Source organism: Halomonas alkalicola (genome assembly GCF_030704205.1).
Classification (GTDB): domain Bacteria; phylum Pseudomonadota; class Gammaproteobacteria; order Pseudomonadales; family Halomonadaceae; genus Halomonas; species Halomonas alkalicola.
The window spans coordinates 3334129-3561185 of record NZ_CP131913.1 but is presented as its reverse complement, the minus strand read 5'-3'; the positions used below and the strand labels follow the sequence as shown (position 1 = coordinate 3561185).

Genomic DNA, 227057 nt, shown 5'->3' with positions numbered 1-227057 from the left:
CTCACACCGGGCCGACACCCGCCGCCCCAGGCGCCTCCTCCTGGCGGCGACGGCGTCGCACCGCCAGCCACAGCGCCAGCAGCGCGGCCAGTCCGGCGCCGCCCAGCATCAGGTTGCGGTCGAGCTCGCCCTGGTAGATCGCCCCCCACCAGGGGCGCTCCTCTGCCGTGCCCCCGGGAGGCGCGATACCGCCGGTGCCGGGGCCATCGCCCCCGGCACCGCCGGCGGCCAGCGCCGCCAGCTGCTCGCGCAGGACGGCCAGCTCATCGCGCATCTCCGTGAGCTCCTCCTGTAGCTGGTCCCGCTCGCCCTGCACCGCCACGAGGGCGTCACGCCGCTCGAGCCACTGGCTCTCCAGGCGCAGCAGACGCTCGTCGCTGCTCAACTCGCCATCGCCATAGAGGGTGGCCAGCAGCTCGGGGTCGACCATGACCTGGGGAGCGCCCGATGCCTCGCCGGCCTCGGCGACGCCATCCCCGGCCTCCTCGGCGGGCGCCTCGCCGGCCCCTTCGTCCTCGCCACCTTCGCTCGCTTCGCCAGGGGTAGCCCCCTCGGCCGCCAGTTGGGCATCGGTGAGCAGGGTGAGTCGCGGCGTCTCGGGCTCTTCTGCTGACGCCGCCGGGGCCTGCTCCTCGGCGGGCTGCACGACCTCGGCCGCCGGCTCGGCAGCGTCGGCTGGCGGCTCGACGGCGGGTGCCGGCGCCTCGGCAGGGGCGGCCTCCGGCGGCGGGGCAGCCGCTGGGGCGACCGCCGCCACAGGCTCGCCGGGGGCCGCCCCGCCCAGCGCGACACGCGCCGGCGCACCGCCACCGCGGTTGGCCCAGGCCCGGTTCATCTCGGCGACGATGCGATCCGCCTCGCCCCCAGAGCGTGCGGCAATCCGCTCGCGACTCGGCACCACCAGGCTGAAGCCGGCGCGCATGGCATTGATGTTCCCGGAGGGGAAGACCTCGGGGTTCGCCTCCACCAGGGCCACCATCATCTGGTTCATGCTGATGCCGCTGTCCGGGCGCAGGCGCCCCGCCACGGCCCACAGGGTATCGCCGCTGCTCACCCAGGTCGGACCACCGCTGCCGGCGGGTGCCGCGGCGGTACGCACCGCCGGGGCCTGAGCCTGCGCCGAGGGAGCGGCGGCCGGCGGCGCCGAGACGACAGGCGCCGCCACACGCCGGCTGCCCACCACCAGGGCCGGCATCTGGTCGTAGTCCGGGGGGTCGAGCAGCAGGGTGACCTCGCGCAGCTGCTGGCCGCCCGGCCAATCGAAGCGCAGCAGCAGATCGAGCCAGGGCTCGCGCACCGGCCGCTCGGTGGTCAGCTCCACCACCAGGCGCCCCTGGCGCTGCTCCACCGCCAGCCTGACGCTCGCCGCCAGGGGCGTGCGCGGCAGGCCCGCCGCCGCGAAGGCCCGCTCGTCCGCCACCGAGACATTGAGCAGCCCGGGCTGAATCCCCGCGGCATCGGTAAGCGGCAGGGTGGCGCGCAGCGGTGCGTTCAGCGTGGAGCGCACCTCCGCCTCCCCCAGCCCCAGGGCCAAGGCCAGCGGGCTGGCAGCGGAAAGCGAAAGCAGCATGGCGAGTGTCAGCTTGCGTTTCATGGAGGTCCCTTGCGTCCGTCGGCAGTACCAGGCGGCCAGGCCGCGGCACCGATGCCATGCCGTTGTATCGATAGGGTACCTGTGTACCATATTTGCCGCCTCGACGCGCCTGAGCGGGGTCATGCCAGGCGTCATCCCTTCAACGTAAGCCATTGATCCACGCCTCGCGAATCAACGCCCGATGCCGGCACCCCACAGCAGAGCGGGGCGCCCCCGAAGGTGGCGCCCCGCCGTCACTGGCCCCGCGGCAGGCTGCCGCGGGGAGCCTGGCGACGCTTACTGCTCGCGCAGGATCTTGAGCATGCGCTTGAGCGGCTCGGCGGCGCCCCACAGCAGCTGGTCACCGACGCTGAAGGCGGAGAGGTACTCGCCGCCCATGGCCAGCTTGCGCAGGCGCCCCACCGGAATGGTGAGGGTGCCGGTGGCGGCAGCCGGGGTCAGGTCGCGAATGGTGGCCTCCTTGTCGTTCGGGACCACCTTGACCCAGTCGTTGTGCCTGGCGATGCGCTCCTCGATCTCGTCGAGGGGCACGTCCTTCTTCAGCTTGATGGTGAAGGCCTGGCTGTGGGAGCGCATGGCGCCGATGCGCACGCAGAGCCCGTCGATTGGGATGGGGTTTGCCTGGAGGCCGAGGATCTTGTTGGTCTCGACGCTGCCCTTCCACTCCTCACGACTCTGGCCGTTGTCGAGCTTGGTGTCGATCCACGGCAAGAGGCTGCCGGCCAGCGGGGCGGTGAAGTTCTCGGTGGGGAACGCGCCCGAGCGCATGGTCTCGGTGACCTTGCGGTCGATGTCGAGGATGGCGCTGGCCGGGTCGGCGAGCTCGTCGGCCACGCTGTCGCGCAGGGCGCCCATCTGGCTGAGCAGCTCGCGCATGTGCTTGGCGCCGGAGCCGGAGGCGGCCTGGTAGGTCATGGAGGTCATCCACTCCACCAGGTCGGCCTCGAACAGGCCACCGAGGCCCATCAGCATCAGGCTGACGGTGCAGTTGCCGCCGACGAAGGTGCGGGCGCCGCGGGCCAGCTGGGCGTCGATGACGTGGCGGTTGACCGGGTCGAGGATGATGGTGGCCTCATCCTCCATGCGCAGGGTGCTGGCGGCGTCGATCCAGTAGCCCTTCCAGCCGCCGCTGCGCAGGTCGCCGTAGACGGCCTTGGTGTAGTCGCCGCCCTGGCAGGTGATGATGACGTCCAGCGCCTTGAGCGCCTCGAGGTCGAAGGCATCCTTCAGCGGAGGCACGTCCACGCCGACGTCGGGGCCGGCCTGGCCGACCTGGGAGGTGGTGAAGAAGACCGGCTCGATGCCGTTGAAGTCCCCATCTTCCACCATGCGCTGCATGAGCACGGAACCGACCATGCCGCGCCAACCGACGAAACCGACTTTCAACATGTGAAGTCCTCCAGTAATCGAATGTGGGTCAACATTATACAGAAACCGGGCCCGCCTCGCAGGCGGGCCCGGAACGCCCTGATTCAACAGCAGATTCTGACAATGGCTCGGCGCGCCTAGAGCGCCTCGAAGGCGGCCAGCACGGCGTCACCCATCTCGGCGGTGGAGACGGTGCGGGTGCCCTCGGAGGCAATATCCGCGGTTCTCAGCCCGTCGTCCAGCACCTTGCCCACGGCGTCCTCGATGCGTTGGGCCAGCGCCGGCTCATCCAGCGAGTAGCGCAGCATCATGGCCACCGAGAGGATGGTCGCAAGCGGGTTGGCGATGCCCTTCCCGGCGATGTCCGGGGCGCTGCCGTGGCAGGGCTCGTACATGCCCTGGCCGGTCTCGTTGAGCGAGGCGGACGGCAGCATGCCGATGGAGCCGGTGAGCATGGCGGCGGCATCCGACAGGATGTCGCCGAACATGTTGCCGGTGACCATGACGTCGAACTGCTTGGGCGCACGCACCAGCTGCATGGCGGCGTTATCGACGTACATGTGGGAGAGCTCGACGTCCGGGTACTCCGGCGCCAACCGCTCCATCACCTCGCGCCACAGGATGGTGACCTCGAGCACGTTGGCCTTGTCCACGGAGCAGAGCTTCTTGCCGCGTTTCTGGGCCATCTCGAAGGCGACGCGACCGATGCGCTCGATCTCGCTCTCGGAGTAGACGTAGGTGTTGAAGCCGACCCGCTCGCCGTTGCGCACCTCGATGCCGCGGGGCTGGCCGAAGTAGATGCCGCCGGTGAGCTCGCGCACGATCATGATGTCGAGGCCGGCCACCAGCTCGGGCTTGAGGCTGGAGGCCTCGGCGAGCTGGGGGTAGGTGATCGCCGGGCGCAGGTTGCCGAAGAGCCCCAGGTTCTTGCGCAGGCCGAGCAGCCCCTTCTCGGGACGCTTGGAGAGGTCCTCGAGCTTGTCCCACTTGGGGCCACCCACGGCGCCGAGCAGGATGGCGCGAGCGGCCTTGGCCTTCTCGAGCGTCTCGGCGGGCAGCGGCTCGCCGTGCGCGTCGTAGGCGCTGCCGCCGACCAGGGCCTCTTCCACCTCGACGTCCAGGCCGCGGGCCTGGCAGGCGGCCAGGATGCGGCTCGCCTGGGCGGTGATCTCGGGGCCGATGCCGTCACCCGGCAGTACCAGAATCTTCTGAGTCATTGCTTCTTCCTTGCTGGGACCGCGGAGCTACCTCGGCGGCAGGCCTGCGAGGAGGCGCTGTGAATACATCCCTGTACGCTACCGACGCCATCCCTGGCGTAGGACCTCCTCTTCGGCCTGCCCCCGACGCTCCGCTTCCTCGAAGTAGTGGGAACGTCAGGCTTGAGCGCTATCGCGGAACAGCCAGGGGCGCGCGGCGCGGTGCTTCGCCTCGAAGGCGCGGATGGCATCCTCGTCCTGCAGGGTGATGCCGATATCGTCGAGGCCGTTGAGCAGGCAGTGCTTGCGGAAGGCATCCACTTCGAACTCGAGGATCTCGCCGGAGGGCGTGGTGACCCGCTGGTTCTCGAGATCCACGTCCAGGGCGTAGCCTTCAGTGGCCTCGGCCTCCTTGAACAGGCGGTCGACGGTCTCCTCGGGGAGGGTGACCAGCAGCAGGCCGTTCTTGAAGGCGTTGTTGTAGAAGATGTCGGCAAAGCTCGGGGCGATCACCACCCGGAAGCCGAAGTCCTCCAGCGCCCAGGGGGCGTGCTCCCGTGAGCTGCCGCAGCCGAAGTTGCGACGGGCGAGCAGCACGCTGGCGCCCTGGTAGCGCGGCTGGTTGAGCAAGAAGTCGGGGTTCTTCGGACGCTGGGAGCAGTCCTGGCCCGGGTAGCCCTCGTCCAGATAGCGCAGCTCGTCGAAGAGGTTGACGCCGAAGCCGGTGCGCTTGATCGACTTCAGAAACTGCTTGGGAATGATCAGGTCGGTGTCGACGTTGGCGCGGTCCAACGGCGCGACGAGACCTTCGGTGCGTTCGAACTTGTTCATGGCTCAGGCCTCCTCAAGGGTGCGGACATCGACAAAGTGGCCGGCGATGGCGGCGGCGGCGGCCATCGCCGGGCTCACCAGATGGGTGCGCCCACCGTAGCCCTGGCGCCCTTCGAAGTTGCGGTTCGAGGTGGAGGCGCAGTGCTCGCCGGCGCCGAGCTTGTCGGCGTTCATGGCCAGGCACATGGAGCAGCCGGGCTCGCGCCACTCGAAGCCCGCCTCGGTGAAGATTCTGTCGAGCCCCTCGGCCTCGGCCTGGCGCTTCACGAGGCCGGAGCCCGGCACCACCATGGCGAGCTTGATGGTGTCAGCGACCTTGCGACCTTGCGGCCGCGGGCGACCTTGGCCGCCTCGCGCAGGTCCTCGATGCGCGAGTTGGTGCAGGAGCCGATGAACACCTTGTCGAGCCTGATATCGGTGATCTTCTGCTTGGGGGCGAGCCCCATGTACTCGAGGGCCCGGGTATAGCCGCTGCGCAGCGTCTCGTCGGCCTGCTCGGCCGGATCAGGCACCTCGCCGGAGACACCGGTGACCATCTCGGGGCTGGTGCCCCAGGAGACCTGCGGCTCGATCTTGGCGGCGTCGAGCACCACCACCTTGTCGAACTCGGCGTCCGCGTCGGAGACCAGGCCGCGCCAGTCGGCCACGGCGTCCTGCCACTGCTCGCCTGCCGGGGCGAAGGGACGGCCCGCGAGGTACTCGATGGTGGTGTCGTCCACGGCGATCAGGCCGACCCGGGCGCCGGCCTCGATGGCCATGTTGCAGATGGTCATGCGCCCTTCCATGGAGAGGCTCTGGATGGCGCTGCCGGCAAACTCGATGGCGTAGCCGGTGCCGCCGGCGGTGCCAATCTCGCCGATGATGGCCAGCACCACGTCCTTGGCGGTGACGCCGATGCCGAGCTCACCCTCGACGCGCACCTGCATGCTCTTCATCTTCTGGGCCAGCAGGCACTGGGTAGCCAGCACGTGCTCCACCTCGGAGGTGCCGATGCCGTGGGCCAGCGCGGCGAAGGCGCCGTGGGTGGCGGTGTGGGAGTCACCGCAGACCACGGTCATGCCCGGCAGAGTGGCGCCCTGCTCCGGGCCCACCACGTGGACGATGCCCTGGCGCGGGTCGTTGATCTTGAACTCCTCGATGCCGAACTCGATGCAGTTGTCGTCGAGGGTCTGCACCTGGATCAGCGACACCGGGTCCTTGATGCCGGCGTTGCCCTCGGCGCGCTCCTTCACTGTGGTGGGCACGTTGTGGTCGGGGGTCGCCAGGTTGGCGTCGAGGCGCCACGGCTTGCGGCCCGCCAGGCGCAGGCCCTCGAAGGCCTGGGGCGAGGTCACCTCGTGGAGCAGCTGGCGGTCGATGTAGATCAGCGCGGTGCCGTCATCGCGCTCCTTGACGAGGTGCTGCGTCCACAGTTTGTCGTAGAGAGTCTGGCCTGCCATGGCCTGCCATTTCGTTTCTCCCGGGCTCGAAGCCCCTTCATGTCATGTCCGGTCTCACCCAGTGTCCGGCGGCTCGCCCATAAAATCAATTCATGTTATTTATGGATTGCATTCCCCAAAGGAATAGAGAGATCATATGAACCAGGTTGCTTATTGTGAAAACTGGGCTTTTGTGGGAGCTGGGCTCCGCCCGGCGAATGGAGACCGAAGGGCTCCTGGGCGGCATAAGCCAACGCAGGCAACTCCGCTGGGGCGCCTACGGCGCCATTCGCCCGGCGAAGCCGATCTCCCACCAGTCAGCTCAAGCCTCGTGAAGGCTTGAGGGACAACAGAGCATCTCCCATGGGCAATTTCACGCCAGTCACGGAGGGACCATGGATACCCAGAGCCTGCAGGCCTTCCTGGCGGTGGCCGAGAGTGGCAGCTTCTCCCGCGCGGCGGAGCAGTTGCACCTGACCCAGCCGGCGGTGAGCAAGCGTATCGCCGTGCTCGAGGCCCAGATCAACGCGCGGCTGTTCGATCGCATCGGCCGCGCCGTCAGCCTGACCGAGGCCGGTCGCGTGCTGCTGCCCCGGGCGAGGCAGATACTCGTGATGGTGGACGACAGCCGCCGGGCGCTGGGCAACCTCGAGGGCAGCGTGGCCGGCAGCTTGACGCTTGCCACCAGCCACCATATCGGCCTGCACCGCCTGCCGCCGCTGCTCAAGGCCTATACCCGAGCCCACCCCGAGGTGCGCCTGGACCTGCACTTCCTCGACTCCGAGGAGGCCTATCAGGGGGTGCTGGACGGCGCCCTGGAGATCGCCGTGGTGACCCTGGCGCCCCACCCCGAGCCGCAGCTCGAGGTGGTGCCGGTATGGGTCGACCGGCTCTGCTTCGTCTGCGCCCACGACCACCCGCTGGCCAGACGCAAGCGGGTGGCGCTGCGCGAGCTGTGCGAGCACGACGCCGTGCTGCCCGGGCCCCTGACCTTCACCCGGGGGCTGATCGAGGCGCGCTTCGCCGCGGCGGGGCTGCGCCTGCCGGTGGCGCTCTCCACCAACTACCTGGAGACGCTGAAGATGATGACCGCCATCGGCCTGGGCTGGAGCCTGCTGCCGGAGCGGCTGGTGGCGGGCGAGCTTCACGAGCTGGCCATCGACTGCCCGCCGATCCATCGCCCGCTGGGCTATATCGTGCACCGCAGCCGAACCCTCTCCAACGCCGCCCGGGCGATGCTGGAGCAGTTGGAGGCGGCCCGGGAAGCAGCGGCGAGGACAACCGCCCCGGGAGTTGGTTAGACTGCTCACATTCTGATTGTTTCGTCGACCGACCTGCCATCCGTTCGGAGCCTGCCCCCTTGTCCCCTGCCCCACCCACCTCGCTTCGCCACGCCATCGCCGGCGGCCTGATCCTCGCGGGGCTCGCCCTGCAGGTGCTACGCCTGATGGGCTTGCCGATCGCCCTGCCGGCGGTGAGCTACGCCTTCTGGCTCGCGGTGGTGCTGCTGTGGCCGGACCTCAAGCGCGGCAATCGTCGCCAGGCCGGCATCCTGGCCGGGCTCGGCATGGCCCTGGCCCTGGTCGCGGCGCTCTTCCACGGCGCCGAGATCGCCTGGCACCGGCTGCTGGACGGGAACAGCTATGTGGTGGCGATGCTGGTGGGGGTGAGCTTCATCACGCTGATCGGCACCCGCCAGGGGCACGCGGCACCGCCCGGCAGCGCCGTGACCGGACGGCGCGGCACCGGCGGCACCTGGCTGGGGGTCCACCTGCTCGGCGCCGTGCTGAACCTCTCGACGGTGTTCATGGTGGGCGACCGGCTGCGGCGCCACGGCGAGCTCACGCTGCCGCAGCTGCTGGCCCTCAACCGCGGGCTCTCCAGCGCCGCGCTCTGGTCGCCCTTCTTCGCCTCCATGGGGGTGGTGATGACCCTGGCGCCGGAGATGCGCTTCACGACGATCCTGGCACTCGGCCTGCCGCTGGGGATGCTGGCGGGCACTCTCTCGCTGCTCGACCTCTCGCGGCGCTTCGACCTCACCGAGGTGGCGGGCTACTCGCTCTCGCCGCGCAGCCTGCTGATGCCGGTGGGCATGGCCACGCTGGTGCTGCTGTTCCACTACGTCCTGACGCCCGCGCTCTCCATCGTCAGCATCATCACCTTCCTGCTGCCGGCGGTGGCGCTGCTGGCCAACCTGCCCCGGGGCCCGCGCTGGACCCTGCGCAGGGTGCGCAGCCATACGCTGGAGCGGCTGCCGGCCATGCGCGGGGAGATCGCTCTCTTCCTGTGTGCGGGCCTCCTGACCCAGGGGCTCTCGGCCTTCATCGGCGCACTCACCGGCAGCCAGTGGACGCTCTTCGCCCACTTCGGCGCGCCCCAGGCGGTGGCCAGCTTCCTGGCCATCGTGGCCAGCGCCGTGGCGGGGCTTCACCCCATCATCGGCGTCTCGGTACTGGCCTCGATGCTGGAACTGGAAGGGAGCCGCCAGACGCTGTTCGCCTTCGTGGCGCTGGCCTCCTGGGCGGTGGGCACCAGCGTCGGCCCGCTCTCCGGCATCAACCTCTCGCTGCAGGGGCGCTACGGGGTGAGCGGCGGCGTGATGATGCGCCACAACCTCGGCTACGCCGCCGCCCTCTCCGCGCTGGTGGTGGGCGCCATCCTCCTGCTCGACGCCTGGCTGTAGCCACTACTTCGATACCCGCTTGAAGTAGCGATGGCCGCAGCGGTGGCAGGGCTCGATCAGGGTCATCTCGGGCAGGTCCACCTCGGCGTCGCAATGCACGCAGGCCATGCGGCCGGGAACGGCCATCTCGCCCTCGCAGTAGTCGGCCTGGGCGGCCTCCAGGTCCTCCTCCAGGCGTTCGCGATCGACCACGCTGCGGTCGGGGATGGAGAGCAGCGACTCGCTGACCTTGCGCGACAGGGCGGAGAGGTCGATGCCGAGCCAGGTGGCGACGCTCTCGCCGCCGGCGCTCAGGTAGCGGCGCATGTCCTTGAGGTCGCGCTCCACCCAGGCGCGCAGCAGCGAGAGCTCATCCTTGGTGAACTCCTCGAGTTCGGCCTCGAACTCCACGGCCTCATCGAGCTCCTTCTGCAGGTTCTCCCAGGTGAGCTCGTGGACCCCCTCCTGCAGGCGCTCGAGCATGCGCTCATAGCCTTCACGCAGGCGATGGTCCCGGGAATGTTTCTGCTGCTCGCTCATGGTGTGCTCCTTCCTGCGGTGAGCCGGCCGGGCCGGGCATAGCCGGGCTGGGCCGTGCTGGGGTATCCTTGCCTACCATTTAGACGACTTCCCGCCGGCAGTTCAACGTCTTGTCGCCCTCCTGGCCCCAGGACATGACGCCGGACAAGCCACGACCGCGCGTCGTCACCGGCCGGCGCGCGGACTTGCAAGGTATCCGAAGACAGCGATGGACGCACAGTACAAGCCCCAAGAGATCGAACGCGACGCCCAGCAGTTCTGGGAGAAGAACCAGTGCTTCAAGGCGGTGGAAGACGCCAGCCGCGAGAAGTTCTACTGCCTGTCGATGTTCCCCTACCCCAGCGGCAAGCTGCACATGGGGCATGTGCGCAACTACACCATCGGTGACGTGGTCTCCCGCTACCAGCGCATGCAGGGCAAGAACGTGCTGCAGCCCATGGGCTGGGACGCCTTCGGCATGCCGGCCGAGAATGCCGCCATTCAGAACCAGGTCCCCCCGGCCAGGTGGACCTACGAGAACATCGACTACATGCGCAACCAGCTGCAGGCGCTGGGCTTCGCCTACGACTGGAGCCGCGAGTTCGCCACCTGCGACGTCGACTACTACCGCTGGGAGCAGTGGTTCTTCGCCAAGCTGGTGGAGAAGGGGCTGGTCTACAAGAAGATGTCCACGGTGAACTGGGACCCGGTGGACCAGACGGTGCTGGCCAACGAGCAGGTGATCGACGGCCGCGGCTGGCGCTCCGGCGCCCTGGTGGAGCGCAAGGAGATCCCGCTGTGGTTCCTGCGCATCACCGACTACGCCGAGGAGCTGCTGGCCGACCTGGACACCATCGAGTGGCCCGAGCAGGTCAAGACCATGCAGCGCAACTGGATCGGCAAGTCGCGTGGCGTGGAACTCAGCTTTGATATCAAGCCCGCTGAGGGCTCCGATATCAAAGCCGCCGACGGCGCCGCCTGCGAGCCGCTCTCGGTCTATACCACCCGCCCCGACACCCTGCTGGGGGTCACCTACGTGGCGGTGGCCGCCGGCCATCCGCTGGCGAAGCAGGCCGCCGAAGGCAACCCGGCGCTGGCTTCCTTCTGCGAGGAGTGCGCCCGCGGCGGCACCTCCGAGGCGGAGCTCGCCACCCGCGAGAAGAAGGGCATGCCCACCGGCCATGTGGCGGTGCATCCGCTGACCGGCCGCGAGGTGCCGGTCTACGTGGCCAACTTCGTGCTGATGGAGTTCGGCACCGGCGCGGTGATGGCGGTACCCGCCCACGACCAGCGCGACTGGGAATTCGCCCACGCCTATGGCCTGCCCATCGAGCCGGTGATCGCCGACGCCAGCGGCGACGCCCCGGACCTCTCCGAGGGCGCCTACGTGGAGTACGGCACCCTGATCCACTCCGGCGAGTTCGACGGCCTCGACTTCGAGGCGGCCTTCGACGCCATCGCGGCGAAGCTGGCCGAGCTCGGCCGCGGCGAGGTCAAGACCAACTACCGCCTGCGCGACTGGGGCGTGGCCCGCCAGCGCTACTGGGGCGCACCGATCCCGGTGAAGTACGGCCCCGAGGGGCAGACCGTGGCGCTGACCGACGAGGAGCTGCCGGTGGCACTGCCGCTGGAGGTGACCGTCGATGCCTCCGGCTCGCCGCTCAAGCGCATGCCGGCGTTCAGCGACCTGGGCGACGGCTGGGTGCGCGAGACCGACACCTTCGACACCTTCATGGAATCCTCCTGGTACTTCGCGCGCTTCTGCTGCGCCGACAACCAGGAGGTGATGCTCGACGAGCGCGCCGACTATTGGCTGCCGGTGGATCTCTACATCGGCGGCATCGAGCACGCCATCCTGCACCTGCTCTACGCGCGCTTCTTCACCAAGCTGATGCGCGACCTGGGGCTGGTCAGCGTCGACGAGCCCTTCCAGCGCCTGCTCACCCAGGGCATGGTGATCGCCGAGACCTACTACCGGGAGACCGAGAACGGCGGCAAGCAGTGGTTCAACCCCGCCGACGTCGAGGTCAAGCGTGACGACAAGGGACGCCCGGTCAGCGCCGTGCTGATCGCGGATGGCCAGCCGGTGGTGATGGGCGGCATCGAGAAGATGTCCAAGTCGAAGAACAACGGCGTCGACCCCCAGTCGATGATCGACCGCTTCGGCGCCGACACCGTGCGCCTCTTCATGATGTTCGCCGCCCCGCCGGAGCAGTCCCTGGAGTGGTCCGACTCCGGCGTCGAGGGGGCGAGCCGCTTCCTCAAGCGCCTGTGGCGCCTGGTCAGCGAGCACCTCGCCGCCGGCACCCCGGGCGAGCTGGACCCCGAGGTCCTCACCGAGGCCCAGCGCGAGCTGCGCCGCAAGACCCACGAGACCATCGCCAAGGCCAGCGATGACATCGGCCGTCGCACCACCTTCAACACCGCCATCGCCGCGGTGATGGAGCTGACCAACGCCATCGGCCGCTTCCACCAGGGCGACAACGCGGCCGGCGACCAGGACCTGGCCGTGGCCCGCGAGGCGGTGGAAGCCTGCGTGCTGCTGCTCGCCCCCATCGTGCCCCACGCCTGCCACGCCCTGTGGGCCGAGCTGGGCCACCAGGAGCCTGCCATCGACGCCACCTGGCCCGGGGTGGACGAGTCGGCACTCGCCCGCGACACCATTGAGCTCGTGGTGCAGGTCAACGGCAAGCTGCGCGCGCGCATCGAGGTACCCGCCAGCGCCGACAAGGCGGCCGTGGAGGCCGAGGCCTTCGCCGCCGAGAACGTCCAGCGCCACACCGAGGGCAAGACGGTACGCAAGGTGATCGTGGTGCCCGGCAAGCTGGTCAATATCGTGGTGGGCTGAACGCCACGCCAGAGGGAGTGATCCATGCAGCGACGCACCTTTCTCACCCTGGGCCTGGCCGGCGGCGTCGGCCTCGCGCTCGGCGGCTGCGGCTTCAGGCTGCGCGGCTTCGACGAGCCCGCCGCGGTGATCGATGCCCTGGCCCTGGCCGGCCCCGACAGTGAGCTCTCGCGGCTCGTCCGGGAGCGGCTCGAGGCCGCCGGCACCCGCGTGGATGACGGCGCCGACCGGGTGCTCACCCTCGGCCAGCCCGAGTTCCAGCGCCGCGGCCTCAGCGTCCTCGACTCGGGGCCGCGGGAGGAGGAGATGACCCTCACTGCCCCCTTCTCGGTGCAACGCGCAAGCGACGGCGCCTACCTGCTCGACCAGCAGCGCCTCGAGGTCACCACCCGCTACACGGTGAGCGACGCCAACCTGCTGATTCAGGACGACCTGCGCGAGGAGGCCCGGCAGGAGCTGCGCGAGGCCGCCGTGCGCCAGCTACTCGACCGCCTGCGTGCGCTGTGAAAGTCTTCCCCGACAAGCTGGCCGATGCGCTGACGAAGAAGCTGCCGCCGGTGGTGATCGTCGCCGGCGAGGAGCCGCTTCAGCACATGGAGGCCTGCGACGCCGTGCGCGCCGCGGCCCGCGCCCGCGGCATCGAGGAGCGCGAGATTCTCCACGTGGAGGGCAACTTCGCCTGGGGGCGCCTGCACGAGGCCTCGGCCAGCCTGTCGCTGTTCGCCAGCGCCAAGCTGATCGAGCTGCGCCTGGCCGGCAACAACCTGGGCCAGGAGGGGGCCAAGGCGCTGAAGGCCTACGCCGAGGAGCTGAAGGGTAGCGACAACGTGCTGCTGCTGGCCATGGGCAAGCTCGACTTCCGCCAGCAGAAGAGCGCCTGGTTCCAGGCGCTCGACAAGGCCGGGCTCTTCGTGCCCGTCTGGCCGGTGGACCTCTCGCGGCTGGGCTTCTGGCTGCGCGACCGCGCCACCCGATACGGCCTCAACCTCGACCTGGACGCCGCCCGCCTGCTCGGCGAGCGCACCGAGGGCAACCTGCTGGCCGCCGACCAGGAGCTGCAGAAGCTCGCCCTGATGCTGCCGCCGAACAGCCGCGTCTCGCCTAGAGACGTCGCCGGTGGCGTGGAGGACAGCAGCCGCTTCGACGTCTTCACCCTGATGGACGCCTGCCTCAAGGGGGAGCGGGCGAGGGTCTCGCGAATCATGGCCGGTCTGCGCGCCGAGGGGGTGGAGCCCCCCATCGTGCTCTGGGCCCTGACCCGGGAGCTGCGCACCCTGCTCTCGCTGCACCAGCATCTGGATCAGGGGCAGAGCTTCGAGCACGCCTGCAAGGCCCAGAAGCCCTCGATCTTCGAGAAGCGCCGCCCCGCCTACCAACAGGCCATCTCGCGGCTGCCGTTGAAGCGGCTTCACAAGCTGTTGCTCTTCGCCCAGCGGCTCGACCTGGCCATCAAGGGCGCCTCCCCCCTGCCGGTGCAGGACGGCCTGCACGACCTGGCGCTGACCCTGGCCGGCGGCCGCGGCCTGCTGGCCGAACTGCCCTCCTCCTACCGGATCGCCTGATCGCCTGATCGCCCCGAGCGTTGATCGGCAAGGGCATGAAATTTCACACCATTTCATCCTATACTGTGCGGGTATCATCGTGACGCCACACTTGTTCGCCAGGAAGCGACGCGTGGATCATCAAGGAGCCGGAAGCCCACTCGAAGAAGAAGGAACACCGACATGATGAAGAAGATCTGCCGTTACCTGAGCCCGCTGCTGATCACCGCCCTGCTGCTGGGCAGCCTGCCCGTGGCTGCCGCCCCGGCGCCCGCCGGCGGCGACCTGATCACCACCCAGGCGGCACTCAACGCCGAACATGGCCAGACCGATCGGGAGCGGATCCACGAGATCCTCGCCCGTGACGACGTGCGCGACCAGCTGGTCGCCCAGGGCGTCGATCTGGCCGAGGTCGAGGCCCGCGTGGCGGCGCTCTCCGACACCGAGGCCGCCCAGATGGCCGAGCAGCTGGAGCAGCTGCCCGCCGGTGCCAGCGTGGTCGGCGCCCTCTTTGCGGTGTTCGTGATCCTGCTGGTCACCGATATCCTCGGCCTGACCAACGTCTTCCCCTTCACCCGCTGAGGGGGCTGCCATGATCGACTGCCTTATCCGGCAGCCGGCGGCAGCAACAGCCAGGAACGCCCGCCATGCGGGCGTTCTTGCGTTGGTGCTCTGCCTGCTGCTGCTGACCGGCTGCGCCACCACCCCGCGGCTTGCCGACAGCACCGAACAGGCCCTGCCCCGCCAGCTGCTGCTCGAGGAGGTGCCCTTCCACGCCCAGCGCGACTACCAGTGCGGCCCGGCATCCCTGGCCATGGTGCTCAACGATGCCGGCGTCGACGTCGAGGTGGACACCCTGATTCCCCAGGTCTTCCTGCCCGGCCGCGAGGGCAGCGTGCAGCCGGAGATGCTGGCCACGGTGCGTCGCCACGGCCAGATTCCCTTCGTGATCGAGGGCCACCTGGATGCGCTGCTGCTGGAGCTCGCCGACGGCCATCCTGTGGTGGTGATGCAGAACCTGGCGCTGCCCGCCTGGCCCATGTGGCACTATGCGGTGGCCATCGGCTTCGATCTCGAGCGCGACGAGCTGATCCTCCACAGCGGGGAGGAGCCCCGCCGCGTCGAATCCTTCCGCCGCTTCGACGCCACCTGGGCCCGCAGCGAACGCTGGGCCTTCGTGGCGCTGCCGCCCGGCGCGCTGCCGGCCGGGGTGAGGCCCCATCGCGCCATGGAGGCGATCAGCGCCTTCGAAGGGGTTCAGGGCGCCGAGACCGCCCTGCCGGCCTGGGAGGCGCTGGCCGAGCGCTTCGCGGACAGTGGCCTGGTGCACTTCGGCCTGGGCAACGCCCGCCACACCACCGGGGACGCCTCGGGTGCCATCGACGCCTTCGCGCAGGCGGTGGCGGCCGAGCCGGGGCTCGCCGTGGCCTGGCTCAACCTCGGCCTCGCCCGGCGCGGCCGAGGCGATACCGCCGGGGCGCGGGAGGCCCTGGAGCAGGCCGCCGCCCTGCCCGGCCACTGGCAGCCCCATGCCCGCGAGGCCCTGGCGAGTCTGGAGGAGAGATAACCGTGGCCCATGACATCGTGCTCAAGCGCCTCTACCAGCCCGCCCAGCCTGAGGACGGGGCCCGGGTGCTGGTGGACCGGCTGTGGCCGAGGGGCCAGCCCCGCGAGGCGCTGGCGTTGACCGACTGGTACCGGGACGCCTCGCCCAGCCCCACCCTGCGTCGCCAGTACCATCAGCAGGAGATCAGCCACTTCGTGTTCGCGGCCCGCTATCGCGGCGAACTGCGCGATCACCCGGAGCATCTGGTACCCCTGATGCGCCACGCCCGGCGTGGGCGCCTCACCCTGCTCACCGCGGCACGCAATATCGAGGCATCGCATCTGCCGGAGCTGCGCGAGGCGCTGCTCAAGGCGCTGCGCGACGAGGATGCCGCCGACCGCGAGCCCGCCTCGCCTCCCTGCTACGCCCAGGAGCACAAGGACCTCTGACCGACGCACACGGAAACACTGCGCCCCCGCGGTTGGCTCACCGCCGCGGGGGGCGTTGATCAGCGCATCGGGCCTGCCTAGAAGACCCGGTTCATCCCGTTCATGGCCGCCACCCGGTAGGCCTCGGCCATGGTGGGGTAGTTGAAGGTGGTGTTGACGAAGTACTTGAGGCTGTTGGCCTCGCCCTTCTGCTGCATGATCGCCTGGCCGATATGGACGATCTCCGAGGCCTGGTCGCCGAAGCAGTGAATGCCGTAGATCTCCAGGGTGTCCTGGTCGAACAGGATCTTGAGCATGCCCACGGTATCGCCGGTGATCTGGGCGCGGGCGGTGTCCTTGAAGAAGGCCTGGGCGACCTCGTAGGGCACCTTCGCTTCGGTGAGCTCGCGCTCGTTGCGTCCGAACGAGCTGATCTCGGGAATGGTGTAGATGCCGGTGGGCACCTCGGTGACGTAGCGGAAGTCGTCGCCGAGGAGCTCGCTGGAGGCGTTGAGGCCCTGGTCGTAGGCGGCGCTCGCCAGGCTCGGCCAGCCGATCACGTCACCGGCGGCATGGATGTGGGGAATGGCCGTGCGGTAGTGCTCGTCGACCATCAGCTGGCCGCGGGAGTTGGCCTCCAGGCCGATGTTCTCGAGGCCCAGCTGGTCGGTGTTGCCGGTGCGCCCGTTGGCCCACAGGAAGGCATCGGCGCGCAGCCGCTTGCCGGACTTCAGATGCACCGTCACGCCGGACTCGTCGCCCTCGACGCGGTCATACTCCTCGTTGTGGCGAATCAGCACCCCGTGCTTGCGCAGGTGGTAGGAGAGCGCGTCACTGATCTCGTCATCCAGGAAGGAGAGCAGGCTGTCACGGTTGTTGATCAGGTCCACCTTGACGCCGAGACCGGAGAAGATCGAGGCGTACTCGCAGCCGATGACCCCGGCGCCGAAGATGATCAGGGTACGCGGCGTGTGCGACAGGCTCAGGATGGTGTCGGAGCAGTAGATCCGCGGGTGGCGGAAATTGATGTCCGCCGGGCGATAGGGACGTGAGCCGGTGGCGATGACCACCTTCTCGGCCACCAGCTCGTCCATGCCCTCGTGGTTGTCGCGCACCAGCAGGGTGTGCTCGTCCTTGAAGCGGGCCACGCCGCTGAACAGGTCGATGCGGTTGCGGGAGTAGAAGTTGGTGCGCATCGCCACCTGCTGGTCGATGGTGGCCCGGGAGCGCTCCATGACCCTGGGGAAGGAGAACCAGCGCGGCTCGCCGATATCGCGGAACATGCGGTTGGTGTTGAACTGCATGATCTGCTTGACCTGGTGGCGCAGCGCCTTGGAGGGAATCGTGCCCCAGTGGGTGCAGTTGCCCCCCACCAGCGGCTGCTTCTCGACCACCGCCACGCGCTTGCCGTGCTTGGCGGCGTTGATGGCGGCGCTCTCCCCCGCCGGGCCGGTACCGATCACCACCACGTCGTAGTTATGGACTGCCATTGGCCGTTCGATCTCCTTTTTCAACATCCGTTACGAGCGCCGAGCGCAGCCGAGCCTTGTAATAAGGTCGGCTGTGCCGAGCGAATGGCGCCGCAGGCGCCCCGCCAGAGTCGCTGGCATTGGCGAATACCGCCAAGGAGTCCTTCGGTCTCCATTCGCCGGGCAAAGCCCAGCTCCCACCAGTGGCCCCAGAGCTTTGCGGCTATCCCCCATGGCTGGTTTCTTCAGCGCCGGGTCGCGTCGTAGCCCAGGTCGGCGCCACGGCTCTCGTCGCTGCGGCGGCGGACGCTGCCGCGCTTGCGGTTCTCCTCCTCGCACACCTCGTCCTTGCCGCCGCACACCTCGCAGCCCTCCTTGAGGCCGAGCTGGTTGAGGCCGCCGCAGGAGCCGGCGATAGGCTTGCGGCCGAGGATCACCCCCACGGCCATGGCGGCCATGATCAGCAGCATGAAGGCAAAGGCAATAATCCAGATGGTCATGACATTCTCCTTTCTCAACGCCCGGGCTCAGCGGTCGAGCAGCGGCTCGAGGGCAGATCCGGTATGGATTTCGATTCCCTGTGGGGTGAGGACCACAAGGCGTGCCGGGTGTTCCAGGGTGTCATCCGGGGCAGCGGCGAGCAGCTCCCGCGCCAGGCGGTCGGCGGCCTCGGCGCTGGGCGCCACCGCGCTGACCGCGAGCACGCGACCCGCGGCCGAGGCCTCGATGGCGGAGGGCTCCGGTACGGCGCGGTGCACCAGGGCGGCATCCTGCAGGCGCAGGGCGGGGAGCTCCGCCTCGCCGGCCCCGCTGCGCGGCAGGCGCACACGCCAGGGGTGGCGTCCGGCCATGCATGCGCGGGCCGCTGCACGCCGCCAAGCTCCACCATGGCATTGGCAATGCCAAACTCGTCGAGCACGCGGAACAGGCGATCCACGGCCAGGACCTGAAGGTGCTCGCGCAGCGCCTCGCTCGCGGCGTCAGGCACCTGCGCACCGGGCAGCGGCAATAGTGATGGTGTCACAAGCCTGCGAAGAAACGCCAACTCACTGTCGAGGCTGACCAGTTCACCCTGGATGGCGGCCTCGACCAGGGCGGACTCGCCCTCGCCCAGGTCGCCATTCAGCGTGATGTGATAGCCGGTGCCGAGGGCCACCCCCTCGAGCAGGAACCATTCCCCCTGCTGACGACAGCCCACCAGCAGGACCAGCGGCATCAGCAGGGCGAATAGAAAGAGGGCTGGCCGCATGGCCAGCCCCGGGTATCGCCTCGCGGCGAGGGAGATCATCCGCCGAAGTCGTCCAGCAGGATGTTCTCGGGCTCGACGCCCAGATCCAACAGCATCTTGATGACGGAGGCGTTCATCATGGGCGGTCCGCACATGTAGAACTCGCAGTCCTCGGGGGCCGGATGGTCCTTGAGGTAGTTCTCGTAGAGGACGTTGTGGATGAAGCCGGTGGGGCCATCCCAGTTGTCCTCGGGCATCGGGTCGGAGAGCGCCAGGTGCCAGGTGAAGTTCGGGAACTCCTCGGCCAGCTGGTCGTACTCGTCGTTGTAGAAGGTCTCGCGCCAGGAGCGCGCGCCGTACCAGAACGAGATCTTGCGCTTGGACTTGAGGCGCTTGAGCTGGTCGAAGATATGGCTGCGCATCGGCGCCATGCCCGCACCGCCGCCGACGAAGACCATCTCGGCATCGGTTTCCTTGGCGAAGAACTCGCCGAAGGGACCCATCACGGTGACCTTGTCACCCGGCTTCAGGCTGAAGACGTAGGTGGACATCAGGCCCGGCGGATGGTTGGTATTGGGCGGCGGCGTGGCGATACGGATGTTGAACTTGAGGATGCCGACCTCTTCCGGGTAGTTCGCCATGGAGTAGGCGCGGATGACTTCCTCGTTGTTCTTGTGGGAGATCTTGTAGAGATCGAACTTCTCCCAGTCGCCCCGGTACTCCTCCTCGATATCGAAGTCCTTGAAGGAGATATCGTAGGGGGGTGCCACCAGCTGCACATAGCCGCCGGCGCGGAAGTCGACGTTCTCGCCCTCGGGCAGCTTGAGGTTGAGTTCCTTGATGAAGGTGGCGACGTTGGGGTTGGCGATGACCTCGCACTCCCACTTCTTGACGCCGAAGACCTCCTCGGGCACCTCGACCTTCATGTCCTGCTTCACCGGCACCTGACAGGAGAGGCGCCAGCCCTCCTTCTTCTCACGCATGGTGAAGTGGGACTCCTCGGTGGGCAGGATCGCCCCACCGCCCTCTTCCACGCGGCACTTGCACTGGGCGCAGGAGCCGCCGCCACCGCAGGCGGAAGAGAGGAAGATGCCGTTGGCGGCCAGGGTGTTGAGCAGCTTGCCGCCGGCCTGGGTGGTCAGGGTGTGCTCGGGGTCGCCGTTGACCTCGATGGTCACGTCCCCGGTGCTGACGAGCTTGCTGCGGGCGGCCAGGATCACCAGCGTCAGACCGATGACGATCAGGGTGAACATGACCACGCCGAGCAAGATGACGGATGTATCAACCATGTCGGTTTCCTATTGCTTCACGTTGTCTGGACCCCGGCGGCACAGCCGGCCGCCGGGAGAGCACGACCTGCCTCAGAGCTGGATGCCGGAGAAGGACATGAAGCCCAGCGACATCAGACCCACGGTGATGAAGGTGATGCCCAGGCCCTGCAGGGAGCCGGGAACGTCGCTGTACTTCAGCTTCTCGCGGATACCGGCCAGGGCGGTGATGGCCAGCGCCCAGCCAACGCCGGAGCCGAGGCCATAGACCACGGACTCGCCGAAGTTGTAGTTACGCTCGACCATGAACAGCACGCCACCGAGGATGGCGCAGTTCACGGTGATCAGCGGCAGGAACACGCCCAGCGCGCTGTAGAGCGCGGGCACGTACTTGTCGAGGAACATCTCGAGGATCTGCACCAGCGCGGCGATGACGCCGATGTAGCTGAGCAGGCCCAGGAAGGAGAGATCGATGTTCTCGGCGCCGCTGATGCCGGTCCAGGCCAGGGCCCCTTCCGCCAGCAGCAGGTTGAAGACCAGGTTGTTGACCGGCACGGCGATGGTCAGCACCACGATCACGGCGATACCGAGGCCGAAGGCCGCGGAGACCTTCTTGGACACCGCCAGGAAGGTACACATGCCCAGGAAGAATGCGAGTGCCAGGTTCTCGACGAAGACCGAGGCAACGAACAGGCTCAGATAGTGTTCCATGTTACACCGCCTCCTTCGGTTCGGTGTTGTGCTTCATCTTGAACTCGTTCTCCTCGATCTGCTCCGGGTTCACGGCACGCAGCACCCAGATGATCAGACCGATGATGAAGAACGCGGACGGCGGCAGCAGCAGCAGGCCGTTGGGCACGTACCAGCCACCGTTCTGCACGGTCTCGAGCACGGTGAAGCCGAAGACGCTGCCGGCGCCGAACAGCTCACGGAAGAAGCCCACGGTCATCAGGATGAAGCCGTAGCCCAGGCCGTTGCCGATGCCGTCGATGAAGGACATCTTGGGGCCGTTCTGCATGGCAAAGCCTTCGGCCCGCCCCATCACGATGCAGTTGGTGATGATCAGGCCGACGAACACCGAGAGCTGCTTGGACATCTCGTAGGCGTACGCCTTGAGGACCTGATCCACCACGATCACCAGCGAGGCGATGATAGTCATCTGCACGATGATGCGGATGGACGAGGGGATATGGTGACGGATCAGCGACACGAACAGGTTCGAGAAGGCCGTCACGAAGATCACTGCAAGGGTCATGACCAGCGACACGCTCATGCTGGTCGTTACCGCCAGCGCGGAGCAGATGCCGAGCACCTGCAGCGCGATGGGGTTGTTCTTGAAGACCGGCGCCGTCAGGACGCTCTTGGTTGATGCATCCGCCATGATCAGGCTCCTTCCGCTTCGAGTTCGACGTCGGCGTCCTGGGCGTCTTCCTGATCGACGCCGCTGCGGAACTTGGCGAGGTACTCGCCGAAGCCTTCCGGACTCAGCCAGAACTGCAGCATGTTGTTGACGCCATTGGCGGTCAGGGTGGCACCGGAGAGGCCGTCGACCTCGTGGTCACCGCTGCCGCTGCCCTTGGCCACGCGGATGGCAGGGGTCAGGTCGCCTTCGCTGTCGAAGACCTGCTTGCCTTCCCACTGGGCCTGCCAGCGCGGGTTGTTGACCTCGGCGCCGAGACCGGGGGTCTCGCTGTGCTCGAAGTAGGTGATGCCGACGATGGTGTTGCCGTCACCTTCCACCGAGAGGAAGCCGCGCATCAGACCCCACAGGCCCTGGCCACGGATGGGCAGGATGATCTGCTCGGGGTCGTCGGGGTTGCCGACGAGATAGACGGTGGCGTAGTTCTCGACGCGGGACAGGCCGGCCGGATCCTGGGCACCGGAGAGGGTGCGCGAGGCGGCCGGATCGCGGCGAGTCTCGAAGCCATCGAAGGTCTCCGGGTCATGCTGGTCGGAGTACTCGCCGGTCTGCAGGTTCACCACGCGCGGGGTGATCTCGCGGAAGGCCGCCTCCACGTCCATGCCGCGCTCGTAGAGGTTGGCGACGCGCAGGATATTGGTCTTGCGGTCCAGCTCCTGGTTGAGCTGCTGCATGGGACGCAGCGCCACCGCGGCGGTGGAGACGATGACCGAACACACGATGCAAAGTGCGAACGCCACCGTCAGGATCTTCTTGATGGAGTTGTTGCTCTGTGCCATCAGGCAGTCTCCTCGGCCGGTTCACCGGTGCGCAGCTTGCGGCGCTTGATGTTGGCCTGAACAAAGAAGTGATCAATGAGCGGTGCGAACAGGTTGGCGAACAGGATCGCCAGCATGATGCCTTCCGGGAAGGCCGGGTTCACCACGCGGATCAGCACGGTCATGATGCCGATCAGCACGCCGAACAGCAGGCGGCCCTGGTTGGTCATGGCGGCGGACACCGGGTCGGTGGCCATGAACACCATGCCGAAGGCGAAGCCGCCGACCACCAGGTGCCAGTACCAGGGCATCGCGAACATCGGGTTGGAGTCAGAGCCGATCAGGTTGAACAGCGCGCTGGTCGCCACCATGCCGAGGAAGACCCCGAGCATGATTCGCCACGAGGCGATTCGCGTCCACAGCAGGATCGCCGCCCCGATCAGTATCGCCAGGGTCGATACCTCGCCCACGGAGCCCGGGATGAAGCCGATGAAGGCGTCCCACCAGCTGTAGGTGCTGGTCAGGGCGGCCATGCCGTCCTGGAAGGCGATGGAGAGTGCGGTCGCGCCGGTGTAGCCGTCGGCCGCCACCCACACCGCGTCGCCGGAGATCTGCGCCGGATACGCGAAGTAGAGGAAGGCACGACCGGTCAGCGCCGGGTTGAGGAAGTTCTTGCCGGTACCGCCGAAGATCTCCTTGCCGATCACCACGCCGAAGGTGATGCCGAGCGCCACCTGCCACAGCGGGATGGTGGCCGGGAGGATCAGGGCATAGAGCACGGAGGTGACGAAGAAGCCCTCGTTGACCTCGTGGCCGCGCTTGACCGCGAACAGCACTTCCCAGAAGCCGCCGACCACGAAGGTCACCAGATAGATCGGCAGGAAGTAGGTGGCGCCGAGCACGAAGTTGGCCCACAGGCTGCCCGGATCGTGGCCGGAGGCCAGGGTCATCATGATCGCCTCGCGCCAGCCCGCCATGGAGGCGTAGCCGTCGGCGATGGCGGTGTTGGCCTGCCAGCCAGCGGCCCACATGCCGAAGAACATCGCCGGGAAGGTGCAGAGCCAGACGGTGATCATGATGCGCTTGAGGTCGACGCCGTCACGCACGTGAGCGGTGGTCTTGGCCACGCTGGGGGGGGCGTAGAAGATGGTGTCCACCGCCTCGTAGAGGGGGTAGAACTTCTCGTACTTTCCACCCTTGTGGAAGTGCGGCTCGAGATTGTCGAGTGTCTGTCGAATCGGCATGATCAGGCCTCTTTCTCGATCAGGGTGAGGTTGTCACGCAGGATGGGACCGTATTCGTACTTGCCCGGGCACGCGTAGGTGCACAGGGCCAGGTCCTCTTCATCCAGCTCCAGACACCCGAGCTGCATGGCAGTCTCGATGTCGCCGACGATCAGCGAGCGCAGCAGCTGCGTGGGCAGGATATCCAGCGGCATCACGGCCTCGTAGGCGCCCACCGGCACCATGGCACGCTCGGAGCCATTGGTGGAGGTGGTCGGCGCGTAGTCCTTGAGGCCGGTGAACTTGGACAGGTAGATGCCCAGCACCGAGTGGCGGTTGGCACCCGGCGACAACCAGCCCATGAAGAGGCGCTTGTTGCCTTCCTCGAGCAGGCTGAACTGGTTGTGGAAGCGGCCCAGGTAGCGCAGGCTGCCCTCGCAGGCGAAGCCCGAGAAGACCGAACCGGAGAGCACGCGGGTACCTTCCGGGTCGACCACCTCGCCGGCCAGCAGTTCCTCGGTGCTGGCCCCGATGCGGGTGCGCAGCAGGCGCGGCTTCTCGGCTCGCGGGCCGCCCACGCCGACGACGCGGCTGACATCCAGCTTGCCCTCGGCGAACAGCTTGCCGAACGCGATCACGTCCTGGTAGCCGATGTGCCACACGCGCTTGTGCAGGCCCACGGGCGAGAGGTAGTGGATATGGGTGCCGACGAGACCGGCCGGGTGCGGGCCACCGAACTGCTCGACCTGGACGCCCTTGACGTCGCCGCCGGGAATCCGGGCGCCCGGCGCCGTGCACAGGTAGACCTTGCCGGCGGTCAGGCGTGCCAGCACCTTGAGGCCATCCTCGAACGCCTGGGGCTGCTCGTTGATGATCTCGGCGGGGTCGGGGCACAGCGGGTGGGTATCGACGGCGGTGACGAAGATGTCGGACGGCTTGCTGTCGATGGCGGGGGTGCGCGAGTAGGGACGGGTGCGCAGCGCGGTCCACAGGCCGGACTCGACCAGCTGGTCGACCACCGCCTGGCGCTCCAGGCCTTCCAGGCCATCACGCCCGTGGGCCTTGAACTCGACGGCTGCCTCGGTCTCGTCGACCTTGATCACCACCGAGAGCAGGCGACGCTTCTCGCCCCGGTTGATGGCGATCACCTCGCCGCCTGCCGGCGCGGTGAAGCGCACACCGTCGATCTTCTTGTCGGTAAAGAGCAGTTGGCCTAGCTTTACCCTGTCTCCCTCCCGGACCTCCATGGTCGGCTTCATGCCGACGTAGTCGGTGCCCAGGACCGCCACGTGACGTACCGGGCGCGCATCCTCGATGCGCTGCTCGGGCGCCCCCGCGATGGGGAGATCCAGGCCTTTCTTGACTTCGATCATAGTCTCGCCCAGTTGATGGATCGGATATACGAAGGAAAGGGGTTCGAATGGATTCGAATTCTTGTCGTGTCAGTACGTTACCAGTCGGGCCCGAGCCAGGCTCGGACCACCCCGAAAAATCCCCGGTATTATAAAGACAAGGCCGGGCGATGACCACCTGAGCGAAGGTCGCAAGGTGTGACCTGAGGCAAGGGGAAAAATGTCGCAGCCTGGCAGGCCGCCACCCCCACCAGACGCAGAACCCCCCGCCGGAGCGTCTCCGGCGGGGGGTTCGGTCGGACGGTGGACTCGCCTCAGGCGCCGGCGCGCGGCAGCTTGAGGAAATGCACGTTGGACATCTGCTGCAGGATGCGCACCACCTGGCAGCTGTAGCCGAACTCGTTGTCGTACCAGACGTAGAGCACGGCATTCTTGCCGTTGGCGATGGTCGCCTTGGCATCGACGATGCCGGCGTGGCGGTTGCCGACGAAGTCGGTGGAGACCACCTCCGGGGAGTCGACGTAGTCGATCTGCTTCTGGAACGGGGAGTCCAGGGACATGCGACGCAGGAAGTCGTTCAGCGCCTCGGCGTCGGTCTCCTTCTCCAGGCGCAGGTTTAGGATCGCCATGGAGACGTTCGGGGTCGGCACGCGGATGGCGTTGCCGGTCAGCTTGCCGGCCAGCTCCGGCAGAGCCTTGGCCACCGCCTTGGCGGCGCCGGTCTCGGTCAGCACCATGTTGAGCGGTGCGCTGCGGCCGCGGCGGTCACCCTTGTGGTAGTTGTCGATCAGGTTCTGGTCGTTGGTGTAGGCGTGCACCGTCTCGACGTGGCCATGCTCGACGCCGAACTCGTCGTTGAGCACCTTGAGCACCGGCACGATGGCGTTGGTGGTGCAGGAGGCCGCGGAGATGATGCGATCGTCGCCGGTCAGGTCATCGTGGTTGATGCCGTAGACGATGTTCTTGATATCGCCCTTGCCCGGCGCGGTGAGCAGCGCCTTGGAGGCGCCCTTGCAGGCCAGGTGCTGGCCGAGGCCGGCCTCGTCGCGCCAGATGCCGGTGTTGTCCACCACCACGGCGTTGTCGATGCCGTAGGCGGTGTAGTCAATCTCGGCCGGCGAGTCGGCGTAGATCACCTGGATGACGTTGCCGTTGGCGGTGATGGTGCGCGCCTCGGCGTCGACGCTGATGGTGCCGTTGAAGGGGCCGTGGACGGAGTCGCGACGCAGCAGGCTCGCGCGCTTCTCCAGGTCCTTGGCGATATCGCCGCGGCCGCGCACGACGATGGCGCGCAGGCGCAGCAGGTTGCCGCCGCCGGCCTTCTCCACCAGCACCCGGGCCAGCAGGCGGCCGATGCGGCCGAAGCCGTAGAGCACCACGTCCTTGGGCTCGCCGTTATTGCCGGCGGCGTCCTGCTGGTCGACGATCTCGGCCAGCTCCTTGCGCAGGAAGGCCACGGCGTCACCGCCGCCCTGCTTCTTGAAGGCCACCCCCAGCTTGCCCACGTCGACGTGAGCCGGCCCCAGGTTGAGCTCGCCCATGGCCTCGACCAGCGGATAGGTGTCCTGGACGGAGAGCTCGGTCCCCTCGACCTTCCGCACGTAGCGGTGGTCCTTCAGGATGCGGATCACGCTGCGATTGAAGAGCGAGCGCCCGTAGAGGGTGGTGACCACGTTGTTATGACGGTAGAGCCTACCGATCATCGGGATCATCTGCTCGGCAAGCGCCTGGTTGTCGTGCCATTCCTGGAAGACGGTATCGGAGGGTTGCTGACTCACGTGCGGCCTCACTGGTGGGGGTTGGAAGTTCGCGGCCATTATCCGGAGCCAGCCCCCGGGGTCAATCGAAGGATGGTCGCAGCCGCTGTAGCGGCATTACAGAAACCTGCTTTTGACTACAGGCCGGAGCCCCGGCGCGATCTGCTATCATGCGTCCTTTCCAAGCCCGTCCATAAGCCGACCGACGTGACCATGCCGAACTTCTCGCCGCTGGACCCGCCGCGCCCTGAAGGTATGCGCGACACCCTCTACTGGCAGGCTCCCCAGGGCAGCGCCAGCGCCCTGGCCCTGACCCGCCTGGCCCAGGACGCCCCCCTGCTGGTGATCACCGCCGACACCGCCCAGGCCCTGCGCCTGGAGAGCGAGCTGGCCTTCTACGGCCGCCGGCCGGTGCTCCCCTTCCCCGACTGGGAGACGCTGCCCTACGACAGCTTCTCGCCCCACCAGGACATCGTCTCGGCGCGGCTGCGCACCCTGCGTCGGCTGCAGGACGGCGAGCACGGCATCGTGCTGGTGCCGATCAATACGCTGATGCAGCGGCTGCCGCCGGTTGAGTACATTGCCGGGCGGGTGCTCACCCTGGAGGTGGGCCAGCGACTCGACCGCGAGCGCTTCCGGGAAGCGCTCTCCCGGGCCGGCTACCGGGCGGTGGAGACCGTCTTTGAACCCGGCGAGTACGCCCTGCGCGGCGCCATCATCGACCTCTTCCCCATGGGCACCGAGGCGCCGCTGCGCATCGATCTGTTCGATGATGAGATCGACACCCTGCGCCGCTTCGACCCGGACACCCAGCGCAGCCAGGACAAGGCCGAGCGGGTCGACCTGCTGCCGGCCCACGAATACTCGCTGTCGCGCTCCGCCATCGCCTGCTTCCGCGAGGGGTTCGAGACGCTGTTCGACGTCGATCCGCGCCAGTGTCCGCTCTACGTCGACGCCCTCAAAGGCATCCCCTCCCCGGGCCTCGAGCAGTACCTGCCGCTCTTCTTCGAACAGACCGCGACGCTCTTCGAGCACCTGGCCGAGGGTACCCGGGTCGCCCTGCTGCCGGGTGTGCACGCCGCCGCCGAGCGCCACTGGGCGGCCATCGAGAGCCGCTTCGAGAACCTCGGGGTCGACCCCACTCGTCCCCTGCTCCCCCCCCACCGCGCCTTCGTCCCGGTGGCCGAGGTGTTCGGCGCCATCAAGCGCCACCCTCGGGTGGCGCTCACCGAGGAGGCCGACCATCGCCACGCCCTGGTCCCGGCCAGCCAGGCCCCGCCCGAAGTGGGCATCAACGCCCGGGCCCGGGAGCCCCTGGCGGCGCTGTCGAGCTTCCTGGCCCAGCACGCCAGCAGCCGCGTGCTCTTCGTGGCGGAGTCCCGCGGGCGGCGTGAGGCGCTGGAGGAGGCCCTGGCACCGCTGCACCTCGCCCTGCCCCACGTCGACGACTTTGCCGACTTCCTCGCCGGCGAGGCGGCCATGGCGATCACCGAGGGCCAGCTCGAGGCGGGCCTGTGGCTCACTGAGCCCGATCTCGCGGTGATCAGCGAATCCGAGCTCTATGGCGAGGTGGTCCGCCAGAGCCGGCGCCGCGAGAAGGCCACCGACGCCGACGAGCTGGCCATTCGCCACCTCTCGGAGCTGCGCCCCGGCGCGCCGGTGGTGCACCAGTCCCACGGCGTGGGACGCTACAAGGGGCTCGAGACCCTGGAAGCCGGCGGCCAGGCCGCGGAGTTCGTGACCCTGGAGTACGCCGAGGGGGCGCGGCTCTACGTGCCGGTGGGGAGCCTGCACCTGATATCGCGCTATGCCGGCGCCGACGACGAGTTGGCCCCCCTGCATCGTCTCGGCTCCGACCAGTGGGAGAAGGCCAGGAAGAAGGCCGCCGAGAAGATCCGCGACACCGCCGCCGAGCTGCTCGACATCTACGCCCGCCGGGAGGCCCGGGAGGGCTTCGCCTGCGCCGCCCCCGACACCGAGTACGCCCGCTTCGCCGCCGCCTTCCCCTTCGAGGAGACCCCGGACCAGCGCGCCGCCATCGCCGCGGTGATCGAAGACATGACCGCCCCGCGCCCCATGGACCGCGTGGTGTGCGGCGACGTCGGCTTCGGCAAGACCGAAGTGGCCATGCGCGCCGCCTTCCTGGCGGTCCACTCCGGCCGCCAGGTGGTGGTACTGGTGCCCACCACCCTGCTCGCCCGCCAGCACTTCGAGAACTTCCGCGACCGCTTCGCCGATACCGCGGTCAATATCGAGCTGGTGTCGCGCTTCACCGCCGGCAAGGGGCAGTCGGCCTCCCTCAAGCGCATCGAGGAGGGCCAGGCGGACATCGTCATCGGCACCCACAAGCTGCTCTCGGAGTCCATGAAGCTGCCGAAGATGGGGCTTTTGATCATCGACGAGGAGCACCGCTTCGGGGTGGCCCAGAAGGAGCGCCTCAAGAGCCTGCGCGCCGAGGTGGACATCCTCACCATGACCGCCACGCCCATCCCGCGCACCCTGAACATGGCCATGAGCGGCATCCGCGACCTCTCCATCATCGCCACCCCGCCGGCGCGGAGGCTGTCGGTGAAGACCTTCGTGCAGCGCCGCGAGGAGCCGCTCATCAAGGAGGCGATCCTGCGCGAGATACTGCGCGGCGGGCAGGTCTACTTCCTGCACAACGAGGTCAAGACCATCGAGACCGCCGCCGAGAGGCTGCGGGAGCTGGTGCCCGAGGCGCGGGTCGGGGTGGCCCACGGCCAGCTGCCGGAGCGCGCCCTGGAACGGGTGATGTCGGACTTCTACCACAAGCGCTTCAACGTGCTGGTCTGCTCCACCATCATCGAGACCGGCATCGACGTGCCCAGCGCCAACACCATCCTGATCGAGCGGGCCGACAAGTTCGGCCTGGCCCAGCTGCACCAGCTGCGCGGCCGGGTCGGGCGCAGCCACCACCAGGCCTACGCCTACCTGCTCACGCCACCGCCCAGGGCGATGACCAAAGACGCCATCAAGCGCCTCGAGGCGATCGGCGCCGCCGAGGACCTTGGCGCCGGCTTCACCCTGGCCAGCCACGACATGGAAATCCGCGGCGCCGGCGAGCTGCTCGGTGAGGAGCAGAGCGGGCAGATGGAGGCGATCGGCTATGGCCTCTACATGCAGATGCTCGACCGCGCGGTGGCGGCGATCCGCGCCGGCAAGACGCCCAACATCGAATCCCCGCTGGACGAGGGCGTCGAGGTGAGCCTCAACCTGCCGGCGCTGATCCCCGACGACTACCTGCACGATGTCCAGCAGCGCCTGGTGATGTACAAGCGCATCAGCAGTGCCGCCGACGAGGCCGCGCTCAAGGAGCTGCAGGTGGAGATGATCGACCGCTTCGGCCTTTTGCCGGCCCCGGTCAAGACCCTGCTGCGCCAGACGAAACTGCGCCAGCGCGCCGAGCAACTGGGCATCGTCAAGCTGGAGGCGGGCCCCGAGCGGGGCCGGGTGATCTTCGGCGGCCACACCCGGGTCGACCCGCTGACCCTGGTGGAGCTGATCCAGCGCGAACCGAACCGCTACCGGCTCGACGGCGCCGACACCCTGCGCTTCGAGGCGGCCATGGAGCAGGAGGAGGCACGCTTCCAGGCGGTGGAGCAGCTGCTGGAGACCCTCAACCGCAAGGCCGAGGCGGCCTGAGCGCCGCCTTCGAAGCGGCCTCCAAAGCGGCCTCCAAAAGAGTGGCGAACCGCCGCGGCTCAGGGCAATCTATACTGTCGGCAAGGCATCTCATTGCGACCGATAACCGATGGCACCGGGCAGGGAGCGCCCGGCGCCCGTAAAGCGCCCGTAAAAAAGGCTGGCCTCGACCCCAGGGTCGGCGCCTCACACGAGAAGAACGACGTTGATGAACACCACGACACTGGCAAGGCGTACCGCCCGCTGCGCCATCACCCTGGGCCTCTCCGCCCTGCTCGCCACCGGCGCCCTGGCCGAGGAGCGCGAGTGGCCGCGAGGCCATTTCCCGCTGCCGGAGGCCGGCAACGTGATCGGTGAGAACTATACGGTCACCGTGCAGGAGGGGGAGACCCTGGTCGATCTGGCTCGCACCCACAACGTGGGCTACGAGGCCATCCGCATGGCCAACCCCGACGTCAGCATCTGGGCCCCCTTCGCAAGCACCGAGGTGACGATTCCCAACCAGCACATCCTGCCCGATGCCGAGCGCGAGGGCATCGTCATCAACCTCTCCGAGATGCGGCTCTACTACTACTCCGCCCCGGGGATCGTGGAGACCTACCCGATCAGCGTCGGCCGCGACGGCTTCTCCACCCCGGTGGGCGTGACCCGCACCACCGTCAAGGTGAAGGATCCCCACTGGTCGCCACCCCGCTCCATGCGCGAGGAAGCCGCCGCCCGCGGCGAGCCGCCGCCCGCCGTGGTGCCACCCGGCCCGGACAACCCGCTGGGCCGCCATGCCATCCTGCTGGGCATCCCCAGCTACCTGATCCATGGCACCAACCGTCCCGATGGCGTCGGCATGCGGGCCAGCCGCGGCTGCATCCGCATGTTCCCGGAGGACATCGAGTCGCTCTACGAGCGCGTGCCCAGTGGCACCCGGGTCAACATCATCGACCAGCCCTTCAAGGCCGGCTGGGCGCCGGACGGCACCCTCTACGCCCAGTCATTCCCGCCGCTTGAGGAGAACGAGGCCAGCTTCGAGCCCCTGCTCAACGCCATCGAGACCGTGGCCAGGGCCTTCGGCGACGAGCAGCCGCCGGTGGACTACGCTCGCCTGCGCGAGCTGGTCGAGCAGCCCGACGGCCTGATCGTGTCGCTGCTGCACACCGCGGACGAGGCCCCCACCCCCGCCGCCCCCCCGCTTGAGGTCGATGGCCTCTTCGGCGGCGAGCTCGAGCTCGGCGCGCGGTAATCGCCCGAGACAACCGCCCCACCACGAGAAGACCCCGCCGAGGCGGGGTCTTCTCTTGTTGCAGAACCACCGCTGCCCGAGGGCAGCGCCGGCACTCCGGCAGAATTACTTCTGCATGGAGCGCTGGAACATGCGGTTCATTTCGTCGCGGTTCTGCTCGGACATCTGCAGGGCCGCCTGGGCGTCGCGCTGCGCCTGGTTGGCGGTGTTCTGGGCCTGGGTAGCGATGCTGCGAGCTTCGGCAGCGTCGGCCTGTGCGGATTCAGCGGTCTGGCGAACTTCTTCCAGGGCGCTGGTGGAGGCACAGCCAGCCAGAATGGCCAGGGAGGCAGCGGCGGCGGTCAGCTTCAGGGTGGTCTTCAGAGTCATGGTGTTCTCCTTGAGTCTTCCTTGGGGTACTGCGTTGGTGATTGCCTGAGATCAGGCTTCCTGCACAAGCAGGCCATCTTGCAGCGACTTGTGCTACTTAGCACAGGAGTCAAACGCTGTTTTATTATAGACAACGGCGCTTGTCCATAGCTTTGATCTTCCCTTACGCAAGTAACAGCCTAGCGGATCACGACGCGGGTGCCAATGCCGATCAGCGAGGCGAGCCGTTCGATCTGCTCATCGGTCACCGCCACACACCCCTGGGTCCAGTGAAACTGCTGGTGAACGTCGGGGTCGCCCTTGCCGATGCCGTGGATGCCGATGAAGCCGCCGAGCGCCGTCTGCTGGGGTGGATAGCCGTGCTGCCGGTAGTAGTCGAAGTAGTGGTCGTAGTCCTGCTGGGTGAAGACCCCCTGCTCCAGCGCCATGCGCGCATGGGTCGGCGTGGGGTAGTCCAGCCCGATGAAGATGTGCCAGTCGCTCTCGTGGTTGAAGCGATTGACCCGGAACTCGCCCAGGGGAGTGACATTGCTGCCGCGACGGCGCGCCGCGCTGGCACCGCTGCGGCCGAGCGAGATCGGGGCGTAGCGCTCCAGCTGGTGGTTGCCGCGATAGACCGTCAGGGTCGCCTCGCGGTCGTCCACCAGCACCCAGACCTCGTCGTCGTGGCGGGGCAGGTGCGCACGAGAGAGCACGGTCTCGACCAGGTTGGCGGAGACCCCCTGGGTGCCGAGCAGCGCCACGGGCGCGCCCAGGGCCAGCAGGGTGAAGCGGCGACGGGATAGCGGATTCATCGGTAGGACGCTCGAGCCGGAACGGTGAAAGAAACTCTAGGAGTTATAGCGCACCCTCTCCCCTGCTGTCAGGTCTCGCGCCTCAACGCGGCCGGCGCTGATCCAGGGCATGGCCACCCGGCGCGGCGCCATCTAGTCTGGAGGGGAGACGGCGGGTCGACCCGCCTCCCCTGCCAGGCCTCGCGCTAGCCAACCAGGAGCCCTCATGACCCGAGCGAACCGCCCCGCCCTTCCCGCCGCCTTCGCCGACGACCCCGACTTCGCCACCTGGGCCGCAGGATATGGCGTGATCCAGCACGAACCGGTGACCCTCGAGCGCATCGCCCAGCTGCTCACGCGCCATGCCGCTGATCCGTCGCGCCACCGGGCCTGGCTCAGGCGGCTCGCCGCCGCCGATCGCCTGGCCTGCATGGGCATGTGGCTGGTGGCCCACATGACCTACGCCCGCCGCGTGCGCCTGGATGGCACGCCGCTCGAGGCCGAGGCGTTCAAGCCCACCCCCGAGGGGCACACCGGCGGCGCCCTCAACATGGTGCCCGCCTACGTCGGTTATCTCGCCGCCAACGCCATGAGCGACCTCACCCGCAGCTGGCTGATGGGCCAGGGCCACTGCGTGGCGGCCATCGACGCCGTGAACCTGCTGGTGGACAACCTGGGGCCCGCCCACGCGGCGCGCTACGCGCTCAGCGACGAGGGCCTGACCCGGCTGGTCAACGACTTCTACCACTGCGGGGTGGACCCCGACGGCCACCCGATCTCGCCGCTGGGCAGCCACGTCAACGCCCACACCGCCGGCGGGATCAGCGAGGGAGGCTACCTGGGCTTCGCCGGCCTGCAGTACGTGCATATGCCGCTGCCCGGGCAGCACCTGGTGGCCTTCCTCAGCGACGGCGCCTTCGAGGAGCAGCGCGGCAGCGACTGGGCCTCGCGCTGGTGGCGGGCCGACGACTCGGGCCCGGTGGTGCCGGTGATGATCGCCAACGGGCGGCGCATCGACCAGCGCACCACCATGAGCCAGGCCGGCGGCACCGACTGGTTCGAGGACCACCTGGTCCTCAACGGCTTCGCCCCGCTGACCATCGACGGCCGCGACCCGGCCGCCTTCGTCTGGGCGATTCTCACCGCCGAGGCGGAGCTCGCCGACCAGGCCGAGCAGGCCCGCGCCGGCCATGCCCGCTACCCGCTGCGCCTGCCCTACGTGATCGCCGAGACGGTCAAGGGCTTCGGTTTCCCCGGGGCCGGCACCAACGCCGCCCACAACCTGCCGCTGGTGGGCAACCCCGCCTCGGACGAGGCCGCCCGGCGCCTCTTCCATGAGGGGGCCGCCGCCCTGCATGTCGCCGAGAGCGAGCTGCGCGCGGCCATCGCCACCCTCAACAACCACGCCGAGAGCGAGCGGGTGCGGGAGCGCGACCACCCCCTGGCCCACCCGCATCCCGACCTGCCCACCCTGCCCGAACCGCTCGCCTGGCCCCTGGGCGAGCGTATCTCGCCCATGGCCGCCATCGACGAAGCCTTCGCGGCCCTGGTGGCGGCCAACCCTGGGCTGCGGGTGCGGGTCGGCAACCCCGACGAGATGCGCTCCAATCGCCTCAACCTCACCCTGGACCGGCTCAAGCACCGGGTCACCGACCCCGAGCCCGGCGTCGCCGAAGCGCTGGACGGCGCCGTGATCACCGCGCTCAACGAGGAGGCGGTGGTCAGCGCGGCGCTGGCCAACAAGCAGGGGCTCAACCTGGTGGCCAGCTACGAGGCCTTCGCGGTGAAGATGCTCGGCGCCATGCGCCAGGAGATCATCTTCGCCCGCCACTGCCGCGAGGCGGGTCGCCCGCCCGGCTGGCTCTCGCTGCCGGTGCTGGCCAGCTCCCACACCTGGGAGAATGGCAAGAACGAGCAGTCCCACCAGGACCCGACCCTGTGCGAGGCGTGGCTCGGCGAGATGGATGACGTGGCGCCGACCCTCTTCCCGGTGGATGCCCCCAGCGCCGCCGCCGCCCTGCAGGCGCTCTACGCCAGCCGAGGGCGCATCGCGGTGATGGTGGTGCCCAAGAGCCCGATGGCGGTGCGGCTGACCGAAGAGCAGGCGACACGGCTCGCCGAGGATGGCCTGCTCTGCCTGCATGAGGCCGCCTCACCGCGCCTGCAGCTCTTCGCCGTGGGCGCCTACCAGCTGGCGGAGATGGAGCACGCCCTGGCGCGCCTGGCGCGGGCGGACGTCGCGACGAGCCTCTACGTGATCCAGGAACCGGGCAAGCTGCGCGAGGCCCGCGACGAGGGCGAGGCCACGGCGGTGCTCAGCCAGTGCCGGCTCAGCACCCTGGTGCCCGAGGTGCCCGCCCGGGTCTTCCTCGCCCACTGCCGCCCCGAGCCCCTGGCCGGGGTGCTGCGCCCACTGGACACCGGCGCGCGGTCGCGCTTCCTTGGCTACCGCAACCGCGGCGGCACTCTGGATACCTTCGGCATGCTCTACGCCAATCGCGCCACCTGGGCCCACGTGCTGGAGGCGGCAAGCGAGGTAGCCGGGCTCGACCTGGACGCCCTGCTCGACGCCGAGGAGCAGGCGGCGCTGGCCGGCGAGGGCGACCCGGCGGTGCTGCGCCGGGACTGACCGGCGCCAAGCCGCCGCTCCCTCCGCCGGGCAGGCTGTGCCTCAGCTGGGCAGCAGGGCGCCCATGCGCAGCACCTCGCGCAGGGTGGTGACGCCCCGCTCGGCCTTGGTCAGGCCGTCCTGCAGCATCAGCGTCTCGCCGCGCTCCATCAGGGCGCGGCGCAGGCGCGTCTCGTCGGCGTGGCGCAGGATCAGGCCGTGGTCGGCGGCGGTGGGTTGCCACACCTCGAACACCCCCGTGCGACCGCGAAAGCCCAGGCCGTCACATCGGTCGCAGCCGCCGGGCAGCCAGGTCTCCTCGGGCAGCGCCACCCCCATGGCCTCGAGCCACTCGGCCTCGCGCTCGGGCAGCGCGCCGCGCTCACGGCAGTGCTCGCAGAGCCGGCGCACCAGGCGCTGGGCCACCACCAGCCCCAGGTTGGCGCTGATCTCGGCGTCACCGAGCCCCAGATGGCGAAGGGTCGAGACCACGCCGACCGCGTCGCGGCTGTGCAGGGTGCCCATCAGCGAGCGACCGCTGCCGGCCACGTTGAGGGCCGCCCGGGCCGAGTCGGGGTCGCGGATCTCGCCGATCAGCACGTAATCCGGATCGAGGCGCAGCAGCGAACGGGTCCCGGTGACGAAGTCGAGCCCGCTCGCCGCGTCCACCTGGATCTGGGATCTGGTTGATGCCCGGGATGCCGTACTCCACCGGGTCCTCCAGGGTCACCACGTGGCTCTCCTCCAGGCGCAGCTGGTTGAGCAGGGTGTAGAGGGTGGTGGTCTTGCCGGAGCCGGTGGGGCCGGCCACCAGCAGCATGCCGCCGGTGGCGTCCATCCAGCGGCGCATGCCCCGGGCACCCTGCTCGCCGATGCCCAGCGACAGGGTGTCGCGAAAGGTCTCCGGCGGGGCCAGGAAGCGGATCGCCATCTTCTCGCCCGCCACGCAGCTCACCGCGGTGACCCGCAGGAAGGTCTCCTCGTCCCCCTCCTCGCCCGGTGGCCAGCTGAAGCTACCCTCCGCGGCGGCCAGCGACGGCACCGGGTTGAGCCCCGCCAGCACCTTGAACTGGTTGATGAGGCGCGCCCCGGTGCCAGCCTCCAGGCGCAGCGCCTCGATCACGCGGCCATCGATGCGCAGGCGCAGGCGCAGGTACTCCTGATGGGGGTCCAGGTGGATATCGGTGGCCCGGGCGCGCAGGGCGTCCTCGAGCAGGGCGTGGGCCTCCAGCACCTCGTCGCCGGCGCCGGGAGGCGTCTCCAGCAGCGGACTCAGCCTCGGCAGCAGGCGGCGATTGGCGGGTCGGGTCGTCTCGTCGGCCATGGGCTCCTCGCATGTCGGGGCACCCCTGGCGGGTGCCGGCCCCCCTCAGCCTAGGCGGGAACCGGGGGAACTGCCTGCCGGACTGGCGCCCAGTCCCAGCCGGGCGGCATTGGCGACCACCGAAAGCGAACTGACCACCATGGCCAGCACCGCCACCTGGGGCGGGATCACCATCCAGGCGGCGAGCCCCAGGGCCAGGGCGTTGTAGAGCCCCGACAGTATGAGGTTCTGGCGCATCGCCCGCCGGGTGGCCCGGGCGATGGCGATGGCACAGGCCACCCCCTGGACGCCCTGGCCCAGCAGTTGGATCGCCGCGGCATCGCTCGCCGCGGCGCTGGCCTGCGCCGTGGCCACCCCCACCGCCGCCGCGGCCAGGGCCGGCGCATCGTTGATGCCGTCCCCCACATAGAGCACCGGGCCCGGCAGCGCGGCCACCAGGTGGCGCTTGGCCTCCGGCGAGCGGCCGCCATAGCAGGCCCCGGGCGCAAGCCCCAGCCGCCGGCCGAGGCGGCGCACCAGCGCCGGGCGATCACCGCTGATCAGCGCCAGGGTCAGGCCCCGGTGGCGCAGCGCCGCAAGGCTGGCCGCGGCGGTGGGTTCGGGGTCGTCCTCGAGCCAGAGGGTCCCCAGCCGCTGGCCGTTGCGGGCCAGCGCCACCTCGCTGGCCCAGGGTGGCACGGCCTCGCGCCTGGCCGGCGCCGCACCCCGCTCGGCCAGCCAGTCGGAGGCGCCGATACGCAGCCGCGCGCCATCGGCCTCGCGGGCCTCGCGTCCCCGCCCGGGATGCTCCTGCACCTCGGCCGGGGCCTGGCGCGGGTCGATCCCCGCCTCGGCGGCGGCGGTACGAATCGCGAGCCCCAGGGGGTGCTCGCTGCCCCACTCGGCGCGTGCCGCCAGGGCCAGCAGGTCATGCTCCGCCACGCCGGGGGCGGGACGCACCGCGGCCAGTCGAAGCGCCCCGCGGGTCAGGGTACCGGTCTTGTCGAAGGCCACGGCGCGAACCTGGCCGGCGAGCTCCAGGGCCGCCGGGTCGCGAAACACCACGCCGGCCTCCAGCGCCCTGGCCGTGCCGGCCAGGCTCGCCAGGGGCACCGCCAGGCCCACCGCACAGGGGCAGGCCACCACCAGCACCGAGAGGGCGCGCACCGCCGCCTCTTCCGGGTCTACCCCGGCCAACAGCAGGGCAGCCAGGGTCACCAGCGCCAGGGCCACGGCGGCGGGGCTGAGCCAGGCCGCGAAGCGCTCCGCCAGGCGGCGCAGCTCGCCCTTGCCCGCCTGCAGGGCCTGCACCTGGCGATAGAGCCCATCCAGGCGTCGCTCGCCCACTCCGGCGGTCACCCTCAAGGTGAAGGGGTCGCCCAGGTTGCGACAGCCCGCTGAGAGCCGCGCGCCCCGGGTCAGGGTGCGCGGGCGGCTCTCGCCGGTGAGCAGGGCGAGATCCAGCCGCGCCGCCGCATCGAGGAGCTCGCCATCCAGCCCCAGGGTCTCGCCGCTGGCCACGCGAAGGCGCTCGCCGGCCGCCACTTCCGCGACGGGCACCCGGGCTTCTCCGCCCGTCGGGTCCAGCCGGCAGGCTTGCGCCGGCAGCGGGGCCAGCCCCTCCAGGGCGCGCAGCCCACGATAGCGGGCCAGGGTCTCCACCCAGCGCCCCGCCAGCAGCAGCAGCACCAGCATCACGGCGGTATCGAAGTAGACCTCCGCGGAGCCGCGCCAGAGCAGCCAGAGGGAGACCCCCAGCGCCCCGATCACGCCCAGCGAGACCAGGGCATCCATGCCGGGGCGCCCCGCGCGCAGGGTGCGCCAGGCAGCGCGGTAGAAGGGCCAGGCGGCGAGCGTGACCACCGGCAGCGCGAAGGCGCCGGAGACCCAGGCCAGCACCCGCTCCAGGCGAGGCTCCGGCAGGGCGCCGGCGTAGATCAGGAGCGACGCCAGCATGGTCCACATGCCGAACACCGCGGCCGCCAGCAGCCGCCCCGCCAGAGCCCGGCTCTCGCTGTCCAGCCGCTGGCGGGCATCCGGCGCCGCCTCCAGGTCACGCAGCCGGTAGCCGAGCCGGCCCAGCGCCGCCGCGACTCGCTCGGGTGCCACCGCCGCCGGCGTGCCCTCCACCAGCAGGGTGGCAGAGAGGTAGTCGACCCCCACCCGGCTCACCCCGGGCAGTCGGGCCAGGCGGTGCTCGATGGCCAGGGCGCAGCTGGTACACCACATGCCCGTAACGGAGCAGAGCAGGCGGGCGTCACCCTTCGCGACGCCCTCGTCCAGGGCATTTCGGGCGTCTCGAGCGGCATCCAGGGAGTAAGCAGGCGCGGCCATGGCGGCTCCCTAGAGGCAGGGTGGCAGGGCCACGATGGGCAGGCCGACGAAGGCCACCCCGGCCGCCGAGAAGAGATGCAGCCCGGCCCCCGTCAGGGCGATGAAGCGCGCCCCGCCCACGCCGCCCCGGCCGGCCTTCATCCCCCGCCAGGCCAGCCAGGCGAGCAGCCCCAGGGTGGCCAGGGTAAGCAGGGCGAGCCCGCCGTTGATGGCGGTGAGCGCCCCCTGCCCCGGCCGCGGCGGCGCCAGCTCGCAGGCCACCGAGAGCCCGCCGTAGAGGGCCACGAACCAGAGGCTCCAGAGGGTCAGCCCCAGCAGCAGCTGGGCGGGGTGGCTCGGTGCCCACCAGCGACGCAGCACCGTCATGGGCCGGCTCCCGTCAGCCGCGGCAGCAGCGCCATGGCCGCCGCCAGGATCCAGTAGACGCCGAGCTGGTAGCGCCACAGCAGCGCCACCACCCCGGGTTCGAAGGGCAGCCGGGCCCCCACCAGGCCGAGACCTGCCCGCCAGGCCTGCAGCGCGGCGAGCAGGGCGGCGAGCCCGCCGTGGCCCAGCAGGTAGGCGAGCCCCACCAGCAGGGTGGCGTCGTGGGCCGTGGCGGTGGGCGCGAGGCCCGCGTTCATCAGCGCGACGAGGAGCAGGGCCACATGCAGCCCGCCCAGCGCCGCGATGCCCCCAAGCGCCAGCACCAGTCCCGCCTCGCGGCCGCGCTTCAGCGCCGCCACCCGCCGCTCCAGCCAGAGGGTGCCCAGGGTGAGGGCCGCCCCGGAGGCGAGCAGCAGCGGCAGCGAGAGCGGCGAGCGCGCCGGCATCTGCCACTCGGGCGAGACCGTCCAGAGGTAGAACCAGCCGAACAGCAGCGACAGGAAGAAGGCGCCGTCGGCGAGCAGCGCCACCCCCATGGTCCAGCGCCCGGGGCCGTCGGCGGTGCGCGAATGCAGCGGCGGGTCCTCGGGCTCGTCGGGCCCCAGGGGCACGGCCAGCCGATGGCCGCCGTTCTCCCAGGACCAGCGCAGCAGCAGCACCCCGGCGCCGGCCAGGCCCAGCAGCGACAGCGGATAGAGGCGCGTCAACAGGCTCACGCAGACCACCGCCAGGCAGAGCGCGGCATAGAGCGGCAGCAGGCTGTTGCCGGGCAGGTGGATCAGCTCGCGCACGCGGCCGGTGAGCGCCTCGCCGCCGAGCAGCTCGCGGCGGCCGTGGGCGGCGCCGGGGCGCACACCCTCGCCGCGGGCGATGGCGTCGCCCAGGGTCGGCGTCTCCCACAGCGGATGGCGGCTCTCCACCCGGGGCAGGCTCGCGAAGTTGTAGCTGGCCGGCGGCATCGCAAGGCTCCACTCCAGGGTGTCAGCGCCCCAGGGATTGCGCGGCGCACTGCGCCCGAAGCGGCCGTGGAGCACCAGGTCGAGGAGCACGGCGGCCACGCCCGCCGCCATCATGAAGCCGCCGATGGAGGAGATCAGGTTGTAGAGGTCCCAGCCCATGGCGCTGTCGTAGGTGTAGACGCGCCGCGGCATGCCGAGAAGCCCGGTCCAGTGCATGATCAGGAAGGTGAGGTTGAAGCCCAGGAAGGTGAGCCAGAAGCCCAGCCGCCCGAGGCGCTCCGAGGGCATGCGCCCGGTGACCAGCGGCAGCCAGTAGTAGGCCCCGGCCAGCAGCGGGAAGAACATGCCGCCCACCAGCACGTAGTGCATGTGTGCCACCACGAAGTGGGTATCGTGGACCTGCCAGTTGAAGGGCACCAGCGCCAGCATCACCCCGGTGAGCCCGCCGCAGACGAAGATCACCAGGAAACCCGTGATCCACAGCATCGGCAGGCTCATGCGCGGCCGCCCCAGCCAGAGCGTCGCCAGCCAGACGAACACCTGGATGGCGGTGGGCACCGCCACCAGCATGCTGGCCGCCGAGAAGAAGGCCTGGGCGAGCTGGGGAATGCCCACGGTGAACATGTGGTGCACCCAGAGTCCGAAGCTGATGAAACCGGTGATGACGATGGCCGCCACCACCCAGCCGTAGCCGACGATGGGGCGCCCGGCGAAGACCGGAATCAGGGTCGAGACGATGCCCGCCGCCGGCAGGAAGATGATGTAGACCTCGGGGTGGCCGAAGAGCCAGAAGAGGTGCTGCCAGAGGATCGGATCGCCGCCGCCGGCCACCGTGAAGAAGGGCATCCCCGCGGCGCGCTCCAGCTCCAGCAGCACGCTGCCGAGAATCAGCGGCGGGAAGCCCACCACGATCATCAGCGCCATGGCCAGGATGTACCAGGCGAAGAGCGGCATGCGGTGCAGCGCCATGCCCGGCGCCCGGGTGCGCAGGATCGACACCGTAAGCTCCACCCCGGCGGCCAGCGCCGAGATCTCCACGAAGGTGATGCCCAGAAGCCAGAAGTCCGACCCGGGCCCTGGGGCGAACTCGCTGCTGCTCAGCGGGGTGTACATGAACCAGCCGCTGTCCGGGGCCATCTCCAGCAGCAGGCTCGAGAAGAGGATGATGCCGCCGAACAGGTAGCACCAGTAGCCGAAGGCGGTGAGCCGCGGGCAGACCAGGTCGCGGGTGCCGATCATCTTGGGGATCAGGTAGATCGCCAGCCCCTCCAGCATGGGGATGGCGAACAGGAACATCATCACCGTGCCGTGCATGGTGGTGACCTGGGCGTAGATCTCCGGCGACATGAAGGCCTGGTCGGGCAGCGCCAGCTGGGTGCGCACCAGCATCGCCAGCACCCCGCCCAGCAGGAAGAAGACCAGGCCCGTGGCCATGAAGCGAAGCCCCAGGGTGCTGTGGTTGACCACGCTGAAGATGCCGCGCAAGCCGCGGGGATTGCCCCACACCGCCTCCATTTCGCGGTGCAGCCGCTCGGCCTCGGGGGTGGGTCGCATCGTCTCGCTCATGGCGCCAGGGCCTCCAGCCAGGCGCCCAGGGCCGCGAGGTCCTCGGGCGCGAGGTGATCGTGGGCGGGCATGCGATTGCCGGGCTTCAGGCGCTGGTGCTCGGCGAGCCAGAGGGCCACGGCCCCCTCCTCCATGGCCAGGGTGCCGGCGCCCAGGGTGGCGCGGGCGCCGAGGTCGGTCAGGTCGGGCCCGATGCCACCATCGGAGAGCCCCGCCACCCGATGGCAGCTGGCACACTGCTCGGCGAAGGTCTCCCGCGCCGGGGCATGGGCGTCTTCCCGCTCCAGCGACTCGGGCTCGGCGTCGCGACGCGCCGCCAGCCAGGCTTCGAACGCCTCCGGCGGCACCGCCTCCAGATGGAGCTGCATATGGGCGTGCTGCACCCCACAGTACTCGGCGCACTGGGCGCCGAACACCCCCGGGGCGTCGGCCTCGAGACGGATGCGGTTGGTGCGCCCGGGAATCATGTCGATCTTGCCGCCCAGGCGCGGCACCCAGAAGGCGTGGATGACATCGGCGCCGGTGACGTGGAAGTCCACCGGCTCGCCTGCGGGCATCACCAGGTGGTTGGCGGTGACCACCTCACCCGCCTCGTCCGGGTAGCGGATCTCCCACCACCACTGGTGGCCGGTGACCTCGATCACCCGAGGAGGCTCCCCGCCGGGCAGCGGCAGGGGCAGCAGCCGCTGCCCGGCGGGCACCCCGAAGGCCAGCAACACCAGGATGCTCACCCCGGGGAGCAGGATGCCGCCGCCCAGGATCCAGCGCAGCCCCAGCCGGCGCTCCGCCTCGGGGCTGCGCCGAGGCCGCTCCCGGGGCCGGAAGGCGGCCAGCCACAGCGCCACCACCGCCACGAACACCAGCCCGAAGCCTGCCAGCATGCCCCACCAGAGCCAGGCCACGTCCCGGGCCGCCGGCCCCGCCGGGTCGAGGATGGAGTGGCTGCCGCTGCAGCCGGCCACTCCCATGGCGAGCGCCATGCTGAGCACCCCGCCCGCCCCCCTGAACCGCGCCCGGCGCGGCGGGCCCGGGTTGACCCGCCGGCCGCCGCGGCCTTCACTGAGGGGGACGCCACCCATGACGCCATCGACAGGGACGCCGCCATGCCAACGCCCCCAAAGCGCTCCATCCGCAGCCGCGCGGCCGTCGCCGGCCACCCCCTGCACCCGGTGATGATCCACTTCCCGGTGGCCGCCCTGCTCGCCCTGGTGGCCAGCGACCTGGGCTTTCTGACCACCGGCGACCCCTTCTGGGCCCGCGCCTCGCTGTGGCTTGCCGGGGTGGGCGCCTTCGGTGGCTGGTTCGCCAGCCTCGCCGGCCTCATCGACCTGGTGACGGTGCGCGGCATTCGCCGCCTGGTGACCGCCTGGAGCCACGCCATGGTGGCGGTGGTGATGCTCTCGCTCGCCTCGCTCAACTGGCTGTGGCGCTTCGCGGGCGAGGCCCTGCTGCCCTGGGGGCTGGCACTGAGCCTGGCCACCGCCGCGCTGATCGCCCTGGCGGGCTTTCTCGGCGGGCAGCTGGTCTACGAGCATGCGGTGGGCGTGGACCTGGACGACTGACGGCAGCGGCATCCCCTTCCTCCCCTTCACAGCGCCGGCTTGGCCAGCACCAGGCCGACCACCGCCAGCATGGCGAGCCCCGCCACGCTGCCGGCCAAGAGCGACCCGGCGACGACCCCGCTGGGGCGCTCCTGCTCCAGGCGCAGCAGCAGCCAGCCGCACAGGCCGTGGGCCAGCACCATGACACAGACCGCCAGCAGCTTGAGCACCAGCCAGGGACCGGTGAGGCCGTGGAGCAGGAACAGCAGCGTGCCGGAGGCGATGGCGAGCAGCGCGACGGGGCTCGCCACGCCGTTGTAGAGCAGCCGCGGCAGCGGTGGCGCGCCGGGAGAGACGCCCTGAGCGACGCGCTCGGGGCGCGCCAGCTGGAATAGCAGCGCGGGCAGGTAGAGCAGCACGCCGCACCAGCTCACCAGGGCGGCGATATGCAGGAACTTGATCCAGGGCATGGGCATCCTTGCGGCGACGCCGACCCGCGGCCGGCAACACCCTCACCCTAGTCCAGCGTCGGCGAGGGGGCCAAGGCGGCCCTCAACGCCTCATCCCTCAGCCGTAGAGGCCCTGGCTTCTCAGGTAGTCGTCGTAGCTGCCGCGGAAGTCGGTGATGCCCTCCTCGCTCATGTCGAGGATGCGGGTGGCCAGGGAGGAAACGAACTCCCGGTCGTGGCTGACGAAGATCAGGGTGCCCGGGTAGTGCGCAAGCGCCAGGTTGAGCGCCTCGATGGACTCCATGTCCAGGTGGTTGGTGGGCTCGTCCATCAGCAGCACGTTGGGCCGGGTCAGGGTCAGCTTGCCGAACAGCATGCGCCCCTGCTCGCCGCCGGAGATCACCTTCACCGACTTGCCGATGTCGTCGCTGGAGAAGAGCATCCGCCCCAGCGCCCCGCGGATCACCTGCTCGCCGCCGTCGGTCCACTGCGCCATCCACTCGAACAGGGTGGCGTCGTTGGCAAAGTCGTCGGCATGGTCCTGGGCGAAGTGGCCGAGATCCGCGCTGTCGGTCCACTTCACGCTGCCGGAGAGCGGCGAAAGCTCACCGGCCAGGGTGCGCAGCAGGGTGGTCTTGCCGATGCCGTTGGGGCCGATGATGGCGATGCGCTCGCCGGCCTCCACGGTCATGCCGAAGCCCTCGAAGAGGGGCGCCTCGCCGGGGTAGCCCTGGGCGAGCCCCTCCACGTTGACCGCGTTGCGGTGGATCTTGCGCGCCTGCTCGAAGCGGATGAAGGGGCTGACCCGGCTCGAGGGCTTGATCTCCTCGAGCTTGATCTTGTCGATCTGGCGCGCCCGGGAGGTGGCCTGCTTGGCCTTGGAGGCGTTGGCCGAGAAGCGGCTGACGAAGGCCTGGAGGTCGGCGATCTGCGCCTTCTTCTTGGCGTTGTCGGCGTGCTGGCGCTCGCGGGCGGCGGTGGCCGCGGTCATGTAGTCGTCGTAGTTGCCCGGGAAGAGGCGGATCTCGCCGTAGTCAAGGTCCGCCATGTGGGTGCAGACGCTGTTGAGGAAGTGGCGGTCGTGGGAAATGATGATCATGGTGCTGTTGCGCGCCGTGAGCACCCCCTCCAGCCAGCGGATGGTGTTGATGTCCAGGTGGTTGGTGGGCTCGTCGAGCAGCAGCACGTCGGGATCGGAGAACAGCGCCTGGGCCAGCAGCACGCGCAGCTTCCAGCCCGGGGCCACCTCGCTCATGGGGCCTGCGTGCTGCTCGATGGGGATGCCGAGCCCCAGCAGCAGTTCACCGGCGCGGGCCTCGGCGGTGTAGCCGTCGAGCTCGGCGAAGCGCACCTCCAGGTCGGCCACCGCCATGCCGTCCTCCTCGCTCATCTCGGGCAGGGAGTAGATGCGCTCGCGCTCCGCCGCCACCTGCGAAAGCTCGGCGTTGCCCATGATCACGGTGTCGATGACCCGCTCGTTCTCGTAGGCGAACTGGTCCTGGCGCAGCTTGCCGAGCCGGGCACCGGACTCGACCATGACCTGGCCCGAGGAGGGCTCGAGGTCGCCGCCGAGGATCTTCATGAAGGTGGATTTGCCGCAGCCATTGGCGCCGATCAGGCCGTAGCGGTGGCCATTGCCGAACTTGATGGAGACGTTCTCGAACAGGGGCTTGGCCCCGAACTGCATGGTGATGTTGGCGGTGGAGATCAAGGAGAGGGTCCGGTCGGTGCATGGAAGGGGCGCGATTGTACCGGTTATGGCCGCCCTTCACACCGCCCGCTGAGTAGCAGGATCGTACCACTAGCTGGAGCGAGAGGCGCCGGGGACAGGTCGAAGAGGGGGTCCTATGCCAGGGATGGCATCGGTAGCGCCCAGGGAAGGGTTTACAGCGCCCCCTCGCCGGCCTGTCGCCGGAACAGCCTCGAGCGAATCTTCATAATCCGCGACGGCCCCGGCAGGTGAATCCGCCGGGGCCGCGTGTTACTTCGCCTAGGAGACCCTCAGTCCTGACGATCAACGTTGAAGATGCTCTGCAGCTTGTGCTTCTTGCCGTAGATATGGACCGTGGTGTCGTCGAAGGGGAAGCGGTCCAGGTAGGGGCTGTCCGAGTTGAAGCGCGGCTTGTGGGCGTTGATCATCGCCGCGGCCAGGCGCTCGCGGTTGGCGCTGCCGCACAGCCCCACCGCGTACCAGATCTCCTCGTCGGGCTGCGGGAAAGCGTGCCACTTGTCGCGATGGCCGTCATGCTGCAGGCCGTGGCGGGCGCTTCTGTGCTCACCCACGTAGAGCAGCTCCTGAACGTCCATCTCCTCGGTCTCGGGGTCCTTCGCCGCCCGGAACACGCAGTAGATGCCGGATTCGTCCGGGGCCTCCCGCAGGGTCGCCTCGGTCCAGTAGCCCAGCATCTTGGGGGAAAGCAGTTGTTCGCTCATGGTGGCCTCCTCAGTAGTCCTCGAGCCGCTGGATATCCCGGGCGATGCGCCGCACCTCGGCCTCGTGGCCGGCCGCCAGGGCCTCGAAGAAGGCCTTCTCGTCGCTGCCGCCGGCCCAGTCGACCAGCTCCTTCACCTGATGAAATCGCATGGCGCATCCTCCTCGTTGTTGTCGTCGCGGCCGCTGTGCCGGCCTGCTCCTGTCTTCATCCTAGCCAAGGGCGGAGCGGCGGAGCGGCATGCTTGACGTGTATCAACGTAAGGCGATGAAGGGCACCGATGGCAGAGCTAGCGCAGCAGCGTGGCGTCCACGGGCACGAAGTCGCTGGCGGCGCGCACCAGGGAATCGGCGGTGAGGCGCGCCACCCCAACGACGGTCACCCGAATGCCGAACCGCTGGCGCAGCCGGTCTACCAGGAGGTCGAAGTCGCCGTCCCCGGAGACCAGCACCAGGTGGTCGACACGCGGCCCCGCCTCCATGGCGTCCAGGGCGATGCCCACGTCCCAGTCGCCCTTGGCGGAGCCGTCGCTGCGCTGGATGAAGGGCTTGAGCTTCACGTCGAAGCCGATGGTGCGCAGGATGGCCTGGAACTGGCGCTGGCGGGGATCGCCGCGCTCCACCGCATAGGCGTTGGCCACCACCACCTCCCGGCCCGCTGCGAAGCGTGCCCAGAAGGCGTGGTAGTCGAAGTGCCGCCCGAAGGCCTCGCGGGTGGTGTAGTAGACGTTCTGCACATCGACGAAGAGGGCGACACGCTCCATGGGGCTGGCCTCGATGGGGAAAGAGACCCTCAGCCTGACACAGTCGACGCCTCGCCGTCGCGGCGGCGCTCGAAGGGCACCCGCATCAGCAGCGAATAGAGCACCGGCACCACGCAGAGCGCGATCAGCGCCGCAGCCAGCAGGCCGAAGATGATGGTGATCGCCATGGGCGCCCAGAGCAGGCCCCCACCCAGCCACAGCGGCAGCAGGCCGCCGCTGGTGGTCAGGGTCGACATCAGCACCGGGCGCAGTCGCCGCCGCCCCGCCTCGAGGATCGCCTCCTGGGGCGAGAGCTTGCCGCGCTCGAGGTCGATGCGATCGATCAGCACGATGGCGTTGTTGATGACGATGCCGGCCAGCGACACCACCCCAAGGAAGGTCATGATCCCGAAGTGGGAGCCGGTGATGGTCAGGCCGAAGATCACCCCGATCAGCGACATCGGGATGGTGGCCAGGATGATCAGCGGCCGGCGCAGGGGGTTGAACTGCACCACCAGCAGCAGCAGGATCGCCATGGCGCCGATGGGCAGCTTCTCGGCGATGGAGTCGGTGGCGATGCGCGACGACTCCACCTCGCCGCCGAACTCGTAGAAGACCCCGCTCGGCCACTCGGCCTGGCGCTCCTCGAGCCAGGGGCGCAGCTCGGCCGCCACCCCGGCGGCGGTGACCCCGGGGGCCAGCTCCGCCTCCACCGAGATGGTGCGGAAACGGTCCCGGCGCAGGATGCGCGCCGGTCCCCAGTCGAGCTCGACCTCGGCAACCTGGGCCAGGGGCACCCCTACCCCGCCGCCGACGGGCAGCACGGTAACGCCCTCCAGGTCGTCCGGGGTGCGCGCTTCGCCGCGCTCGTTGCGCAGCTGGATCGGCACCAGGGTGTCGCCGTCGCGAAAGGTGCCGACGGTCATCCCTGAGAGCGCCGTCTGCAGGCTCAGCGCCACGTCGCGCTCGGTGACGCCGGCGCGCAGCGCCCGGGCGGGATCGACCTCGACGCGCAGCCGCTTGATCCACTCGCCCCAGTCATCGCGCACGTTGCGCGTACCCGACGCCTCGGCCACCCGCCGGCGCACCTCCTCGGCGATACGCCTGAGGGTCGCCTCGTCGTCGCCGGAGATCCGCACCGAAAGCGGCACCGTCACCGGCGGACCGAAGCTGGTGGCGGCCACGGTGGCCTGCAGATCGGGGAAGCGCTGCGCGAGCCAGCCATCGAGGCGCTCGATCACCCCGTCCACCGCCTGCCAGCGATTGGTCTGCAGCAGCAGGAAGGCGTACTCGGGGCTCGGCGGCTCCGGGGCGTGATTGATGATGTAGCGCTCGCCGCCGAAGCCGATGAAGCTGCCCCAGCGCTCCACCCCGTCACGTATCCACTCGCCCGCCTCGTCGCGCTCGGCGGCGAGTTCCTCGGCCAGGAAGGCCTCGATCTCCTCCACCACCGCCCGGGTGCGCTCGATCGGCGCCGAGAAGGGCAGGCGCAGCTCGGCGGTGACGATGGTGCGCTCCGCCTGGGGAAAGAAGATCTTGGGCAGCGGCCCGAAGCCGAGCCAGGCCAGCCCCAGCAGGCCGGCCACCGCGGCCAGGGTCAGGGCGCGGTGGTGCAGCAGGGCCAGCAGCAGCCGACGGTAGCCGGCATAGACCCGCTCGGCGATGCGCGCCGAGAGCGGCGGTCGCGCCCGGCCCGCCGGATCGCTCTCCTCGTCGCGCGCCTCTCCCCCCGCCTGCCCCCCGGGCGAGGCGTCACCGTCCTTCGGCCTGACCTTGATAAAGGCCACGCAGAGCAGCGGGATCATGGTCAGCGACAGCAGCCAGGAGGAGAGCAGCGTGATGGTGACCACCTGGAACAGCGAGCGGGTGTACTCCCCGACGTCGGAGACCGCCAGGAACTGGGGCAGGAAGGCCGCCGCCGTGGTCAGCGAGGCGGTGAGCAGCGGGAAACGCAGCTGCCGGGCGGAGTCCAGCGCCGCCTGGCGCACGCTCTTGCCCTCCCGGGCCGAGACCTGGATCGACTCCACCATGACGATGGCGTTATCCACCAGCATGCCCAGCGCGATGATCAGCGCCCCGAGCGAGACCTGGTCGAGGCCGATGTCGAAGAGCCCCATGAAGGCGAGGCAGGCCAGTATCGCCGAGGGCACCAGGCTCGCCACGATCAGCCCGGTGCGCAGCCCCAGGAAGAGCAGCATCACCACGCAGACCAGCGCCACCGCCTGCAGCAGGTTGATCAGAAACTCGTTGATGCGCTCCTCGACCCGGTCGGGCTGGTTGGCCAGCACCTCGAACTCGAGGCCCACCGGCAGGTCGCGCTCGAGGCGCTCGATGGCGCCCTGGACCTGCTCGCCCAGGTCGAGGATATTGCCCCCCTCGCGCATGGCGATGGCAATCGCCAGCCCCTGCACGCCGCCGGCGTGATAGCGGCTCATGGGCGGATCGGCGTAACCGTGGCGCACCTCCATCAGCGAGCCCAGAGGCACCAGGGTGCCGTCGGGCAGCGGCAGCAGCGCCCGGCGGATGTCGTCGATATGGGTGAAGTTGCCGGTGGGTTCGAGGATCAGCCGCTCGTCGCCGCTGCGGATCGCCCCGCCGGGCAGCACGATGTTGCGCGCGGCCAAGAGCTGGGCGAGCCCCTGGGGGGAGACGCCGAGCTCGGCCAGGCGCGACTCGCTGTACTCCAGGAAGATGCGCTCCTCGGCGTAGCCGTGGATGTTCACCTTGGCCACGTCATCGAGCATCAGCAGGCGGTCGCGGACGTCGTCGGCGACCTCCTTGAGCTCCGCCTGTTCGTACCCCTCGCCGGTGAGCGAGAGCATGATGCCGAAGACGTCGCCGAACTCGTCGTTGATGATGGGCGCGTGGGCCTCGTCGGGCAGCCTGCCCCGGGCGTCGCCCACCTTGCGGCGCAGCTTGTCCCAGCCGGCCTGGACGTCCCTCACGTCGGGACGCAGCTCCACCCGGATGATGGAGACCCCGGCCCGGGAGGTGCTCTCGACGAAGTCGAGCTCCGGCATCTCCATGATGGCGGTCTCCAGCGGGTCGGTGACCAGCTGCTCGACCCGTTCCGGGGTGGCCCCGGGCAGGTAGGTGACCACCTGAGCCACTCGCACCGTCACCGCCGGATCCTCTGCCCGGGAGATGGAGAGATAGCTGATCACCGCCCCCAGCAGCACCACCAGGAGCCCGGCGATGGTCACCCGGTTGTAGCGCAGCGCCGCCTCGGTCAGGGTCACGGCGAGGCCTCCGCGGCGGTGCTGCGCTCTTCGAGCAGGCGCACCCGCATGCCGTCATGGAGCCGGCTCATTCCCGCCACGATCAGGTGCTGGCCCGGCTCGAGCCCCGCCAGCACCTCGAGGCGCTCGCCGTGGCGACCGCCCAGGGTCACGGTGTGGCGCACCACCGTCGCCTCGCGGTCCCCGGTGGCATCGCTGGCATCGCGGCTCCCGCTCTCCTCTTCCCTGTCACCCCCAGGCTCGGCCACGTAGACAAAGTGGCCGTCGATATCCTGCTGCACCGCCACCATGGGCACCCAGATGCCGCTGCCGGGGCCGCCCAGGGGCAGCGTCAGCTCCGCCGCCATGCCGGGCTGGAGCCGCGCGCGCTCGTCCTCCGCCAGGCCCGGGAGGGCCACCCGCAGCGGCCAGGTGGCCTGGCGCGGGTCCACCGGCAGGCCGATCTCGGCCACCTCGCCGGCCAGGGTGAGGTCGGCGAGCGGCAGGCGCACCCGCAGCGGCGCCCCGATGACCAGCTCGCCGAGCAGGTCCTCCGAGAGGGCCGCGCGCACCTCCAGATCGTCGCCGCAGGCGAGCACCAGCACCGGCTGACCGGCACCGACGTTCTCGCCGGCCTCCGCCAGGCGGCTCGCCACCCGGCAGGCGTCGGGCGCTGCGAGGCGCGTGAAGCCGAGCTGTCGCTCGGCCAGGGCCAGGGCGTCCCGGGCACTGTCGCGCTGGGCCCGGGCGGCGTCGCGCTGGGCGCGGGCGGCGTCGAGGTCCCGGGCCGGGGCGCTGCCCGCCTCGTAGAGGCGCCGGGCGCGCTGCCACTCGGCCTCGGCGTTGGCCGCCGCCGCCTCGGCACCGGCCAGGGCCGAGCGGGCGCGGTCGCGCTGCAGGCGCAGGTCGTCGGCCTCGAGCCGGGCCAGGGGCTGGCCGGCCGTCACCCGCTCCCCCACCGCTACCTCCAGGGCCTCGAGCTGGCCCGCCACCCGGAAGCTCATCCGGCGGTTGGCGGCCGCCTCCAGGCGCGCCGGCAGCTCACGCTCGCCGGTCGCACCGTCGGCCTCGAGGACCAGGGTGCGCACCGGGCGCAGCGGCGCCTCCTCCACCGGCTCCTCGGCGCAGCCGGCCAGCAGCACCAGTCCCGCCAGCAGGATTCCCCGCATGATCATGGTCCTTCTCCTGTCGTGTGCCCTTCCCCCAGCGCGCCGCCGGCGCCCGCCAGCAGCCGCTCGCGAGCCTCGGCCGCCATGGGGCCCGGGGTGATCCCCAGGGCGCGCTGCAGGTGCACCAGCGCCTGCAGCGCCTGCCAGCGCCCCTCGGCGGCGGCGAGGCCCGCCTGGCGTGCGCTGGTACGGGCATCGAGCAGCGCCACCTGGGAGAGCGCCCCTTCGCGCCAGGCCTCCTCGGCCAGGGCCAGGGCCTCCTCGGCGTGCTCGCGTGCCTCGTCGCGCAGGGCGATGCGCCGCCAGGCGGCGGCGAGCTCGACGCTGGCGGCGCGCAGCCGGGCCTCGAGTCCCAGGCGCGCCTCGGCGTCCTCGAGGGCCACCTGCTCCAGGCGCGCCGCACTGCGGTCACGCTCGATGCTGCGCCGCCCGCCGGCGTAGAGCGGCAGCCGCGCCGAGACCCCGACGCTCCACTGGTCGCGACCGGTCTCGGGCAGCCCCACGCCCGCCCCCTCGAGGGCCCCGACGCCGGCCTGCACGACCGGGTTCGACGACTCCCAGGGGGCCCGCTCGCCCTCACCGGCCCGGGAGAGTTCGCTGGTATAGCGCGCCTCGAGACCCACCTCGGGCAGCCAGAAGGCCCGGCGGCGCGAGGTCAGCTCGCGGCGTGCCGCCTGGCGCAGCTCGCCGATCGCCTCGAGCTCGGCAGAGTCGCGCAGGGCCGCGGTCACCAGCCGCCCCTGCCAGTCGGCGAGGCTCGCCGGAGAATCGAGGACCGCCAGGAACTGGTCATCACCGCCCAGCCATTCGGGGCCATCCAGCTCCGGTTCGACCGGCGCGAGTGGGGCGGCCGGGGCCCGACCCAGCCGGCGATTGAGGGCGATCGCCAGCCGCTCGCGGTCCGCCACCGCCTGTTCCAGGCGCTCCCGGGCCTGGGTGAGCTCCGCCTCGAAGCGGGCCACCTCGCCGCGCCCCACGGCGCCGGCGGTCTCGCCGCGCACCGCCTGGTCACGCTGGGCACGGGCCAGCCCCAGGTCGGCCTCGAGCACCTCGCGGCTGGCGTCGAGGCGCAGCAGGTCGAGAAACTCCCGTGATACCGCCAACGCCAGGTCGAGGCTCTCCACCTCGAGCTCGGCGCGCCGGGCGCGGTCGAGGCTGCCGGCGACGGCGATGGCGGCCAGGGCCGGTTCGGAGAAGAGCAGCTGCTCCAGCACCGCTCCGCCGCTGACCAGGCGCTCCGGCTCCTGGCCCAGGGCGGCTCGGGCGCGGGTCTCGTCGATCATCCGCCCGGTGGCCTCCAGGTAGAGGCTGGGACGGTAGCGGGAAGCGGCCAGGTCACGGTCGAAGGCCTCCACCTCGACGCCCTGACGGGCAGCGGCCAGGGCCGGGCTCGCGGAAAGTGCCAGAGCCACCGCCTGGGAAAGTGCCAGGGGCGCTGCCTCCGGGGCGGCGGCCTCGCCCACCAGGCGCGCCTCGCCTAGCAGCGCAAAGCTCGGCGACCAGTCGAGCCGGGCGGCGGTCTCGAGGTTGAGCCAGGAGCGGCCCAGGCCGGGACGGGCGTCCAGGGGTTCGGGGGGACGGCCGGCGGCGACGTCATCCAGGCGCAGCGCCAGCCGGCGGCGCCAGGCGTCAGGATCCAGGGCGCCGGGGGAGGAGAGCAGCGCACCGCGCTCGACCTGACGGGCATCGGTCAGCGCCACGCTCGGCACCCCCGCCTCGGCCAGCCGGTCGAAGAGCCGGTGCTGGGCGTCTCCGTCGAGGCCGGGCAGCGCCAGCACCAGGGCGCCATCGGCGCCCTGCAGGTCGGCCGCGGAGGGATAGCGTGAGGGAGCCACGGCCAGAGGCACCAGCGCGATGCCCCGGAGGCGAGCCTGGCCGGCCAGGGCCTCGCCGGCAGCCTCCAGCGCCTCGGCAGGGCCAAGCAGCAGCACCCGGTAGGCGCCATCCAGGGGCTCGAGGGCCAGGAGGTCCGTGGTGGTGAGAAACTCGGGGGATTCCAGGACGTCCAGCCCCGGCAGGCGGACGCCGGTGCCGGGCGCCGCCGCGGCCAGTTCGGGCGTGCGCCGCCCGGCGGAGAGGCGTTCGAGCTCCTGACGCAGCGCGGGCAGGTCGCCCTCGCCGCCGGGCAGCAGCCGGAGGTCGAGGGTCAGGTCGGCCGCCGCCGCGGGGGCCATCGCCAGCGGCAGGGCCAGCAGCGGTGCGGCGAGGTACCGGAGAATGAACAGACGCGTCCTTGCGATGGCGTTCATGGGGCTTGGCCGGTAGGTGGGCGATGGCACCGAGTATAAACGACTGTTTGAAAGTTACCAGGCGCCGCACCGGCCTAAGGGCTCGGAGCTGATCCGTCGACAGGCCTCTCCTCGCCTTGCTGGCTTACTATCGGGGGAGGTCTACCACTCCTGGCTGGTTTCGCGCAGGGCGGCGATCTCGGCCTTGGCGGCCTGCAGGCAGCTGTGGAGCTCGTCGCCCAGGGCGGCGGCGCTGCCCACGGCGATCAGGCCGGCGGCGGCACCAGTGCGGCGGCGGGCGGCGCCTTCGCTTGCGTGCAGCGCCTCGAGCCGGCTGATCAGCCAGGCGAGCCAGCTGCCCGGCTGGGCGGCCAGCTCGCGCAGCCGGTGCAGCTCGGCGATGCCGGCCCCCTCGGGGCCGAGAAGCTCCCGCCAGGGGTGGGCCGGCAGGCGCGCATGCTCGGTCACCTCGCGCAGCAGGGACTCCAGGGCCAGCTCGGTGAGGGCCAGGGCGCCCTCCTCGGCGGCCATGCGGCGGGCCTCGGCGTGCTCGTCCTCGCCGCAGGGAGTGCCGAGCAGCAGCTCGGCCTGATAGAGCAGCTGATTGGTACGGGCTCTCGGGGTCACTTGCGCTTGTCCTCCACCTGCCAGCGGCTGCCGTCGAAGGTGGCCTTCCAGCCGGTGGCCTTGCCCTCCTCGTCGGTCATCACGAACTGCTCCTTGGCCTTGCGCGAGAAGCGGATCTGCGCCGGGCGGCCATCCGGATCCTCGCTGGGGGCGTCGAGCAGGTAGCGATACTTCTCGGGGAGCTCCTCGGCGTGGGCCTTGAGCTCGCGGACCAGGGGCGGGCGCGTCTCGCGGTTCTTGGGGAACTTGCTCGCCGCCAGGAACAGGCCGCTGGCCCCGTCGCGCAGCACGTAGTGGTCATCGACCTTCTGGCAGGCCAGCTCCGGCATGTCGATGGGATCCATCTTGGGCGGCGCCACCTCGCCGCTGCGCAGCAGCTTGCGGGTGTTCTTGCACTCGCTGTTGGTGCAGCCGAAGTACTTGCCGAAGCGCCCGGACTTGAGCTGCATCTCGCTGCCGCACTTGTCGCACTCGATGGTCGGGCCGTCATAGCCCTTGATGCGGAACCTGCCCTGCTCGATCTCGTAGCCGTCGCAGTCCGGGCTGTTGCCGCAGATGTGCAGCTTGCGAGTCTCGTCGATCAGGTAGCTGTCCATGGCGGTGCCGCACTTCCCGCAGCGGTGCTTGGCCCGCAGGGCATCGGTCTCGGCCTCCTCGTCGGCGTCGGCGGCCACTGCCTCCTCGCCGGGCAGCAGGTCGATGGTGGTCTTGCAGCGCTCCTTGGGCGGCAGGTTGTAGCCGGAGCCGCCCAGGAAGACCCCGGTGGAGGCGGTACGGATCTGCATCTTGCGCCCGCAGCTGGGGCAGTCGATGTCGGTGGGCACCGGCTGGTTGGGGCGCATCCCCTCCTCGCTCTCGGCCTCCGAAAGCTCCTTCCGGAACTCGGCGTAGAAGGCATCGAGCAGCGCACGCCAGTTGCGCTCGCCCTCGGCCACCTCGTCGAGGCCATCCTCCATGCGCGCCGTGAAGGAGTAGTCCATCAGGTCGGGGAAGGACTCCTTGAGGCGCTCGGTGACGATATCGCCGAGCTTCTCGGCATAGAAGCGCCGGTTCTCCAGCTTGACGTAGCCGCGGTCCTGGATGGTGGAGATGATTGAGGCATAAGTCGAGGGCCGGCCGATGCCGCGCTTCTCCAGCTCCTTGACCAGGCTCGCCTCGGTGTAGCGGGCCGGCGGCTTGGTGAAGTGCTGCAGCGGGTCCAGGGAGGCCAGGGTCATGGGGGTACCCTCGGCGAGATCCGGCAGCGACTGGTCCTCGTTCTTGCCGGCCGGCTTCATCACGCGGGTGTAACCGTCGAACTTGAGCACGCGCCCCTTGGCCTTGAGCTCGTAGCCGTCGACCTCCACGGTGAGGGTGCTGGAGAGGTACTCGGCCGGGGTCATCTGGCAGGCCACGAACTGGCGCCAGATCAGCTCGTAGAGCCGCTCGGCGTCGCGCTCCATGCCGGCAAGGTCGGTGGCGCGACGGCCAACGTCGGAGGGACGGATCGCCTCGTGGGCCTCCTGGGCGCCCTCCTTGCTGGAGTAGCGGTTGGGCGCCTCCGGCAGGTAGCGCTCGCCATACTCGCCGCCGATGAACTCACGCACGCTCTCCACCGCATCCTTCGACAGGTTGGTGGAGTCGGTACGCATGTAGGTGATATAGCCCGCCTCGTAGAGGCGCTGGGCCAGGGTCATGGTCTTCTTCACCGAGAAGCCCAGCCGGCCGCTGGCGGCCTGCTGCAGGGTCGAGGTGATGAAGGGCGGGTTGGGCTTCGACCGCGTGGGCTTGTCTTCCCGCGAGGTAATGGCGAGTGACGCCTTCCTGAGCGCGGCGATGCGCTCCAGGGTCTCGGCCTCGGAGGTGGGCCGGAAGGCCTTGCCGTCCTGGCGCACCAGCTCGAAGCGCACCGGCTCGCCGTCGCCCCCCTCGACCTGCGGCACCAGATCGGCATGGACGTCCCAGAACTCCTCGGGCACGAAGGCGCGGATCTCGCGCTCGCGCTCGACGATCAGGCGCATGGCCACCGACTGCACCCGCCCGGCCGAGAGGCCGCGGGCGATCTTGGCCCACAGCAGCGGCGAGAGCATGAAGCCGACCACACGGTCCAGGAAGCGCCGCGCCTGCTGGGCCTCGACCCGCGGCATGTTGAGGGTGCCGGGGTCCTTGAACGCCTCCTGGATGGCGTTCTTGGTGATCTCGTTGAAGACCACGCGCTTGTAGCGCGCGTCATCGCCGCCGATAGTCTCGCGAAGGTGCCAGGCGATGGCCTCCCCCTCGCGGTCGAGATCGGTGGCGAGATAGACGGTGTCGGCCTTCTGGGCCAGCTTCTGGAGCTCGGCGACCACCTTCTCCTTGCCCGGGAGGATCTCGTAGTGGGCCTCCCAGCCGTGCTCGGGGTCGATGCCCATGCGCCGGATCAGCTGCTCCTGGGACTTGCGCTTCCGGTACTCGGCCTTCTCCTCCGGCGACATCTTGCGGGTCGCCGCGGCCTGCCGCGCGCGCTCCTTGGGATCCGAGGCCGCCTTGCCCGAGCCGCTGGTCGGCAGATCACGGATGTGACCCACACTCGACTTCACGATGAAGTCGCTGCCGAGATATTTGTTGATCGTCTTGGCCTTGGCCGGCGACTCGACGATGACCAGTGACTTTCCCATAGTGCTCCACTGAAAGTGCATGGCGTGGACGTCGAGTCCTCGCCTGACAATGCCATACCGCCCTGATTCGGCGGGCGAAAAATGCGCCTACCCTAACCCAGCGCCTGGCATCGCGCCAGTGGGCGCCCGCGGTTGGCGCCTTCTGACCCTAGACCGCACCCTCGGGCGAGGGCAAGCCTGCGTCAATGACAGCGCCCCCGCCACCGGGGTGGCAGGGGCGCTGCTGGGGTCGTGCCTGGCCTGGCTCAGCGCTTGTTGCCACCCGGCTTGCGACGGGGTGCCGGGGTCCGGCGACGCGAGGCGGCCGGCTTGGCATCGGGCTCCTCGGCCTTGGCGGCAGGCGCCTCGGCCTTGGCGGCGGGCGCCTCGGCCTTGGCGGCAGGCGCCTCGGCCTTGGCCGCCGGCTGAGACTCCATCAGGCCCTCGAGGTCGCTCAGGGCCAGGCGCTGGGCCTCGGCCTGGGTGCCGACCCACGCCTGGGCCTCGGCACGCGCCTCGGCTTCGAGGATCGGCGCCCGGTCGATGGCGCGCTCGAAGAGCGCCCGCACCCGCTCCAGGCGCCCGCTGCCCTCCTCGCTCAGCGGTCCGCTGGCCTTCACCACATGCTCGATATGCTCGATATGCGTGTCGATCGCCTCGTCGCTCTCCCCCTTCAGCAGGGTCGGCAAGGCTTCCAGCGCCGCTTCGCGATCCAGTTTGAGGATGGCGAACTGGTCGCGCACGAGCTTCTTGAAGTCCGCCAGCTTCGCGTTGGGCTCCAGTTCGGCCCGCGACGCCTTGAGACGATTGAAGTTGCGCTCGTCCGTCGAGGGGGCGCCCCCCAGCACGTAGATCAGCGCACGGATCACCGCCTCGTGGCTGCCGCCTTCGGCGACGCGCTCGGAGAGCTCTGCCTGGCGGCGCTCGATGAAGCGGCGGTGTTCCGGCTCCGACCCCGGACGGCGGCGATGCACGTGGGCGTCACCGCCCAGGCCCACCAGCGACTGCAGCAGCGGCTGCCCATAGAGATCGAGGAACAGGCGCTCGATGGCCCCGTCGCGCAGGTCACGCCAGGCATTGAGGCTGCCGGTGATCTGGCTGGAGGCAATCGACTCCAGCACCCGGAAGAAGTTCTCCTCGTCCACCGGATGGCGCTTGGCACGAATCTTCTCGGCCAGCAGCGGGATCGCGGCCATCAGCGGGTTGCGGTCGGAGAAGAGGCGGTAGCCGAGGCGGTTGGGGTGCATGCGGCGCATCCAGCGGGCCGATTCGGGCGTGGCCAGGGCGCGCACCCAAGGCTGCACGAAGAGCCGGTAGAGCCCGAGATTGATCTCGGAGATCCGCGCCACGGTGGCGAAGCGACGGTCGTCGGCCTCGATGGGCTTGACCACCTCGTCGAGGTCTTCCAGCGTGCGCAGATTGAACTCCAGCAGATAGTCGCCGTCGATGTACTCGTCGTGCTCGCCCTGCGCCGCGCGCTCGGTCACCGTCGTCTCGTAGAGCCCCGGCGGCAACACGTCGATATAGTCCATGTTGGCGGTGAACTCGGTATGCTCCTTGCGCGATACGCTGCCCGAGACGAAGATGCCGAGATGGCCGGTGGTGTCATGGATGCAGTAGACGATGGTCTGGTCGTGGGCGATGATGTCCTCGACGTCGCCATACAGGTCGCGCACCCATCCCAGCGCCTGGGGCGGCGGCGTGATGTCGTCGCCCCAGGAGCAGAACACCACCACCGGCGAGCGCACGTTGCGCAGGTCGATGCGGCGCCCGTCGGAGGTAACCAGCTGAGCGGTGGAGAGGCGGTTGCCCACGAAGAGGTTGTCGACGATGTACTGGATCTCGTCGCCGCCGAGCACCACGTGGCCGCCCCACCAGCGCTCGAACTCCAGGTAGCGCTCGGCTTCGGTGTCGATGTTGGCGTAGAGCCGATACTGCTTGGTCCAGTAGGTGTTGGCCGGATTGAGGTTCTCGAAGTTCTGCACCAGCCAGGCGCCATCGAACTGGCCGTCGCCCAGGTCGCTGAGCAGGGAGGTCATCCAGCTGCCCCCGGTCATGCCACCGGTGTAGCGCATCGGCGCGTTGCCGCGGGTGCCGGCCCAGTAGGAGAGCGGCGAGCCGGCGATCAGGATCGGTCCGAACAGGTCGGGCTCCAGCGACGCCGCCATCATGAGCTGCCAGCCGGCCTGGCAATTGCCCACCACCATGGGCTTCTCGGCACCGCGCTCGCTGTGGCGCTGGTTGACCAGGCGCAGGAAGGCGATCTCCGCCTCCACCACGTCCTCGACGGTCTGGCCGGGCTCGGGATAGGGCAGGAAGCCGATGAAATAGCAGGGATGGCCGGCCCGCAGCGCCACGCCGATCTCGCTATCGGGCTTGAAGCCACCGATCCCCGGGCCGTGGCCGGCGCGGGGGTCGACCACCACGAAGGGGCGCATCTGGAGATCGGTGGGATAGCCCTGGGGGGGGAGGATCCGCAGCAGCTCATAGTTGACCGGGCGAGACAGCTCACGGCCGTCCATCAGCACTTCGGCCTCGAAGCCCAGCACGCTGGGCTTGGTCTTCTCGATATGTTCCAGGTACTGGTTGCCGCGAACGCGCATCACGTCCAGATAGAGCACGCTGCGCTCGAAGGCATCCAGCCAGTAGCGGCCCGCGGCGCGGCCGAACCCGAAGGGGTCGAACAGCGTTACCACGGGGGCCGGGGGAGTCGGCATCGGAAGATTCATCGCGAGCTCCTGGCAATTCGGTCAGAGGGAGGAGAAACAGAGCGTGGAGATTCCACGCCGTTTGTTGCAGTGCAATATAACGCAATATCGACGCCCCGGCGAGTGAAAACTCCGTGACGGGCACGCCTAGTCGACGCCCAGCGGGCGCATCAGCGCGGCGGCCTCCTCCACCCCCAGCAGCTCCTCCAGGCCCCTCCGCCCGCGGCGCCGCGCCTCCTCGGGCGTGCGCCCCCAGGCCGTGAGACGCCCCTCTCCCCCGGTCTCGGGGGCGCGGTCCAGGCGCAGGCCGGGCCCGCCGCTGATCCCGGTGGCCGCTGCGGGAACCAGGCGCCACTGCAGGGCATGGCCGCGGGGGACCAGGGCCGCCTGGCGGTCCCGCAGCCGGTCGCCGGCTGCCAGGCGCAGCTGAACCACCACCGGGTCCAGTCCGGTCAGGGCCTCGTCCAGCGCCTCCCGGCCACAGAGCCCGGGGCGCATGTCGCAGAAGCCCAGCCGGTTTTCCTGCAGCGCAAAGCCCAGGGTCACGAGCCCCCGCAGCTCCAGGGCGGCGAGCCCCTGGAGGGCGAGCTGGCCAAGATAGGTGCGCTGCTCCGGCGTCAGCCAGGCCACCGGGGCACGCACCAGGCCCGGCCCCAGCGCTTCCCGAACCGCCAGCCAGCGGACCCGGCCGAGACGGTCGCAGAGCACCGCCAGCTCGACCCGACGCCCCGGCACGCCCTCCTCCGCCAGGGGGACCCCCGCCTCGCGCAGCAGGGCCCTCACCGCCGCGCCATCCTGCATCGCCTCGATCAGGGCGAGGCGAGGCCCCACAAAAGGAAGACCGGCGGCCCGACAGGCCCTGGCCAGCGCCAGCTGACGGCCGGTGTCGGCCTCGCCGGGGTGCAGCGCCGTGCAGCCGGCACTCAGGGCGCGCGCCACCAGCGCCTCGGCGGGCTCGTCGGGGGTGACGGCCCCCAGGCAGGCCAGGCCCAGCTCGGCGGCGGCCTGGCGCACCCGCAGACCGGCGAGCCCGACGGCGGCCAGGGCGAGGCGGGGCGGGCTCCCCGCGGAACCGGAAAGCGTGAAGGTGTTCACGTGACACTTGCCTCCTTGGCGGTGGCCCCGGCGGGGGCGGCGGTGCTAGCATGGATCACGGACCGACAAGAGGCCGACGGCGTCCATCCGGCAGGCGATCATGACCACTCCCAAGCTGCTCAACAAGTTGACCTTCCGCCAGCTGCAGGTATTCCAGGCGGTTCACGATCAGCACTCCTACTCCCGCGCGGCGGAGCAGCTGGGGCTGACGCAGCCCGCGGTCAGCGCCCAGATTCGCCAGCTGGAGCAGGCGCTCGGGCAGCCGCTGTTCAAGTATGCCGGCAAGACCCTCCATGTGCTGCCGGCGGCCGATGCCCTGGCGGCCTCGGTGCGGGCCATCTTCGGCCAGGTGTCGCGGCTGCAGATGGCGCTCTCGGACATGTCGGGTACCATTCGCGGTGAGCTCAACCTGGCAGCGGTCTCCACCGCCCAGTACGTGGTGCCCTTCCTGCTCGCCCGCTTCCGCGCCCACTACCCCAACGTCCAGGTGCGCCTCAAGGTGTGCAACCGCAGCCAGGCCCTGGAGCGCCTCGCCGAGCGGCGCGACGACCTGGTCATCATGGCACGGGTGCCCGAGGACCGGGAGCTGGTCTTCATGCCGATCCTGGACAACGAGATGGTGCCCCTGGTGTGGCCCGGCCACCCCCTGCTCCAGGCTGCGGCCCCCACCCTCGAGGACTTCGCCCGCCACTACGTGCTGATGCGCGAGCCGGGCTCCGGGGTGCGCAGCGCCTTCGAGGAGCTGGCCGCCGAACAGGACGTCGGCCTCCCCCACCGCATCGAGCTCGGCACCAACGAAGCGGTCAAGCAGGGGGTGATGGCCCAGCTCGGCGTCGCCGTGCTGCCGCGCCTGGCGGTGCGCCTGGAGCTTGCGGCCGGCCTGCTCGAGGAGCTCAGCCTGCCCGACTTTCCGCTGCGCCACTCCTGGTGCACCGTCTACCCCCGGGAGCGCTTTCCCACCCCAGTCACCGAGCTGTTCCTGCGTTTCGTGCGCGAGCACCTGGCGGAGTTCCATGCCCACTTCCAGGCGCCGCCCCGCCCGCTGCCCAATCACGACGTGGTCTGCCTGCCGCTGAGCTCCTGATCCACCCCTGATTCCCCCCCTGAGCCAGGTCAAGGCCAGGCGGGACGACGCGCCCGAACGATGCCTGGCTCCTGCGACTATGGTAGATTGTGGGCCCGACACCCAGTAACCATCAGCACGCCCGACGCGGCCTGCCGGCAGCCGATGCCGCCATCGCCCGCACGCCGGGCGGCCGCCGAGCGAAGGGGCTCACACCCGAATGAGCGACAAGACCTCGAAACACGTCCCCAGCGGCGAGAAGTTCCGCACCCAGCACGGCTTTGCCGCCATCAAGGACGGCATCAAGCAGCGCCGAGAGCCGGAAGAGCAGGCCGCCGACCCGGGGCGCAAGCCCAAGTGGCTGCGCGCCCAGATTCCCGGCGGCGAGCGCTTCGAGGCCGTCAAGCGCAACGTCAGCGAGCACCGCCTGAGCACCGTGTGCGCCGAGTCCCACTGCCCCAACATGGGCGAGTGCTGGAGCAACGGCACCGCCACCATCATGCTGATGGGCTCGGTCTGCACCCGCGCCTGCCGCTTCTGCGCCGTGGATACCGGCAACCCCGGGGGCTGGCTGGACGCCGAGGAGCCGGCCAACACCGCCAAGTCGGTGGAGCTGATGGGGCTGCGCTACGTGGTGCTCACCTCGGTGGACCGCGACGACCTCGACGACGGCGGCGCCGCCCACTACGCGGCGTGCATCCGCGCCATCAAGGCCAACACCCCCGAGGTGGTGGTGGAGGCGCTGACCCCGGACTTCGACGGCGTCCACGCGGCCATCGAGCAGGTGGTCGACTCCGGCCTCGAGGTGTTCGCCCAGAACGTCGAGACCGTCGAGCGCCTGACCCACAAGGTGCGCGACCCGCGCGCCGGTTATCGCAAGACCCTGGACGTGCTGGCCCACGCCAAGCGCCACAACCCCGCGGTGCTGACCAAGACCAGCCTGATGCTGGGCCTGGGCGAGACCGACGAGGAGATCCTGGCCACCTTCGACGACCTGCGCGAGATCGGCGTGGATATCGTCACGCTGGGCCAGTACCTGCGCCCTACCCGCAACCACCTGGCGGTGGAGCGCTGGGTCTCCCCCGAGGAGTTCGAGCGCTATCGCCAGATCGGCCTGGAGAAGGGCTTCATGGAGGTGGCGGCAGGGCCGCTGGTGCGCTCCAGCTACCGCGCCGACCGGGTCTTCGAGAAGAACAACCTGGGCCTCTCCGCGCCGGCCCCGGTGCCGGGCCAGGCGCCCGACCCCGACCGCATCGACGCCATCAACGTCGGCTGACCAGCTCCCTGCCCAGCTCGAGCGCCAGGCACCGGGCCAGGCGCTCGCCTATCTCCTCCACGCCGGGCGTCGCCACGCCGGGCGTCGCCACGCCGGAACCTTCGGCGACCAGATCCACCAGGCGCGTCATCGCCATGCCGGCATAGCCGCAGGGGTTGATGCGCTGGAAGGGGGAGAGGTCGCCGTCGACGTTGAGCGCCACCCCGTGGAAGCTGCCGCCGCGCCGGATGCGCAGCCCCAGCGAGGCAATCTTGGCCTCGCCCATGCCCGTCGTCACGTAGACGCCCGGCGCATCGGGGCGCGCCCGGGCCGCGATGCCGTACTCCGCCAGCAGCGCGATCACGGCGTTCTCGAGCCCGCTCACCAGGTCACGCACGCCAAGGCGCGAGCGACGCACGTCGATCAGCGGATAGAGCACCACCTGGCCGGGGCCATGGTAGGTCACCTGGCCGCCGCGATCGGTCTGCACCACCGGGATATCCCCGGGCATCAGCAGGTGCTCGGGCTTGCCCGCCTGCCCCTGGGTGAAGACCGGGTCGTGCTCCACCAGCCAGAACTGATCCGGGGTGTCGGCGTCGCGGGTGTCGGTGAGCTCCCGCATCGCCTGCCACACCGGCAGGTAGGGGCGGCGCCCCAGGCGGTGCAGCTCGATGGGCGGCAGCGCCAGGGGCGCCGAGGCCAACTCGGAGAGAGGGGTGGCCATCACACCACCATGTGCACGCGGCCGGTGGCCTTGAGCTCCACGAACAGCGCCTGCAGCTGGGACTCACCGGTGGCGCGGATGGTCAGGCGCACCGATTGGAAGCGGCCGTTGCGGCTATCCACCACTTCCAGGCGGGTCGCATCGAACTCCGGGTCGTGGCGGCTCACCACCTGGCAGACCATGGCGGCGAAGTCTTCGGCGGCATCACCCACCACCTTGAGGCTGTAGCGGCAGGGAAAGGTGATCGTGGGCGGCTTGCCGGAGGCCGGGCGGCTCGGCTGGCGCAGGTCGCGCAGGGAGTTGTCGTTCATGGGAAGTCCAGCGGGTTACGTGTATGGCGTCATTTTACGCAACCCGCCGGAGAGAGACCACTCGAGGGCCTAGCCGAACCAGCCGCCGACCAGGTTGGAGAAGAAGCGCCGGACCTGGTCGAGCAGCTTCTTGACGAAGCCGCCCTCCTCCACCGACTCGAGTGCCACCAGGGGCTGCTCGCCGACCACCTCCTCACCCAGGCGCACCTCGAGGGTGCCGACGCGCTGGCCTGCCTCGATGGGAGCGGCCAGGTCGCCCTGGATATCCAGGCGCGCGCTCAGCTCCTGGTTGCGGGCCCGCGGCACCGTCATCATCACGTCGCGGTCGACACCCACCGGCAGCTGGTTGCTCTCGCCGCCCCACACCCGCGGAGTGTTGAGCACCGAGCCGGCGTCGTACAGCTTGAGGGTCTCGAAGTAGCGGAAGCCGTAGCTCAGAAGCTTCTGGGTCTCCTGGGCGCGCGACTCCTCGGAGCTGGTGCCCATCACCACGGAGATCAGACGCATGCCGTCACGCTTGGCGGAGGCCACCAGGCCATAGCCCGCTTCGGTGGTCCAGCCGGTCTTCAGGCCATCCACCGTGGGGTCGCGCCACAGCAGCCGGTTGCGGTTGGGCTGGCGGATATCGTTGTAGGTGAAGTACTTCTCGGCGTACATCGCGTAGTGCTGGGGGTAGTCGTTGATGATGTACTGGGAGAGCAGCGCCATGTCCCGGGCCGAGGAGTACTGCTCGGGGTGTGGCAGCCCGGTGGCGTTGGGGAAGCTGGTGTTGTGCAGCCCCAGGCGGGTGGCGTGCTGGTTCATCAGGTCGGCGAAGGGCGCCTCGCCTCCGGCCAGATGCTCGGCAACCGCCACGCTGGCATCGTTGCCGGAGGCGATGATGATCCCGTAGAGCAGGTCGCGGATCGACACCTGGGTGTCGACCTCGATGAACATCTTGGAACCCCCGGTGCGCCAGGCGTTCTCGCTGACCCGCACCATGTCATCCATGGCGATGTTGCCGCGGTCCAGCTCGCGCTCCACCAGGTAGGCGGTCATCAGCTTGGTCAGGCTCGCCGGCGGCAGGCGCTCGTCGGCGTTGTGCTCCACCAGCACCCGGCCGCTGTCGGCATCCATCAGGAACCATGACTTGGCGGCCAGCTGGGGCGGTGAGGGAATCATGGTCTGCGGCTGGGGCTGGGGAACCGGAACGCTCTGGGCCGAGGCCAGCGTCGATACCATCAGCAGGCAGGCCAGCAGCGCCGGGATCAGCCTCAGGCGGCGAAGGAAGAACAACTCTCTCATGGGGACAGCTCTCATGGAACGCTCAGGGGAATAGGACGCAGCGCCGATCACTCGGCGCCGTTGACGATAAAGCTCTGCTCGAACCCGGCGCGGCGCAGCTCGCCGCGCACGGGCTCCACCTGGTCGGCGCTGGCCAGCGGACCGACCTGCACCCGATGCACGCCGGTCGAGGTGTCCACCCGCACCGGGCGGGAGAGCTCGGCCTGGAGCCTGGCCTGCAGCGCCTGGGCGCTCTCGGCGGAGCCCAGGGCGGCGATCTGGAGGTAGATGGGGCGGCCATCCGCGGGGCTGCCGGACGCGGCAGCACCGTTGGCGGACGCGGCGGCCGGCGCCACGGGAGCGGCCTGCGGCGCAGGGGCAGAGGCCACCTGGCTCGCCGCCTGACGCGCCGGCGGAGCGACCGCGGCGGTCGCACTGCGGGAGCCGCCCCCGCCATTCTCGGCGAGCCACTGCTCCACGTCGATCGCCTCCACCTTCACGCGCCCGGTGCCGCGCTCCAGGATCTCCAGCCGCGCGGCGGCGGCATAGGAGAGGTCGATCTCGCGGTCGTTATGGAAGGGCCCGCGGTCGTTGACCCGCACGATCGCCGAGCGGCCGTTGTCCAGGCTGGTGACCCGCACGTAGCTCGGCAGCGGCAGTGAACGGTGGGCGGCGGTCATCTTGTACATGTCGTAGATTTCGCCGTTGGAGGTGGCGTAGCCGTGAAACTTCTCGCCGTACCAGGAGGCCGTGCCCTGGCGAGCGTAGCCGCGGGCATCGGGCAGCACCTGGTAGGTCTTGCCCCACACCTCGTAGGTCGGCCGGTTGCCACCCCGGGACAGCGGCTCGAGCCGCGGCACCGCATCGGGAATCTGGCTGACGTCGGGGGGATCCATCGGATAGGCGTCCCCGGACATGGCGTAGCGCCCCCCGCTGGCCGGCGCGGCGGACGGCGCCGCCGAGCGCACCTCCGAGGAGCTCGACGGGGCCTGGCCGCCGCTGCCGGCGCAGCCCGCCAGCAGCACGGACGCTGCGGCCGCCGCCAGCCACCCCAACCGCGCGCTCATGGCTGCCCCTCCCCGTTGGCCTGTACCGCCTGCAGCCAGTGGGCATCCAGCGCTCGCGCCGCCTCGATGGCCTCGGCCAGCTCGGTGACCGCCATGGCATAGAGATGGCTGTGGTTGTAGCGGGTGATCACGTAGAAGTTGTGGTCGCCGAGCACGTAGCGCCAGTTGTCCTCGCCGTCCTCCAGGGAGACCGGCAGCAGCGGACGGTCGGCGTCGAAGGCATCGGGCACCGTGATCCCGGCCTCGGCCACGGCACTCGCCGACACCCCCGGCGGGCGCGCCGCCCGGTTGAAGTCGATAGCCTCCGGGGGGATCTCCGGCCCCGTGGCGTCGTGATAGATGGGTTCGCCGCCCCGCCAGCCGTGCTCGGCAAAGTAGTTGCCCACGCTGCCGATGGCGTCCACCGGGTTGGTCCAGAGATCGCGGATGCCGTCGCCGTCGAAGTCCACGGCATAGGCCCGATAGCTGGTGGGAATGAACTGCGGATAGCCCATGGCGCCGGCATAGGAGCCCTTGAGGGCCCCGGGCTCGACGCCCTGCTCGTGGGTGATCTCGAGGAAGGCGGCCAGCTCGCCGCGGAAGAAGCCGCCCCGGGTCGGGTGGTGGAAGGCCAGGGTGGCCAGGGAGTCGATCACCCGATGGCGGCCGGTGAAGCGGCCGTAGCTGGTCTCGACGCCGATGATGGCGGCGATCACCTCGGCGGGCACGCCATACTCGGCCTCGGCGCGCTCGAAGGCGTCGCGATGCACCTCAAGGAAAGTGACGCCACGGTGGATGCGCTCGGGCTGCAGGAAGATCTCGCGGTACTCGTCCCAGCGCAGGCGCCGCTCGGCGGCACCGGCCATGGCGTCGAGCACGCCCTGCTGGAAGTCGGCGGAGGCCATGGCGGCCTCAAGCCAGTCGCGCTCTATGCCCTTGGCGGTGAGCTCCTCGACCAGCTGACGCGTCTCGGCGTGGCTGCGCGGATCGAAGTCCGCCGCCAGGGGGCTCATCGACACGCCCAGGGCAGCCATCGCGACCAGCGCCCTCACGCCATGGTTTCGAATCCGTAACATGCAGCTCTCTCCCTGATTCGGCAGCCGGATACCCGCAGCGGCACTAGCGCGGGAGCAAGCGGCGGTGCGCGTGAATGGCCATGAGAATACCGAAACCCGCCATCAAGGTCACGCTGGAGGTGCCGCCGTAGCTGACCAGCGGCAGCGGCACGCCGACCACCGGCAGGATGCCGCTGACCATGCCCACGTTGACGAAGACGTAGATGAAGAAGGTGAGGATGATGCTGCCCGCCATCAGGCGCCCGAAGGTGTCCTGGGCGCCGGCGGCGAGCCACAGGCCGCGGGTGATGATCAGCAGGTAGAGCAGCAGGATCGCCACGATGCCGACCAGGCCGAACTCCTCGCCGAGCACGGCGACGATGAAGTCGGTATGGCGCTCGGGCAGGAACTCCAGCTGGGACTGGGTGCCCTGCAGCCAGCCCTTGCCGAACACCCCCCCGCTGCCGATGGCGGTGGTGGACTGGATGATGTTCCAGCCCGAGCCCAGGGGATCGCTGTTGGGATCGAGGAAGGTCAGCACCCGCTGGCGCTGGTAGTTGTGCAGGTTCATCCACAGCAGTGGCAGCGCCGCCGCGGCGATCACCGCCAGGGCGGCGATGAAACGCCAGGAGAGCCCGGCCAGCAGCACCACGAAGACCGCCGCCGAGGTCACCAGCAGCGAGGTGCCGAGGTCGGGCTGCTTGGCGATCAGCACGACCGGCACGGCGATCAGCACGCCGCACACCGCGATGTCGCGCAGCCGCGGGGGAAGCTCCTGGCGGCTCAGGTAGGCGGCCACCATCAGCGGCACGGCCAGCTTCATCATCTCCGAAGGCTGGAAGCGAATCACCCCGGGAATCACCAGCCAGCGCTTGGCCCCCATGCCCACATCTCCCACCAGCTCCACCGCCACCAGCAGCAGCACCCCAAGGGCATAGACCGGCAGCGCCCAGCGCAGCAGGGTCGAGGGCGAGAGCTGGGCGAGCAGGAACATCACCACCAGGGCCACGCCGAAGCGGATAGCCTGGGCGATCACCGGCTCGATGCGTTGGCCGCTGGCGCTGTAAAGCACCATAAGCCCCGCCATCATCAGCGCCAGCAGCATGCCCAGCAGCCAGGGGTCCAGGTGCAGCCGCTCCCAGAGGCTGCGCCGCCGGGAGATGCCGCTGGCCGGAGGGCGCACCGGGTAGGGGCGCAGGATACGCGAGAGGTCGATCATGCCCATGGTCAGTTCCCCGCTACCTGGCTGCCATCATCCGCCATCGCCTCGCGCAGCTCCTCCACGTCGGGCTCCCTGTCCTTGAGCAGCCAGGCATCGCTCATGGCCCGAGCCAGATGCGCCGCGTGGGTGCTGCCGCCGCCGGCGTTCTCGACGATCACCGATACCGCGATCTGCGGGTCCTCGGTGGGGGCAAAGGCCATGAAGAGCGCATGGTCGCGCAGCCGCTCGGCCAGCTCCTCGGCGTTATAGCGCTGGTCCTGGCCCAGGGAGAAGACCTGGGCGGTGCCGGACTTGCCGGCCATGCGGTACTCGAGCCCGACCCCGGTGCGTCGCGCCGTGCCCTCGTGGCCAGTGAGCACCTTCTCCATGCCGGAGAAGATGCGATCCCACCAGGCATCATGGGGAATCTCGATGTCCGACGGGGTGTCGGCGAGCCGTGCCGGCAGCTCCTCGTCACCGATGCGGCTGGCCAGGCGCGGCTTGACCCACTCGCCGCGATTGGCCAGCACCGCGGTGGCGGTGGCCAGCTGCAGCGGGGTGACCTGCCAGTAGCCCTGGCCGATTCCCACCGAGAGGGTCTCTCCCGGGTACCAGGGCTGATTGAAGCGCCCCCGCTTCCACTCCCGGGAGGGCATCAGGGCGGTGCTTTCGCCGAAGATGTCGTGCCCCACGCGCTTCCCGAAGCCGAAGGCGCTCATCGTCTCATGAATGCGATCGATCCCCAGATCGTAGGCCAGGGCGTAGTAGTAGGTGTTATTGGAAACGGCAATGGAACGCTCCATGTCGACGCGACCGTGGCCCCAGCGCAGCCAGTTGCGGTAGCGGCGGGTATCGTTGGGCAGCTGATAGAAGCCGGGGTCGTTGATGGTCCGATCCGGCGTGATCACCCCCTCGGCGAGTCCCGCCAGGGCCAGGAAGGGCTTGATGGTGGAGCCGGGAGGATAGTGGCCGCGGATGGCACGGTTGTAGAGCGGCAGGTCCAGGTTCTCCTGCAGCGCCCGGTAGGAGGCCACATCGATGCCGGTCACGAACTGGTTGCTGTCGAAGCCGGGCGTGGAGACCATGGCCAGGATCTCGCCGGTGCGGGGCGCGATAGCCACAATGGAGCCGCGCCGCCCGTCGAGCAGCTCATAGGCCAGCTTCTGCAGACCGTGGTCGAGGGTCAGGGTGATGTTCTGGCCGGGCACCGGATCGGTACGCCCCAGCTCGCGCAGCACCCGGCCCCGGGCGTTGGTCTCCACCTTGCGTAGCCCCGCCTGACCGTGCAGCTGGTCCTCGTAGAAGCGCTCCACGCCGGTCTTGCCGATGAAGTGGGTGCCGGCGTAGCGGCCCGTGTCCAGGTTGGCCAGCTCCTCGGCGTTGATGCGGCCCACATAGCCCAGGGCGTGGGCCATCACCTCGGCATCAGGATAGTAGCGCAGCAGCTGGGCCTCCACCTCGACCCCCGGCAGCAGGTGGCGGTTGACCGACAGCCGGGCGATCTGCTCCTCATCGAGGTCGCTCATCAGCAGCGCCGGCTGGAAGGGGCGCTGGCGCTGGCGAGAGCGAACCCGAAAGGCCTCGGCCTCCTCCTCCGGCAGCTCGAGGAGCTCCACCAGCAGCCCCAGGGTGGCATCCAGGTCATCGACCCGCTCGCGCACCAGGGTGAGGTTGTAGGTGGGCCGGTTCTCGGCCAGCAGCACCCCGTTACGGTCGTAGATCAAGCCGCGGGTGGGGGGAAGCGGCTCCACCCGCACGCGGTTCTTCTCGGAGCGGGTGCTGTAGAGCTCGTGCTGGACCACCTGCAGGTAGGCCAGCCGCCCCATCAGCAGGCCGGTCATGGCGAACACCAGCACGGCGGCGAGCAGCGCACGCACCCGGAAGATGCGCAGCTCCTGCTCGGGGCTCTTGAGGTTGTCGCGATTCTTGCGCATCGCACTCTCGGCCAGGCGGTGGCTCGGTCAGCGGTGGTAGGGGTGACCCACCATCAGGGTCCAGGCACGGTAAAGCTGCTCGGCGAGCAGGATCCGTACCAGCGGGTGAGGCAGGGTCAGCGGCGACAGCGACCAGCGCTGATCGGCGGCGGCGGAGAGCCCCGGCTCGAGTCCGTCGGGGCCGCCCACCAGCAGCGCCACGTCGCGCCCGTCGAGGCGCCAGGCCTCGGCGTGGGTGGCGAGCTGCTCGGTGCTCCACGGCTTGCCCCCCACCTCCAGGGCCACGACGTGCTCGTCACCGCGCAGGCGAGCGCGAATGCGCTCGGCCTCCTGGCCCATGGCCCGGGGAATATCGGCATTCTTGCCGCGCTGGCCGGGGGCGATCTCCTCCACCTCCAGGGCAAAGTCCCGCGGCAGCCGCTTGCGGTACTCCTCGACGCCCTGGGTCACCCAGGCCGGCATGCGGGTGCCCACGGCGAGCAGGCGTACCCTCATGCGCCGTGGGCCTCACCCTCGCTGCGCTCGAGGTCGCTGGGCAGGTCGGCCCAGAGGCGCTCGAGGTCATAGAGCTGACGGGTCTCCGGCAGCATGACGTGAACCACCACGTCGCCGAGGTCCACCAGCACCCAGTCGGCACCATTCTCGCCCTCCACGCCCAGTGGCTGGATGCCGGCCTCCTTGGCCTTCTGCACCACGCTTGAGGCCAGGGCGGCCACGTGCCGGGAAGAGGTGCCGCTGGCGATGATCATCTGGTCGGTCACGCTGGTCAGCTTGGAGACATCCAGCTGGGCGATGTCCTTGGCCTTGAGGTCCTCCAGGGCGTCGATCACCAGAGTCTTGAGTGCGTCGATATGCATAGGGTCTTCTGTCAGGCTGTCGTTGAACGACCATTGTACCGGGTTGACCGCCCGCTGGCAGCGCTCGTTCCCGGGCTTTTCCAGCGGGCTTGCCAAGGGAGCGGCTCAGGCGCGATAGAGGGCGTGCTCCAGCAGGTAATGCTCCACCGCTTCAGGCAGCAGGTAGCGCACGCTCCTGCCCTCGGCCAGGCGGCGGCGCACCTCGGTGGCGGAGATCGCCATGCGCGACGGCAGCGAGAGGCGCAGCAGGCCGCCGGCGGGGCGCGCCATCAGCGCCTCGCCGTCGCCGACCTCCCGCCCGTCGATCAGCGCCCGGAGCTCGGCGGGCAGCGCCGCCTCGAAGTCGGGGCGGTCGATCACCACCAGATGGGCCAGGGCGAAGAGCCGCTCGGGCTCGTGCCAGTCGGCCAGGCGCAGGAAGGCGTCATGGCCCAGCGCCATCACCAGGCGCGCCTCGCCGCCATACTCCCGGCGCAGGGAGGCCAGGGTGTCGGCGCTGAAGGAGGGACCCGCCCGGTGCAGCTCCCGGGGGTCGGCGACCAGGCCGGGCGTGTCACCGATACCGAGGCGCAGCAGCGCCAGGCGCTGCTCCGGGGAGACCCGCGGCTCGCCGCGCAGCGGCGGCACGCTGGCCGGGATCATGTGGACCCGATCCAGCTCGAGCGCCTCGCGAAGCTCCACGGCGCTGCGCAGGTGGCCCAGGTGCACCGGGTCGAAGGTGCCGCCGAGCATGGCGATGCGCGGCGCGCGCGGCGGGTCGGCCTCCCCCGCCGGCAGCGGCAGGTGCACGCCCTGGCTCACTGGCGGATCTGGCCGTCGCCCAGCACCACGTACTTGCGGGTGGTCAGCCCCTCGAGGCCCACCGGCCCGCGGGCGTGGAGCTTGTCGGTGGAGATGCCGATCTCGGCGCCCAGGCCATACTCGAAGCCGTCGGCGAAGCGGGTGGAGGCGTTGACCATCACCGAGCTCGAGTCCACCTCGGCCAGGAAGCGCCGCGCCAGGCCGTAGTCGTCGGTGACGATGGCGTCGGTATGGTGGGAGCCGTGGCGCTCGATGTGCTCGATGGCGGCCTCGATGCCCTCCACCACGCGCACCGCCAGCACCGGCGCCAGGTACTCCGTGCCCCAGTCCGCTTCGCTGGCGACGGCGGCCTCGGGCAGGATCGCCCGGGTGCGCTCGCAGCCGCGCAGCTCCACGCCGTGCTCGGCGTAGGCCGCGGCCAGCCGGGGCAGCAGGTGCTCGGCCACCGGCGCGTCCACCAGCAGGGTCTCCATGGTGTTGCAGGTGCCGTAGCGGTGGGTCTTGGCGTTGACGGCGATGGCGAAGGCCTTGTCGAGATCCGCGGTGGCATCCACGTAGACGTGGCAGACGCCGTCCAGGTGCTTGATCACCGGCACCCGGGCCTCGCGGGAGATCCGCTCGATCAGCGACTTGCCGCCGCGGGGAATGATCACGTCGACATACTCGGGCATGGCGATCAGGCGACCCACGGCGGCGCGGTCGGTGGTGGCCACCACCTGCACGGCGCCCTCGGGGAGCCCGGCATCGGCCAGGCCATCGCGGATGCAGGCGGCGATGGCGGCATTGGAGGCGCGCGCCTCGCTGCCGCCGCGCAGGATCGCCGCATTGCCGGACTTGAGGCACAGGCTCGCCGCCTCGACGGTGACGTTGGGCCGCGACTCGTAGATGATGCCGATCACTCCCAGCGGCACGCGCATCTGCCCCACCTGGATGCCGCTCGGCCGGTAGCGCAGGCCGTCGATCTCGCCGACGGGGTCGGGCAGCGCCGCCACCTGGTGGAGCCCCTCGATCATGGCGTCGATGCGCGGCGCCGTGAGCTCCAGGCGGTCGAGCAGCGCGGCGTCGAGCCCGCCGTCCCGGCCGCGGGCCATGTCCTCGGCGTTGGCCGCGGCGATCGCCTTGCGCTGCGCCTCGAGGCGCGCCGCGATGGCCAGCAGGGCGGCGTTCTTGGCGCCGCTGGAGGCGCGACGCATGGCGGCCGCGGCCTGGCGGGCCGCCTGGCCGAGCCCGGCCATGTAGGTCTCGACGTCCCGGATCGCCTCGTCGGTGGAGATGACTTGTGCTGACATGCCGAAAGAGGTCTCCTGTGGGCGTGGCCAGAGGGAGCGGCCACGACGTTATACTGGCGCAGCCTGGCCGCGCGAATTCGGGAAAGGGAGTCATAGTAAGCCACCATGCAGAGCAAGTACAAAGTCGGCCTGCTGCGCCTCAACCTGCTGCTGGCGGCCCTGCTGCCGGCGCTGATGGCCCCGGCTTCGGCGAACCTCACCGAGGCCCTGCTGCTGTGGATGGCCGCCGGTTGGCTGGCCGTCTCGGCCGTGCTGGTGGAGTTCAGCCATCGTCGCCCCCCCCTGGTACCCTGGCAGCTGCTGCCCAGCCTGCTGCTCACCGCCCTGCTGCTCACCGCCCCCGAGCGCTTTCCGATCTGGCTGTGGGCCTGGGCGGCCCTGGTCATGCTGCCCCAGCCGGCCTGGATGTCCGTCCTCAACCTGCTGCTGGCCGCACTCTCCTGGGGCTGGCTGGCCCACGCCATGCCGCCGGAGCAGGCGGCCTTCTCCGGCGCGGTGCTGGCGGCGCTGCTGCTGCTCGGGCTCTCCCGCTCCCGCGATCTGGCGCCGCTGCGCGGCATCGCCCGCCGCCGCGCCCACCTGGCGCCCGGCCTGCGCCTCTGGCCGCGCGCCCAGCTGGGCCGCGACCTGCCCCGGGAACGCGCCCGGATCCGCCGCGACGGGGTGCATGGCGAGCTCGTGCTGCTGCGCACGGGGCGCAGACGCTTCTGGCACCAGGCTCAGCGGCTGTGCACCCTGACCCGCAGCTTCGAGCACTGCTATCGGCTCGATGGCCGCACCCTGGCCGCCCTGCTGCTCTCTCCGGATGCCGAGCAGGCCGAACACCGGCGCGCCGAACTGCTGGCCGCGCTGGGGCCGATCCAGCGGCTGCGCGCCACGCCGCTCTCGCGGATCGTCTCGCTGGCCGACGAGTGCCGGGCGCTGGAGCGCCGACGGAGGCAACGGGCCCGGCGCGCGAGGTGGATCATGGCTGAGCTGCAGCACACCCGGCTTCACGCCGGCCTCTATGCCCTCGCCGCCCTGCTGCTGGTCAGCCAGGCGGCCTGGTTCTACCTGGTCGGCGACTACGACCGCATCCTGCTCCCTGCGCTGCTCGCCCCGCTGCTGATCACCGCCGCCCTGATGCGCCTGGGCCAGCCGGAGACCGCCCGGCTCTCGGCCTATCTGGTGCTGGTGTGCGGCTACCTGCTGGTGGCCATGGAGCTGCCCGCGCAGTCCTCCCTCGCCCCCTTCTGGCTGGGCCTGCCCCCGGTGCTGACCCTGCTGCTGCTGCCGCTGGGCCCGGCCATGCTGCTCAACCTCACCCTGACCCCGCTCTGGCTGCTCTTGGGCGAGAACCTGCTCGATCTGGACCTGGCGCTGGGCTACCTGAGCCTGGTGATGGTGGCCGGCCTCGCCCCCTGGGAGATCCTCCACCAGCGCAGCCTGCTCCAGGCCACCGACCCCCTGGACGAGGAGTGCGACGCGATCCGGCGCAGTGCCCTGCATGACCGGCTTCACAGCGAGTGCGAACGCGCCGAGCTGCTCCACCAGCGCCTGGCGGTACTGGTCATCCACCTGCCCCAGCTGGAGATGGCCGGCGAGCAGTTCGGGCCCGGGGCGCGACGCGCCCTGCTCGGGTCCCTCTGCGATACCGTGGCACGCTGCAGCCGGGACCACGACCTGCTGGGCCGCGAGGGCGATGCCGACTTCTGGCTGGTGCTGCCCGACACCAGCGAGAGCGGCGCCCTGCTGGTTCGCCAGCGCCTCGAGGAGGCGCTGCATCGCGCGGTGCTGCTGGACACCGGCCCCGTGGAGACGCGCCTGACCGACTGCCATCTGCGCCATGGCGAATCACCCGAACGCTTCATGCAGCGGCTGCAGGCCACCGTCCAGCGGCAGGTCAATGGCTGACCTCGCGCCCCGTTTCGACACCCCCTGCGGCCACCCATGCCGGCCCCCGACCCACCCGACACGGAGCCTTCCTTGAACCTCGCCGACGCCCTCTACCAGCTGACGCCCTCTCCCACCCTGCTGCTGCTGATCATCGCCACCATTGCCCTGGTCGAATCCCTGGCCCTGGTCGGCTTGCTGGTGCCCGGGGTGGTGCTGATGACCGCCGCCGCTTCCCTGGCCGGCCATCAGGAGCTTTCGCTGCCGCTCATCGTGGCGGCCGCCTTCGTGGGCGCCGTGCTGGGCGACTGGATCAGCTTCTGGCTGGGCTACACCCAGCACGAGCGGGTCACCCGGCTCTGGCCGCTGTCGCGCCACCCGGAGTGGCTCGCCCGAGGGGCACGCTTCTTCCAGCGCTACGGCACCCTCTCGGTGTTCTTCGGCCGCTTCGTCGGCCCGGTGCGCCCGGTGGTACCGCTGATCGCCGGGATGCTCAGGATGTCGCCGCGGGCCTTCACCTGGGCCAATCTCGCCTCGGCGGCGCTGTGGGCCCCGGCCTACGTGCTGCCGGGCTATCTGCTGGGACGCACCTGGCAGCAGCTGCTTGACGTCCCCGAGGGCGCCCAGCCGCTGATCGTGGCCCTGGCCGCCATCCTGGTGGCGCTGATCGTGATCTTCTCCTGGCTGCGCCAGCAGGTGGGCCGCAGCGGGCGACTCTACCGCCTGCTCGCCCGGGTCGCGCGTCGCCACCCGGTGATGCGCCGGCTCTGGCTGTCACAGAGCGCCCGCGCCCGGGGCGAGGTACCCCTGGCCAGCTGGCTGCTGCTGATCCTGTCGCTGGGAGGCGTCTCGGGCTGGACGCTGATGGTGATGCAGCATGGCGCCGATGGCCCGCTGGTGATGGATGCGCGCCTGCACGCCCTCTTCGACTACCTGGCGACCCCGTGGCTTGAGACGGCAAGCCAGGCCCTGGCGCGGGTCGGCGACACCTATGGCGTGCTCGCCCTGGTGCTGCCCTGGGGGGGCTGGCTGCTGTGGCGGCGCCGCCTCGACGCCTTCGCCCATATCGGCGGCGGGCTCGGCCTGATCGCCCTGCTCAACACCTGGGGCAAGGCCTTCTTCGACCGACCGCGCCCGGGCACGCCCGACTACCTGACCGGCTCCATGGCCTACCCCAGCGCCCACAGCTCCACGGCGGTGGTGCTGGCCGGGCTCGCCGCGGCCTTCATCGCCCGGGAGCTGCCCCACCGCCAGCGCCACTGGGTCTACTGGGGCGCCATCCTGTTCGCCGCGGTCATGGCGCTGTCGCGGCTGGTGATCGGCGTGCACTGGTTCAGCGATCTGGTGGGCGGCGCCCTGCTGGGCCTGGTCGTCTGTGCACTGGTCCAGCTTGCCTGGCAGGTCAGGCCGCGGGCCCCGCTCGCTCCCTGCCCCTGGGCCTGGCTCGGCATCGGCTCGTTGGTGCTTGTAGCCGCGCGCATCGCCTGGCTGCCGCCGATCTAGGCCGGGGGCCGGCGCTCAGCCCAGCGCGAGCCACAGGCCGACGCCCATCATCAGCGCGCCGGCGATGCGGTTGAGCAGGCGCACGTTGCCGTCACGGCCGAGGAGACGCCGCAGCCGGCTTCCGCCGGCGGCGTAGAGGGTCAGGCAGAGGAACTCGATGGTCAGGATCATGGCGATCAGCACCGCCAGCTGGCCGCCCAGCGGGCGCGAGGCGTCGAGAAACGGCGGCAGCAGCGCCACGAAGAAGGCCCACCCATTGGGATTGGCCACCGCCGTCACGAAGCCCTGCAGGGCCAGCTGGCCGCGGCTCGCCGGGGCCAGTTCCAGCTCTTCCAGCGGAATCGCCATGCGCCCCCGGGAGCGCCACATCATCACCCCCAGGTAGATCAGGTAGGCACCGCCCAGCCACTTGAAGAGCGCGAAGAGCTCCGGCTGGCGCAGCATCAGGGCGGCCACCCCGGCGCCGGCGGCGAGCGCCACGAGCCCCACCCCAACAAGCTCCCCGGCCATCATCCACAGGGTGCGCCGCACCCCCTGGGTCATCCCCAGCACCATGGCCAGGGTCATGCACATGCCCGGAGTGATGGAGACGAACAGGAAGGTCGGCACGAAGACCGACAGCAGCTTGAGGCTGATCACGGCTCGCCCCAGCGCGGCATCAGGCGGTGCTCGATGCCGAGCTGGTTGAGGATCCGCGCCACGATGAAATCGACCAGGTCATCGATGGTGCTCGGCTGGTGGTAGAAGCCCGGCGCCGCGGGCAGCACCACCGCACCCAGCCGGGTGAGGTTCAGCATGTGCTCCAGGTGGATGGCCGAGAGCGGCGTCTCGCGCAGCACCAGCACCAGCTGGCGGCGCTCCTTGAGGGCCACGTCGGCGGCGCGCTCGATCAGGTTGTTGCTGGCCCCCGTGGCCACCGCCGAGAGGGTGCCGGTGGAGCAGGGGCAGATCACCATGGACGAGGGGGCCCCTGAGCCCGAGGCCACCGGCGCCATCCAGTCCTCGCGCCCGAAGCAGCGGATCTGGCCCGGCCGCGCCCCGCTGCGGGCGACCAGCGCCTCGGCCAGGCGCTCGGGGCGCGCCGGCAGCTCGACATCGGTCTCGGTGGCGATCACCAGGTGCGCCGCCTTGGAGATCATCACCCACACCTCGCGATCGGCGGCCACCAGCGCCTCGATCAGGCGCAGGCCATACTGGGCCCCTGAGGCGCCGGTGAGCGCCACCGTCACCGGCGGGCCGAAGGGGGACACCGGCCTCTCGCGACTCCGCTCAGCCATGGGCCGCCTCCAGGGCGACCAGCAGTCGCTCATGGATCCCGCCGAAGCCGCCGTTGGACATCACCACGATGCGGTCATAGGGGCGCGCCTCGGCCACCAGCGCCGCCACCAGGGCGTCGAGGTCCTGCTCGAGGTGCCCCGGCACCGGGCTCGCCGCGATCACCGGGGCGAGCGACCAGTCGAGCCCCGCCGGCTGGAACCAGTAGGCGATGTCCGCGGCGGCCACGCACTCGGCCAGGCGGTCGCGCAGGCTGCCCAGGCGCATGGTGTTGGAGCGCGGCTCGATCACCGCCAGCAGACGACCGCGGGCGGTGGCGGCGCGCAGGCCGGCGAGGGTCGCCGCAATGGCAGTGGGGTGGTGGGCGAAGTCGTCGATCACCTGGATGCCGGCCACCTCGCCGCGCAGCTCCTGGCGCCGCCGCGGGGTCTCGAAGCGCGACAGGGCCGCCGCGCCCCGGGCGAGGTCGACCCCGCAGGCGTGGGCGGCGGCCAGCGCCGCCAGGGCGTTCCTGGCGTTGTAGTCGCCGGTCAGCGGCCAGTCCACCACGGCATCCTCATCGACCCTGTCGTCGCCCTCCCCCTGCTGGTGGATCACCCGGAAGCGCGAGGCGTCCTCGCGTTCGAGCTCGTAGCGCCAGGCGCTCGCGGCGTCCCGGCCGAAGCGAGCGACCGGCGTCCAGGCACCCATGGCCAGCACGCGGTCGAGCGCCGGCTCGCCGTCGGCCACCAGCAGCCGCCCGCGGCCCGGGACGGTACGCACCAGGTGGTGGAACTGCCGCTCGATGGCGGCAAGGTCCTCGAAGATATCCGCATGATCGAACTCGAGGTTGCCCAGCACCGCGATCTCGGGGCGGTAGTGGACGAACTTGGAGCGCTTGTCGAAGAAGGCGGTGTCGTACTCGTCGGCCTCCACCACGAAGGGGGCGCCCGGGGCCCCGAGGCGCGCAGAGACGCCGAAGTTGCGCGGCACCCCGCCGATCAGGAAGCCGGGGGCCTGGCCCGCGGACTCCAGCAGCCAGGCGACGAGGCTCGCCGTGGTGGTCTTGCCGTGGGTGCCGGCCACCGCGATCACCCGCCGCCCGGGCAGCACCTGCTGGGCCAGCCACTGGGGGCCGGAGACATAGGGCAGGCCCATGTCGAGCACCGCTTCCACCTCGGGATTGCCCCGTGAGAGCGCGTTGCCGATCACCACCAGATCGGGGCGCGGCTCGAGGTTGGCCGGGGCATAGCCCTCGCACAGCGCGATGCCCGCCTCCTCGAGCTGGGTGCTCATCGGCGGATAGACCCCCGCATCCGAGCCGCTGACCGTATGGCCAAGCTCCCGGGCCAGCAGCGCCAGGCTGCCCATGAAGGTGCCGCAGATACCGAGGATATGGACGTGCATGCGCTCTCCTGACTACCGACGTGCGCCGCGGCATCCCACCGCGGCAGGGTGTGGCGAGACTAGCATGGCGCCGGGAGCCCCTCCAGCGCCCGGCCAGGGCTATCGCAGATGGCAGCACCGCTCAAGGCTGTTCCGGCGACAGGCCCTCGAGGGGGCGCTACGAGTACCTCCCTGTAGGCTACCTCGGCCATCCCTGGTCCTCGGACCCCCTCTCCGACCTGCCCCGGCGCCTTTCGCTGACGCATGACGCACATCGGAAGCTGCGGTAGCCCTGAGCTCCCGACCGGCCCCGGATGCAGCCTCGGCCGCTTTCGGCTAGAATCCTCCGACTTTCGTCACCCTATCCCCGACCAGCAGCGACCAGGAGCAGGAACAGCCCCATGGCCCACAATGCCTTCTACGCCCAGTCCGGCGGCGTCACCGCCGTGATCAATGCCAGCGCCTGCGGCGTGATCGAGGCCTGCCGCCGCCACCCGGACCAGATCGGCAAGGTCTATGCCGGCCACAACGGCATCATCGGCGCCCTCACCGAGGACCTGATCGACGTGAGCCGGGAGTCCGACGAGACGATCGCCGCGCTGCGCCACACCCCGGGCGGCGCCTTCGGCTCCTGCCGCTACAAGCTCAAGGACATCGAGAGCCACCGCGCCCAGTACGAGCGGCTGATCGAGGTGTTCCGCGCCCACGATATCCGCTACTTCTTCTACAACGGCGGCGGCGACAGCGCCGACACCTGCCTCAAGGTCTCCCAGCTCTCCGAGAAGCTCGGCTACCCGCTCACCGCTATCCACGTGCCCAAGACCGTGGACAACGATCTGCCGATCACCGACAACTCCCCGGGCTTCGGCAGCGTGGCCAAGTACATCGCCACCTCCACCCTGGAGGCCTCCCTGGATATCGCCTCCATGTGCGCCACCTCCACCAAGGTGTTCGTGCTCGAGGTGATGGGCCGCCACGCCGGCTGGATCGCCGCCGCCGGCGCGCTTGCCGGCAACGGCGAAGGCGAGCCGCCCCACCTGGTGATCTTCCCCGAGGTGGCCTTCGATCGCTCCGCGGTCATGGCCAGGGTCGACGAGGCGGTCAAGAAGTATGGCTACTGCGTGATCGTGGTCTCCGAGGGGGCCCGCTACGAGGACGGCACCTTCCTGGCCGACTCCGGCAACACCGACGCCTTCGGCCACCGCCAGCTCGGCGGCGTGGCCCCCACGCTTGCCGGCATGGTCAAGCAGGACCTGGGCTACAAGTACCACTGGGCGGTGGCCGACTACCTGCAGCGCGCCGCCCGCCACCTGGCCTCGAAGACCGACGTGGAGCAGGCCTACGCGGTGGGCGAGAAGGCGGTGGAGCTGGCGATCGCCGGCAAGAACTCCATGATGCCGGCCATCAAGCGCGTCTCCGACACCCCCTACCGCTGGACCATCGAGCCGGCCCCGCTGGCCGAGGTCGCCAACCGCGAGAAGTTCATGCCCAGGGAGTACATCCGCGAGGATGGCTTCGGCATCACCGAGGCGTGCCGCCAGTACCTCTCGCCGCTGATCCAGGGCGAGGACTTCCCGCCCTTCGAGAACGGCCTGCCCAAGGTGGCCAAGCTGGCGCTGCACCGGGTCGAGCGCAAGCTGCCGGAGTTCAAGCTCTAGCAAGAGCTCAAGCTCTAGCAAGAGCTCAAGCTCTAGCCTGAGCTCAAGCGCCAGAAGCGCCTATCGCAGCAGCCAGGAGAGAATCAGCAGCAGCAGCAGGATGCCGGCCACGCCCTGCCAGAAGTGGCCGGGGTCCCGAAACAGCCGCGGCCGGGCGCGCGGGCCGGCGCCATGCGACTCGGCGGAGAGGGGCTGGCGCAGCGCGCGGCGGAACTCCGACATGCGCCGAAAGCGCAGTGAGCGCTGGGGGTCCAGGGCGCGGCGCAGCGCCTCGTCCAGGGCCGGCGGCACCTCGGGATTGCGGGTGCGCGCGCTGCGGTAGGTCAGCTGCTCGAGGTCGGTATGGCTGCGCAGGCGGTTGGGCGTGAGCTCGTAGGGCAGCTCGCCGGTGACCAGCCAGTAGACGGTGGACGCATAGGAGTACTGGTCGCTGCGCCGGCCCACCGAATCGTCGAGGGCGTACTCGGGGGCACTGTGCTCGGTCAGGCCTACCTGGCGCAGCAGCTCCCGGGCATCGCGATGCCCCCCCCTCCTCCCGGGCCCGACAGGCGCTGAAGTCGGTGAGCACCACCTGACCGTGGGCGTCGATCAGCACGTTCCCCGGATAGATCTGCTGGTGCAGTATGTCGCGGTGATGCAGCGCCTGGATCGCCTTGCCGAGCTGATTGGCGATGTCCAGGCGCTGCACCAGGCTCGCCTGGGGGTGCCGCCTGGCCCACTCGGTGAGGGTCTCGCCCTCCACGTAGGCCATCAGGTAATAGAGGTAGTGGCGCGGCCGGGAGGACTCCATGATCCTCACCACGAAGGGCGACTTGACCCGCTCCACCACCCACTGCTGCAGCAGGAAGTGCTCCAGGTAGGCGTTGCGGTTGGAGAGCTCCGGGCTCGGCGCCTTCATCACCATCTCCCGCTCGGTGTGCATGTCCCGCACCCGGTAGACCCGCGACTGGGCGGTGCGCGAGAGCACCGCCTCGACCTGCAGGCCGTCCAGGCGATCACCCGGCGCGAGCTCCGGCGGAATCGGCAGCTCGCCATAGGCGCGACCGGGGTGGTCGGGCTGCTCGTCGGGCAGCTCGTCGATGCGTACCAGCTGGAAGCAGAACTGCTCGGCGCCATAGCCGCGAGCCTGGGCCCGCTGCACCGCCGCCTCGGCCAGCCGGTCGCAGGCGGCGTTGAGGTCGCTGACATCCTGGCGGATCAGCTGCACGTACTCGGAGGGCATCAGGGTGCCCAGCACCGCCTGGGTGGTGAACAGGAAGATATCGCCCTGCTTGATGGGAAACTGGGCATAGTCGATATCGATGCTGTTATCCATGCCCAGCGCCCGGGAGGGGTAGCGATAGCCGCCGAGGTCGGTGACATGGTCGCGGCTGAGCTGCTCGAACTCGGCGCCGCGCAGGCGAAACACCAGGGTATCGCCCAGGTGGAACAGGTGGGCGGTGCGGCCACGATAGACCATGGCCGACAGCGAGGAGACATAGCTGCCCTCGGCCACGCACTGGCTCTGGCTGTAGCACCAGCCGTTGAGGGCGCGCAGCACCCGGGTCGCCGAGGTCTTGACGTCCCAGTGGTCGGGGGTGGAGTAGTAGTCGGCCAGGAAGCCGCGCACGCTGAGGTCGCCGGCCTGCTTGGCCATGGAATTGCGCCGGATGGAGTCGCTGATCACCGCGCAGGCGCCCTTGGCATTCAGCTGCCCGGGCTGCGGAAAGCGCACCGACATGGAGCTGCGGTGATGGCGCCGATCCGGCGCCACGTAGGCCTGGCCGTAACTCAATGACAGCTGCGCAGATCCCAAGAGGCTTCTCCTTGAGCGCCGAGTCGATCTTCCCAAGGGACCCGCGCCGCCCGGATCGGCAGCCGGCGAACCCCGCCGGCGCCCATGATACACTCCCGGCGCCCCCGCGTGGTGTCAACCTAAGCAGCATCGACCCAGGCCGCTGCCTCCCCGGACGTGCTCGGCACCTATGTCGCATTGGTAATCCCGGTGCCCGCTCCGTATAATTTCGCGGATTTTTCGCTCAGCGTTTGACCAGGCTGATCTCCAACCCAAGGAAGCGACGATGAACTTCGACAACATCCCTGCCGGCAAGGACCTCCCCAACGACGTCTACGTGGCGATCGAGATTCCGGCCAACCATTCGCCGATCAAGTACGAGATCGACAAGGACATGGGAGCCCTGCTGGTCGACCGCTTCATGGCCACCCCGATGTTCTACCCGGCCAACTACGGCTTCATCCCGCACACCCTCGCCGACGACGGCGATGCGCTGGACGCCCTGGTGGTCACCCCCCCCTACGGTCCAGCCCGGCGCCATCATCCGCGCCCGTCCGGTGGGCGTGCTCAACATGACCGACGAGGCCGGCGAAGACGCCAAGCTGGTCTGCGTGCCCCACGCCAAGCTCTCCAGCCTCTACGATGAGGTCCAGGAAGTGACCGACCTGCCCGAACTGCTGCGCCAGCAGATCGCCCACTTCTTCGAGAACTACAAGGATCTCGAGAAGGGCAAGTGGGTCAAGGTGGAGTCCTGGGAAGGCGCCGAGGCCGCCCGCAAGGCCATCGAGAAGGCCGTGGCCGCCTACGAGAAGGCCTGATCCTTCCCGCTGGCACCCGGCCAGACCCAGCAGGGCCGCCCGATCGGGCGGCCCTGCTGCATTTCAGGGGCGCGAGCGCCTCACTCCTCCGGCGCGGCCAGCCCCTCGGGGGGCGGCTCGACGACCTCCTCCTCGAGGCGCTCCACCTCCACCACCGGCGGCTCGACGGGCTCCGCCTCCTCGCTCTCCTCGGGCAGCGTCTCGGTGGGCGGCGTCGTCGTCTCGGCGACCTCTGCCGTCGCCGCCAGGGACGCCGGCGGCTCGGCCAGGCGCTCCGCCAGCTGGGCGGCGAGATCCCGCGCCCGCGTCATGTGCAGCGCCATCACCAGGGAGTGATTGGCGAAGAGCCCGAAACCTGAGCCGTTGAGCACCACCGGGCTCCACAGCCGCCGCTGGGTCCTGGCAAGCTCCGCCAGCAGGCGCTCCCACTCGGCCTCGGCGCCGCTCTCGGCCAGCACGTCGGCCTGGTCGCGCTGCACGCCCTCGAGCAGCTGGGCCAGGGCCCAGCCGGTACCGCGGGCCTCGAAGAAGATGTCATCGACGCGGTACCAGGGGGTGCGCGGCGGCAGCGACTCGGCCTCCACGGCGAGCTCGGTGAGCGCCTCGTGGCTGCCGACGCTGGCCGCCAGGCGCAGGGCGAGGTCATCCAGGCGTGCCGCGCTGCGCTCCAGCCAGTCGGCCAGGCCCTGGCCGGGCACGAAGCCGTCGCGGTCGGCGCCGAGCTCACCCAGCTGGGCATCCAGCGCCGCGACCGCCTGCTCGAGGCGCTGCTCGGTGGAAGGGTAGAACCAGTCGCGGTCGTCGCCCTCGAGCCGCTCGCGGGCCTCCTCGAGGTGGTCGCTGGGCGCCGCCGTCATCCCGGGCAGGGCGCGGGCCAGGTCCCGGGAGACCTCCAGCACACCGAGCTCCCAGTTGGGCATGTTGTCCAGCCAGACGCCCGGCGGGGCGATGTCGTTGCGCAGGTAGCCGCCGGGCTTGTCGAGCAGCGTCTCCACCGTCTCGGCCAGGGTCGCCACCGTCACCGTGCCCCGCGCCGCCGGCGCATAGGCGGCCTCGCCGCGGCGCTCGAGGGTTGCCTGCTCCACGTCGAAGGGGGCCGGCGGCTGGCTCCACCAGATCCCCAGTGCGATGGTGACCAGCAGGTAGAGCCCCGCCAGTGCCAGCAGCGGCTTCCAGATCCAGCCATAGCGGGGGCGCTCCAGCGCCTCCTCCTTCCTGCGGCGCCGGGCGGCGCGCCAGCTTTTCCAGGCCATGTCGTGATAATCCCTGTCTAATGAAGGTAGGCCCGCGCGATGCGACAATGGGGCGCAGACGACGCAGGACTCGGCACGCTGACTGCCGCGTGCTTCTGCGCTATCCTAGCACCACTGCGAACTCCAGCGCCCCGGCCGCGCTCGCGGGGAACCGCGCCGCCGGCCATGGGTCTCTAGTCCGAGCTCGCCCCGACACCCGCAGGATAAGGATGCCCCACTTGATCGCCAGACGCCTCGCCCCGCTGCTCCTGATGATGCTGCTGCCGCTGGCCGCCCAGGCGCAGTGGTTCTCCTCCTCCAGCTCCCAGCAGTTCCTGCCGGTGCTGGAGGCGTTCCAGCCCCAGGCCTGGCACGACGGCGAGACCCTCTACGTGGGGGTCGAGGTCACACCCGAGCACTACCTCTATCGCCACCAGCTGGCGGTGACCTCCGACGCCGTGAGCCTGGGCGAACCCGAGATCCCCGGTGGCGAGTTCACCAGCGACGAGTTCATGGGCGACGTCTACGTCTTCCGCGAGACCATGCTGCTCGAGGTACCCCTCGAGGAGGGGGTCAGCGGCCCCTTCCCGCTCACCTTCACCTTCCAGGGCTGCGCCGATGCCGGCCTCTGCTACCCGCCGGAGCGGGTCTCCCTCGAGGCGCCGGAGCGCGCCGCGCCGGCGGTCTTCGCCGCCCTGGCGAGTGGCAACGGCGGCGGCGCGGCGGACGCGGGAGCAGGCGCCGCCGGACCGGCCGCCCCCCAGAGCGATGACGGTCGCTTCCAGCGCCTGATGGCCGAGGCCAGCCTGCCGCTGGTCCTGGGCCTCTTCTTCCTGGCCGGCCTGGGGCTGACCTTCACCCCCTGCGTGCTGCCCATGGTGCCGATCCTCTCCTCGATCATCGTCGGCCAGAACCCCGGGCGCCCCCGCGCCTTCGTGCTCTCCTCGAGCTACGTGGCCGGCATGGCGCTCACCTACGCCGCCGCGTGTGTGCTGATGGGCCTGTTCGGTGCCGGCCTCAACCTCCAGGCGCGGCTGCAATCGGCGCCGGTGCTGATCACCTTCGCGGTGCTCTTCGCCCTCTTCGCCCTGGCCATGTTCGGCGCCTTCGAGCTGCGCACCTCGTCGCGGCTCTCCGGGCGCATCGACGCCTGGCAGGCCCGCGCCCAGCAGAGCGGGCCGGGCGGCCTGGCACTGGCCGGGGCGCTGTCGGTGCTGGTGGTCTCCCCCTGCGTCTCCGCGCCGCTGGCCGGCGCCCTGGTGTTCATCTCCACCACCGGCGACGCCATGCTGGGCGGCGCCGCCCTGCTCGCCCTGGGGCTGGGCATGGGCGTGCCGCTGCTGCTGGTGGGCACCTTCGGCACCACCCTGCTGCCCCGCAGCGGCGCCTGGATGAACGGCGTGAAGATCGCCTTCGGCATCCTGTTGCTGGGGGTGGCCATCTGGCTGGTGGAGCGCCTGCTGCCCTCGGCGGTGGCGCTGCTGCTGTGGGCGGGCCTGGCCATCGGCGGCGCCCTGGCACTCGGCGCCATGTCGGTCAACCTGCCCCAGGGCTGGCCGCGGGTGCGCCAGGCGGCCGGCCTGCTGCTGCTCGCCTGGGGCCTGGCCCTGGTGCTGGGGGCCGCCAGCGGCGCCCATGACCCGCTGCGCCCCCTGGCCAACCTGGGCAGCAGCGGCGGCGCGGCGGCGGTGGAGCCCGCCGAGATCACCACCGTCGAAGGGCTCGATGAGCTGCAGCGGGCCCTGGCCTCGGTGGGCGATGGCCGCCCCACCTTCGTCCACTTCACCGCCGACTGGTGCATCTCCTGCAAGCAGATGGAGCGCCAGGTCTATCCCGACCCCCGGGTCGCCGAGCCGCTGTCGGCCTTCGCCCGCATCAACGTGGACGTGACCGACTCGGGCAGCGCCACCCGCGAGCTGCTCGACCACTTCGGCCTGTTCGGGCCGCCCAGCCTGCTCTTCTTCCACGGCGAGGAGGAGCTGCGCGACGCACGCATCCAGGGCGAGATGCGCGCCCCGGGGCTGGCCACCCATCTCGAGGGGGTGCTCGACTGGCTGAACGGCCAGACGAGCTGACCCGACAGGCCGCGGCGCGGTCGCGAACGTCGTCAAACAGTCGTTTAAATTCACGCTTCGAACGGCGTTCTCCGCGCGACTGGACATCCCCGTGGATTTTCGGCAAACTCCGGCGTCATCCCTTTTTCACGGCCATTAGAGCGGTAAGAGACGCCATCTTGCCGCGATCTATGGCAAGTTGGCCCGGGTTGACAGCGCCACCGGGCCAGCCCTCATTCACTGCACCCAAGCGATCGGAACAACGTCATGGATATCCGCAAGGTCAAGAAGCTGATCGAGCTGCTCGAAGAGTCCAACATCAGCGAAATCGAGATCCAGGAGGGTGAGGAGTCGGTGCGCATCAGCCGCCATCCCAATGGCGCGAGCTGGCAGCCCGTCATGCCCCAGGGCTATGCCGCGCCGGCGCAGCCCGCTCCCCAGGCCCCGGTGGCGGCCCCCGCCCCGGCCGACGCCGACGAAGGCCCCGGCTACCAGGGCCAGGCCATCGCCTCGCCCATGGTGGGCACCTTCTATCGCAGCCCGGCCCCGGGCAGCAAGCCCTTCATCGAGGTGGGCTCGAGCGTCAAGAAGGGCGACACCGTGTGCATCGTCGAGGCCATGAAGATGATGAACCAGATCGAGGCAGACCGCGACGGCGTGGTCGAGGCGATCCTGGTCGATGACGGCGAGCCGGTGGAATTCGACCAGCCGCTGATCGTGCTCGGCTGACGTCGCCGCGCCTCTTCATTCACCTGACACTGGCGGATTCATCATGCTGGACAAGGTACTCATCGCCAATCGCGGCGAGATCGCCCTGCGTATCCTGCGCGCCTGCAAGGAGCTGGGCATCAAGACGGTGGCGGTCCACTCCAAGGCCGACCGCGAGCTGATGCACGTGCGCCTGGCCGACGAGGCCGTCTGCATCGGCCCGGCCGCCTCGGCCCAGTCCTATCTCAACCTCCCGGCGCTGATCAGCGCCGCGGAGGTCACCGATTCCAGCGCCATCCACCCCGGCTACGGCTTCCTCTCCGAGAACGCCAACTTCGCCGAGCAGGTCGAGCGCTCCGGCTTCGCCTTCATCGGCCCGCGGGCGGAGACCATTCGCCTGATGGGCGACAAGGTCAGCGCCATCGAATCGATGAAGAAGGCCGGCGTGCCCACGGTGCCGGGCTCCGACGGTCCGCTGCCGGAGGATGACGAGGGCGAGATCGTCGCCGTTGCCCGGCGCATCGGCTACCCGGTGATCATCAAGGCGGCCGCCGGCGGCGGTGGTCGCGGCATGCGCGTGGTGCACACCGAGGCCCACCTGCTCTCCGCGGTGACCGTGACCCGCACCGAGGCCCACGCGGCCTTCGGCGACGGCACCGTCTACATGGAGAAGTTCCTCGAGAATCCCCGCCACGTGGAGGTGCAGGTGCTGGCCGACGGCCAGGGCAACGCCATTCACCTCTATGACCGCGACTGCTCCCTGCAGCGCCGCCACCAGAAGGTGATCGAGGAGGCCCCGGCCCCCATGCTCGACCCGAAGGCCCGCGCCGACGTGCTCGAGGCGTGCCGCCAGGCGTGCATCACCATCGGCTACCGCGGCGCCGGCACCTTCGAGTTCCTCTACGAGGACGGCCAGTTCTTCTTCATCGAGATGAACACCCGGGTGCAGGTCGAACACCCCGTCACCGAGATGGTGACCGGTGTGGATATCGTCCGCGAGCAGCTGCGCATCGCCTCCGGCCTGCCGCTGTCGATCACCCAGGAGGAGGTCAAGCTCTCGGGCCACGCCTTCGAGTGCCGGATCAACGCCGAGGATGCCCGCACCTTCATGCCCTCCCCCGGCAAGGTGACCCTCTACCACCCGCCGGGTGGCCTCGGGGTGCGCATGGACTCCCACATCTATACCGGCTACACGGTGCCGCCCCACTACGACTCCCTGATCGGCAAGCTGATCACCTGGGGGGCCGACCGCGAGACCGCGCTGACCCGCATGCGGGTCGCCCTGGACGAGCTGCTGGTGGAAGGCATCAAGACCAACACCGACCTGCACAAGGACCTGGTGCGCGACGGCTACTTCCAGCAGGGTGGGGTCAATATCCACTACCTGGAGAAGAAGCTGGGGATGTGACGCTCCCCGGCGACTTCCGCGGGGCGGCCTCGGCCGCCCCGCTTGCGTTGTCCTCTCTCCTTCCCACATCACGGAACACCGCCATGCCCTGGCTGCAACTCAAGGCCCATATTCCCCCCGAGCAGGCCGACACCCTCGAGGAGCTGCTGCTCAACGAGGGCGCCACCGCCATCACCCTGCAGGATGCCCACGACGACCCCGTCTTCGAGCCCGAGCGCGGCAGCACCCCGCTGTGGAACGAGACGGTGCTCACCGGCCTCTACGACGACCTGGAGGGCGTCGATGCCATGCTCGACCGGGTGCGCCAGGCCTGGGCCGCCGAGCTCCCCGAGGAGCCCTGCCCCGAGATCGAGGTGGAACTGCTGGCCGACCGCGATTGGGAGCGGGAGTGGATGGACGACTTCCAGCCCATGCAGATGGGCGAGCGCCTGTGGATCGTGCCGAGCTGGCACGAGCCGCCGGAGCCCGGCGCCGTCAACCTGCACCTGGACCCGGGGCTAGCCTTCGGCACCGGCACCCACCCCACCACGGCGCTCTGCCTGGCCTGGCTCGACGGCCTGGCGGTGACCGAGGCCCTCGACGGCCAGCGGGTGCTCGACGTGGGCACCGGCTCCGGGATACTGGCCATCGCCGCGCTCAGGCTCGGCGCGGCCAGCGCCATCGGCACCGACATCGACCCCCAGGCGCTGCAGGCCAGCCGCGACAACGCCGAGCGCAACGCCATCGACGAGGGCCGCTTCCGGCTCTGCTACCCCGAACAGCTCGACGACGCCGAGACCTTCCCCATCGTGGTGGCCAATATCCTCGCCGGCCCGCTGGTGGCGCTGGCGCCGATGATCGCCGGCCACGTCGCCCCCGGGGGGCGCCTGGCACTCTCCGGCATCCTCGCGGGCCAGGCCGAGGAGGTGCTCGAGGCCTATCGCGACCAGGGGCTGACCATGGATGAGCCGGTCACCAGCGACGGCTGGGTGCGGCTTACCGGGCGGCGGCCGCGCTAGACGCGACCCTTCGCCACTTCACCCCACCCGACCGGGGGCGTATGATATGGCCCCCTCATGCCATCACCGTCCGACACCATGCCCGACACCCGCCCGTCCCTGCCCCGCATCGGTGACCACGCCCTGCCCAACCGGCTGATCCTGGCGCCGATGGCCGGCGTCACCGATCGCCCCTTCCGCCAGCTCTGCCGGCGGCTGGGCGCGGGGGTGGTGGTGGGCGAGATGGTCACCTCGGATCCGAGCCTGTGGCACACCCGCAAGTCGCGCCTGCGCATGGACCACCGCGGTGAGCCCGGCCCCCGCGCCGTGCAGATCGCCGGCGGCGATGCCGAGATGCTCGCCGAGGCGGCGCGGCTGAATGCCGAGATGGGCGCCGAGATCATCGACATCAACATGGGCTGCCCGGCCAAGAAGGTCTGCAACAAGGCCGCCGGCTCCGCGCTGCTGCGCGACGAGGCGCTGGTGGCCGAGATCCTCGAGACGGTGGTGGCGGCGGTACGGGTGCCGGTGACCCTCAAGATCCGCACCGGCTGGTGCGCCGAGAGCAACAACGGGGTGCGCATCGCGCGGCTGGCCGAGGCCGCCGGCATCCAGGCGCTCTCCGTGCACGGCCGCCACCGCCAGCAGCGCTTCACCGGCCAGGCCGAGTACGACACCATCGCCGAGATCAAGGCGGCGGTGGGCATTCCCGTCTTTGCCAACGGCGATATCGACTCCCCGGAGAAGGCCGCCGCCGTCCTCGACTATACTGGGGCGGATGCGGTGATGGTGGGTCGCGGCGCCCAGGGCAACCCCTGGATCTTCCGCGAGATCGACCACTACCTCCGCCATGGGGAGCGCCTGGCGCCCCCGGCCGACGAGGAGCGCGCCGCGGTGCTGCGCGATCATCTCACGGCCCTTCACGACTTTTACGGCGAGCACATGGGCGTGCGCATCGCGCGCAAGCACGTCGGCTGGTACCTGGCCGGCGACACCCGCCTGACGACGGAGAGACAGCGCGACTACAAGGCCACCTTCAACGGCCTTCAGAGCGCCGCCGCCCAGCATCGCTTCATCGACGACTGCTTTCGTCACGCCCCCCTCGAGGCCGCCGCGCCAAAGCGGGAGGGCATGACCTCGAAAGGAACACGAGCCGCATGACCAGCCAAGCCTTTCCCCCGAACCCCGAGCTGTCTGGACATGGCCAGGAACTCAACGGGCTGGAGGGCCAACGCCCCCAGGCGCTCGACGAGTCCGTCGGCCAGCGCCCGCTGCGCGAGGCGGTGGACCTCGCCATGCGCCGCTACTTCGCCCACCTGGACGGTGGCGAGGTCACCGGGCTCTACGCTATGGTGATGGCCGAGGTGGAAGCCCCGCTGATGGCCGCCGTGCTCGACCACACCCAGGGTAACCAGACCCGCGCCGCCGAGATGCTCGGCCTCAACCGCGGCACCCTGCGCAAGAAGCTCAAGCAGTACGACCTGATCTGACCCATTCACGAAGGGAGCCGCCGGCTCCCTTCGGCATGTCATGCCCATGCCGCCCCGATTGTTCGTCCCACCCGTCAGCAGAGAGTGACCCCCATGGCCCAAGCCTCCCCCACCCCGGTTCGCCGCGCCCTGATCAGCGTCTCGGACAAGACCGGCATCGTCGACTTCGCCCGCGGCCTGTCCGAGCGCGGCGTCGAGCTGCTCTCCACCGGCGGCACCTTCCGCCTGCTCCAGGAGAGCGGCATCGCCGTCACCGAGGTGTCCGAGCACACCGGCTTCCCCGAGATCATGGACGGTCGCGTCAAGACCCTGCACCCGAAGATCCACGGCGGCATCCTCGGCCGCCGCGGCCAGGACGATGCGGTGATGGCCGAGCACGACATCGCCCCCATCGACATGGTGGTGGTCAACCTCTACCCCTTCGCCCAGACCGTGGCGAAGCCGGACTGCACCCTCACGGACGCCATCGAGAACATCGATATCGGCGGCCCCACCATGGTGCGTGCCTGCGCCAAGAACCACGCCCATACCACCATCGTGGTGGACGCCGGCGACTATGCCCGGGTGCTGGCGGAGATCGCCGCCCAGGACGGCGCGGTGAGTGACGCCACCCGCTTCGATCTCGCCGTGAAGGCCTTCGAGCACACCGCCGGCTACGACGCCGCCATCGCCGACTACCTCGGCCAGCGGGTGCCCGGCGGCGAGGATGGCTTCCCGCGCACCTACAACCTGCAGTTCGAGAAGAAGCAGACCATGCGCTACGGCGAGAACCCGCACCAGAGCGCGGCCTTCTACGTCGAGGCCGGGGCCAGCGAGGCCAGCGTGGCCACCGCCCCCCAGCTGCAGGGCAAGGCGCTCTCCTTCAACAACGTCGCCGATACCGATGCCGCCTTCGAGTGCGTCAAGGCCTTCACCGACACCGCCTGCGTCATCGTCAAGCACGCCAACCCCTGCGGCGTGGCGGTGGGCGCCACGGCGCTCGAGGCCTACGACAAGGCCTTCGCCACCGACCCCACCAGCGCCTTCGGCGGCATCATCGCCTTCAACGTGCCACTGGACGCCGCGACCGCCCGCGCCATCATCGACCGCCAGTTCGTCGAGGTGATCATCGCCCCCGGGGTCGCCGAGGACGCCCTGCCCATCGTCGCCGAGAAACAGAACGTGCGCCTGCTCGACGTCGGTGCCCACTGGCCGGGCGAGCGCGAGCACGCCCACGACTTCAAGCGCGTCACCGGCGGCCTGCTGGTCCAGGACCGCGACCTCGGCATGGTCGGCCGCGACGAGCTCACCGTGGTCAGCGAGCGGGTGCCCACCGAGCAGGAGCTGCGCGACCTGGCCTTCGCCTGGAAGGTGGCCAAGTACGTCAAGTCCAACGCCATCGTCTACGCCAAGGATGGCCAGACCATCGGCGTGGGCGCCGGCCAGATGAGCCGCGTCTACTCGGCCCGCATCGCCGGCATCAAGGCCGCCGACGAGGGCCTCTCGGTGCCCGGTTCGGTGATGGCCTCTGACGCCTTCTTCCCCTTCCGCGACGGCATCGATGCCGCGGCGGCGGCCGGCATCACCGCGGTGATCCAGCCCGGCGGCTCCATGCGCGACCAGGAGGTGATCGACGCCGCCAACGAGGCGGGCATTGCCATGGTGTTCACCGGCATGCGCCACTTCCGCCACTAAGGCCTCCCCCTCACGAAAAAGCCCGCGACATGGTCGCGGGCTTTTTGCTTCAAGGGCGGCTGATCAGCCGAGATCGATGCAGAGGTACTTGGTCTCCAGAAACTCCTCCAGCCCCTGATGGCCGCCCTCGCGGCCGAGGCCGGACGCCTTGACCCCGCCGAAGGGGGCGGCGGCGTTCGAGATCAGCCCGGTGTTGATGCCCACCATGCCGTACTCCAGGGCGTCGGCGACACGCCACACGCGGCCCAGGTCGCGGGAGTAGAAGTAGGCGGCGAGGCCGTACTCGGTGTCGTTGGGCATCTCGACGGCGCTCTCCTCGTCGTCGAAGGGGAACACCGCGGCCAGCGGGCCGAAGGTCTCCTCGTGGGCCACCTTCATGCTGGAGGTGGCGAAGCTGATCAGGGTCGGGGTGAAGAAGTTGCCGCCCAGCGGGTGGGGGTGGCCCCCCATCAGCAGCTCGGCGCCCTTGTCCACCGCGTCCTGGACGTGCTCGCTGACCTTGGCCACCGCCTTGTCGTCGATCATCGGGCCGATGTTGATGCCCGCCTGGGTGCCGTCGCCCACCTTGAGCTCGCTGTGCATGGCCACGGCGAGCTTCTCGCAGAAGGCGTTGACCACGCTGGACTGCACCAGGAAGCGGTTGGTGCAGACGCAGGTCTGGCCGGCGTTGCGGAACTTGGCGGCCATGGCCCCCTCCACCGCGGCGTCCAGGTCGGCATCCTCGAAGACGATAAAGGGCGCATTGCCGCCCAGCTCCAGGGAGATCTTCTGGATGTGCTGCGCGGCGTTGGCCATCAACTCGCGACCCACCTCGGTGGAACCGGTGAAGGTGATCTTGCGCACCAGCGGGGATTCGGTCATGGCGGCGGCGATCTCGCCGGCGCGGCCCGGCACCACGTTGAAGACGCCGCGGGGCACGCCGGCGCGCTCGGCCAGCAGCGCGAGGGCCGTGGCCGAGAAGGGGGTCTGGCTGGCCGGCTTGACCACGATGGTGCAGCCCGCGGCCAGCGCCGCCCCCGCCTTGCGGGTGATCATCGCCGCGGGGAAGTTCCAGGGGGTGATGGCCCCCACCACGCCCACCGGCTGCTTGGTGACCAGGATGCGCTGGTTGCCCTTGGCGGCGGGGATGGTCTCGCCGTAGATGCGCCGCGCCTCCTCGGCGAACCAGCGCAGGAAGCTGGCCGCGTAGGCGATCTCGCCGGCGGCCTCCTTGAGCGGCTTGCCCTGCTCGAAGGTCATGATCATGGCCAGGTCGTCCTGGTGCTCGAGCATCAGGTCGTGCCACTTCATCAGGATATCGGCGCGCTCCAGGGCGGTCAGCGCCTTCCAGGCCGGCAGGGCGGCATGGGCCGCCTCGATGGCGCGCTCGGTCTCGACGCGCCCCAGGCGCGGCACGTCGCCCATGGGCTCGCCGGTGGCCGGATTGAGCACCTGGATCTGCTCGCCGCTGTCGGCGGCGACCCAGCTGCCGTCGATATAGGCGAAGGGACAGTAGAGCTGCGTTTCCTTGAGGGCTTCCATGGGCATCTCCTGAGGGCAAGGCGGTGTTGTTGTAACAAAGTTGTTGTAGAGAACGGCGGGGCGCGGCCGGATGACAGGCTAGCGCCTAGGATACGGGACCGCGGCGGGGGGGCGCCACGTCTGTGGCCGAGTTTGTCAACGCTCGTCGGCGACCGGCTCGGACGGGGCGCGCCCCTCATCGGGCATCTGCTGCGCCTCGTCCGGCACCATGTACTCGGCCGGCGGCACTGACGGGGTCGGCTCCAGCATGGCGGTGAGCACGGCGAGGATCAGCACCAGGCCGATGGCGAGCCAGCAGAAGGCACGGCCGATGTAGCGCTCGGGCTCGCGACGGATCTGGCGCAGGCCGAGCAGCGCCATCACCGCGGCGGCCAGGTTGAGGGGCAGCAGCGCCCCCTGCAGCAGTAGGGCCAGCAGGGCCGAGACGATGGCGGCCATGGCCCAGGGGGCGTAGCGGCGCCGGGGGGAAACGGGGGTCGGGGTGTCGCCTTCCAAGGTCACTCCATTGCGCGGACGGGAACGGGCCTCACATGCTAAGCGCAAAGGCCCCGGGGCTCAAAGCGCACCGGGGCCTTGCGGGGGAGCGGCGCGACCGGCCGCTCAGACGGGGCGGCGAGGGTCGCGGCTGGCCGAGAGGGTGATGGAGACCGAGTCGGCGAAGCGCAGCGCGTGAGGCTTGTCGATCTCGACCTGGGCGGTCAGCACCTGCTCGTGGGCCATCACCAGGTCCAGCACCTCGCGGGTCATGCGCTCCAGCAGCAGGAAGCGGTTGCCTTCCACATGGGCGATCACCTGCTTGGTGATGGTGCGGTAGTTCAGCGCCTGCTCGATATGGTTGAAGGCCACCGCCTTGTCGGCGCGATAGCGGATCACCGCATTGATCACGACGTCCTGGCGATTCTGGATCTCCTCCTCCTTGATCCCGATATGGGTGCGCAGGCGAAGGTTCTTGATGCGGATCGTGGCCAGATCATGATCGAAGTGCTGGTCATCGATGGCGTGCAGCGGCATGGCCGATCTCCTTGGCGGGTGGGCCTCAGCGTCCGTTGACCAGGGTCAGGAACTCCTGGCGGGTGGAGGGGTTGTCGCGGAAGGCACCCAGCATCACCGAGGAGGTCATGCTGGAGTTCTGCTTCTCCACGCCGCGCATCATCATGCACAGGTGCTTGGCCTCCACCACCACCGCCACGCCGCGGGCATCGGTGACCTGCTGCACCGCCTCGGCGATCTGGCGGGTCAGGTTCTCCTGAATCTGCATGCGGCGGGCGAACATGTCGACGATGCGCGCGAACTTGGAGAGCCCAAGCACCCTGCCGCTGGGCAGGTAGGCGATGTGACACTTGCCGATGAAGGGTAGCAGGTGGTGTTCGCACATGGAGTAGAGCTCGATGTCCTTGACCAGCACCATCTCATCGGTCTCCGACTCGAACACGGCGCCGTTGACGATCTCCTCGAGCGACTGGACATAGCCCCGGTTGAGGAACTGCATCGCCTTGGCGGCGCGCTTGGGAGTATCGCGCAGGCCCTCGCGCTCCGGATCCTCACCCAGTGCGAGGAGGATCTGCCGGTAGTGGTTGGCGATTTCTTCGGTCATCGTCGAGCCCGTCCTGATCGGTTTTCATGTACAGAAGATATACAAGAAACATAGCCTGTACAATATAAATTGACGTGGATCCCGCATTCTAGCGCAAGCCCCCTCGCGGCGCAGGCCCGCCACGTGACAACCTGCCGCACCTAAGCCCCGCAGCGAATGGGAGGGGCAGGCCCCCCTGTGCTAGAATCCCGGCTCTCATGCAGTGCACGACTTCTTCCGAGAGCTCGACATGACCAAGACCCCCACCCTTCTGCTGCTGGCCGCCCTCCTGAGCCCGTCTCTGGTGCTGGCCGCGACCCTGGAACTGCCCGCCGACGCGCGCCTCGAGGTGCAGGTGATCGATTCCGTCACCCTGGACCAGGACGTGCAGCGCCTCGATGACATCCTGCTGCGCCCGGTCGCCAACGGTCAGGGTACCTATGAGCTGCCGAGCCACTGCATCATGGTGGGCGATGCCCGGCTCGAGGGCGAGCGGGTGCGCATCACCACCAAGTCCGTGACCTGCATCGCCACCGACGGCGGCGACAGCGAGATCTACTCGGGCGAGATGTCGGCCGCCGCCTACGACGCGGACGGCAGCTTCGGCATCGCCGCCTGCGACAGCGGCCGCTGCGAGCTCACCCCGGAGCACGCCTTCGAGCTGCGGCTGGCCAGCGAGCTCTCCATCGAGGAGCAGGAGAACCCGTCCGAGAAGATCAACATCCAGCGCCGCCAGGCCGAAGGCGCCGGGGTCGCCAACCCGATTCCCGCCGAGCGTCCCGACCCGGACCAGTAGCCCGGCAACGCCCCTCGCGACAAGGCGCCCCTCTTCAGGGGCGTCTTGCGTTGGGTCAGGGGCGTCTTGCGTTGGGTCAGGGGCGCCTTGCGTTGGGCCTGGCGCCCTGCGTCAGGCCACGACCCGACCTCAGGCGAGCCAGCGGGGCTCGCGCTCGAGCACCTGGCGCTGCTGCTCCAGCGAGCGAATCTGGCCGTCCCAGTAGCCCTCATCGGCCAGCCACGGGAAGGCCGCCGGGAAGGCCGGATCCTCCCAGCGCGCCACCAGCCAGGCGCTGTGGCGCAGCAGGCGCAGGGTGCGCAGCGGCTCCATCAGGGCCAGCTCGCGGCGGTCGAACTCGCGGTGCTCCTCGTACCCCTCCATCACCTCCGAGAGCTGCATGTGCCGCTCCTCGGCGTGCTCGGCGGTGATCAGCATCCACAGGTCCTGCACCGCCGGCGCCATCAGGCAGTCGTCGAAATCCACCAGCGCGAAGTGCGCATCGCGGCCCAGGATATTGCCGATATGGCAGTCGCCGTGGACACGGATCGCCCGCTCGGCGGGCCAGGCGTGGTCGGCCAGCCGCTCGTGTAGGGCCGCGGTGACCCGGGCATAGGCCTCGCGCTGGCGGCTGCCGAGCCAGGCGCTGGCCAGCACCCGCTCCCGGGCCTCCAGCACCATCTCGTCCAGATCCATGACACCGCGATGGACGAAGCGACCGCGCTCGCCCACCGCATGCACGGCACCGATCAGCTCCCCCAGGGCGAACAGATGCGCCGGATTCTCCAGCTCCGGGGCCTGGCCCGGCAGGCCGGGAAAGAGCGCGAAGCGAAACCCCTCGGCGCGGTGAAGGCTCACGCCCTCGTCGTTGCGCCAGGGCGCGGCCACGGCCACCCCGGCCTCGTCGAGCTCGGCCAGGAAATCGTGCTCCTCCTGGATGCGCGCATCGCTCCAGCGCTCCGGACGGTAGAACTTCACCACCCAGCGCCGCCGCTCGTCGTCATGCACCAGGTAGACGCGGTTCTCGTAGCTGTTGAGGGTGAAGGGCTCACCGGGCAGCCAGACGCCCAGCGACTCCACCGCCGCAACCACCCGCGCGGGCGAGAGGCTGGCAAAGGGATGGGGGGAAGTTTCCATAGCGGCAGTTCCGGCAGTAAAACCCGCATGCTAGCAGAGCCGTCAGCGTTACTGGAGAAAGCCTTCAGCTTTACTGGAGCGGCGTTCTCGCCACCGCCCACGCCTCGACCTCGCGGGCACCCGCCGCGCGGCAGGCCGACGCCAGGGCCTCCAGGGTCGCCCCGGTGGTCATCACATCGTCCAGCAGCGCCACCCGCGGGGGCAGCGCCGCCTCGATCACGAAGGCGCGGTTCAGGTTGCGGCGGCGCTCGTCGCGGTCCAGGCCGCGCTGGCTGGGGGTGTCGCGACACCGGCGTGCCCGCACCAGGGGACGCTCGAGCCGACGCGCCAGGCGTCTGGCCAGCCAGTCGCCCTGATCGAAGCCCCGCTCCCGGGCGCGGCAGGGGTGCAGCGGCACCGGCACCAGGGCCTGGGGCCAGGCCAGGACCGTCTCGGGCAGGCCGGCCTCGAACAGCGCCAGCAGCACCGCCCCGGCCCGGGGAGAGGCCTCGAACTTGAAGCGCTGCACCAGCCCGGCCACCTCCTGTTCATAGCGCAGCGGCACCCGGCTGCGCGTGAAGGCGGGCGGGGAGCGCAGGCAGCGCCCGCATGGCCGCGCCTCGGGGCGCCCGGGCAGGGGCTCGGCGCAGCGCGGACAGGCCGGCAGGTTCCAGGGCAGCTCGACGAAGCAGGCCGCACACCAGGGGCGCTCCCGCTCGGCCTCGCCCAGGCAGAAGGCGCAGCGGCCCGGCAGGTGACGACGCAGCCGCCTGTCAACCTCGGCACCCACCCGGGTTGACAACAGGCGCCACTGGGATAGGCTTTCCGTCAACTTACTCACCACGCCCAAGTTGACCATAAGCGAGCCCCCTCATGTTCGATACCCGCGATGCGATCTCGACCGCCGACTCCTTGACCCTAGCCGCCACGGCCCGGCCGCGCCACGACTGGACCCTCGACGAGATCGAGGCGCTCTTCGCCCTGCCCTTCAACGACCTGCTGTTCCACGCCCAGCGGGTGCATCGCGCCCACTTCGACCCCAACGCCGTGCAGGTCTCCACCCTGCTCTCCATCAAGACCGGTGCCTGCCCGGAGGACTGCAAGTACTGCCCGCAGTCGGGCCACTACAACACCGGGCTTTCCAGGGAGAAGCTGCTGGAGATCGAGAAGGTGGTCGAGCAGGCCGAGGCGGCAAAGGCGGCCGGCGCCAGCCGCTTCTGCATGGGCGCGGCCTGGAAGAGCCCGCGGGAGAAGGACCTCGAGGCGGTGCTGGAGATGGTGCGCCGGGTCAAGGCGCTGGGGCTCGAGACCTGCATGACCCTGGGCATGGTGGACGGCGACCAGGCCGGGCGCCTGGCCGAGGCGGGGCTCGACTACTACAACCACAACCTCGACACCTCGCCGGACTACTACGGCGAGATCATCACCACCCGCACCTACGCCGACCGCCTGGAGACCCTCGGCCACGTGCGCGACGCCGGCATGAAGGTGTGCTCCGGCGGGATCCTGGGCATGGGCGAGGCCCCCCGCGACCGCGCCGCCCTGCTCCAGCAGCTGGTGCGGCTCGAGCCGCACCCCGAGTCGGTGCCCATCAACATGCTGGTCAAGGTGCCGGGCACCCCGCTCGAGCACGTGGAGGACCTGGACCCCATCGAGTTCATCCGCGCCATCGCCGTGGCCCGCATCCTGATGCCGAAGAGCCACGTGCGCCTCTCCGCCGGCCGCGAGCAGATGGACGATGCCACCCAGGCGCTGGCCTTCCTGGCCGGCGCCAACTCCATCTTCTACGGCGAGCGGCTGCTGACCACCGCCAACCCCCAGGCCCAGCGCGACCGGGCGCTGTTCGCCCGGCTCGGCCTGCATCCCGAAAGCCGTCAGACCTGTGCCGACGACGCCCGGATGCAGGCAGGCGTCGAAGCCGCACTGGCCCGTCAGACGGCAGCAGGGGCCGCCGCCCGGGCCAGCGAACTCGCCTACGACGCCGGCGCCTGAGCCATGGCCACCCGCGACTGGCCAAGCCGCCTCGCCGAGCGCGGCGAGGCGCACCGGGCACGCGGCCTGTGGCGCCAGCGCCGCACCGCCTCCCCCGATACCGCCCCCCTGGACTTTGCCGGCAATGACTACCTGGGGCTGGCCGGCGACCCGCGCCTGGCCGAGGCGATGGCCCGGGCCGCCCGCCGTGACGGTGCCGGCGGGCGCGCCTCGCACCTAGTCAGCGGCCACCTGGCGGTCCACGAGGCACTCGAGTGCCGGCTGGCCGAGCTCACCGGCCGGCCCCGGGCCCTGCTCTTCTCCACCGGCTACATGGCCAACCTGGGCACTCTCCAGGCGCTCTGCGATGGCGAGACCCGGGTGTTCCAGGATCGCCTCAACCACGCCTCCCTGCTCGATGGCGCCGCCCTATCGGGAGCCCCCTCGCGGCGCTTCCACCATGGCGACCTGGCCGATCTCGCGCGGCTGCTCGAGCGCGCCCCCGTCGAGGCGCCGAAGCTGGTGGTCAGCGACGGGGTCTTCAGCATGGACGGCGACGTGGCCGATATCGCCGGCCTCGCCGCGCTGGCGCGTCACCACGGGGCCTGGCTGATGATCGATGACGCCCACGGCCTCGGCGTGCTCGGCGCACACGGCGACGGCTGCGCTGGGGGCGCGCCACGGCGTGTGGAGGACGTGCCCGTCTTGGTCGGCACCCTGGGCAAAGCGCTGGGCAGCGGCGGCGCCTTCGTGGCCGGCAGCCAGGCGCTGATCGACCACCTGATCCAGTTCGCCCGTCCCTATGTCTACACCACCGCCCAGCCGCCCGGCGTCGCCGCGGCGACCCTCGCAGCCCTGGAGATCCTGGCCGAGGAGCCCGAGCGGCGCGCCCGCCTGGCCCGCCTGATCGCCCGCTTTCGCGCCGAGGCCGCAGGCCTAGGGCTGCCGCTGGCGCAGAGCCACACGCCCATCCAGCCGCTGGTGCTCGGCGAGAGCCGCCGCGTGATGGCCTGGGCCGAGCGGCTGGCCGGGCGGGGGCTTCTGGTCGGCGCCATCCGCGCGCCCACCGTGCCCCGGGGCCAGGCCCGGCTGCGCATCACGCTCTCGGCCGCTCACGCCGACAGTGACCTGGAGGCGCTGCTCGAGGGGCTCGCCGCCTGCCGGGCCGCCGAGCGTTCCAGCGCGGCGGAGGTGACCCCATGACGCAACTGGTGCTGCTCTCCGGCTGGGGCTGCGACGCGCGGATCTGGCAGCCGCTGGCCGAGCACTGGCCCGACGGCGTCAGCGTCAGCGCGCCGGACTGGCCCGGCTACGGGGGCCGCGCCCCGCTGGCGCCCCCGGACTGCCTGGACGCCCTGGCCGAGGCCATGGCGCGCGAGCTCCCCACCGACGCCGTCTGGGTCGGCTGGTCGCTGGGCGGCCTGCTGGCGGGCCCCCTGCTCGCCCGGCTGCCGGCGCCTCGTGCACTGATCCTGCTCGGCATGGGCGCACGCTTCTGCGACCCCGAAGGCGTCAGCCGCGCGGAGCTCACCGCCTTCCGCCGCGCCTTCGCCCGGGACCCGGAGGCCACCCTGGCCCACTTCCAGCGCTGGCAGCTCGGCGGCGAACCCAGCCCCCGAGACGCCCATCGACGGCTGCGCACCCTGCTGAACGGCGGCCCGCCTGCCGATACCGCCACCCTGGCCGCGGGCCTGGAGTGGCTGGAGACCCTGGACCTCGCCTCCGCCCTGGCCGGTGCCGGCTGCCCGGTGATTCGGATAAGCGGCGCCAACGACCCGCTGCAGGCGCCGGCAGCCATCGCCCGCGCCGATCATCGGCTCGAGCAGGCCGGCCACTGCCCGATGCTCTCCCGGCCCGCCGCCCCGGCCGAGGCCCTGGCGACGCTTGCCGCCGCGCCTCATCGCGCGCCCGCGGCCCCCACCGCGGAGGCCTGCCCATGAGCGCATCCCACGCCGCACGCCACGCGCTCGATTCGCCCCCCTCGCCCCCCTCGCCCCAGTGGCGGCGCCGGGTCGCCCACGCCTTTTCCCGAGCCGCCCGCGACTATGCGCGCCTGGCCTCTGCCCAGCTCGCCATGGGCGAGGTGCTCTGGGAGCGCCTGCCCGCACCCGCGCCCATCACGCCCCTGGGCACGCCCTGGCGGGTGCTGGACCTCGGCTGCGGCCCGGGGCACTGGAGCGAGCGCCTGGCCGAACGCTTCGGCGACGACGCCACGGTCATCGGCCTCGACCTGGCCCCGGGGATGCTGGCCGCGGCCCGACACGACCACGGCAGCGACCCGCGCCTGCGCTGGGTATGCGCCGACGCCGCCGCCCTGCCGCTCGCGGACGTCAGCCTGGATCTCGTGTTCTCCAACCTGGCCATCCAGTGGTGCCCGGACCTCTCCCGGGTACTGAGCGAGCTGCACCGGGTGCTGCGCCCGGGCGGGCGCGCGCTGATCAACACCCTCGCCCCCGGCACCCTGGCGGAGGTCGGCCACGCCTGGTCACGGCCCGGCTCCCCCGCTGCCCTGCTGCCGCTGCTCGGCCGCGAGCAGCACCTGGCCGCAGCGCGCCTGGCCGGCTTTCGCCGCGTCAACGTCGAGCGGCAGACCCGGCGCTTCCACTACCCCGACCTGGCCGCGGTGATGGCCTCCATAAAGGGCGTGGGCGCCCAGACCGCGCGCCCCGGCGCCCGGCTGACCCGCGCCGACCTGGCCCGGGCCCGGCGCCGCTTCGACGCCCTGCGCGAGCCCGAGGGGCTGCCGGTCAGCTACCGGCTGCTCACCCTCGACCTGACCCGAGACTGAGGAGACACGATGCCCGCCTACTTCGTCACCGGCACCGACACCGACGCCGGCAAGACCCTAGCCAGCGCCGGCCTGCTGGCCCGCGCACGCCGCGAGGGCCTCACCACCCTGGGCCTCAAGCCCATCGCCTCGGGCAGCGAGACCACCCCGGACGGCCTGCGCAACGCCGATGCCCTGGCCCTGCAGGCCGAGAGCGTACCGGCAGTGGACTACACGACGATCAACCCCTACGCCTTCGCCCCCGCCATCGCGCCCCACCTGGCGGCCCGGCGCGCCGGGGTCGAGGTGCGCCTGGCCGACCTCACCGGCTGGCTGCGACCGCTGCTGGCCCTCGAGCGCGACCTGACCCTGGTGGAGGGCGCCGGCGGCTGGCGGGTGCCGCTCAACGACGACGAGGACCTCGCCGAGCTGGCACTTGCGATGGAGCTCCCGGTGATCCTGGTGGTGGGCCTGCGCCTGGGCTGCCTCAGCCACGCCCGCCTGACCGCCGAGGCCATCACGGCCTCCGGCCTGCGCCTGGCCGGCTGGATCGGCAGCCTGGTGGACCCCGGACTCTCCTTCGATGCGGCCGCAGACGACGCTCTCTACCAGGACAACCTGGCCACCCTGGCGCGCACCCTCCCCGCTCCCTGCCTCGGCGTGATCCCACGGCTGGCGGCCGACGCGCCTGCCGCCATGGCCGCGGCCGCCGCCGACCACCTGGAACTTCCCGATGCTCATTGACTTGGGAGGCACCGTCCGTAAAATGTGCTCGCCTGCCTACTCGTGCGGATGTGGTGGAATTGGTAGACACGCCAGGTTTAGGTCCTGGTGCCTTCGGGCGTGGAGGTTCAAGTCCTCTCATCCGCACCATCGTGGTTTCTCGCTGTCCCCCCCGCTATCGACGAACCTTCTCCGTCATCTCTTCCAGGATGCGCGGCGCCTTCGCGTGTCCGTCCGTTACCCCCATGTCCTGCTGGAGCCCTGAATGACCTCGAGCAACCGCTCTCCCGTCTGGCACCCCTATGCCCACCTCAAGACCCAGCGGCAGGCGCCGAAGGTCATCGGCGGCGAGGGCCCCTACTTCACCCTGGAAGGGGGCGAGACACTCCTGGACGCCACCTGCTCCTGGTGGTGCATGATCCACGGCTACCGCCACCCGCGCCTGGTGAGCGCCATCCAGCGGCAGGCCGACGCGCTCTGCCACGTGATGCTCGGCGGCCTGACCCACGAGCCCGCCGATCGCCTGGCAAGGGAGCTCGTACGCATCACCCCCGCCGGCCTCGACCACGTCTTCTTCTCCGACAGCGGCTCCGTCGGCATGGAAGTCGCCATGAAGATGGCGGTGCAGTACCACAGGCTGCGGGGCCGGCCGGAGAAGCACCGCATGCTCTCGCTGATGAAGGCCTACCACGGCGACACCGCCGGCTGCATGGCGGTGTGCGACCCCGAGGAGGGGATGCACTCGCTCTTCGCCGGCTACCTGCCCCGCCACCACTTCGCCCCGGCCCCCACCGCCCCCTTTCACGCCGACGACGAGGCGGTGGCGCAGGACCTGGCCGCCCTGCGCGCGGTGCTGGAGCGCCACCATCACGAGATCGCCGCCCTGCTGATGGAGCCGCTGCTGCAGGCCGCCGGGGGGCTCAACATGACCTCGCCCCGCTACCTTCAGGGCGCGCGCGAGCTGTGCGACGAGTTCGACGTGCTGCTGGTGTTCGACGAGGTGGCCACCGGCTTCGGCCGCACCGGGCGGCTGTTCGCCGCCGACCACGCCGGGGTGACGCCGGACATCATGGTGCTCTCCAAGGGACTCACCGGGGGGTATCTCGGCCATGCGGCAACGCTTGCCACGGACCGGGTGCATGAAGCCTTCATCGGTGACTCGCCGATGCATGCCTTCATGCACGGGCCGACCTTCATGGGCAATCCGCTGGCCTGCGCCGTGGCGCTGGAAAGCCTGGCCGTGTTCGAGGAGGAGGCGTACCTGGGCCGGATCGCCGGGCTGAACCGGGTGCTGGAAGAGGAGCTGGTAAGGGACGAGGCGCTGGCCGCCCACCCCGCGGTGGTCGAGGTGCGCACCCTGGGCGCCACCGCGGTGATCGAGACCCGCGCCGCCGCGGACCTCGCCGGCGTGGCCGACTGGGCCCGCGAGCAGGGGGTCTGGCTGCGCCCCATCGGCCGCTGGCTCTACACCATGCCCGCCTACGTCACCTCCCCGGACGACATGCGCCGCATCACCGCGGTGATGAAGGGGTGGTTCCGGCGCTGAGGCCAGGTGTGGAGGTCGCCCTCAGCCGCGCAGCAGGGCGGCGAGCAGCGCCGCGATGACCAGCAGCACGGCGATCAGGGTGGCGGCATGGCGGGCGTAGCGATGCAGCATGGTCTCTCTCCTTACACCATGTCGAAGCGGTCGGAGTGCAGGCGGGTCGGGGCGACCCCCAGTTCGATCAGCGCCCTCTCGGCGGCATCCATCAGCGGGTCCGGGCCGCAGATGAAGTAGTCGCGGCGGCCGTCGTCGGCGGGCAGGCAGCGCGAGAGCAGCTCGCGGTCGACCTTGCCACGCTCGCCCTGCCAGCCTTCCGGCGGCTCGTCGAGCACGTGGATCACCTTGAGGTCGAGGCGCTCGGCCAGGGCATCGAGCTCCTCGCGGAAGGTGGCCTCCTCTCAGGTCGGATTGGCATAGATCAGCCACAGCGGCAGGCGCTCGCCGCGGTCGGCGAAGGTGCGCAGGATGCTCATCACAGGCGTGACGCCGATGCCCCCGGCGATCAGCACGGCGCCGGACGGGTTGCCGGCGTCCGGCAGGAAGGCGCCGTAGGGCCCCTCGACGAAGGCCCGGGTGCCGGCGGGTACCTCGGGCAGGGTCGTGGTGAAGTCCCCCAGCCGCTTGATGGTAAAGGCCAGCCGCTCGGGCCGCGCCGCCGAGGAGGCGATGGAGAATGGATGCTGCTGGAGCCGGAAGGGCGTATCGCCCAGGGTGATCCAGGCAAACTGCCCGGGGGCGAAGGCGAGCCGATGCTCACCCACCGGCGCCAGCACCAGGGTGGTGGCGTCGCCGCGCGCCGGCGACGCCTCGACCACCTGCCAGGGGCGGCGGCGCAGCCGCCAGGGCCTCAGCAGGCGGCTCTGGGCCACCAGCAGCAGTGACGCGCCCACCAGCCCGACCAGCAGCCATCCGGGCAGCCCCCGGGTGACATGCCCCACCATGAGCGCATGGCCGAAGCCGCCGCCCACCACCGCCACCGCGAGCAGGCCATGCAGGGCCCGCCAGCGCTCGTAGGAGAGCCCGCAGGCCTGGCGCCACAGCGAGGTGACCACCAGCAGCAGGGTGGCGAGCAGCAGCCCGATCAGGGCCAGGGCGCGCAGGGTGTCGTCGCGAGGGTCCAGGTAGTCGAGCCAGGCCGGCCGCGCGGCAAGCATGACCAGCGGATGGGCCACCACCAGAAGCAGCGCGAAGAGCCCCATTCGGCGGTGGAACTGCAGCAGGTTGTCGAAGCCCAGCGCCTCGCCGAACCAGCGGTGGCGGCCCGAGACCAGCGCCTGCAGCGCCATCACCGCAAGGGCCAGCAGCCCGAGCAGGGTGCCGAGCTCCACCCCGAAGCCGCGCCCCTCTGCCGGGGAAAGAGCCACCACCGCGGCCACCGGCAGCAGCGCCAGCACGAGATAGATGCCCCCCCACCCCAGGGCACGCCGCATCACGTTGCTCATCGTCTCCTCCCTGACCAGCTCATTCCTTCGCCCCCTAGCAGTCTGTCGGACTTGAGGTTAATGGATGAGCTGAGGCGTGGGTTCTTCACCCCCCCCTGTGTTGGTGTTGGTGTTGGTGCTGTTGTGTGGTGGCTCTTAACCTGCCCCTCAGCTTCTGCAAGGCGGTTCTGACGCCTTGCCTGCTGGCCGGTTGGGCGCGGCGAGCCCTCAGCCCGCCGTCAACCGGTGCATCCGCTTGATATTCCACGCCATGGTGGCCAATCGCCACTCGCCGCTGACCTTATCCAGTCCGCGTAGCGAGAACTGCCGGAACCCCATCACGTGTTTGATGATCCCGAAGACCGGCTCCACGGTATGTTTGCGCAATGCGTAGAGCGCTCGGCCCGCCTGCGTCTTCAAGCGGTGTGCCATCTGTTCGACGGGGTCCTCGCTCTCCGGGGCAGGCGGATCCGCGGCGAAACGTTCAAAGACCGGAAGGTGATGGACGTCTCGCTTCATCGCCAACAGCGGTTCGATACCATGGTCATGGCAGGCCTGGATATTGCTGGCACTGAAGTAGCCGGTATCACCCAGCAGGTGGTCAGGTTTTCCCCAGCGTTTCCGGGTAACCTTGCCAGGCCGTCAGTAGCGGCATGACTTGCTGCTTGTCATTGGTCGCCTGCGTGACGTGGACATGGGTCACCAGCAGACTCTCGGTATCAACCGCGGCTTGGGCGTTGTAGCACTGATCAAACCCCTTGCCGGTGACCGGCATGATGCGCGACTGCGGGTCGGTGAAATTGATCTGATCCTTGTCACGCGGGCCACCAGTGGGCGGTTCGGGGTCACGCCCACGGGGCTTCTTGCCGGCCTTGCGCTGCGCCTCCCGCCGCGCCACCTTTTCCTGATAGGCGGCTTGCTCGGTGGCGTCCCGCTCCTCGGCGCGCGCCTCGATCTTGGCCTTCGCCTCAGCGATGGCCGCCAGGCGGGCTTCACGGCGGGCAATCTCGGCGGGGATATCCATGCCGTCGGCCGCGTCCTCCTTGTCCGCCGACTCGGCCCGATCGGTCAGCGCTTTCACCTCTGCCCTGAACTGTGCCTCCAGCTTCTTGGCATGGCCATACGACAACGCGCCTTGTGCTTGCTGGCGTTGGCCTTGAGCTTGGTGCCGTCCAGGGCGATGGTGCCAAGCTTGAGCAGCTTCATCTCGCGGGCCAGCAGCAGCACCTGTACCTGTACGAACAACTGTTCCAGTTCCGGCAGAAAGCGGCGGCGAAAGGTGGCCAGCGTGTCATGGTCGGGATGGGTATTGGCGGCCAGGTAGCGGAACGCCACCGAGTCATAGGTGGCACGCTCGATCTTGCGGCTGGAGACCACCCCGGTGGCGTAGCCGTAGATCAGCAGGCTCAGTAGCACCGCCGGGTGATGTGCCTTGGAACCCCGCCCCATGTAACGCCGGGTCAACGTCGAGAGGTCCAGTTGTTCGACAACATCGACAACGAACCGCGCCAGGTGACCATCGGGCAACCACTCGTCTACCGAAGGCGGCAGCAGGTAATCGGTCTGGCGATCCACAGGGATGAAGCGGCTCATGGCGATCTTCTCAGCTCGGCGATGACGGTGGTCAGTATCTCACGGTGCAACGGAAAGACCGACAGGCTGCTAGGGTAGGCGAGTGACCGAAGGGGTGAAACCCGGCGCCGCCCCGGGGGTATGATCAAGGGACTCGGACCGGAGAGCCCCATGCCCGCACGCCCGCGCCCCGCGCTGTGTCTTTCTCTACCCCCTTCTCTGCACCCGGCCCTGCGGCGAGCCCTGCTCGTGCTCGGCGCCCTGCTGCTGAGCGGCTGCGGCCAGGCGATGCTCCAGCAGCCCGGGCCCGGCCCGGATACCGTGCGCCTGGAGCCCGACTGGGCGATCGCCGAGGACGGCTACCGCCTGCCGCTGCGGCACTGGCCCGCCGAGGGCGAGCCTGCCCAGGCGCCCCGCGCCCTGGTGCTGGCGGTCCACGGCTTCAACGACCACGGCGGCAGCTTCGACGTCATGGCCGAGGCGCTCGCTCCCCACGGCATCGCCACCTACGCCTTCGATCAGCGCGGCTTCGGCCTCACCGCTCAGCGGCGGATCTGGCCCGGTCACCGGCGGCTGGTGGCCGATGTTCACCACCTGGTCGCGCTGCTGCAGGCGCGCCACCCCGACACGCCCCTCACCCTGGTGGGCAAGAGCATGGGCGCCGCAGTGGTGCTGCTGACCCTCGCGGACGACCCGCCGCCGGTGGCCGGCAGCGTGCTGATCGCCCCGGCGGTGTGGGGGTTCGAGGCCATGCCCTGGTACCAGCGCGCCAGCCTGTGGCTCGGCGTGCGGCTCATCCCCTCGGTCAGCTTCTCGGCCAGCAGCGTGCGCCGGCTCGGCATCGAGCCCACCGACGACCCCGAGATCATGGCGCGCCTGGCCCGCGACCCGCTGATCCTGCGCAGCGCCCGGGTCGACACTCTGCATGGCGTCAGCGAGACCATGAGCCTGGCCCTGAACGCCGCCGAGCGGCTGCCGGGGCCCGCCCTGATCCTCTACGGCGACGCGGATGAGGTGATTCCCGCCGAGGCCGCCTGCGCCCTGCTCGAACGCCTGCCCGCGCAGGACACCGACGCCCCCGCGTGGCGCCTGGCACTCTATCCGGGGGGCTACCACATGCTGACCCGCTACACCCGGCGCGAGCGCACCGAGGCCGACCTGGCCGCCTGGCTGCTCGACCCCGCGGCGGCACTGCCCTCCGGCCACGAGGTGACCCAGGCCGAAGCCCGCGACGCCCTCTGCCGCTAGCGCCCGCAGTTCGCGACTTCAACGGGGTTCATGGATAGACTGCTATCAGGAACTGAGGGGGAGCCCACGGATGAGAAAGGTCCTGATCGCGCAGGCGGCCTGCGCCGCCCTGGGCGCCCACGCCGACACCGCCCCGGCCCCCATGGGCGGTTGGCTCGACGATGAGCTCGGCGCCGTCGAGATGCCGGAAGGCGGCGACGGCGAGCCCGATGCCGAGGGCCTCCCGGAGGATGACAGCGACCTGCCCCCCTGGGCCAACGAACGGATCGAGCCGCTGCACGAGAACGTCTCCCGCTGGGTCGAGACCACCTCGCGGCGCATCGACGGCTTCTTCGGCACCACCGACGCCCTGAGCATCGAGAACGACTCCTACCTCAGGATCAGCCAGGGCTGGCGCTGGAAGGAGGGCGATGCCTTCCAGCAGGACATCGGCGCCCGCTTCCGCCTCGACCTGCCCACCACCGAGGAGCGCTTGCGGCTGGTCATCGAGAGCGAGCCGGAGGAGACCCAGGGCACCCTGGCCGAGCAGGACAACCAGCTGGTGGATGACCGCATCAGCGGCGTGGAGAGCCTGCGCATCGGCCTGAACCGCCTGGGGCGCCGCGACAAGAGCGAGCAGTGGAACACCCAGGTCGGCGCCGGCATTCGCGTGCGGCTGCCGCTGGACCCCTACGCCCGGGTGATCACCCAGCGCCTCTGGACCCTCAACGACGGGCCCTGGCAGCTGGAGAGCGACAACCGCCTCTCCTGGTTCAACAAGGACGGCTACTCCGCCCGCACCCGCTGGGACATCGGCCGCCCCGTGGACGAGAACCGCCACCTGCGCTTCATCACCAACGTGCAGTGGCGCGAGGTGGTCGATACCCTGGAGTTCAGCGAGGCGGTGGAGCTCAACCGGCGCATCGACCGCCGCCGGGCGATCCGCTACAGCGCCGTGGCGCTGGGCGAGAGCGGTTCGAACCCGCGCATCGAGGACACCTACCTGCAGACCCGCTACCGCCGCGACCTGCACCGCGGCATCCTCTTCCTGGACGTGGCCCCCGCCCTGCACTTCCCCCGCGAGGCGGACCGCGAACCGCGCTGGGCGCTGGACCTGCGCCTGGAGATGTACTTCCGCCGCGAGTTCGACCGCGTACGAATGTGACCCGAGATACCCCCCCAAGACGCGAGGCCCCATGACACTCAGCAAGACCCGATCCAGCCTCTACCGCCGCCTCTACGTGGCCTACCTGGTGTCCCGGGGGATCGCCAGCATCCCGGCGGTGACGGCCGCCACCGGCATGCCGCGGCGCACCGCCCAGGACACCCTCTCCGCCCTGGGCGAGCTGGATATCGCCTGCGAGTTCGAGCACGAGGAAGGGGCACGCCACAACATCGGCGCCTACGTCATCCGCGACTGGGGCCCGATCGACCCGGACTGGGTCGCCGCCCATGCCGAGGCGCTGCGTCAGGCGCTGGGCTACCCGCCGCTAGACCCGGCATTGACCCAATGATGAAAATGCATCACAGTTGATATGCATTCTCACTTGAACGACAGCACGGGCACCCCATGAGTACAGAGCGCCCCAAGGCGTACTACACCGCCGTCTTCCTGCGGGGCTCCTTCCGCGCCATCAAGGAGTCCATGGCCGGCAAGGCCGAAGACGGCCTGCCCTGCTGGCTCGACACCCGGATGCTCGGCATGCTCTGCCGCGAACTCACGGCCTGCAGCGAGGAGCCGACGCTGCCCGCCGACGCCCATGAGGCCCTCGAGAGCGCCCGAGAGGCCTGCGACCAGCTCCTTTCCCGCTGCCCCGGCGGCCTCGACAGCACCCTCTGCCACCGCCACCTGGACGCCATCCTCGAGGCCCTTCAGCGGGCCATCGACGCCCTGGCCAAGGCGCCGGTGCCCGCCGCCCCCTCTCGCTGGCAGAGCGCCACCCGCTACCTGCTCCACGGCTGGAAACGCCTCTCGTAACGCCTTTCGTAACGCCTCTTTTGAGAGCCACCGTGGCCGCGGCACCGTGATGCGGACCTAGGCCGATCAGCCCGCACAGCCCGCCCGGCTGATGCCGGGTACCCTAGCGTAACCACCCGCTGCCTCCCTCCCCCGCCGGCTATGATCAAGGTGACCCACCCCATATCTCTCGGCCCCTCGCCGCCCGGCGCAGGGGCCGAGGTCGTGACTTCCCGCGCCACGACATGACCCGGAGGAGACCCCGATGCGTAATATCCTGTGGAGTGGCATCGTCGTGCTGGGCTTCGCCGCCGCAGGCCTGCCTGCCGCCAGCGGCCAGGCCGATGACGTTGCCGAAACGATAGAGGCGATCCGTGCGGCGGTGGAACGCTTCACGGACGTGAACGTGGCGCTGGCCGAGGGCTACATCCCCGATCCCTCCGGCGAGTGCGTAAAGGCCGGCGGGCACGGCCTGCCGCCGGAACTCGGACACATGGGCATCCACTACATGCGCCCCGACCTGCTCGGCATCACCGCCACCGAACCGCGGGTGGACGGCACCGGCACCCATACCGACTTCATGGAGCCCGCCATCCTGCTCTACGAACCCCAGGCGGACGGATCCATGGTGCTGGTGGGCGTCGAGAACCTGGTGTTCGCCCGGGCCTGGCAGGAGGCCGGCCACAGCGAGCCGCCGAGCTTCCTGGGCCGCACCTGGGACTACATGGCCGATGACCCGGCCATCCCCGGCGACCAGGCTCACGGCTTCGAGCCCCACTACGACCAGCACGTCTGGTTCCGCACCAACCCCAGCGGCAACCTCGAGCCCTTCAACCCGGCGGTCAGCTGCGACCTGCGCAGCGCCTGACCCCACAGGGGAGGCGCCGCCTCCCCTGTTACCTTCCCGCCAGAACTCGATAGCCCAGCGCCTCGAGGCGGCGCCGCTGCGCTGCCGTCAACGCCACGCCGGGCCCGTCGCTATCCTCCGGAATCCCCGCCAGCACCGCCACGCCGGCCTCGTCATCGCCGTGCAGCAGGCGCTCGTCGCAGCGCCCGCAGCGCCAGGCCTCGCCACCGCGCGCTTCCATCAACAGCTCGAGCTCATCGGCCCCCTGGCCGATCTGGATGGCCGAGAGCGGCCAGAAGGCCACCGCCTCGCCCTCGGCGTCTTCGCCGAGAGCCAGGGGGGCGCCGCATACCAGCAGCGATAGCGCACCGCAGCCGCAGGCGATCTGCCCGTAGGGTCCGTTGCTCATGGGCACTCTCCGTCGAAGGATGGTCGGTGTCAGTGTGGCACTGATGGCCGACGGCGCCGACCTTAAGCCAGGGAGCGCCTCGATGAGCCAGGGCGTTCTACGCCAGCGCGAGCGGGCGGCACGACAGCCGCCGCCCACCTCCTCCCAGGCCGGACCCGACGCAGACTTCCCGCTCAGGGAAAAGTCGAAAGGGAGAAGTCGACAGGCAGCAGGCCGGCATTGGCACAATGTCGTCCTCGACGGCCATCATGTGAGATGGCCATCGTGAGACGACACAGGCGGAAGGAAGACATACTGCCATGGGGCGAAACCCGCCATACAGTATCGGCGTTGACTAGAAGAGGACCAGGGAGGCCAGCACACCAAGCAGCGCACAGCTTCCCAGCACCTTGAGCATGCCGACCTTGAAGTGAAAGATGGCGACCATGGCGCCGGCGGCCAGCAGCAGGGCCAGGGGGTCGAGGGTGCCGAGCTGCGGGATCAGCAGGCGGGCCCCCAGGGCATGCCGCTCCTCGACCTCGGCGAAGATCACGTGAAGACCGAACCAGATCGCCAGGTTCAAGATCACGCCCACCACCGCCGCCGTGATGGCCGACAGCGCCGCAGTCAGGGCCCGGTTGTCGCGCAGGCGCTCCACGTAGGGCGCGCCGAGGAAGATCCACAGGAAGCAGGGCACGAAGGTCACCCAGGTGGTGAGCACTGCCGCGAGCGTCGCCGCCAGCATCGGGTCGAGCCCGGTGGCTTCGCGGAAGGCACCCATGAAACCGACGAACTGCACCACCTGAATCAGCGGCCCCGGCGTGGTCTCGGCCATCCCCAGGCCATCCAGCATCTCCCCGGGGGCCAGCCAACCGTAGTTCTGGACCGCCTCCTGGGTCACGTAGCCGAGCACCGCATAGGCGCCGCCGAAGGTCACCACGGCCATCTTGCTGAAGAAGGTGGCGATCTGGCTGAAGACGTTCTCACCCCCCAGGGTAATCAGCAGCAGCGCCACCGGCGTCAGCCACAGCAGCAGGAAGGTCGCCGAGATGCGCAGTGACCAGCGGCGGTTGGGCCGGGCATGGGCCGGAAGCCCCTCACCGAGCAGCGAGTCGCGGTCGCTCAGGCCCGGGGCATTGCCATCGCCGTGGCCCCCCCCTACCTGGAACGCTGCCATGCCGCGCTTGCCGCCCCAGTAGCCCAGCAGGGCAGCACTCAGGATGATCAACGGAAAGGCGATATCGAAGAAGAAGATCGCCACGAAGGCCGCCGCCGCGAGGCCCAGCATGATCCGGTTCCTGAGTGCCCGCTTGCCGATCCGCACCACCGCATTGAGCACCACCGCCAGCACGGCGGCCTTCAGGCCGAAGAACAGCCCTTCCACCAGGCCCACGTTGCCCAGCGTGGCATAGAGGTAGCTCAACGCCAGGATGGCGATGAAACCGGGCAGCACGAAGAGACAGCCGGCGACCAGGCCGCCCCTGGTACGGTGCATCAGCCAGCCGATGTAGATCGCCAGCTGCTGGGCCTCCGGCCCCGGCAGCATCATGCAGTAGTTGAGGGCGTGCAGGAAACGCCGCTCGCCGATCCATTTCTTCTCCTCGACCAGGATGCGATGCATCACGGCGATCTGGCCGGCGGGGCCGCCGAAGCTGAGCATGGCCACGCGCAGCCAGACCATCACGGCCTCGCGAAAGGGAACCTGGTGGGGCGTTTCATTGACGGGGGGCATGTACACTCTCACGAAGACGATGGCGGCATGATATTGTAGAGCGTATAACACAGATGTTACATGTACAACGATGATAGATGACATGGTAGACGACGAAAGACGCTGGCTGATACTGGTCATGAGCCTGAGCGGGCGGGCGGGCAGCACGCGCATGCGGCTCTGGCGGGCCTTGCGCGGCATGGGTGCGGCCGTGCTGCGTGACGGTGTCTACCTGTTGCCGGCAGGCCCATCGCGATACCGGGCGCTGCACCACCAGGCCGATGCCATCCAGGCCCTAGGCGGCAAGTCCCTGCTGATCGAGGTGGACGAAACGCGCCTGGAGACAACGGAGGTGTTGCCCGCCCTCTTCGACCGGGATTCGGAGTATCAGGAGTTGCTCGAGGCCGTCGCCAGTTGGCAGCAGGAGTGTCCCAGCCTGGAGGAACGTGAGGCGCAGCGCCGGCTTCTTCAGCTGCAGCGGCGCTTGCAGGCGACCGTCGAGATCGATTTCTTTCCGGGGACCATCAGAGAGCGAGCCGTCATGGCCCTGGCAGACGCCGAGGCCACCTACAACCGCTGCTTCGTGCCCGACGAGCCCAAGGCCACCCGTGCCGGGATTACCGCTCTGGATCGAAGCGCCTTTCGCGGCCGACTGTGGGCTACCCGTCGTCACCTGTGGGTGGATCGTGTGGCGTCGGCCTGGTTGATCCAGCGCTTCATCGACCCCGAGGCGCGCTTCCTGTGGCTGGAGAGCCCGGCGCAATGTCCGCCGGAGGCGCTGGGGTTCGATTTCGACGGGGCCGCCTTCACCCATGCCGACGACAAGGTGACCTTCGAAGTGTTGCTGGCGAGGTTCGGGCTGGTGGCGGATGGTGCGCTGGTCAGGCTCGGGGAACTGGTGCACTACCTGGACGTCGGAGGCGCTCCCGTGCCCGAGGCGGCCGGGCTGAAGCTGATGTTGAGCGGCGCCCGGGAGCGCTGCCCGGATGATGACGCCCTGCTTGCTCATGTGGGCATGCTGTTGGACGACGCCTACCAGGCCTATACAGGTGTACATGGCAGTGCTTGAGAACAAGCGGATGCTGGGTATTCGCAAATCGTGGGCGGATCCTCATTGTTCCCACGACTTGATAATCCGGCTTCACCAAATCGGCGAAGCCATTGCAGGGTGGCGATGTCAGGTTTCGGCCAAGAGCGGACGTTCGGCTAAACCTCATATATCGTCGCCAACACACGCAGCTTAGTAGTTTAGCCGAATCCAAAATCAGGAAAGTTACGCTGAACTTGACGTGAATAAGCCTTTACGCCAAGAGCTTATGAACGGAATATCGTAAAACTCAGACCCACATACGCTACGTAACCGAGCATGAGTAACCCGCCTTCGATCCTGCTAAGGCGACTCCCAGTGTATAGAAAAAGCAACAGAATAAGCGACGTTCCCAGCATGACCCACTGATCAAACTGCAAGATTCGCTCATGGACTGGAAGAGGCTGCAGGAACGCGGAAATTCCGAGTATTCCCAGGAGATTGAAAGTATTGCTTCCCAGAATATTTCCAATAGCAACATCGGCATGCCGCCGTAATGCCGCAATTACTGAGATGGAAAGCTCAGGCAGAGACGTACCAACCGCCACAAGGGTCAGACCTATTACAGCCTCTGAGACACGAAATGACTCGGCTATTCCCACAGCTCCCTTTAGCAAGACTTGCGAGCCCGTGATCAAAAGCCCCAGACCCAACACAATCGCCATGACTATCCATAGCGTAGTTTTTGGTAACGAAGTCATCTCCTTCCCTTCAGCTCTATGTAACTCTGCGGAAGGAACTTTACCGGACCGTTCAGTCACATAAGCCCATATCAGATAAGCGGCTAGCGCCAAAAGGAATATGCCAGCGTCAGACCTTTCCAAGGCATCCCCACCGACAAGAACAAGAAACAAAATGCTAGCCACTACAACAGTGACGCCATCACGCCGCAACACCAGCGGCTTAACAGCAAGCGGCGTTATCAGCGCGCACAAACCTAGAATTAGCAATATATTGCCAATATTGCTCCCTACAACGTTACCGATTGCGATGTCTGGCCGCTCACTCAAAGCCGCATCGATTGAAACAACCAACTCTGGAGCAGACGTACCGAAACCTACAATCAGCAACCCGCTGAGCAAAGGTGAAATCCCCAGCCGATTTGCTGCAGCCAGAGAACCTCTGATAAGTGCCTCACCTCCACCTGTCAGAAGAAAAACCCCGATCGCGACAAGCAGCAGGTTCAACAAAACTGTGAGCTTCCAGTTGCCAACTTCATAAGAGTTTTCTGCCTCAGGATGAAATAAATAATAGCAATGAGCGCGCCTGCTGCCTTTGCCTGAATGTCGTTTTTGCTTTGTAAGCAGCAATCTGCCTTACATCAAGCATAGGCGAACCTTCCTCTTTCGGCCAGAAGCGGACTATGATGTGACGCCTCAAGCAGAGGTGCAGGTTTGCTACGCTCTTGCCTTAGTTTGTCTATATTACCATTATACAGGGGTGCCCCTTAAATAGTCATGGTGTGATGTAAAGGGTGTCACCGGGCTGTGAATTTTATTCGATCTTCATTCACCATGAACTAACCAGCAAACCCACTTTAAAGCCTGAAGCAATATTACTAAAAAACAAGACATTAAAAAATGCCAAACCACATGTGTTACTGGCCACGCAACCACCCACCATAGCCATCTGTCTGACATGTATACCATGCTTAAAATAAATGCAATAATGATAGCTAGATGCCCAAGGAAAATACTAAAAACTGTCAGACTGAATATAAAAAAAGAAGCACGTCCTAGGAATCCATATAGCCCTAGCTGGTCGAGTTCTGATCGTGAAATCATCCCGCCTTATTCACGAGGGCGCTGATTGAGCGGTCTGAAGGTACTGGCTGTTGGCATTGCTTATCAGGATTCGCCTCTTCAGCGCGAGTGGCTGTTGAGTAATGCCAGAACGCAGCCCTTTTCCTACTTACTTATTATAGCTCTTTGGAATCAATGGCGGCCGTCCAAGCAGCCGTGATCGCCGACCGCCGCTCCGGTCGCTCGCTTTCTGATGCTGTGGTGGTCTCGCAGGAGCGTCAGCTCAGTGCGGTCAGCTTCGGTAGCCCCTTCAGCAGCGTCGGCCACCACTTGTCGGCGGCGGCACCCAGATGAACGGTGATTCGCCGAGCGTGCAGCCTCAGCGTGGCGGCGACCTTGAGCACCTGCTCGCGCATCCGGCTCAGGCTCCAGCCTTGTCGGGTTTGCCGCTCCAGGAGGCAGCGCAGGCCATGCAGGACCTGGTAGGCGTAGAGACTGAGCAGCAAGCTCACCTCGTTGCGCGCCATCACGTCCTGAACGGTGGAGGCGCCGCGATCGGTCGACGAGAGGTGCACGTCGAGCGCCGACTTCACTTCGCCCATGTGCGCCTCGGCGCTGCCGCGCTTGCGATAGAGTGCTAGGACCTTCTCTGGCGGCCAGTCGAACTTGCTGAGGAGGTGGGTGACCAGGAAGAAGGCATGCAGCAGCAGGTCATCGGGGCGCTCCTGCACGACCAGCACGACGCGCCGTGGTGCCGGCCAGGAACCGGCTTGGTACTCAAGGTCATGGCACCATTCTCGAGGCTGTTCAGGCGGTCGGCCGCGGGGCCGCTTCAGGTAGGGCGCCGCCAATTTTTGCAGGCCCTTGTGGCTGCGTAACCGGCCCAGATACTCGATGTCGCGCTCTTCCAGCGCCTCCAGCGTGTCGTTGTCGGTGAATCCGGCATCGATGCGCACCCGAACCTGGGCGCCAGTGCTCTCGTTGAGCCGCGTCACCAGATGGGGGATCCATGTATCGGCATTCTCAGCCGGGCCGGCGTTGCCCTCGCGTAGCAGGCCACCGACCATGTCGCCTGTTTCGGCCAGCGAGGCGACCAGCGGCGAGTAGATGCGGGTACCGTAAAGGCCATGGTAGGCCGAGCCACCTTGGTGACCGTGGACCTCGATCGGCAGGCCGTCGATGTCCAGCGTCAGCTGCTTGGGGCGCTCGCCGTTCTTCAGCGAGGTCAGGCGCCAGAGCACCAGCCGCAGCAGGCCTTCGTGCACGGCATCGATGTTGTCGTTGCGGCCGAGGCAGGTCAGCAGCCGCGACAGCGTGGCTTGAGACGGCCGGTCCTGCGCCAATGGCGTCGTCCCGCGCGCGTCGCTACAGGCCAACTGCCAGAGCGGGTCACGGCGCAGCGTGTCGGTATCGCTGAGATCGATCCAGCCCATCGCGCGCTGCAGCACCAGGGTGCGTAGCTGACTGGCCAGGGAGTGGCGGATACGCAGCGGGTGACGCGGATCGACCAGGTTGTCTTCGAGCGCCTCAATCACGCCGCTGTTGTCGAGGGCTTCACGCAGCAACAAAGCGCCGCTGTCGCTGGTGGTGCGGTGGCCGCTCAGCTCGACACGGACAGAGCCGTTGCACGAGGGCGTCCAGGTGGATAGGCTTTCACCCATAGCGGATGGCTCCCTTGGATCAGGTTCTTGGCGGAACACACTGAATTTTCAAGAGGATACCATCCGCTATCTTCGTTTTCAGGCCGGTCTCATGAATAAGGCGGGATCATGGCTTTCACCTTGCTGTTTCGATCCTGAATTCAATCATCGTGCCGGCTGCATAACATGGCCTAACGAGCATCTCGCGTTTTCAGGCTTGTCCGCTTTGGGTCGAAACCGGCCATAGAAAAACCGGCATGATGGCAGGAAATAGCACTGTGCCATTTCCCAAAGCCATGCCGGCTGGCCGACGAAGAATCGGTGGGTGTCGCTGCCATATCGCCTTCCCTGCTCCCTGGGTCAGCCCTGTCACCAGGCTGTTTCCATTTGTAATGCACCCCAGCCTAGCTCAGTGGGCTTCGGTTGGCCAACGGCGCGTTGGGAGTATGCTGGTGGTTTACTCGGAAACCCAAGGAGCCCGGACGATGATCGACGAGAAGGATATGGACTACCTGGAACGCTGCGTGGCGCTGGCGGAGCAGGCGCTGGAGGCGGGTGACGAGCCGTTTGGCTCGGTGCTGGTGAGCGGGGATGGCGAGGTGCTGGCGGAAGACCATAACCACGTGGCCGGCGGCGACGCTACCCAGCACCCGGAGTTCTTCCTGGCACGCTGGGCCGCGGAGCACCTGACGCCCGAGCAGCGGGCGCGGGCCACCGTCTATACCTCCGGCGAGCACTGCCCCATGTGCGCGGCGGCCCACGGCTGGGTGGGTCTGGGGCGGATCGTCTATGCCAGCTCGTCGGAGCAGCTCATCGGTTGGCTTGGGGAGATCGGCGCTTCGCCGGCGCCGGTGGCGCCGCTGCCGATCCGGCAGGTGGTGCCCGATGCCGTGGTCGAGGGGCCGGTGCCGGAATTCGCCGAGCGAATCCGCGGCCTGCATAGGCGCCTGCACGGCGCTTGACTGGCCTGGCCGCTCGTCACCGAGCGGCCGAGCGGTGCCTCTTGATCCGGTACATGTCGCCATCCGCATGGCTCAGCAGGGTGTCGGCATCCTCCCCGTCGGCGGGATAACAGGCCACGCCGATACTGCAGGAGGGCGCAAGCCCGTCCAGTTCGCCGCCCAGAGGCTCGGAAAGGACCGCGAGAATCTGCTCCACCTTCCTGGAGACGGCATCCGTCGAGTGGATGTCCGTCAACAGGACGGTGAATTCATCGCCGCCCATCCGCGCCACCGTGTCCGTCTCTCGCACGCAGCCTTCCAGCCGTCGTGCCACCGAGCAGATCACACGATCTCCCACCGCATGCCCGTGGGCATCATTGATGCGCTTGAAGTCGTTGAGATCCAGAAACAGCAGCGCCAGGCCACTTCGATGGCGGTGGGCCGCATGCAGCGCCGATTCCAGCCGATCATAGAACAGCGACCGGTTGGTCAGCCCCGTGAGCGCATCATGATGGGCGAGGTAGCGCAATTCGTCCTCGGCCTGCCTGAGGGCCGTCACATCCCGGGCGACACCGATCCGCCCCCCCCTCCTCCGCGTACCAGCAGGCAGACCACAGGATATGAACGATACCGCCATCCTTGCGGATGTAGCGGTTACCGAAATCGATGTGGGACTGTCCCTTCATGACCCGGGTGATGGAGGCCAGAGAGGCCGCCAGGTCGTCCGGATGCATGTAATTCGTGATCATCGTGCCCATCAGCTCGTCGGCACGGTAACCGAGCAGTACCTCACAGGCATCGCTCACGAACACGATCTGGTTGTCCCTGTCGACCACGAAGACCGTGTCCAGCATCAGGTGGACAAGCTTGGGATAGAGGGCTTGAAGATCAACGGGCATGTGTCAGGGCGTCCGGTTCGCGAACGCCGAGTGTATCCCGAACTTGACGGGAGCCGGTAGAAATCCTGGGGCCGTTACGCCCCACCTGCCAAGGATACGGTAGGCCTCGGGCGTCGCCTCGTTGCCCACCTCTTCCGTCGCACCATCCGGCGAAACTACGCGGTTCACCCGCGCCTCCATGTCGCGGGCCATGGCAACGGTGGCGGCCTCGAGGCTCAGGGCCAGAGCCGCACGGGCCTCGTCGAGGGCCTCCTGCAGCTGCGCCTCCATGGCCGGGCGATAGCGTGCCTCCTGCCCCTTGAGCAAGGCGTATTCGCTGCCGGCGATGCCGGCCAGGGTCGCGGCCGTGGTCAGCGTGCCCACCACCACGGCCCCCGGGCCGGTCGGCGAGGTGGCCACCGCCGCCGCCCCGCCGCTGGCCAGGGAGCGCGCCGCACCGGTGCCAAGGCGCAGCGCGAGGCTGCGCAGTGCCATGCGGCTGCCCTGCACGGCCGCGCCAGCCCCCAGCCGCCCGGCCAGGGCGCGGCCCGCCACCAGCCCCACGCCGCTTCCCCCCACCGCCGCCGCACTCCAGCGTGAACGATCCAGGCCCTCATCGAGGGCGTGCCGCAACACGGCGTCCAGGTCGAGGGCGGGGCTGTCGCCCTCTCCCGGCTCCGCGGCCACCTGGCGCGGGGCATAGCGCTCGTGAAGCGTGAAGCGTGACGGTCAGGCCCTCGGCCATCGCCTGCTGCTCGCGGGCCAGGCGTTCCGGGTAGTCCGCCTGGAGCTGGGCCAGCGCCGCCTCCAGGCCGCTGGGAACCACCAGCCGCTCGTGGAGCTGTTCGTCCAGCCACGCATCCAGATCGCCGACCAGGGCCACGGCGAGCCGCTGGTAGCTGCCCGGCGCGGAGAAGTACCAGTCCAGATAGCCCGGCACCGCCGCAGCCAACGGGTCGAAGGCCGCCTCGAGACGCGCCTCCCACCAGGGCGCCATGCGCGCCGCGAGCCGCGCCTGGGCCTCGCCGGTGAGCGTGGCGAGGTCCCGGGTGAAGTCGGCATGGGTCTGCGCATCCAGGGTCAGCGACTCCCCCGCCACGATCACCCGGAACAGCGGCGCCTGGCTGCGCGACTCCAGCCAGCGGTGGCCGCCCTCGAGCAGCACCAGCAGCAGCAGGACCACCAGCAGCGAGAGCCCCCAGCGGCGCCAACCGCGTGTGGGGGCATGCCCTTCCCGACGGGGCAGGGTCGCGCCGCTCATGGGGCCTTCTCCTGGCGCCGATGCGCTGCCCCCTCGCCGCGCAGCGCTTCGGCACCGACCAGCAGGCGCACGAAGGCCCAGGCAAGGGCGCCCTGGGTCAGCAGCATCAGCAGCCACCCCAGCAGCGCCAGCGGCGCCCCGAGCGACAGCTGCGCCTCGGCGTTCTGCATCGCCCAGGCCCGGGTGATCTCGGCGGCGGCCGCCAAGCGTTCGAAGAAGGCGAGCAGCGATCCGCCCTCGCCGGCCGGCAGGTGGCGCAGTAGCGCCGCCTCCCAGCCCAGGTCGACGAGCCATGGCTGGGGCAGCCACAGGGCCAGCCCGACCAGCGCCAGGGCCAGCAGGCCGGAAACGGGCCCCACCAGCAGGCGCCGGGTGACCGCCGGCAGACGCGCCTCGATCACGTGCGGGGCCAGGCGCCGGCGCAGCCAGCCTCGGGCCAGTGCGATGCCAAGCGCCCCCGCCAGCAGCAGCGGCCAGGCGGCGAGAGGAAGCCCCCGCAGCTTCACCAGCAGCACCAGCGCCAGCAGGGCGCCGAGGAGCTGGTGGCGGGCCAGCATCAGGGCGCCGCCACGCAGCCGACGATGCCAGGGGGAGCCATCACGCAAGTACTGCCCCAGCCAGGCACGGCGGCGCAGGCGGGCCGCCTCCAGGCTGCCGGCGGCGATCAGCTGGGTGGCCAGCACCCAGGCCGGCAGGAAGAGCCAGCGGGCCCAGGCACTGCCAGAAAGCGACCAGAGCAGCAGCGCCAGCACCGGCAGGACGAGGTGCCACGAGAGGCTCGCAAGATGACCGGCTGGGCGTCCCATCGCCATGATCCCTACCGGGCCAGCACCTGCTCGATATGGGCCTCGCAGCGCCGGTGGGCCGGCCGCTCGCGCAGCCCGGCCCAGTAGGCCTCGAACTCCGGGCGGCGCGGCAGGGTGCCGAACTGCATGCCCCAACCGATATGGGAGCCGACGTAGACATCCGCGGCGCTGAAGGCGTCGCCGGCGATATAGGGCCTGCCCGCCACGGCGGCGGCCAGGGTCTCGACCAGGGTCCAGTAGTCGCCAGAGCCCAAGCGCATCGCCTGCTCCGCCGTGGGCGCGACGCCAAGGTCGTTCAGCGCGATGGCACTCTCCAGGGGGCCGGCGGCGAGGAACAGCCAGCGGTAGTAGTCGCCCCGGGCGGCGGAGGGCGGGGCCAGGCCGGCCTCGGGGAAGGCATCGGCCAGGTAGGCGCAGATGGCCGCGGCCTCGGTCACCACCGTCTCGCCGTGGCGGATCGCCGGCACCTTGCCCAGCGGGTTGATGGCGAGGTACTCCGGCGTCTTCATGGCGGCGCCGTACTCGAGGGTCACCATGCGATAGGTGGCGCCGAGCTCCTCGAGCATCCAGTGAACGATGCCGCCCCGGGAGAGCGGGTTGGTGTAGAAGATGAGCGGAGCGGGCTCATCCTGAGCGCCAGCGACCGGGGCCGGCTCGGCCAGGGCCGCCGGCGGCAGCTTGACCTCCGGCGGCAGCACATAGCCGCGGCCCGGCTCGTTGACCACCTCGACCCCCACCGCGCGCAGCACGGCGATGTCCTGGTAGAGGTGGCGCAGGGTCACGCCAAGCGCCCTGGCGAGTTCGGGCCCGCCGATCGGGCCCTGGTGGTGGCGCAGCACCCGGAGCAGCTCCTGCAGGTGAGTCGTTCGAGTCATGGGCGTTTCCTCGGGCAGGTAGCGGGTGAACGCGTTCCCGCCGGCGAGGCGGAGACGAGAGCATCATCATGGCCCTGCCCGGGCCCGCTGGCCAGTCACCCCCGACCTGCCTACAGGTGCCACACCCGAGGGGCTCGCCTCCACCAGGGTCTGCGCGATGGCGAGCAGCCGCTCGTCGCCGAAGCGGTCACCCACCAGCTGCACGCCGAGCGGCATGCCCGCCTCGCCCCGGCAGAGCGGCAGGTTGAGGCAGGGCACGCCGAGCAGCGTCCAGGCGCGGCAGTAGAGCGGGTCGCCGGTGGCGTCGAGCCCCTTGGGGGCCACCCCCTGGGCGCTGGCGGCGAGGATCACGTCCACCTCCTCGGCGAAGACCCGGGAGAGCACCGGCTGCAACGCCGAGGCCTGGGCGCGCGCCTCACGGTAGCGCACGAAGGGCAGCGCGCGGCCCGCCTCCAGCAGCTCGACCAGCTTCGGCCCCATGCGGTCGGCGAAGTGGCGATATTCGCCGGCCAGGGTCCGGGCCGCCTCATAGGCCATCACTATTTTGGGTAAGCGGATTAAATGGTTGATCTTACCTTTGCATGAGAGTGAGACAGACCGGCATCTCATCGGATTATCTGGTTGATGCTTCACCTACTGCTGGTGCATGTTTCCTTCGCTAATTCCAGCAAGAACCCCACACGCCTCAACTTCCCGGTCATCGTTGCAACTCGCTCTCAGTGAAACGAGTTGTTTCTCAAGCGCTTGCAGAGCGGTTATCTGCGACCGCACATGAGAGATGTGATCATCGAGCAAGGCGTTGACGGCGGTACAAGGCTGATGAGGGTCGTCCTGATAGCTCTGTAGTTCGTGAATCTCAGCCAGTGACAGGCCCAGGATTCTGCAGCGACGGATGAAGGCCAGCCCCTCACCATGCTTCTCGGTATAGACACGGTAACCGTTGTCCTGCCGATCAGGCGGCGGCAACAAGCCCTGCTGTTCATAGAAGCGGATCGTCTGTGTTTCGACCGAGTTATTGTCAAATCCTGTGTACGGCAGGTCAGGCGGCAGTCCTGTCTGACTGATCGGTCAAGGGTTCGCCGTCCTTGAACTGGACGTTGTTCACGACCAGCTCCAGCTTGTTGAACCCCTTGATCCGCTTCCAGCGCTTCTGGGCGCTCTGAAGCAGCTTGAAGACCATCGCCAGGGTCGTCGCTCTGGAGCCGCAGTTCCGGCTGCGCTTGCTCCGCAGGCGGACCGTGGCGAAGGTCGATTCGATCGGGTTGGTGGTGGTGCGGATATGCACCCAGTGTTCTGCCGGGTAGTCATAGAACGCCAGCAGCTCCTCCCGATCCTTGGCCAGGCACTCCATGGCTCTGGGGTACTTGGCCTCGAAGCGTTTCACCGTGCGATCGAAAGCCTTGTGCGCCTCATCGCGGGTCTCGGCCATCCAGATCTCATGGAGGTCGGCCTTGACCTTGGGCTGCACGGATTTAGGCAGTTTATTCAATACGTTGGCAGTCTTGTGGACCCAGCAGCGCTGGTGCTCGGTCTCTGGATAGACCTTGCTCAACGCCGCCCAGAAGCCCATGGCGCCGTCGCCAACCGCTAGCTTGGGGGCCGTCGTCAGCCCGCGCTCGCGTAGCCCCGTGAGCAGCTCTTTCCAGCTGGCCTCTGACTCACGCTGCCCATCCTCGACGACGACCAACTCCTTGCGGCCCTGCTCGGTGACGCCGATGATCACCAGCAGACACAGACGGTCATCCAAGCGCACGTTGCTGTACACGCCGTCTGCCACCAGTAGACGTAACGCTGGTCTGCCAGGTCACGCTTTTGCCAGTCGGCATGCTCGTCCTCCCACTGCTTCTTGAGGCGAGACACGGTGTTGGCCGACAGTCCCTTGGCCTGGTCGCCCAGCAACGCCGCCAGCGCCTCCTGATAGTCGCCGGTGGAGACCCCCTTCAGGTAGAGCCAGGGGATCAGCTCCTCAATGCTGCGGGCCCGCTTCAGATAGGGCGGCAGCAGCGCGCTGCTGAAGGTGATCCCGTCACCGCTGCGGTCACGGACCCGGGGGACCTTGACCGCAACGTCGCCGATGCCAGTCTGTACCGTTCGTTCGGGAAGATAGCCGTTGCGCACCACGGCTCGACGGCCGTCTTCCAGCGTCTTGTCGGCATATAGCTCCAAGAACGTACTCAACTCCGCCTCCACGGCCTTGGCGATCAGGTCTCGGGCCCCTTTGCGCAGCAACTCATGCAACGGATCAGTAGCGCCGGCGTCTGGCTGCGTCACGGCTTGGAGAGTAGAATTGCTCATGGCGTATCCATCCTATGCTGGTTGTGATCTGGCGTGATCAATCAGCAGGATACGCCACCCTCTCTACTTCCCTCCATACACAAGACTTGAGCTTAACTCGCTACCGGAGATGGTGGACGGATTCCGTATGACACTGCGGCTGCATGAGTACGTGGAGAAGGAATCCTTCAACCTCCCCTACACCTTTGTGGCGGCACAGACCGGCCTGGACGAGAAGACGGTGCGCGACATCTTCAACGCCCGCGCCGAGTTCCTGGGGCGCTGGCACCGCTTCGAGACGCCCCGCATCCTGGGCATTGACGAGCTATACCTGAACAAGCGCTACCGCTGCATTCTGACCAACATTGAGGAGCGAACCCTGCTCGACCTGCTGGCCACCCGCCGCCAGGACGTGGTGACCAACTACCTGATGAAGCTGAAAGACCGGCAGAAGGTCGAGATCGTCAGCATGGACATGTGGACCCCCTACCGGGCAGCAGTCAAGGCTGTGCTGCCCCAGGCCCGTATCGTGGTCGATAAGTTCCATGTGGTGCGCATGGCCAACGATGCCCTAGCAGCCTGTCGGTCTTTCCGTTGCACCGTGAGATACTGACCACCGTCATCGCCGAGCTGAGAAGATCGCCATGAGCCGCTTCATCCCTGTGGATCGCCAGACCGATTACCTGCTGCCGCCTTCGGTAGACGAGTGGTTGCCCGATGGTCACCTGGCGCGGTTCGTTGTCGATGTTGTCGAACAACTGGACCTCTCGACGTTGACCCGGCGTTACATGGGGCGGGGTTCCAAGGCACATCACCCGGCGGTGCTACTGAGCCTGCTGATCTACGGCTACGCCACCGGGGTGGTCTCCAGCCGCAAGATCGAGCGTGCCACCTATGACTCGGTGGCGTTCCGCTACCTGGCCGCCAATACCCATCCCGACCATGACACGCTGGCCACCTTTCGCCGCCGCTTTCTGCCGGAACTGGAACAGTTGTTCGTACAGGTGCTGCTGCTGGCCCGCGAGATGAAGCTGCTCAAGCTTGGCACCATCGCCCTGGACGGCACCAAGCTCAAGGCCAACGCCAGCAAGCACAAGGCGTTGTCGTATGGCCATGCCAAGAAGCTGGAGGCACAGTTCAGGGCAGAGGTGAAAGCGCTGACCGATCGGGCCGAGTCGGCGGACAAGGAGGACGCGGCCGACGGCATGGATATCCCCGCCGAGATTGCCCGCCGTGAAGCCCGCCTGGCGGCCATCGCTGAGGCGAAGGCCAAGATCGAGGCGCGCGCCGAGGAGCGGGACGCCACCGAGCAAGCCGCCTATCAGGAAAAGGTGGCGCGGCGGGAGGCGCAGCGCAAGGCCGGCAAGAAGCCCCGTGGGCGTGACCCCGAACCGCCCACTGGTGGCCCGCGTGACAAGGATCAGATCAATTTCACCGACCCGCAGTCGCGCATCATGCCGGTCACCGGCAAGGGGTTTGATCAGTGCTACAACGCCAAGCCGCGGTTGATACCGAGAGTCTGCTGGTGACCCATGTCCACGTCACGCAGGCGACCAATGACAAGCAGCAAGTCATGCCGCTACTGACGGCCTGGCAAGGTTACCCGGAAACGCTGGGAAAACCTGACCACCTGCTGGGTGATACCGGCTACTTCAGTGCCAGCAATATCCAGGCCTGCCATGACCATGGTATCGAACCGCTGTTGGCGATGAAGCGAGACGTCCATCACCTTCCGGTCTTTGAACGTTTCGCCGCGGATCCGCCTGCCCCGGAGAGCGAGGACCCCGTCGAACAGATGGCACACCGCTTGAAGACGCAGGCGGGCCGAGCGCTCTACGCATTGCGCAAACATACCGTGGAGCCGGTCTTCGGGATCATCAAACACGTGATGGGGTTCCGGCAGTTCTCGCTACGCGGACTGGATAAGGTCAGCGGCGAGTGGCGATTGGCCACCATGGCGTGGAATATCAAGCGGATGCACCGGTTGACGGCGGGGCTGAGGGCTCGCCGCGCCCAACCGGCCAGCAGGCAAGGCGTCAGAACCGCCTTGCAGAAGCTGAGGGGCAGGTTAAGAGCCACACAACAGCACCAACACCAACACCAACACAGGGGGGGGTGAAGAACCCACGCCTCAGCTCATCCATTAACCTCAAGTCCGACAGACTGCTAGAGAGAGTGCGCAAGGGCCTCAGAAAGGAGCTGAAACCGTCCCAGAGCCGGACTCTCAAGGGAGACCGGAAAATCCTGCTGAAACGCGCTCACGAAGTCTCAGACCGGGAGCGCCTCATCATGGAGACCTGGACAGGCGCGTTCCCGCAACTGCTGGCCGCCTACGAGCACAAGGAGCGCTTCTACGGCATCTGGGACGCCACCACACGGCTCCAGGCAGAAGCCGCCCTGGACGAGTGGATAGCCACCATCCCGAAGGGCCAAAAGGAAGTCTGGAGCGATCTGGTCAGGGCAGTGGGAAACTGGCGCGAAGAGACCATGACCTACTTCGAGACGGACATGCCCGTCACCAACGCTTACACGGAGTCCATCAACCGACTGGCCAAGGACAAGAACCGTGAAGGGCGCGGTTACTCCTTCGAGGTGATGCGGGCACGAATGCTCTACACCACGAAGCACAAGAAGAAGGCACCGACTGCGAAGGTCTCTCCTTTCTACAAGAAAACCATCGGTTACGGACTGCCGGACTTCGCAGAGGAACTCAACTACGGAGTCGATCTATCAACCATCTGAGGGTGGTATCAGATTGATGGGGTGAAGGTGCCCCATCAACCATTAAATCCGTATACCCACTATTTTCTGCTCCTCGACCAGGGCATCGAAACGGCCATCCGGCGGCAGCGGCACCACCTCGGCGCCGGCGCGCTCCAGCCGCCCCGCCACCTCGTCCAGGGCCTGGCGCACCTCGGGGGAGAGCGTCTCGTCGCCGGGCAGGCTGCGCAGCCCCACCCGCACCCCGGCCAGGCTCGCCAGCGCTGGAATCGCCGGGGCCCGGGTCAGCGCCGAGAAGGTGGTGCAGATGTCGTCGATGCGGCGGGCGAACCAGCCCAGGGTGTCCAGCGAGGGCGAGAAGGCCTTGATGCCGGCGGGGCTGATCAGGTCGAAGGTGGGCTTGAAGCCGAAGACGCCGCAGAAGCTGGCCGGGCGGATGATGCTGCCAGCGGTCTGGGTGCCGAAGGCGAGCGGCACCATGCCGTCCGCCACCGCCGCGGCGGAGCCGCTCGAGGAGCCACCGGGGGTGAGTTCGGGGTCGAGGGGATTGCGGGTGCGCCCCGGGGTGAAGTAGGCAAGCTCGGTGGAGACGGTCTTGCCCATGATCAGCGCGCCCTGTTCGCGCAAGAGGCTCACCAGGGCCGCATCCATCAGGGCGCCGGGGCTGTGCAGGTAGTCGGTGCCCCAGCCGATCGGCATGTCGCGGGTGTCGATGATGTCCTTGATGCCCACCGGCACCCCGGCGAGGGGCCCGCCGGCCACGGGCGGCGGCGGGGGCGCATCGGCCAGGTGCTGCCAGGCCAGCACCTGGGGTTCGCGGGCGGCGATGCGCTCGCGGCTGGCGTGCCACCAGTCGAGCGGCTGGCTCTCGCCGCTCGCCAGGCGGGTGCGAAAGGTATCGATGGTGACGTCGTCATATGCCGGCACTTGGCTCTCCTCTCCTGCTGGATGGCGGGCGGCGGGTGCTACACCCGCCGCCATCGGTCAGCCTTCAGGGTAGTGGAGCCCCGCCGTTGACGGGGAGCCGGCCGTTCGATGGCCTTCCAGCGCTACTGGCGCGCCTCTCCCTGGCCGCTCTTCCTGCCGGAAAGCACCGCCGGCAGGAAGAGGCGCAGCGGCTCGCGGCGGATCTCCTCCCAGACGCCGGCCAGCAGCACGCCCGGCTCGATCCGGCAGGCGCGCGAGCGTAGCGCCACCATCAGCGCCAGGGAAAAGCTGACCCAGAGATTGACGAAGCCGATCATCATCACGAACAGCAAGCCGATCAGGAAGAGTCCCACGCCCTGGAAGTCGCTGAAGCTGGCGTAGCCGAGGTTGGCGGAGGAGAAGGCCACGTGGCGGATATCCAGCGGCAGGCCCAGCAGATGGCCCAGGTAGCCGGTCATGCCCAGCAGCACGCCGAACAGGAAGTTGCCGGCAAGCGCCCCGTAGTTCTCGTGCAGATAGTGGGCGAGGCGCTGGCGTCGCGCCGGAGAGAGGCGCTGGAGGGCGGGATGGCCCATGAGCCGTCGCCCCAGCTGGATATGGTCGGCGCGGTTGTCGAAGAAGCCGGCGATGATCCCGGAGCAGAACAGCCAGACGCCGGCGATCGCCGCGTAGAGCAGGGCCAGGCTCTGGACCGGCGAGATGGCCCTGAGCTGGTAGGCGATCTGGTCGCTGGCCAACAGGGCGCTACCGCTGACCGCCATGGCCGCCGAGGTGATCACCAGGGCGGTGGCCAGCGCCGCGCAGACGTTGCCCCACACGGCCGCCCACTGGGAGCGATTCACGTCAAGCAGCAGCCTGCCCAGCTTGCGGCTGACGGATCGGCCGCGGCGATTGCGCTCCACCTCGGCGGCGAAGCTCGCCGCCGTCATGGCGGGCTGCTTGGTGGCGATGGTGAAGTGCAGCAGGTGGACCAGCACGAAGCCCAGGCCGTAGTTGAGGCTCACCAGCAGGGCCTGGGGCAGCGGCGAGAGCCCCCAGGATTCGATGGTGATCTTGATCAGCGCCATCACGGCGATGATCACCCCGGCCCCGGCGGCGGTGGCCAGCAGGCCCAGGTAGCTGCGCATGTCCCGGGAGATATAGCGCTCGCCGTGGTCGCTCTTGTTCTGGGTGATGCTGCGCGACATCATCCGGGTGCTTTTCTTCCATACCGCGCGCAGGCTGCCCTTCTCCGCGGTCGCCAGCAACAGCTCCCGCCACAGCGCGAGGCCGCTGCGGGTGCAGGCGATCCGCGGCTGCGGGCTGGTCAGCAGGATCAGTCGCTCGATGCGCTTCAGGGTGTCTTTGAGCCGTTCGATCAGGTAGGAGGCATTGACCGAGGAGCCCAGGCTGCCGGCCCCGCGCCGACGAAAGCGGGCCACCTGGTCGTTGCACTGCTCGAGCATCACCCAGAGGTGGTCGATGGCCGGATAGTCGTCCCTTCGCGTCTCCCCCGCCGCCGTGTCCCGGAACTCCACGAAGGCGTGGACCTCCCGCTGCAGGGCGATGAAGGGGGAGTCGATGCGGGTCAGCCGCTCGTCGATGCGCATCAGCTCGGGATCTAGCTCCTCCGCCGCCACCCAGATGGCCAGCATCTCCAGGGCATAGAGGCACTCCTCCTGCAGGTGCACGCGGACCCGGCGGCGGGTGTCGTCATCCAGGGCGGCCAGCAGCACGCGGCCGAGGCGCAGCCAGCCATGGGCCGGCAGGGCCTCGAGCCAGGGCTTGTCATGGCGGGTGATCAGGCTTGCCAGCAGGTCGCTGGAGTCGTCCAGGTCCACCGGCGGCGGGTTCAGCCGATCATAGAGCCGGGTGGACATCTCGCTGAACAGCCCTTCCCGCGAGAGGATCCCCAGCCGTACCAGCGACGGGTAGATCTCGAGCTCGGAGAACCGCCCGAGGATGCCCTCGGCCAGGATGCGGGCCAGCTCCGGGTCGTCGTCCAGCGCCTGCATCAGCGCCTCGAGGCGCTCGCCGACCCGCTCGGGTTCGCCGGCACGCAGCCAGCCGAACAGGGCGTCCAGGCAGGCCTCCAGGGGGTTCTCCCCTGTCAGGGAGGCCAGGGCGTTATCCAGGTGGGAAGTCGCGGTCATGCTGGCGGGAATCCTTGTGGGTCAGGATCGGGGCGACACATGATGCCTCGCCCACGCCCCCTGAACCAGCGCGACGACAGGAAAGTCGACAATAAAAAAAGCGGCGGGGAGCCCCCGCCGCCAAGCCACCGATCGTCCTGGAAGTCGAACTTCCTTGCGACCGAGAGAGTGCTAGATCTCGAAGCCCAGGCCGAAATCCTCGGCGCTGATCGCCATCAGCGACTCGGCGCCGGCCTCGATAGCGGCCTTGTGGGTGCGGGTACGGGGCACCAGGCGCTGGAAGAAGAAGCGTGCGGTATCGAGCTTGGCACGGTAGAAGGCGGCCTCATCGCTGCCCTCGGCGAGTGCCAGGCGGGCCTGCTTCGCGGCGCGGGCAAACAGGTAGGCCAGGGTCACGTAGCCCGAGTACATCAGGTAGTCGACGCTGGCCGCGCCCACCTCCTCGCGGTCGGACATGGCCTTCATGCCGATGCTCATGGTCAGCTCGCCCCACTCGGCGTTGAGCTTGGCCAGCGGGCGCACGAATTCGGCCAGCTCGCTCGAGCCCTCCTCGGCCTGGCAGAACTTGTGGATCTCCTTGGTGAAGACCTTGAGGCTCTCGCCCTGGCTCATCAGCACCTTGCGGCCGAGCAGGTCGAGGGCCTGGATGCCGGTGGTGCCCTCGTAGAGACGGGTGATGCGAGCATCGCGCACCAGCTGCTCCATGCCCCACTCCTGGATAAAGCCGTGGCCGCCGAAGACCTGCACGCCCTCGTTGGTGGCCTCGAAACCCACCTCGGTGAGGAACGCCTTGACGATGGGGGTCAGAAGGCCCAGCAGGGTCTCGGCGCGCTCGCGCTCGAGGGCATCGCTGCCGTGTTCGACGATATCGATCATCTGGGCGGTGTAGAGGGTCAGCATCCGGCCGCCCTCGGCGAAGGCCTTCTGGGTCAGCAGCATGCGACGCACGTCCGGGTGGACGATGATCGGGTCGGCGGCCTTCTCCGGCGCCTTGGGCCCGGAGAGCGCGCGCATCTGCAGGCGGTCGCGGGCGTAGGCCAGGGCGTTCTGGAAGCTCGCCTCGGTGAGGCCGAGGCCCTGGATGCCGACACCGATGCGGGCCGCGTTCATCATGGTGAACATGCAGGCCAGGCCCTTGTTGGGCGCGCCCACCAGGAAGCCCTTGGCCCCATCGAAGTTCATCACGCAGGTGGCGTTGCCGTGGATGCCCATCTTGTGCTCCAGCGAGCCACACACCACCCCATTGCGCTCGCCCGGCTCCCCCGCCTCATTGGGAAGATATTTCGGCACCACAAAGAGCGAGATGCCCTTGGAGCCCTCCGGGGCGTCGGGCAGCTTGGCCAGCACCAGGTGAACGATGTTCTCGGGCAGGTCGTGCTCGCCGGCAGAGATAAAGATCTTGGTGCCGGTGATCGCGTAGGCGCCGTCATCGGTGGGCAGGGCGCGGGTCTTGATCAGGCCCAGGTCGGTGCCACAATGGGGCTCGGTGAGGCACATGGTGCCGGTCCAGGTGCCTTCCACCAGCTTGGTCAGGTAGGTGGCCCGCTGCTCATCGGTGCCGTGGTGACGCAGGGCGTCGGCGGCGCCGTGGGAGAGCCCCGGGTACATGCCCCAGGCCAGGTTGGTGGCGCAGATCATCTCCGAGAGGACCATGGCCAGGGAGTGCGGCAACCCCTGGCCACCGTGCTCGGGATCGGCGGCGAGGCTCGGCCACCCCCCCTCCACGTACTGGGCATAGGCTTCCTTGAAGCCCTTGGGCGCCTTGACCTCACCGCCCTCCAGCCGACAGCCCTCCTGGTCGCCGCTCTGATTCAGCGGCAGCAGCACCTCGCGGGCGAAGCGAGCGCCCTCCTCGAGAATCGCCGCCACCACGTCGGGGCTGGCCTCCTCGCCGCCGGGCAGGCGGGCGTAATGGGCCGGGTAGTCCAGCATCTCGTCCATCACGAAGCGGATATCGCGCAGGGGGGCCTGATAGTCGGGCATCTCGATCTCTCCAGTTCCACGGCCGGGCCACGTGGGGCACCGAGTCATAGGGACGCGAAGGCGGCGGCGGCCGCTTTCAAACATGCGTTTGAAATTAGCCGCCACCGCCTCGAGAGTCAAGCGTTCGTTTGATTTCTCTTCTACTGCATGCGGATACCGCCGTCGAGGCGGATCACCTCACCGTTGAGCATCACGTTGGTGATGATCTGCTCGGCCAGGCGGGCGAACTCCTCGGGCCGGCCGAGCCGCTTGGGGAAGGGCACGGCGGCGGCCAGGGCCTGAGCCGCCTCGTCGGGGATCTCGCTCATCATCGGGGTCTCGAACACCCCGGGGGCGATGGCCATCACCCGCACGCCGTGGCGCGAGAGCTCCCGGGCCGCGGGCAGGCTCATGCCCACCACGCCGGCCTTGGAGGCGCTGTAGGCGCACTGCCCCACCTGGCCGTCCATGGCGGCGATGGAGGCGACGTTGATGATCACCCCGCGCTCGCCCTCCTCGCCCGGCGCATTCTTCGCCATGGCGGCGGCGGCCAGGCGCATCACGTTGAAGGTGCCCACCAGGTTGATGTTGATGGTGCGGGCGTAGGCGTCCAGATCGGCGGGGTTGCCCTCGCGGTCGACCAGCTTGGCCACGCTGACTACGCCGGCGCAGTGCACCACACCGGCGAGGCCGCGGCCGCCGCTGAGTTCGACGGCGGCGTCCACGGCGGCCTGGATGTCGTCACCGGAGGTGACATCGCCGCGCACCGCCCGGGCGGCGTCGCCCAGGCGCTCGGCGTGGGCCTTTACGGCGTCGGAGAGGTCGCAGAGCACCACCCGGCCGCCCGCGACGACCAGACGCTCGGCGGTGGCCGCCCCCAGCCCGGAGGCGGCACCGGTGATCAGAAAGGTATTGTCCTTGACGTGCATATCGGGGTCCTTGGGTTACTTGGCCGGCGCCGCGTCGGCCTTTTCGACGGCATCGGCACGCAGCTTGAAGCGCTGGATCTTGCCGCTCGGGGTCTTGGGCAGCTCATCGACGAACTCGATCACCCGCGGGAAGGCGTGGGTGGAGAGCCGCTCGCGGACCTGCTGGCGGATCTCGTCGGCCAGCTGCTCGCTTGCCTCGAAGCCCTCGCGCAGCACCACGTAGGACTTGATGATCTCGCCGCGGATCTCGTCGGGCTGGCCCACGGCGGCGGACTCGGCCACCGCCGGATGGGTCATCACGCTGTTCTCCACGTCGGTGGGCCCGACCCGGTAGCCGGCGGTGGTGATGATGTCGTCGTCACGGCCGGCGAACTGGAAGGTGCCGTCCTCGTTTCTGATCACCACGTCACCGGTCAGGTAGTAGCCCTCGGCGAAGGGGTGCTTCTCCTGCCAGGTGTAGCCGGCGAAGAAGTGCGCCGGGGAGTTCTTGATGTCCACCGCCAGCACGCCCGGCTCGCCCGGGGGCAGCTCGTTGTACTCAGCGTCGAGGATCGCCAGGCGGTAGCCCGGCATCGGCACGCCCATGGCGCCGACGTGCTTGGGATGGTCGAGGGCGTGGTGGTTGTTGCAGGTCATGCCGGTCTCGGTCTGGCCGTAGTGGTCCATGACCGGGCAGCCCAGGGAGCGCTCCACCCAGGTCACCACCTCGGTGTTGAGCGGCTCGCCGGCGGAGCTCGCGGCGCGCAGCGACAGCGTCTCGTGGGCGTTGTCGAACAGCCCCGAGGCCTTCATCAGGCGATAGGCGGTGGGCGCGGCGGCGAAGTTGGTGATGCGGTGGCGCTTCATGAAGGCGAGTGCCCCTTCGGCGCTGAAGCCCGCCTCGCAGAAGTGGGTGGTCACCCCCAGCAGCAGGGGCCCGGCGATGGCGTAGTAGAGGCCGTAGGCCCAGCCCGGGTCGGCCATGTTCCAGAAGCGGTCGCTCTCGCGCAGGTCCACGGCCAGCTCCATGTAGAGGGCGAAGGCGGTCATGGCGGCCAGCGGCACCGCCACCCCCTTGGGCTTGCCCACGGTGCCGGAGGTGAACATCTGCAGGAAGGGCGCGTCGCGACCCAGGCGCGGCGGATTGGCCGCGATCGGCGAGTGGGCCAGCGCATCGGCCCAGTCCAGGTCGCCTGGGTGGTCGGCGTCCGGGCCACCCACCGCCAGCACCGGCGGGCACTGGGTCAGGCCGTCGAACTTGAAGCGGTTGGCGTGATCGGTGATCACCAGCTTGGTGTCGGCGCGGCCCAGGCGGTAGTCCACGGCATCCGGGCCGAAGGCGGTGAACAGCGGCTGGTAGACGGCGCCGATGCGCCAGGTGGCCAGCACCGCCACCAGCAGCTGCGGGGAGCGCGGCAGCATGCAGGCGATGCGATCGCCCACCCCCAGGCCCTGCTCGGCGAACCAGCCGGCGAGCCGAGCGCTCTCGGCCTCCAGCTCGGCGTAGGTCAGGGTGTTGACGTTGCCCTGGGTGTCCTCCTGGACCAGCGCCAGCACATCGCCGCGGCCGGCGCGCAGGTGGCGCCCGCAGCAGGATTCGAAGGCGTTGGCCTTGCCGTCACGGTGATCGTCCAGGCGGGCGATCATCTCATCGACGGAGAAGGTCTCGAGGTAGGCGCGATAGTCGGGCAGGCTCGCTTGCGGGCTCATGACGGTCCTCATCTGGCGGTTTATGGTTGTTGTAGGCTCTCTGGATAGATTCAGTTAACGTAAGCGTCAACCTATCAAGCGCTAGGTCCAAGCTAGCGACTCCTCGCGAACAGGGCAAGAGCGGGCGTTCGTGAAGCGACTAGACCATGGTCGAGCGAGCCGCCGGAGGGCGGCTCGGGGACGGACGGCGGCGGGCAGGAAAGGGGCGGCGAGGAAAGGGGCGGCGAGGAAAGGGGCGGCGAGGAAAGGGGCGGCGAGGAAGCGCGGTGAGCGGCTCAGGCGGGACGACGGGTGATCATCGCCACCAGCTCGTCGGCCAGGTCGTCGGGGGTGCGAGGCCCTGCGGGGTCGTACCAGCGCACCGTCCAGTTGAGCGCGCCCATCACGAAGCGCGACACCAGGAAGCGGTCGCCGTGGATCAGCCCCTCGGCCAGGGCCTCGTCGATCACCTGCTCCCAGAGCTCCTCGTAGGCGTCACGCAGGTGGCTCAGGTGGGCGCGGGCATCGGGGTCGAGGCGGCGCCACTCGTAGAGCGCTACCACGTGGGCGTTACGGTCTGTGAGCAGGGTCTCCAGGTGGGCGCGCGCCATGGCGTGCAGCCGGGCGTCGGCGCTGCTGTCGCAGCGGGCCAGGGCCTCGCGGGCGATGACCAGGGCATTCTGGGTCCCCTCCTCGATCACCGCCGCGAGGATCTCCTGCTTGTCGCGGAAATGATGGAAGAGGCTGCCGGACTTGATGCCCATCTCCTGGGCCAGCATGCGCACCGTGGTGCGGTCGAAGCCCTCCTGGACGAACAGCTGGGCGGCCTGGCGGGTCAGTTCCTTGCGGCGCGGTGACTCATTCATTACATTCATCGACGTTTACACTAGCGCTTGCTTGGTTGACCCTGAGAAAAGCACAGCCCCGCCAGTGGGTCAACGCAGCGCGGGCCAACGCGCGATCTCGACTTACAATCACAAGGCGGCTCCATCGGGAACCGCACGCCACATCGGGAGAATCACCATGAGCCACTCCAGCGATATCGTCTTCCTCTCCGCCGCCCGCACCCCCATGGGGGGCATGCTCGGCAGCCTGTCGACCATGACCGCGCCTGAGCTCGCCGCCGTTGCCATCCGCGCCGCCATCGAGCGCGCCGGCATCGACGCCGCCAGCATCGACGAGGGCATCCTGGGCTGCGTGCTGCCCGGCGGCGTCAAGCAGGGCCCGGCCCGCCAGGCCATGCGCCAGGCCGGCATTCCCGATGCCATCGGCGCCACCACCATCAACAAGCTGTGCGGCTCCGGCATGAAGGCCACCATGCTGGCCCACGACCTGATCCGCGCCGGCAGCGCCGAGGTGATGCTGGCCGGCGGCATGGAGTCCATGTCCAACGCCCCCCATGTGCTGACCAAGGCGCGCACCGGCTACCGCCTGGGCCATGGGGAGTTGAAGGACCATATGTTCCTCGACGGCCTGGAGGACGCCGAAACCGGCAAGCTGATGGGGGTCTTCGCCCAGGACGTCGCCAGCGCCCGCGACTACAGCCGCGAGCGCCTGGACGACTTCGCCATCGCCTCGCTGGAGCGCGCCATGGCGGCCACCAATGCCGGTCACCTGGACGCCGAGATGGCCCCGGTCACCGTCACCACCCGCCAAGGCGAGAGCGTGGTGAGCCACGACGAGCAGCCCTTCCAGGCCAAGCTGGACAAGATTCGCTCGCTGCGCCCCGCCTTCGCCAAGGAGGGCACCATCACCGCAGCGAACTCAAGCTCCATCTCCGACGGTGCCTCGGCGCTGATCCTGGCCAGCCAGGCAGCGGCGGATCGCCTCGGCGCCAAGCCCCTGGCGCGCATGCTGGGCCACAGCACCCACTCCCAGCACCCCAGCGAGTTCACCATCGCTCCGGTGGGTGCCATCGACAAGCTGATGAAGACGCTCGGCTGGGGCGTGGATGACGTCGACCTGTTCGAGATCAACGAGGCCTTCGCGGTGGTCACCCTGCTGGCCATGGACGGGCTCGACATCCCCCACGACAAGGTCAACGTCTTCGGCGGCGCCTGCGCCCAGGGCCACCCCATCGGGTCCACCGGCTCGCGCATCATCGCCACCCTGATCCACGCCCTGCGCACCCGCGGCGGCAAGCGCGGCATCGCGAGCCTGTGCATCGGCGGCGGCGAGGCCACCGCGGTGGCGGTCGAGCTGATCGACTGATGGAGGTCCTCACCCTAGAGACCCCGGGGGGCGGCATCCACGCCGTCCGCCGGCGGCCGGAGACGACGTCGGCGGCGCAGAGCCCCATCGTGCTGCTGCACGACTCGCTGGGCTGCGTGGCGCTGTGGCGCGGCTTTCCCGACCGGCTGGCCGAGGCCAGCGGCCGCGAGGTGATCGCCTACGACCGGCTCGGCTACGGCGAGTCGTCGCCCTGTCTCGGCCCCCAGCCGGCCACCTTCGTCGCCGACGAGGCCAATGGGACCTTCGCCACCCTGCGCGAGAGCCTCGCGCTCGAGCGCTTCGTGGCGCTGGGCCACAGCGTGGGCGGCAGCATGGCCATCGAGGCGGCGGGACGGCACGCCGACGGCTGCGAGGAGCTGATCACCGTGGCCGCTCAGGCCTTCCTCGAGCCGCGCACCCTGGCCGGCATCCGCGAGGCGGAGGCGGCCTTCGCCGAGCCGGACGCGATGCGACGGCTCGCGCGCTACCACGGCGACAAGGCCGAGTGGGTGCTGAGAAGCTGGGTCGACAACTGGCACTCCGAGGCCTTCGACGACTGGCACCTGGACGACGCCCTGGCGCGGGTACGCTGCTCGACCCTGGCGATCCATGGCCAGCACGACGAGTTCGGCTCCCTGGCCCAGCCCCGGCGCATCGCGTCCCGGACCCCCGGGCCCGCCGCGCCGAGCCTGCTGCCCTGCGGCCACGTGCCCCACCGGGAGTGCCCCGAAGCACTCGTGGCCATCGTGGCGGCGTTCCTCTCCCACCCCTGATCAGCGCCGCGGCGCCACCAGGCGGTCGAGACGCAGCCGCTCGCGGTCGTCGAAGAGCCGCCGGCTGCCCGCGGCCACCGCCGCCAGGGTGCCGAAACCGGTGCCCAGGGTGATCGCGAACATGATCAGGATCTGATACTTCACCGCCAGTCCCGGTGCGGTGCCGGCCAGGATCTGGCCGGTCATCATGCCGGGCAGGCTGATCACCCCGGCGGCGGCCATGGCGTTGATCATCGGCATCAGGCCGCTGCGCATCGCCTCGCGGCGGATGTCGCCGATCGCCACCTGCCAGGGCTCGCCGAGCATCAGGCGGTTCTCGATCACCGCCCGCTGGCGCCAGGCGCTGTCGGTGAGGCGATCCAGCGCCAGGGCCACGCCGGTCATGGTGTTGCCGAGCAGCATCCCCAGCAGCGGGATGGCGTACTGGGGCCGGTACCAGGGGTCGGGGCCGATGATCACGGTGAGGGCTAGCACGGTCACCGTGAACGAGGAGAGAAACATCGCCAGGGTGCCGATCCCGAAGGCCCAGCCGCCGCTCAGGCGCCGCTTCTGACGCGCCATCACCTCCCGGCCGGCGATCAGCAGCATGGCCAGCGCCATCAGCACCACCCACAGCAGCCGTTCGGCGGCGAACAGCGCCTCCAGCACCAGGCCGATCAGCCCCAGCTGGATCACGGTGCGAGCCGCGGCGATCAGCAGGCTGCGACTCATCCCCAGGCGCAGGGCCGCGGTACAGCCGGCCAGCCCCACCACCATCAGCGCGGCCAGCGCCAGCTGCCACCAGGCCAGCGGTATCACCTCCATGGCGCCACCTCCTCTGCCCTGAGCTCGGTGCCGTCGATCCGCCAGTGGCGGCTCGCCACCCGGGCGATCTGGCCGGGGTCGTGGGCCACCCAGAGCACCGGCCAGCCGCGCTGACGGGCATGGCCCATCAGCCACGCCTCGACCCGGCGGGTGGTGGCGTCATCGAGGTTGGCCGTGGGCTCATCGAGCAGCAGCGCCGAAGGTCCCTGAGCGATGGCGCGCAGCAGCGCCAGGCGTTGCTTCTCCCCCGAGGAGAGCCGTGACACCTGCCAGCCCAGCACAGACGCCTCGAAACCCAGCGCCGCCAGGTCCTCGGCGGCGGGAAACGCCGGAAGGTGCTCGCCGACGCTGTCCGCCCACCACTGGCTCTCCGCCGGCACCAGCATCACCCGGGCGCGCCAGGCATGGGCAGGCAACGACGACTGGGCGACCTCCCCCAGCCACACCTGGCCGGCATGGGGCTCGAGGTCGGCCACGGCGCGCAGCAGCCGGCTCTTGCCGGAGCCGCTGGGGCCGGAGAGGCAATGGATGTCGCCGGCGGCGACGCTCAGCGACACGGCCGATAGCGTGCCGATGCCGATGCCGTCGAGTCGCAGGGTCGGGCTGGTGGTCACGGGGCATCCTCAGCGTCAGGAGGCTGCATGATAGCAGGCCCGGGGAGGTTATCGGTGGGAAGGGCAAAGCCTGCTAGGTGTAGGGTCCCCGATGATCATCCAGACGGTGCTGATCTTCTTTATCGCCTACGGTAGAGGCGCCTCACGGAAGGCCTGATCAGCACAGCGTGGCACACCGCTCCGGCCGATTGCCCATCCCCGCCAGGCGCTGCTGCAGCAGGGCGAGCCGCGCGGCCTCGCCCTGCTGCGCGGCGACGAGCACCGCCTCGACCCACGCCGGTAGCCCCTCGGCCAGGCGATAGTAGACCCACTGCCCCTCGCGGCGATCGCTGAGCAGCTCGCAGGCACGCAGCTGGGCCAGGTGCCGCGACACCTTGGGCTGCGACGCGCCCAGCGCATGGGTCATCTCGCAGACGCACAGCTCGCCCTCCCGATGGATCAGCAGGGTGACCAGCAGGCGAGTGTCGTCGCCCAGGCACTTGAGCAGGCGAGCGGGTTCGAGAGCAATCAAAGCGTTCCTCGTAGGGGGGTTCCAAAAGATCAATCCTACGCCAAAGCCCACCGGGTCGACAGCAACCGGGGAGGTCGCGATGGCTCAGGCGGGCCGACGCAGCGCGGGCGGATCCTCGCCGTCGCTGGCCAGCCCCGCTACCGGAATGCCTAACGCCTGCAGCGCCGCCAGGGTGCCACCCTCCTCAGCCGAAGCGCCCGGTGATGTAGTCGTGGGTGCGCTGGTTACTGGGGTTGGTGAAGATCCTGTCGGTCTTGTCGACCTCCACCAGGTCGCCCATGTGAAAGAAGGCGGTGCGGTCGGCGACGCGCGCGGCCTGCTGCATGTTGTGGGTCACCATGACGATGGTGTAGCTGTCGGAGAGCTCGTCGATGAGCTGCTCGATCTTCGCCGTGGCGATAGGGTCCAGGGCCGAGCAGGGCTCGTCCATCAGGATCACCTCGGGGCTGATCGCGATGGTCCTCGCGATGCACAGGCGCTGCTGCTGGCCGCCGGAGAGCCCGGTGCCAGGCTGGTCGAGGCGGTCCTTGACCTCCTCCCAGAGCCCCGCCTTGCGCAGGCTGCTCTCGACGATGTCATCGAGCTCCGCCTTGCGCCGGGCGAGGCCGTGCAGGCGCGGCCCGTAGGCGATGTTCTCGTAGATCGACTTGGGGAAGGGGTTGGGCTTCTGGAAGACGATCCCCACCTGGGCCCGCAGCAGCAGCACGTCGAGGTTGGGGGCGTAGATGTCCTGGCCCTCCAGGGTCACCTCGCCCTCCACCCGGCAGCCCGGGATGGTGTCGTTCATGCGGTTGAGGCAGCGCAGGAAGGTCGACTTGCCGCAGCCCGAGGGGCCGATGAAGGCCACCACCTCGTTCTCGAAGATGTCCACGTCGATGCCGTGGAGCGCCTCGGTCTCGCCGTAGTGCACCTTGACGCCGCGGGCGCGCATCTTGATGCGATCGGAGGCCTTGCTGGTCCGGCTCTCGCCGAGGCCGGTGGGTACCGGGGTGCTGGTTACCATGTTCATTTACCACCTCGTCTCGAATCGCTTGCGCAGCCAGATGGCCAGCGCATTGAGGCTCAGCATCAGGCCCAGCAGCACGATGATGGCTGCCGAGGTGCGCGCCTCGAAGAAGTTGCGCAGTTCGTTGCCCTGCCACAGGTAGATCTGCACCGGCAGGGCCGTGGACTGCTCCAGGGGGGTGCCCGGCACGTTGGCGACGAAGGCGTTCATGCCGATCAGCAGCAGCGGCGCCGTCTCGCCCAGAGCCTGGGCGACACCGAGGATGGAGCCGGTGAGGATCCCCGGCAGCGCCAGCGGCAGCACATGATGAAAGACCGTCTGGACCTTCGATGCGCCGATGCCCAGTGCCGCCTGGCGGATCGAACCGGGAATGGAGCGCAGCGAGGCCCGGGTGGCGATGATGATGGTGGGCAGGGTCATCAGGGTCAGCACCAGGCCCCCCACCAGAGGCGCGGAGAGCGGCAGCCCCAGGTAGCCGATGAAGATCGCCGCCCCCAGCAGGCCGAAGACGATGGAGGGCACCGCCGCCAGGTTGTTGATGTTGATCTCGATCAGGTCGGTCAGGCGGTTCTTCGGCGCGAACTCCTCCAGGTAGATGGCGCTGGCCACGCCGATCGGCACCGAGAGCACGATCACCACCAGCATCATGAACAGCGAGCCCATGAAGGCGCCGGCCAGGCCCGCCGAGGCCAGCGAGCTGCGCGAGTCAGTGTTTAGGAAGAGCGCGGTGCTGAAGGCGTTGGTGATCACCCCGCGGTCGTATAGCTCGTCGGCCCACTCCCGGGTCTGGGGGCTGAGCTGCTGCTGATGATCCGGCAGGCTGCGGTCGATGTTGCCCTTCAGCCAGACGTCGACGTTGGCCGAGGCCAGCATCTTGACGGTCACCGTCTGCCCCAGCAGCGAGGGGTCCTCGATGAAACGGTCGCGCAGGGCATGGCGCTCACCGGAGGTGATCAGGGCGCGCAGGTCACGGGTCTGGCGCGACTCGATCTCGCCGAGCTCGGTCTTGAGCGCCTCGTCGATGATCTGCTGCCAGTTGACCAGGCCCACCTGGCTCATCCAGGCCAGCTCGCGCTCGCGGAAGGCACTGGCGCTCTCGCCGGAGGCGCGCACCGGCTTCTCCTCGACCCGAATCAGTTCGGGGTCGAAGTGGACGTCCAGATGGAAGGTGGCCTGCCAGAAGGCCGGCACCCCGCGGGAGAGGATGCTGGCGAACAGGATCAGCACCAGGCCCATGCCGGTGACCACCGCCGCCAGGCCCAGGCGACGGAAGCGTCGCTCGCGGGCGTGGCGCCCCGCCAGGGAGGCCTCGATGGTTTCCAGCCGCTGGCGGCTGCGTTCTTCGATGGTGAGGGTGTCAGTGGTCACGGGCGGTTACTCGTATTGCTGGCGGTAGCGGCGCACCACCACCAGGGCGATGACGTTCAGTCCAAGGGTGATGACGAACAGCGTCAGGCCCAGGGCGAAGGCCACCAGCGACTGGGGGCTGGCGAAGTCCATGTCGCCGGTCAGCTGATTGACGATGGTCACCGTGATGGTGGAGACCGCCTCGAAGGGGTTGGCGTGCAGCACCGGGTTGTTGCCCGCCGCCAGCACCACGATCATGGTCTCGCCGATGGCGCGGCTGGCGGCCAGCAGGAAGGCGCCGACAATGCCCGGGAGCGCCGCCGGCAGTACTACCTGCCGAATGGTCTCCGACTTGGTGGCGCCGAGGCCCAACGCCCCGTCGCGCAGGGCCTTGGGCACCTGGGTGATGATGTCGTCGGAGAGCGAGGAGACGAAGGGGATGATCATGATCCCCATCACCAGGCCCGCGGTGAGCGCGCTGGTGGTGCGGATGCTGATGCCCACCATGTCGCCGAGCCCGGAGAGGAAGGGGCCGATCACGATCAGGGCGAAGAAGCCGTAGACGATGGTGGGGATGCCGGCGAGCACCTCGATCACCGGCTTGGCCACGTTGCGCAGCCAGGCCGGAGCGTACTCGGCCATGTAGATGGCGGTCATCAGGCCCAGGGGCACGGCGACCAGCATGGCGATGGTGCTGACCATCAGGGTGCCCCACAGCAGCGGCAGCAGGCCGAACTCCCCCTGCCCCGCGTCGCCGGCGGTGCTGAAGCGCGGGTTCCAGGTGGTACCGAAGAAGAAGTCCATCGGGCTGATGAAGCGGAAGAAGTTCATCGCCTCGCCCACCATGGAGAGCACGATGCCCACGGTGGTCAGGATGGCGACGCCGGAGCAGAGCGCCAGCGTCACGGTGATCACCCGCTCGACCTGGTTGCGGGCACGCAGCTGCGGTGAGATCCGGCCCCGCGCCAGCACCAGGCCGGCGGTGGCGACCACCGCCATGGCGGCAATGGCGATCAGCCGCCCGAGCTGCTGCAGGCTGGCCATATGGGCCGCAGCCGCCAGTTCGATATCGCTGGGCGTGCCGGAAACGGCACGCTCGGCGGCCAGCGCCGAGACGCGGCGCAGGAAGGTGGAGAGCTCCCGCTCGCTGAGGGTCGCCACCTCGGGGGGCAGCTGGCGAACCACCAGCAGCTCCACCAGCGAGGCGCCCGCCAGGCTCCAGAGCAGGAACAGGGCAAAGGCCGGCAGGCCACACCAGAGGGCCACCAGCATGCCGTAGTAGCCGGGACGCGAGTGCAGTCGCACGCCGTCGGTTGCCACCGCACGACTGCGCGTCAGGCCGACCTGGTGGGGCAGGGCCATGACGATCAGCAGGATGGCGATCAAGGCAAGGTTATTCATGGGTTCCCCGCATAGGCGAACCGGGGCAGGCGCCTGCCTGCCCCGGGAATCACGGCCTTACTCGACGCTGACCAGGGTGCGGGCCTGGAACTGCTCCAGGGCCTCGGCACGCTCCTCGTCGTCCAGCGGGATCAGGCCGGCGTCCTCCAGCGGGCTGCCGAAGCCGGAGACCATCTCGTTGAGGAAGAACTCGGTGTACTCGGCCAGGCCCGGGATCACGTCGAGGTGCTCGCCCTTGACGTAGAAGAACAGCGGGCGGGAGACCGGGTACTCGCCGGAGCCGATGGTCTCGAGGCTCGGGGTCACGCCGTCCACGGTGGCGACCTGCAGGCGGTCGCGGTTCTGGTCGTAGAAGCTCAGGCCGAACACGCCCACCGCATCGGACTGGGCGTCCAGGCGCGCCAGGGTCTCGGTGTAGTCGCCGGCGATCTCGATGATGCGGCCATCGCCACGCAGGGCGTCACAGGCGTCGCCTTCCATCTCGTAGCTGTCGCAACCGATGTGCAGCACCTTCTCCTCGAACACCTCGCGGGTGCCGTGGTTGGAGGCCGGAATGACCAGCACGATCTCCTGATCCGGCAGGTCGGCATCGATCTCGGACCAGCGGGTGTAGGGGTTGTCGACCAGCTCACCGTCGACACGCACCTGCTGGGCGGCGGCGGCGAAGACGTGGGCCGGGGTCAGAGCGAAGCTGCCGCGGTCGGCGCGAGAGGCGAAGACGATGCCGTCGTAGCCGAACATCACCTCGAGGACCTCGTTGACGCCATTGGCCATGCAGTTCTCCAGCTCGGCGCTGCGGATCGCGCGAGAGGAGTTGGCGATGTCGATGGTGTTCTCGCCGACGCCCTGGCAGAACTGGCGCAGGCCGCCACCGGAGCCACCGGAGCCCACCACCGGGGTGCTGAACTGCGGGAAGTTGGCACCGAACTCTTCGGCCACGATGCTGGCGAAGGGCAGGACGGTGGATGAACCAGCGATCTGGACCGTGTCGCGCGCCATGGCAGCGGTGGAGACACCGACGGCCAGGCCGGCAGCCAGGGCAACGCTCAGGGTGCGCTTGTTGACGTTCATCGTGAAGATCCTCTCTCTGCGTAGGGGCCGGTGGACTCGGGTCCTTCGGCTTCGGGTCGACTGTGTCAGCCGTTCGCAGTGAGGAGTCTGCAGGGTGAGGGTTTCAGTTATGTGACATGGATGTGTCCGAACGATGTCATAGCAACAGGCCCAGCGCTGCCAGGGTGCAGAGCGAAAGCGAGGCCCCCTGAAGCAGGCGTCGATCGAGGCGATGGGCCACCCGGCCGGCAAGCCAGCTGCCGGCCAGCACCCCCGGGGCGAAGGTCAGCGCCACGCCGAAATGCCAGGCCCTGAGCAGCCCGCCAAGGCCCAGGGTGACGAGCGTCATCAGGGCGGTGACCACGAAGAAGGCCGAGAGGGTGCCGCGCAGGCGGTCCGGGGAGAAGCCGTGGAGCAGCAGCACCAGGGGCGGGCCGCTCAGCGCGGCGATGGTGCCGAAGATGCCCGAGAAGACCCCGGCGCCGAACAGGGTGGCGCGATTGACCGGCAGCCGGAAGCGGAACAGGGTCACCGCCACCGCGAAGAGCACGCTGCCGGCGATGAGCTTTTCCAGCACCGCCATGGGCGCGGCCAGCAGCAGCCAGAGTCCCAGGGCGTTGCCGGGAATCCGCCCCACCAGGGCCGTGGCGATCTCGCCCGGCTGCACCTCGCGCCAGTAGTGGCGCAGGGTGGTAAGCGCCACGGTGAAACCGAACAGCACCAGCACCACCGGCACCAGGCGCGGCTCCAGCAACAGCAGCAGCGGCGCCCCCCCCACCGCCAGGCCGAAGCCGGTGCTGCGCTGCACGAAGGCCCCCAGGGCCAGCGTAGCGGCGCAGCCGAGCCACACCGGCAGCGTCATGTCGACGCCGGAGAGCAGCAGCTCAACCATGGCCGGCCCGCCCCGCCAGCCGCCTCAGCCCCAGGTTGCCCAGCAGGGCGGCGCCGAGCATGGTGCCCACCATGGGCCAGGCGCTGTCCACCTCGAAGGCCCCCACCAGCACCCCGGCCAGGGCCCCGCAGGAGAACTGGATGCTCCCCCGCAGGGCCGCTGCCGTGGCGCTCATGTGGTGAAAGTGGTCGAGCAGCGCGGAGATGGCGTTGGGGGCCACCAGCCCGATGGTGCCGGCGAACACCATGACCAGCGGCACCACGGTCCAGAGCGACTCCAGCCCGCTGGCCAGCACCAGCGCCAGGCCGAGGGCCACCCCCAGCTGGATCCCCAGGCCGAGACGCAGGTTCTGCTGGGGCGAACGCCACCTCAGCAGCCGGATATTGAGCCGGTTGGAGGCCGCCATGGTGACCACGTTGAGCCCGAACACCAGCGGATAGAGCCCGGGGGAGAGACCGTAGTGCTCCAGATAGAGGAAAGGCGAGGCGGTGATGAAGGCGAAGAGCCCCGCGAAGGACATGGAGGCGGCGCTGATGTAGCCCATGGCCTCGCGGTGGCGCAGCACGCTCGCGTAGTTGGCCAGTACCTGGCGCGGCGAGGCGACGAGCGACCCCGGGGCCCGGGTCTCCGGCAAGCGGGTACCCAGCAACCACATCAGGAAGGCGGCATAGACCGCCAGGAAGACGAAGATCAGCCACCACTCGCCCAGATAGAGCAGGCCGCTGCCCACCAGCGGGGCCACCAGCGGGGCCAGCAGCATGATGATCGCCATGGTGGACATCACCTTGGCCGCTTCGCGGCCGCTGAAGCAGTCGCGCACGATGGCCGCCGAGTTGACCACCGTGGCCCCACCGCCCAGGGCCTGGACGAAGCGCCAGGCGAGCAGCTCGGACAGCGAGCCCACCGTGGTGATGGCCAGGCTCGCCAGCAGGAAGACCACCAGGCCGCCGAGCAGCACGGGCTTGCGGCCGATGCGATCGGAGAGCGGCCCGAACAGCAGCTGGCCGAGGGCGAAACCGGCCAGGAAGGCGGAGAGCGAGAGCTCGGTATGGTGGATGCTGGCGCCCACGGTATCGGCCAGGGCCGCCATGGCGGGCAGGTAGGCGTCGATGGCAAAGGGCGCCAGAGCGGTGTTGGCGGCCACCAGCAGCGCCACGCGTCGGGCGTCGAGGGTCAAGGAGACTCCTTGGCATGTCTTGGCATGTATAGATAGGCCGCTAATCATAGCCTATCGTCGCCTTCCCTGCCGGTCCCTGTTCCCTGTCATACTGGCTTGATAGAGTGATCTTCCCCTTTCCCCAGGAGCCCTACCCCATGGCCGACGACCTGCTCTCGCAACTCCGGAAGATGACCATCGTGGTCGCCGATACCGGCGACATCGACGCCATCCGCCGGTTCGAACCCACCGATGCCACCACCAACCCCTCGCTGATCCTGCAGGCCGCCCAGCTGAAGGGGCGCCGCGAGCGCCTGGCCGAGATCGCCCGCCGCGCGACGGACCTCGATGACGCCCTGGACGCGGTGGCGGTGGAGATCGGCAGCGAGATCAGCTCCCTGGTGCCGGGCTATGTCTCCACTGAGGTGAGCGCCAGGCTCTCCTTCGACACCGACGCCACCCTGGCCCGGGCCCGCTCGCTGATCGAGCGCTACGCCCGCCACGGCATCGGGCCGGAGCGCATCCTGATCAAGATCGCCGCCACCTGGGAGGGCATCCGCGCCGCCCAGCAGCTCGAGCGCGAGGGCATCCACACCAACCTGACCCTGCTGTTCAGCTTCGCCCAGGCCCAGGCCTGCGCCGACGCCGGAGTGACGCTGATCTCCCCCTTCGTGGGACGCATCCTGGACTGGCACAGGGCCCAGTCGCCGGAGGCCGACTTCAGCGGCGACCGCGATCCCGGCGTGCAGTCGGTCAAGCGCATCTACGAGCACTACAAGGGGCATGGTTACCACACCATCGTGATGGGGGCGAGCTTTCGCAACGCGGGGGAGATCCTGGCGCTGGCTGGCTGCGACCGACTGACCATCTCCCCTGCACTGCTCGGCGAGCTGGCCGACACCCGCGGCACCCTCGAGCGCCGCCTGGTCCCCGAGGACGCAGAAACCAGCGGCCTCGAGCCCCTGGACGAAGCCGAGTATCGCTGGCACATGAACGAGGACGCCATGGCCACCGAGAAGCTGGCCGAGGGCATCCGCAAGTTCATGGAGGACCAGCGCAGGCTGGAGGCGCTGCTGGGCGAGCTGCGCCGGGCGTAGCGACGCGGAGGGAGAAGGCCCGGATCAGTGGGGGTGGGAGGTGGCCTCCTGGGCCTCGAGCATCTCTACAAGGGGCTGGAACTCCTCCCGGTTGTGCTCGTTCATGCGCATCAGGATGCGATGGGCCTCGAGGATGCGCTGGCGGGTCTCCTCCACGTCACAGGGGATCTCCGGCAGGTCGCACAGCTCGCACACCTCGGTGATGGGCGCCTCCACCTGGGTGAAGTAGCGAGCGAAGCCCATGACGTCGAGCATGCGCTGGATGTCGGGATTGTCGGCGACGATGGTGGGGCGCTCGGCCAGACGGCCTTTCACCGCCATGGCCACCTTGGCCAGAAAGCCCAGTGCAGTGGAGTCCACGTTGGTAGCATCGCGCAGATCGATGATCAGCGTGGTGAGCCCGGGGGTCTGGGCGAGCTGCTCGGCCTGGCGGTCCAGGGTCGCGCAGAGGGTCAGGCGCACGTCGCCACATAGCTTGAGGACGAAGACGCCAGCGTCGAATGCCGCCTTGATGCGCCCTTCAGAAATCAACATTGCCAAATCCGCTCAACATCATGATCGTCAGGTCGTCGGGCAGTGCCTCGATGGCCGTATTCATACCGACATCGTCACCGCTGGCCAGATGGCCGAGGGCCAGACTGGCCCGCAGGTCTTCCAGCGTCTCGCTGGCCAGCACCCGCTGCTCGAGCTCCCTGAGCCGCGTGTCGAGCGTTTCGCCCGGCAGGCATTCCAATACTCCATCCGAACACAGCCAAAGGCGGAAGTTCTCGGGCAGCGAACACCCCAGGGTGGGGTAGTCGGCACCGGGAAACAGCCCCACCGGCATGCCCTCGCCGGACAGTGGCCGGACCTCGCCATCCGCCACCAGCAGGGGCATGGGCAGCTGTGCGCCCAGCGAATAGTGCAGATAGCGGCGCTCGAGGTCAATGACCCCGACGAACAGGGTCGCATGCTTGCCGATGCCGGTGTCCAGCAGCTCGCGGTTGAGATCGCTCAGCCAGCGCGGTGGCAGGGCCTCGGGCGCGGTGCCGTCCCACTCGCCCTGCCAGCGGTTGGCCAGGTACTTGAGCAGCACGGTGACGAAGGCCGAGGAGGTACCATGGCCAGAGACATCGGCAAAATAGAACAGCAGATGGCGCTCGTCCAGGCGCTGGAAATCCAGGAAGTCGCCGGAGAGATAGAGCCAGGGGGCAAACCAGTAGTCGCAGGTGACGCCCCCCGAGGTCTGGGGGCGCGGCGGCAGCAGCTTGCGCTGGATCTGGCCGCCGGCCTGCTGGTCGAGGCGCAGCATCGCCAGGTGGGTCTCCAGGCTCTCGTTGAGCTCTTCGAGGCGCGCCTGATCCTCGCGCCGCGCCTCCTCCAGGCGGCGCAGCTCGATCACCTTGCGGATCATTCGCCGCAGCAGCTGGCCGTGGCGCAGCGGCTCGACGATGTAGTCGACGAGGCCGGCATCCACTGCGGAGAGCAGCCCGGGGGACTCGCGGCTATCGCTGACCACCAGGGTCGGCAGGCGCGCGCAGAGCGGCGCCCACTGCTCCTCGGAGAGCGCCCGGGCATGGGCCACCACCAGCGAGACCCCCGCTGGCAGCTCATCGGGACTGTCGGCGGCGATCACTGCCAGGCCATCACGGGCGATGGCCTCGGCCAGGGCGTTGCGCGCCGGGCCGGGGGCGTCGATCACACCGATCAGCTGCTTGGGACGGTCCATGGAAAGGGGCCTCAGTCGGAGAAGGCGTCATCGACGTCGGCGTCGTCGAAGTCCGCGTCGTCGAAATCCGTGTCGTCGAAATCGAAGTCGTCCATGGCGAAGGGGTCATCGCCCGTCTCGCCGTCATTGATCTCGAAGCGACGCCGCTGCAGCCAGGCATCGCGGATGAAGCTGTAGCGGTCGCCGCGGATCAGCTCCTCCTGGTCGAGCAGCCCCGCCCGGGTATCGATGATGCGCAGCGCAGTAAGGCCGAGGCGCGTCTCGTCATCCTCGATGTAGGTGGTCGGATAGCTGTACATGTCGGCGGGCAGGCCACCGGTATCGCGCACCGTGCTCGGTCCCAGGAGGGGCAGCACCAGGTAGCGTGACTCCTCCCACCCCCACACGGCCAGGGTCTGGCCGAAGTCCTCGTCGCGGCCGGTGATCTCCATATGGGTGGCGAAGTCCCATAGGCCGCCGATGCCGACGGTGGTGTTGATCAGGAAGCGCGACATGGCGATGCCCGCGTTGCCCGGCTTGCCCTGCAGCAGGCTGTTGATCGCCGTGCGCGGCTCGCCCAGGTTGGAGAAGAAGTTGCCCACCCCGGTCTGCACCGGCTGGGGCGTCACCGCCCGATAGCCCCGCGCGGTGGGCTTCAGCACGGCGCGATCCAGCGCATCGTTGAAGGCGAACACCCGCCGGTTGAAGCCCTCCCAGGGGTCATCGGGATGGCGCTCCTCGATGGTCGCGGTGCTGGCGCAGCCGGCCAGCATCGCCACGGCCAGCAGACCCGCCGCCGCCCTGCCCCACCTTCCTGTCGTAGTGGCTGTCATCCTGCTCTCCTTGCGGCTCGTTTCGCGAATGGTTGGCTGGGCGTCAGACACGTTTCACCACCACGCTGCCGGCGCTGTAGCCCGCCCCGAAGGAGCAGATCACCCCCAGCGCTCCGGCGGTAAGGTCATCATGGTGCAGGTGGAAGGCGATGATCGAGCCCGCCGAACTGGTGTTGGCGTAGCGGTCGAGGATGATCGGCGCCTCCTGCTCGCTGGGCTCGCGGCCCAGCACCCGGCGGGCGATCAGGTCGTTCATGTGGCGGTTAGCCTGGTGCAGCCACATCCGCGCCAGGTCGTCGCCGGAGAAGCCCAGCGCCTGCAGGTGCTCCCCGATCAGCGCCGCCACCAGGGGGCAGACCTCCTTGAAGACCCGCCGGCCCTCCTGGACGAAGAGCTTGTCCAGCGCCTGGGGGTCCGCGTCGGTGACCCGGTTGAGAAAGCCGGCGTTGTTGCGGATGGCATTGGAGAAGCGCGTCACCAGGCGCGTGCCGAGGATCTCGAAGCGCGCCTCACTGGTGGCCAGGTCGTCGCGCTCCAGCACGATGGCGGTGCAGGCGTCGCCGAAGATGAAGTGGCTGTCGCGGTCGCGGAAGTTGAGGTGCGCCGAGCAGATCTCCGGGTTGACCACCAGCGCCCGGCGGGCGCTGCCGGCGCGGATGGCGTTGGCCGCAGTCTCGATGGCGAAGGTGGCCGAGCTACAGGCCACGTTCATGTCGAAGGCGTAGCCGCCGGCGCCCAGCGCGGCCTGCAGCTCCACCGCCACCGCCGGATAGGGGCGCTCCAGGTTGGAGCAGCCGACGATCACCAGGTCGATGTCGGCGGCCTCCACCCCGGCACGGGCCAGGGCCTGGCGGGCCGCCACGGCCCCCATCTCGCACTGGATGGAGGGCTCGTCGTTGCTGCGCTCGCGCAGCCGAGGGCGCATGCGCTCGGGGTCGAGGATGCCCTCGGCATCGAGCACATGGCGGCTGTGGATGCCCGAGGCCTTGACGATGAACTCGCTGCTCGAGTGCGCCAGGCGCTCCTCGATGCCGGCCTCGGCACGGCGCGCGTTCTCGGCGTCCACCCAGGCATTGAACGAGGCCACCAGGGCATCGTTGTCGATGGTGTGCTCCGGCGTGAAGAGTCCTGTGCCGGTGATCACGACGTTGGTCATACGTTCTCCCTTTCACGGCGAAAGCCGCCAAGGCCGCTCGCCGCGGCCGCTGTTCATGCGGGCGCTCAGGGGCGCCCGGTGATCTCCGCCCAGCGCTTCTCGAGACGCTTGGCAGAGACCGCAAATTTCGTGCCCAGCTGCTGGGCGAAGAGCGAGACACGCAGCTCCTCGATCCACCAGCGGAACTCGGCCAGCGCCGGGGGCGCCATGCCGCCGCGCCGCTCGCTCTGAAGGCGGGCCTCGAGGCGCGCCTCCAGGGCCTGGATCTCCTGCATGTGCATCTGGTCGCGCAACCGCTCACGGGGCGCCTTCTCCAGGCGGATCTGGGCCGCCTCCATGTAGCGCGGGTACTCGTCGAGCCACTCGCCGGCCTCGCTGACGAAGCCGGGGTGCACCAGCCGCGCCATCTGTCCCTTGAGGTCACTGTATACCAGCGCCAGCGCCAGGTTCAGGTTGCCCTTCAACGCCTTGGTGACCGCCAGGTGGCCCTTGAGGGCGGCCTCCAGGGTGACCACCAGGGCCTCGGCACGGGGCAGGAGCTCGGCTCGGGTCGCCGCCAGGCGCGCCTCGAGCTCGGCCGCCGAGCGCGGCAGCGGGTCCTGCGCCACCCCCCGGGTGAACACCGCCCGCACCACGTCGTCGGTCAGCTGGCGCTTGCTGCCCACCTTGGCAAACAGCAGCGCACAGGTGCCGAGCCCCTTAAGGCGTTCGATCTCGCGCACCTGGTCGGGCAGGCGGCGCATGGCCAGGCGCACGATGCCGTCGCGATGGGCCTCGCGGGCCTTGTCGGGGTGGTCGAAGAGCTCGACCCGGAAGGCCTCCCCCTCCGGCACCAGGGCCGGGAAAGCCTCGACCCGGATGCCCGCCTGGGTGGTCACTCGCGACTCCGGCAGCGCGGCCTCGGGCAGCCCTTCCACCGGCGCCTCCAGGCGTGCCTCGGCGGCCAGCGCCCGGGCCCCCTGCCCCGCCGCCGCCTCGAAGCGGCGTTCCAGCTCGCAGGCATCGCGGCCCTGGCCCAAGGTGTTGCCCTCATGGTCCACCACCCGCAGGTTCATCACCAGGTGGGGCTCGAGCTGGTCACGCTGCCAGTCGTCGGGGTGGAGGCGCACCCCGGTGCGCCGGCGCAGGAACTCGCCCAGCGCCTCGGTGAGGGGCACGTCGTCGGGGACGAGGGTCTCCAGGGCGGCATCCACCCAGTCGGGAATCGGCACCACCTGGCGGCGAATCGCCTTGGGCAGCGACTTCATCAGCGCGATGCACTTCTCGCGCAAAAGGCCCGGCACCAGCCACTCGAGCCGCGCCAGGGGCAGCTGGGGCAGCATGGCGGCGGGCACGGTGAGGGTCACCCCGTCGTCCTGGGCGCCGGGCTCGAAGTGGTAGGCAAGCGGATAGCGCACCCCGTTGAGGGCCAGCTCGTCCGGGTAGTCGGCCTCGGTGACCTCGCTGGCCTCCCGGGCCAGCAGGGCGGCGCGGTCGAACTTGAGCACCGCGGGGTTCTCGGCCTCGGCCTGCTTGCGCCACGCCTCGAAGCCCTTGCCGTTATGTATGCCCTCGGGGAGGCGCTCGTCGTAGAAGGCGAAGAGGGTCTCCTCGTCCACCAGGATATCGCGACGCCGGGCCCGGTCCTCGAGGTCCTCGACCTCCTCGACCAGCGCGCGGTTGTGGGCGAAGAAGTCGCCGCGGGTGCGGAACTCCCCCTCCACCAGGGCGCGGCGAATGAAGAGCTCGCGGGCCTCGGCGGGCGCAATGGGGCCGTAGTGTACCCGCCGCCCGGCCACGATGGGCAGCCCGAACAGGGTCACCTGCTCCTTGGCGATCACCTGGGCACGCTTCATCTCCCAGTGGGGCTCGGCGTAGCTGCGCTTGACCAGGTGCCCGGCCAGCGGCTCGATCCACTCGGGGTCGATCTTCGCCACGGTGCGGGCGAACAGTTTCGTCGTCTCCACCAGCTCGAAGGCCATCAGCCACTTGGGCGACTTCTTGCCGAGCCCCGACCCCGGATGGATGACGAACTTGCGGTTGCGCGCGCCCAGGTACTCGCGGTTCTCGGTGAGAAGCCCGAGGTGGGAGAGCAGCCCGGGCAAGAGCGCCCGGTGCAGGGTGGCGGCCTGGCGGCGACGGCGCTCCTGGCGCGCCTTCTCTTCATCGCCCTCCTCGGCGCTGCCCTCCTCGGAAACCGGCCAGGGCGCCGGCGGCGGCACCTCGATCTGCATGTCGCGCAGCAGCTGGCGCAGCTGGCGGAAGGTGTCGTGCCATTCGCGCAGGCGCAGGTAGTTGATGTAGTGCTCCTTGCACCAGCGCCTGAGCTGGTTGCCGGAGAGCGCCTCCCGGGCCGCCTCGACGCCGTCCCAGAGGTTGAGCAGCGCCACGAAGTCGGAGTCCGGGTCCTGCCAGCGGCGGTGGGCCTGGTCGGCGGCCTGGCGCTTCTCGGCCGGGCGGTCGCGGGGGTCCTGGACGGCGAGGCCCGCCACCACGATCAGCACTTCGCGCAGGCCGCCCTGCTCGGCGCCGGCCAGTACCATGCGTGCCAGGCGCGGGTCGATGGGCAGCCGGGCCAGCTTGCGGCCGGTCGGGGTGAGTCGCCCGCCCTCGTCCACCGCGCCCAGTTCGAAGAGCAGTCGGAAGCCGTCGGTGACGAAACGCGAATCCGGCGGGTCGACGAAGGGAAAGGCCTCGATGTCGCCGAGGTTCAGCGAGAGCATCGAGAGGATCACCGAGGCGAGGTTGGTGCGGCGGATCTCGGGGTCGGTGAACGCCGGCCTGGCGAGGAAGTCCTCCTCGTCATAAAGGCGGATGCAGACCCCCTCGGCCACGCGGCCGCAGCGCCCCATGCGCTGGTTGGCGCTGGCCTGGCTGACCGGCTCTACCGGCAGGCGCTGGATCTTGGCCCGGTAGCTGTAGCGGCTGATGCGCACCAGGCCAGGGTCGATCACGTAGCGGATGCCCGGCACGGTCAGGGAGGTCTCGGCGACGTTGGTGGCCAGCACGATGCGCCGCCCGGCGTGGGGCGCGAAGACGCGATTCTGCTCGGCATTGGAGAGGCGCGCATAGAGCGGCAGGATCTCGGTGCCGCGCAGGTCGGCCCGGCGCAGGGTATCGGCGGTCTCGCGGATCTCCCGCTCGCCGGGCAGGAACACCAGGATGTCGCGGGGGCCATGGAGCCAGCGCTTGTCGCGCTCGATGCGCTCGATCTCCTCCACCGCATGCAGGATGCCCTCCTGCAGGGTGCGATCCTCCTCGTCCTCGGCCTCGCGCACCAGCGGGCGGTAGTGCAGCTCCACCGGGAAGGTGCGTCCGGAGACCTCCACCACCGGTGCCGGGCGGTCGGGCGCCTCGCCCCTGCCGGGCCGGGAGAAGTGGGCGGCGAAGCGCTCCACATCGATGGTGGCCGAGGTGATGATCACCTTGAGGTCGGGGCGACGCGGCAGCAGGCGCTTCAGGTAACCGAGCAGGAAATCGATGTTGAGGCTGCGCTCGTGGGCCTCATCGATGATGATCACCTCGTAGCGGGTGAGATCGGGATCGTGGCGCGTCTCCGCCAGAAGGATGCCGTCGGTCATCAGCTTGACCAGGGTCTGGTCGCTGCTCTGGTCGGTGAAGCGCACCTGGTAGCCGACCTGCTCCCCTAGCGGGGTCTCGAGCTCCTCGGCCAGCCGCGCGGCCACCGAGCGCGCCGCCAGCCGCCGCGGCTGGGTGTGGCCGATCAGCCCGCGGCGACCCAGCCCCAGCTCCAGGCAGATCTTGGGCAGCTGGGTGGTCTTGCCGGAGCCGGTCTCGCCAGCCACCACCACCACCTGGTGGTCGCGCAGGGCGTCGAGGATCTCCTCGCGGCGCTCCGCCACCGGCAGCTCGGGGGGATAGTTGAGCGTCACCGGGCGGGCCGCGCGTCGCGCCACCGCCTCCCGGGAGCGCGCCACGGCCTGCTCCACCTCGCCCAGGCCGCGATCCACCGGCTTGCCCTCCTTCAGCCGCCGCGCCAGGCCGTGCAGGCGCTTGTCGAGCGACGCGCGGTCACGCAGCAGCACGCCGTCGAGGGCCTGGCGCAGGGCGCGCAGGCGGTCGGCATCGGTCAGGGCATCGGTGGCGAGAGAAGGGTCGGTGGTCACGTCGGACACGGCGGCTCCGGGGGTGGAGGGCAACAAAGGAAAACTGCCCGCACCGGGGAGCCGGAACGGGCAGGTCATTGTAACGCCGCCGCCTGGGCGGCGCCTAATCCGGGCCATTGAGGCTGGCTATGGCCCGGCCAGGCAGCGGCTATCGGCGGTTCAGGAAGCGGCCTTGGCCTTCTCGCGCTCCTCATCGCGCAGCTGACGGCGCAGCACCTTGCCGACATTCGTTTTCGGGAGCTCGTCGCGCAGCTCCACGTACTTGGGCACCTTGTAGCCGGTCAGCTCCTTCTTGCACCAGGCGCGCAGCTCGTCGGGGTCGAGGTCATCCGTGCGTGGCACCACGAAGAGCTTGATCGCCTCGCCGCTGCTCTCGTCCTCCACGCCGACCGCCGCGGACTCCAGCACGCCCGGATGGGTGGCGACGACATCCTCCACCTCGTTGGGGTACACGTTGAAGCCCGAGACCAGGATCATGTCCTTCTTGCGGTCGACGATGCGAATATAGCCGTCCTCCTGGAGCACCGCGATGTCGCCGGTGTGGAACCAGCCGTCGTCGTCGATCACCTTGATGGTCTCGTCGTCGCGGTTCCAGTAGCCCTTCATCACCTGGGGCCCCTGCACGCAGAGCTCGCCCGGCTCGCCGAAGGGCAGGTCGTTGCCGTCGGCATCCACCACCTTGACCCGGGTGCCGGCCACCGGCTTGCCGATGGTGCCGAGCTGGATGGCGTCGACCGGGTTGAAGCTGACCACCGGCGAGGTCTCGGTGAGCCCGTAGCCCTCGGCGATGTCGCAGCCGGTGACCTCCTTCCAGCGCTCCGCCGCCGCCTTGGTCAGCGCCATGCCGCCGGAGATGGTCAGGTGCAGCTTAGAGAAGTCCAGGGCGCGGAAGTCCTCGCGGTTGCACAGGGCGTTGAACAGGGTATTCAGGCCAATGAAGGCGGTGAACTGGAGCCCCTTGAGCTCCTTGACGAAGTTGGGCAGATCGCGCGGATTGGTGATCAGGATCGAGTGGTTGCCGGTCTCCATCAGGAACAGGCAGTTCACCGTGAAGGTGTAGATGTGGTATACCGGCAGCGGCGCGATCACCACCTCTTCGCCGTTATTGAGCCCCTTGCCGATCGCCTCCCCGGCCTGGAGCATGTTGGCGACCAGGTTGCGGTGGGTCAGCATGGTGCCCTTGGCGAGGCCCGTGGTGCCCCCGGTGTACTGCAGGGCGGCGATGTCATCCAGCTCGCGCTTGACGTCGCGGTGCTGGCGGGCGGCCCCCTCCTTCAGCGTCTGCCGGAACGGCGTGTGGCCGGGAAGCCGATAGGCGGGCACCATCTTCTTGACGTGCTTGACCACCAGGTTGATCAGCGGACGCTTGGGGAAGCCGTGCAGGTCGCCAAGCTGGGTCACCACCACGTGCTGGATATCGGTGCGGTCGAGGATCTTCTCGAGCTTGTCGGCCATGTTGGCCAGGATCACGATTGCCTTGGCGCCGGAATCCTTGAACTGGTGGGCCATCTCCCGCTCGGTATAGAGCGGGTTGGTGTTGACCACCACCATGCCCGCCCGCATGGCGCCGAACACCGCCACCGGGAACTGCAGCACGTTGGGCAGCTGGATGGCGATGCGGTCGCCGGGCTGCAGGGTGGTCTCGTGCTGCAGCCAGGCGGCGAAATCGCCGGAGAGGCGGTCAAGATCGGCGAAGCTCAGGGTCTGCCCCATGCAGCTGAAGGCCGGCTTGTCGGCATAGCGCTTGACCGCCGCCTGGAAGACATCGTTGACCGATCCGTACTCTTCCATCCCCTTGAGCTCGGGGCCGGACAGGATCGGGGCGTTGGCATGCTCACTCATCACGTCTCTCCGCTGAGTCGCCGATGGACCACCGGCGCTTGTTGTTGTCCCGGGGCCCTACTTTAAACCGGCCAACTCGGAGTGTAAAACGATCGATTGAAACAATGGATTGAAACCGCTCCGTCCTGGCCACCTTGCCCACAGCCTGGGCCATTCCCGCCGCAAAGACCAACCGGCAGGTCTCACGCTTCGCGGCGGCCGTAGCGCGCCTGGATCACGCCATCCCGCCATACCAGCAGCTCCCCCGGGACCATGCGCTCCCAGGCCTCGTTGTCGGTGAGCGGCTCGGTGGCGATCACCGAGACGATGTCGTGGGTCGTGGTGTGCTCGGCGAAGTTCACGGTGAGCTCGGCGTCCGACAGGCTGGCGCGGCCGAACGGGGCCCGCCGGGTGATATGCGCCAGCTTGGTGGAGCAGAAGGTGTAGAGGTAGTCGCCGTCGGCCAGCAGCAGGTTGAACACCCCGAGGCCGCGCAGGCGCTCGCAGAGCTGGTGGAGCAGCCGCCACCGCCCCTCGCGTTCGGCGTCGCTCTGCGGGCGCTCCGGGAAGCAGCGGCGCAGCTCGCCCAGCAGCCAGCAGAAGGCGTGCTCGCTGTCGGTATCCCCGATCGGGCGGTAGAAGCTGAGCGGCAGGCCCCGCCAACCCTCGAGCTGGCCGTTGTGGGCATAGCACCAGGGGCTGCCCCACATCTCGCGCACGAAGGGGTGGGTGTTGGCCAGGCGCACCTGGCCGACGTTGGCCTGGCGAATATGGCTGATGACGATGTTCGACTTGATCGGGTAGTCGGTGATCAGCCGGGCGATGGGCGAATGCACCGAGGGGTGGGGGTCGCGGAAGTCGCGATAGCCGCCCTCCTCGTAGAAGGCGATGCCCCAGCCATCGCGATGGGGGCCGGTGCCGCCCCCGCGATGCAGGAAGCCGGTGAAGCTGAAGCAGATATCGGTGGGCACGTTGGCGCTCATGCCCAAAAGCTCACACATGGGGTTCCTCCCGGTGGACGACCCGGCGACGCCGCCGGGTCCGGCGCAGGGCCAAAAGGGTCAGCAGCAGCACGACCACCAGGCCCGCCACCACCCACTGGCGCGGGTCGCCGGCAAAGGCCGCGCCACGGCGCTCGAGCCAGGGCCGGCCTTCGCGCCACAGGGTGGCGGCATGGGCCGGCAGGTCGTGGATGAAATCGATGAAGCGGTCGGCGGCGCTGTCGGGCACCGCCTCGCCCTCGCGGCCGGTGGCAAGATCCTCGTGGAAGCGCTCGCCCAGGGGTGCCAGGCGCGAGTCGCCAACCCCGTGGCCCTCCTCGGCCTCGTCCAGCAGGCTCAGCAGCGGCTGCACGTTCACCGCCAGGTCGCGCAGGCGGTCGATCCCCTCCCCCCGGGCTTGAAAGCGCAGGCGGGCGGCTCCGGAGAGCTCCGGCACCGTCAGCTCACCGACGAAGCGCTCGCCCTGACGGACCAGCCAGACCTCCGCCCGCGGCGCCTCTTCGGCATCGAGCAGGGTCACGCTGATGGCGAGATCCTCCGGGGCCTCCTGCCAGGGCTCACCGCCGCGGGCCAGCCAGGCCTCCAGCGGCAGCGTCTGCCCCGGGTTCAGGACGGCCGGCAGCGGCGCCAGCTGCAGACTCACCGCACCGCTTACCCCGATGCGGCTGTCGTCGGCGATCTCCCCCTCTACGCGCCACTCGCCGGGGGCGGGGTCCGGCACCCGCAGCAGGTCGAAGCGGGGCTCCACCTGCCAGCGGGCGCCGGGCGGCGGCGAATCGGGCGTGAAGCGCGTGCCGTCCGGGGCCACCAGGATCAGGGGGTCGCCGTTCGGGGCGTGGAAGAGCAGCGCCGAGAAGGCCTCGACGCCGGGCTCGATGGCGAAGCGCCCCTCGGCCAGGGGCACCTGGTCGGCGGGAAAGATGCGCTCGACGATATCCACGAAGGCACCCAGCAGGCTCTCCGGGGACTGCACCAGGGCCGGCAGGCCGCCGGTGGTGCGGGAGAGGCGCTCCACCAGGCGGAGGTCGGCCTCGTCGGAGAAGGCGATGGCGTGCACCACCACCCCGCGCTGCGCCAGCGCCGGGGCAAGCTCATCGAGCAGGGCACGCCGCGAGGCGAGGTCGATCTCCGGCTTGGCTCCCCGTGCCGGCGCCAGGTCGATCATGCCGTCGGTGAGCAGCACCAGGTGGCGCCAGCCGTTGGCCGGGCTCTCGGCAGCACTGCGCACGGCGGCCTCGATGTCGGTGTGCTGCTGGTACTCCACCAGGGCGGGACGCAGGGCCATGGCACGCTCGCGCCACTCGTCGTCGACCTCGCCGAGCGGGAGCGGGTTGTCGACGCGCTCGCCGAAGGTCCAGACGCCGGCCGGGGTGCCGTCCGGCAGCAGCGCGGACAGCAGCTCCAGGGCGCTGGCCGCGAGCTGGTCGGGATCGTTGCTGCGCATGCTGCCCGAGACATCGATGATCACCCGCACGTCCGGGCTCTCCTCGACCGGCTGCGCCAGCCCAGCCCCGGCCGCGAGCCACAGCAGGCCCGCCAGCAGCACGCCGGCGAAGCCACGCCCCACCCGACGGCTCCTCCACGACCTCATCATCCACGCCCCGGCCATGCCCGGCTCCTTAGCCGCTGATCGGCTCCTGTTGGGCCGATGCTCGGCGTGCGATCAGCCGATCACCGGCTCGCGACGTCCGCCACCGCCAGGCTTGGCAGGGGGCACGTCGTCCTCGTTGTCATCCATGTCGACATAGTGGTCGCGGTCGCCGCCACGCCAGGCCAGCAGCAGCCCGAAGGCCACGCCCGCCGCCGCACCGGCCGCGGTCAGCATCAGGGCCGGCAGCATCAGGCCGCTGTCGCGCTCGAGGAAGCCCACCAGGGCCACCACCACCGCCGGCGCCAGACCGGTGTAGAATTCCCCCTCCTCCAGCAGCGGCATATGGAAGCGCGTCGGCACCCACATCACGCCGGCCACCAGCCAGGTGATCGGCAGCCGCAGCAGCCGCGGCAGGAAGGCCAGGCCCAGGTAGCCGGTCAGCAGCACCACCAGCGACAGGACGGCGTAGACCAGCCATAGTAGGGTCATCGAATCGGTAATTGGCATTGCCACCTCTCTATTCACAGTCTTGAGTATGGTACATCTCCCACCATGAAAGCACAGCCGCCGCATCGCCCCGACAGCCCGGCCACCGACTCCCCGGTGGCCCGCTTCCGTCGTCCGGAGGACCCCGAGTGGCACTGGCTGGAGAACCGCGAGGAGCCGGCGGTCGCCGACTTCCTCGAGGCGGCCAACGCCGAGTTCGCCGCCTGGTTTGCCCCCCTGGACGACCTGGTGGAGCGGCTCTACCACGGCCACCTGGCCCGCCGCGAGCTGGCCGTGCACGGTCTGCGCTCCCCGCTGGACCACTACACCTACTGGAGCGAGACCGCCGCCGAGGCCGACTACCCGGTATGGTGGCGCCACCCCAACGGCAAGCCGGACCGTGCCGCACCCTTCCTGGATCTCGAGGCCCGCGCCGCCGACCACGACTTCCTGGAGCTCGGCGACATGGCCCTCTCTCCCGACGAGCGCTGGCTCGCCTGGACCGAGGACACCACCGGGGACGAGATGTTCGACCTCTTCCTGACCCGGCTCCCCGATGGCGAGCCGGTGCGCCTGCTGGAGGGCATCGGCCCCGAGCTCACCTGGGCCGAGGACAACGCTACCCTGTTCTTCACCCGCTACGATGCCACCCAGCGCCCCGAGAGCGTCTGGCGCCTGGCGCTGGCCGAGGGCGTGGCGAGTGAGCCTGCGCTGGTGCTGCGCGAGGAGGACCCGGAGTTCTGGTTGGGGCTCGGCAAGACCCGCTCCCGGGAGTGGCTGGTGCTGGAGAGCGCCTCCAAGGACACCAGCGAGAGCTACCTGATTCCGGCCCGGGCGCCGGCCACTCCCCCACGCTGCTTCCGCCCCCGGGAGAGCGGCGTGGAGCTCTCCCTGGACCACCGGCCCGGCCACTTCTACCTGCTCCACAACCGCGAAGCGCCCCATTTCCGTCTCGACGTGATCGACGAGGCGCAACTGGATGCCGCCGCCGACGCCGACCGCTGGCATCCGCTGATTCCCCACCGCGACGAGGACACCCTGGAGGGGGTCGACGCCTTCGCCTGGGGGCTGGTGATCACCGAGCGCGACCATGAGGAGGCCCAGGTCAGGCTCAGGGTGATGGAGTTCGATGCCGGGCATCGCCTCACCCGGGACGAGCGCCTGCCGCTGCCGGAGACGCCCTGCAGCCTGGCGCTGGGCGATGCGCCCCACTTCGACCAGCGCCGCCTGCGCCTGCGCGAGGAGTCCTTCGTGCTGCCGGTGACCTGGATCGAGCACGACCTGGACAGCGGCGAGCGCACCCTGCTCAAGCAGCAGCCGATCCACGGCGACCTCCGGCCCGAGGAGCTCGCCTGCGAGCGGCTGTGGGCGACCTCCCACGACGGCGAGCGCATCCCCGTCTCGGTGGTGATGCGCGCCGACCTGGCGGGCCACCCGCTGCCGACGCTGCTCTACGGCTACGGCGCCTATGGCGAGGTGCTCGACCCCTGGTTCTCCGTGGCGCGCCTGGAGCTGCTGGCCCGCGGCGCGGCCTTCGCCGTGGCCCATGTACGCGGCGGCGGCGATCGCGGCGAGCCCTGGTACCTGGCCGGCAAGCTGGAGCACAAGGCCAACAGCTTCCGGGACTTCCTCGCCGCCCGGGACTGCCTGGTGGAGCACGGCATCAGCGACGGCGAGCGCATCGCCGCCTACGGGGCCAGTGCCGGCGGCCTGCTGGTGGGCGCCAGCCTCAATCTGGCGCCGGAGGCGTTCTGTGCGGCGGTGCTCGACGTGCCCTTCGTGGACGTGCTGCGCACCATGGAGAACCCCGACCTGCCGCTGACCACCGCCGAGTACACCGAGTGGGGGAATCCCGACGAACCCGACGCCCGCAAGCGCATCCGCGCCTACTCGCCGCTGGACAACCTGGCCGCGGCCCCCTACCCGACCATGTTCCTGCAGGGCAGCTGGCACGATACCCGGGTGCCCTACTGGGAGCCCGCCAAGCTCTACGCGCGGCTGACGGAGCTGGGCACCGCTCGCGGCGCCGTGCTGCTGCGCACCGACATGGCCGCCGGCCACGGCGGTGCCTCGGGACGCTTCAAGGCATGGCACGACGGCGCCCGCCAGGATGCCTATATCCTCTGGGCGCTGGGAATGGAAAACCGCGAGGCATAGCCCTCATGCCGCCTGGGTCCCGTCAATCGATGGGAATCACCGCGATGATATGGTCCTCGTACTCCTCCTCGGGGACCCCGCGGCTGGTGACGGCGAAGCTGCGCACGCTGATGCCCTTGCGGTGGACCCGCTCCGGGTCGCCGGAGAGCAGCGGATGCCAGCGGGCCAGCTTGCGCCCTTCTGCCACCCGGCGGTAGGCGCAGGAGTGGGGCAGCCAGCGGAACTGGTCGATCAGTGCCGGCGTGAGCCGGGTGCACTCCGGCACACGCTCGAGGCGGTTCTCGTAGTCGCTGCAGCGACAGCTGTGGAGGTCCAGCAGCTCGCAGGCCAGGTTGAGCACCGCCAGCTCGCCGCTCTCGTCATCCTGGAACTTCAGCAGGCAGCACTGGCCGCAGCCGTCGCACAGCGCCTCCCACTCCTCGGCGGTGAGCTCCTCGAGGGGGTACTGCTCCCAGAATCGTTCTCTCATGACGTCTCCCGTTTGTCCTGCCATCTTGCAGAAGCGACGACGGGGCTGGTCCGGGGACAAGCCTGCGAGAGAGGCGCTGTGAATACCTCCCTGTACGCTACCGATGCCGTCCCTGGCATAGGACCTCCTCTTCGGCTTGCCCCCGACGCCCCTTCCCACCGGCAGTGACTGCCAGGCTCAGCCAGCTCAATAACGCGCCTCGGTGGGGGTGCGGTAGAGATCGAGGAGGTACTCCTCCTTGGCGGGGGGCATCTGCAGGTAGAAGCCCTTCTCGCGGATCGCTGCCATCACGTCGGCGGCCTGGGCGCGGCCCAGGCGCTTGTCGGCGGTGAGGATCAGGGTCATCGACGGCACCGGCTTGCCGAATCGCTCGAGCAGCGGCTCGGGCACCCGGGAAACCCCCTCGCGCTTGTCCACGTAGAGATACATCTCGTCCATGCGGGGGCTCTTGAAGACCTCGCACAGCAGCTTGTCGCCGCGCATCCGATCGTCATTCATCGGGGCTGTTCCTCCAGGGCCCGGATCAGGCCCGCGTTGAGTCGCTCGCCGCGCCAGCCCGAGGGCAGCGGCAGCGGTTCATGTTCCAGATGGGCGATGACCAGGGCCTCCAGGTCCCGGCGGCGCAGCAGCACCTCCGGCGCCAGGCCCTGGGCCTCGGCCTCGGCGTTGACCACCTTCTTGAGCGCCTTGAGCACCCGCTTGAACTCCGGCGCCATGGGGGACGGCTGGGACGGCGGCAGCGCGGCGTCGTCCAGGTGACGCGCCTCGGCCACCAGCGCCAGCAGGGTATCGCCGTCGCGCTTGATCAGACTCGGCTTGACGTCCTCGATGCGGGCCAGCTCGAAGCGATTCTCGGGCAGCGCCTCGGCGATGGCATAGAGCACCCGGTCGTGGACCAGCCAGCCCCGCGGCAGGTTGCGCGCCCGGGTCTCTCCCTCCCGCCAGGTGGTCAGGCGGCGGTAGGCCTCGACCTGGCGCGGGGTCAGGCGCCACAGCTGGCGCTGGCGCAGGTACCACTGGGCGTCGGCCTCGCCGTTGCGCCCCGCCTGGGCCACCAGCTCGGCGCAGTCGTCCATGAGCCAGGCCAGGCGGCCGTGGCGCTCCAGCGACTCGCGCTGCTGATGCCACACCTCGATCAGGTAGATCACGTCCAGGGCCGCGTAGGCCTGCTGGGTCTCGGAGAGCGGGCGCTTGAGCCAGTCGGAGCGGGTCTCGTCCTTGGGCAGGGTGTGGCCGGTCCAGTGCTCGACAAGTTTCTGGTAGCCCATGCCCGGGTTCTCGCCCAGCAGGCCCTGGGCCAGCTGGGTGTCCACCAGCGGCGAGGGGGTGACGCCGGCCCAGCCGGCGAAGACCTCGAGGTCCTCGCTGGCGGCGTGAACCAGCTTCAGTGGCCCCTCGGCCAGCAGCCGGCGGAAGGCGTCGGTGCAGGCCACCGCCTGGGGGTCGACCAGCCAGGCCGGGCCACCGGTGGAGAACTGGATCAGCGCCGGCACCGGATAGAAGGTGTTCTCGCGAAAGAACTCGGTATCGAGCGCGATGACATCGGCGTCGGCCACCTCGGCGCAGGCGGCGTCCAGGGCCTCGGGGGTATCGATCCAGCGTATCTCGGGGGTCAGGGGCATGGGGGTTCCGACAGGGGTTGTGAATCGCAGTTGGGAGTGTTGATGCTAGCGCGGCCGGGCTGGCCCGAGGGTCAGTCGCCGGAAAACGGCAGGCGGCCGTTGAAGGCGCGGCTCAGGGTGCCGCCATCCACGTATTCGAGCTCACCGCCCATGGGCACGCCATAGGCGAGGCGCGACAGGCGGATGCCGTAGGGAGCGAGCTGGGCGGCGATGTAATGGGCGGTGGCCTCGCCCTCCACGGTGGGGTTGGTGGCGAGGATCATCTCCTCGATGCCCCCCTCGGCCACCCGGGCCTCGAGCTGGTCGAGGCCGATATCCTCGGGGCCGATGCCGTCCAGCGGCGAGAGGTGGCCGTGCAGCACGAAGTAGCGCCCGCGAAAGCCGCCCGCCTCCTCGATGGCGAGCTGGTCGGCGGGGGACTCCACCACGCAGAGCAGGGTGTCATCGCGCCGCGCACTCTCGCACAGCGCGCAGATCTCCTCCTCGGTGAGGGTGCGGCAGCGCCGGCAGTAGCCGACCCGCTCAATGGCCTCATCGAGCACCGCGGCCAGGCGGCGGCCGCCATCGCGGTCGCGCTCGAGCAGGTGCATGGCCATGCGCTGGGCGGTCTTGGGCCCGACGCCGGGCAGCACCCGCAGCGACTCCATCAGTTTCTCTACGAGGGGGGAGAAGCTCATAAAAGGTCTCTCACTGGCACGAGCTGAAACGAGGCGAGCGAAGATCAGGCAAGGCAAAAGTCCCCGAGAGCGCGGAGTTTACACGGAGTAAATGAGCACTCGAGAGAACTTTTAACGCAGCATGATCGAGCGCAGGCCGTTTAAGCCGTGTCAGAACGGCATCTTGAAGCCCGGCGGCAAGTTCATGCCCGAGGTGATCTCTTCCATCCTGGCCTTGGAGTTGGCCTCGACCTTGCGCACGGCGTCGTTGACGGCGGCAGCCAGCAGATCCTCGAGCAGCTCCTTGTCCTCCTCCATGACGCTCGGGTCGATGTCGACCTTGCTGACGTCATGGCGGCCGTTCATGGTGATCTTGACCATGCCCGCGCCCGCCTCGCCCTGCACCTCGGCACGGGCGATCTCCTCCTGGACGCGCTGCATCTTCTCCTGCATCTCCTGGGCCTGCTTCATGATGTTGCCCATTCCACCCTTGAACATGGTGAGTCCTCTCTGTGGTGATATGACGGATCGTGGTTATGACGCCGCGCCGAACGCGGCGTTCATGAGCCGGCCCGCGCTTCGGCCGGCTTGACCGTGGATTCGATCAGGCGGGCCCCGAAGGCCTGCTGGAGCTTCTGGATATTGGGGTCGCGCTTGAGCGCGGCCACCGCCTCGGCGTGGCGTTCGGCGGCCAGGCGCTCGGCCTGCAGGCGGGGCGTCTCGACCTGCTCGGGCAGCGGCCCCTCCTCGACCACCAGGCGCCGCACCACGCCGTGCTCGGCCAGGGCCTGCCGAGTGCGTTCGATATGGATCTCGGCCCGCATGGCGGAGAGCGCCGGGTCCAGGCGCAGCCGGAGCACCTGACCGTCATCGTGCTCCACCACGCAGTTGGCCGCCAGGTTGCGGGTCAGGCCGCCGAGCCCCAGGGACTCGAAGCAGGCCAGCCAGTCGGCGTGGCCGAAGAGGCCGGCCATGCCGGGCTCGGAAGGCGTTGCAGGCGACGGCTCGGCCTGGGCAGGCTCAGGCGGCGGCTCCGCCGAAGACTCCGCTGCCGGCCCTGCTTCTTGAAACGGCTCGGGCGCAGGTGCGCCCTTGGGGGCATGGACAGAGGGCGCCGGGGCGGCCTCCTCCCAGGGTGGCGGCGGCTCCTGGGGCAGCGGCGGTGCCTCGGCAGCGGCAGGGGAAACCGGCGCCGCCGGGGGCGGCGGCTCAGGCGATCGGGCAGCGCCGGGGGGCTCGACGGCGGGCGCTTGCCTCTCGACCTCGGGCCGTCGTCCGCTCGCCTGGGCGGGAGCGGACGGCGCGGCGCCGCAGGCGGAGCGACCGTGCCGGCCCCCGGCCCGGCACCACCCCCCCCCCCCCTCCGCGCAGCGGCAACGGCGTCTTCGCCGGTGCCGGCACCCCCTGGGGGCGGAAGGCCAGCATGCGCAGCAGGGTCATCTCCAGGGCGGTGCGCAGGTCCGGGGCGTGCTCCATGTCGCTGCGCCCCTGGATGCCGATCTGGTAGTAGAGCTGGACGTCCTCGGCGGTGAGGCGGCCGGCGAGCGCCAGCAGGGCGTCGCGGTCGCCGTGGCCGTTATCCAGGGCATCCGGCACCATCTGGGCGATGGCCAGGCGGTGCAGCACCCCGGTGAGCTCGTCGAGCACGCCGCCGAAGTCGGGGCCTCGCTCGGCCAGGGCGGCCACCTCGGCCAGCACCCGGGCGGCGTCCACCTCGGCCAGGGCCTCCACCAGGGAGAGCACCTGGCGCTGGTCCAGGGTACCGAGCATGGCGGCGACGTCGCCATGCTCGACCCGCCCCTGGCCGAAGGCGATGGCCTGGTCGGTGAGGCTCATGGCGTCGCGCATGGAGCCCTCGGCGGCGCGGCCCAGCAGCCAGAGTGCACTCTCCTCGAAGGGCACCCCCTCGGCGCCCAGCACCTTGGCGAGGTGCTCGACGATACGCTCCGGGGGCATGTGCTTGAGGGTGAACTGCAGGCAGCGCGACAGCACCGTGGCCGGCAGCTTCTGCGGGTCGGTGGTGGCGAGCAGAAACTTCACGTGGGGCGGCGGCTCTTCCAGGGTCTTGAGCAGCGCATTGAAGCTGCTGGTGGAGAGCATGTGCACCTCGTCGATGAGGTAGACCTTGTAGCGCCCCTGGGTCGGCGCGTACTGCACGTTGTCGAGCAGCTCGCGGGTGTCCTCCACCTTGGTGCGCGAGGCGGCGTCCACCTCGATCAGGTCGACGAAGCGCCCCTCGTCGATGGCCACGCAGCTGGGGCACTGGCCGCAGGGCGTGGAGGTCACCCCTTCGTCGCCCTGCCCCCCGGCGGTGCAGTTGAGGCACTTGGCGAGAATTCGCGCCAAGGTGGTCTTGCCGACCCCGCGGGTGCCGGTAAACAGGTAGGCGTGGTGCAGGCGCCCCTGGTCCAGGGCGTTGACCAGGGCACGCTGAACGTGCTCCTGGCCCACCAGCTCATGGAAGGTACGCGGCCGCCACTTGCGGGCCAGAACCTGATAGCTCATGCAGCGCGGAGTCCTTGCGTTGGTCGGATGTCGGCGAGATGCCGGCGCCCGGAACATTGATCGGCGCCCGAAGCCCGACAGGATCGTCCATTCTAGCGACTGGGGCCGGCCGCGGAAAGCAAGGCGACCCGTGCGCCCCGGGAAGCGGGCTGCGGCCTCTGCGCCGGCCTCCGGCTGTGGTAGGCTCGGCCGGAATGACACCCAAGCGCGCTTCGAACAGGGATGAGACCATGAGCCGACAGCCTTCCGCACCGCCCCCGGTGGAGATTTCCTTCGAGCAGGTCGCCGCCGCCGCCGAGAACCTCGAGGGGCGCGGGGCGGACCCCACCCTGCAGCGGGTCTGCGAACACCTGGGCGCCGGCTCACCCAACCGCATCCAGCGCCACCTGACCGCCTGGCGCGCCGCCCGCCCGGCGCCGACGCCCCCCGCTGCCCGGCTGCCGGAGGCATTGATCGCGGCGCTGGAGGAGGAGCTCGCCCGCCACGCCGGCGACGCCCTCTCCCGGGGCGAGCAGCTGGCCGAGGAGGCCCGTGGCGATGCCGCCACCCTGGCCGAGCTTGGCGAGGCCATGGAACGCCGCCTGGCCGAGATGGAAACACGACTGGCCAGCGCCGAGAGTGCCGCGGAGCAGGCGCTCTCCCGCCGCGACGAGCTCCAGGCGGCGCTCGAGGAGCTGCGCGAAAACCTGGAGGTCGAACAGCGCGAGGCCCGCACCCATCGCGAGGGGCTGCTGCAGACCCAGCAGCAGGTGGAGATGCTGCGCGAACAGCTCGAGGAGGCCGTCCAGGCAAGGCTAGCCGCCGAGCGCCAGGCCCGGGACACGGAGGCCGAACGCATCAAGGCGGAGCGCAGCCAGGCCGTGGCCGAGGCCCAGCGCGACAGCGCCCTGGCCCAGGTGCGCGAGAAGACCGAACAGCTCGCCGATCTCGCCAAGGAGCTGCAGGCCGAGCGCAGCCGCCAGCGCCAGGAGATCGCCGAGATGCGCAATGAACAGAAACAGCGGCTGGATGCCCTGGAGCGGGCCCGTCACGAGGCCCAGAAGCAGGCCCAGGAGGCGGCCCAGCGGGCTTCCAAGGCCGAGATCCGCGCCGAGGCACTGCAGGCCACCCAGGCCGCCCTCAAGTCACGCATGGATGCCATGCAGGTACAGCAGCGCCAGCGCAGCCTGCGCCCCCAGGGCGAGCGGGAGCGGGACTAGCCGCGCTCGAATCCGCTCAGCACCTTGGCGACATTGACGCCGATCTCCTCCACCGCATAGCCGCCCTCCAGCAGGAACACCGTCGGCAGTCCGAGACCGGCCAGCCGACGTCCGACCTCGAGGAAGTCGTCGCTTTCCAGGCGGAAGGCGCTGATCGGGTCGCCGGCGAAGGTATCCACCCCCAGCGAGACCACCAAGAGCTCGCAGTCCCCCTCGCGGATCCAGGCCAGGGCCTCGTCCAGCGCCGCCACCCAGCGCGTCATGCTCGTGCCGGGCGGCAGGGGCAGGTTGAGGTTGCAGCCCTCCCCGGCCCCTTCCCCGCGCTCGTCGGCGTAGCCCAGGAAGTAGGGAAAGGTCACCGCTGGGTCGCCGTGGATCGAGGCCACCAGCACATCGTCCCGGGCGTAGAAGATCTGCTGGGTACCCTTGCCGTGGTGGAAATCCACATCGAGCACCGCCACTCGCCGGCGGCCGGCATCCAGCGCCCGCTGGGCGGCGATGGCGGCGTTGTTGAAGAAGCAGTAGCCGCCGAACTGGTCGCTGGCGGCGTGGTGGCCCGGCGGGCGGCACAGCCCGAAGGCCGGCGTGCCGGTTTCCAGCACATGATCCACCGCCGAGACCGCGACGTCCTTGCTGGCCATGGCGGCCTCGAAGGTGCCGGCGCAGATCGAGGTCTCGCAGGCCAGGGCGTAGTAGCCCAGCCGGCCGGCCACGCTGTCGGGGATCCGGTCGCCACGCAGGGTGCGCGCCGGCCAGATGTTGGGAATCGCCTCGCCCGCATGACCCGCCGCCTGCCACTCCGTCCAGCAGTGCTCCAGGAAGGCGACATAGTCGCGATCATGCACCGCCAGCACCGGCGCCAGGCCATGTTCGTTCGGCGCGCACACCTCGCCGAGGCCCCGCTCCTCGAGCCCCGCCAGCACCAGATCGACCCGCTCGGGGCATTCGAAGGGGGGCACCAGGGCGCCGTCGTGGAGCTCGGTCTGCGCCCGGCGCACCTTGGTGGTCTCGGAGTGATAGAGTCGCATGGGATCCTCCCGGAAACAGGGGTCAATGCCGCCTTCCAGGCGCGACGATGCCGCGCCCGGGTGGGACGCCCACAGTATCCGGAAAGCGCACTGCAGAAGGAAGGCAGAACAGGCGGGACAGGCCAGAAATGGAGGCGGCCCCGACAGCCACATCCCGGCACACGCGACCACCACTACCGTTGCTCCCTTCCGGGCCTGGCGGGGTTTGCGGCTTAGCGTTGCGGGAGGACCGACGGGGCCACCACAGCGCGACGTCATGCTGTTTCAACGTCGATGACTCGGCGCCTGGAGCGTTGGCAATCAACGCCTTGCCGAGTGCGAGCGCACTATAACAATGCCGGGGCCTGCCGGCAAGGGGCGCGCTCCGGCAGGCCGGGATGAACCTCGCCTAGCAAGGCGCTAAGCCGGGAGCACCCCTTGAACAACGCCTGAGCCACAGCGCCCCGAGCCCGCTACTCCCGGGCCTCGGGGGGCTCGCCGCCGGTCAGCCGGCGCTCCACCTTCTCGAGGTTGTCCCGGGTGCCGAGCAGCACCAGGACATCGCCGGCCTGCACCTCGGTATCCGCCTCCGGATAGCGCCGGCGCTGCTCGTCGCGCACCAGCGCCGTCACCGACACCTGGTCGCTCTCCGTGTCCAGCTGCGCCAGACGCTGGCCGATGGCCGGACTCCCCTCGCTCAGCACCACCGAGTGCAGCCGCTCCTGCTCCCCTGCCGGGCGCGGGTCCTGAATGCTGTCCAGGCTGCCCCGGAACAGCTCGCGCAGCATCCGGTAGTGGCCGGCGCGCTGCTCCTGCAGGTACCGGGTCACTCGATGCAGCGGCACCCCCAGCGCCTGCAGCGCGTGGGACGTGAGAATCATGCTCGCCTCCAGGGTCTCGGGGATCACCTCGCTGGCCCCGGCGGCAACCAGCTCGGCTACGGAACCCTCGTCGCGGGTGCGGACCACGGCGGGGATGCCGGGCTTCAGCTGAACCGCATGGCGCAGGGTCTTGAGCGCGGCCGGCCGGTCGTCGTGGCTGATGATCAGCAGCCTGGCTCTCTCCAGCCCCACGTTCTCCAGCATGGCGGCATCCGAGGAGTCGCCGAAGTAGACCGGCTGCCCCGCCAGGCGGGCCTCGCGCACGATCAAGGGGTCGATGTCGAGGGCCACATAGCTCACCCCCTCGCTCTCCAGGAAGCGCGCCACCGTCTGGCCGGTGCGTCCGAACCCGCAGATCACCACGTGGTCCTGCTCCTCCAGCCCCTGGGGCGTCGGGACCGACTCGTCCGGCCGCCGCCTCACGCGCCCGAACAGCCAGCCCGCCAGCGGCTGGTTGAAGCGGATCAGGAAGGGCGCCAGGATCATCGAGAAGAGCACCGAGGTGAGTACCACCTGGGCGGGATAGCTGCCGATCACGCCGCCCTCCAGGCCGATGGCCAGCAGGGCGAAGCCGAACTCGCCACCCACCGCCAGCAGCAGGCCGGTACGAAACGCCGTCTGCAGATCCACGCCGGAGAGGCGCACAATCAGGGTGACCAGGAGCAGCTTGATACCCAGCAGCGCCACGGCGCCGAGCAGCGCCTCCCACCAGATCTCGGGCAGCAGCGCCGGCTCCACCAGCATGCCGATGCTGACGAAGAAGAGCCCCAGCAGCACGTCCCGGAAGGGGCGAATGGTCGACTCCACCTGGTGGCGGAATTCGGTGTCGGCCAGCACCATGCCGGCCAGGAAGGCCCCGAAGGCCATGGAGAGCCCCAGGGTCTTGGTGGTCCAGGCCGCCACCAGGGAGACGAAGAGCACCGTCAGGGTGAAGAGCTCCGCGGAGCGCCGCTCCGCCACCAGCTGAAAGAGCGGGCGCAGCAGCAGGCGCCCGGAGATCAGCACGATCACGAAGGCGAGCAGCGCCTTGGCCAGCGCCAGCCCCAGCGCCCCGGCCACCTCCTGGGCCGCCACCACGCCCAGCACTGGAATCACCACCACGAAGGGCACCGCGGTGATGTCCTGGAACACCGACATGGTGGTGCCGAGCCGCCCGTGGCGAGTCTGGCTCTCGCCCTGCTCCATCAGCTGCTTGGTGATGATGGTGGTGGAGGACTGGGCAAACACCGCCCCCACCACGAAGGCGGCCGGCCCGGGAAGGCCGAGCCACCAGGCCAGGCCGCCCACCACCGCCGTGGTCAGGGCCACCTGGGCGGTGCCCAGGCCGAGAATGGTGTGGCGCAGCGCATAGATCTGGGGCATCGAGAAGCTGAGCCCGATGGTGAAGAGCAAAAAGACGATGCCGAACTCGGCGATCACCCGGATATTCTCGTCGGCCACCACCGGCCCGGCGGTATGGGAGCCCAGCAGCACCCCCACCAGCAGGTAGCCCAGGCTCGGGGGAATCCTGAAGCGCTGGAAGACCAGCACCACGGCCACCGTGGCACCCAACAACAACAGCATCTGTACCAGTGCCTGCTCCAGCATCCTCGATTTCCCTTCTCTGTTTCCTTTCCAGCCCCGACGGGCGGGTCATGTCACATCGGGATAAGCATCCCTGGCCGACAGGATATCAGCCATCGGCCACTCTCCGCTGAAGCCAGCGCGCCCAGAAGGGCGCGACCAGCATCAGCGCGATCATGCGCAGCAGATGGTGGAAGGCGACGAACACCGGGTCGATCTCAAGGGCCACGGCGAGGATCGCCATCTCGCCGATGCCCCCCGGCGCCAGCGCCAGCAGCGCCACGTCTCGCGGCACCCCCACCAGGCGGTGGATCAGCTCGGCGAAGAGCGCGAGGACCACCAGGGCCAGCAGGGTCGCCACCGCGGCCTCTGCCAGGTAGCGCCCGAAGCGGGCCCGGGAGAGCCCCCGGAAGCGCGAGCCGATGGCGGAGCCAAGCCCCCACAGCATCAGGTTCATGCCCCACTCGGAGAGTTCCAGGCTGGCGATATCGAAGCCGGAGAGCAGCGCGGCGAACAGCAGCGGCGCCAGCAGCGACGGCGTCGGCAGCCGCAGCCGGCGCCCCAGGGGCACCAGCAGCGGCAGCGCCAGCAGCATCCACAGATGGGCAACCGGGGCAGCCGCCTCGGCCGCGGGGCTGGGCGCCCCCTCCCATAGCCAGAACAGCGGCGGCAGCCACAGCACCACCAGCAGGATCCGCAGCGACTGGGCGATGGCGATGCGCTGGGGGTCGCCGCCGCACTTCTCCCCCATCAGGATCATCGCCGTCATGGCCCCCGGCGCCGAGGCGAACCAGGCGCTCACCGAATCGAAGCCGCAGCGCCGATACCAGGCCGCCGCCACGGCGGTGGAGGCCGCCACTCCGGCCAGCAGCAGCGCCATGGAGAGCGGCCAGTCAACCACCCGAGCGGCCAGCTCCGGGGTGACCTGGCTGCCCAGCACCAGGCCCAGAACCCCCAGCAGCGCCTCGCGCAGCCCCTCGGGCACCCGCACGTCCAGGCCCCGGGCCGAGGCCACCAGGTTGGCCACCAGGGGACCCAGCATCCAGGCCAGCGGCAGCCCCAGCAGATGGAAGAGCGCCCCGCCCAGCGCCCCGATGGCCAGCGAGCGCACCAGCCCCACTCCGGCACTCCTCTCCACCGTCGCTCCTTCTGTTATCCGGCTAATGAAACGTCAGTATCTCACGGCGGAGCCCGGACGCCAGCGCTGCGTCGCCAGCGCGACGGCGGCTATAATGGGGCGCCCTTCCCCGCCCGGAGCCACCATGCAGCGCCTCGACCAGCTTCTCGTCACCCAGGGCCTGGCCCGTTCGCGTACCCGCGCCCAGCGGCTGATCCGTCACGGGCGGGTCTCCCTGGCCGATGGGGGGCGCGTGCTCAAGCGGCCCGGCGAGAAGCTGCCCGAGGGTGTAGCGCTGCGCGTGGAAGAAGACCCCGAGGAGCGCTATGTCTCCCGGGCGGGGCTGAAACTCGAGGGGTTGATCGAGGCGCTGGGCCTTGAGCTCACCGGGAAGCTGGTGCTCGACGTGGGACAGTCCACCGGCGGCTTCACCGACTGCGCCCTGGCCTACGGGGCCCGCCACGTGATCGGCGTGGAGGTGGGCCACGACCAGCTCGACCCCAGCCTGCGCGACGATCCGCGGGTGACCTGCCTGGAGGGGCTCAACGCCCGGGCCATGGCGGCCGATGCCCGCCTGCGGGACGCCCTGGTCGCCCAGGGCGCCGAGGGGCCGGACCTTGCGGTAATGGACGTCTCCTTCATCTCCCAGACCCTGATCCTGCCCGAGATCGCGGCCCTGCTGCCGCCGGGCGGTGAGCTTACGAGCCTGGTCAAGCCGCAGTTCGAGGTGGGCCCGGGCGGCGTCAACGCCCGCGGGCTGGTCAGCGACCCCGCCCGCTACGCAGAGGTGGAAGCGAAGATCCGCGCCTGCTGCGCCGAGCTGGAACTCGCCATTCGCCACTGGCAGGCGAGCCCGCTGCTCGGCGGCGACGGCAACCGCGAGTTCCTGCTCCACGCCGTGCGCGAGAGGTCGCCGGCCTGAACAGGCCTCAGCGACCGTCGCCGGGATCGCCCGCGTCGCCGCCGTCCAGGTCGAAGTCCCCCGGGTCACCGTGGCTGCCCGGCGGCGGATGCTGGCTGACCCGCCCCCCGCCTTCCACCACCTTGCGCGCCTCGCCCGGGCGCTTCAACCAGATCTCCAACTGGTTGAAGGCGATATCGACCCCGTGCTCGGCGAACAGCTCCCCGACCCGGCAGTTGAGCTCGTCGGTGGCGTAGAGCCGGTCGCCCAGGGCGTTGACGAAGACCCTCAGCTCGAAGTTGAGGGTGCTCTCGCCGTAGTCCATGAAGAAGACCTGGGGCTCCGGGTCGGTTAGCACCCGGGGATTCTCGTCGGCGGCCTGGCGCAGCAGGCGATGCACCAGCCGGTGGTCGGAGCCGTAGGCGACTCCGAAGGTGAGCACCACCCGGGTGACCGTATCGGAGAGCGACCAGTTGATCAGCTGGTCGGTGATGAAGGTCTGGTTGGGGATGATGATCTCCTTGCGGTCGAAGTCGGTGACCGTGGTGGCGCGGATGCGGATCTTGCTCACCGTGCCGGTCAGGGCCCCCAGGGTGATGGTGTCGCCGATGCGCACCGGTCGCTCGAAGAGGATGATCAGGCCCGAGACGAAGTTGGCGAAGATCGCCTGGAGACCGAAGCCCAGCCCCACGCCCAGCGCCGCCACCAGCCACTGCAGCTGGCTCCAGGCCACCCCCAGGGTGGCCAGGGCCATCACCAGACCGGTGCCCACGATGGCGTAGGAGAGCAGCGAGGTGATGGCATAGGCGCTGCCCTGCTTGAGCTCCAGGCGCGACAGCACCATCACCTCCAAGAGCCCCGGCAGGTTGCGCGCCATCATCAGGGTGAAGCCGAAGATGAAGAGCGCGGTGATGCTGTCCGCCACGCTGAGGGTACTGCCGACTGCCGACCAGCTCGCTGCCGACTTCTCCCTCGGCCTCCCAGATGGCCACCTGTTCCAGATAGCCCAGCACGGTGAGCAGGTCGGCCCACACCACGTAGAGCAGCAGCACGAAGCCCACCAGCAGGATCAGCTTGGAGAGCCGCAGCGACTGCTGGTTGATCTGCTCCATGTCCAGGGGCGGCTCCTCGACCACCTCGACGCCCCCCTCGGCGCCCTCCTTGACCTCGGCTCGACGCCGCGCCAGGGCGCGCCGGAAGGCCAGCCGCCTGGCCGCCACCGCCAGGCCTCGCACCACCGCTGCCTCCACCAGGATCCACAGCCCCAGCAGATAGAGGGTGATGGCGAAGCGCCCGACCAGGCTCAGGGCGGTGTATTCATAGCCCGCCGCGATGAGCCCCAGCAGCACCAGCGGCACCGCCGCCATGGCCAGCCCCAGTACCAGCCGGAAGAGCTTGACCCCGAAGAAGGGGGTGTGAGCCAGGATCAGCCTCGCCAGCACCACGCTCATGCCCAGCAGGCCGGCCACCAGCAGCCCCAGCGCCACCGGCCGGTGGGTCAGCCCCAGCTCGGCGTCCCGGGCCAGGGTGGCGATCAACACCACCGGCACCAGGGCCAGGCCCAGCCAGCCCAGCAGCCAGCGCAGGCGGGCCACGTACTCCGCCGGCCAGTAGAAGTGCTTGGTGGCCACGCCGTCGCGCACCAGCAGGCGCCGCCCCCAGGCGATCACCCCCCAGGCCAGGGCGAGCTGCAGGGCCGCCAGCCCCAGGCCATGGGCGATGCCGTCGCTTTCGGCCAGCAGGGCGGCGCCGAGGGCCGCCAGGCTCAGCGGCCCAGGCGAGGCGAGCAGCGCATTGAGCAGCACCGCCCTTGGGGTATGCAGCTGGGTATCGCTGCGCAGGCGACCGATCTGCTCATGAATCACCGCCAGGCGCGCCTTGATGCGCCGCCGCCCCCACACCAGGCCGGCGGCGAGCAGCAGCAGGGGCAGCCCCGCCAGCGCTGCCGTGGAGGGCAGGCGCCACTGCCCGGGGAGAACCTGCCGCCACTCCCCCTCCTGCCACTCCAGCACCAGGTTGGCCGGCAGCTGGCGTGCCCAGCCGAGATCCAGCGGTCGAGTATTGGCCACCCAGAAGAGCTGTTCGTCGATGGTCCCACGCAGCTCCCGGGAGGTCTCCAGTAGCTGCTGCTGGTTGAGCTGCAGCTCCACGGCAGTGCTGAGCAGGCTGCCATAGGTCTGCTCCAGGCGATCGACCAGTTCGCGGCGGGACTGGTAGAGCCGCTGCAACGACTCCACCAGGGCATCGCTGACCTCCACACCGGCCTCCTCCAGACGCTGGTTGGCCAGCCGCTCGCTCTGGCGCAGGGCGTCGCGCTGGCGCACCAGGTCGAACTGGCGCAGGCGCAAATCGGCGATCTCGTCCTGAAGATCCCGGCGTGGGGCCACCTGGGGCAGCGAGCGGCGCTGCTCGCGCAGGATGCGCGACAGCAGCATGGAGCCGCGGATCGCCTCGATCTGCTCGTTGAGGCTGCGCTGCAGCTGGCGAACATGGTCGAGTTGGCTACGCACCGCCAGGCTCTCGCGCACCAGGGCGTTGTTGCGGTCGTTGGCGCGCAGCAGCTCCAGGCTGAGGTCGCGGTTGACCTGCTGGGCGCGCTCCAGCACCGGATGCCCCGCCTCCAGCAGGGGGTCGTCCCGGGCGGCGTCGGCGATGGCCTGCTCCGAGGCCAGGCGCCGTTTGCGGTCGATGACGTTCTGCAGCAGCGAGAGCTCCGCCTCCTGGCGCACCTGCTGCTGGTTGAGCAGGTCGCGGCGCTGCTGGTCGAGCTCGCGCAGCCGAGTGTTGGTGCTCAGCTCGCGCTGATGGAAAAGCAGGGTCACTTCGGCCAGGCGCCGCTCCACCTGGCTCTGCAGGCGGCGCGCATCATCGCCGGGCAGGCCCCGGGCCTCGAGCTCATCCTGACTGCGCCGGGCGCGCTCCACCGCCTGCATCGCCTCGGAGATCGCCTGCTGGGCGCGCTCGGGCAGGGTCTGGGCGGCCAGCAGCTGGGCGTTGACCTCGGCGAGGCGGTCCTGGAGGCGCTGCAGCTCCAGGACCGCCTCCTGCTGGCGCTGCTCTAGCTCGTCCACCTCCAGGCCGTCGAGGTCGGTGGCCGACAGCGACAACGCCGCCTCCTCCTCGGCCACCAGCTCCCTCTCCAGGCGCATCAGCTCGGCGGGCGCCTGCTCGACCCGCGTTTCCAGCGCCTCCAGGCGCCCCTCCACCTCCGCCAGGGACTCCAGCGCCACCAGCGTCGCCTCCAGGGCCTCTACCTCACGCTGCTGGGCCGCCCCCAGGCTCTCTCCCTCCGCCGGGGCCAGGGACTCCAGGCGAGCCTCGATGGCCTCGCGCTCGGGGAGGTTCTCCTCGGCATGGGCCGGCAGCAGCACCAGCAGGAGCAGCACCAGGGGCAGCCAGCACCAGCCATGCCCTCTCGCCGCGGCCGCCACCCGCCCCGTGGAACCCGCCTCTCTCTTCACCGGCCACCTCGTTGTCCTGGAGAATGCTCAAGGGTCGATTCTCGACCCCCGGCGGCGCCAAGGCAATCATCCTCCGACAACAGCGATGGATGTTGACTTGGCCGGCCGGCATGGTAGAACGGCGGTCTGAATCCCCCACCCCGGATCTCGCCATGACGCCCCTCACCCGCCCCGCTGCTCTCGCCGGCGCCGCCCTGGCCCTGCTGCTTAACGGAGGCGCCCTGCAGGCGGACACGCCCCAGACCGGGCAGCACCTCGGGGCTGGCCAACGGAGCGAGGCCGGGGAAGGCGCCGCGGAGCGCGTCGCCCTGGAGGCACGCATCCAGGCGCTCAACGAGGAGCTCGAATCGCTACAGAGCACGCTTGCCGAGCTGCCCGCCGACGAGGAGGTGGAGCCCATCGCCCCGGACCTGCAGGCCGCCCTGGAGGCCACCGAGCGCCGTCAGCTCGAGCTCGAGTCCAGCCGCAACCCCTTTGCCATCACCACCTACCGGCGCAACTATCTGTTTCCGGTCAGCTATACCACCAACCCCAATCGCGACGCCTTTCGCGAGATCACTCCGGATAACGGCCCTCGAGATGCCGAGGTCAAGTTCCAGTTCAGCGCCAAGGTCAATCTGCTCGAGGGAGTGTTCGGCGACACCGGCGACCTCTACTTCGCCTACACCCAGCGCAGCTGGTGGCAGGCCTACAACACCGACTCCTCCTCGCCCTTCCGGGAGACCAACTACGAGCCCGAGGTCTTCATGACCTTCGACAACGCCTGGCGGGGGCTCGGCTGGACCAACGTGCGCAACCGCCTGGCGCTGAACCATCTCTCCAACGGCCGCTCCGACCCGCTGTCGCGCAGCTGGAACCGGGTCTATGTGGAGAGCATCTTCCAGCGCGGCGACTGGGCCTTCAGCCTGGCCCCCCACTGGCGCATCCCGGAGTCCAAGAGCGAGGACGACAACCCCGATATCGACCGCTACATGGGCTACGGCGACGTCACCCTGGCTCGCCGCCTGGGCGACAACGAGCTCAGCCTGCTGTGGCGGGGCAATCCCAGCGCCGGCAACATGGGCACCCAGGTCGACTACTCCTGGCCGCTGTTCAACGGCAACGTGCGCGGCCACGTGCAGTACTACTACGGCTACGGCGAGAGCATGATTGACTACGACCACCGCAATCACCGTCTCAGCCTGGGCTTCAGCCTCAATCCGCTGTTCAGCGGCGGCAGCATGACCCGCTGACCCTGACGCACCTTCCATGCAGCAGGCAGCGTGACGGCCGCCGCCGTGGCAAGCGCTGCCCTGGCTGCTATGCTGTGGCTGTCATTCACCGTCAGAGGAAGACCCGATGGCAAACCGTGCCCCCCATACCCACGAGACCACCCAGCAGCTCAAGGAAGACCTGCACCACCTCACCCAGACCATCGAGGAGCTGGTCAGCGCTACCGCCGACGACTCCCGCAGCAATATCAAGGAGCTGCGTGACCGGGGCGAGCGACGGCTCAAGGAGACCCGCGACCGCCTCGAGAACCGCGGCGAGCGCCTCTACGGCGAGGCCCGCGACTCCATGGAGCATCAGGTCGATGCCTGCGATCGCTACGTCCACGAGAACCCCTGGACCAGCATCGGCATCGGCGCCGCCGTGGGCGTGGTGGTCGGCATGCTGATCGGGCGTCGCTGATGCCGGAAAGCCAGGGACCGGCACAGCGACTGTTCACCGCCGCCCGGCGCCTGCTGGGCAGCCTGCTGGCCACCGGCGAGACGCGCCTGCGTCTCGCCGTCCTCGAGCTGGAGGAGGAGCGCGTGCGGCTGGTAGGCCTGCTGCTGATCGTGGGGCTCAGCCTCATCCTGCTGATGCTCGGCATCGGGGTGCTGACCACCCTGGTGATCGTGGCCTTCTGGGACAGCTACCGACTCACCGCCATCGCCGCAAGCGCCTTGGTGCTGCTGGGCGGCGGCGCGCGGCTCGCCCTGCGCGCCCTGCAGCAGGCCAGGCGGCGCACCCTGCTGGTCAGCACCCTGAGGCATCTGGCCACCGACCGCGACCTGGTGGAGCGGGAGCGCCGGGAGGGACGCCATGAGCGCTGATTCCCGCAGCCGCCTGCCGGCCCGCCGCGACGTGACCGAGCCCAGTAGCGCCACGCCCTCCCGCACCGAGCGCAAGGCGCAGCTGGAGGCGAGGATCGAGCAGCAGCGCATCGACATCCTGGTCGAGGCCAGCCGCTACCGCGAGGCGAGCCGCCCCATCGACGAGGGCTGGCAGGCGCTGATGCGCTTCAAGGCGCCGCTCTACGCACTCGGCGGCGTGCTGCTGCTGAAGAGTGCCCGACACCCCAACTCCCTGCTGCGGGTCGCCAAGCGGCTGGCCGCCGGCGCCCTGCTGCTGCGCCGGGCCCGCCGCCTGCTGCGCTGACCCTTCCCCGACGCGAGGAGCCCCCATGGCCATCGCCATTACCCTGCACGTGATCGCCGCCGTCCTCTGGGTGGGCGGCATGTTCTTCGCCTGGATGATCCTGCGCCCGGTCGCCGCTGGTCAGCTGGAGCCGCCGGCCCGCCTGACCCTATGGCGCGGCGTCTTCGACCGCTTCTTCCCCTGGGTATGGGCCTCGGTGGCGGTGCTGCTGGTCACCGGGCTGTGGATGCTGTTCGCGGTGTTCGGCGGCATGGCCGGCGCGCGCTGGCACATCCACCTGATGCTGCTGGTGGGCCTTGGGATGATGGCCATCTACCTGCACGTCTGGTTTGCTCCCTACCGCCGGCTCTGCCGCGCGGTGGAGGCCGCCGACTGGCCCGAGGGTGGTCGCCAGCTCGGGCAGATCCGGCGGCTGGTCGGCATCAACCTGATCCTCGGCCTGCTGACGGTCGCCATCGCCTCCGGCGGCCGCTATCTCTGAGCGGGTGCCTCCCGGGGCTCTGACCTGCCGTCGGGCACCCAGCGCAGGCAGCGCTCGCCCCGGGCCAGGCGCCTCTCGATAAAGCGCCGGGTCCGCTCCTGCCGGTGGCTGTCGTCCCGAGCCCAGACTCCCAGGGCGGACAGGAAGAGCCCGGTCAGGGCCACCTCCTCCAGCTGAGCGCGCCGGGTGCCGTAGGGTGCCGGCAGCCGCGCCGCCTCCCGCCACCACTGCACGGTGCGCGACAGATCGAAGAGCATGGGCACCCAGGTATGCAGGTGGGGCAGATGGGCCTTGGTGCGCAGCATCTCCACGGTGACCCGGCGATGGGGCGCCAGCGCATCCAACCAGGCGAGCAGGCAGTGCGCCAGTCGCTGGACCTCCGGCCAGTGCTCGAAGCCCTCGGGCTTCTCGGCCAGCATCGCCTCCAGGCCGCGCTGGAACCAGGCATTGGCCACCGCGTCCAGATCGCGAAACTCCGCCAGCACCGCCGCCATGGGCACCTCCAGGCGCGCGGCGACCTCGGTGAGCCTGACCGCCTCCCAGCCGTGCCGCTCGGCCTCACCCAGGGACGCATCGACGACGCGGTCGCGCAGCAACGTCTCATCGGCGCCGGGCTCGTGATGAACGGCAATCAGGGTCATGGGGCACCTCCGGGGCAGGCTGAGGATTCGTGCGCAAGCACTCTGCCAGCAGAATAGACCCTGGACGCGGGACGCCGCGACTGTCACGAAACCGTCACCTGAAGAGACGGCCTAAGCTGGTAAGGTACGGCGTCGCCGCCGGGCGACGCCTTGACGGCGCCATGAGGTGCGGCAAGAGGTCGTCACCAGGGAAGAAGGGAGGCACGCCATGCGCATGCTGGCGCTCTACAGCATCAAGAGCGGGGTCGGCAAGACGGCCTCCGCGGTGAACCTGGCGGCGGAGGCCGCCGCCGCCGGCTGGCGCGTGCTGCTCTGGGACCTCGACCCCCAGGCCGCCACCACCTTCTACCTGCGCGCCAAGCCCAAGATTCGCGGCGGCGTGGCCCGCCTGGTCAAGGGCCAGGCCGCCTTCGACAAGGTGATTCGCGCCACCGAGATCGAGCGTCTCGACCTGCTCCCCGCCGCCCTGGCCTCCCGGGAGCTGGACCAGCTACTGGCCACCCAGCGCGACAATCAGCTGCGCCGCATCCTCAAGCCGGTCCGCGACGACTACGACCTGGTGCTGCTGGACTGCCCGCCCAGCCTCTCGACCCTCTCCGAGAGCGTCTTTGCCAGCGTGGACGCCCTGCTGGTGCCCATCGTGCCCACGGTGCTCTCGGTGCGCACCCTGGAGCAGCTGCGCGACTTCCTCGACGAACGCGACATCCCCTGCCAGGTGTGGCCCTTCGTGACCCTCGCCGATCGCCGCCGCACCCTGCACCGCGAGACCATCGCCGCGCTGCCGGAGCGCTGGCCGCTGCGCCTCTCCACCACCATCCCCGGCGCCAGCGTGGTGGAGCGCATGGGCCTGGAGCGTGCCCCGCTGCGCCAGTTCGCCCCCGCTACCCCCGCGGCACATGCCTACCGGGCGCTGTGGGAGGAGATCGCCCGGCGCCTGGCCTAGCCCTAGCCCTCCTGGACCTGTCGGCCGACGCCACCCTCAGAGGGCGCTGCCGCAGGCCACCCCGCTGGCCCAGGCCCACTGGAAGTTATGCCCGCCCAGCTCGCCGGTCACATCGAGCACCTCGCCGATGAAGCGCAGCTGAGGCAGCCCCTCCACCGCGAAGGTCTTCGACGACACCGAGCGGGTGTCGACGCCGCCCAGGGTCACCTCGGCGGTGCGCCATCCCTCGGTGCCGGCGGGCTTGAGTCGCCAGTCGCCGAGCTGGGCCGCCCAGGCGGCAAGCTCGGCGTTGCTGCGCTCCGCCAGCACGCCGTCGCCGCCGTGCCACTCGACCAGCGCCTGGGCCAGGCGCCGGGGGAGCCGCTCGGCCAGCCAGCTGGAGAGCTGGCGCCGGGGGGTCTCCCGACGGGCGGAGCAGAGCGCCTCAATGGCCTCCACTCCGGGCAGCAGGTCGATGGCCAGCTCGTCGCCAGGCTCCCAGTAGCTCGAGATCTGCAGCATCGCCGGCCCCGAGAGGCCGCGGTGGGTGAAGAGCATGGGCTCGCGGTAGTGGCCGCGGGGCTCGCCGGCTCGCAGGGAGCGCACGGCCACCTCACAGGCGACCCCGGCCAGGGTCTCGGCCCGCGCCTTCCACTGCGAGGTCAGGGTGAAGGGTACCAGCGCCGGGCGAGTTTCGGTGACGGCCAGCCCGAACTGGCGGGCGAGATCGAAGCCGAAGCCGGTGGCCCCCATGGTAGGGATGGAGAGCCCGCCGGTGGCCACCACCAGGGCCCCGCAGTCGATGGTCCCTGCCGAGGTCACCAGCCGCATGCCCTCGCCGTGACGTTCGACGCGCTCCACCGAGGTCTTGAGACGCAGCTCCACCCCGGCCCACTCGCACTCGGTGAGCAGCACCCGCACGATCTCCTTGGCGGAGTCGGCGCAGAACAGCTGGCCCGGCGCCTTCTCCACGTACTCCACGCCGTGACGCTCCACCAGCTCGACGAAGTGCTCCGGGCGATAGCGCTTCAGCGCCGAGATGCAGAAGTGCGGGTTGGCGGAGAAGAAGTTGGCCGGCGTGGAGTTCAGGTTGGTGAAATTGCAGCGCCCGCCACCGGACATCAGGATCTTGCTGCCGGCCCGTTTGGCGTGGTCGATGACCAGCACCCGCCGCCCGGCATAGCCCGCCGTCAGTGCGCACATCAGGCCGGCGGCACCCGCACCGATAATCACCGCGTCATAGGTCATGGTCACTCTCGGCCACCTCTCAAGGGACGCGCATTCTAGCAGCCCGGCGGCGTCCTGTTGATCGACGCTACCGAGGCTGGCCATGGCATGCCCATGGCGACAGGCCCGCGTTGACCGGCCCGGGTAGACAGCCATGAATAATATGTACAATTCTTGTACACTATAGCGATGACTGTGCGTTGCGCATTGTTGCCACATTTTTCGATACGATCATTGATAGCTTGTTAAGAATTGCCAAGGACTGGCAATCGTCTCTTGCCACCCCATGAAAAGAGCCCCATGACAACAACGCCCTCCCCTCGCCTCTTCCGCACGGGCCGCCTGCTGGCCGCCGTCCTGAGCCTGGCCCTGGCCATGCCCCTTGCCGCCCAGGAGGCGACGCCGGTAATCGGCGCCCGGGTCAGCCTGGAACCCTGGTCCGACCCGCTGGAGGCGCTGGGGACCCTGCGCGCCGACGAGAGCGTGACCCTCTCCGCCACGGTGACCGACACCGTCGCCGAGGTGAACTTCCGCGACGGCCAGGTCGTAGAGGCCGGCCAGCTGCTGGTACGCCTGCAGGATGACGAGCAGCAGGCGCTGCTGCGCGCCGCCCAGGCCCAGCGTGACGAGCGCCGCGCCACGGTGGATCGCCTGGCCCAGCTGCAGAGCCGCAACCTCGCGCCCCGGGCCGATGTGGAGGACGCCCAGGCCCGGCTGCGCCAGGTGGAGGCGGAGATCCAGGGGCTGGAGGCGCGCCTGCGCAACTACCGGGTGCGTGCTCCCTTCGACGGCGTGGTGGGGTTTCGCAACATCAGCGTGGGCAGCCTGGTCACCCCCGGCACAACGCTCGTCACCCTGGACAAGACCGACGTGATGAAGCTCGACTTCAGCGTGCCTGAGGTGTTCCTGGCCCTGCTCGAGCCCGGCCTGCCGCTGACGGCGCGCAGCGTGGCCTTCCCCGACGAGCGCTTCGAGGGCCATGTGGAGAGCGTCGGCTCCCGGGTCGACCCGGTGAGCCGCAGCGTCTCGGTGCGCGCCGAGCTGGCCAATCCCGAACTGCGCCTGCGTCCCGGCATGCTGATGGAGGTCGTCGTCCAGCGCAGCCCGCGGGAGGCCGTGGTGGTGCCGGAGAACGCCCTGATCCCGAGCGGCGATCGCCAGTTCGTTCTGGTGATCGACGAGGCCGATGACAACCGCGTCGAGCGCCGGGAGGTGAAGGTCGGCGAGCGACGCACCGGCCAGGCGGAGATCCTCGACGGGCTCGACGGCGACGAGCTGCTGGTGGCCCACGGCGTCCAGCGCGTGCAGCCGGGGGATCGCGTGAGCCTGCTGGGCATCGCCGACGACACCACCACGGTGCGCGAGATCCTCGAGGCGAACCGCGGGGAGCGTGACTGATGCGTCTCTCCGATCTTTCCGTCCAGCGCCCGGTGCTGGCCACGGTGCTGGCGCTGCTGATCGTGGCCTTCGGCCTGCTGGCCATGCAGCGCCTGCCGCTGCAGGAGTACCCCTCCATCGATCCGCCGGTGGTCAGCATCGATACCCGCTATCCCGGGGCCTCGGCCAGCGTGGTGGAAACCCGCATCACCCAGACCCTGGAGGATCGCATCGCCGGGGTAGAGGGCATCGAGCTGATCACCTCCTCAAGCGAGGATGGCCGCTCGCGGATCAACATCGAATTCCGTCTCGACATGGACATCGATGCCGCGGCCAACGACATCCGCGACCGCATCTCCGGGGCGCTGCGCAACCTGCCCGACGAGGCCGACCCGCCCGAGGTGCAGAAGGCCGACTCCAGCGAGGAAGTGATCCTGTGGCTCTCGCTGACCGGCGACGGCTTCACCATTCCGGAGCTCACCGACTACGCCGATCGCTTCCTGGTGGACGGCTTCTCGGTGCAGCCCGGGGTGGCCCGAGTTCGGATCGGCGGCGGGCGCGAGTACGCCATGCGGGTATGGATCGACCGCAACGCCCTGGCCGCCGGCAACCTCACGGTCAGCGACGTCGAGAACGCCCTGCGTTCCGAGAACGTCGAGCTGCCCGCCGGCTCCATCGAATCCCGGGAGCGCCAGTTCATCGTGCGCCTGCCGCGCAGCTTCAACGAGCCGGGGGACTTCTCGCGCCTGGCCCTCACCCAGGGTGAGGACGGCTATCTGGTGCGCCTGGGCGACGTCGCCCGAGTAGAGATCGGCTCGGTGGACGACCGCTCGGTGTTCCGCGCCAACGGCGTGCCCATGGTGGGCCTCGGGATCATGAAGCAGTCCACGGCCAACGTGCTGGAGGTCTCCCAGGGCGTGCAGGCGGAGCTCGAGCGTGTCCAGGCCAGCCTGCCGGAGGGCATGTCGCTATCCCTCAACTACGACGCCTCGGTGTTCGTGGCCGGCGCCATCGAGCAGGTGGTGATGACGCTGTTCATCGCCATGGGGCTGGTGGTGGTGGTGATCTTCATGTTCCTCGGCAACGTGCGCACCACGCTGATTCCCGCGGTGACGGTGCCGGTGGCGATCATCGGTGCCTTCATGGCGCTGGCCCTGATGGGCTTCTCCATCAACCTGCTGACCCTGCTGGCGCTGGTGCTGGCCATCGGCCTGATCGTGGATGATGCCATCGTGGTGCTGGAGAATATCCACCGCCGCATGCACGACTACGGCGAGACCCCGCTGGTGGCGGCCTTCAAGGGCACCCGGCAGATCGCCTTCGCGGTGATCGCCACCACCCTGGTGCTGATCGCGGTGTTCGTGCCGCTGGCTTTCCTGCAGGGCAACGTGGGCCGGCTCTTCTCGGAGTTCGCTCTGACCATGGCCGCCGCGGTGGCCATCTCCAGCGTGCTGGCGCTGTCGCTGACGCCGATGATGGCCTCCAAGATCCTCAAGCCGGCCCAGGATGACAGCCGTGTCGCCCGGGCCGTGCAGTGGCTGCTGGAGCTGACCCAGCGCCTCTATCGCACCCTGCTGGAGTGGGTGCTCAAGGCGCGCCTGGCGGTGCTGGCGGTCTTCGTGGGGCTGATCGCCGCCACCGTCTGGCTGGCCGACCTGCTGCCCAGCGAGTACACCCCCCAGGAAGACCGCGGCAGCTTCATCATCCTGGTCAACGGCCCCGAGGGGGCCACCTTCGACTACATCATGGACTACATGAACGAGATCGAGGCGCGCCTCCAACCCATGGTGGAGAGCGGCGACATGGAGCGGGTGGTGATCCGCGCGCCGCGCGGCTTCGGCAACATCGAGAACTTCAACAACGGTTTCGGCATCATCGGCCTGGCCGACTGGGGGCAGCGCCGCGACGCCTGGGCGATCATGGACGACGTGCGCCGCGAGCTCGCCGGGCTGCCCGGGGTGCAGGCCTTCCCGGTGATGCGCCAGGGCTTCGGCCAGCGCATCGCCAAGCCGGTGGAGTTCGTGCTGGGCGGCGGCACCTACGAGGAGCTTGCCGAGTGGCGCGACATCCTGATGGACCATATCCGCGAGGACAACCCGCGGCTGATCGGCGTGGACAGCAACTACCGCGAGACTCAGCCCCAGCTGCGGGTCGACATCGACTACGAGCGGGCCGCCTCGCTCGGCGTCACCGTCACCGAGATCGGCCGCACCCTGGAAGTGCTGCTGGGCGGGCGCAACGTGACCCGCTATCTGGACAACGGCCAGGAGTACGACGTCATCGTCGAGGGCGACCGCGCCAGCCAGGCGAGCCCGCGGGCGCTGGACAACATCCAGGTGCGCTCGGCGCGCACCGGCGAGCTGATCCCGCTGGCCAGCCTGGTTACCTTCCGCGACTTTGCCGGCGCCAGCACCCTGAACCGCTTCAATCGCATCCGCTCGATCACCATCGAGGCCAACCTGGCCGACGGCTACTCCCTGGGCGAGGCGCTCGAGTATCTGGAGGCGGCCGCGGCCGAGCTGCTGCCGCCCCAGGCCCAGACCGACGTCAGCGGCGCCTCCCGGGACTTCCAGCAGGCCAGCGGCGCCACCACCTTCCTGCTGATCCTCGGCGCCCTGGTGGTATTCCTGGTGCTGGCGGCACAGTTCGAGAGCTTCGTGCACCCCTTCGTGATCATGCTCACCGTGCCGCTGGCCATGAGCGGCGCGATGCTGGGGCTCTACGTCACCGGCCAGTCGCTCAACATCTACAGTCAGGTGGGGCTGGTAATGCTGATCGGCCTGGCCGCCAAGAACGGCATCCTGATCGTGGAGTTCGCCAACCAGCTGCGCGACCAGGGGCTGGCCTTCCGCGACGCCCTGGTGGACGCCTCGGTGACCCGCCTGCGGCCGATCCTGATGACCGCGGTGACCACCATGGCGGGCTCCATCCCGCTGATCGTGGGCAGCGGCGCCGGCTCCGAGTCGCGGATGGTGATCGGCACCGTGATCCTCTCCGGGGTCGCCGCCGCCACCCTCTTCACCCTCTTCGTGGTGCCAGTGGCCTACGACCTGCTGGCCCGTCATACCGGCTCGCCGGGCGACGTCAAGCGACGCCTGGAGGAGGAGATGGAGGCCAGCCGGGCCCAGCCGTAGGCCGGGGAACCGAGGGCCAGACGCGAACAGGGCCACCCCGTGGGGTGGCCCTGTTCGTTCGAGGCGAGGCGGACTCAGCAGTCGCCGAGACGCTCGCCCTCGACCACGGTGTTCATCTGCATCTCGCCCATGGAGGACTGCACCGTCACGTTGACGTTGCCCTCGACGCGCTCGCCGAGGAAGTCCATGCGGCCGTCGATGTGCGCCTCGCCCTCGTCGGCGCGGCAGACCATGCGGTAGTCGATGCCGTCAGCGGAGACGTTGTGCTCCACGAGTTCGCAGCCCTCCTCCACCTCGAGGAACTGGAAGTCGGAATCCGTCAGGTCGCCCTGGGCGATGCACTCCTGATGGGTATCGGTCTGGTCGGGAATCGGCACCTCGCCGGTCACCGAAGTGGTGTTGGTGAACTCCCAGAGCCCCGGGGCGATGTTGGGGGTCTCGGCCACGGCGGCCAGCGGCAGGGCCAGCAGGGCGGCGGCCAGCAGGGAACGTAACGGCATGGGGTCTCTCCCGGTCTGTGAATGGCATGCCTCTCCTTCGGCATGCCGCCAGCTTACCCCGATCGACCGAGCATGCCCAATGCCGGCTAGCGCAAGGCGTTGCCGCGTCACTGCCCCTCGAGCCGGGAGGCCGACAGGTGTCGCGCCCCTACAGCCTCTCCGACAGGGTCGATGGCTCCCCTCGGCCCCCACCTCCCTCACGCCGGCGGGGAGGAGCTGACCATGAGCCTGGCAGGCAGTGACGAGAACCTGCCCGATCAGCTCATCAAGGATGAGGAGTAGGCCGCATGGCATGAACAGGCCGGGTGGCAGTAGGCCGGCTCGCCCACTATCGTTCAGTCAGCGGGACCGTCGATCGACCGACACGCCCGCAAGGGGGTGGCATGAGCGACTGGTATTCGGAGGTGGACTTCATTCCCCATCAGGAGCGCATCCTGCGCCGAGGGGACTCGGGGGATGAGGTGAGGGAGCTGCAGCGGCGGCTGAGCCAGGCTGGCTTCCCGCTGGCGCTGGATGGGCAGTTCGGCCCGGCAACGGAGCGCGCGGTGCGGGCCTTCCAGAAGCGGGCAGGCCTGGTGGTGGATGGCCTGGCAGGCCCCAAGACCGATCGCAGGCTGCGCCAGGCCCCCGCGGGGCGGGAGAGCAGCGAGGCCTGCCCTGCCGAGACACCGCCTGACCCGCCCCCTGCCCATAAGCCAGCCGATGCCGATGAGGTAGCCGATGCCGAGGCCCCTGCCATGGATCGGCTGCTGGGCCAGCAGGATCTGGTCTGGGCCGCGGGCGAGCTCGAGGTGCCGGTGGCGGCGATCATGGCGGTGAACGAGGTGGAGTCGCGAGGCAGCGGCTTCTTCTCCAACGGCAGGCCGGCCATTCTGTTCGAGCGACATATCATGGCGCGCCGACTCCGCCACCACGGCATCGACCCGGCCCCTCATGTCGCCAGCGCCCCCGATCTGGTCAACACCTCACCGGGGGGCTACGCGGGGGGCGTCAGGGAGTACGAGCGCCTGGAGCGCGCCCAGCAGATCCACCACGACAGCGCGCTGGAGTCGGCCTCCTGGGGACTCTTCCAGATCATGGGCTTTCACTGGCAGCACCTGGAATACGACAGCGCCCGGCACTACGTGGAGTGCATGCACCGGGGGGAGCGGGATCACCTTGCCGCCTTCGTGCGCTTTATCCAGAAGGATTCGGTATTGCTCTCGTCGCTGCGCCACCAGCAGTGGGACCGCTTCGCACGCCGCTACAACGGCCCCGCCTACGCCAGGAACCGCTACGACGTGAGGATGGCCCAGGCCTTCGCCAGCCACACCCGGGGGCTTGCGGAGTCCGGCCTGCTGGCCTGATGTCGCTGAGCGGTGATGGCTGGCTCAGGCCCGCATGGCGCGTTGCAGCTCGCGCAGGTGTGGCTCCAGGTCCTCTGCCAGGGCGGCGACCGCGGGCCGGGCATGGAAGAAGCCCTGCTGGCGGGTGATCCCGGCGCGGGCCAGCCATAGCGACTCCTCCCGGGTCTCCACCCCTTCGGCTATCACCTCGAGGCTCAGCTCCCTGGCCAGGCCGTGCACCGCCCGCAGCAGCGCCTGACGGCGACGGTCCTGGTCGCAGCCCATCACCAGCTGACGATCGATCTTGAGCTTGTCCGGCTCGAGTTCGGTGAGCAGGTCCAGGTTGGCGTAGCCGTTGCCGAAGTCATCCAGCGCCGTGGTGAAGCCCATCTCGCGATAGCTGTCGATGATCCGCTTGAGATGGCCCTGGTCGGTCACCCGCTCAGTCTCAGTGAACTCGAAGACGAGCCTGTCGGTGGGCCAGCCCACCCGACGGGAGACATCCAGCGTCGCCTGGATGCACGCCTCGGGCTCATAGACGGCGTTGGGCAGGAAGTTGATGGAGAGCCGCTCCTGCATGCCGAGGGCGCTGGCCATCTCGATCGCCCTGACCCGGCAGGCCTGGTCGAAGCGGTAGAGCAGCTCGTCGGTGACCTGGGAGAGCACGCTCCAGGCCGATTCGCCATTCGGTCCGCGCACCAGGGCCTCGTAGGTGGTGATCCGGGCGGAGGCCAGGTCAACGATGGGCTGGAAGGCCATGGTGAACTCGAAGGGCAGCTCGCCCTCACAGCGACCGCAGTGGTCCGCTACCCGCGCACAGTGCGTCATCTTTCCCCCGCTGGAATCTTGTCCCTCGGCGCCTGGTGTCCTCTCGGCCCGAGTGGTCGTTGTGTCGTCATCATTCAACCCTGCCACGCTCGATGATGAAACGCGACAGGGCCTCCAGCGGCATCGGCTTGGCCAGCAGGTACCCCTGGAAGAGATCGCAGCCCCAGGCCTCCAGCTGACGCTGCTGGTCCTCGGTCTCGACCCCCTCGGCCACCACGCGAAGCCCCAGGTGGCCGGCCATCGAGATCATGCCCTGCACGATGGCGGCATCATGGGGGTTGGTGGTGACCTCGTGGATGAAGCTGCGATCGATCTTGACCTTGCTGATCGGCAGGTGCCGGAGATAGCTGAGGCTGGAGTAGCCGGTACCGAAGTCGTCGATGGAGACATCGATATGCATGCCGCGCAGCGCATGCAGGATATCGATGGCCGACTCGGTGTTGTCCATGAGGATGCCCTCGGTCAGCTCCAGCTCGAGCTGCTCCGCGGGCAGCCCCGTCTGCTGAAGCACCTGGCGCAGATTGGCCAGGAAGCTGGGGCGATGGAACTGCAGCGGCGACAGGTTGACCGACACCTTCACCCTGCCGACGCCCTGCTGCCCCAGGGCGACCATGTCCGCACAGGCGCGCTCCAGCACCCAGCGACTGAGCGGCATGATCTGTCCGGTGGATTCCGCCAGCGGGATGAACACCTCGGGGGAGACATAGCCGCGTTCCGGGTGGGGCCAGCGCAGCAGCGCCTCGACGCCGGCCAGGGTCCCATCGCGAGCGATCAGCGGTTGGTAGTGCAGCTCCATCCTGCCGGAGACGATGGCCTCCTGCAGGTCGTTGCGCAGCCGGACCCGCTCGCCCAACTGCTCGGTGATCTCGCCGGTGTGCCAGTGGTAGGCGTTGCGCCCCTGCTGCTTGGCCTTGTACATGGCCATGTCGGCCTGCTGGATCAGCTCGCGCGGCTCCGTCATGGCGGGATCGCTCAGGGCGATGCCGATGCTGCAGGTCAGGTAGAGCTCATGGCCGTCGATCAGGTAGGGGCGCGCGATCTCCATCATCAGGCGTTCCACCAGGGCCAGCACCTGCTCCTCCCGGAGGATGTCGGTCATCAGCAGCACGAACTCGTCACCGTCCAGGCGCGCCAGGGTATCGCCGGGCCGCACCGAGGCCTGCAGACGCCGGGCCACCTCGCGCAGGACATCGTCGCCCACCGCGTGGCCCAGGGTGTCGTTGATCGGCTTGAAGTCGTCGAGGTCCACGAACAGCACCGCCAGACGCTCCTGGCGACGGATCGCGAGCGCCACATCATGCTCGAGGCGGTCCTCGAAGAGGCTGCGATTGGCCAGCCCCGTCAGGGCATCGTGGCTCGCATGGTGGGCCAGCCGGGATTCATAGGTCTTCTGCGCAGAGACATCGTTCTGCATCCCCACGTAGTGGGTGATGCTCCCCTGGGCATCGCGCACCGGGGCGACGTAGAGATCGTTCCAGAACGGCGTGCCGTCCTTGCGATAGTTGAGCAGGGTGACGTGCACCTCCTCTCCCCGCGCCAGCTGCTGCCGAATGGACGCCGCCGCGGCGGGATCGGTCTCGGCCCCCTGCAGGAAGCGGCAGTTGCGTCCCAGCACCTCCTCCTTGGCGTAGCCGGTCATGCGCACGAAGGCCGGGTTGACGTAGATGATGGGCACATCGGGCCGACTGGCGTCGGCGATCACCATCCCGTTGATGCTGCCTTCGACGCTGCGCTCCAGCAGCCGCAGGGTGCGCCGGCTCTGGTGGCGCTCCACCGCCAGGGCGGCCAGGTCGGCGGCCTTGTCGAGCAGCAGGCGGGCCGCGGCGTCGGGCGCCTGGGGCCGCGGCAGGTAGGTCCCGAAGGTACCGAGCACCCGGCCATCGCTGCCCAGGATGGGGACCGACCAGCAGGCACGCAGGCCATGGGCCAGCGCCACCTCCCGGTAGCCGCGCCAGCGGGGGTCTTCGGCCAGGTCCTCGCAGATCACGGTATCGCCGAGATAGGCGGCACTGCCGCAGGCGCCGACGCCCGCCTCGATCCCGAGGGTCATCACCGCGTCCCGGTAGGCAGGGGGCAGGCGCTCACCGCCCGCGAGCTCCAGGGCCGTGCCCTCCTCGTTGACCAGCATGATCGAGCAGAGCGCCCCCGGCACCTGCTGCTCCAGCATGCGGCAGATGGCTTCCAGGGTCTCCTCCAGCGGCTCCTCCCGGACGATGCGGGCCTGCACGGCCTGCTGTGCCTCGAGCTGCTGGCGCACCTCGCCCAGGGCTCGGGTGCGGCCGAGCAGCTGGCCGGCCAGCGCCAGGCTGAACACCAGCATGCCGCTCAGCACCAGTCCACCGCCGGCGACCCCAACCGGCATCAGGGCGGTGAGCAGCCAGTCGTGCTGGGCACCCGGGTAGGCCTCGAGGGTCAGCTTGGCGCCTCCGGGAAGGCCGATATGGCGCCGGTGCAGCAGATGGTTGACGAAGACGCCCTCGGGATCACTGGCGATGCCCGGCCGGTGCAGCTCCAGCAGCGTGGCCCCATGGCGCTGGATCACGACGCGGTAGAGCCCGAGCTGCTGGCGCAGCTCATCGGCCAGCAGCTCAGGGAGATCGAACAGGCTCAGCAGCAGCCGCTCACCGGCGGGCACGTCGATAGCCATCAGCGCCAGCCCCGGCTGCTCGGGCTCGGAGAGCATCAGGCGCGGCTGGCCAAGGTCGACGCCCAGCCAGTCCCGCACCGGGGCCAGCGCCAGCGTTGCGGCCAGCCGCTCCTCGCTGACGGGGTCGTCCCCGCCAAGCCACTCCCAGCCGGACTCCGGGTGATAGAGGCCGACCGCCTTGAGGCTCGAGGCATCCTGCAGGTAGCTCTGCAGGTCACTCGCGAGCACCGCCGCGTCGAGCTCTCCCTCCGCGGCATCCAGGCGGTCGGCCATGCGCCGCATCAGGGTCAAGCGAGACACCATCACCTGCTCGGCATTGAGCTGGATGTTGTCCAGCAGGTAGTCGGCCTGGCGGTGGAGGGTCTCCTCCTGCTGCCAGCTCAGCATGAACCAGGCCAGGCTGCTGAGGAGGATCCCCGCCAGCCCGGTCGTCACCGCCAGGCGCCCCAGCTGCAGCGGGCGATCGCCGCGCAGCCCGGCCAGCCACATCCCCAGGCCGAGCAGCCCCGTCACCGCCAGCCCCGAGAGCAGCTGGGCACTGAAGCGAGACGGCAGCCAGGGGCGCAACGAGGGAACGATCGCCAGCAGGGCAACCACTCCGCCCCCCGCCAGGAGCCCTCCCCAGGCGATCCAGACCCAGCGGCAGCGCCCGCCAGGCCTGCCTACCAGCAGGCAGAGCGCCACCGGCAGCAGCAGCAGGGCCGGCAGCAGCTCCAGGCGCGGCCCGATGCCGGCCGGCATGAACCCCCGCGGAACCAGCAGCGCCTGGGCGAGGGTATGCAGCAGCAGGACCCCCAGCAGCCCACCGGCCAGCAGGCGAGCGCCGGCCCAGCCGGCCAACAGGGCCAGCAGGCCCACGCCCCCCAGCACCAGCACCAAGAAGGCATCCGCCACCAGCAGCAGATGCAGCGGGGAGTAGACCAGCTCCAGCCAGGCCAGCAGCAGCCCGTTGATGCCGACGATGATGAAGGTGGCCGCCATCAGCAGGAGCAGGCTGTCCATCATCAGCTGGCGGGTGGTCGTGGGCATGAACCCTCCTTGGATTCGCGAACAACGCGCCGGCAACTCCACCGCGCGGTCAACCAGGGAAATCGAGTGGTCATTCTGGCGAACATGAGCCCAACAGAGTAGCCCACTTCATGCAGAGACGTATCCTGGATCAAGCCGCCTTTCGCGTTCGAGCGCGCGGCGGGCCAGGCTGGCAGGGTGGCGGCGGGAGGGTCCAGGGAGTGCTCAGGGAGGAAACAGGAGGCCCTCGCCCCCCGGCGCGCCGTCCGCCCGCACACCGGGGCCAGAAACGGAAAAAGCCGCTGGCTCAGCGGCTTCTTCGATATTCTGTGGCGGAGAGGGAGGGATTCGAACCCTCGAAGCCTTTCGACTTACACACTTTCCAGGCGTGCTCCTTCGACCACTCGGACACCTCTCCACATTGTTGCCCTGTCGGGAAGGGCGCTGCCTTTCCCTTGAGGACGGCGCGTATCCTATCGCCTCAAGTGCCGGATTGCAAGCCGTTTTCCACTCGGCGCTCCGCCAGGACCGCATAGTTGCCGCGGGCCTCCAGGCACAGGGTCTCGCCGCACCAGAGCCGCTGGCGCAGCAGGATGCGCCCGCGCCCCTTCTCGGCGAGCTGGTCGACGAGGCGCGCGGGCCCGCCCTCCTCCTCCGGCGTGCACTCGAGGCGGTAGTCACCGGTGACCGGCGCCAGGAAGCGCTGGCTGGCCTCGGCCACCACCACATCGCGGGCCAGCCCCCGGCGTCTCAGCCAGAGGGTCGTCCAGCACCAGCCCAGCAGGGTGGTCTGAGCGGTGAGGGCACCGCCGAAGCCGGTGCCCTTGTCGTTGAGGCTGGGCGAGAGGTCCAGCTCCCACATCAGGCACTCGCCGTCGCGGCGCATCTCGCGGATGCCCAACTGCTCGACCAGGGGGATCGCCTCGCCGAGCCAGGCCAGGAAGCGTGCAGGGTCATCTTCCTCGCCGGGGGCGGCGAGCGGTAACCGCGGGTGAGGCTTGCCGATCTCGCGCATCTGCCCTTCCCCTCAGCGCCAGCGTTCGACGAAGGCGTCGATCTCATGCTCGGGGATCGGCCGGTGGCGTCCGCCGACCTGGCCGAGGTAGAGGAAGGCCACCACCTCGTCGTCCTCCTCGAGGCCCAGCCCCTTGCGCACCGTGGGGTCGAAGGCGTACTTGCCGCTGCGCCACATGGCGCCGAGGCCCAGGGCGTGGGCCGCCAGCAGGATGCCATGGGCGGCGCAGCCGGCGGAGATCACCTGTTCGATCTTCGGCACCTTGGGGAGGTCCGGGGTCACCCTGGCGATCACCGCGATGACCATGGGGGCACGCAGGGGTTTCTTGCGCACGGCATCGAGGGCGGCGTCCCCCACGTGGGGATCCTCGCGATACTCGGCCTCGGCGAACAGCTCACCGAGGCGGGAGAGCCCCTCCCCGGAGAACTCGATGAAGCGCCAGGGGCGCAGCTCCTTGTGGTCCGGGGCGCGCAGGGCCGCCCGGTAGATCGCCTCGAGCTGCTCAGGCGAAGGCGGCGGCCCCATCAGCTTGCCCATGGAGCTGCGTTCGTGCAGCAGCGTCATCGCATCCATGTCGTGCTCCTGTTGGCGTGGGTTCAAGGCACTCTATCCAAGCTCCACCCGGGGCGCTACTGTCGCGCCAGGCGCAGGGGCTCGGGGGGACGCTCGCCGGGGGTGGCGCGCCAGGGGCTGATGTCGAGCCCGCCGCGGCGCACGTAGCGCGCCAGCACCAGCAGCCGCTCGGGCCGGGCATGCGTCAGGAGGTCCATGAAGATGTGCTCCACGCAGTGCTCGTGGAAGTCCTGATGCTGGCGGTAGCCGATCAGGTAGCGCAAGAGCCCCTCGCGGTCGAGCTTGGGGCCGCGATAGCGGATCAGCACGCTGCCCCAGTCGGGCTGGCCGGTGACCGGGCAGTTGGACTTGAGCAGATGGGAGTGCAGCGTCTCCTCGACGATCTCGTCGCCCACCGCCAGATGCTCGGCGCTGGGGGTGTAGGCCTCCACGGCGATATCCAGCTCATCCAGGCACTCGCCGGGCAGCCGGCGCGGCATGAGCGCCTCGTCATCCACCTCGAGCAGCGCCACCGCTACCGGTGCACCGGCCGCCGCAGCCAGGTCGCGCTCGAGGGTCTCGATCACCGCCTCGCGGCTCGCGAAGCGGGTCTGGTTGAAGCTGTTGAGGTAGAGCTTCCAGGACTTGGACTCGATCAGGTTGGGGGAGTCCGCCGGCAGGCGGAAGCGCGCCACGGCCACCACCGGCTTGCCACGACCGTTGAGCCAGCTAGCCTCGAAGGCGTGCCACTCGTCCTCGCCGACGAAGGGCAGCGGGCCCTCCGCGATCCCCAGCGGGGCGCGGTTGGCGGCGCGGGGGATGGGATAGAGCAGCGCGGGGTCGTAGCGCTCCGGATAGGCGGACTCGCGGCCCAGGGGCGCATGCTCCAGGGGATCGGGACGATGGTGGTTCATGAGCGGATCCCCTTGCCATGCTCCAGCATCCACAGGGCGACGCCGAACAGCACGGTGATGAAGGTGACGATGGCGGCCAGCGCCCAGCCCACCGGGATGTCAGAGACGCCCAGGAAGCCGTAGCGGAAGACGTTGACCATGTAGAGAATGGGATTGAGCATCGACACGCCCTGCCAGAAGGCCGGCAGCAGTGAGATCGAGTAGAAGACCCCGCCCAGGTAGGTCAACGGCGTGAGGATGAAGGTCGGCACAATGGAGATATCGTCGAACTTCTTGCCCAGCAGGGCGTTGATGAAGCCGCCGATGGAGAAGAGCGCCGAGGTGAGCACCACCACGCCGATGGTCAACAGCGGATGGGCCACGCTGATGCGGGTGAAGAACAGCGAGACCAGGGTGACGATCAGGCCGACCCCCAGGCCGCGGGCCATGCCGCCCAGCACGAAGCCCAGCAGGATCACCCAGTTGGGCATCGGCGAGACCATCATCTCCTCGATGGAGCGCTGGAACTTGTTGGAGAAGAAGCTCGAGGCCACGTTGGAGTAGCTGTTGGTGATCACCGCCATCATGATCAGCCCCGGCACGATGAAGTCCATGTAGCTGAAGCCGTCCATCTCGCCGATGCGCGAGCCGATCAGGCTGCCGAAGATGATGAAGTACATGGTCATGGTGATGGAGGGCGGCAGCAGGGTCTGCGGCCAGATCCGCGTGAAGCGCTTGATCTCCTTGAGCACCAGGGTCCAGAGGGCGATGGCGGTCTGGGTCGGGTTCATGGGCGGGCCTCCGCGTCGGCTGCGGCCTTGTCGAGGGCGTCGTTGCCCTGCTCCACCATGCTCACGAACATCTCCTCGAGGCGGTTGGCACGGTTGCGCATGGAGACCACCTCGATGCCCAGCTCACTCAAGGAGCGGAAGGCGTCATTGATGCGCTGGCCACGATGCACCACCAGCGCCAGCTGGGCCGGCTCCACCCGACTGACCTCGAAGCCGGGCAGCTCGGGGGCGGCCTCGACCGGGGCGGCGAGGTCGAGCAGGAAGGTCTCGGTATCGAGCTCGGCGAGCAGCTCGCGCACGCCGGTATTTCGCACGATCTCGCCGTGGTTGATGATCGCCACGTTGCGGCAGAGGCTCTCGGCCTCCTCCAGGTAGTGGGTGGTGAGGATGATGGTGGTGCCCTCCTCGCGGTTGATGCGGCGCATGTAGTCCCACATGCTGCGGCGCAGCTCGATATCGACGCCGGCGGTGGGCTCGTCGAGGATCAGCAGCCTAGGCCGGTGCATCAGGGCGCGGGCGATCATCAGGCGGCGCTTCATGCCGCCCGAGAGCATGCGCGCGCTGCCGTTGCGCTTGTCCCACAGGCCGAGGTCGCGCAGCAGCTCTTCGGCGCGGGGCAGCGCCTCGCGCCGCGGCATGCCGTAGTAGCCGGCCTGGGCCAGCACGATATCGATGACCTTCTCGAACTGGTTGAAGTTGAACTCCTGGGGCACCACGCCCAGGTGGTACTTGGCGCGGGGGAAGTCGCGATCGATGTCGATGCCGAAGATGGAGACCTTGCCGGCGCTCTTCTGCACCAACGAGCAGACCACCCCCAGGGTGGTGGACTTGCCGGCGCCGTTGGGGCCCAGCAGCGCGAAGAAGTCGCCCTCGGCGACGTCGAGGTCGATGCCCTTGAGGGCCTCGAAGCCATTGCCGTAGACCTTGGTGAGGCCACGGATGGAGAGAGCCGGTTCGGCCATTGGCAATCCTTGATCGGTTCGAGGTTCGAAAGCGGTATGCCGCAAAGGCCTTAGGATATTGGGACGCTGCGGGGCCACTTCAAGCCACCGGCAGCCTGAGCCCACCGGCCGGGAACGCAAAAACGCCTGCACGGGGGCAAGCATCGAACTATCTGGGGGGAGTTGGCGAACTTAGTAGTGTCGACATGGAGCGGGAAACGAGATTCGAACTCGCGACCCCAACCTTGGCAAGGTTGTGCTCTACCACTGAGCTATTCCCGCTTGTCGAGTACCGCCAATGCGAGCGAAGTGGCGTCCCATAGGGGGTTCGAACCCCTGTTCCCGCCGTGAAAGGGCGGTGTCCTGGACCACTAGACGAATGGGACGCAATAAGCCGTTTAAAGCAGATTCCGCCTACCTTTCGGTAGATGGAGCGGGAAACGAGATTCGAACTCGCGACCCCAACCTTGGCAAGGTTGTGCTCTACCACTGAGCTATTCCCGCTTGATCGCACCGCTTGCTGCTACCGGAAGAGTGGCGTCCCATAGGGGGTTCGAACCCCTGTTCCCGCCGTGAAAGGGCGGTGTCCTAGACCACTAGACGAATGGGACGCAATAAGCCGTTTAAAGCTGATTCCGCCTACCTTACGGTAGATGGAGCGGGAAACGAGAATCGACGGGGCTGCCGTCAGTCGGGCTGGCGTTCCAGCTCGCGACCCTCCTACCTGCTCTGCTCTACCTACCTGAGGATAGATGGAGCGGGAAACGAGATTCGAACTCGCGACCCCAACCTTGGCAAGGTTGTGCTCTACCACTGAGCTATTCCCGCGCTTTCTTGCACTCCGGCACCTGATGAGTCGAGTGGCGTCCCATAGGGGGTTCGAACCCCTGTTCCCGCCGTGAAAGGGCGGTGTCCTGGACCACTAGACGAATGGGACGCAATGTCTCGGCTCGTCGAGGTGGCGCGTATGTTACTGAGCGCCCCCTCGAGTGTCAAGCACCTCCCGCGACCGCCCTGCACCTTCCGATGCCTTACACATCAGGGAGTTGACAGCTGCCGCCCTGGAGGCTACATTACGCGCCGCTGGCTACGTAGCTCAGCTGGTTAGAGCACATCACTCATAATGATGGGGTCCCCTGTTCAAATCAGGGCGTAGCCACCAGATACCGAAAAGACCCGGCGCCACTGGCGCCGGGTCTTTTCGTCCTGGTGCATTCCCGCCCGGGATCAAACCCGCTCAGGCAAGCTCGGAACGGTTGCAGAAGGCAGTCAGCACCCGGGTGAGGTACTCGACATCGCGCGCCCCTGCGGTCTCGCGAATGGAGTGCATCGCCCACTGGGGAGCCCCCACATCGAGGGTCGGCACGCCGAGCTCGGTGGCGGTGATCGGCCCGATGGTGCTGCCGCACCCCATGTCGGCCCGGGTCACGAAGGTCTGCACCGGCACCTCGGCCTCGCGACACAGGTCACGGAACATGGCCGCGGTCGCGCTGTTGGTGGCATAGCGCTGGTTGGCATTGACCTTGATCACCGGCCCGCCGTTGAGCGCCGGCCCGTGAGCGGCATCGTGCTTGTCGGTGAAGTTGGGGTGCAGCGCGTGAGCGTTGTCGCAGGAGATCATCCGCGAGGCCTGGATCAGCCGGATGAAGCCTCCCTCCCCGCCCCCCCCGAGCTGCTCGCTGACGCGACGCAGCACGTCGCCCAGGAAGGGCCCCTGGGCGCCGCAGGCGCTGGCACTGCCCACCTCTTCGTGGTCGCTGGGGGCCAGCACGACACCCTGCCTGCCATCCGAGGCCAGCAGCGCCTCGAGGCCGACAAAGCAGGAGAGCAGGTTGTCGAGCCGCGCACTGGCGATCAGCTCGCCCGCCACGCCGATCCGCGCCGGCGGCTGCATGTCGTGGAGGGCCAGCTCGAAGTCGAGCAGCTCGACCTCCGTCAGGCCGTGCTGCTCCGCAACCCAGCCCTTGAGCAGGCGCTCGAGGTCGGCATTCTCGCCGCCCTGCAGGAAGACCGGCGCCATCTGAGTCTGGGCATTGATCGGACGCCCCTGGTTGACGTCGCGATCCAGGTGGATCGCCAGGCTCGGGATGATCGCCACGGGACGCTCCACGCTGAGCAGCAGCCCCTCCAGGCGCCCATCGGGATGGCGCACATGGATCCGCCCGGCCAGCCCCAGGTCGCGGTCGTACCAGGGGGCCAGCAGCACGCCACCATAGGTCTCCACGCCGAGCTGCAGCCAGCCGGCACTGGTCTGGGCAGCACTGGGCTTGAGGCGCAGGCCCGGGCTGTCGGTATGGGCACCGATCATGCGCAGCGCGTCCAGCTCACCCTTGGGAAGCTGCAGGGCGATGATCGAGGAGTCGTTGCGGGTCACATAGACGCGCTCGCCGGGCGAAAGCCGCCAGGGCTCACGCTCGTCGAGGCGACGGAAACCCGCCGCCTCGAGCCGTGCCGCCATGCTGGCAGCGGCGTGCCAGGGCGTGGGCGAGCGACGCAGGAAGTCGAGCAGACGCTCGATGAGATCGTCCTGGGACATGAATTCCTCTACTAACAGGTGGCATGGGATGCTAACAGGTGTCATGAGATGACGAGGGATGCTGCTACAATAGCCCTTCGGCCTACGCAACTCGCGGGCCCCGAAAGGGTCAAGGGATTTAGAGTGTACATGAAACCAGGAGTGCTTCATTGATGAGCCTGCTTGCCCAACTGGGACGTCCAGCCGCCGCCCTGGTCGGCCTGCTGCTGGTCGCCGGCGTTGCCCTGGCGCAGCCGCAACCCACCGATGCCCAGCGTCAGGCGGCCGTGGAAGTCGCCGAATCGCTGCGCTATGGCCACTATGCCGATATCAGCCTCGATGACGCCTGGTCCCGCCGAGCCTTCGAGCGCTATCTGTCGGTCCTGGACGGCCAACGCGCCTTCCTGCTGGCCGACGATGTCGCCGACTTCCGCCACCTGGAAGCGCGCATCGACGACGCCCTCTTCGAGGGCGACCTTAACGATATCTACGCGCTTTACCACCGCTATCACGAGCGCGCCGAGTCACGCTTCGAATGGTTGCTGGAACGGCTCGACGAGGGGCTGAACTTCACCTACGACAGCGACATGCGCCTCGAGCTCGACCGCGACGAGGCCCCCTGGGCCGAGAGCATCGAGGAGCTCGATGAGCTCTGGTTCAAGCGCCTCAAGAACGCCGCCCTCACGCTTGCCATCAGCGGCCAGGACGATGACCAGGTTGAGACCAACCTGCGCCAGCGCTACGAGGGGCAGCTCAACCGCGTGCGCCAGACCAACGAGGAGGACATCTTCGGCCTCTTCATGGCCGCGGTGACCGGCAGCATCGACCCCCACAGCGAGTACCTCTCGCCCCCCCCAGGCGAGTCCTTCGACATCCAGATGCGCCTCTCCCTGGAGGGCATCGGCGCCATGCTGCAGTCAGACGGCGAGTACGTGAAGGTCGCAAGCCTGGTGCCCGGCGGCCCCGCCGACCGCGCCGGCGTGCTGAAACCCGCCGACCGCATCATCGCCGTGGGCCAGGAAGAGGGCGAGATGGTCAACGTGGTGGGCATGCGCCTGGACAACGTGGTCGACCTGATTCGCGGCCCCAAGGGCTCGGTGGTGCGCCTCGATGTTGTGCCCGCCCAGGCGGTGGACATGACCCGCTCGCGCATCGTCGAGATCACCCGGGACACCGTGAACCTCGAGGACCAGGCGGCCCAGGGCAAGGTGATCGAGATCGAGCGGGATGACGGCATGCACCGCATCGGCGTCATCAAGATCCCCACCTTCTACGTGGACTTCGATGCCTGGCAGGCCGGCGAAGAGGACTTCCGCAGCACCACCCGCGACGTGGCCCGGGAGATCGAGCGGCTCAAGCAGGAGGACATCGAGGGCATCGTGCTCGACCTGCGCAACAACGGCGGCGGCGCCCTGCAGGAGGCCAACTCGCTGCTCGGGCTCTTCATCGATCGCGGCCCCACCGTGCAGGTGCGCGATGCCCGCGGCCGCATCAGCCTCTACGGCGACACCGAGGCAGGCACCCTCTACGACGGCCCGCTCGGCGTGCTGGTCAACCGCCTCTCCGCCTCCGCCTCGGAGATCTTCGCCGGCGCCATCCAGGACTACGGCCGCGGCCTGGTGATGGGCACCCCGACCTTCGGCAAGGGCACGGTGCAGACGCTCAACGAACTCTCCCACGGCCAGATCAAGCTGACCCGCGCCAAGTTCTACCGCATCTCCGGCGACAGCACCCAGCACCGCGGCGTGGAGCCGGACATCATCTTCCCGAGCCTGATCGATCCCGAGCTGATCGGCGAGAGCAGCCTGGACAACGCCCTGGACTGGGATACCGTTCGCTCGGTGCAGTACCGCCACTACGGCGAGCCGTGGCGTTACCTGGAGTCCATCAAGGACCGCCACCGCAGCCGCGCCGCGGAGCACCCGAACTTCCGCTACCTGACCCAGCAGGCGGAGCTCAATCGCCGGCTGCGCGAGCAGACCACCAGCGTCAGCCTCAACCGCGAACAGCGCCAGCGCGAGGTCGAGGAGCAGGAGGCCGAGCAACTGGGTCTCGAGAACCAGCGCCGCCAGGCCCTGGGACTGGACATGCTCGAGGAGTGGATCGACGCGCGCAGCGAGGAGAACGACGAAGAGCCGGTGGAGCAGGTTCAGGTGCAGGAAGCCGCCCATATCCTGCTGGACTTCGCCCTGCTCAGCAGCGAGGGCTACCGGCTGGCCAATCGCGACTGAGCCACCCCGCCCTTCGACACGCCATCACGCCGCCCCTCGGGGCGGCGTTCTTTTTGGCGGCGCTCTTTTTTGCTTCAGCCTCGCCGTGCCAGACAGGCCGTACCAGACAGGCCGTACCAGAAAGACAGACACGCAAAAGCACCGGCGAGCGAACTCAACCAGCGGATCGGATCAGGATGACGAACTTAAGATGGCTCCCGGAGCAGGACTCGAACCTGCGACCCAGTGATTAACAGTCACTTGCTCTACCGACTGAGCTATCCGGGAACAAAGAAGATGCGGCTGATGGCTCCTCGAGCAGGACTCGAACCTGCGACCCAGTGATTAACAGTCACTTGCTCTACCAACTGAGCTATCGAGGAATCACGGCTTTTCAGCAGCGTGTTCGAGGCGACGTTGGCTCCCGGAGCAGGACTCGAACCTGCGACCCAGTGATTAACAGTCACTTGCTCTACCGACTGAGCTATCCGGGAACGGCGTCGAACACGGGGCGTAGTATACGGATTCGCTTCTGAAGGTCAAGGGGAAGCGCCCTTCCCTCCCCCTGCGGCGCCCCCGAAAACAAAACGCCCGCCTGGCCAGGAGCCAAGCGGGCGTTTCGAGTATCTGGTGGCTACGCCCTGATTTGAACAGGGGACCCCATCATTATGAGTGATGTGCTCTAACCAGCTGAGCTACGTAGCCAAGGCCGAAGGGCACGCCGGGTGCCAATCAACGGGCAGCATTATGCCCATACCGCCCCCGCTTGGCAAGGGCGGACGACAGGGAATCTTTATTGATTGAACGTTCAATAAAAAAATGGCACTCTGGGATCAGGGTCCAACAGAAACAGCAGAGAAGGAGCCAGGGATGCCCAAGGTCGGAATGGAACCCATCCGCCGCCAGCAGCTGATCAAGGCCACCATGGCCGCCATCGACGAGGTCGGCCTGGCCGACGCCACGGTAGCGCGAATCGCCCGCCATGCCGGCGTCTCGGCCGGCATCATCAGCCACTACTTCGGTGGCAAGGGCGGCCTGCTGGAGGCGACCATGCGTCAGATCCTCAGCGACCTGGGCGACGCCGTGGCCGCCCGCCGCCAGGCCCTGGAGGATGACACCCCCCGGGGGGACCTGCGGGCCATCATCGAGGGCAACTTCGATCGCAGCCAGGTCACCGGCCCGGTAGCCAAGACCTGGCTGGCCTTCTGGGCCAGCAGCATGCACCAGTCGTCCCTGCAGCGCCTGCAGCAGGTCAACGACCGCCGCCTGCACTCCAACCTCTGCGCCCAGTTCCGGCGCCTGATGCCCCGCGCCCAGGCCAGCCAGGCGGCCCACGTCCTGGCCGCCATGATCGATGGCCTCTGGCTGCGCGGCGCCCTCACCCCCGAGGGCCTGGACGCCGCCGCGGCCCGCCGGGTGGCGCTGGCCACTCTGGACCAGCTCCTCGACGCCGCCCCCTCAACCGATTCATGAAGGAGAGCCCCATGGCACTTCCAGCCCCTCTGCCCCTCTACATCGACGGCCGCGCGGTGGATGCCACCGCCGGCGAGACCTTCGAGGTCGTGAACCCCTTCGACGGCAGCCGACTCGCCGAGGTGCAGCAGGCCTCGGCGGCCGATGTGGACGCCGCCGTGGCCGCCGCCCGGCGCGGCCAGCGCGAATGGGCCGCCATGAGCGGCATGGCCCGCGGGCGCGTCCTGCAGCGCGCCGTGGCACTGCTCCGGGAGCGCAACGACGAACTCGCCGAGCTCGAGACCCGCAACACCGGCAAGCCGATCAGCGAGACCGCCGCGGTGGACATCGTCACCGGCGCCGACGCCCTGGAATACTACGCCGGCCTCGCCGCCGCCATCGAGGGCACCCAGATCCCGCTGCGCGAGGATTCGTTCGTCTACACCCGCCGCGAGCCGCTGGGCGTGGTGGCCGCCATCGGCGCCTGGAACTACCCGATCCAGATCGCCTGCTGGAAGGCCGCTCCCGCGCTCGCCGCCGGCAACGCCGTGGTCTTCAAGCCCAGCGAGGTGACCCCGCTCACCGCCATGAAGCTGGCCGAAATCTTCACCGAGGCGGGCCTGCCGGATGGCGTCTTCAATGTGGTCCACGGCGATGGCAGCGTAGGCGCCCTGCTCACCGAGCATCCGGGAATCGCCAAGGTCTCCTTCACCGGCGAGGTGGGTACCGGCAAGAAGGTGATGGCCGCCGCCGGCGGCTCCACCCTCAAGGAGGTGACCATGGAACTCGGCGGCAAGTCGCCCCTGATCGTCTTCGCCGATGCCGACCTGGACCGCGCCGCCGACGCCGCCATGATGGCCAACTTCTACTCCAGCGGTCAGATCTGCACCAACGGCACCCGGGTCTTCGTCGAGCGCTCGGTGAAGGAAGACTTCGAGGCGAAGGTCAAGGAGCGCGTAGCGCGCATCCGCGCCGGCGACCCGCTGGACCCTGCCGTCAACTTCGGCCCTCTGGTGAGCTTCGAGCATCAGGCCAAGGTGCTCTCCTATATCGTCCTGGGCCAGGAAGAGGGTGCACGGCTGCTGGCCGGCGGCGACGCCTGGGCTCGCAGCGACGGCGCCGGGGTTGACTGGTCGGCGGGCGCCTGGGCCGCCCCCACGGTGTTTACCGACTGCACCGACGCGATGCGTATCGTGCGCGAGGAGATCTTCGGCCCGGTGATGGCGATCCTCGCCTTCGACGACGAGGAGGAGGTGATCCGCCGCGCCAACGATACCCATTATGGCCTGGCCGCCGGGGTGTTCACCGAGAGCCTCAACCGTGCCCACCGGGTGATCCACCGTCTGGAGGCGGGCATCTGCTGGATCAACACCTGGGGGGAGTCTCCCGCCGAGATGCCGGTGGGTGGGTATAAGCAGTCCGGCATCGGCCGCGAGAACGGCGTCGAGACGCTGGCCCACTACACCCAGACCAAGTCGGTGCAGGTGGAGATGGGCCCCTTCGCATCGGTGTTCTGAGGAGAATTCATGTCCCGCGTTCGCGAATACGACTACGTCATCATCGGCGCCGGCTCCGCCGGAAACGTGCTGGCCGCGCGCCTCACCGAGGATGCCGAGGTGAGCGTGCTGCTGCTGGAGGCCGGCGGCCCCGATCACCGCTTCGACTTCCGCACCCAGATGCCGGCGGCGCTGGCCTACCCGCTGCAGGGCAAGCGCTACAACTGGGCCTTCGAGACCGACCCCGAGCCCCACATGGACGGTCGGCGAATGGAGTGCGGCCGCGGCAAGGGGGTGGGCGGCTCCTCGCTGATCAACGGCATGTGCTACATCCGCGGCAACGCCCTGGACTACGACGGCTGGGCCCAGGCCCCGGGCCTCGAAGACTGGACCTACGCCGACTGCCTGCCCTACTTCAGGAAGGCCGAGAGCCGCGACATCGGCCCCGACGCCTACCACGGCGGCGACGGGCCAGTGAGCGTCACCACGCCGCGCACTGATAGAAAGCCGGGCAACAATCCGCTCTATCGCACCTTTATCGATGCGGGCAAGCAGGCCGGCTACCCGGAGACCGAGGACGTCAACGGCTACCAGCAGGAGGGCTTCGGCCCCATGGACCGCTTCGTGACCCCTAAAGGCCGGCGCGCCTCCACCGCCCGGGGCTACCTCGACGCAGCCAGGCAGCGAGAGAATCTCACCATCGAGACTCGCGCCATCACCGACGTCATCGAGTTCGAGGGCAGGCGCGCCGTGGGGGTACGCTATCACCGCGGTGGCCAGACCCAGCGGGTGCGCGCCCATCGCGAGGTGCTGCTCTGCGCCGGGGCCATCGCCTCGCCGCAGATCCTGCAGCGCTCCGGCGTGGGGCCAGCCGAGGTGCTCGAGGCGTTCGGCATCGAGGCGGTACAGGTCAACGAGAACGTCGGTGCCCACCTCCAGGACCACCTGGAGATGTACATCCAGTACGAGTGCAAGGAGCCGATCTCCCTCTACCCGGCGCTGAAGTGGTGGAACCAGCCGAAGATCGGCGCCGAGTGGCTCTTCCTCGGCCGCGGTATCGGCGCCAGCAACCAGTTCGAGTCCTGCGGCTTCATCCGCTCCAATGACCAGGAGGCGTGGCCCAACCTGCAGTACCACTTCCTGCCCATCGCCATCAGCTACAACGGCAAGAGCGCGGTGCAGGCCCACGGCTTCCAGGCCCACGTGGGCTCCATGCGCTCGGAGAGCCGCGGCCGCATCCGCCTCATCTCCCGGGACCCGGAGGCCGCACCCAGCATCCTGTTCAACTACATGTCCACCGAGAAGGACTGGCAGGAGTTCCGCGACGCCATCCGCCTGACCCGGGAAATCATTGCCCAGCCCGCCTTCGATGCGTACCGCGGGCGTGAGATCTCCCCGGGGCCCGAGGTGCAGTCCGACGCCGAGCTCGACGCCTTCGTGCGCGCCCACGCCGAGACCGCTTACCACCCCTGCGGCAGCTGTCGCATGGGCGAGGGCGACGACGCCGTGGTGGACGGCCAGGGCCGGGTGCACGGCGTGGAGGGACTGCGGGTGGTGGACGCCTCGCTGTTTCCCCTCATCCCTACCGGCAATCTCAACGCCCCGACCATCATGCTCGCCGAGAAGATCGCCGACCGCATCCGCGGCCGCGAGCCGCTGTCGCGTAGCGACGCCCCCTACTACGTGGCGGGCGATGCCCCTGCCCGAGGCGAGCCGCAGCGCCGCCTCGAGGCATAGCGCCGCCTTTCGTCGCCTCCAGCGCCCCGCCCTGCCCTGCAGCGCGGGGCTTTTATTCGGATTCCAGACAGTCGAAGATGGCTACTACGCTCGAGGCTTTTCCAGCGTCTATCGCTCCTCTCCAAAGCCTTAGCCAAGAGTCATGCCACTGGCCGGTTGCATTGAAGTGGACTAGTCTGCAAGAATTCAAACATCTGTTCGAATTTTCGCCGCTCACAACAACCGGAGTCTCTCGATGCTCACCCTGATTCTTCTGATCGTGGCCGTTGTCGGCCTGCTGGCGGTGATGCGCCGCGAGGCGGGCGCCCTGCCCGCCCTGGCGGTGCTCGCCGTCACCGGCCTTGCCAGCCTGCTCCTCGCCTCCACCCTGCTGGGCCTGCTGCTGCTGGTCGGCGCCCTGGTCGTGGCCGCGGCCGGCCTGCCGGCCCTGCGCGGCAAGTGGCTGACCCCGCGCCTCTTCGCCATGTTCAAGAAGGTGTCGCCGAAGGTCTCCGACACCGAGCGCGTGGCGCTGGAGGCCGGCAGCGTGGCCTGGGACGGCGAGCTCTTCACCGGCAAGCCGAACTGGCAGGCGCTGCTGGACGCCCGCGACGAGGGGCTCACGGATGAAGAGAGGGCCTTTATCGACAACCAGTGTTCCGTCGCCGCCGGCATGTGCAACGCCTGGGACATTGCAAAGGAGCGCGCCGACCTGCCCCAGGAACTCTGGGACCACCTCAAGCAGGAGCGCTACTTCGGCATGATCATCCCGAAGGCCTACGGCGGCCTGGGCTTCTCCGCCAAGGCACAGTCCCTGGTGCTGCAGAAGCTCTCGGTCAACGAGACCCTGATGGTCACCGTGGGCGTGCCCAACTCCCTCGGGCCGGGTGAGCTGCTGCTCAAGTACGGCACCGACGAGCAGAAGAACCACTACCTGCCGCGCTTGGCCGACGGCCGCGAGATCCCCTGCTTCGGCCTCACCGGCCCGCGTGCCGGCAGTGACGCCACCTCGCTGCCCGACACCGGCGTGGTCTGCAAGCAGACCATCGACGGCAAGGAGGTGCTCGGCGTGCGCCTCAACTTCGAGAAGCGCTGGATCACCCTGGCCCCCATCGCCACGGTGGTGGGCCTGGCCTTCCGCCTCTTCGACCCGGAGAAGCTGCTGGGCGACGAGGAGGATCGCGGCATCACCCTGGCGCTGATTCCCCGCGACACCGCAGGGATGGAGATCGGCCGCCGCCACCACCCCATCGGCAGCCCCTTCCTGAACGGCCCGATCAAGGGCAAGGATGTCTTCGTGCCCCTGGACACCATCATCGGCGGCGAGGCGATGATCGGTCAGGGCTGGCGCATGCTGGTGGAGTGCCTCTCGGTGGGGCGCTGCATCACCCTGCCCTCCGGTGCCACCGGTACCGCCCGCTACGCCATCGGCTGGAGCGGCGGCTTCGCCCGCATCCGTCGCCAGTTCAACGTGCCCGTGGCCGAGATGGAGGGCATCCAGGAGCCCCTGGCGCGCATGACGGCGCTTGGCTACATCGCCCAGGCGGCGGTCTACCAGACCGCCAACACCATCGACCGCGGCGAGAAGCCGGCGGTGCCCTCCGCCATCCTCAAGAGCCAGCTCACCGAGTTCCAGCGCGTGATCCTCGGCGACGCCATGGATATCCATGGCGGCAAGGCGGTGACCCTCGGCCCGCGCAACTACCTGGCGATCGGCTACAGCGCCAACCCGGTGGCGATCACCGTCGAGGGCGCCAACATCATGACCCGCAACCTGATGATCTTCGGCCAGGGCGCCATCCGCTGCCATCCCTACGTGCTCGAGGAACTGGCCGCCCGGGACGCCGATGATATCCAGGCCTTCGACAAGGCGTTCTTCGGCCATGCCGGCCTGATCTTCGGCAACGCCGCCCGCGCCTTCACCCAGGGCCTGGGGCTAGGCCGCCCGGCGGTGCCCTTCCAGGGCGAGGCCAAGCGCTACGCTCAGGAGATCGCGCGGCTCTCCGCCGGCTTCGGGCTCTGCGCCGATGCCGCCATGGCGAGCCTCGGCTCCACCCTCAAGCAGCGCGAGATGCTCTCGGCGCGCCTGGGTGACGTGCTCGCCAACCTCTACCTCGCCTCCATGGTGATCAAGCAGTGGCACGAGGGCGACAAGGCCGAGGGCGAGGCCGCACTCTTCCACTACAGCTGCCAATGGCTGCTGGGCCGCGCCGAACAGGCCCTGGACGAGCTGTTCGACAACCTGCCCAACCGGGCACTGGCCCGCGGGCTGCGCCTGGCGGTGATGCCGCGGGGCAAGCGTTTCAAGCGTCCCCACGACGACCTGGCCCGTGCCATCGCCCAGGCGGTCTCCCGCGACACCGCCCTGCGCACGAAGCTTCTGGCCAACACCTGGTCGGCGGACGATGGCAGCCAGCCCAACTTCCTGGCACGCTACAACGCCCTGCTGGCGACCCAGGAACGCGCCGAGGCGCTCTACCGCACGGTCAACAAGGCGTTCGCCAAGGGCGAGCTGCCCGCCGATGCCCTGCACCCCGAGCAGCGGGTGGAGGCGGCCCTGGAGGCCGGGCTGATCACGGCAGACGACGCCGCCTTCATGCGCGAGCGCGAGGCCCAGGTGCTGGAGCTGCTCACCGTGGACGACTTCGAGTACGACGCCTTCGTCATCGACAAGGCCAAGGTGCTGCGCCACCAGGCGGCCTGACGGCTTTCATCCTTACCCCGGCTGAAGGCTCTCACCCTTTCGCCACACCCACGCCCCGGCCCTGTGCCGGGGCGTTTCGTCTATAGCGGCCAGACCAGCAGAATCATGGGAATGGCCACCGCCAGCACCACCAGGGAGAGCGCCAGCCCCAGCCGCCAGTAGTCGCCGAAGCGGTAGCCCCCTGGGCCCATCACCAGGGTATTGGACTGGTGGCCGATGGGCGTCAGGAAGGCGCAGGAGGCGCTCACCGCCACCGCCATCAGGAAGGGGTCCACCGAGGCGCCGAAGCCACTGGCCAGGCTCGCCGCGATGGGCGCCATCAGCAGCGCCGCCGCGGCGTTGTTGACGACATTGGAGAGCACCATGGAGAGCAGGAAGAGCCCCACCAGGGTGACGACCACCGGCCACTCGCTGCCCCAGGCGAGCATCGCCTCGGCGATCAGCGCCGCCCCGCCGCTGGTCTCCAGGGCCTCGCCCACCGGGATCATGGCGCCGAGCAGCACGATCACCGGGCCGTCGATGGCCTGGTAGCCCTCGCGCAGGGGTAGCACCCCGACCAGCAGCGTCACCAGGGCCGCCAGGGAGAGCGCCACCGCGGCCGGCAGCAGGTCGAAGATCATCGCCAGGATGGCGGCAGCGAAGATGGCAATGGAGGCGAGCAGCATGCGCGGCTGGCCGAGGGTCAGGTTGCGGCTGGCGAGCGGCAGGCAGCCCAGGGTGGCCAGGCTCTCGGCGAGTTCGCTTTCGCCCCCCTGCAGCAGCAGTACATCGCCGGGGCGAAAGCGGACCTCCCGCAGGCGCTGCTTGAGGCGCCCGCCGTCCCGGGCCACTGCGACCAGGTGCAGGCCGAACTGGTTGTGCAAGCGCAGCTGGGTGACCGTGCGGTTGACCATCATGGAGTCGTTGCGCACCACCGCCTCCACCAGCTGCAGGCCCTCAGTATCCACGCCGCTCTTCTCTTCCTGCTTCTCTTTTTTCTCCTGCTTCTCCTTTGTCGCCTCCTTCCTTGCGCGCTCCTGCTCCTCGAGTTTCTCCTGCGGCGAGCGCTCGCTGTCGCTCTCTGCTGCCCTGCCCGTCTCTGCTTCCCGCTGCTCCTTGGTTTCCTGCTCCTCGGCCGCCTTCTCCTCATCCTCGGCGTCCTTGCCCAGGCGCAGCCCCGCCTTGTCCTCCAGCAGCTTCATCTCCTCGGGGCCCGCCTCCATCAGCAGGATGTCCCCCTCTCGGAGGGTGCCGAAGAAGGCGTGGCCGGCGCGGCGCGTCTCGTCGCGCACCACGGCAAGCACCGGGATGGTCTCCTCCAGCTCCTGCTGCAGCTCGCGCAGGGTCAGACCGTTGGCCTTCGACTCCTCCCCGACGCGCAGCTCCACCAGGTAGTTGGCAGTATCGAACATCGCCTCGGTGGAGGCCTTGCCGGCCCGCTTCGGGGTCAGGCGCCAGCCCAGCAGCACGATAAAGGCGAGCCCCGCCAGGGCCACCGCGGCGCCGACAGGGAAGAAGGAGAACATGCCAAAGTTCTCGCCGGTGACCGAGCCGCGGTAGCTGGCGATAATGATGTTGGGCGGGGTGCCGATCAGGGTGGTCAGCCCCCCCAGCAGGGAGCCGAAGGCCAGCGGCATCAGCAGGATCGACGGCGAGGCGTCGTGCTCCCCGGCCAGGCGCATGGCCACCGGCAGCAGCAGCGCCAGGGCGCCGACATTGTTCATGATGCCGGAGAGCACCACCACGGTGCCGGTGAGCACCAGCAGCTGCAGGAAGAGCCGCTCGCCCACCCGGAGCACCTGCTCGGCGATGACGTCCACCACCCCGGAGCGCTCGAAGCCGCGGCTGAGCACCAGCACCGCCGCCACGGTGATCACCGCGGGGTGACCGAAGCCGAGGAAGGCCTCCTCGCCGGGCACCAGGCCCAGTATCACCGAGCCAAGCAGCGCGGCGAGCGCCACCAGGTCGTAGCGAAAGCGCCCCCAGACGAAGGCGGCAAGGGTCAGCCCGAGGACGATGAAGACCAGGGTGCTGTCGGCCATGGCGTCACTTCCCTGTGAGAGATCAGGCCTTCAGCATCGCCAGCCGGGCCGCCTGCCGACAAGTCTTTTCTGCACGGAAACCGACCGTTACCCCTCCGACACGACGACGCCCGGCCGAAGCCGGGCGGGCTGTAGACTCGAATCCAGGCCTCACGGCCTGCTGCGAGAGGCGCTATTTCGCTATCTTCTCCAGCATGGCGTTGACCGCCTCCAGGTGCTCGGGCTCGTTGTGGCACATGCCCTGGAAGACCGCGCAGAGATCGAGGAAGTCCTTGAGTTCGGTACGCTGGGCCATCTTCATCAGCCGCTTGGTAAGGCGGGTGGCCTTCGGGGGCTGGGCGGCGATGCGGGCGGCGAGTTCGCCCGCCGTCGCCATCAGCGCCTCGGGCTCACAGACATCGAGCACGATGCCGTAGGCCTTCGCCTCTTCGGCGTCGATCACCCGGCCGGTGAGAGTCAGCTCGAAGGCGCGCTGGTAGCCGATCAGGCGCTGCATGAACCAGGCGCCGCCGTCGCCGGGGATGATCCCCAGGTTGAGGAAGGTCTCGCCGAACTTCGCCTTCTTCGAGGCAATGCGGATATCGGCCATGTTGGCCAGGTCGAAGCCGGCGCGATGGCCGATGGCCGGGCCGTTGACTGCGGCGATGATCGGCACCTCCACCTCGGCCAGCGCCAGCGGGATGCGCTGGATACCGCGGCGGTAGCGGGCCGAGACCTCGGCCACGTCACCGGCGAAGTCGCCGCCGCGGTTGGCCATGTCCTTGACGTTGCCGCCGGCGGAGAAGGCGCTGCCCTCACCGGTGATCACCAGCACCGAGACGGCGTCGCAGGCGTTGACCCACTGGGCCACGGCGACGATGTCCTCGACCAGGGCGGTGCCGGTCAGGGCGTTACGCACGTCGTGGCGCGCCAGGGTCAGGGTGGCCACCCGACCCTCGAGGGTCAGGCGGGCGTCGGTGAGCCGGGGCAGGCTGGGCGGGGTCGTCTGGCTCATCAATGGGCTTCCTTGTCGGCTGACGTGTTGTCTGAATGTCCGCGTTCCACGATAACCCGCGCGTCCACCACGGCATAGCCGTCGGCGTTGACGATCACCGGGTTGAGGTCGAGCTCGGAGAGCTCCGGATAGGCCTCGACGATGCGCGACACCTTGAGCAGCAGATCGACCAGGGCCGCCTTGTCCACCGCCTTCTCGCCGCGCACGCCGTCGAGGATCTTCCTGGCCTTGATCTGATCCACCATCTCCTCGGCGTCTCGTCGCGACAGCGGAATGGCGCGGAAGGCCACGTCCTCGAGGATCTCCACGAAGATGCCGCCGAGCCCGAACATCAGCACCGGGCCGAAGATGGGATCGCGGATCACCCCGAGGATCACCTCGACGCCCTTCTTCGCCATGGGCGTGACCAGGATGCCCTCGATCTCCGCATCGGCGTCATAGGCCAGGCAGGACGCGAGAATCGCGTCACGGGCCTCGCGCATGGCGGCCTCGCCCACCACGTTGAGCTTCACCCCGCCGGCGTCGGACTTGTGCAGGATGTCCTTCGAGACCACCTTCATGGCCAGGGGCGTCTCGCCGAACTGCCCTGCGGCCTCCGCCAGCTCCGCCTCGTTTCTGACCACCAGCTCCAGGGGGACCTCGATGCCGTGGTCGCGCAGCAGCCGCTTGGCCTCGTACTCGAAGAGGTCGCGGCCATCGGCCTGGGCCTCACGGAACAGCGCGGTGAGCTCGGGGACCGGCTCGACGCTGCGCTCGCGGCTCTGACGCTCCACCTGGGCCAGGTACTGGCCACGCTCGCCCAGGGCCGCCAGCACCCGCACCGCATGCTCGATGGAGGCGTAGATGGGCAGGCCCGCCTCGTGCAGACGGCGCAGCGCCGGCGGCTTGATGGGGGTATAGAGGCTGTAGATCACCAGCGGCTTGGTGGTCGACTTGGAGAGGTCCACCATCGCCTCGGCGCCGCGCATCTCGTCGCCCAGCAGCGATTCCGCGAAGCGGATGCTGTAGCCGCCGAACATGCCCACCAGGAAGACGCTGTCGACGTTGTCGTCGGCGGCGACGATCTCCATGCAGGTGGCCAAGAGCGACGGATTGGCGTCGGTGGAACCGGCCACGTCCACCGGGTTGACGGTGGAGGCCTGGGGGAAGAGCACGTCGCGCAGCTGCTGGCGGGTCGACTCGGAGAGCTCGGCGAGCTCGAGGCCCGCCTCGGCCAGGCGGTCGGAGGCGATGGTCGCCTGGCCGCCGCCGTCGGAGATCACCGCCACCCGCTTGCCACGCGCCTTCTGCAAGAGGCCCAGCCCCTCGGCCACCGGCAGGATCTCATCGGAGTGCTGCACCACGCTGACCCCGGCCTGCTTGAGCAGATCCACGGTCATGGCATAGCTGCCGGCCAGCGCCCCGGTGTGGGAGCTGGCCGCCTTCTGGCCCGCCTCGGTGGAGCCGGACTTGTAGACCACCACCGGCTTCATGGCGGTCACCTCTCGCGCCACGTCGAGGAACTTGCGCCCGTCGCGGAAGCCCTCCACGTAGAGCGTCGCCACCCGGGTGTTCTCGTCCTCGCCCAGGTAGCGCAGGTAGTCGTTGAAGCCGATGTCGCTCTGGTTGCCGGGGCCCACGTAGGTGGAGAAGCCCACGTTGCCGTTGTACTGGGCCTCGAGTGCCAGCGACAGCAGCATGTTGCCGGACTGGGAGATGATACCCACGCCGCCGGGCTTGACGTTGTCCAGGGAGAGCAGGTTGATCCTGTGGTGCAGGTTGAAGAGGCCCGAGGTGTTGGGGCCGATGATGCGCACGCCGTGGGCGCGGGCCTTCTCCATCATCTCGCGCTCGAGTGCCGCCCCCTCCTCACCGATCTCGGCGAAGCCGCTGGCGAGTATCACCGCCCCCTTGATGCCGCGGCGCCCGCACTCGGCAATCAGCCCCGGCACCGTGGCCGCCGGGGTACAGATCAGCGCCAGCGCCGGATTGCCGGGGATGGCGGTGACCGAGGGCCAGGCCTTGACCCCGAGGATCATGTCCGCCTTGGGGTTGACCGGGTAGATCTCGCCCCGGTAGCCATCCTTGATCAGGCCGACCATCGCCTTGTAGCCCCGCTTGGTGGGGTCGGCGGAGGCGCCCACCACGGCGATGCCGCCGGGGGCCAGGATGTCGTGGAGCGGGCTGCGGGTGGGGAGATGTCCTTCGATGGGATTCATGTACTGGCTGACCTTGCCCTCTGGGGGCGATGAAGAGTGGGCGGTAGAGAGTGCGCGATGACGCGTGGTTCAGGCCCGGCCGCGGCCGGGCGATTCACTGGGAGTCGGGGGAGTCGGCCCTACTTGCCCTGGAAGCGCGGGGCACGCTTCTCGGCGAAGGCGTCGACGCCCTCCTGCCAGTCCCGGGTGGTACCGACGAAGGTCATCCCCTCGAGCTCGGCGGCCAGGCAGGCGTCCAGGGTGCGCTCGCCGGAGAAGGTGAGCTGCTCCTTGGCCAGCGCCATGGAGAATGGCGCCTTGCTGGCGACCCGCTCGGCGAAGGCCAGGGCGGCGTCAAGGAAGCCCTCGTCGGGGTAGTGACGGTTGGCGAGGCCGATGCGCACGGCCTCGGCGCCATTGATGCGCTCACCCAGGAAGACCAGCTCGCGGGCCTTGGCCAGGCCCACCAGGCGCGGCAGCAGCCAGGTCACGCCGCCGCCCAGGAAGTTGCCGATGGAGACCTCCGGCAGGCCGATCTGGGCGCTGTCGGCCATCAGCAGGAAGTCCGCGGCGATGGCGAGCTCGGCACCGGCACCCAGGGCAAAGCCGTTCACCGCGGCAATCACCGGCGTCTGCATCTGCATCAGGCGCTTGCAGACGATCTGCTCCCCCTGCAGGTACTGGCGGCGGTCGAAGGCGGTGCGCCCCTCCTTGTGCTCCTTGAGGTCGGCGCCCACGCAGAAGGCGCGCCCCTCGCCGGTCAGCACCACCACGCGCACCTCACCGTCCGCCTCGGCGCGGGTCAGGGCGTCGTTGAGCTCGGCGTAGAGCGTCTCGGTGACGGCGTTGAGGCGATGGGGGCGGTTGAAGCGGATCTCCTGGACCTGACCGTGGCGGCGAAGGATCAGGGTCTCGTACTCGGCTTGGCTCATGGGGGGCGGCACTCTCTGGGCTTGGCAAACGACTTCGATAATCAGCGGCGATGGTTCATCGCCAAGGAAACAAACGTGCCATTATCTACCGATCTTCAGCACACCTGTTCTGCCGCGCATCCTAGCCAAAGGTCTGATGCCGGTCAACACGTGCGTGTCACGATATTTTCCATCAGGAAACGTTTGTGTCATTTCGTGATGCCGCCCATCGGGTACAATGGCGCCTCTGCACCACCCCAACCCAGGAGACGACCGTGCTGGAACAGGATCCACGCGCCGACTCGGCGCCGGATACGGACAGCGGCCCCGCCCGCCTGGACGCGGTGAATCGGCAGCTCGCCGAGGCCTATCCGGAGCTCAGCCCCCAGCTCAAGCTGGCCGCCGGCTACGTGCTGGAGCATCCGGTGGAGATCGCCTTCCAGTCGATACGCAAGTCCGCCACCGCCGCCGAGGTGACCGCCTCGACCCTGGTGCGCCTGGCCAAGCGGCTGGGCTTCGAGAGCTATGAGCAGTTCCGGGAGGTGTTCCAATCGGCGGTGCAGGCCGGCCCCGTGGAGCTCTCCGGGGGGGCCAGCCAGCTGCGCAGCCTGGCCAGCCAGACCGACGACCAGGTGTTTCTCGACGTGGGCGACGCCGCCTTCGACAATATCGGCCGGCTGTTCACCGCCGACAACCAGCAGCGGGTGCGCGAGGCGGCCAGGCGTCTTCTGGCCGCGGAGAAGATCGCCGTGGTGGGGTTTCGGGACACCTTCGCCTGCGCCTACCACTTCGCCTACGTGGGGCGCATCGCCATGCCCAATATCCAGCTGATCCGCGGCCAGGAGGGGGGGCTCTTGACCGAGCTCGCTCCCTTCGGCGAGGGGGACGTGGTGGTGGCCTTCGGCTTCGAGCCCTACTGCGCCGAGACCATGCGGGCGCTGGAGATCACCCGGGCAGCGGGGGTCGACGCCATCGTGGTCACCGACACCATGCGCTCGCCGCTGGTGCCGGGGGCCACCATCACCTTCCCGGTGGCCAATGCCACCCCGCACTTCTTCCCGTCGATCCTCTCGGCGATCACCTTGATCGAGGTGCTGCTGGCGGAGTGCGTGGCCTTCGGCCCCGACGACCTGGTCGACAACGTGGCGAGCTTCGAGTCGCGGATGCGCGCCATGGGCGCCTATGTGGAGCAGGAATAGGCAGGTGTCGACCGGGGCCAGATCAGACGGCAGCTGAGCCGTCAGAGATCCAGCAGCCGCTCGATGGCGGCGATATCGAGGTGTTGCTCCAGGGCGTCGGCCAGGCGATCCAGCTCCGCCTCCCGATGGGCGGCCAGGTCGACAGCGGCGCCCTCCTCCGCAAGGCCGCAGCGGGCGAGCAGCGCCGCACACGCCTCGGCACTATCGAATAGCCCGTGCAGGTAGCTGCCCATCACCCGGCCATCCTCGCTCACGGCGCCCTCGGGCCGGCCTTCCAGCTCGCAGAAGGGCCGCGCCAGCGCCGGGCCCTCGCTGACCCCCTGGTGGATCTCGTAGCCGACGACCGGCACGCCCTCGGGCAGCAGGCGCCCGCCGACGTTGCGCAGCCGCTTGCCGGGCAGCATGTGCGTCTCCAGTTCGAGCAGCCCCAGCCCCTCGCTGGAGCCCACCGGTCCCTCCAGGCCCTCGAGGTCGTGGATCCAGTCGCCTAGCATCTGGAAGCCGCCGCAGATGCCGAGCACCCGGCCGCCGTAGCGCAGATGGCGCCGTATCGCGTCCTCCCAGCCCTGGGCGCGGAGCCATGCGAGATCGGCTCGGGTGCTCTTGCTGCCGGGCAGGATGATCAGGTCGGCCGGCGGGAGCCCGCGGCCGGGCCCCAGCCGATTCGGGCCGATAAAGCTGAGCTCGACCCGCGGATGCAGCCGCAGGGAATCGAAGTCGTTGTGGTTGCTGATGCGCGGCAGCGCCGGCACCACCACCCGGAGCGCCGGTTCGCCCGACTGGCGACCGGAGAGGCCCAGGCTGTCCTCGGCGTCCAGCAGCAGCCCCTGCAGGTAGGGCAGCGTGCCGAAGACCGGCCTGCCGGTTCGCTCGGCCAGCCAGTCGAGCCCCGGCTCGAGCAGGGCGATATCGCCGCGGAAGCGGTTGATGACAAAGCCACGGGTGCGCGCCCGCTCGCTCTCGCTCAACAGCTCGAGCGTGCCCACCAACTGGGCGAAGACGCCGCCGCGGTCGATATCGCCCACCAGCACCACCGGACAGTCCACCGCCTCGGCGAAGCCCATGTTGGCGATGTCGTTCTCGCGCAGGTTGATCTCCGCCGGACTGCCGGCCCCCTCGGCGATGATCACGTCAAAGCGCGCCGACAGCGCCTCCCAGGCCGCCATCACCGTGGCCATCGCCTCGCGCTTGTAGGCGTGGTAGTCCAGGGCATCCATATGGCCGTGGACCCGGCCGCGCAGGATCACCTGGGCGCCGCGGTCGCTCTCGGGCTTGAGCAGCACCGGGTTCATGTCGCTGTGGGGCGCCACACCCGCCGCCAGCGCCTGCAGCGCCGTGGAGCGGCCGATCTCACCGCCGTCCGCGGCCACCGCGCTGTTGAGGGCCATGTTCTGTGGCTTGAAGGGTGCCACCGAGACCCCGCGCCTCGCCAGCACCCGGCACAGCCCCGCCACCAGCGTGCTCTTGCCGGCATCCGAAGTGGTGCCCTGGATCATCAGGGTTGGCATGGTCTGGCCACCTCTTGCAGTGCCTCGTGAAGCGCCTCGTCCGCCAGCGCCTGCCTCCAGCCGTTGCCATGCACCAGCTCGGTGAGCGGCAGGCGCTGGCGCCACCCGGAGCGGGCCAGCTCGGGCTGCTGCAGAAACTCGCTGACGTAGCCCAGACACAGGTACGCCAAGGGGTAGACCTGTTCTGGCAGGTCGAGGATCGTCGCCAGCTCTTGCTGATCGAGAATGCTGACCCAGCCCAGGCCGATGCCCTCGGCGCGGGCCGCCAGCCACAGGTTCTGCACTGCCAGGCAGGTGCTGAACAGGTCCGTGTCGACGATGCTGGTGCGCCCCAGTACCGGGCCGTCGCCACGGCTCCGGTCGCAGGTGATGCAGAGGTTGAGCGGACTCTCAAGGATGCCTTCGAGCTTGAGGCGGCGGTACGCCTGCTGCCGCTCAGCGGAAAACTGCTGCGCCCCCCGCTCGTTCTCCTGCAGGAACAGCCGATGCACTCGCTCACGCACCTCCAGGCTGTCGATCACCAGGAAGTCCCAGGGCTGCATGAAGCCCACCGACGGCGCATGGTGCGCGGCGTCCAGCAGCCGGGCCAGCACCTCGGGCGGCACGGGATCCGGCAGGAACTGGGCGCGCACGTCGCGGCGCTCGTGAATCGCGCGGTAGAGTCCCTCCCGCTGTGGCGGGGGAAAAGCGTGATCGGCTCGCCCGCTGTGTTCTGCCATGCGGCTCTCCAAAAAAGTCATGAGGGAACGAGTCGGCAGGATGACTGCCAGCGAAAAGCTGATAATGCGTGAGCTCGGCAGGATGAGCGCCGGGGACAAGTCTAAGCGAGGGTCTTTTGCCATGGATGGCAAAAGTAGCGCCCAGGGATGGGTTCACAGCGCCCTCGCGATGGCTTGTCGCCGGAGAAGCTCATCATCCCCTCCAGCCGAATCATCAGCTAGAGTTCAATGCCCTTCTGCGCCTTGATCCCCTGCTCCTTGAAGGCGTGCTTGACCACCTTCATCTCGGTGACGGTGTCGGCCAGCTCGATCAGCGCCTCGGGGGCGTGCCGGCCGGTAACGACCACGTGCTGCATGGGCGGGCGGGCCTGCAGGTCGTCGAGTACGCGATCGAACTCCAGGTAACCGTGGCGCAGCGCGATGTTGAGCTCGTCGAGCAGCACCAGATCGACCGCGGGATCCTCGAGCATGCCGCGCGCCACCTCCCAGGCTGCCTCGGCGGCTTGCACATCCTTGTCGCGATCCTGGGTATCCCAGGTGTAGCCCTCGCCCATCACGTGGTAGTCGACGTTCGACTGCTGGCGGAAGAAGGCCTCCTCGCCGGTCTGGAACTTGCCCTTGATGAACTGCACCACGCCCACCTTCATGCCGTGGCCCAAGGCGCGAGCCAGCATGCCGAAGCCGGAGCTGCTCTTGCCCTTGCCGGGGCCGGTGAGTACCAGCAGCACGCCCTGCTCCTTGTCGGCGCGGGCAATGCGCTCATGCATGATCTTCTGCTTGTGGGCCATGCGTTCGGCATGGCGCTGGGGGTCGACCGTCTTCATTGCACTCTCCTTAATTACACTCGCCGCAACAGGTAGACGTCCATGATCCAGCCGTGCCGCTCGCGCAGGGCGGCACGCCGTTCGAGGATCGTTGCGGCCACGTCCACCAGCGGGCCGTCGATCAGGCACTGCTTGTCCATGCCCAGATAGGCCCCCCACCAGATAGTGAGGCCTTCCTGAGGCAGCGCCTGGAAGGCACCGCCGCTGTCGAGCATCACCGCCACGCTCTCGGCGTCACTCGGCCAGCCGCGTTCCCGCAGTCGCCGACCCGTGGTGATCAGCACCGGTTCAGCCAGCGCATTCAGGGGGATGCGGTGCGCGGCGGTGAGTGCCTGCAGGCTGGTGATACCCGGCACGATTTCCACCTTCAGTTCCACCTGCAGCCCACCCTCGCGGAATCGCTCGCCGCCCAGACGCTCGGCAATACGCAGGCTGCTGTCGTAGAGCGAGGGATCGCCCCAGATCAGCATACCGACCCGCCCGCCTTCAGGCAGGTGCGTTGCCATCAGGTCCACCCACACCTCGGCAATGGCGTCGTGCCAGTCGTCCACCGCGCCCAGGTAGTCGGCGCGGGCATCGCGGCACGGCAGATCGAACTCCACGACCCGGGTGCGGGATGACGCCTCGAGCAGATCGCGGCACAGCAGCCGGCGCAGGTCGATCAGGTCCGACTTGGCTTCCCCCTTGCGCGGCAGCAGGAGCAGCTCCGCCTGGTTGAGCGCCCGCACCGCGGCCAGGGTGACATGCTCGGGGTTGCCGGTGCCGATGCCGATCAGCGAGAGGTGGATCATCGCTCACTCCTCTTATCGACCCTCTCGCAGTCGGCGAAGGGCGACTCCGCCGACTGCGGCCGAAAGCGGCGGTCGTAACCGACGGAGTAGAGGCGACTCTCTTGAAAGTCCTGGCAGTCGAGTACCGGCCCCACCAGGATCAGCGCGGTGCGCTGCAGGGCGTCGTCGACCAGGGTTTCCACCGTCGCCAGGCGCCCCCGCACCACCCGTTCGTCTGGCCAGCTGGCCCGCCAGACGATGGCCACCGGGCACTCGGCGCCATAGTGCGGCAGCAACTCGGCGACGACCTGGGACAGGTTGTGGATGGAGAGGTGGATCGCCAGGGTGGTGACGCTGCTGGCGAAGTTGGCCAGGGTCTCGCCCGCCGGCATGGCGCTGGCGCGCCCCGGGGTGCGGGTCAGCACCAGCGATTGCGCCACCCCCGGCAGGGTCAGCTCCTGGCCCAGGGTGGCAGCGGCGGCGGCGAAGGCCGGCACCCCCGGGGTAATGGCATAGGGGATCGCCAGTTCACGCAGCCGGCGCAGCTGCTCGCCCATGGCGGACCATACCGACAGGTCCCCGGAGTGCAGCCGGGCGACATCGTGCCCCGCGGCATGGGCGGCGCGCATCTCGGCGACGATCTCGTCGAGGGAGAGCGGCGCGGTATTGATGATGCGGGCGCCATCCGGGCAGTGCTCGAGAAGCGCCTCGGGTACCAGCGAGCCGGCGTAGAGGCATACCGGGCAGGAAGCGATCAGGTCCCGGCCCCGCAACGTCAGCAGGTCCGGTGCCCCGGGGCCGGCGCCGATAAAGTGGATGGTCATGTTCAGTCTCCTTTCGCCAGGGCCGCGGTGGCCTGGCGGTCCGTCGAGATCAGTCGGGGGCCGAGCAGGGCCGCTCTAGGGCCCGCCGCCAGCAGGGCCACCGCTTCGGCGACGCTGCCGGTGCCCCGGGCCGCCAGGCTATGCGGGGAGCGGGTCAGGGTGACCGCCCGGGGCAAGTCACCCTCCGCCACTCCTATCACGGGGATGCCGTGTCGTTCCCCCAGTGCCTGGACCAGCGGTAGCATCGACTGCACCGCGGCCAGCCGGTCGACCGGGCCATAGCGCCGGCACAGCCGGTCCAGGGCGTTATCCAACGAGGCCAGGCCGGCGCCGCGGCGAAAGCCGAAGCCCGCCACCCTCATCGGCTCACCCGCCACTGCACGATGGGGTAGCTGGCCTTCCAGCCCCGCCGGGTGCCGAGGGGCGCGGCGCTGGCCAGCTCGATACGCAGCAGCTCGCCGCCGGTCCGCCGCTGCCACTCGGCCAGCAGGGCCTCGGACTCCAGGGTCACCGCATTGGCCACGATCCGCACGCCGGCCGGCAAGCGCCGCCATAGCGCCTCCAGCAGGGCCTGGGACAGCCCGCCGCCGATAAAGACCGCCTCGGGGGGCGGGGCCTCGGCCAAGGCACCCGCTTCCAGCATCGCCAGCGCATCGCCTTCCACCACCTCGAGCCAGTCGACGCCGAGGGCATGGGCATTGCGGCGCGCCCGAGCCGCCCGCCCGGCGTCGCGCTCGATGCCCAGGGCGCGGTTGTCCGGATGGGCCAGCAGCCACTCGATGGCGATGGAGCCCGAGCCGGTGCCGAGATCCCAGAGCCGCTCCCCCGCCCGGGGGGCCAGGGCGGCCAGGATCAGGGCGCGCACGGCCTGCTTGGTGATCTGGCCATCGTGCTCGAACAGCGCGTCCGGCAGGCCGGGCGTCAGCGGCAAGGCCGGCCCCTCACCGGCCACCTCCAGCCCCACCGCCACCGGATGGGCGATATCGTCCGGCAGGGCGGCGTCGGCCCGCACGCTGCGGATACGCTCGCCATCGCCGCCCAGGGCCTCCAGCAGATGCAGCCGGCTGGCGCCGAAGCCGAAGCGTTCCAGCCAGCCGGCCAGCTCGCTCACCGCCTCGCCGTCCCGCACCAGCACCAGCAGGCGTCGGCCGACCTGCAGATGGGGGCGGATCCGCGTCAGCGGTTTGGCATGCAGGCCGAGGCAGGTACACGCCTCCAGCGGCCAGCCCAGACGCCCTGCCGCCAGGCTGAAGGTGGAAGGCGCCGGCAGGACCCGCCACTCCGCGGCGGGCAGATGGCGCGCCAGCGTGGACCCGGCACCGAACCAGAAGGGATCGCCGGAGACCAGCATGACCACCCTCCGGCCCCGCTCAGCCAGCAGTCGAGGAATACCCTCGGCGAAGGGCACCGGCCACTCCCGCACCTCGGCGGACAGCGGCGGCAGCAGGCGTAGATGGCGCCGGGCGCCGAACACCAGCTCGGCGGCCTCCAGCGCCTCGCGGCTTGCCGCGGTCAGCCCTTCTGTGCCACCTTCCCCCCAGCCGAGCAGGGTCAGCCAGGGAGCGTCGTCAAGGTCCGTCATATGAAAATCCTGATTCTAGGGGGAACCACTGAGGCCAGTTCCCTGGCGACCGCGCTGGCCGAGCGCGAGGTCCCGGCCCTGTTCAGTTATGCCGGGCGAGTGAGCACTCCCAAGCCCCAGCCGCTGCCCACCCGGGTCGGCGGGTTCGGCGGCGTGGCGGGCCTGGCCGCCTTCCTGACGGAGCAGCGCATTACCCATCTGGTCGATGCCACCCACCCCTTCGCCGAGCAGATGAGCCGCAACGCCGTGGCCGCGGCAAGCCACAGCGGCACCCCGCTGATCGCCCTGACCCGCTCGCCCTGGGCGCCCCAGGCCAGGGACCGCTGTACACCGGTCGCCGATGTCGAAGCGGCGGTACAGGCTCTGGCCGGCCCGCCCCAGCGCATCCTGCTGGCCATCGGCCGTCAGCAGCTCGCCGCCTTCGCCGCCCAGCCCCAGCACCACTATCTGCTGCGTCTGGTCGACGCTCCCGAGACGCCACCGCCCCTGCCCCGCCACCATATCGTCCTCGACCGCGGCCCCTTCACGCTGGCCGGCGACCTGGCACTGCTGCGCGAGCACGCCATCCAGCGCGTCGTGTGCAAGAACGCCGGCGGCACCGGCGCCATCGCCAAGCTCGACGCCGCTCGCCGACTGGGCGTGCCGGTGGTGATGATCGAGCGGCCGGCGCTGCCTTCCCGTCACGAGGTGCACTCGGTCGAAGCGGTACTGGCCTGGCTCGCTCACGCGTCAGACCCCAAGGCCGACCGCGGGGTATAGACCCAGGGCACGCCGACGGTATTGCACGGGATCTGCCGCGTCTGGCTGGAGCCCACCAGCACCAGGGTGCGCATATCGGCCATCGCCGGCGTGGCCTCGCCGAGAGTGGTGACCCTCAGGGTCTCCTCCGGCGTGGCCACGGCCCGGGCGAACATGATCAGACGCTCCGGCCCGCAGGCCTCCCGCAAGACCCCCAGGGCGCGTTCGAAGCCTTCCGGGCGCGCCTTTGAGCGAGGGTTGTAGAAAGCCATGGCGAAGTCGGCCTCGGCGGCCAGGCGCAGGCGGCGCTCGATCAGCGCCCGGGGCTTGAGGTTGTCGGAGAGGTTGATGCAGCAGAAGTCGTGGCCCAGGGGCGCCCCCAGCCGGGCGCTGGCGGCCAGCATGGCGGAGATGCCCGGCAGCACCTGGATATCCAGGGCGCGCCAGGCCGGCTCTCCCGCCTCCAGCGCCTCGAAGAGCGCCGCGGCCATGGCGAAGACCCCCGGGTCTCCCGAGGAGACCACCACCACCCGATGGCCCGCGGCAGCCAGTTGCAGGGCCGCCTCCGCCCGGCGGATCTCCTCGCGGTTGTCCGAGCCGTGGCGCACCAGCCCCGGCCGCGGCGCCACCCGTTCGACATAGGGCACATAGCCCACCACATCGGTGGCCTCCGCCAGGGCGGCGGAGACCTCCGGGGTAATCAGCGCCTCAGAGCCCGGCCCCAGGCCGACTACCCTGAGCCAGCCACCGCTTGCCACCTCGTTCATGGCCGCCTCCCGTTGCCGTGGATCACCAGGATGGAGAAGTAGGGGACGCTATCGCCGACCTCGCGAAACGGCCGGATGCGCTCCTGGGGCATGGCGGCGTACTCGATCAGCCAGGCCTCGTCGTCGCGGCCGGCCCGGACCAGGGCCCGGCGCAGCTTGTCCAGGTTGCGACCGATC

General features: G+C 69.3%; 188 protein-coding genes, 13 tRNA genes, 1 other RNA gene and 12 pseudogenes (1 of these 214 running past the window's edge). 68 read left to right on the top strand and 146 right to left on the bottom strand.

Going from position 1 to position 227057, the window contains the following annotated elements:
* Window position 1: 1 nt before the first annotated feature.
* From B6N23_RS16730 to leuC, 5 genes and pseudogenes are all read right to left on the bottom strand, one after another.
* Window positions 2–1594 carry a type IV pilus assembly protein FimV gene (locus tag B6N23_RS16730; protein WP_305500891.1) on the bottom strand — a complete coding sequence of 531 codons (1593 nt, stop codon included), beginning with the start codon at window positions 1592–1594 and terminating at the stop codon, window positions 2–4.
* Window positions 1595–1870: 276 nt separating this feature from the next.
* Window positions 1871–2983, bottom strand: coding sequence for an aspartate-semialdehyde dehydrogenase (gene asd / locus B6N23_RS16725; protein ID WP_169958607.1), 1113 nt, complete (start codon window positions 2981–2983; stop codon window positions 1871–1873).
* A 116-nt stretch (window positions 2984–3099) separates the two neighbouring features.
* Window positions 3100–4179, bottom strand: a complete 1080-nt coding sequence (gene leuB / locus B6N23_RS16720) for a 3-isopropylmalate dehydrogenase (RefSeq protein WP_305500889.1) — start codon at window positions 4177–4179, stop codon at window positions 3100–3102.
* A gap of 156 nt (window positions 4180–4335) precedes the next feature.
* Window positions 4336–4989: a 3-isopropylmalate dehydratase small subunit gene (gene leuD / locus B6N23_RS16715; protein WP_305500887.1), complete on the bottom strand. Its 654-nt coding sequence runs from the start codon at window positions 4987–4989 to the stop codon at window positions 4336–4338.
* A 3-nt stretch (window positions 4990–4992) separates the two neighbouring features.
* A pseudogene (leuC, locus tag B6N23_RS16710) lies at window positions 4993–6428 on the bottom strand (3-isopropylmalate dehydratase large subunit).
* Window positions 6429–6802: 374 nt separating this feature from the next.
* Here leuC and B6N23_RS16705 point away from each other — a divergent pair.
* Together B6N23_RS16705 and B6N23_RS16700 are read left to right on the top strand one after the other, a co-directional pair.
* Window positions 6803–7708: a LysR family transcriptional regulator gene (locus B6N23_RS16705; protein ID WP_305500885.1), complete on the top strand. Its 906-nt coding sequence runs from the start codon at window positions 6803–6805 to the stop codon at window positions 7706–7708.
* A gap of 59 nt (window positions 7709–7767) precedes the next feature.
* On the top strand, window positions 7768–9090 hold the full coding sequence (locus tag B6N23_RS16700) for a hypothetical protein (RefSeq protein WP_305500883.1): 1323 nt from the start codon (window positions 7768–7770) through the stop codon (window positions 9088–9090).
* Window positions 9091–9093: 3 nt separating this feature from the next.
* On the opposite strand, the gene B6N23_RS16695 is transcribed toward B6N23_RS16700, so the two are convergent.
* Entirely contained in the window at window positions 9094–9609 is a 516-nt protein-coding gene (locus B6N23_RS16695; protein WP_305500880.1) for a zinc ribbon-containing protein, read from the bottom strand.
* 208 nt (window positions 9610–9817) lie between these two features.
* On the opposite strand from B6N23_RS16695, the gene leuS reads away from it, so the two are divergent.
* The 6 genes from leuS to B6N23_RS16665 all read left to right on the top strand — a co-directional run bounded on the left by leuS (window position 9818) and on the right by B6N23_RS16665 (window position 15972).
* Window positions 9818–12436: a leucine--tRNA ligase gene (leuS, locus tag B6N23_RS16690; RefSeq protein ID WP_305500878.1), complete on the top strand. Its 2619-nt coding sequence runs from the start codon at window positions 9818–9820 to the stop codon at window positions 12434–12436.
* 24 nt (window positions 12437–12460) lie between these two features.
* The gene (locus B6N23_RS16685) at window positions 12461–12943 is read left to right on the top strand and encodes an LPS-assembly lipoprotein LptE (RefSeq protein WP_305500876.1); all 483 of its coding nucleotides are present in this window, start codon (window positions 12461–12463) and stop codon (window positions 12941–12943) included.
* Window positions 12940–13998 carry a DNA polymerase III subunit delta gene (holA, locus tag B6N23_RS16680; RefSeq protein WP_305500873.1) on the top strand — a complete coding sequence of 353 codons (1059 nt, stop codon included), beginning with the start codon at window positions 12940–12942 and terminating at the stop codon, window positions 13996–13998. The genes B6N23_RS16685 and holA overlap by 4 nt, the downstream gene beginning before the upstream one ends.
* A 165-nt stretch (window positions 13999–14163) precedes the next feature.
* Window positions 14164–14559, top strand: coding sequence for a PA2779 family protein (locus tag B6N23_RS16675; RefSeq protein WP_305503869.1), 396 nt, complete (start codon window positions 14164–14166; stop codon window positions 14557–14559).
* Between the two features lie 10 nt (window positions 14560–14569).
* Window positions 14570–15544: a PA2778 family cysteine peptidase gene (locus B6N23_RS16670; protein ID WP_305500871.1), complete on the top strand. Its 975-nt coding sequence runs from the start codon at window positions 14570–14572 to the stop codon at window positions 15542–15544.
* A gap of 2 nt (window positions 15545–15546) precedes the next feature.
* Window positions 15547–15972, top strand: coding sequence for a DUF488 domain-containing protein (locus tag B6N23_RS16665; protein WP_305500868.1), 426 nt, complete (start codon window positions 15547–15549; stop codon window positions 15970–15972).
* 77 nt (window positions 15973–16049) lie between these two features.
* Here B6N23_RS16665 and sthA read toward each other — a convergent pair whose 3' ends face one another.
* From sthA to B6N23_RS16650, 3 genes are all read right to left on the bottom strand, one after another.
* Window positions 16050–17441, bottom strand: coding sequence for a Si-specific NAD(P)(+) transhydrogenase (sthA, locus tag B6N23_RS16660; protein ID WP_169958618.1), 1392 nt, complete (start codon window positions 17439–17441; stop codon window positions 16050–16052).
* Between the two features lie 224 nt (window positions 17442–17665).
* On the bottom strand, window positions 17666–17920 hold the full coding sequence (gene nqrM / locus B6N23_RS16655; protein WP_119020393.1) for a (Na+)-NQR maturation NqrM: 255 nt from the start codon (window positions 17918–17920) through the stop codon (window positions 17666–17668).
* 27 nt (window positions 17921–17947) lie between these two features.
* Window positions 17948–18271, bottom strand: a complete 324-nt coding sequence (locus tag B6N23_RS16650; RefSeq protein ID WP_305500864.1) for a hypothetical protein — start codon at window positions 18269–18271, stop codon at window positions 17948–17950.
* A 2-nt stretch (window positions 18272–18273) separates the two neighbouring features.
* On the opposite strand from B6N23_RS16650, the gene B6N23_RS16645 reads away from it, so the two are divergent.
* The gene (locus B6N23_RS16645) at window positions 18274–18432 is read left to right on the top strand and encodes a hypothetical protein (RefSeq protein WP_305500862.1); all 159 of its coding nucleotides are present in this window, start codon (window positions 18274–18276) and stop codon (window positions 18430–18432) included.
* 272 nt (window positions 18433–18704) lie between these two features.
* On the opposite strand, the gene nqrF is transcribed toward B6N23_RS16645, so the two are convergent.
* The 7 genes from nqrF to B6N23_RS16610 form a co-directional block, all read right to left on the bottom strand.
* A complete protein-coding gene (gene nqrF / locus B6N23_RS16640; protein WP_302138826.1) occupies window positions 18705–19937 on the bottom strand; it encodes an NADH:ubiquinone reductase (Na(+)-transporting) subunit F in 1233 nt (410 codons plus the stop codon).
* 72 nt (window positions 19938–20009) lie between these two features.
* Window positions 20010–20627, bottom strand: a complete 618-nt coding sequence (nqrE, locus tag B6N23_RS16635) for an NADH:ubiquinone reductase (Na(+)-transporting) subunit E (RefSeq protein WP_305500858.1) — start codon at window positions 20625–20627, stop codon at window positions 20010–20012.
* A 1-nt stretch (window position 20628) separates the two neighbouring features.
* Window positions 20629–21297, bottom strand: coding sequence for an NADH:ubiquinone reductase (Na(+)-transporting) subunit D (locus B6N23_RS16630; protein ID WP_119020397.1), 669 nt, complete (start codon window positions 21295–21297; stop codon window positions 20629–20631).
* A 2-nt stretch (window positions 21298–21299) separates the two neighbouring features.
* Window positions 21300–22115 carry a Na(+)-translocating NADH-quinone reductase subunit C gene (locus B6N23_RS16625; protein WP_119020398.1) on the bottom strand — a complete coding sequence of 272 codons (816 nt, stop codon included), beginning with the start codon at window positions 22113–22115 and terminating at the stop codon, window positions 21300–21302.
* Window positions 22115–23338 carry an NADH:ubiquinone reductase (Na(+)-transporting) subunit B gene (locus tag B6N23_RS16620; RefSeq protein ID WP_169958624.1) on the bottom strand — a complete coding sequence of 408 codons (1224 nt, stop codon included), beginning with the start codon at window positions 23336–23338 and terminating at the stop codon, window positions 22115–22117. Before B6N23_RS16620 ends, B6N23_RS16625 begins: the two co-directional genes overlap by 1 nt.
* Before the next feature lie 2 nt (window positions 23339–23340).
* Complete coding sequence (locus B6N23_RS16615; protein ID WP_305500851.1) at window positions 23341–24690, bottom strand: Na(+)-translocating NADH-quinone reductase subunit A; 1350 nt, start codon at window positions 24688–24690, stop codon at window positions 23341–23343.
* A gap of 293 nt (window positions 24691–24983) precedes the next feature.
* Window positions 24984–26447 carry a glyceraldehyde-3-phosphate dehydrogenase gene (locus B6N23_RS16610; protein ID WP_305500850.1) on the bottom strand — a complete coding sequence of 488 codons (1464 nt, stop codon included), beginning with the start codon at window positions 26445–26447 and terminating at the stop codon, window positions 24984–24986.
* A gap of 192 nt (window positions 26448–26639) precedes the next feature.
* On the opposite strand from B6N23_RS16610, the gene mfd reads away from it, so the two are divergent.
* Both mfd and B6N23_RS16600 read left to right on the top strand, forming a co-directional pair.
* Entirely contained in the window at window positions 26640–30089 is a 3450-nt protein-coding gene (gene mfd / locus B6N23_RS16605) for a transcription-repair coupling factor (RefSeq protein ID WP_305503867.1), read from the top strand.
* Between the two features lie 208 nt (window positions 30090–30297).
* Window positions 30298–31323 (top strand): L,D-transpeptidase family protein, encoded by a 1026-nt coding sequence (locus B6N23_RS16600; protein ID WP_305500847.1) that lies wholly within the window; start codon window positions 30298–30300, stop codon window positions 31321–31323.
* 105 nt (window positions 31324–31428) lie between these two features.
* Here B6N23_RS16600 and B6N23_RS16595 read toward each other — a convergent pair whose 3' ends face one another.
* Both B6N23_RS16595 and B6N23_RS16590 read right to left on the bottom strand, forming a co-directional pair.
* Window positions 31429–31692, bottom strand: coding sequence for an Lpp/OprI family alanine-zipper lipoprotein (locus B6N23_RS16595; protein ID WP_110069744.1), 264 nt, complete (start codon window positions 31690–31692; stop codon window positions 31429–31431).
* Window positions 31693–31871: 179 nt separating this feature from the next.
* On the bottom strand, window positions 31872–32486 hold the full coding sequence (locus B6N23_RS16590) for a L,D-transpeptidase family protein (protein ID WP_305500844.1): 615 nt from the start codon (window positions 32484–32486) through the stop codon (window positions 31872–31874).
* A 205-nt stretch (window positions 32487–32691) separates the two neighbouring features.
* Here B6N23_RS16590 and B6N23_RS16585 point away from each other — a divergent pair, with 205 nt between their 5' ends.
* The gene (locus B6N23_RS16585) at window positions 32692–35094 is read left to right on the top strand and encodes a phosphoketolase family protein (protein WP_305500842.1); all 2403 of its coding nucleotides are present in this window, start codon (window positions 32692–32694) and stop codon (window positions 35092–35094) included.
* Between the two features lie 42 nt (window positions 35095–35136).
* Here B6N23_RS16585 and B6N23_RS16580 read toward each other — a convergent pair whose 3' ends face one another.
* The 6 genes and pseudogenes from B6N23_RS16580 to coxB form a co-directional block, all read right to left on the bottom strand.
* Entirely contained in the window at window positions 35137–35742 is a 606-nt protein-coding gene (locus B6N23_RS16580; protein WP_305500840.1) for a GspE/PulE family protein, read from the bottom strand.
* An 82-nt stretch (window positions 35743–35824) separates the two neighbouring features.
* A pseudogene (locus B6N23_RS16575) lies at window positions 35825–36397 on the bottom strand (ATPase, T2SS/T4P/T4SS family); the annotation flags it as partial.
* A 45-nt stretch (window positions 36398–36442) separates the two neighbouring features.
* Window positions 36443–38710, bottom strand: coding sequence for a heavy metal translocating P-type ATPase (locus tag B6N23_RS16570; protein ID WP_305500838.1), 2268 nt, complete (start codon window positions 38708–38710; stop codon window positions 36443–36445).
* 9 nt (window positions 38711–38719) lie between these two features.
* Window positions 38720–39076: a hypothetical protein gene (locus B6N23_RS16565; RefSeq protein ID WP_305500836.1), complete on the bottom strand. Its 357-nt coding sequence runs from the start codon at window positions 39074–39076 to the stop codon at window positions 38720–38722.
* Window positions 39073–41601: a cytochrome c oxidase subunit I gene (ctaD, locus tag B6N23_RS16560; protein ID WP_305500834.1), complete on the bottom strand. Its 2529-nt coding sequence runs from the start codon at window positions 41599–41601 to the stop codon at window positions 39073–39075. The genes B6N23_RS16565 and ctaD overlap by 4 nt, the downstream gene beginning before the upstream one ends.
* Window positions 41598–42581: a cytochrome c oxidase subunit II gene (gene coxB, locus B6N23_RS16555; protein ID WP_305500831.1), complete on the bottom strand. Its 984-nt coding sequence runs from the start codon at window positions 42579–42581 to the stop codon at window positions 41598–41600. The genes ctaD and coxB overlap by 4 nt, the downstream gene beginning before the upstream one ends.
* A 123-nt stretch (window positions 42582–42704) precedes the next feature.
* Between coxB and B6N23_RS16550 the strand changes: the two genes are divergently transcribed.
* On the top strand, window positions 42705–43163 hold the full coding sequence (locus tag B6N23_RS16550; RefSeq protein WP_305500829.1) for a DUF2231 domain-containing protein: 459 nt from the start codon (window positions 42705–42707) through the stop codon (window positions 43161–43163).
* 26 nt (window positions 43164–43189) lie between these two features.
* Here B6N23_RS16550 and B6N23_RS16545 read toward each other — a convergent pair whose 3' ends face one another.
* The 10 genes from B6N23_RS16545 to topA all read right to left on the bottom strand — a co-directional run bounded on the left by B6N23_RS16545 (window position 43190) and on the right by topA (window position 56643).
* Window positions 43190–43612, bottom strand: a complete 423-nt coding sequence (locus tag B6N23_RS16545; protein ID WP_305500828.1) for a CopD family protein — start codon at window positions 43610–43612, stop codon at window positions 43190–43192.
* Window positions 43613–43709: 97 nt separating this feature from the next.
* Window positions 43710–45302, bottom strand: coding sequence for an ABC-F family ATPase (locus B6N23_RS16540; RefSeq protein ID WP_305500826.1), 1593 nt, complete (start codon window positions 45300–45302; stop codon window positions 43710–43712).
* Window positions 45303–45592: 290 nt separating this feature from the next.
* Complete coding sequence (locus B6N23_RS16535; protein WP_119020411.1) at window positions 45593–46024, bottom strand: hypothetical protein; 432 nt, start codon at window positions 46022–46024, stop codon at window positions 45593–45595.
* A gap of 10 nt (window positions 46025–46034) precedes the next feature.
* A complete protein-coding gene (locus tag B6N23_RS16530) occupies window positions 46035–46175 on the bottom strand; it encodes a hypothetical protein (RefSeq protein ID WP_181395641.1) in 141 nt (46 codons plus the stop codon).
* Window positions 46176–46312: 137 nt separating this feature from the next.
* On the bottom strand, window positions 46313–46786 hold the full coding sequence (locus tag B6N23_RS16525; RefSeq protein ID WP_302138850.1) for an NYN domain-containing protein: 474 nt from the start codon (window positions 46784–46786) through the stop codon (window positions 46313–46315).
* A gap of 29 nt (window positions 46787–46815) precedes the next feature.
* On the bottom strand, window positions 46816–50004 hold the full coding sequence (locus B6N23_RS16520; RefSeq protein ID WP_305500822.1) for an efflux RND transporter permease subunit: 3189 nt from the start codon (window positions 50002–50004) through the stop codon (window positions 46816–46818).
* Window positions 50001–51158, bottom strand: coding sequence for an efflux RND transporter periplasmic adaptor subunit (locus B6N23_RS16515; RefSeq protein ID WP_305500820.1), 1158 nt, complete (start codon window positions 51156–51158; stop codon window positions 50001–50003). Before B6N23_RS16515 ends, B6N23_RS16520 begins: the two co-directional genes overlap by 4 nt.
* Window positions 51155–53401 carry a TolC family protein gene (locus B6N23_RS16510; RefSeq protein WP_305500818.1) on the bottom strand — a complete coding sequence of 749 codons (2247 nt, stop codon included), beginning with the start codon at window positions 53399–53401 and terminating at the stop codon, window positions 51155–51157. Before B6N23_RS16510 ends, B6N23_RS16515 begins: the two co-directional genes overlap by 4 nt.
* A gap of 141 nt (window positions 53402–53542) precedes the next feature.
* On the bottom strand, window positions 53543–54007 hold the full coding sequence (locus B6N23_RS16505) for a DUF6586 family protein (protein ID WP_305500816.1): 465 nt from the start codon (window positions 54005–54007) through the stop codon (window positions 53543–53545).
* Entirely contained in the window at window positions 54004–56643 is a 2640-nt protein-coding gene (gene topA / locus B6N23_RS16500; RefSeq protein ID WP_305500814.1) for a type I DNA topoisomerase, read from the bottom strand. Before topA ends, B6N23_RS16505 begins: the two co-directional genes overlap by 4 nt.
* 231 nt (window positions 56644–56874) lie before the next feature.
* Here topA and B6N23_RS17080 point away from each other — a divergent pair, with 231 nt between their 5' ends.
* The gene (locus B6N23_RS17080; RefSeq protein ID WP_369424733.1) at window positions 56875–57051 is read left to right on the top strand and encodes a hypothetical protein; all 177 of its coding nucleotides are present in this window, start codon (window positions 56875–56877) and stop codon (window positions 57049–57051) included.
* 527 nt (window positions 57052–57578) lie between these two features.
* Here B6N23_RS17080 and B6N23_RS16495 read toward each other — a convergent pair.
* Window positions 57579–59225, bottom strand: a pseudogene (locus tag B6N23_RS16495) (DUF3141 domain-containing protein); the annotation flags it as partial.
* A 252-nt stretch (window positions 59226–59477) separates the two neighbouring features.
* Entirely contained in the window at window positions 59478–60425 is a 948-nt protein-coding gene (locus B6N23_RS16490; RefSeq protein ID WP_305500804.1) for an ATP-binding protein, read from the bottom strand.
* 100 nt (window positions 60426–60525) lie between these two features.
* On the opposite strand from B6N23_RS16490, the gene B6N23_RS16485 reads away from it, so the two are divergent.
* Both B6N23_RS16485 and lipA read left to right on the top strand, forming a co-directional pair.
* On the top strand, window positions 60526–61509 hold the full coding sequence (locus B6N23_RS16485; protein ID WP_305500803.1) for a LysR family transcriptional regulator: 984 nt from the start codon (window positions 60526–60528) through the stop codon (window positions 61507–61509).
* A gap of 199 nt (window positions 61510–61708) precedes the next feature.
* Window positions 61709–62764, top strand: a complete 1056-nt coding sequence (gene lipA, locus B6N23_RS16480; protein WP_110069731.1) for a lipoyl synthase — start codon at window positions 61709–61711, stop codon at window positions 62762–62764.
* On the opposite strand, the gene lipB is transcribed toward lipA, so the two are convergent.
* The 11 genes from lipB to B6N23_RS16425 form a co-directional block, all read right to left on the bottom strand.
* A complete protein-coding gene (gene lipB / locus B6N23_RS16475) occupies window positions 62751–63467 on the bottom strand; it encodes a lipoyl(octanoyl) transferase LipB (RefSeq protein WP_305500799.1) in 717 nt (238 codons plus the stop codon). The two genes, lipA and lipB, sit on opposite strands and share 14 nt — an antisense overlap.
* On the bottom strand, window positions 63467–63778 hold the full coding sequence (locus B6N23_RS16470; protein WP_305500797.1) for an HP0495 family protein: 312 nt from the start codon (window positions 63776–63778) through the stop codon (window positions 63467–63469). The genes lipB and B6N23_RS16470 overlap by 1 nt, the downstream gene beginning before the upstream one ends.
* 69 nt (window positions 63779–63847) lie before the next feature.
* On the bottom strand, window positions 63848–65062 hold the full coding sequence (locus B6N23_RS16465) for a D-alanyl-D-alanine carboxypeptidase family protein (protein ID WP_439649829.1): 1215 nt from the start codon (window positions 65060–65062) through the stop codon (window positions 63848–63850).
* Between the two features lie 47 nt (window positions 65063–65109).
* Window positions 65110–66108: a septal ring lytic transglycosylase RlpA family protein gene (locus B6N23_RS16460; RefSeq protein WP_305500795.1), complete on the bottom strand. Its 999-nt coding sequence runs from the start codon at window positions 66106–66108 to the stop codon at window positions 65110–65112.
* Window positions 66105–67163: a lytic murein transglycosylase B gene (gene mltB, locus B6N23_RS16455; protein WP_305500793.1), complete on the bottom strand. Its 1059-nt coding sequence runs from the start codon at window positions 67161–67163 to the stop codon at window positions 66105–66107. Before mltB ends, B6N23_RS16460 begins: the two co-directional genes overlap by 4 nt.
* A gap of 43 nt (window positions 67164–67206) precedes the next feature.
* Window positions 67207–68367, bottom strand: a complete 1161-nt coding sequence (gene rodA, locus B6N23_RS16450) for a rod shape-determining protein RodA (protein WP_305500792.1) — start codon at window positions 68365–68367, stop codon at window positions 67207–67209.
* A 2-nt stretch (window positions 68368–68369) separates the two neighbouring features.
* Entirely contained in the window at window positions 68370–70277 is a 1908-nt protein-coding gene (mrdA, locus tag B6N23_RS16445) for a penicillin-binding protein 2 (RefSeq protein ID WP_305500791.1), read from the bottom strand.
* 27 nt (window positions 70278–70304) lie between these two features.
* Window positions 70305–70772 (bottom strand): 23S rRNA (pseudouridine(1915)-N(3))-methyltransferase RlmH, encoded by a 468-nt coding sequence (gene rlmH, locus B6N23_RS16440; protein WP_305500790.1) that lies wholly within the window; start codon window positions 70770–70772, stop codon window positions 70305–70307.
* Window positions 70769–71134, bottom strand: coding sequence for a ribosome silencing factor (gene rsfS / locus B6N23_RS16435; RefSeq protein WP_305500788.1), 366 nt, complete (start codon window positions 71132–71134; stop codon window positions 70769–70771). The genes rlmH and rsfS overlap by 4 nt, the downstream gene beginning before the upstream one ends.
* Window positions 71135–71239: 105 nt before the next feature.
* Entirely contained in the window at window positions 71240–71866 is a 627-nt protein-coding gene (nadD, locus tag B6N23_RS16430) for a nicotinate-nucleotide adenylyltransferase (RefSeq protein WP_305503863.1), read from the bottom strand.
* 65 nt (window positions 71867–71931) lie between these two features.
* A complete protein-coding gene (locus B6N23_RS16425) occupies window positions 71932–73224 on the bottom strand; it encodes a glutamate-5-semialdehyde dehydrogenase (protein ID WP_305500787.1) in 1293 nt (430 codons plus the stop codon).
* 105 nt (window positions 73225–73329) lie between these two features.
* Here B6N23_RS16425 and B6N23_RS16420 point away from each other — a divergent pair, with 105 nt between their 5' ends.
* On the top strand, window positions 73330–75117 hold the full coding sequence (locus B6N23_RS16420; protein WP_305500786.1) for a diguanylate cyclase domain-containing protein: 1788 nt from the start codon (window positions 73330–73332) through the stop codon (window positions 75115–75117).
* A gap of 72 nt (window positions 75118–75189) precedes the next feature.
* A complete protein-coding gene (locus B6N23_RS16415; RefSeq protein WP_305500785.1) occupies window positions 75190–76599 on the top strand; it encodes a bifunctional DedA family/phosphatase PAP2 family protein in 1410 nt (469 codons plus the stop codon).
* 15 nt (window positions 76600–76614) lie between these two features.
* On the opposite strand, the gene B6N23_RS16410 is transcribed toward B6N23_RS16415, so the two are convergent.
* The 3 genes from B6N23_RS16410 to mpl are packed head-to-tail and all read right to left on the bottom strand — an operon-like array spanning window position 76615 to window position 79260.
* Entirely contained in the window at window positions 76615–77238 is a 624-nt protein-coding gene (locus tag B6N23_RS16410) for a LysE family translocator (RefSeq protein ID WP_305500784.1), read from the bottom strand.
* Complete coding sequence (locus B6N23_RS16405) at window positions 77235–77876, bottom strand: flavin prenyltransferase UbiX (RefSeq protein ID WP_305500783.1); 642 nt, start codon at window positions 77874–77876, stop codon at window positions 77235–77237. The genes B6N23_RS16410 and B6N23_RS16405 overlap by 4 nt, the downstream gene beginning before the upstream one ends.
* On the bottom strand, window positions 77869–79260 hold the full coding sequence (gene mpl / locus B6N23_RS16400; protein ID WP_305500780.1) for a UDP-N-acetylmuramate:L-alanyl-gamma-D-glutamyl-meso-diaminopimelate ligase: 1392 nt from the start codon (window positions 79258–79260) through the stop codon (window positions 77869–77871). The genes B6N23_RS16405 and mpl overlap by 8 nt, the downstream gene beginning before the upstream one ends.
* A 380-nt stretch (window positions 79261–79640) precedes the next feature.
* On the opposite strand from mpl, the gene B6N23_RS16395 reads away from it, so the two are divergent.
* Complete coding sequence (locus B6N23_RS16395) at window positions 79641–80897, top strand: 6-phosphofructokinase (RefSeq protein ID WP_305500779.1); 1257 nt, start codon at window positions 79641–79643, stop codon at window positions 80895–80897.
* A 60-nt stretch (window positions 80898–80957) separates the two neighbouring features.
* On the opposite strand, the pseudogene B6N23_RS16390 reads toward B6N23_RS16395, so the two are convergent.
* Window positions 80958–82692, bottom strand: a pseudogene (locus B6N23_RS16390) (bifunctional protein-serine/threonine kinase/phosphatase).
* Between the two features lie 265 nt (window positions 82693–82957).
* Here B6N23_RS16390 and ppa point away from each other — a divergent pair.
* Window positions 82958–83489: pseudogene (gene ppa / locus B6N23_RS16385) on the top strand (inorganic diphosphatase).
* A gap of 80 nt (window positions 83490–83569) precedes the next feature.
* Here ppa and B6N23_RS16380 read toward each other — a convergent pair.
* Window positions 83570–84742: a DUF2333 family protein gene (locus B6N23_RS16380; protein WP_305500778.1), complete on the bottom strand. Its 1173-nt coding sequence runs from the start codon at window positions 84740–84742 to the stop codon at window positions 83570–83572.
* A gap of 209 nt (window positions 84743–84951) precedes the next feature.
* On the opposite strand from B6N23_RS16380, the gene dsbD reads away from it, so the two are divergent.
* The 7 genes from dsbD (at window position 84952) to purH (ending at window position 93032) form a co-directional block, all read left to right on the top strand.
* Entirely contained in the window at window positions 84952–86796 is a 1845-nt protein-coding gene (gene dsbD, locus B6N23_RS16375) for a protein-disulfide reductase DsbD (protein ID WP_305500777.1), read from the top strand.
* A gap of 246 nt (window positions 86797–87042) precedes the next feature.
* On the top strand, window positions 87043–87504 hold the full coding sequence (gene accB / locus B6N23_RS16370) for an acetyl-CoA carboxylase biotin carboxyl carrier protein (protein WP_169958659.1): 462 nt from the start codon (window positions 87043–87045) through the stop codon (window positions 87502–87504).
* Window positions 87505–87547: 43 nt separating this feature from the next.
* Window positions 87548–88891 carry an acetyl-CoA carboxylase biotin carboxylase subunit gene (accC, locus tag B6N23_RS16365; protein ID WP_305500775.1) on the top strand — a complete coding sequence of 448 codons (1344 nt, stop codon included), beginning with the start codon at window positions 87548–87550 and terminating at the stop codon, window positions 88889–88891.
* 83 nt (window positions 88892–88974) lie between these two features.
* A complete protein-coding gene (prmA, locus tag B6N23_RS16360; protein ID WP_305500773.1) occupies window positions 88975–89889 on the top strand; it encodes a 50S ribosomal protein L11 methyltransferase in 915 nt (304 codons plus the stop codon).
* A 78-nt stretch (window positions 89890–89967) separates the two neighbouring features.
* Window positions 89968–91029: a tRNA dihydrouridine synthase DusB gene (gene dusB, locus B6N23_RS16355; RefSeq protein WP_305503861.1), complete on the top strand. Its 1062-nt coding sequence runs from the start codon at window positions 89968–89970 to the stop codon at window positions 91027–91029.
* A complete protein-coding gene (fis, locus tag B6N23_RS16350) occupies window positions 91026–91358 on the top strand; it encodes a DNA-binding transcriptional regulator Fis (RefSeq protein ID WP_119020444.1) in 333 nt (110 codons plus the stop codon). Before dusB ends, fis begins: the two co-directional genes overlap by 4 nt.
* 93 nt (window positions 91359–91451) lie before the next feature.
* Window positions 91452–93032, top strand: coding sequence for a bifunctional phosphoribosylaminoimidazolecarboxamide formyltransferase/IMP cyclohydrolase (gene purH / locus B6N23_RS16345; protein ID WP_305500770.1), 1581 nt, complete (start codon window positions 91452–91454; stop codon window positions 93030–93032).
* Window positions 93033–93095: 63 nt separating this feature from the next.
* On the opposite strand, the gene B6N23_RS16340 is transcribed toward purH, so the two are convergent.
* From B6N23_RS16340 to folE, 4 genes are all read right to left on the bottom strand, one after another.
* The gene (locus tag B6N23_RS16340) at window positions 93096–94553 is read right to left on the bottom strand and encodes an NAD-dependent succinate-semialdehyde dehydrogenase (RefSeq protein ID WP_305500768.1); all 1458 of its coding nucleotides are present in this window, start codon (window positions 94551–94553) and stop codon (window positions 93096–93098) included.
* A 135-nt stretch (window positions 94554–94688) separates the two neighbouring features.
* Window positions 94689–95048 carry a hypothetical protein gene (locus tag B6N23_RS16335; protein WP_302138887.1) on the bottom strand — a complete coding sequence of 120 codons (360 nt, stop codon included), beginning with the start codon at window positions 95046–95048 and terminating at the stop codon, window positions 94689–94691.
* A 105-nt stretch (window positions 95049–95153) separates the two neighbouring features.
* Window positions 95154–95564: a dihydroneopterin triphosphate 2'-epimerase gene (gene folX / locus B6N23_RS16330; RefSeq protein WP_305500765.1), complete on the bottom strand. Its 411-nt coding sequence runs from the start codon at window positions 95562–95564 to the stop codon at window positions 95154–95156.
* A 25-nt stretch (window positions 95565–95589) separates the two neighbouring features.
* Window positions 95590–96147: a GTP cyclohydrolase I FolE gene (gene folE / locus B6N23_RS16325; RefSeq protein WP_169958666.1), complete on the bottom strand. Its 558-nt coding sequence runs from the start codon at window positions 96145–96147 to the stop codon at window positions 95590–95592.
* Between the two features lie 229 nt (window positions 96148–96376).
* Between folE and B6N23_RS16320 the strand changes: the two genes are divergently transcribed.
* Entirely contained in the window at window positions 96377–96922 is a 546-nt protein-coding gene (locus B6N23_RS16320) for a TraB/TrbI/VirB10 family type IV secretion system protein (RefSeq protein ID WP_305500761.1), read from the top strand.
* 129 nt (window positions 96923–97051) lie between these two features.
* Here B6N23_RS16320 and B6N23_RS16315 read toward each other — a convergent pair whose 3' ends face one another.
* Window positions 97052–98038 carry a serine/threonine protein kinase gene (locus B6N23_RS16315; RefSeq protein ID WP_305500759.1) on the bottom strand — a complete coding sequence of 329 codons (987 nt, stop codon included), beginning with the start codon at window positions 98036–98038 and terminating at the stop codon, window positions 97052–97054.
* 70 nt (window positions 98039–98108) lie between these two features.
* On the bottom strand, window positions 98109–98849 hold the full coding sequence (locus B6N23_RS16310; protein ID WP_305500757.1) for a ComFC family protein: 741 nt from the start codon (window positions 98847–98849) through the stop codon (window positions 98109–98111).
* Between the two features lie 41 nt (window positions 98850–98890).
* Between B6N23_RS16310 and bioB the strand changes: the two genes are divergently transcribed.
* From bioB to bioA, 7 genes are all read left to right on the top strand, one after another.
* Entirely contained in the window at window positions 98891–100009 is a 1119-nt protein-coding gene (bioB, locus tag B6N23_RS16305; protein WP_305500755.1) for a biotin synthase BioB, read from the top strand.
* Window positions 100010–100012: 3 nt separating this feature from the next.
* On the top strand, window positions 100013–101191 hold the full coding sequence (bioF, locus tag B6N23_RS16300) for an 8-amino-7-oxononanoate synthase (protein WP_305500752.1): 1179 nt from the start codon (window positions 100013–100015) through the stop codon (window positions 101189–101191).
* Complete coding sequence (locus tag B6N23_RS16295; protein ID WP_305500750.1) at window positions 101188–101928, top strand: alpha/beta fold hydrolase; 741 nt, start codon at window positions 101188–101190, stop codon at window positions 101926–101928. Before bioF ends, B6N23_RS16295 begins: the two co-directional genes overlap by 4 nt.
* Window positions 101925–102776 carry a methyltransferase domain-containing protein gene (locus B6N23_RS16290; protein ID WP_305500748.1) on the top strand — a complete coding sequence of 284 codons (852 nt, stop codon included), beginning with the start codon at window positions 101925–101927 and terminating at the stop codon, window positions 102774–102776. Before B6N23_RS16295 ends, B6N23_RS16290 begins: the two co-directional genes overlap by 4 nt.
* A 9-nt stretch (window positions 102777–102785) precedes the next feature.
* Window positions 102786–103499: a dethiobiotin synthase gene (bioD, locus tag B6N23_RS16285; protein WP_302138903.1), complete on the top strand. Its 714-nt coding sequence runs from the start codon at window positions 102786–102788 to the stop codon at window positions 103497–103499.
* A gap of 44 nt (window positions 103500–103543) precedes the next feature.
* Window positions 103544–103628: transfer RNA gene (locus B6N23_RS16280), tRNA-Leu, on the top strand.
* Between the two features lie 115 nt (window positions 103629–103743).
* Entirely contained in the window at window positions 103744–105024 is a 1281-nt protein-coding gene (bioA, locus tag B6N23_RS16275; RefSeq protein WP_305500744.1) for an adenosylmethionine--8-amino-7-oxononanoate transaminase, read from the top strand.
* Window positions 105025–105146: 122 nt separating this feature from the next.
* Here bioA and B6N23_RS17075 read toward each other — a convergent pair.
* From B6N23_RS17075 to B6N23_RS16265, 3 genes and pseudogenes are all read right to left on the bottom strand, one after another.
* Window positions 105147–105398: pseudogene (locus tag B6N23_RS17075) on the bottom strand (ferredoxin reductase family protein); the annotation flags it as partial.
* Window positions 105399–105419: 21 nt separating this feature from the next.
* Entirely contained in the window at window positions 105420–106463 is a 1044-nt protein-coding gene (locus tag B6N23_RS16270; protein ID WP_369424725.1) for a ferric reductase-like transmembrane domain-containing protein, read from the bottom strand.
* A gap of 207 nt (window positions 106464–106670) precedes the next feature.
* Window positions 106671–108035: pseudogene (locus B6N23_RS16265) on the bottom strand (IS1182 family transposase).
* A 150-nt stretch (window positions 108036–108185) separates the two neighbouring features.
* On the opposite strand from B6N23_RS16265, the gene B6N23_RS16260 reads away from it, so the two are divergent.
* The 5 genes from B6N23_RS16260 (at window position 108186) to B6N23_RS16240 (ending at window position 112066) form a co-directional block, all read left to right on the top strand.
* The gene (locus B6N23_RS16260; protein ID WP_305500742.1) at window positions 108186–109262 is read left to right on the top strand and encodes an alpha/beta hydrolase; all 1077 of its coding nucleotides are present in this window, start codon (window positions 108186–108188) and stop codon (window positions 109260–109262) included.
* Window positions 109263–109332: 70 nt separating this feature from the next.
* A complete protein-coding gene (locus B6N23_RS16255; RefSeq protein WP_305500740.1) occupies window positions 109333–110406 on the top strand; it encodes a hypothetical protein in 1074 nt (357 codons plus the stop codon).
* Between the two features lie 31 nt (window positions 110407–110437).
* The gene (locus B6N23_RS16250; protein ID WP_305500737.1) at window positions 110438–110755 is read left to right on the top strand and encodes a winged helix-turn-helix domain-containing protein; all 318 of its coding nucleotides are present in this window, start codon (window positions 110438–110440) and stop codon (window positions 110753–110755) included.
* A 56-nt stretch (window positions 110756–110811) separates the two neighbouring features.
* Window positions 110812–111219, top strand: a complete 408-nt coding sequence (locus B6N23_RS16245) for a hypothetical protein (protein ID WP_305500735.1) — start codon at window positions 110812–110814, stop codon at window positions 111217–111219.
* Between the two features lie 244 nt (window positions 111220–111463).
* The gene (locus tag B6N23_RS16240; protein WP_305500733.1) at window positions 111464–112066 is read left to right on the top strand and encodes a hypothetical protein; all 603 of its coding nucleotides are present in this window, start codon (window positions 111464–111466) and stop codon (window positions 112064–112066) included.
* Between the two features lie 28 nt (window positions 112067–112094).
* Here B6N23_RS16240 and B6N23_RS16235 read toward each other — a convergent pair whose 3' ends face one another.
* Complete coding sequence (locus tag B6N23_RS16235; protein WP_305500730.1) at window positions 112095–112454, bottom strand: hypothetical protein; 360 nt, start codon at window positions 112452–112454, stop codon at window positions 112095–112097.
* Between the two features lie 334 nt (window positions 112455–112788).
* On the bottom strand, window positions 112789–114165 hold the full coding sequence (gene chrA, locus B6N23_RS16230; RefSeq protein WP_305500727.1) for a chromate efflux transporter: 1377 nt from the start codon (window positions 114163–114165) through the stop codon (window positions 112789–112791).
* 82 nt (window positions 114166–114247) lie between these two features.
* On the opposite strand from chrA, the gene B6N23_RS16225 reads away from it, so the two are divergent.
* On the top strand, window positions 114248–115213 hold the full coding sequence (locus B6N23_RS16225) for a chromate resistance protein ChrB domain-containing protein (protein ID WP_305500725.1): 966 nt from the start codon (window positions 114248–114250) through the stop codon (window positions 115211–115213).
* A 245-nt stretch (window positions 115214–115458) separates the two neighbouring features.
* Here the strand turns inward: B6N23_RS16225 and B6N23_RS16220 are convergent, their stop codons facing one another.
* Together B6N23_RS16220 and B6N23_RS16215 are read right to left on the bottom strand one after the other, a co-directional pair.
* Window positions 115459–116421 (bottom strand): calcium/sodium antiporter, encoded by a 963-nt coding sequence (locus B6N23_RS16220; RefSeq protein ID WP_305503859.1) that lies wholly within the window; start codon window positions 116419–116421, stop codon window positions 115459–115461.
* 830 nt (window positions 116422–117251) lie between these two features.
* A complete protein-coding gene (locus B6N23_RS16215) occupies window positions 117252–118673 on the bottom strand; it encodes an IS1380 family transposase (RefSeq protein WP_305500722.1) in 1422 nt (473 codons plus the stop codon).
* A gap of 425 nt (window positions 118674–119098) precedes the next feature.
* Here B6N23_RS16215 and B6N23_RS16210 point away from each other — a divergent pair, with 425 nt between their 5' ends.
* Window positions 119099–119575: a nucleoside deaminase gene (locus B6N23_RS16210; RefSeq protein ID WP_305500720.1), complete on the top strand. Its 477-nt coding sequence runs from the start codon at window positions 119099–119101 to the stop codon at window positions 119573–119575.
* A 16-nt stretch (window positions 119576–119591) separates the two neighbouring features.
* On the opposite strand, the gene B6N23_RS16205 is transcribed toward B6N23_RS16210, so the two are convergent.
* The 9 genes and pseudogenes from B6N23_RS16205 to B6N23_RS16165 all read right to left on the bottom strand — a co-directional run bounded on the left by B6N23_RS16205 (window position 119592) and on the right by B6N23_RS16165 (window position 125669).
* On the bottom strand, window positions 119592–120083 hold the full coding sequence (locus tag B6N23_RS16205) for a diguanylate cyclase (RefSeq protein WP_305500718.1): 492 nt from the start codon (window positions 120081–120083) through the stop codon (window positions 119592–119594).
* The gene (locus tag B6N23_RS16200; RefSeq protein ID WP_305500717.1) at window positions 120061–120453 is read right to left on the bottom strand and encodes a PAS domain-containing protein; all 393 of its coding nucleotides are present in this window, start codon (window positions 120451–120453) and stop codon (window positions 120061–120063) included. Before B6N23_RS16200 ends, B6N23_RS16205 begins: the two co-directional genes overlap by 23 nt.
* 3 nt (window positions 120454–120456) lie before the next feature.
* Window positions 120457–121065, bottom strand: a complete 609-nt coding sequence (locus tag B6N23_RS16195; protein ID WP_305500715.1) for a hypothetical protein — start codon at window positions 121063–121065, stop codon at window positions 120457–120459.
* The gene (locus B6N23_RS16190; RefSeq protein ID WP_305500713.1) at window positions 121046–121693 is read right to left on the bottom strand and encodes a hypothetical protein; all 648 of its coding nucleotides are present in this window, start codon (window positions 121691–121693) and stop codon (window positions 121046–121048) included. Before B6N23_RS16190 ends, B6N23_RS16195 begins: the two co-directional genes overlap by 20 nt.
* A complete protein-coding gene (locus B6N23_RS16185; RefSeq protein ID WP_305500711.1) occupies window positions 121690–122499 on the bottom strand; it encodes a hypothetical protein in 810 nt (269 codons plus the stop codon). The genes B6N23_RS16190 and B6N23_RS16185 overlap by 4 nt, the downstream gene beginning before the upstream one ends.
* Before the next feature lie 11 nt (window positions 122500–122510).
* Window positions 122511–123374: a glutathione S-transferase N-terminal domain-containing protein gene (locus B6N23_RS16180; protein WP_305500708.1), complete on the bottom strand. Its 864-nt coding sequence runs from the start codon at window positions 123372–123374 to the stop codon at window positions 122511–122513.
* Window positions 123375–123440: 66 nt separating this feature from the next.
* The gene (locus B6N23_RS16175) at window positions 123441–123911 is read right to left on the bottom strand and encodes an amidase family protein (protein ID WP_305500706.1); all 471 of its coding nucleotides are present in this window, start codon (window positions 123909–123911) and stop codon (window positions 123441–123443) included.
* 96 nt (window positions 123912–124007) lie between these two features.
* Window positions 124008–124412 carry a Cd(II)/Pb(II)-responsive transcriptional regulator gene (gene cadR / locus B6N23_RS16170; RefSeq protein ID WP_305503857.1) on the bottom strand — a complete coding sequence of 135 codons (405 nt, stop codon included), beginning with the start codon at window positions 124410–124412 and terminating at the stop codon, window positions 124008–124010.
* Between the two features lies 1 nt (window position 124413).
* Window positions 124414–125669: pseudogene (locus B6N23_RS16165) on the bottom strand (IS256 family transposase).
* 100 nt (window positions 125670–125769) lie between these two features.
* Here B6N23_RS16165 and B6N23_RS16160 point away from each other — a divergent pair.
* The 3 pseudogenes from B6N23_RS16160 to B6N23_RS16150 form a co-directional block, all read left to right on the top strand.
* Window positions 125770–126234, top strand: a pseudogene (locus B6N23_RS16160) (transposase); the annotation flags it as partial.
* 58 nt (window positions 126235–126292) lie between these two features.
* Window positions 126293–127626, top strand: a pseudogene (locus tag B6N23_RS16155) (IS1182 family transposase); the annotation flags it as partial.
* Window positions 127627–127814: 188 nt separating this feature from the next.
* Window positions 127815–128390: pseudogene (locus B6N23_RS16150) on the top strand (ISL3-like element ISPpu12 family transposase); the annotation flags it as partial.
* A gap of 42 nt (window positions 128391–128432) precedes the next feature.
* On the opposite strand, the gene B6N23_RS16145 reads toward B6N23_RS16150, so the two are convergent.
* From B6N23_RS16145 to B6N23_RS16120, 6 genes are all read right to left on the bottom strand, one after another.
* On the bottom strand, window positions 128433–129296 hold the full coding sequence (locus B6N23_RS16145; protein WP_305500704.1) for an amidase family protein: 864 nt from the start codon (window positions 129294–129296) through the stop codon (window positions 128433–128435).
* 122 nt (window positions 129297–129418) lie between these two features.
* A complete protein-coding gene (locus B6N23_RS16140; RefSeq protein WP_305500702.1) occupies window positions 129419–131428 on the bottom strand; it encodes a site-specific recombinase in 2010 nt (669 codons plus the stop codon).
* A gap of 171 nt (window positions 131429–131599) precedes the next feature.
* Window positions 131600–133411, bottom strand: a complete 1812-nt coding sequence (locus B6N23_RS16135) for an acyl-CoA dehydrogenase C-terminal domain-containing protein (RefSeq protein ID WP_305500701.1) — start codon at window positions 133409–133411, stop codon at window positions 131600–131602.
* A gap of 140 nt (window positions 133412–133551) precedes the next feature.
* Complete coding sequence (locus B6N23_RS16130; protein WP_305500700.1) at window positions 133552–134319, bottom strand: SDR family NAD(P)-dependent oxidoreductase; 768 nt, start codon at window positions 134317–134319, stop codon at window positions 133552–133554.
* 15 nt (window positions 134320–134334) lie between these two features.
* Window positions 134335–136008 carry an AMP-binding protein gene (locus B6N23_RS16125; protein ID WP_305500698.1) on the bottom strand — a complete coding sequence of 558 codons (1674 nt, stop codon included), beginning with the start codon at window positions 136006–136008 and terminating at the stop codon, window positions 134335–134337.
* Window positions 136009–136283: 275 nt separating this feature from the next.
* Entirely contained in the window at window positions 136284–136853 is a 570-nt protein-coding gene (locus B6N23_RS16120; protein WP_119020487.1) for a TetR/AcrR family transcriptional regulator, read from the bottom strand.
* A gap of 157 nt (window positions 136854–137010) precedes the next feature.
* Here B6N23_RS16120 and B6N23_RS16115 point away from each other — a divergent pair, with 157 nt between their 5' ends.
* Together B6N23_RS16115 and B6N23_RS16110 are read left to right on the top strand one after the other, a co-directional pair.
* The gene (locus tag B6N23_RS16115) at window positions 137011–138198 is read left to right on the top strand and encodes an acetyl-CoA C-acyltransferase (protein ID WP_305500697.1); all 1188 of its coding nucleotides are present in this window, start codon (window positions 137011–137013) and stop codon (window positions 138196–138198) included.
* A complete protein-coding gene (locus B6N23_RS16110) occupies window positions 138198–138971 on the top strand; it encodes an alpha/beta fold hydrolase (RefSeq protein WP_305500696.1) in 774 nt (257 codons plus the stop codon). Before B6N23_RS16115 ends, B6N23_RS16110 begins: the two co-directional genes overlap by 1 nt.
* Here B6N23_RS16110 and B6N23_RS16105 read toward each other — a convergent pair whose 3' ends face one another.
* The 9 genes from B6N23_RS16105 to B6N23_RS16065 form a co-directional block, all read right to left on the bottom strand.
* A complete protein-coding gene (locus B6N23_RS16105; protein WP_305500693.1) occupies window positions 138972–139775 on the bottom strand; it encodes an ABC transporter permease in 804 nt (267 codons plus the stop codon).
* Entirely contained in the window at window positions 139766–140389 is a 624-nt protein-coding gene (locus B6N23_RS16100; protein WP_305500689.1) for an ABC transporter ATP-binding protein, read from the bottom strand. The genes B6N23_RS16105 and B6N23_RS16100 overlap by 10 nt, the downstream gene beginning before the upstream one ends.
* A gap of 157 nt (window positions 140390–140546) precedes the next feature.
* A complete protein-coding gene (locus B6N23_RS16095; protein ID WP_379688279.1) occupies window positions 140547–140897 on the bottom strand; it encodes a metalloregulator ArsR/SmtB family transcription factor in 351 nt (116 codons plus the stop codon).
* 187 nt (window positions 140898–141084) lie between these two features.
* Entirely contained in the window at window positions 141085–141909 is an 825-nt protein-coding gene (gene pstB, locus B6N23_RS16090; protein ID WP_439649828.1) for a phosphate ABC transporter ATP-binding protein PstB, read from the bottom strand.
* Window positions 141910–143274 (bottom strand): phosphate ABC transporter permease PstA, encoded by a 1365-nt coding sequence (pstA, locus tag B6N23_RS16085; protein ID WP_169958713.1) that lies wholly within the window; start codon window positions 143272–143274, stop codon window positions 141910–141912.
* Window positions 143275–143280: 6 nt separating this feature from the next.
* Window positions 143281–144654, bottom strand: coding sequence for a phosphate ABC transporter permease subunit PstC (gene pstC, locus B6N23_RS16080; RefSeq protein ID WP_305500683.1), 1374 nt, complete (start codon window positions 144652–144654; stop codon window positions 143281–143283).
* 57 nt (window positions 144655–144711) lie between these two features.
* Window positions 144712–145725, bottom strand: coding sequence for a substrate-binding domain-containing protein (locus tag B6N23_RS16075; protein WP_119020500.1), 1014 nt, complete (start codon window positions 145723–145725; stop codon window positions 144712–144714).
* A gap of 136 nt (window positions 145726–145861) precedes the next feature.
* Entirely contained in the window at window positions 145862–146596 is a 735-nt protein-coding gene (locus B6N23_RS16070) for a sulfite exporter TauE/SafE family protein (protein ID WP_305500679.1), read from the bottom strand.
* The gene (locus B6N23_RS16065; RefSeq protein WP_305500677.1) at window positions 146589–147773 is read right to left on the bottom strand and encodes a Bcr/CflA family multidrug efflux MFS transporter; all 1185 of its coding nucleotides are present in this window, start codon (window positions 147771–147773) and stop codon (window positions 146589–146591) included. The genes B6N23_RS16070 and B6N23_RS16065 overlap by 8 nt, the downstream gene beginning before the upstream one ends.
* 137 nt (window positions 147774–147910) lie before the next feature.
* Between B6N23_RS16065 and tal the strand changes: the two genes are divergently transcribed.
* On the top strand, window positions 147911–148849 hold the full coding sequence (gene tal, locus B6N23_RS16060; protein ID WP_305500675.1) for a transaldolase: 939 nt from the start codon (window positions 147911–147913) through the stop codon (window positions 148847–148849).
* A 24-nt stretch (window positions 148850–148873) separates the two neighbouring features.
* Here tal and B6N23_RS16055 read toward each other — a convergent pair whose 3' ends face one another.
* From B6N23_RS16055 to B6N23_RS16015, 9 genes are all read right to left on the bottom strand, one after another.
* A complete protein-coding gene (locus B6N23_RS16055; RefSeq protein WP_305500673.1) occupies window positions 148874–149383 on the bottom strand; it encodes an STAS domain-containing protein in 510 nt (169 codons plus the stop codon).
* Window positions 149370–150557: a PP2C family protein-serine/threonine phosphatase gene (locus B6N23_RS16050; RefSeq protein WP_305500671.1), complete on the bottom strand. Its 1188-nt coding sequence runs from the start codon at window positions 150555–150557 to the stop codon at window positions 149370–149372. The genes B6N23_RS16055 and B6N23_RS16050 overlap by 14 nt, the downstream gene beginning before the upstream one ends.
* A gap of 11 nt (window positions 150558–150568) precedes the next feature.
* Window positions 150569–151369 carry an MlaA family lipoprotein gene (locus tag B6N23_RS16045; RefSeq protein ID WP_305500669.1) on the bottom strand — a complete coding sequence of 267 codons (801 nt, stop codon included), beginning with the start codon at window positions 151367–151369 and terminating at the stop codon, window positions 150569–150571.
* A gap of 43 nt (window positions 151370–151412) precedes the next feature.
* Complete coding sequence (locus B6N23_RS16040; protein WP_305500668.1) at window positions 151413–152525, bottom strand: beta-ketoacyl-ACP synthase III; 1113 nt, start codon at window positions 152523–152525, stop codon at window positions 151413–151415.
* Between the two features lie 65 nt (window positions 152526–152590).
* Entirely contained in the window at window positions 152591–156640 is a 4050-nt protein-coding gene (hrpA, locus tag B6N23_RS16035; protein ID WP_379688228.1) for an ATP-dependent RNA helicase HrpA, read from the bottom strand.
* A 150-nt stretch (window positions 156641–156790) separates the two neighbouring features.
* Window positions 156791–158473, bottom strand: coding sequence for an AMP-binding protein (locus B6N23_RS16030; protein ID WP_110069802.1), 1683 nt, complete (start codon window positions 158471–158473; stop codon window positions 156791–156793).
* A gap of 182 nt (window positions 158474–158655) precedes the next feature.
* Complete coding sequence (locus tag B6N23_RS16025) at window positions 158656–159453, bottom strand: class II glutamine amidotransferase (RefSeq protein WP_305500665.1); 798 nt, start codon at window positions 159451–159453, stop codon at window positions 158656–158658.
* On the bottom strand, window positions 159446–161020 hold the full coding sequence (locus tag B6N23_RS16020) for a vWA domain-containing protein (RefSeq protein WP_305500663.1): 1575 nt from the start codon (window positions 161018–161020) through the stop codon (window positions 159446–159448). The genes B6N23_RS16025 and B6N23_RS16020 overlap by 8 nt, the downstream gene beginning before the upstream one ends.
* Before the next feature lie 96 nt (window positions 161021–161116).
* Window positions 161117–161551, bottom strand: coding sequence for a hypothetical protein (locus B6N23_RS16015; RefSeq protein WP_162899875.1), 435 nt, complete (start codon window positions 161549–161551; stop codon window positions 161117–161119).
* 45 nt (window positions 161552–161596) lie between these two features.
* Between B6N23_RS16015 and B6N23_RS16010 the strand changes: the two genes are divergently transcribed.
* Window positions 161597–163687, top strand: coding sequence for a S9 family peptidase (locus B6N23_RS16010; protein ID WP_305500660.1), 2091 nt, complete (start codon window positions 161597–161599; stop codon window positions 163685–163687).
* Window positions 163688–163709: 22 nt separating this feature from the next.
* Here B6N23_RS16010 and B6N23_RS16005 read toward each other — a convergent pair whose 3' ends face one another.
* The 7 genes from B6N23_RS16005 to dnaX form a co-directional block, all read right to left on the bottom strand.
* Window positions 163710–164156: a YcgN family cysteine cluster protein gene (locus B6N23_RS16005; protein ID WP_305500658.1), complete on the bottom strand. Its 447-nt coding sequence runs from the start codon at window positions 164154–164156 to the stop codon at window positions 163710–163712.
* Between the two features lie 186 nt (window positions 164157–164342).
* Window positions 164343–164654, bottom strand: coding sequence for a YcgL domain-containing protein (locus B6N23_RS16000; RefSeq protein WP_302138959.1), 312 nt, complete (start codon window positions 164652–164654; stop codon window positions 164343–164345).
* Complete coding sequence (rnd, locus tag B6N23_RS15995) at window positions 164651–165778, bottom strand: ribonuclease D (RefSeq protein ID WP_305500656.1); 1128 nt, start codon at window positions 165776–165778, stop codon at window positions 164651–164653. The genes B6N23_RS16000 and rnd overlap by 4 nt, the downstream gene beginning before the upstream one ends.
* A 71-nt stretch (window positions 165779–165849) precedes the next feature.
* Window positions 165850–166455 (bottom strand): recombination mediator RecR, encoded by a 606-nt coding sequence (gene recR, locus B6N23_RS15990; protein ID WP_305500654.1) that lies wholly within the window; start codon window positions 166453–166455, stop codon window positions 165850–165852.
* 150 nt (window positions 166456–166605) lie between these two features.
* A complete protein-coding gene (locus B6N23_RS15985; RefSeq protein ID WP_110069811.1) occupies window positions 166606–166932 on the bottom strand; it encodes a YbaB/EbfC family nucleoid-associated protein in 327 nt (108 codons plus the stop codon).
* A 62-nt stretch (window positions 166933–166994) separates the two neighbouring features.
* A complete protein-coding gene (locus tag B6N23_RS17150; protein ID WP_439649827.1) occupies window positions 166995–167408 on the bottom strand; it encodes a DNA polymerase III subunit gamma/tau C-terminal domain-containing protein in 414 nt (137 codons plus the stop codon).
* A gap of 235 nt (window positions 167409–167643) precedes the next feature.
* On the bottom strand, window positions 167644–168939 hold the full coding sequence (dnaX, locus tag B6N23_RS15980) for a DNA polymerase III subunit gamma/tau (RefSeq protein WP_439649826.1): 1296 nt from the start codon (window positions 168937–168939) through the stop codon (window positions 167644–167646).
* A 230-nt stretch (window positions 168940–169169) separates the two neighbouring features.
* On the opposite strand from dnaX, the gene B6N23_RS15975 reads away from it, so the two are divergent.
* Window positions 169170–170138, top strand: coding sequence for a DNA-binding protein (locus tag B6N23_RS15975; RefSeq protein WP_305500648.1), 969 nt, complete (start codon window positions 169170–169172; stop codon window positions 170136–170138).
* On the opposite strand, the gene B6N23_RS15970 is transcribed toward B6N23_RS15975, so the two are convergent.
* From B6N23_RS15970 to B6N23_RS15955, 4 genes are all read right to left on the bottom strand, one after another.
* Complete coding sequence (locus B6N23_RS15970; RefSeq protein ID WP_305500647.1) at window positions 170135–171166, bottom strand: histone deacetylase family protein; 1032 nt, start codon at window positions 171164–171166, stop codon at window positions 170135–170137. The two genes, B6N23_RS15975 and B6N23_RS15970, sit on opposite strands and share 4 nt — an antisense overlap.
* A 138-nt stretch (window positions 171167–171304) precedes the next feature.
* Window positions 171305–171401: signal recognition particle sRNA small type (gene ffs, locus B6N23_RS15965), an RNA gene on the bottom strand.
* 217 nt (window positions 171402–171618) lie between these two features.
* Complete coding sequence (locus tag B6N23_RS15960) at window positions 171619–173613, bottom strand: monovalent cation:proton antiporter family protein (RefSeq protein WP_305500645.1); 1995 nt, start codon at window positions 173611–173613, stop codon at window positions 171619–171621.
* Window positions 173614–173698: 85 nt separating this feature from the next.
* Window positions 173699–174727, bottom strand: coding sequence for an AbrB family transcriptional regulator (locus tag B6N23_RS15955; RefSeq protein WP_305500643.1), 1029 nt, complete (start codon window positions 174725–174727; stop codon window positions 173699–173701).
* 124 nt (window positions 174728–174851) lie between these two features.
* Between B6N23_RS15955 and B6N23_RS15950 the strand changes: the two genes are divergently transcribed.
* Window positions 174852–175628 (top strand): TlyA family RNA methyltransferase, encoded by a 777-nt coding sequence (locus B6N23_RS15950; RefSeq protein WP_305500641.1) that lies wholly within the window; start codon window positions 174852–174854, stop codon window positions 175626–175628.
* Between the two features lie 7 nt (window positions 175629–175635).
* Here the strand turns inward: B6N23_RS15950 and B6N23_RS17070 are convergent, their stop codons facing one another.
* Together B6N23_RS17070 and B6N23_RS15945 are read right to left on the bottom strand one after the other, a co-directional pair.
* A complete protein-coding gene (locus tag B6N23_RS17070; protein ID WP_369425117.1) occupies window positions 175636–176361 on the bottom strand; it encodes a mechanosensitive ion channel domain-containing protein in 726 nt (241 codons plus the stop codon).
* Between the two features lie 286 nt (window positions 176362–176647).
* Window positions 176648–178978: pseudogene (locus tag B6N23_RS15945) on the bottom strand (mechanosensitive channel MscK); the annotation flags it as partial.
* Window positions 178979–179220: 242 nt separating this feature from the next.
* Here B6N23_RS15945 and B6N23_RS15940 point away from each other — a divergent pair.
* From B6N23_RS15940 to B6N23_RS15920, 5 genes are all read left to right on the top strand, one after another.
* Complete coding sequence (locus tag B6N23_RS15940; protein WP_305500639.1) at window positions 179221–180300, top strand: phospholipase A; 1080 nt, start codon at window positions 179221–179223, stop codon at window positions 180298–180300.
* 106 nt (window positions 180301–180406) lie between these two features.
* The gene (locus B6N23_RS15935) at window positions 180407–180739 is read left to right on the top strand and encodes an ElaB/YgaM/YqjD family protein (RefSeq protein ID WP_305500637.1); all 333 of its coding nucleotides are present in this window, start codon (window positions 180407–180409) and stop codon (window positions 180737–180739) included.
* Window positions 180739–181146: a phage holin family protein gene (locus B6N23_RS15930; RefSeq protein WP_305500635.1), complete on the top strand. Its 408-nt coding sequence runs from the start codon at window positions 180739–180741 to the stop codon at window positions 181144–181146. Before B6N23_RS15935 ends, B6N23_RS15930 begins: the two co-directional genes overlap by 1 nt.
* Window positions 181136–181471 (top strand): YqjK-like family protein, encoded by a 336-nt coding sequence (locus B6N23_RS15925; RefSeq protein WP_305500633.1) that lies wholly within the window; start codon window positions 181136–181138, stop codon window positions 181469–181471. Before B6N23_RS15930 ends, B6N23_RS15925 begins: the two co-directional genes overlap by 11 nt.
* A gap of 25 nt (window positions 181472–181496) precedes the next feature.
* On the top strand, window positions 181497–181952 hold the full coding sequence (locus B6N23_RS15920) for a DUF4149 domain-containing protein (RefSeq protein ID WP_305500632.1): 456 nt from the start codon (window positions 181497–181499) through the stop codon (window positions 181950–181952).
* On the opposite strand, the gene B6N23_RS15915 is transcribed toward B6N23_RS15920, so the two are convergent.
* The gene (locus tag B6N23_RS15915; RefSeq protein WP_253450821.1) at window positions 181943–182593 is read right to left on the bottom strand and encodes a hypothetical protein; all 651 of its coding nucleotides are present in this window, start codon (window positions 182591–182593) and stop codon (window positions 181943–181945) included. The genes B6N23_RS15920 and B6N23_RS15915 overlap by 10 nt on opposite strands.
* A gap of 208 nt (window positions 182594–182801) precedes the next feature.
* Between B6N23_RS15915 and B6N23_RS15910 the strand changes: the two genes are divergently transcribed.
* Window positions 182802–183536: a ParA family protein gene (locus tag B6N23_RS15910; protein WP_305500626.1), complete on the top strand. Its 735-nt coding sequence runs from the start codon at window positions 182802–182804 to the stop codon at window positions 183534–183536.
* A 36-nt stretch (window positions 183537–183572) separates the two neighbouring features.
* Here the strand turns inward: B6N23_RS15910 and B6N23_RS15905 are convergent, their stop codons facing one another.
* Window positions 183573–184763: a BaiN/RdsA family NAD(P)/FAD-dependent oxidoreductase gene (locus B6N23_RS15905; RefSeq protein WP_305503846.1), complete on the bottom strand. Its 1191-nt coding sequence runs from the start codon at window positions 184761–184763 to the stop codon at window positions 183573–183575.
* A 279-nt stretch (window positions 184764–185042) separates the two neighbouring features.
* On the opposite strand from B6N23_RS15905, the gene B6N23_RS15900 reads away from it, so the two are divergent.
* Both B6N23_RS15900 and B6N23_RS15895 read left to right on the top strand, forming a co-directional pair.
* Entirely contained in the window at window positions 185043–186140 is a 1098-nt protein-coding gene (locus tag B6N23_RS15900) for an efflux RND transporter periplasmic adaptor subunit (protein WP_169958741.1), read from the top strand.
* Window positions 186140–189253, top strand: a complete 3114-nt coding sequence (locus B6N23_RS15895) for an efflux RND transporter permease subunit (RefSeq protein WP_305500623.1) — start codon at window positions 186140–186142, stop codon at window positions 189251–189253. Before B6N23_RS15900 ends, B6N23_RS15895 begins: the two co-directional genes overlap by 1 nt.
* Window positions 189254–189327: 74 nt before the next feature.
* Here B6N23_RS15895 and B6N23_RS15890 read toward each other — a convergent pair whose 3' ends face one another.
* Window positions 189328–189753 (bottom strand): DUF3617 domain-containing protein, encoded by a 426-nt coding sequence (locus B6N23_RS15890; protein WP_305500621.1) that lies wholly within the window; start codon window positions 189751–189753, stop codon window positions 189328–189330.
* A 383-nt stretch (window positions 189754–190136) separates the two neighbouring features.
* On the opposite strand from B6N23_RS15890, the gene B6N23_RS15885 reads away from it, so the two are divergent.
* Entirely contained in the window at window positions 190137–191099 is a 963-nt protein-coding gene (locus B6N23_RS15885) for an N-acetylmuramidase domain-containing protein (RefSeq protein ID WP_302138983.1), read from the top strand.
* 24 nt (window positions 191100–191123) lie between these two features.
* Here B6N23_RS15885 and B6N23_RS15880 read toward each other — a convergent pair whose 3' ends face one another.
* From B6N23_RS15880 to B6N23_RS15815, 14 genes are all read right to left on the bottom strand, one after another.
* On the bottom strand, window positions 191124–191906 hold the full coding sequence (locus B6N23_RS15880; protein WP_119020540.1) for an EAL domain-containing protein: 783 nt from the start codon (window positions 191904–191906) through the stop codon (window positions 191124–191126).
* A gap of 70 nt (window positions 191907–191976) precedes the next feature.
* The gene (locus tag B6N23_RS15875) at window positions 191977–195582 is read right to left on the bottom strand and encodes a putative bifunctional diguanylate cyclase/phosphodiesterase (protein WP_305500617.1); all 3606 of its coding nucleotides are present in this window, start codon (window positions 195580–195582) and stop codon (window positions 191977–191979) included.
* A 309-nt stretch (window positions 195583–195891) separates the two neighbouring features.
* A tRNA-Ser gene (locus B6N23_RS15870) sits at window positions 195892–195979 on the bottom strand.
* A gap of 63 nt (window positions 195980–196042) precedes the next feature.
* On the bottom strand, window positions 196043–196576 hold the full coding sequence (locus B6N23_RS15865) for a YiiD C-terminal domain-containing protein (RefSeq protein ID WP_305500615.1): 534 nt from the start codon (window positions 196574–196576) through the stop codon (window positions 196043–196045).
* Window positions 196577–196588: 12 nt separating this feature from the next.
* The gene (locus tag B6N23_RS15860) at window positions 196589–197149 is read right to left on the bottom strand and encodes a nitroreductase family protein (protein WP_305500613.1); all 561 of its coding nucleotides are present in this window, start codon (window positions 197147–197149) and stop codon (window positions 196589–196591) included.
* A gap of 56 nt (window positions 197150–197205) precedes the next feature.
* Window positions 197206–198042, bottom strand: a complete 837-nt coding sequence (queF, locus tag B6N23_RS15855) for an NADPH-dependent 7-cyano-7-deazaguanine reductase QueF (RefSeq protein WP_305500611.1) — start codon at window positions 198040–198042, stop codon at window positions 197206–197208.
* The gene (locus tag B6N23_RS15850) at window positions 198039–198812 is read right to left on the bottom strand and encodes an ABC transporter permease (protein ID WP_302138987.1); all 774 of its coding nucleotides are present in this window, start codon (window positions 198810–198812) and stop codon (window positions 198039–198041) included. Before B6N23_RS15850 ends, queF begins: the two co-directional genes overlap by 4 nt.
* Window positions 198809–199774, bottom strand: coding sequence for an ABC transporter ATP-binding protein (locus B6N23_RS15845; protein ID WP_169958748.1), 966 nt, complete (start codon window positions 199772–199774; stop codon window positions 198809–198811). The genes B6N23_RS15850 and B6N23_RS15845 overlap by 4 nt, the downstream gene beginning before the upstream one ends.
* Before the next feature lie 186 nt (window positions 199775–199960).
* Window positions 199961–200035: transfer RNA gene (locus B6N23_RS15840), tRNA-Gly, on the bottom strand.
* Window positions 200036–200063: 28 nt separating this feature from the next.
* Window positions 200064–200139 (bottom strand) — tRNA-Glu (locus B6N23_RS15835).
* A 43-nt stretch (window positions 200140–200182) separates the two neighbouring features.
* Window positions 200183–200257 (bottom strand) — tRNA-Gly (locus tag B6N23_RS15830).
* A 31-nt stretch (window positions 200258–200288) separates the two neighbouring features.
* Window positions 200289–200364: transfer RNA gene (locus tag B6N23_RS15825), tRNA-Glu, on the bottom strand.
* Window positions 200365–200506: 142 nt separating this feature from the next.
* Window positions 200507–200581, bottom strand: a tRNA-Gly gene (locus B6N23_RS15820).
* Between the two features lie 33 nt (window positions 200582–200614).
* Window positions 200615–200690, bottom strand: a tRNA-Glu gene (locus B6N23_RS15815).
* Between the two features lie 148 nt (window positions 200691–200838).
* Between B6N23_RS15815 and B6N23_RS15810 the strand changes: the two genes are divergently transcribed.
* Window positions 200839–200915, top strand: a tRNA-Met gene (locus B6N23_RS15810).
* A 75-nt stretch (window positions 200916–200990) separates the two neighbouring features.
* On the opposite strand, the gene B6N23_RS15805 is transcribed toward B6N23_RS15810, so the two are convergent.
* Entirely contained in the window at window positions 200991–202289 is a 1299-nt protein-coding gene (locus B6N23_RS15805; protein ID WP_305500607.1) for a M18 family aminopeptidase, read from the bottom strand.
* A 152-nt stretch (window positions 202290–202441) separates the two neighbouring features.
* Here B6N23_RS15805 and B6N23_RS15800 point away from each other — a divergent pair, with 152 nt between their 5' ends.
* Window positions 202442–204499, top strand: a complete 2058-nt coding sequence (locus tag B6N23_RS15800; RefSeq protein ID WP_305500605.1) for a carboxy terminal-processing peptidase — start codon at window positions 202442–202444, stop codon at window positions 204497–204499.
* 191 nt (window positions 204500–204690) lie between these two features.
* Here the strand turns inward: B6N23_RS15800 and B6N23_RS15795 are convergent.
* From B6N23_RS15795 to B6N23_RS15780, 4 genes are all read right to left on the bottom strand, one after another.
* Window positions 204691–204766: transfer RNA gene (locus tag B6N23_RS15795), tRNA-Asn, on the bottom strand.
* 19 nt (window positions 204767–204785) lie between these two features.
* A tRNA-Asn gene (locus B6N23_RS15790) sits at window positions 204786–204861 on the bottom strand.
* 35 nt (window positions 204862–204896) lie between these two features.
* Window positions 204897–204972 (bottom strand) — tRNA-Asn (locus tag B6N23_RS15785).
* 134 nt (window positions 204973–205106) lie between these two features.
* Window positions 205107–205183 (bottom strand) — tRNA-Met (locus B6N23_RS15780).
* A gap of 165 nt (window positions 205184–205348) precedes the next feature.
* Between B6N23_RS15780 and betI the strand changes: the two genes are divergently transcribed.
* From betI to B6N23_RS15760, 4 genes are all read left to right on the top strand, one after another.
* Window positions 205349–205951, top strand: a complete 603-nt coding sequence (gene betI, locus B6N23_RS15775; protein WP_305500604.1) for a transcriptional regulator BetI — start codon at window positions 205349–205351, stop codon at window positions 205949–205951.
* An 11-nt stretch (window positions 205952–205962) separates the two neighbouring features.
* Window positions 205963–207447: a betaine-aldehyde dehydrogenase gene (gene betB / locus B6N23_RS15770; protein WP_305500601.1), complete on the top strand. Its 1485-nt coding sequence runs from the start codon at window positions 205963–205965 to the stop codon at window positions 207445–207447.
* Window positions 207448–207456: 9 nt separating this feature from the next.
* The gene (gene betA, locus B6N23_RS15765) at window positions 207457–209163 is read left to right on the top strand and encodes a choline dehydrogenase (protein ID WP_305500599.1); all 1707 of its coding nucleotides are present in this window, start codon (window positions 207457–207459) and stop codon (window positions 209161–209163) included.
* A gap of 235 nt (window positions 209164–209398) precedes the next feature.
* Window positions 209399–211846, top strand: coding sequence for an acyl-CoA dehydrogenase (locus B6N23_RS15760; RefSeq protein WP_305500597.1), 2448 nt, complete (start codon window positions 209399–209401; stop codon window positions 211844–211846).
* Between the two features lie 80 nt (window positions 211847–211926).
* Here the strand turns inward: B6N23_RS15760 and B6N23_RS15755 are convergent, their stop codons facing one another.
* From B6N23_RS15755 to B6N23_RS15740, 4 genes are all read right to left on the bottom strand, one after another.
* Window positions 211927–213867, bottom strand: a complete 1941-nt coding sequence (locus B6N23_RS15755) for an SLC13 family permease (protein WP_305500595.1) — start codon at window positions 213865–213867, stop codon at window positions 211927–211929.
* 172 nt (window positions 213868–214039) lie between these two features.
* Complete coding sequence (locus B6N23_RS15750; protein ID WP_305500593.1) at window positions 214040–214861, bottom strand: enoyl-CoA hydratase-related protein; 822 nt, start codon at window positions 214859–214861, stop codon at window positions 214040–214042.
* Complete coding sequence (locus tag B6N23_RS15745; RefSeq protein WP_305500590.1) at window positions 214861–217059, bottom strand: acetate--CoA ligase family protein; 2199 nt, start codon at window positions 217057–217059, stop codon at window positions 214861–214863. Before B6N23_RS15745 ends, B6N23_RS15750 begins: the two co-directional genes overlap by 1 nt.
* Before the next feature lie 119 nt (window positions 217060–217178).
* Window positions 217179–217970: an enoyl-CoA hydratase/isomerase family protein gene (locus B6N23_RS15740; protein ID WP_305500587.1), complete on the bottom strand. Its 792-nt coding sequence runs from the start codon at window positions 217968–217970 to the stop codon at window positions 217179–217181.
* 254 nt (window positions 217971–218224) lie between these two features.
* Here B6N23_RS15740 and B6N23_RS15735 point away from each other — a divergent pair, with 254 nt between their 5' ends.
* A complete protein-coding gene (locus B6N23_RS15735; RefSeq protein WP_305500584.1) occupies window positions 218225–219148 on the top strand; it encodes a MurR/RpiR family transcriptional regulator in 924 nt (307 codons plus the stop codon).
* A 41-nt stretch (window positions 219149–219189) separates the two neighbouring features.
* Here the strand turns inward: B6N23_RS15735 and B6N23_RS15730 are convergent, their stop codons facing one another.
* The 7 genes from B6N23_RS15730 to cbiE form a co-directional block, all read right to left on the bottom strand.
* Window positions 219190–220656, bottom strand: a complete 1467-nt coding sequence (locus B6N23_RS15730) for a cobyric acid synthase (RefSeq protein WP_305500583.1) — start codon at window positions 220654–220656, stop codon at window positions 219190–219192.
* Complete coding sequence (gene bluB / locus B6N23_RS15725; RefSeq protein ID WP_169958757.1) at window positions 220644–221375, bottom strand: 5,6-dimethylbenzimidazole synthase; 732 nt, start codon at window positions 221373–221375, stop codon at window positions 220644–220646. Before bluB ends, B6N23_RS15730 begins: the two co-directional genes overlap by 13 nt.
* Window positions 221376–221593: 218 nt before the next feature.
* Entirely contained in the window at window positions 221594–222199 is a 606-nt protein-coding gene (gene cobO / locus B6N23_RS15720) for a cob(I)yrinic acid a,c-diamide adenosyltransferase (RefSeq protein WP_169958758.1), read from the bottom strand.
* A 14-nt stretch (window positions 222200–222213) separates the two neighbouring features.
* Window positions 222214–222990 (bottom strand): precorrin-6A synthase (deacetylating), encoded by a 777-nt coding sequence (gene cobF, locus B6N23_RS15715; protein WP_305500581.1) that lies wholly within the window; start codon window positions 222988–222990, stop codon window positions 222214–222216.
* Window positions 222987–223793, bottom strand: coding sequence for a precorrin-4 C(11)-methyltransferase (gene cobM / locus B6N23_RS15710; protein ID WP_305500579.1), 807 nt, complete (start codon window positions 223791–223793; stop codon window positions 222987–222989). The genes cobF and cobM overlap by 4 nt, the downstream gene beginning before the upstream one ends.
* Window positions 223794–223795: 2 nt before the next feature.
* The gene (locus tag B6N23_RS15705) at window positions 223796–224155 is read right to left on the bottom strand and encodes a cobalamin biosynthesis protein (RefSeq protein ID WP_169958761.1); all 360 of its coding nucleotides are present in this window, start codon (window positions 224153–224155) and stop codon (window positions 223796–223798) included.
* Complete coding sequence (cbiE, locus tag B6N23_RS15700; RefSeq protein WP_305500575.1) at window positions 224152–225375, bottom strand: precorrin-6y C5,15-methyltransferase (decarboxylating) subunit CbiE; 1224 nt, start codon at window positions 225373–225375, stop codon at window positions 224152–224154. Before cbiE ends, B6N23_RS15705 begins: the two co-directional genes overlap by 4 nt.
* Here cbiE and B6N23_RS15695 point away from each other — a divergent pair, their 5' ends adjacent.
* Window positions 225376–226134: a cobalt-precorrin-6A reductase gene (locus B6N23_RS15695; protein ID WP_305500573.1), complete on the top strand. Its 759-nt coding sequence runs from the start codon at window positions 225376–225378 to the stop codon at window positions 226132–226134.
* On the opposite strand, the gene cobJ is transcribed toward B6N23_RS15695, so the two are convergent.
* Both cobJ and cobI read right to left on the bottom strand, forming a co-directional pair.
* Window positions 226098–226880 (bottom strand): precorrin-3B C(17)-methyltransferase, encoded by a 783-nt coding sequence (gene cobJ / locus B6N23_RS15690; protein ID WP_305500570.1) that lies wholly within the window; start codon window positions 226878–226880, stop codon window positions 226098–226100. The two genes, B6N23_RS15695 and cobJ, sit on opposite strands and share 37 nt — an antisense overlap.
* A protein-coding gene (cobI, locus tag B6N23_RS15685) for a precorrin-2 C(20)-methyltransferase (protein WP_305503844.1) crosses the window boundary here: on the bottom strand, window positions 226877–227057 show its end. The gene runs 545 nt beyond the window's last position; the window shows 181 of its 726 coding nt (coding positions 546–726); its start codon lies off the right edge, out of view; it ends in the stop codon at window positions 226877–226879. Before cobI ends, cobJ begins: the two co-directional genes overlap by 4 nt.

Excerpts from the sequence above, each read along its gene's own strand:
- B6N23_RS16730 (WP_305500891.1), bottom strand. The coding sequence starts at position 1,594 with ATGAAACGCAAGCTGACACTCGCCATGCTGCTTTCGCTTTCCGCTGCC.
- asd (WP_169958607.1), bottom strand. The coding sequence starts at position 2,983 with ATGTTGAAAGTCGGTTTCGTCGGTTGGCGCGGCATGGTCGGTTCCGTG.
- leuB (WP_305500889.1), bottom strand. The coding sequence starts at position 4,179 with ATGACTCAGAAGATTCTGGTACTGCCGGGTGACGGCATCGGCCCCGAG.
- leuD (WP_305500887.1), bottom strand. The coding sequence starts at position 4,989 with ATGAACAAGTTCGAACGCACCGAAGGTCTCGTCGCGCCGTTGGACCGC.
- B6N23_RS16705 (WP_305500885.1), top strand. The coding sequence starts at position 6,803 with ATGGATACCCAGAGCCTGCAGGCCTTCCTGGCGGTGGCCGAGAGTGGC.
- B6N23_RS16695 (WP_305500880.1), bottom strand. The coding sequence starts at position 9,609 with ATGAGCGAGCAGCAGAAACATTCCCGGGACCATCGCCTGCGTGAAGGC.
- leuS (WP_305500878.1), top strand. The coding sequence starts at position 9,818 with ATGGACGCACAGTACAAGCCCCAAGAGATCGAACGCGACGCCCAGCAG.
- B6N23_RS16685 (WP_305500876.1), top strand. The coding sequence starts at position 12,461 with ATGCAGCGACGCACCTTTCTCACCCTGGGCCTGGCCGGCGGCGTCGGC.
- B6N23_RS16675 (WP_305503869.1), top strand. The coding sequence starts at position 14,164 with ATGAAGAAGATCTGCCGTTACCTGAGCCCGCTGCTGATCACCGCCCTG.
- B6N23_RS16670 (WP_305500871.1), top strand. The coding sequence starts at position 14,570 with ATGATCGACTGCCTTATCCGGCAGCCGGCGGCAGCAACAGCCAGGAAC.
- sthA (WP_169958618.1), bottom strand. The coding sequence starts at position 17,441 with ATGGCAGTCCATAACTACGACGTGGTGGTGATCGGTACCGGCCCGGCG.
- nqrM (WP_119020393.1), bottom strand. The coding sequence starts at position 17,920 with ATGACCATCTGGATTATTGCCTTTGCCTTCATGCTGCTGATCATGGCC.
- B6N23_RS16650 (WP_305500864.1), bottom strand. The coding sequence starts at position 18,271 with ATGGCCGGACGCCACCCCTGGCGTGTGCGCCTGCCGCGCAGCGGGGCC.
- B6N23_RS16645 (WP_305500862.1), top strand. The coding sequence starts at position 18,274 with ATGCGCGGGCCGCTGCACGCCGCCAAGCTCCACCATGGCATTGGCAAT.
- nqrF (WP_302138826.1), bottom strand. The coding sequence starts at position 19,937 with ATGGTTGATACATCCGTCATCTTGCTCGGCGTGGTCATGTTCACCCTG.
- nqrE (WP_305500858.1), bottom strand. The coding sequence starts at position 20,627 with ATGGAACACTATCTGAGCCTGTTCGTTGCCTCGGTCTTCGTCGAGAAC.
- B6N23_RS16630 (WP_119020397.1), bottom strand. The coding sequence starts at position 21,297 with ATGGCGGATGCATCAACCAAGAGCGTCCTGACGGCGCCGGTCTTCAAG.
- B6N23_RS16625 (WP_119020398.1), bottom strand. The coding sequence starts at position 22,115 with ATGGCACAGAGCAACAACTCCATCAAGAAGATCCTGACGGTGGCGTTC.
- B6N23_RS16620 (WP_169958624.1), bottom strand. The coding sequence starts at position 23,338 with ATGCCGATTCGACAGACACTCGACAATCTCGAGCCGCACTTCCACAAG.
- B6N23_RS16615 (WP_305500851.1), bottom strand. The coding sequence starts at position 24,690 with ATGATCGAAGTCAAGAAAGGCCTGGATCTCCCCATCGCGGGGGCGCCC.
- mfd (WP_305503867.1), top strand. The coding sequence starts at position 26,640 with ATGCCGAACTTCTCGCCGCTGGACCCGCCGCGCCCTGAAGGTATGCGC.
- B6N23_RS16600 (WP_305500847.1), top strand. The coding sequence starts at position 30,298 with ATGAACACCACGACACTGGCAAGGCGTACCGCCCGCTGCGCCATCACC.
- B6N23_RS16595 (WP_110069744.1), bottom strand. The coding sequence starts at position 31,692 with ATGACTCTGAAGACCACCCTGAAGCTGACCGCCGCCGCTGCCTCCCTG.
- B6N23_RS16590 (WP_305500844.1), bottom strand. The coding sequence starts at position 32,486 with ATGAATCCGCTATCCCGTCGCCGCTTCACCCTGCTGGCCCTGGGCGCG.
- B6N23_RS16585 (WP_305500842.1), top strand. The coding sequence starts at position 32,692 with ATGACCCGAGCGAACCGCCCCGCCCTTCCCGCCGCCTTCGCCGACGAC.
- B6N23_RS16570 (WP_305500838.1), bottom strand. The coding sequence starts at position 38,710 with ATGGCCGCGCCTGCTTACTCCCTGGATGCCGCTCGAGACGCCCGAAAT.
- B6N23_RS16565 (WP_305500836.1), bottom strand. The coding sequence starts at position 39,076 with ATGACGGTGCTGCGTCGCTGGTGGGCACCGAGCCACCCCGCCCAGCTG.
- ctaD (WP_305500834.1), bottom strand. The coding sequence starts at position 41,601 with ATGAGCGAGACGATGCGACCCACCCCCGAGGCCGAGCGGCTGCACCGC.
- coxB (WP_305500831.1), bottom strand. The coding sequence starts at position 42,581 with ATGGCGCTCGCCATGGGAGTGGCCGGCTGCAGCGGCAGCCACTCCATC.
- B6N23_RS16550 (WP_305500829.1), top strand. The coding sequence starts at position 42,705 with ATGCCAACGCCCCCAAAGCGCTCCATCCGCAGCCGCGCGGCCGTCGCC.
- B6N23_RS16545 (WP_305500828.1), bottom strand. The coding sequence starts at position 43,612 with ATGCCCTGGATCAAGTTCCTGCATATCGCCGCCCTGGTGAGCTGGTGC.
- B6N23_RS16535 (WP_119020411.1), bottom strand. The coding sequence starts at position 46,024 with ATGAGCGAACAACTGCTTTCCCCCAAGATGCTGGGCTACTGGACCGAG.
- B6N23_RS16530 (WP_181395641.1), bottom strand. The coding sequence starts at position 46,175 with ATGCGATTTCATCAGGTGAAGGAGCTGGTCGACTGGGCCGGCGGCAGC.
- B6N23_RS16525 (WP_302138850.1), bottom strand. The coding sequence starts at position 46,786 with ATGGAGCGTGTCGCCCTCTTCGTCGATGTGCAGAACGTCTACTACACC.
- B6N23_RS16515 (WP_305500820.1), bottom strand. The coding sequence starts at position 51,158 with ATGATCATGCGGGGAATCCTGCTGGCGGGACTGGTGCTGCTGGCCGGC.
- B6N23_RS16510 (WP_305500818.1), bottom strand. The coding sequence starts at position 53,401 with ATGAACGCCATCGCAAGGACGCGTCTGTTCATTCTCCGGTACCTCGCC.
- topA (WP_305500814.1), bottom strand. The coding sequence starts at position 56,643 with ATGGGAAAGTCACTGGTCATCGTCGAGTCGCCGGCCAAGGCCAAGACG.
- B6N23_RS16485 (WP_305500803.1), top strand. The coding sequence starts at position 60,526 with ATGACCACTCCCAAGCTGCTCAACAAGTTGACCTTCCGCCAGCTGCAG.
- lipA (WP_110069731.1), top strand. The coding sequence starts at position 61,709 with ATGAGCGACAAGACCTCGAAACACGTCCCCAGCGGCGAGAAGTTCCGC.
- lipB (WP_305500799.1), bottom strand. The coding sequence starts at position 63,467 with ATGGCCACCCCTCTCTCCGAGTTGGCCTCGGCGCCCCTGGCGCTGCCG.
- B6N23_RS16470 (WP_305500797.1), bottom strand. The coding sequence starts at position 63,778 with ATGAACGACAACTCCCTGCGCGACCTGCGCCAGCCGAGCCGCCCGGCC.
- B6N23_RS16465 (WP_439649829.1), bottom strand. The coding sequence starts at position 65,062 with ATGAGAGAGTTGTTCTTCCTTCGCCGCCTGAGGCTGATCCCGGCGCTG.
- B6N23_RS16460 (WP_305500795.1), bottom strand. The coding sequence starts at position 66,108 with ATGAGCGCGCGGTTGGGGTGGCTGGCGGCGGCCGCAGCGTCCGTGCTG.
- mltB (WP_305500793.1), bottom strand. The coding sequence starts at position 67,163 with ATGTTACGGATTCGAAACCATGGCGTGAGGGCGCTGGTCGCGATGGCT.
- rodA (WP_305500792.1), bottom strand. The coding sequence starts at position 68,367 with ATGGGCATGATCGACCTCTCGCGTATCCTGCGCCCCTACCCGGTGCGC.
- mrdA (WP_305500791.1), bottom strand. The coding sequence starts at position 70,277 with ATGCGCAAGAATCGCGACAACCTCAAGAGCCCCGAGCAGGAGCTGCGC.
- rlmH (WP_305500790.1), bottom strand. The coding sequence starts at position 70,772 with ATGAGGGTACGCCTGCTCGCCGTGGGCACCCGCATGCCGGCCTGGGTG.
- rsfS (WP_305500788.1), bottom strand. The coding sequence starts at position 71,134 with ATGCATATCGACGCACTCAAGACTCTGGTGATCGACGCCCTGGAGGAC.
- nadD (WP_305503863.1), bottom strand. The coding sequence starts at position 71,866 with ATGCTCGGCGGCACCTTCGACCCGGTGCACCTGGGCCACCTGCGCAGC.
- B6N23_RS16425 (WP_305500787.1), bottom strand. The coding sequence starts at position 73,224 with ATGTCAGCACAAGTCATCTCCACCGACGAGGCGATCCGGGACGTCGAG.
- B6N23_RS16420 (WP_305500786.1), top strand. The coding sequence starts at position 73,330 with ATGCAGAGCAAGTACAAAGTCGGCCTGCTGCGCCTCAACCTGCTGCTG.
- B6N23_RS16405 (WP_305500783.1), bottom strand. The coding sequence starts at position 77,876 with ATGGCTGAGCGGAGTCGCGAGAGGCCGGTGTCCCCCTTCGGCCCGCCG.
- mpl (WP_305500780.1), bottom strand. The coding sequence starts at position 79,260 with ATGCACGTCCATATCCTCGGTATCTGCGGCACCTTCATGGGCAGCCTG.
- B6N23_RS16395 (WP_305500779.1), top strand. The coding sequence starts at position 79,641 with ATGGCCCACAATGCCTTCTACGCCCAGTCCGGCGGCGTCACCGCCGTG.
- B6N23_RS16380 (WP_305500778.1), bottom strand. The coding sequence starts at position 84,742 with ATGGCCTGGAAAAGCTGGCGCGCCGCCCGGCGCCGCAGGAAGGAGGAG.
- dsbD (WP_305500777.1), top strand. The coding sequence starts at position 84,952 with ATGCCCCACTTGATCGCCAGACGCCTCGCCCCGCTGCTCCTGATGATG.
- accB (WP_169958659.1), top strand. The coding sequence starts at position 87,043 with ATGGATATCCGCAAGGTCAAGAAGCTGATCGAGCTGCTCGAAGAGTCC.
- accC (WP_305500775.1), top strand. The coding sequence starts at position 87,548 with ATGCTGGACAAGGTACTCATCGCCAATCGCGGCGAGATCGCCCTGCGT.
- prmA (WP_305500773.1), top strand. The coding sequence starts at position 88,975 with ATGCCCTGGCTGCAACTCAAGGCCCATATTCCCCCCGAGCAGGCCGAC.
- dusB (WP_305503861.1), top strand. The coding sequence starts at position 89,968 with ATGCCCGACACCCGCCCGTCCCTGCCCCGCATCGGTGACCACGCCCTG.
- fis (WP_119020444.1), top strand. The coding sequence starts at position 91,026 with ATGACCAGCCAAGCCTTTCCCCCGAACCCCGAGCTGTCTGGACATGGC.
- purH (WP_305500770.1), top strand. The coding sequence starts at position 91,452 with ATGGCCCAAGCCTCCCCCACCCCGGTTCGCCGCGCCCTGATCAGCGTC.
- B6N23_RS16340 (WP_305500768.1), bottom strand. The coding sequence starts at position 94,553 with ATGGAAGCCCTCAAGGAAACGCAGCTCTACTGTCCCTTCGCCTATATC.
- folX (WP_305500765.1), bottom strand. The coding sequence starts at position 95,564 with ATGCCGCTGCACGCCATCGATGACCAGCACTTCGATCATGATCTGGCC.
- folE (WP_169958666.1), bottom strand. The coding sequence starts at position 96,147 with ATGACCGAAGAAATCGCCAACCACTACCGGCAGATCCTCCTCGCACTG.
- B6N23_RS16320 (WP_305500761.1), top strand. The coding sequence starts at position 96,377 with ATGACCAAGACCCCCACCCTTCTGCTGCTGGCCGCCCTCCTGAGCCCG.
- B6N23_RS16315 (WP_305500759.1), bottom strand. The coding sequence starts at position 98,038 with ATGGAAACTTCCCCCCATCCCTTTGCCAGCCTCTCGCCCGCGCGGGTG.
- bioB (WP_305500755.1), top strand. The coding sequence starts at position 98,891 with ATGTTCGATACCCGCGATGCGATCTCGACCGCCGACTCCTTGACCCTA.
- bioF (WP_305500752.1), top strand. The coding sequence starts at position 100,013 with ATGGCCACCCGCGACTGGCCAAGCCGCCTCGCCGAGCGCGGCGAGGCG.
- B6N23_RS16295 (WP_305500750.1), top strand. The coding sequence starts at position 101,188 with ATGACGCAACTGGTGCTGCTCTCCGGCTGGGGCTGCGACGCGCGGATC.
- B6N23_RS16290 (WP_305500748.1), top strand. The coding sequence starts at position 101,925 with ATGAGCGCATCCCACGCCGCACGCCACGCGCTCGATTCGCCCCCCTCG.
- bioD (WP_302138903.1), top strand. The coding sequence starts at position 102,786 with ATGCCCGCCTACTTCGTCACCGGCACCGACACCGACGCCGGCAAGACC.
- bioA (WP_305500744.1), top strand. The coding sequence starts at position 103,744 with ATGACCTCGAGCAACCGCTCTCCCGTCTGGCACCCCTATGCCCACCTC.
- B6N23_RS16270 (WP_369424725.1), bottom strand. The coding sequence starts at position 106,463 with ATGAGCAACGTGATGCGGCGTGCCCTGGGGTGGGGGGGCATCTATCTC.
- B6N23_RS16260 (WP_305500742.1), top strand. The coding sequence starts at position 108,186 with ATGCCCGCACGCCCGCGCCCCGCGCTGTGTCTTTCTCTACCCCCTTCT.
- B6N23_RS16255 (WP_305500740.1), top strand. The coding sequence starts at position 109,333 with ATGAGAAAGGTCCTGATCGCGCAGGCGGCCTGCGCCGCCCTGGGCGCC.
- B6N23_RS16250 (WP_305500737.1), top strand. The coding sequence starts at position 110,438 with ATGACACTCAGCAAGACCCGATCCAGCCTCTACCGCCGCCTCTACGTG.
- B6N23_RS16245 (WP_305500735.1), top strand. The coding sequence starts at position 110,812 with ATGAGTACAGAGCGCCCCAAGGCGTACTACACCGCCGTCTTCCTGCGG.
- B6N23_RS16240 (WP_305500733.1), top strand. The coding sequence starts at position 111,464 with ATGCGTAATATCCTGTGGAGTGGCATCGTCGTGCTGGGCTTCGCCGCC.
- B6N23_RS16235 (WP_305500730.1), bottom strand. The coding sequence starts at position 112,454 with ATGAGCAACGGACCCTACGGGCAGATCGCCTGCGGCTGCGGTGCGCTA.
- chrA (WP_305500727.1), bottom strand. The coding sequence starts at position 114,165 with ATGCCCCCCGTCAATGAAACGCCCCACCAGGTTCCCTTTCGCGAGGCC.
- B6N23_RS16225 (WP_305500725.1), top strand. The coding sequence starts at position 114,248 with ATGGTAGACGACGAAAGACGCTGGCTGATACTGGTCATGAGCCTGAGC.
- B6N23_RS16210 (WP_305500720.1), top strand. The coding sequence starts at position 119,099 with ATGATCGACGAGAAGGATATGGACTACCTGGAACGCTGCGTGGCGCTG.
- B6N23_RS16200 (WP_305500717.1), bottom strand. The coding sequence starts at position 120,453 with ATGCCCGTTGATCTTCAAGCCCTCTATCCCAAGCTTGTCCACCTGATG.
- B6N23_RS16190 (WP_305500713.1), bottom strand. The coding sequence starts at position 121,693 with ATGAGCGGCGCGACCCTGCCCCGTCGGGAAGGGCATGCCCCCACACGC.
- B6N23_RS16185 (WP_305500711.1), bottom strand. The coding sequence starts at position 122,499 with ATGGGACGCCCAGCCGGTCATCTTGCGAGCCTCTCGTGGCACCTCGTC.
- B6N23_RS16180 (WP_305500708.1), bottom strand. The coding sequence starts at position 123,374 with ATGACTCGAACGACTCACCTGCAGGAGCTGCTCCGGGTGCTGCGCCAC.
- B6N23_RS16175 (WP_305500706.1), bottom strand. The coding sequence starts at position 123,911 with ATGGCCTATGAGGCGGCCCGGACCCTGGCCGGCGAATATCGCCACTTC.
- B6N23_RS16140 (WP_305500702.1), bottom strand. The coding sequence starts at position 131,428 with ATGACCGCGACTTCCCACCTGGATAACGCCCTGGCCTCCCTGACAGGG.
- B6N23_RS16135 (WP_305500701.1), bottom strand. The coding sequence starts at position 133,411 with ATGCCCGACTATCAGGCCCCCCTGCGCGATATCCGCTTCGTGATGGAC.
- B6N23_RS16130 (WP_305500700.1), bottom strand. The coding sequence starts at position 134,319 with ATGCACGTCAAGGACAATACCTTTCTGATCACCGGTGCCGCCTCCGGG.
- B6N23_RS16125 (WP_305500698.1), bottom strand. The coding sequence starts at position 136,008 with ATGAGCCCGCAAGCGAGCCTGCCCGACTATCGCGCCTACCTCGAGACC.
- B6N23_RS16120 (WP_119020487.1), bottom strand. The coding sequence starts at position 136,853 with ATGAATGAGTCACCGCGCCGCAAGGAACTGACCCGCCAGGCCGCCCAG.
- B6N23_RS16115 (WP_305500697.1), top strand. The coding sequence starts at position 137,011 with ATGAGCCACTCCAGCGATATCGTCTTCCTCTCCGCCGCCCGCACCCCC.
- B6N23_RS16110 (WP_305500696.1), top strand. The coding sequence starts at position 138,198 with ATGGAGGTCCTCACCCTAGAGACCCCGGGGGGCGGCATCCACGCCGTC.
- B6N23_RS16105 (WP_305500693.1), bottom strand. The coding sequence starts at position 139,775 with ATGGAGGTGATACCGCTGGCCTGGTGGCAGCTGGCGCTGGCCGCGCTG.
- pstB (WP_439649828.1), bottom strand. The coding sequence starts at position 141,909 with ATGAACATGGTAACCAGCACCCCGGTACCCACCGGCCTCGGCGAGAGC.
- pstC (WP_305500683.1), bottom strand. The coding sequence starts at position 144,654 with ATGAATAACCTTGCCTTGATCGCCATCCTGCTGATCGTCATGGCCCTG.
- B6N23_RS16075 (WP_119020500.1), bottom strand. The coding sequence starts at position 145,725 with ATGAACGTCAACAAGCGCACCCTGAGCGTTGCCCTGGCTGCCGGCCTG.
- B6N23_RS16070 (WP_305500679.1), bottom strand. The coding sequence starts at position 146,596 with ATGGTTGAGCTGCTGCTCTCCGGCGTCGACATGACGCTGCCGGTGTGG.
- tal (WP_305500675.1), top strand. The coding sequence starts at position 147,911 with ATGGCCGACGACCTGCTCTCGCAACTCCGGAAGATGACCATCGTGGTC.
- B6N23_RS16055 (WP_305500673.1), bottom strand. The coding sequence starts at position 149,383 with ATGTTGATTTCTGAAGGGCGCATCAAGGCGGCATTCGACGCTGGCGTC.
- B6N23_RS16050 (WP_305500671.1), bottom strand. The coding sequence starts at position 150,557 with ATGGACCGTCCCAAGCAGCTGATCGGTGTGATCGACGCCCCCGGCCCG.
- B6N23_RS16045 (WP_305500669.1), bottom strand. The coding sequence starts at position 151,369 with ATGACAGCCACTACGACAGGAAGGTGGGGCAGGGCGGCGGCGGGTCTG.
- B6N23_RS16040 (WP_305500668.1), bottom strand. The coding sequence starts at position 152,525 with ATGACCAACGTCGTGATCACCGGCACAGGACTCTTCACGCCGGAGCAC.
- B6N23_RS16030 (WP_110069802.1), bottom strand. The coding sequence starts at position 158,473 with ATGAGTGAGCATGCCAACGCCCCGATCCTGTCCGGCCCCGAGCTCAAG.
- B6N23_RS16025 (WP_305500665.1), bottom strand. The coding sequence starts at position 159,453 with ATGTGTGAGCTTTTGGGCATGAGCGCCAACGTGCCCACCGATATCTGC.
- B6N23_RS16015 (WP_162899875.1), bottom strand. The coding sequence starts at position 161,551 with ATGCCAATTACCGATTCGATGACCCTACTATGGCTGGTCTACGCCGTC.
- B6N23_RS16010 (WP_305500660.1), top strand. The coding sequence starts at position 161,597 with ATGAAAGCACAGCCGCCGCATCGCCCCGACAGCCCGGCCACCGACTCC.
- B6N23_RS16005 (WP_305500658.1), bottom strand. The coding sequence starts at position 164,156 with ATGAGAGAACGATTCTGGGAGCAGTACCCCCTCGAGGAGCTCACCGCC.
- B6N23_RS16000 (WP_302138959.1), bottom strand. The coding sequence starts at position 164,654 with ATGAATGACGATCGGATGCGCGGCGACAAGCTGCTGTGCGAGGTCTTC.
- rnd (WP_305500656.1), bottom strand. The coding sequence starts at position 165,778 with ATGCCCCTGACCCCCGAGATACGCTGGATCGATACCCCCGAGGCCCTG.
- recR (WP_305500654.1), bottom strand. The coding sequence starts at position 166,455 with ATGAGCTTCTCCCCCCTCGTAGAGAAACTGATGGAGTCGCTGCGGGTG.
- B6N23_RS15985 (WP_110069811.1), bottom strand. The coding sequence starts at position 166,932 with ATGTTCAAGGGTGGAATGGGCAACATCATGAAGCAGGCCCAGGAGATG.
- B6N23_RS17150 (WP_439649827.1), bottom strand. The coding sequence starts at position 167,408 with ATGGCCGGCCTCTTCGGCCACGCCGACTGGCTGGCCTGCTTCGAGTCC.
- dnaX (WP_439649826.1), bottom strand. The coding sequence starts at position 168,939 with ATGAGCTATCAGGTTCTGGCCCGCAAGTGGCGGCCGCGTACCTTCCAT.
- B6N23_RS15975 (WP_305500648.1), top strand. The coding sequence starts at position 169,170 with ATGAGCCGACAGCCTTCCGCACCGCCCCCGGTGGAGATTTCCTTCGAG.
- B6N23_RS15970 (WP_305500647.1), bottom strand. The coding sequence starts at position 171,166 with ATGCGACTCTATCACTCCGAGACCACCAAGGTGCGCCGGGCGCAGACC.
- B6N23_RS15960 (WP_305500645.1), bottom strand. The coding sequence starts at position 173,613 with ATGCTGGAGCAGGCACTGGTACAGATGCTGTTGTTGTTGGGTGCCACG.
- B6N23_RS15950 (WP_305500641.1), top strand. The coding sequence starts at position 174,852 with ATGCAGCGCCTCGACCAGCTTCTCGTCACCCAGGGCCTGGCCCGTTCG.
- B6N23_RS17070 (WP_369425117.1), bottom strand. The coding sequence starts at position 176,361 with ATGGCCCTGGCCACCCTGGGGGTGGCCTGGAGCCAGCTGCAGTGGCTG.
- B6N23_RS15940 (WP_305500639.1), top strand. The coding sequence starts at position 179,221 with ATGACGCCCCTCACCCGCCCCGCTGCTCTCGCCGGCGCCGCCCTGGCC.
- B6N23_RS15935 (WP_305500637.1), top strand. The coding sequence starts at position 180,407 with ATGGCAAACCGTGCCCCCCATACCCACGAGACCACCCAGCAGCTCAAG.
- B6N23_RS15930 (WP_305500635.1), top strand. The coding sequence starts at position 180,739 with ATGCCGGAAAGCCAGGGACCGGCACAGCGACTGTTCACCGCCGCCCGG.
- B6N23_RS15925 (WP_305500633.1), top strand. The coding sequence starts at position 181,136 with ATGAGCGCTGATTCCCGCAGCCGCCTGCCGGCCCGCCGCGACGTGACC.
- B6N23_RS15920 (WP_305500632.1), top strand. The coding sequence starts at position 181,497 with ATGGCCATCGCCATTACCCTGCACGTGATCGCCGCCGTCCTCTGGGTG.
- B6N23_RS15915 (WP_253450821.1), bottom strand. The coding sequence starts at position 182,593 with ATGACCCTGATTGCCGTTCATCACGAGCCCGGCGCCGATGAGACGTTG.
- B6N23_RS15910 (WP_305500626.1), top strand. The coding sequence starts at position 182,802 with ATGCGCATGCTGGCGCTCTACAGCATCAAGAGCGGGGTCGGCAAGACG.
- B6N23_RS15905 (WP_305503846.1), bottom strand. The coding sequence starts at position 184,763 with ATGACCTATGACGCGGTGATTATCGGTGCGGGTGCCGCCGGCCTGATG.
- B6N23_RS15900 (WP_169958741.1), top strand. The coding sequence starts at position 185,043 with ATGACAACAACGCCCTCCCCTCGCCTCTTCCGCACGGGCCGCCTGCTG.
- B6N23_RS15895 (WP_305500623.1), top strand. The coding sequence starts at position 186,140 with ATGCGTCTCTCCGATCTTTCCGTCCAGCGCCCGGTGCTGGCCACGGTG.
- B6N23_RS15890 (WP_305500621.1), bottom strand. The coding sequence starts at position 189,753 with ATGCCGTTACGTTCCCTGCTGGCCGCCGCCCTGCTGGCCCTGCCGCTG.
- B6N23_RS15885 (WP_302138983.1), top strand. The coding sequence starts at position 190,137 with ATGAGCGACTGGTATTCGGAGGTGGACTTCATTCCCCATCAGGAGCGC.
- B6N23_RS15880 (WP_119020540.1), bottom strand. The coding sequence starts at position 191,906 with ATGACGCACTGTGCGCGGGTAGCGGACCACTGCGGTCGCTGTGAGGGC.
- B6N23_RS15875 (WP_305500617.1), bottom strand. The coding sequence starts at position 195,582 with ATGCCCACGACCACCCGCCAGCTGATGATGGACAGCCTGCTCCTGCTG.
- B6N23_RS15865 (WP_305500615.1), bottom strand. The coding sequence starts at position 196,576 with ATGCGCGAGATCGGCAAGCCTCACCCGCGGTTACCGCTCGCCGCCCCC.
- B6N23_RS15860 (WP_305500613.1), bottom strand. The coding sequence starts at position 197,149 with ATGGATGCGATGACGCTGCTGCACGAACGCAGCTCCATGGGCAAGCTG.
- queF (WP_305500611.1), bottom strand. The coding sequence starts at position 198,042 with ATGAACCACCATCGTCCCGATCCCCTGGAGCATGCGCCCCTGGGCCGC.
- B6N23_RS15850 (WP_302138987.1), bottom strand. The coding sequence starts at position 198,812 with ATGAACCCGACCCAGACCGCCATCGCCCTCTGGACCCTGGTGCTCAAG.
- B6N23_RS15845 (WP_169958748.1), bottom strand. The coding sequence starts at position 199,774 with ATGGCCGAACCGGCTCTCTCCATCCGTGGCCTCACCAAGGTCTACGGC.
- B6N23_RS15805 (WP_305500607.1), bottom strand. The coding sequence starts at position 202,289 with ATGTCCCAGGACGATCTCATCGAGCGTCTGCTCGACTTCCTGCGTCGC.
- B6N23_RS15800 (WP_305500605.1), top strand. The coding sequence starts at position 202,442 with ATGAGCCTGCTTGCCCAACTGGGACGTCCAGCCGCCGCCCTGGTCGGC.
- betI (WP_305500604.1), top strand. The coding sequence starts at position 205,349 with ATGCCCAAGGTCGGAATGGAACCCATCCGCCGCCAGCAGCTGATCAAG.
- betB (WP_305500601.1), top strand. The coding sequence starts at position 205,963 with ATGGCACTTCCAGCCCCTCTGCCCCTCTACATCGACGGCCGCGCGGTG.
- betA (WP_305500599.1), top strand. The coding sequence starts at position 207,457 with ATGTCCCGCGTTCGCGAATACGACTACGTCATCATCGGCGCCGGCTCC.
- B6N23_RS15760 (WP_305500597.1), top strand. The coding sequence starts at position 209,399 with ATGCTCACCCTGATTCTTCTGATCGTGGCCGTTGTCGGCCTGCTGGCG.
- B6N23_RS15755 (WP_305500595.1), bottom strand. The coding sequence starts at position 213,867 with ATGGCCGACAGCACCCTGGTCTTCATCGTCCTCGGGCTGACCCTTGCC.
- B6N23_RS15750 (WP_305500593.1), bottom strand. The coding sequence starts at position 214,861 with ATGAGCCAGACGACCCCGCCCAGCCTGCCCCGGCTCACCGACGCCCGC.
- B6N23_RS15745 (WP_305500590.1), bottom strand. The coding sequence starts at position 217,059 with ATGAATCCCATCGAAGGACATCTCCCCACCCGCAGCCCGCTCCACGAC.
- B6N23_RS15740 (WP_305500587.1), bottom strand. The coding sequence starts at position 217,970 with ATGAGCCAAGCCGAGTACGAGACCCTGATCCTTCGCCGCCACGGTCAG.
- B6N23_RS15730 (WP_305500583.1), bottom strand. The coding sequence starts at position 220,656 with ATGCCAACCCTGATGATCCAGGGCACCACTTCGGATGCCGGCAAGAGC.
- bluB (WP_169958757.1), bottom strand. The coding sequence starts at position 221,375 with ATGGCAGAACACAGCGGGCGAGCCGATCACGCTTTTCCCCCGCCACAG.
- cobO (WP_169958758.1), bottom strand. The coding sequence starts at position 222,199 with ATGAAGACGGTCGACCCCCAGCGCCATGCCGAACGCATGGCCCACAAG.
- cobF (WP_305500581.1), bottom strand. The coding sequence starts at position 222,990 with ATGATCCACCTCTCGCTGATCGGCATCGGCACCGGCAACCCCGAGCAT.
- cobM (WP_305500579.1), bottom strand. The coding sequence starts at position 223,793 with ATGACCATCCACTTTATCGGCGCCGGCCCCGGGGCACCGGACCTGCTG.
- B6N23_RS15705 (WP_169958761.1), bottom strand. The coding sequence starts at position 224,155 with ATGAGGGTGGCGGGCTTCGGCTTTCGCCGCGGCGCCGGCCTGGCCTCG.
- cbiE (WP_305500575.1), bottom strand. The coding sequence starts at position 225,375 with ATGACGGACCTTGACGACGCTCCCTGGCTGACCCTGCTCGGCTGGGGG.
- B6N23_RS15695 (WP_305500573.1), top strand. The coding sequence starts at position 225,376 with ATGAAAATCCTGATTCTAGGGGGAACCACTGAGGCCAGTTCCCTGGCG.
- cobJ (WP_305500570.1), bottom strand. The coding sequence starts at position 226,880 with ATGAACGAGGTGGCAAGCGGTGGCTGGCTCAGGGTAGTCGGCCTGGGG.